The following is a 226,824-nucleotide window of genomic DNA, read 5'->3' as shown; positions in this document are numbered from 1 at the left end:
CCGATAACAATTCCAGATTCAGCGGCGCTTCGTAGGCCCGGCTGGCGTTGAAATAGAGTTGCGATGTCGGCGAGGTCCGGTACACGAAGCCGACTTTGGGGTTCAACGCATCGAACTGCGCCAGTGGCTGTCGCGTGGTTTGCAGCACGGACGGTGTCGTTTGCGTCGCCGGAAATCCGACCGGTCCGAAGTTCTGGACGTTCCCTTGCCGGCTCGAATAATCCCACCGGCCGCCGACGACCAGCGTCAAACGCTCCGTCGCGTCGAACTGGTCTTCGGCATAGGCGCCGAAATAGAGCGTTCGAAGAAACGCGTTCTGGGTCATCGCGCCGATGCTGCCATTGATGTTGACAAAGCGGGTTTGGTGTTGGTCACCATAGCGGGGCTGGACGCCGACGACGAAAACGTTCTCGTGTCCGAACAATCGGTTGGCGTTCCGATAGCGGATTTCGCCGCCCACGTTGTTGTTATCTTGCCGAATGGTCTGGAAGATCGGGTGATCGAGATATTGATACGAATAGTATGGGATGATCTCGATGAACTGATCGGCGGCGAACTCGTTGCGGTAGGCCACGCCGATCCGCTGCAGATTGTAATAGCGGCCGTATTTGCAGGTTTGATTGTCCAGGTTGCAGGCGAAGAAATTGCCACCGGCCGGGTTCGCCCCCGGCGTCCGCCCGCCCGCCTGCTGCGGATTGGCAAACAGTTGCGCGTTGGTCAACGCCCCCGGGATACGTTCCGATACGTTGGCTTGCAGGAAGTAGGCGCGGATTTCCTGGTGCAAGCCCAGTTGCAGGCCGAGGTTCGCATTGATGCGCTGTCGGCCCTGCTGGCTATTGTCCTGAAACCCATCCTGGCGGTTGCCGGAGACGCTGATGTAGTAATCCGCCGTTGCGTTCATGGTACCGACCTTGAACGGTAGGACCTTGCCACTGGACACTTGCCCCATGTACATGCCGAAGCTCCCGCCCATGCCCCGCATCTGCAGGATCGACGCGCTGTAGCCGGTCCTCGGCACGAAGTTGATCGCGCCGCCGATCGTGTTGGCCCCGTATCGCAAGGCATTCGCTCCCTTGTAAATTTCAATCCGCTCGTAGGCCATGAGGTCGATGGCCTCGAAGTCCGAGAATCCGTCCGCATCGCCGAAAAAGATTCCGTTGATCAGGATGTTGATGCCGCGGTGGTGGAAATTGTTTCGCAGCGAGGTTCCGCGGATCTGAAACTGCCCTTCATCCGCACCGAAGCGGGATTGAAAGCGGACGCCCGGCGCGAATTGCAGCACATCCTGCAGGTTCAACTGGCGCGACTCCACGATCTGTTTTTCTTCGATGAGAATGTTGCTACCAGGACGCCGCGCGAACTCCTTCCTGACATCTTCGACGTTCTCGATCTTCTGCCCTTCGATACGAACATCTTCCATGACGACATCGGGGGCCGATTCCTGTTCTTGCGCGGCGGCCGGTGCCCCCGCCGCGACCATGCTCATGCCCACCGCACTCCATGCCACGATCATGAAAATAATAATAACGCGGTACGCCCGGCGGACATTCCGCCGGAGACTCGGCAGACGCATAATCTCCTCCTCGCATGAACTCGGGAACGTTGAAGCAGACGGGCTAACGGCTGAGTCGAGACAGGGGCGGGGAGCGGGAACAGCCCGACCGCAGATCGGCGAGCGGCGGTAACCAGGAGGTCGGCAAGAGAAAGCCGATGAGCAGCAGAAGAATCGGCAGGCCCGCGCGGGACGGCATGAGAGATGCCGAGAGATCGGCCTGGCAGGCCCAGGCGCAAAGCGGAGAATGGGTCAGGCCGTTCTGGTTGTGGTGGCCGTGCTGATGAGGGTGCGCCTGCCCGGCCTGCGGACCGGCATCGGGCGGACAAGAGACCGCCGCAACGCTCAGAACAACGTAAAGGGCGATCAGCACGAGAGCAAAAACGCCGGTGGCGCCGGGGATCGGTACAGAACGTTGAGCGCTCTTCCCGTGCATGTGGCCGCCCTTATGCGCACTCGCCTTATCGCAAGGCATAACTGATCGGAATCTGCACCACAACTTCGGGGCGCCCGAGCGGATGTTTCAGATGCAACGGACAGACCCTACGCACTAGCTCCATTGCATCCTGGTCCAAGACCTCGTAGCCAGAACTTTTTTGGATTCGCAGATCCCCAAGATGGCCATCTTCCCGGATGACCGCTGTCAACACTACTTTCCCTTCCCATCCGTTCAGCCTGGCTTCAAGGGGGTACCGTTTCAACTCCGCCACCCGACGCCACAACGATTCCGCGAGCCAACTATAATCCGCTTTTGCCGCGGGAGCGGAGCGAGGAGTGAGAGCAACCGGCGAAGCGGCCTCCTGCGCCGACGGAACGGGAACCTCGGGCTCGTTACGGTCAGTCACCGCGGACCTGGCTGGCGGTCCGGCCTTCGCTTGTGCGGGCGCTGGATCAGGAATCGGCACAGGATGGCGGGTGACAGGTGTCACAGCCGATTGCTCCACCACCGGCGGCCGCTCGATTGCCACTGCTGATTGCGTCGGCGCTGTGGCGATGGGAGTGATCGAGGTCGGCTCCGGCTGCTGAATGACCGACGGCATGGCAGCCACGATGGACGATTTCTGGACCACCGGTTGGGCTTCAGTTGTCTCCGCCTCGGTCCGACGAACTGGCTGAGACAATACCTCCAAGGTTTGGACGTTCGTTCCCTGTTGAATCGGTTCTACCGCACGGACCATGTGGTGTTCCGCAACTTGTTGAACAGGGACACGTTCTCTCAGTACCATCTCGGTCGGTTGGACCGGTTGGGAGGGTATCGATTGGGGTTCGACCTCCATGACCGGAGTGACCGGTTGAACGCGCGTGACCACTTGGCGGATCTGCCGTTCGATCGTCTCAACATGCCGGACGATCGGTTGCGGCGACGGCCAGACCCGTTCGACTGAAGCCGGCTGCGTGTGTGGTTGCGGGGGTTGCGATGGCGGTGTCGCCCTCGTCATGCGCATCGGTTCGGCGGCGACATCCTTCTGTTGGAGCGCCTCGACCAGCGACACCTCCCATCGAAAGGGTTCCTTTTCCGGCGCCGGGCGCAGATTCGTCATAACACCGAGTGACACGGCCGCGACGAAAGCATGGAGCAGCACGGAGCACGTCCAACCTAGCGCCCATCGCCGCCGCTCGAAGGACGTAACCACCCAATGTTCCGGTCCGTTCATCGAGGAGCCTCCGTCAAGTGTTCAAACAGGGTCATCATGGCCGGACCGTCCCATTCCCGGGGACCGACCGCGCGACCCACCCAACGGCCGTTCCGATCGATCACAACCGTCGTCGGCAATCCCCGCACACCAAAGGCCGCACTGACGTCCCGGGTCTCGTCCAGCAGAATGGGAAACTCCAAGTTCAGCGTCCGCGCAAAATGCCGAATCGCTTCCGGCTCCCGGTCGGCCGTCACAGCCAGCACTTCAAACCGGCGATCGCTCAAACTCCGCCGGAGCCGCTGAAGGGCCGGCATTTCATCTTTGCAGGGCCCGCACCACGTCGCCCAAAAATTGACCAGCACGATCTTGCCGCGGAGACTGGCGGAATCCACCGTGCGCCCATCGAGGGTGGTCATGGCGAACGGCGGCGCCGGCGGCGCTCCGGTGATCCGTTGCACCCCTGCGGCCCAATAGGGATCGAGGCGGTCTACCGAGGCCGCGCCCGGTGAGCCGAATGCCGCGAGCACGACCACGGCGGCAATGACCCGTGAGATTCTCATGACGGGTGCCTCGTTTCGCTCACCGGCAGCCGGCCTTGCCGCACCACAATCCGAGTGTGGGGGAAAGCATGTTCCACCCAACTCACGGCGAAGCGACCGTCGTCATGAACAGCCACCGCCGGCTGTTCCGCCTTGGCGCCCTCGCTTAAGGTCACGACTGGGCCGAAACTGCGACCACGATCTTCTGAGACGCGCATCACCACTCGCTTCCGCACACCGGTCACTTCTTCCCACACTGCGATCACCGCCCCGTCCGGATGGACCGCCATTCGCAGATGATCAGGCAAGGCCGTCGTCGAAGTATGAAGAGAGACCGGTTCGGAAAAGGTCAGGCCCCGGTCATCCGATGTCGCCAGGTAGATGCGCGGCTGCTCATCCGTGCCTTCGGTGTACCAACCGACATACAGTCGTCCCTGAGGGTCGAACGCAATAGACGGGCCGCGATGAGGACAGGCATCGAACACCCATCCGTCCCTGCTTACCCGCATCGGCTGCGAGAACGTCGCGCCCTTGTCCGTTGAGCTCGCCACCACGATGTCGCGGACATTCCCGGGAAAGGTCTTGCGCCACGCAACCCACAACGTGCCGTCCGGAGCCAGCGCCGCCATGGGACGGCAACAGGGGCAGGCCATCCCGTCGATGACGATGTTGGCGCCGATCGTCGCGCCCTTGTCGCGGGAACAGGCGAAGACGGCGCTCGCCCCGCTTCTATCCTTCGCCCGCCCATCCAGCCACGCCACATAGACGCGTCCATCCGCGTCCGCCGACACATCTTCAAACGTGTGGCTGATCGCTTGACCGTCGTCATTGACGAGGACCGGGTGCTCAAAGGTGCGGCCCCCGTCCATGGAGCGTGCCAGGTACAAGTCCGAGGCAAAGAGCGCCCCGGCAGTCCGGTTGGGCGCTGACCACGTGACGTAGAGTTCGCCCTCCGGCCCTGTCGCCAATCCGGGGGACTGATGCAGCGCCTCGGGTCCGGCTCCATCGGGATTGACTCGTACCGGCGGCAAGAGCGGCTGTCCGTCGGGACCAACGCGGAGGAGGTCCACTTCACCGGTTGTCGCATGCTTTTCGAACCAGGCGACGTGCAGCAAACCGGTTCGATCGAAGCGGATCGCCGGCGGAGAAACCGGTCCCGGACCCTCACGAACGGTGCTCTTTGCTTCCAGCAACGGCACCGTCCGATCCTGGGCAGCGTGAACGAAGGCGGCGCCCAAGGCCCCACCCAGCCCGAACGTAAGCGAAAGAACGAGCGGGCAGCCACCCGCCGGCCGTATTCCGATGCGCTGCTCCTGACTGACCATACGCTTACCGTGCCGACGCTGCCTTGAGCTCACCGGCCGCTTGGATGCGGCTGACGACTTCATGGATCTTTTGCTCGGTCAACAAGCCTCCCTTGAGGTATTCCCGCACCACGCCGAACTCGTCGATGAACACACTGACCGGCAGGCCAAACACCCCGAACTGGTTTGCCACGTGGTTGTCGCGATCCAGCAACACCGGGAACGTATGGCCATAGGCTCGAATATGGTCCCGGACCTTCGCCTCATCTTCCAGTTCGTTGACAGCCAGGACGACGAACCCCTTGTCACGCAGCCGGTCGTAGGTCGCTTGCATGGCCGGCATCTCGGTCGTGCAGGGCTTGCACCAGGTCGCCCAGAAATTCACCAGCACGACCTTGCCTCGATACTGGCTCAGACTATGGGTGTGGCCGTTCAGGTCGGTCAGGCTGAAGTCCGCGGCCGGCGTGCCGACGACCGGAGGCCGTCCGGACATCCCCCATGCCACATCTGCCACTTGGTTGGACACAAAAATTAATCCTGTCACGATCATGACAGCAATCAGGAGCGCTCTCATAACCATCCCCCTTTGGGCGACTTCGCCCGGACAACTCTGGAACTAGGGTTTGACCATCTGAAATGACTTGGTCATTCCGAAGACGAAACTGGTCCCCTGCGCCAGATTGTTGTTGGCATCCCGCGCAACCGGAATCTGCGAATAGAAATACACCGACGTCATGCTGGCCCAGTCGGCCTCGATCAGCGAACCGAGGTTGATCTGAAAGCCCGGCGTATAGGCCAAATAGGTGGAGCCAGTGTTCGGGACTCGACGGTCTCTGATGACCGGATCGATCTCAATTGTTTCACCGGGAAATCCCCCGTCTGCAGGAATCCGTGACCGTTCCAACGACGCGCTGATATTGTCATGCACCAGATACCGATAGTTGAGCTGGTTGGTCAGCACCAACCACGGGACGGTCACCAGGTTGAGCCCTACGTTGAGGAGGTACTCGTCGCCGAATTGGTACCCGTCGTTGTTCCGGAAGGTGTGCCGGTAGCTGCCGAAGGCAAATTGATTCAGACGATGGGGAATCAACTCATAGGTCTGGTAGATCGTCCCGATCAACCCCACGTTGCCTCGTCCGAGCTGCGTCGGCGACTCCATAATCCCGCCGCCGCTGTCCCTCGCCCGCGTGTCGCCTGTGGGCAGATCCACCCCAAACCCCAACACCACCATGCTTCTCAGCGTCGGGAACACGTTATACTTGGCGGTGACCCTGATATCCCCGATCCCGTTATCCGCAAAGTGAACGGGCTCGCCCTCGCCGATAGGGCCTTCCTCACCAAGGCCATCGAGGTGGCCGTGCTTCCGCTTGAGATACGGGATCGTCAGTTGCAACCCGAACCGGTCCGTCACACCGTAGTTGAGATCCAAGGTATAGGTCTGCGTAATGGTCCGCGTCTCGCGATGATGGTCCAGAATCAGCCGCCGCTGTTCCTGATTGATAGCGGGTATGATGCCAGAGGTCCCGCCGAGCAACCGCATCGGTGTATAGTTGTAAATGCCGTTGATCGTCAGTAGGCCTTGCTGCGGCACCTGCTGTTGAGAGCCGATGACGACGAAGCAGGTGACCGCTCCGCAAGACGCCTGGACACGGGATGACTCCGCAAGGCTGCACAAGATGATCGTGAGAAAGCCAAATAAGATGACTGCGCATTTCCTCGTCGTTTCGCCCATGTTTGCTCCATCTCATCGCACCGGCCCTTGTCGCGACGGCCACACACCGGCACTGAAGCCCCGCGAATGCTGGTTGACTATGGGCTGAAGGCGTGCGCATCATCATGTCTCCGGTGTTGAGAGACCTTTCACGGAGAGCCTTTCTCGGCTGGCCGAACGGCTAACCATACGGCTCCGTTCTTCATTGGGCCGGCCGACTCCACAAACATGACCGACCTTCAACCCGGTTGTCTCTGTGACGAACTAGAGGGAGAGAACGGGAGGAGGACCGCGGGAAGCAGGAACCTTACTGGCTCCCTCTGAAGGCTCTTGAAAGATCGGGAGACTGCCGAATGTCAGCGGACCGACACCGACTTGAAAGACGACCGGAATCCCTCCGAACACATGACCCGCCGCGCACATCCAGGCGCAGATCCCGGTGCTGTGCAGGCCGGCCGCGTGGTGCGCGGCATGCTGGAGGTCATGCGCGACGGCGCTGCCGGTGGCAGCGACGAGCATCGTGACGACTGCGACGACCAGCAGCCAGGCTGTCGAACTGAGAAGAGAACGCCTCATGAGCTTCCGGCTCTGATCGCTGAAACGGCAACCGCGCTGCATGGTAGCAAAGTGGCTGTGGTCTCGTCAAAGCCGCCGGAGTCGATTCACCGCCCTCCCTGTCCCACGATCCGTTCGACCCGGTCGTCTTTTCCCCCGAGCTCGCGGTATTTCCGGTACTGAGCGAGGGCCTTGCCCGCATCCTTGCGATGCAACTCGTAAAAGACGCCCAGATTGTAATGGGCTTCGACGAAGTCCGGCTTCAACGCGATCGCGGTTTCGTATTCGCGCTCGGCCTCGTCCAACTTATTCAGACTGGTATAGACGACACCCAGGTTCATGTGGGCCTCGGCATACTCGGGCCGCAATCGGATGACTTCCTGAAACTCCTTCGCGGCATCCGCGAGCCGTCCCTGGCTGCGGTAGATAAACCCGAGGTTGTAATGCGCATCGACCAGGTTCGGCTTCGCCGCAATCGCCTGCCGATACGCGTAGGACGCTTCGACGAGATCGTTCGCCCGCTCGGCGAGACGTCCCAGCAGATACCAGCCATCCGCATGTGTGGGACGGGTTTTGACGAGCTTCCGCAGAAGCTCCTGAGCGCGGCGGCTGTCGCCCTGGGCGTCGTAGAGGCTCGCCACGCTGAAAATGGCGTCGACGTGATCCTGGCGGAAGCCGAGCAGCGCTTCATACGTGCGGATCGCCGCCGCGCGGTCGTGACGCGCCTCATATAGTTTCGCCAAATCCAAATAGGCCTCTTCGTCGCGCGGCGCGACTGCGATGGCTCGCGTCAGCGCACGCTCGGCCTCGGCCGACTTGCCTTGCGCGAGGTAGACATCGGCCAGATGGTTCAGGACCTCGACCGAATCAGGCCTGAGCGCGAGCGACCGTTGAAGCGCCTCAGCCGCCTCGACCGGTTGTTTCTTGCCTTGGAAGTAGACGAGCCCGAGCAAGTGGTAGGATTCAGCGGAGCGGGGATCGATTGCGAGGGATTGCTTCAGCGCGTCCACGGCGCCGTCGAAGTCTCCTTGACGGAATAGGTCGGACGCTCGGTCATAGTGCCGCTTGGCGGCGTCGGGCGGGGCGCCGTAAGCGGCACCCATCAATGCAAGACTCACGATCAATGTTCTGAAAAACGGCCGCATGAGTCTCGGCCATCGTTGTCTTTGACCCGGCATGACGCCCGACGCCTTCTCTGTCGTCCGTTCGCTCGCGCAGCCGGACACCGCGAACCGATCCCGATGGTGCTCGGACTATAGCCGGAGCGAGAGATGAAAGCAACGGACCGGTTTGCCGTAGGATTCCCGCAGGAATTGCTGTATACTTTCTTCGCTCTGTACGATCGTTCACCTCTAACGCGGTCGACCGACGCCTATGTTCACCAAAATTCTCAACCTCATTTTCGGCAGCAAGAACGACCGGGAGATCAAAGCGCTGCGGCCTATCGTGGACCGCATCAACCAGCTCGAGCCCTCGCTGACGCCTCTCTCCGACCATGCTCTGGCGGACAAGACGCAGGAGTTCCGCAAGCGGTTGGAAGCTGGCGAGACACTGGACGACCTGCTACCGGAAGCCTTCGCCGTCTGCCGGGAAGCCTCGCGGCGCCGGCTCAACATGCGGCATTTCGACGTGCAGTTGCTAGGCGGCATCGTCCTGCACAGAGGCCGTATCGCCGAAATGAAGACCGGCGAAGGCAAGACGCTCGTCGCGACGCTGCCTCTCTACCTCAACGCGTTGGAAGGCAAAGGCTGCCATCTCGTGACCGTGAACGACTACCTCGCCAAGCGCGACGCGCAGTGGATGGGGCCGATCTACCATTCGCTCGGCCTGTCCGTCGGGGTGATCCAGCACGACGCGTCGTTCCTGTTTGACCCGACCTACGATGCGGCGGACAAGCGGCTGCAGCACCTGCGGCCCTGCACGAGGCAGGAGGCCTACCGGGCGGATATCACCTACGGCACCAACAACGAGTTCGGCTTCGATTACCTGCGCGACAACCTGATCGTCACCGACCTGAGCCAATGCGTCCAGCGGGAGCTGCACTACGCAATCGTGGACGAGGTAGACAGCATTCTTATTGACGAGGCGCGGACGCCGCTGATCATCTCCGGGCCCACGGAACAATCCACGGACCTTTACTACCGCATCAACGCCATCATTCCTCAGCTCAAGCTGGACCGCGACTATACGATCGAAGAAAAGACCAAAACCGCCGCGCTCACCGAAGAAGGCAACGCGCGCGTCGAAAAGTTGCTGGGCGTCGACAATCTGTACGACCTCGCCCACATGGATCTGGTCCACCACGTCATCAAGGCGCTGCAGGCCCACGCGCTCTACAAGCGCGACGTGGACTACGTCGTCAAGGACGGCGAAGTTATCATCGTCGACGAATTCACCGGCCGGTTGATGCCGGGCCGACGGTGGAGCGACGGCCTGCACCAGGCGGTGGAAGCGAAGGAAGGCGTCAAGATCGCCAACGAAAACCAGACCCTGGCGTCCATCACCTTCCAGAACTATTTCCGCATGTACAAGAAGCTGGCCGGCATGACCGGCACGGCGGACACGGAAGCGGGCGAGTTCGCCAAAATCTACAACCTCGACGTGAACGTGATCCCAACCAACCGGCCGATGATCCGGAAAGATTATCCGGACGTGGTCTATCGGACCGAACGGGAGAAGTTCAACGCGATCGTCGAAGAAATCAAGGATTGTTACGAACGGGGTCAGCCGGTGCTGGTCGGCACAATCTCCATCGAGAAGTCGGAACGGCTGTCCTCATACTTGAGCAAGCACGGCATCAAACACAACGTGTTGAACGCCAAGTACCATGAGAAGGAGGCCGAGATCATCGCGCAGGCCGGCCGCAAGGGCGCCGTCACGATCGCCACCAACATGGCCGGCCGCGGAACGGACATCCTGCTGGGCGGCAACCCCGATTTCCTGTTCAAGCGCATCCTCTATCAGGAAGAGAACCTGCCCGACGAGAAGAAGCTTGAGATCTACGAACAAATTAAAGCCGATTGCGAGAAGAACAAACAGGAGGTGGTCGCCTTGGGTGGCCTCCACATCATCGGCACCGAACGGCACGAAAGCCGCCGCATCGACAATCAGCTCCGCGGCCGGGCCGGTCGCCAGGGGGACCCCGGCTCCTCGCGCTTTTACCTCTCCCTCGAAGACGATCTGCTCCGCATCTTCGCGTCCGAGCGCATCTCGAACCTCATGCTCAAGCTCGGTATGGAGGAAGGTGTCCCTATCGAGCACCGGATGGTGACCCGTTCCATCGAGAACGCGCAGAAAAAGGTCGAGGCGCACAACTTCGAGATCCGCAAGCAACTGCTCGAATATGACGATGTGATGAACAAGCAACGCGAGGTCATCTACCAGCACCGCCGCACCGTGCTCGCCGGCGAGAATCTCAAAGAAGACGTTCTGGAGATGATGGACGAAGTGATCCGGTCGCTGGTGGATGTGTACTGCGCGGAAGATCAGTATCCCGAGGAGTGGGATTTCAAGGGTCTGGCCGACGCCATGCAGGCCCAGTTCGCGCTCGACATTGCGCACGGCTCGGGCGACCCCGCCGCGCGCTTCAAGGATCTGGGCCGTGACGCGATCATCGAGGATTTGCTGAACCAGGTCCGCCAGGCGTACGAACAGAAGGAACGCGAACTCGGCTCCGACCTCATGCGCTACCTGGAAAAGATGCTGCTCCTCCAGGTGATCGACCACCATTGGAAAGATCACCTGCTCGCGATGGACCAACTGCGGGACGGCATCGGCCTGCGCGGCTACGGCCAGAAAGACCCGCTGATCGAGTACAAGCGTGAAGGCTTCGACATGTTCGCGGCCATGATGTCCCGGATCAAGTCGGACGCGCTGGAACGGCTGTTCCGTGTCCAGGCCGTCCGCGGCGAAGAACCGCCGCCCGCCTCCCGTCCGGCCGCGCCTCCTCGCCTCACCCTCAACCGCGGCGACACACCGGCCGCGCCTCGCACCGTCCAGCGTCAGCATGAAAAAGTCGGCCGCAACGATCCCTGTCCCTGTGGCAGTGGGAAAAAATACAAAAAGTGCCACGGGGCGTAGAGCGCTCAAATCTTGTCTCTCGCCTCTCGCCACGCTTGGTTTCGACGTTTCCTACCTTGACTTGGCTTTGTGACAGAAGCTAATGTAGGTTACTTTTGGGCTTGAGACGGGAGGGCGACGCTTGCCCTGAAGTCGACCGGCGCTGATGAGCGAGAAATCGTTGAGCAGCGGACAACCGGACCTGATCGCAGAGATCGCGGCGGAAATTTCTGATACGGGGCCGATCCCTTTTGCCCGGTTTATGGAGCTTGCGCTCTACCACCCGCGGTTCGGGTACTACATTCGTCCGGCGGACGGTCCGGAGATCGAACGCATCGGCTGGTCGGGCGATTTCTATACGAGCTCGGATGTGCATCCCCTGCTCGGGCGGGCGCTGGCCAGACAGATCCGGCAGATTGACGACCTGCTCGATCGTCCGGCTCCCTTCACTGTCATCGAGATGGGCGCGGGCAAAGGCCTCCTCGCCCGGCACATCTTGGACGCGTGCGCGGGCGAACCCGTTTCCTTTTCGAATCGCCTCCGCTATGTCCTGATCGAGCGCAGCCCGGCCATGCGGGAACTGCAGCGCCGGAACTTGGCGCCCCATCTCACCCTCCCTGCTCGGGTTTCCTGGGTCTCCGGTCTGTCCGATTTCCCGGATGCAAGCCTCATCGGACTTTTTTTGTCGAACGAGCTGGTGGATGCGTTCCCCGTCCACCGCATCCAAGTCGTCGACGGCGAACCGAAAGAGATCTACGTCGATTATCGGGACGGGCGGTTTGTCGAATGTCTCTGTTCTCTGTCCACACCGGAGATCGAGACATATCTGCGCCGCGTGGGAACGGATCTGCCGTCCGGATATCGGACCGAGATTAATCTCGAAGCGCTCCGATGGATGAGAGAGGTCGCCCGTGTCATGAATCGCGGCGTTGTCATCACCGTCGATTACGGTCACAGCGCGCAGGACTTCTTCGCGCCCGAGCGACACCGGGGAACGTTCCTCTGCTACTACCGTCAGATGGCGTCGGAAGATCCGTACACCCGCGTCGGCGAGCAGGACATGACTGCCCATGTCGATTTTACTAGTTTGGCGACGGTCGGCGAAGAAGCGGGGCTCGCGGTGACCGGGTTCACCAATCAGATGAGTTTCCTGATCAGTCTGGGAGCCGAGCGTATGCTTGACACGCTCGATCCCGAGTCGCCGGAGTTTCGGGCCGCGCTGCATCTGCTCAGGCCGGAAGGCATGGGCCGCACGTTCAAGATTCTCGTACAGCATAAAGGCATACCCCGGCCGGAGTTGGAGGGACTGACGTTTAAACCGTTCTTCGGATCGGCGCTCGTGGCGGCCAACGCCGCCGCGAACACGCCGAAGTCGTAAGCTGTCGGCTCATAATGAGCAACGAATCCGTTCCGCTGAATTATATCCCGATCCTGGCTTTCATCGCCATCGCGCTGGCGTTCGGCATGATGTCGCTGTTGATCGGCTGGATCGTCCGCCCGCATCGACCATATCGGGCCAAGCTGGTGCCCTACGAGAGCGGGAGCCCGTTATTCCAGGATGCCCGCGTGCCGTTCCCGATGCGATACTACATCATTGCGATGCTGTTCGTGATCTTCGATGTCGAGATCGTGTTTCTCTATCCCTGGGCCGTCGTGTTCAGGCAGCTTGATCTGGCGGGCGTCCTCGGCATGGGGTTTTTCCTACTGATCTTGATCGTCGGCTTCTGGTATGAATGGAAAAAAGGGGCGTTGGAGTGGGATTGACCGGCATCGCAGCCGCGATGCCGGAATGATGAATTCCGATCTCTTGGTTTCAGGTCATTCCTCTTTTCTCATGCCACATGGGAGCGAACGCAGTGAGCGTCTTAGAGCGGCAGCTTGAACCGAACATTCTAACCACCAATCTAGACGCCTTCGTGTGCTGGGCGCGGAAGTCGTCGCTGTGGCCGATGACGTTCGGATTGGCCTGCTGCGCGATCGAGATGATCGCCACCGTGTCGTCCCGATACGACATCGACCGTTTTGGCGCGGGCGTGTTCCGCGCCTCCCCGAGGCAGTCAGACCTGATGATTGTGGCCGGTACGGTCACGCGGAAAATGGCACCGGTGATCCGCCGCATTTACGACCAGATGGCCGAACCGCGCTACGTGATTTCGATGGGATCCTGTGCCACGTCCGGCAACCACTATAACAGTTACAGCGTCGTTCAAGGCGTGGATCAGATCGTGCCAGTGGACGTCTACGTCCCCGGCTGCCCGCCCAGACCGGAAGCGTTGCTGGACGGCCTGCTCAAGCTGCAGGAAAAAATCCAACGGGAGAAGGTGTTTGTGAAATGATCCGCGAGACGCGCGGGATCGGCGATTCTCGCCCGTCGCGCGAGTCGCGCGCCTCTCGTCAATGAGACCATGCATCCAGTTCTCGAACGGCTGAAAACACAATTTCCTGACGCGGTCCTCGCGGTTCAGGAAGACCGGGATCGAGCGGAACTCTCCGCCCGCGTCGCCACCGACCGTATCGTGGACGTGGCGCGGTTTCTTCACGATGATCCGGCGATGGCGTTTGATCACATCACGGATGTGTGTTCGGCCGACTTTCCCGACGACCTCGAGCGGTTCGAAGTAATCTACCACCTGCTGTCGTTGCCGCATCGCCGGCGCATTCGGCTCAAGGTCCGCGTCACGGAAGACAATCCCAGCATTGATTCGGTCACCGGCATTTGGAGAGGCGCGGAGTTCATGGAGCGGGAGGTGTACGACTTGATGGGCATCCGCTTCAACGGACATCCGGACCTGCGCCGCATCCTCATGCCGGAGGATTACGACGAAGGCTACCCGCTCCGGAAAGACTTCCCGACCGAAGGCAAGGGTTGGCGCAGTTCCTTCGAATTCATCCCCCGGCTCGACGAGCCGCCTGTCGCCGTTGAAAGCGAGATTCCCGAAGACCGCAAGCATCCTTTCGTGACCGCCGACGGGGCCGGATCGTCCGTCCGCAAGGAGGAGTTGCTGCTGAACATGGGGCCGCAACACCCCAGCACACACGGCGTGCTGCGGGTGGTGCTCGAACTGGACGGCGAGCGGATCGTCAAGGCGACGCCAGATCTCGGCTATCTGCACCGTGGCGTGGAAAAGCTGGCGGAGGGACTGCACTACCTGCAGATCATCCCGCATACCGATCGGCTCGATTATGTCTGCGCTATGGCGAACAACTACGCGTACGTGCGGGCTGTCGAGAAGTTGGTGGGCATCCAGGTGCCGGAACGCGCCGAATATATCCGCACGATCGTCGCGGAGATGCAGCGGGTAGTCGGCCATCTGTTCTGGCTGGGTACGCAAGCGCTGGACATCGGCGCGATGACGGTCTTCTTCTGGACGTTTCGCGAGCGTGAAGCGCTGTTGGACATGTTCGAGAAGCTCTGCGGCGCGCGGCTGACGTTGAACTATTACCGCATCGGCGGCGTGGATGGCGACTTCACGCCCGAACTGGTCGCGCGGCTGAAGGCGTTCCTCGACACGTTCTACGACAAGATCCACGAATATGACACGCTGCTCGCGTCGAACCGCATCTGGCTGTCCCGCACGAAGGACGTGGCCGTCATCTCCGCCGAAGACGCAATCAATTTCGGCCTCACCGGGCCGGTGCTGCGCGGCTCCGGGGTAGCGTACGACGTGCGGAAATTCGAGCCTTACGGCGTGTACGACCGGGTGGAGTGGGAGGTGCCGGTCGGCAAGCACGGCGATACCTACGACCGGTACTGGGTGCGCATGGAAGAGATGCGGCAGAGCTGCCGGATCATCCGCCAATGCCTGGACCAGATGCCGCCCGGCCCGATCATGGCTGACCTCCCGCAGGTCATCCCACCACCCAAACCCAAGGTCATGCGGGACATGGAGAGCCTAATCCATCATTTCATCATCTTCACGCAAGGCTTCAAGCCGCCGAAAGGCGAGACCTATTGTGCGTCGGAAGCGCCGAAAGGAGAACTGGGGTTCTTTATCATCAGTGATGGAAGTCCCCGGCCCTATCGGTTGAAGATCCGGGCCCCGTCGTTCGTCCACATGGGCGCCTTCGACCACATGGCGCGAGGCTATCTGCTCTCGGACATCATCACGATCTTCGGCACCTACGACATCGTGATGGGAGAATGCGACAGGTGAATTCCGAGTGCTGAGTGTTGAGTGGCAACTCAGAATTCAGAACTCAGCACTCAGAACTGGATGCATAGATGCTCCTGGAAAAATACAAATCGGAAATAGACGCCATCCTGTCCCGCTACCCGGTTCGCCGCTCGGCTCTATTGCCGCTGCTCAACCTGGCGCAGCGGGAGGAAGGTCACGTGAGCGAGGCGGCGATGAAGGAAATCGCCGGCATCCTCAACCTGACGCCGCCTCAGGTGTATGAGACGGTCACGTTCTACACGATGTTGAGGCTGAAGCCGGTGGGAAAGTTCCACATTCAGGTATGCAAATCGCTCATGTGCGCCTTGGTCGGATCCGACACGCTGCTCGGCTGGCTCCGCGCCAAGTTGGGGATCAAACCGGGGGAAACCACCCCGGACCGTCTGTTCACGCTCAGCACCGTGGAGTGCCTGGCCGCCTGCGGAGCCGGGCCGATGATGCAGATCAACGATGACTATTACGAGAACCTGACCGAAGAGAAAGTGGACCGGATCCTGATGGATCTGATACGCAACGGCACATCTCCTTTGAAGAGCGGGCCGTTTATGCTGCCAGAACCTCAGAAGACGTAACCGGTTAGTCGTTATTCGTGGCTTGCCCGCGGTTAACGAGGCAACGGAATGCCGCCTTACGAACCGATTCTTCTGAAGAACATGCTCCAGCCCGGCTATACGGGCTCATTGGCGGACTACGAGCGGACGGGCGGATACCAGGCGCTCCGCAAGACGCTCGGCAAAATCGCGCCGGCGGACGTGACGGCGATGGTGGTCAAGTCCGGATTACGGGGGCGCGGCGGCGCGGGGTTCCCGACCGGCATCAAATGGGGATTCCTGCCCAAGGACTATCAGGGCCCTCGTTACCTGTGCTGCAACGCGGACGAGAGCGAGCCTGGCACGTTCAAGGACCGCCAACTGATCGAACGCGATCCTCACCAGGTCATCGAGGGCATCCTGCTCGCCTGTTACGCCATCGGCGCCGAAACCGCCTACATCTATATCCGAGGGGAATTTGCCCTGGGCGCTGCGATCCTGGAGCGGGCCTTGGCAGAAGCCAGAGCGGCCGGCTATGTTGGCCGGAACATTCTCGGCGCGGGCGTCACGATCGACATTTGGGTCCACCGCGGAGCCGGCGCTTACATTTGCGGGGAAGAGACGGCACTCCTGGAATCCCTCGAGGGCAAGCGGGGCCTGCCGCGGGTGAAGCCGCCGTTCCCGGCCACACACGGCCTGTACGGCAAGCCGACTGTGGTCAACAACGTCGAAACGCTCGCGAACCTGCCGCATATTGTCAACCGCGGCGCCGAATGGTTCGCCTCGATCGGTTCGCCGCCGAAGAGCACGGGCACCCGCATCTTCTGCGTGAGCGGCCACGTACGGCGGCCCGGCAATTACGAAGTGCCGATGGGGATCACATTCCGCGAGTTGATCTTCGAGCACGCCGGCGGCATGCGCTCGGACAAGGCGCTGAAGGCGTTCATCCCGGGAGGCGCATCCGCGCCGTTTTTGACGCCGGAGCATCTCGATGTGAAGATGGACTTCGAGTCTGTGGCCCAGGCTGGATCAATGCTGGGATCGGGTGGAGTCACAGTCATGGAAGAAGGCACCAGCATGGTCTGGGCCGCGTTGCGCCTGATGGAGTTTTTCTACCACGAGTCCTGCGGCAAGTGCACGCCGTGCCGGGAGGGGAGTTCGTGGTTGGTCCAGACCATGCGCCGGATCCTCGCCAAACGCGGCCGCCGGGAGGACCTTGAAACCTTGACCGATCTGTGCCAGAACATCGCGGGCCGTACGGTCTGCGCGTTCGGCGACGCCGAGGTGGCGCCGATCCTGAGCACTCTGAAATACTGGCGCCACGAGTACGAGGAGTTGATCCGGGAGGCGGAATCGTTGGGCCTGGCTGGCATCCCCGAACTGGTCATGCCGGCAGCGGCACGGCACGAACCTCACAAGTTCGAGGTGTGAGGTTCGAGACGAAGACACGAACGGAGATCTAGAACCCTCGCCCTTCGAACCTGACAGATGATGGCGATGACGGCGGACACAGTCCGTTTGACAATCGACGGTATTCGGGTGACCGTACCCAAGGGCACCTTGCTCATTGAGGCGGCGCGCCGGGTGGGGGTGATGATCCCGCATTTCTGTTACCACCCGAAGCTCAAGCCGGACGCCAATTGCCGGATGTGTCTGGTGGAGATCGAAAAGATGCCCAAGCTCCAGACCGCCTGCAGCACCCCAGTAACCGAGGGAATGAGCGTCCGCACGGCCACGACCGTCGTCAATGAAGCGCACAAGTCGGTGCTGGAGTTCATTTTGGCCAACCATCCCCTGGACTGCCCGGTCTGCGATCAGGGCGGCCGCTGCGACCTGCAGGACTTCTCGCATGCGTACACGCCGACCACCAGTCGGTTCATCGAGGTTAAGCGCATCTTCCAGAAGGAGTATTTCAGCCCGCTGATCGAGACCCAGATGAACCGCTGCGTCCAGTGCCTGCGCTGCGTCCGCTATTGCGATGAGGTCATGGATGTCAAAGCGCTGGCACCGGCCGGCCGGGGAACCATGACCGAAATCAAGCACTTCGGCTCCCATCCGTTGGAGTGCGAGTTCTGCGGGGGGTGTGTTCAGATCTGCCCGGTGGGGGCCATCACCAGCCGACTCTCGATGTACGAGTACCGGCCCTGGATGCTGAAACGAACCGACACCGTCTGCACCTACTGCGGGGATGGCTGCCAGATCACGATCCAGACCAAGGACAATGAGCTGATCGAAGTCATGTCGGCCTACGGCGCCGGCCGGAACAACGGTGATCTCTGCGCACGTGGCTTCTTCGGATATCACGCCACCAGCCACCCGGACCGTCTGGCGCGCCCGCTGATCCGCCGGGACGGCAAGCTTGTCGAGACGACTTGGGAAGACGCGCTGGAATACATCGCCGACGCCGCAATCTGCCTCAAGCTGAGGTACGGCCCGGACGCGTTCGGCGGACTGATCGCGTCCCGCTGCACGAACGAAGACCTCTATGTCTTCCAGAAATTCATGCGCCTGGCGATCGGCACCGATCGCATCGACAGCAGCGCGCGCTATGGGCACCTGAACGGCGTGCAGGCCATGCGCCGGGTGCAGGGCACCCATCGCTGGACTGTCACCTTCGACGACATCGTCGCCGCCGACGCACTGCTGCTGGTCGGCACCAACGTCACCGAAACCAACCCCATTACGGGCCTGAAAGTGAAAGAAGCGGTCAAGAAGCGGCGCGCGACGCTGGTGACGGTCGAGGCTCTGGAGCCAGCGATCGACACGATCAGCAACATTGCGAATCTTGCGCAGCACCACTTCGCCGCACGCCCGGCGCAGTTCGGCCCTGTCGTCGTGGGCTTGATCAAAGCGGTGATCGAGGACGGCCTTGTGGATCAGGCGTTGGCCCGGCAGGCGCCTGCCTACGTGAGCGCGATCGCCCAGGCGGTGCAACGCCTGTCCTGGCCGGAACTGGAAGCCGCCGGCGGCGCGACTCAGACGGCCCTGCGCGATGCCGCGCGGGTGCTGGCTCAAGCCGGTCGCCTGGTCGTCCTCCTCGGACCCGGCGGGTTGCGGAATCCTGGCGGATACAACACCGCCGTCAACCTGCTCGATCTGCTGCTGCTCACCGGACACCATGGTCGTCCGGGCTGCGGATTCGCGCCCCTGGCTGAAGAGAACAACGACCAGGGCGCCGTGGAAATGGGAACGGTCGCCGAGTTCCTCCCCGGTCCCATCGAGGTTATGGATCGCACTGCGCGCGAGCGGCTGGCCAACCTGTGGAAGGAAGAGCTTCCCAAGGGACCCGGCGCCACACTGATGGAGATAATCGAGCACGCGCGCGTCGGTCGGCTGAAAGCCTTGTTCGTAGTCGGCGAGAACCCGGTCGGGAGCCTGCCGGCCAGCACCGGCGTGAAGGAAGCTCTGGGCAATGTGGAATTGCTGGTCTGCCAGGAACTATTCCTGACCGAGACTGCGTCGATGGCCCATGCGGTCCTGCCGGCCTGTTCCTACGCCGAGAAGGATGGGACCTTTACAAACAGCGAAGGGCATGTGCAGGCCGTTCGGCAAGCGATCCAACCGGTCGGCGAGAGTCGCCCAGACTGGGAGATCTTTTCGGCCTTGTCGGTGCTGATGGGCTATCCGCTCGAATACGGCGACGCGCGCGAGATCCTTAAAGAGATCCGCGGTCTTATTCCCGGCTACGGCCTGCTGGGGCCGGCGCCGTCCCCTCCCACGGTCGATCGCACGGCGGTCGAGCGATATCTCCGCCAAGATTACGCCACCGACGTGGCCAGCCGGTATCAACTTGCCGGTGAGCGATCTGAGGAAAGGAGTGGGGGGACAGGCGGGGTGCTCACCCTGGTGCTAGGCCAGACCCTCTTCCATTCGGGTAAACTGTCCACGCGCTCCAAAGGCCTGCTTCAGGTCGAGAGCGGCGGCGCCTTGCGGATGAACCCCGCGGACGCCGCGCGGCACTGTCTTTCCGACGGCGATCGGGTCCGCGTGTTCAATCAGCGCGGCGAGGTGACGACAACCGTGAAAATCCTGGCCCGCGTGCCGGCAGGGATGGTTTTCTTCCCCGAGCATTTCGATCGGGACGCCAAGAACCTGGCCCAAGTGGAAGTCGATCCCGTGACGAAAGTGCCGTACTTCAAAACGACGCTGGTAACCGTGGAACGGTTAACGCGCGACCCATGACGCGTGAGGCGTGATACGTGGCGCACAACGCGCCACGTATCACGCTTTCCGTCTCGCACGCCACAAAATTCCGGAGGAGCCGTGGTGGAAACGAGCCTGAAGCTGGCGATCTCTCTGACGCAAATTGCCGCCGTGATGGGCGTGGTCCTACTCACGGTCATGCTGCTGACTCTGCTCGAGCGAAAGGTGCTCGGCTGGATGCAGGATCGGATGGGCCCGATGGAGGTCGGTCCGTACGGCATCCTCCAGCCGATCGCGGACGGGATCAAGCTCTTCTTCAAAGAAGACATCATTCCCGCCGGCGCGAACAAATTCCTCTTCAGCGTGGCGCCGATTCTTGCGCTGGTTCCGGCCTTGATCGGGTTTGCCGTCGTGCCGTTCGGCCCAAACCAGACGGTGGAACTCTTTGGAGTGCAGTTCAAACCGTTCGTCATCAGCGACATCAACATCGGGATCCTCTATATCCTGGCGTTCGCGTCGATCGGCGCCTATGGAATCATCCTCGGTGGATGGGCGTCCAACAGCAAGTATTCGCTGCTCGGGGGTCTGCGATCCGCCGCTCAGGTCATCAGTTACGAGCTGAACGTGGGTTTGGCGATCGTCGGCGTGTTGCTTTTGGCCGGCTCCTTGAGTCTCGTCAAGATCACGGAAGCCCAGGCTGGCGGCTTTTGGAACTGGTTCGTCTTCGCGCCGCCGTTCCCGCAGATCTTCGCGTTCGTCGTGTACATCATCTCCGCAGTGGCCGAAACCAACCGCGTGCCGTTCGATCTGCCGGAAGCCGAGAGTGAACTGGTGGCGGGGTTTTTCACCGAATACAGCGGCATGCGGTTCGCCTTTTACTTTCTCGCCGAATATGCCAACATGATCCTGGTTTCCTGCGTCGCCGCGGCGTTGTTCCTCGGCGGCTGGAACGCGCCCTATCCGGGCACGATTCTGGCCCGGATCGGTTTGGAGCACATGGCCTGGATGGAGAACGTGGGCTGGTTCACCGTCAAGGTGTATTTTTTCCTGTTTCTGTTTTTCTGGCTGCGGGCCACGCTGCCGCGCCTGCGCTATGATCAACTGATGCGGTTCGGGTGGAAGGTGATGCTGCCGATCGCCCTGGGTAACATTCTGGTGACGTCGATCGCGGCGTACCTGTTCCCAAGATGAAGCAAGTAGCGGACAGCAGAACAGCCACTAGCTCTGCTCTGGCTCCCCTCTATACGCTATGCGCTACCGGTTCGGTCATGATGAAATTCAAACAGTGGCTCAAGACGATCACCTTTTACGAGATTCTGGTGGGCATGAAGGCCACGTTGACCCATTTGCTGCGCTACCGGCCGATTACCCTCCAGTATCCGCACGAAAAACGCATTTTGCCGGAGAGCTACCGCGGCATGCTCGCGTTGCTGCGCTATGACGACGGTACGGAGAAATGCGTCGGGTGCGATCTCTGCGAAGCGGCCTGCCCTTCCCGGGTGATCCGGGTGGTCAGCGGTGAAGTGCCGGGCGAACCCACCAAGCGATATGCGAAAGAATATTACATGGACATGACGCGCTGCCTGTTTTGCGGCCTGTGCGTCGACGCCTGCCCGGTGGACGCGCTCGGCATGACCCGCGAATTCGAGTGGGCGGTGTACGACAAACGTCAGCTCCTTCTGAATAAGGAGCAACTCCTCGCCATCGGCGATCGCTCATTCCCCGTGCGGGAAAAGCGGCTGGAGCTGCAACACCCGAATGTGGCGTTCTTCAACGTCGCATTCAAGCACGTGCCGCCGAAACCAACGTAAGCCAAACTCTCCTCGCCCTCGCTTGAGGTCACCACACAGAGGCGAATGGGGCGGAAGCGGTCCGGCGCGTTGACTTCCGGACTGTGCATGACTGGAGGCTGCGTCCGTTGAATCAGTTCTTCTTTTTTTATTTCGCCGGCGTCATCACGCTGACCTCGGTCCTCGTCGTCACGCTGCGCAATCCCGTCTATAGCGCCCTCTCTCTCCTGATCATGTTCTTTCACGTCGCGGGCCTCTATGTCACCCTGCATGCGGAGTTTCTTGCCGCGGTGCAGATCATCGTGTATGCCGGCGCGATTCTCGTGCTCTATCTCTTCGTCGTCATGCTGTTGAACGTCAAGCGCGAGGATCGTTACCACGCGCAATTGCCGGTCGCGGCATTGCTGGGGTTGACGTTTCTGACAACGGTGTTGCTCACGGCGGTCAGCCTTCGCGACGCCGGCGTTCACGCGGAGACGGCCGACGGCGCCGCCGGGACGCCTGGGAACACGGAAACAATCGGCCGGGCACTGTATTCGATGTATCTGTTCCCCTTCGAGGTGGCCTCGCTTATCCTGCTGGTCGCCATGATCGGCGCGATCGTCCTCGCAAAGCGGGACCTGTTCGAGAGGCGCGAACCGTGAAGCGTGGAGCGTCTCTCGCGAGACGAGATATAGGAGTTTCGTGATGATTCCCCTTTCCTATTATGTGATCCTCAGCGCCTTCGTGTTCATCACCGGCGTGATGGGCGTGCTGATCCGGCGGAATATCATCATCATTCTGCTGTCCGTGGAGCTGATGCTGAACGCCACGAACATCAACTTCGTGGCCTTCTCGCATTATCTCCAGAACGTGGCCGGCCAGGTGTTCGTCTTTTTTGCGCTAACGGTCGCGGCGGCCGAGGTCGCCGTCGGCCTGGCGATCATCATCGCGCTCTACCGCTCCAAGTCGAGCATCAACGTGGATGAGTTCCAATTATTAAAGTGGTGAAGACGCCGTTGGTCAACGGTAATGAACTGAACACCGGCTTTCAGAGCATCATTTTTCAGTGTTGGCCAATGACTCTTGACCATTGACCCATTACCTATGCTCTACGTCCTGATCCCACTCTTTCCCTTCGCCGCGTTCCTGCTGCTCGGTCTGGCCGGTCACTGGATCAGGGAACGGGCGCACCTCGTGGCCATGCCGGCCGTCCTCGGCTCGCTCGTACTTTCCCTTATTGCGTTCATGAACGCGGCCGAAGGCGACCGGATTTCGGTTCCGCTGTACACCTGGATCGATTCGGGCGAACTGGAAGTCCGCCTGGGCCTGTTCATCGACCGGCTGACCGCCGCCATGCTGTTGCTCGTGACGATCGTCAGCTCGCTGGTGCACGTCTACACCATCGGTTACATGCACGGCGAGAAGGGATATGCACGCTTTTTCGCCTACATTGCCCTCTTCACCTTCTCCATGCTGATGCTGGTCATGGCCGACAACTTCCTCCAACTGTTCATCTTCTGGGAGGCGGTCGGGTTGTGCTCCTATCTGCTCATCGGCCACTGGTATGAGCGGCCGGTCGCCTGCGCTGCGGCGACCAAGGCCTTCATCGTGAACCGGGTCGGCGACTTCGGGTTTTTGCTCGGGCTCCTGGTGATCGTCTACAACTTCGGCTCGTTGGACTATCGGCAGGTGTTTGCTCAGGCGCCGAGCTTCGCCGGCGACATGATGAACCTGCTCCGTCCATTTGGAGGAACGTGGGAAGTCTCCACGCTCACCGTGATCTGTCTTCTGTTGTTCGCCGGCGCGGTCGGGAAATCGGCACAGGTTCCGCTGCACGTTTGGCTCCCCGACGCGATGGAGGGCCCGACGCCGATCTCGGCCCTGATCCACGCGGCCACGATGGTGACCGCCGGCGTGTTCATGGTCGCCAGGCTGGCGCCGCTGTATCACCTCTCGCCGGTCGCGATGGACCTGGTGGCGGTGGTCGGGGCCATCACGATGGTCCTCGGCGCGACCGTCGCGTTGACGCAGACCGACATCAAGCGAATCGTCGCCTACTCAACCGTAAGCCAACTCGGTTACATGATGATGGCCTGCGGTCTGGGCGCCTATGCGGCAGGAATCTATCACCTGCTCACGCACGGCGCGTTCAAGGCGCTCCTGTTCCTGGGCTGCGGCTCGGTGATCATCGCGCTGCATCACGAACAGGACATGCGGCGCATGGGCGGACTTAAAGACAAGCTACCGATCACCTACTGGACCTTCGTCATCGGCTCACTGGCGCTGGCCGGCTTTCCGCTCACCGCCGGCTTCTTCAGCAAGGACGCATTGTTGTTGGCGTCGTGGTCGTCGGGGACGTTGGGTCAAGCGCTCACCGTCTTCGGGCTACTCACGGCGCTTTTGACCGCGTTCTATAGTTTCCGTCTTGTCTTCGTGACATTCTGGGGCCCGTCGCGTGTCGATCCCCACCTGATCGGCCGTATCCAGGAACCGTCCAAGACGATGACGGTGCCCTTGCTTATCCTAGCCGCACTCAGCGTGATCACCGGCTACTTAGGCATTCCTGAATTTTTGACGCCGATCTTTCCCGGCGGCGGAGAGGCCGGCCGTCACAGCGGAGCCGCCGCGAACGGCATCATGGCCGTGGCAACGTTGATGGCGCTGACCGGCATTGCGGCGGCCTATTACGTTTATGTAAAAGAGCCCGGGCTGCCAGATCGGCTGGCCGCTCGCTGGGAACGGGCCTATCGGCTCTCGGCCAACAAATGGTACGTGGACGAACTCTACCACGCGACCGTCGTGCGCCCCACCTTCTCGCTCGCCGACGGCCTGTGGAAACAGGTGGACGTCGCGATCATCGACGGCGCGGTAAATGGGGTCGCGCACGCGATCGCCTGGGGCGGATGGCTGTTGCGCCTGATCCAGAGCGGGCAGACCCAACATTACGCGCTGGCCATGACGGCCGGCGCGGTGCTGTTGTTGGCGGTGTATCTGTTTTTTTAACGGCGGATGGCGAATGATCAAGGAACGGCAGCACACAGTGGAAGCGCGATTGCATGCCGTCGGCTTTCAGCGCGAACCCCGTTAGCTCTTCGGTGACCGGATGAACGAAGCAAGCCTTCAGAGCGCGTTCCCCTGGCTGACCGTCCTAGTGTTCCTCCCCCTTGTCGGCGCCGTGTTCGTGTGTCTCGTTAAGGAGACCGCGGTTCGCTGGACGGCATTGGCGGCGACGGTCGCCGACTTGCTGGTGGCGCTGCCCGTCTGGTTTCAATTCGATCCCGCTGTGCCGGGCATGCAGTTCACCGAGCACGTCTCCTGGATTGCGTCCCCTCCGATCAGCTATCGGTTGGGCGTGGACGGCATCAGCTTGCCGCTGGTGCTCATGACCGCTCTCTTGATGCCGCTCTGCGTGCTTGCCTCCTGGCAGGCGATCGAAACCCGGGTCCGCAGCTTCATGGCCGTCATGCTGGTCATGGAAGCGGCGATGCTCGGCGTCTTCGTCGCGCTCGACTTCGTGCTGTTCTACATCTTCTGGGAAGCGATGCTGATCCCGATGTATCTCCTGATCGGCGTCTGGGGCGGTCCGAACCGGCTGTATGCGGCCATCAAGTTTTTCCTCTACACCCTGGCCGGCAGCGTCCTGTTGCTGGTCGCGATCATCGTTCTCTATTTTCAGGGCGGCCACACGTTCGACATCCTCGCGCTCGCTCGGCGCTCCTACGACGCCTCGCTCCAGGCTTGGCTGTTCCTCGCCTTTTTCGCCGCTTTTGCGGTCAAGGTGCCGATGTTCCCGTTTCATACCTGGCTGCCCGACGCCCACGTCGAAGCACCCACCGCCGGCAGCGTGATTCTGGCCAGTGTCCTGCTGAAGATGGGCGCGTACGGCTTCCTGCGCTTTTCGCTTCCCATGCTGCCGGATGCGACGGCGACGTTCACGCCGCTCATGATCGCGCTTTCAATCACGGCGATCATCTACGGCGCCTACATGGCGCTGGCACAGACCGACCTAAAGAAGCTCATTGCCTATTCCAGCGTCAGTCACATGGGATTCGTCACACTCGGCATCTTCGTTTTGAACCACCAAGGCATCGAGGGCGCGGTGCTGCAGATGGTCAATCACGGCATCACCACCGGCGCGTTATTCTTGTGCGTCGGCGCCGTCTACGAGCGGACGCACAGCCGGATGATCGCAGATAACGTGGGACTGGCCGGCCCCATGCCGCGTTACGCCACCCTGCTGGTGATCTTTGCGCTCTCGTCGCTGGGCCTGCCGGGCACGAACAGCTTCGTCGGCGAATTTCTCGTCCTTGTCGGAGCTTTCCTCTGGAACAAGATCGCGGCCGGCCTGGCTGCACTCGGCGTCATTCTGGCCGCGGTCTATGTGCTGTGGATGGTCCAGCGAGTGGCGTTCGGTGTACCGGCCGATCGCCACACCAGCCGACTGGCCGATCTGAACCCGCGCGAGACGGCCGCCTTCGTGCCGTTGGTCGCGCTGGTGTTTTGGATCGGCATATTCCCCAGCCCCCTCCTCACGAGAATGCACGCCAGTGTCAATGAACTGGTTGAACGAGCCGAGACAAGGGACCAGGGACCAGAGGCGAGGGGCAATCGGAATGATGACTCGGAGCCGCACGATACAGCTCTCCTACTCGCCCCTCGCCTCGCTTCTCATGCCCGGGAGAGTCATCCATGACGCTTCTTCCCAGCGACCTCACGGCGATTCTCCCCGAACTGGTCGTCGTCGCGGCGGCTTGTCTCGTGCTCGGGCTGGACCCGATCATCCCCGCGTCGAAGAAAGACGCATTGGCGTGGCTGAGCCTCGGCTCCCTGACGATTTGTCTGGGCTTCACCGCCTCCCAAATGGGCGGCCGGACGACCGCGTTCAGCGACCTGGTGATCATCGATCCGTACGCCTGCTTCTGGAAGCTGCTGTTGTACCTGGTGACGGGGCTGACCATTTTGCTGTCGTTCGCCTACCTCAAAGAGGAGCATCTCCACCTCGGCGAATATTACGGCTTCATCTTGTTGGCGCTGTCCGGCATGATGGTCATGGTGTCGGCCGCCGATCTGCTGACCATTTATCTCGGCACCGAACTGATGTCGCTGTCGCTGTACATCCTGGCTGGACTCAAGCGATCCGAGCCGCGCTCCCTCGAAGCTTCGGCCAAATATTTCGTGCTGGGCGCCTTTTCCTCCGGCCTGCTGCTGTACGGCATCTCGCTGCTCTTCGGTGCGGCGGGCGGCACCAGGCTCTCCATCATCGCCAGCGCCGTGGCGGCACGGGGACTCGATGACCCGGTCCTCTTGTTAGCGATGGTCCTGTTGGCGGTCGGCTTCGGCTTCAAGCTCGCCGTGGTCCCATTCCACATGTGGACGCCCGACGTCTACGAAGGCGCGCCGACCTCCGTCACCGCCTTCATGGCCGTGGCCTCCAAGGCGGCTAGTTTCGGCGCGTTTCTCCGGGTGTTCGTGGAAGGGCTGGGCGGCCTCAAAACGAACTGGCAGCCCCTGTTTTTGGCGGTGTGCCTTGCCACGTTAGTCCTCGGCAACGTGGTTGCGATCGTCCAAACCAACATCAAGCGCATGCTCGCGTACTCGAGCATCGCGCACGCCGGCTATGCCCTGATCGGCCTGGTCGCGGCCGGCCGGGCGGCCGATGGCGTCGGCGCCGCCGGCCTGGCCAGCGTCATGCTCTATCTCGCCGTCTATGCCTTCATGACCTTAGGCGCTTTCGCCGTCGTCGCGATGGTGCGTAAGGGCGGGCTGGAGGGAGAAGAGATCGAGGATTTCACGGGTTTGGCCAAGCGGCAGCCAGCGGCGGCGCTGCTCATGCTGGTGTTCATGGTCTCGCTTGCCGGCATCCCCCCGACGGCTGGCTTTATCGGAAAATTCTACCTGTTCATAGCGGCGGTCGACAGCGGGCTGGCTTGGCTGGCCGTGGTCGCCCTGCTTTTCGCCGCCGTGTCTGCCTACTATTATCTGCGCGTGGTGATGGTCATGTACATGCGGGAGCCTGAACCAGGCACCGCCCCGGTGCCATGCTTGATCGCCTCTCCGGCGCTCTCCATCGTCCTCGCTTGCGCGATCGCCGGCGTTGTGCTCTTGGGCCTGTTCCCTAATCCTCTTGTCTCCCTGACCACCCAAGCCGTCCTTGTCTTGAAGTAGCCGTCCCGTTCGTGTCTTGCATCGTTCATGCACACGCACCGCAATCGTGGTACGCTCGGAGCGTCAACGCGGGAGCTTCCGGGAAAGGATGATCCGGCCGTTGCGCTTCATGTCCGGCGTGATGACGGAGTTTTGCCGGCTCGGCTGTGCCAGTCTGGCCGCTTCCGTGGCCTCCTTCTTCCTGCTGTCGCTTTTTCCGATGGTCTTCCTGCTGCTCTACGCCGTGGGGTTCCTCGTCAGCCAGAACGTCATCGGCCACCAATTTCTATTGAGCTTTTTGAAAGGCTTTCTCCCCAGCCTCGGAGCGGGCCTGGCGGACGAAATCCGCCACGTCGCCGAGCTGGAACCCGTTCGGTGGATCGTTCTGCTCGCCTTCGCCTGGTTCGGCACCCTGGTGTTCATCGAAATCGATTACACGATCAACGTGGTGTTCGGATCGTCCCGGCACCGCCACCCGCTCATTTCCACCGTCGTCGCCGTCGTCCTGTTCGGCGCCATCGAGCTGCTGCTGATCGTGACCTATGTGGCGACCCAGACCATCGACGCCCTCGTCGCCCATGCACCCCGCGCGTGGAGCCTCGACTTGGTCGCGGTCGCGGCGCACACTTCGTTCTCGGCTACACGCTGCCCTTCATCCTGAGCTTGGCGGCGGTGACCTGCCTCTACCGCTACTTGCCCCGACAACGCCCCAGCCTGCGAGACGCCGCAACCGGCGGAGTCGTGTTCAGCCTGCTCTGGGTCCTGGCGAAAGTCCTGTTTGTCGCCTACGGCGGTCAGGCGACGATTTACGGCCGCCTGTATGGCTTGCTCCTGGACGTCATCCTCCTTCTGCTCTGGGTGTACTATTCGGCCAGTCTGTTGCTGTTCGGCGCCGTCATTGTCCGTCGGCTCCAACTTCGCGCGACCCCGCCTTCCTCACCCTGATTCTTATTTGCCGAGGACCAGCGCCCACGAACCGGCTTGCTCCGTGTTTCCCGACCTGCCGCCTTCCGACCTTTTTCTGGCGCGGATACGGGTTCGCAGATAGAATGGACCTCGTTCTCGGGAATTGAGCGGCGTCCTTATGCTAGAAATCGTGAATCGGGAGTTCCTGCTCTTTGCCGGGGCCATCATCGGATTCGTCGCCGCTGTCCTGTCGTTCATGGACAAGTTGTTGACGATCCAGGATCGGCTGCGGTCGGCCAAGACGAACAAGCAGATGGTCATAGAAAGCCGTGCCCAGGAAGAGCCGGTCTCTCGCGCGCAAACGATCAGCGCAAAAATCCTGGAAAAGACGTCCTATCTGTTCTTCTACGAAACCAGCGTGATCGTAGCCGCCGGAATCCTGCTGAACTATCTCGGCCTCACCCTCAGCCGGCATCTGCACAGCATGCTCTTCCTCGACATGACCGGCACCGCGCTGGCCGCATTTCTCCTGGGCCCCTGGTGGGGAGCGATCGTCGCGGTGCTGTCGAATTCGGTGGTGAATTGGCTGCTCTTCCCGGAAACCGGAGCCGATGTCATCATCTTCCCCTGGTCGCTGGTGAACATGGCGGGCGGATTCTTTTGGGGCTTCATGGCCCGGCGAGCCGGCTTCAGCAAGTATCTGCGCACCGGCCGCAGTTCGATCTTTTCGCATGTCTGGTTTCTGTTCACATTCGGCGTGCTCGGCGCCGTTGTCATGAGTGTGCCCGGCGCGCTGGTACAGACTGCCCTCGGAGAGAACGCAGTCCTTGCCCTTAATCCTCAGGTGGCGGAGACGCTCAGTCGGATCGTGATGGAATGGCAGCAGGCGATCGAAGCTCACTTGGATGTGTGGTTCGGGCTGGGCTACGGACAGAGTCTGGGCTGGACGGTGGTCAATTGGTTGCAGACCTGTATCCGCTACATCCCCGACAAGACCATGAGCGCAGCGATCGCCCTGGTCGTGCTGAAGTACGGCTATCCGCTCTTCGAGCGGGAATTGATTCACGGCGGGAGGCCAGGTGACGAGCGGGTCCTTCCGCTTGTTCTGGGGCTGCTGTATGCACCCTCATTCGCCGTGCTGCTCACGTCTGAATCCTACGGCGGACACCGGTTTTGGTTGCTCTGGTGCTCACCCTGGATCATGATCATTGGAGGCTACGTCGCGTTGCGTTACTGGGGACCGGGGGAATCGGGCCTGCGCGAAGCGCGACTGCAACGCGCGCAGCGCTATGCGAAGGCGTTGAAACCGATCAACCACGAATCGTCGTATGAATTCTGCCGACGGCTGACCTTCGCGACGTTAATCACCAGCTTGCTGTTCGCGCTCTTCCTCCCCATCTTGCTGGTGGATTTCTACCGGGTCGCCTTCAACTTCTTCTGCGTCGTTTACGGCCTTATGCTCGCCGTCCATCTCGTGCGCGTGGCGATCGCGCAAAACCTCTCGGTCGCGCGGGCGGATGACTGACCGTGAAAGGGACAAAGGGAGGGCTTTGCTCTAACTTTGGAAGCCGCGCAGTTGCAGATACCGCGCGACCGCTGAGCGCGTCACCAAGCCGACCAGCCGCCCGTCATCGACCACCACCAATCGGTCTTCACCCGTCTGAACCATCCGTTCCAGTGCCTGAACGACGGAACAATCGGACGCCACCGCCATGTCCGGCGTCCAAGGTCGCATCACGTCCTGCACCCGCCGCCACGCCCACAGCGATGTCGGAACGGCCCGGATTTCGCGAACCGTAACCATACCGACTGGGCGACCGTCCTGCACCACCGGAAATCCACCGTAGCCATAGTGCAAGAACCAGCCGTTGACGGCGTCTTCCACCGTCAGCCCCGGATCGATCGTTGTCACGGCGCAGACCATGAGGTCCCGCACGGCAACAGAGGAGAGTATCGCCTTCAGCGCCGCTTGCCGGCGACTGCCGCGCGCAGCCGTGAACAGAAACGCGCCGATCAGAACGATCCACCCGCCGTTCGTTACGAGCGTGCCTGGTAATGCGCCAGCCACCGCGGCAAAGACCACCAGGCCGCCGAGCAGCGCCAACGAGCCCCCGAACCACAGTCCGGCCAGCGAAGCTTGACTGGTGGCTCGATAGAAATCCTTGGTCCACGCCCACAGGCCGGCCCGCAGCACCCGTCCTCCATCCAGAGGAAATCCGGGGATCAAGTTGAACACGCCGAGCAGGAAGTTGGTGTGCCCCACCATCACGGCGAGAACCAGAAGACCCTGGAACCGACCGGCTCCGGGTACGGATTCGGCCAGGGACACTAGTCCGAAGCACAGCCCGCCCAGCAGGAAACTCACAAGCGGTCCCGCGATCGCAATGAGAAACTCGGCCCGCGGTCCCGGCGGTTCCCGACGCATCTGGGCAACCCCGCCGAAGATAAACAGTATAATCTGCCCGATGGGAATACGATAGCGTAAGGCTACATAGGAATGGCCCAACTCGTGGAGTAGGACTGAAGCGAAAAGCAGCACGGCGGACACGCCGCCCATCGCCCAATACCGCGCGGCGGAGTGCCCGGGCAAGACTGACGGCAGATAGCCGGTAGCCAGCGTCCAGGTCACAAACAGGAAGACGAGAAACCAGGACGCGTGGACTTTGATGGGGATGCCGAGGATCCGACCGATCTGCCAATCCGGACCGTGCATTCCGTGAACCCCTTTCCCGTCGCAGGCTAGCAGCCGGCCAGATCAGCCGTCAACGGGAGCCGTTCCATGCGAGGCGCCCGCATTTTTCGATTTGTTGGGATGCGGCCATGCCGGCGACCACCTGCCCCAACGCTGACCGTGCGGCGGCCTTACTCGGCGTTTCCGCTTCAGGTATACTCACCGTATGCCGGGTAACAGCGGACCATGTGTGGGCTTGGCCGCCGGCCTGACAGCGCTGCTGGGTTTTGTGTGGATGATCGCGCCCGGACAGGCGCACGTGATCAAGTCCGGGCCGCCGGCATGTAAGGCCGCCGCTTTGACCTTTGATCTTTGCCCGGTGCGAGGCGGGACCGGCTACGATGCGGAGCTGATCAACTATCTGGTGTCCAACCGGATTCCCGCCACCTTCTTTCTGTCCGGGAAGTGGATAGCCAAGCACGAGACGGAAGTGCAAGCGCTGTTGAACGTGCCGTTCTTCGAAATCGGGACACATGGGCATGTGCACGCGCACCTACCGATGCAGAATGAAGAGGAGCAACGCCGAGAAATTCTCGGACCGGTCACGCTGCTCCGGACGAAGTACGGTCGGAACGCATCCTTATTCAGACCCCCTTACGGGGAATTTAACGAGCTCACCGTGGATGTCGTGAGATCCCTGGGGCTTCGGCTGATTTTGTGGAGCGTCGAGTCCGGCGATCCGGACCCGCAACTGACTCGCGCGCAGATCCTGGCGCGGCTCACGGCCAGGATTAAACCTGGCAGCGTGATCGTCTTTCATGCCAACGGCAAGGGCAGGCACACGCGCGCCGTAATCGAGGATCTGGCGCAGGTTTTGTTGCCCGACCGCGGGCTGACTCCGGTCACTGTTTCGGAGCTTCTCGCATGCGTGAACCACGCCCCGCAGCCGCACCGGTGATCCGGGCGTTTCAACCGGAGGATCGAGAGCCGGTTGTTCGATTTCTCAACGACTCCGATCCCTGGAAGCGGCTGAATTATACGGCAGCCGATTGGAACCGCATTTTCACACCGCTGCCGCAGGGGCGCGACGGGTATGTCATCGAACTGGATGGAGCCGTTGCAGGGGTGGCGTTGGTACGCCAGAAGTTTCTCATGGGGGACTATCTGGAGTTGCTCGCCGTGGCCCCGTGGGCGCAAGGTCGGGGCTTGGGGGCCGCGCTGCTGGCTCACCTGGAACGAATCGTCTTTGCCCGCACGAAGAACGTCTTCGCCTGCGTATCCGACTTCAATGAGGGCGCGCGGCGGTTTTATCGGAAACACGGCTACCAGGAGATCGGACCCATGCCGAATTTCCTGATTCCCGGGTCGGCGGAGATTCTGCTGCGCAAGACGGTGGGGCCGGCGAGAACAGCCGGGTAATGCGTCAATCGTCATGCGTCGACTGTGAGGAGCGGACGGCAAGGGTCATCGGCCTTCTTGAGAGTGACGCTTGTCCAGCGACGATGACGATCAGCGTCCTGAAGGACGAAGTACGAGGGAACGATGAAAGTCAAAAAACTGCTGCACACCCGCATGCGCGTCAGCGACATGGATGAGACGATCAAGTTCTACACGGATGTGCTGGGGCTTGAAGTCCTGGAGCGGAAAACGTCGCCGCGCGGTTCGCACCTGGCGTTTCTCAAGGTGCCCAACAGCGAGGAACTGATCGAGCTGTGCAGCTTTCCGCCGAGCGGCCCAGTCAAGGTCCAGGAGGATTTGGTCCACCTGGCGTTCGAAGTCGACGACCTGGATGAGATGATCCGGGCTCTTGAAGCCAAGCAGGTCAAGATCACCGACGGCCCGACCAGGACCTCCTCCGGCAGCCGCTTCATTTTTATCGACGCTCCCGACGGCTACGAGATCGAATTGATCGAACGGCCGCCAGGCACGGCGATCGTGTAACATCGGCCAGGAACTGACCGCTCATGACGAGCAGCGAAGAGATGATCGCGCGCAGGCGAATCATGGACCTGCTCGCAAGCCTCGGCCGAGTTCGCGCCCCTCGACGGCTGTGATTCACCCGTACGCGCGGTGAGCTGTTCGCTATTCGCTACTCAGCCAAGGAGAGATCAGCATGAAGAACGCCTTCTACCGGGGCCACGGTCTCGGCAACGATTACCTCGTTATGGATCCGAAAGACCTGTCGTTCAAGCTCACGCCCGCCAACATTCGGGCGATCTGCGACCGCCACTGGGGCCTGGGCAGCGACGGCATTCTGGCGCCCATTCCCTCCAAGAACGCCGACTTCGGCCTTCGCATCTTCAACCCCGATGGCAGCGAGGCGGAGAAATCCGGTAACGGCCTGCGCATCTTCGCTCGCTATCTGCACGCGACCGGCCGCGTCCGCCGGAAAACGTTCACCGTGGACACCAAAGGCGGGCGGGTTGCGGTGGAATTGCATCTGGATCGATACGGAGAGGCCAGCGCTGTGACGGTCGAGATGGGACGGGCCTCCTTCGCTCCCGATGCGCTCCCGTGCAAACTGGCCGTGGACGAGGTGATTGACCAGCCGATCACAGTGGCCGGACAGCAACTTCGCTTTACGGGCGTCAGCGTCGGCAATCCGCATTGCGTCGTCTTCAAGCCGAAAGGAGCAGAGTGGACCACAGACGAACTCCGCCTTCTCGGCCCGGAACTCGAAAACCATCCGCTGTTTCCCAAACGGACTAACGTCCAGCTTGCCGTGCCGACCGGTCCGCGGGACATCTTCATCCTGATCTGGGAGCGAGGCGCAGGAGAGACTCAAGCCTCCGGGTCCTCTTCCTGCGCCGCCGCCAGCGCGGCCGTGCGGTTGGGCTTGGTGCGAAGCCCGGTCACCGTCAACATGCCGGGCGGCGCCTTGCGCATCGACGTAGCCAAGGACTTCGCCCTCACCATGAAGGGACCCGTCGCGGAAGTGGCGCGGGGTACCCTGAGCCCGGCCTTTGTGCGGGGATTGCGGTAAACAAGCTTCGCACCTTCCACCGTCGGTGATCACCCCCGCAGCCGAGTTGCCGCCGCTCCTTCCAGGCCGTACAATGGGTTGGCGCCGCAGGACCGGTTCTGAACGAGTCCTGGGCGGACCAGTGAGAGCTGAAGGCTGACCGCCCGATGTCTCCGGACCTTCAATCCAAACTCGACCACCTTCCCCAACAGCCGGGCGTGTACCTGTTCAAGAACGCCAGCGGCGAGATCTTGTACGTCGGCAAGGCCAGCGTGTTGGCCGACCGGGTGCGGTCGTACTTCCAGCGCGGGACAGATCACACACCGAAGACCGCCGTCCTGGTCGGGCAGGTTGCGGACGTCGAAACGATCGTCACCCGATCGGAACTCGAAGCCCTCATTCTGGAAAGCAACCTCATCAAACGCCACCGTCCCCGATTCAACGTCGTGCTCCGGGATGATAAGCAGTATCCCTACCTCCGCTTGCCGGTCAAGGAGGACTTCCCGCGTTTGTCGATCGTCCGCCGCGTCCAAAAAGACGGCGCCCTCTACTACGGCCCCTACACGCCGGCCGGCGCGTTGCGCGAGACCTTAAAGGTCATCCGCAAGGTGTTCCCCCTCGCCACTTGCGAGATCGACATCGACGGCAAGGCCGAGCGCGCCTGCATCGAGTTCGAGATCAAGCGCTGTATGGCGCCTTGCATCGGCAACCAGACCCGCGAGGAGTATCACCGAATCGTCAAGCAGGTTCGCCAATTTCTGGAAGGGCGCGACACCGAACTGTTGGAAGACTTGCGGGCACATATGCATGCGGCGGCCGAGCGGGAAGAATTCGAAGAGGCCGCACGGCTGCGCGATCGGATCTTCAAGATCGAGCGGACGCTGGAGAAGCAGCGCGTCACGCAGACCTCCTCAACGGACCAGGACGTCCTCGGGCTGGCGCGGCGGGGGGCGGCGGTCGATCTGCAGATGCTGTTCGTGCGCGGCGGCCTGCTGATCGGGCGTAAGGATTTTTTCTGGACCGAGTCGGCGGAGGCGAGCGACGAGGAACTTGTGCGGTCGGCCATCGAACAGTTTTACAACAAAGACGGTCTCCCGCCGAAAGAGTTGCTGGTCCCGACGACATTGGCGGATGCGCCGCTGATCGAGCGGTGGCTGTCCGAGAAAAAAGGCGAGCCGGTACGGGTGCTCGCCCCGGAGCGGGGCAAGAAGCATCAGTTGGTGCAACTCGCGGAGGAAAACGCGGCCGCCGCGCTTGCCGACCATCTCCGCAACGAGGAGACCGATCGCCTGGCGACGGAAGAACTGAAACGCCTGCTCCGCCTCGACAAGGTCCCGCGCCGCATCGAGGGGTTCGACATCTCGAACACGATGGGCGACCAGTCGGTCGCCTCGCTCGTCGTGTGGGAAGATGGCCAGGCGAAGAAGTCGGACTACCGGAAGTTCCGCATCCGGACCGTCGCGGGGGCAAACGACTTCGCCAGCATGCAGGAAGCGGTGATGCGGCGGTACGGCGAGGCCGAGGATCTGCCGCTCCCGGACCTTGTGTTAATCGACGGCGGGCTGGGCCAACTCGCCGCCGCGATGGAGGGCTTGAAACGAGTCGGGCGCGCGGAACTGCCCGTCATCGGACTGGCCAAGGCCCGTGGCGAGAAAGCGGACCGCGTGTTTCTCCCCGGCCGCAAAAACCCCATCGTGCTCAACCCCTCCTCGCCCGCCGCGCACCTGCTCCAGCGCATCCGCGACGAAGCGCACCGCTTCGCCATCACCTATCATCGCAAACTCCGTGGAAAGGCCCTGATCGCCTCACGACTCGACCAGATCATTGGGATCGGCGAGATCCGGCGGAACGCTCTGCTCAAAGCTTTCGGCGACTTGGACGCTATCGCGCAGGCAACCGACGAAGAATTGCAACAGACAGGCATCGACAGCAAGACCGCGGCTGAGATTCGCAAGGCGCTGTCCAGAGCTTAACCATTCGTTGTCCGCCGCTAACTTACGTAAATCGCTTGCCAGAGGGCGATCTTCCGCACCAAGTGGGGCAACGCTTGCGGCGAAGAAGGCGGGCTACTATAATGAGGTCGTTCTGGGAGGAAGTCTGCGCAACTCTCCGCTCCCCAATGTGACACTGAACGACCGCCCGGGCTTGGGTCTTCGGTTTACGGGAGGGTAACCGATGGTGCAATCCAGAACGCCTTTCCCCGCCAGACTCTTCACCGACTTCACCAAACGCGAACTCCAGGACTTTCTCGAAATCTTCCACTATTCTGTTGAGGCCGAAACCAACGAAGACGTGGTCTCGGTGCTGCGCCTTCTCCAGAAAATTGTCCCCTGCTCTCACATCATCGGCGGTCTGGTGCGCGTCGACCAGACGGGACGGGTTAAAGAATTCGCGAACGTGCTCAATGTCAGTTACCCCAACGATTGGCTCCACCGATACGCCCAGAACGGATATGCGCAAGTCGATCCGGTTTTGAATTCTCTCATGACCAGCTTGGAGACCCAGGTGTGGGAACATACGTATCAGAATGTGACCTCCACCAAGCAGAAAGAGTTCATCGAAGATGCGAAATCGTTTGGGTTGGTCAACGGCGTCACGACCGGCTCGCTGGAAGCCCGGCGCGGCTTGGCGAGCTTTTTCTCCTTCGCCGGCGGCGGATCCAGCGATAACCGGCGCTACGCGGGCATTCTGGAATACGTCATCCACCACCTGCACCAAGCCTTGATTAAGAACGCGCCGAACCCCGCCTACAACCGCGTGAACGGCCTCTCCTCCCGCGAACTGGCCGTGCTGAACTGGATGAAGGACGGAAAGACCAACTGGGAGATTGCTCGCATTCTTGGTGTCACCGAACGCACCGTTCGCTTCCATATTGAGAGCATTTTTATCAAGCTTGACGTGACATCGAGGACCCAGGCGGTCGCCATGGCCATTGAAAGCGGCGTCTTGACGACCACGTGACGCCGTTCCTTCGTTCTGCGGTTCGAGACCTGTCTCAGGCCTTTACCAATTCTCCGTCGATCGGGACCGCCTCTTCACCAGCCTTGACCTGGACGGTCTGTGGCACGGCCGCCTCGTCACGAACTTTCGCGTTGTCCAGCAACGTAATCCACCGTAGGAACTCCGGTCGCTTCTGAGCGCTTTCATCCCGGAACTGGTCCCAATCCAACACCGCCGCCACGGAAAGTGCGCCAGCCGGCGGCAGCGCCACGGCCGGGCTGATTGGTTCACAGGGAAAGCCGATTGCGCGGAGCACGCGGAGAAACCGTTTCTCGACGACCATGTAGAGGTATCGGACATCATTAAAGACTGACCACTGATACACGCCTTTGAACAATGCCAGCATCATACGGGACGAAAGTCCTTTATCGTGAATGCCCGGATCCACGGTCAGTCGTGTGATTTCCACCGTATCCGGTTCCTTCCGAAGACGATACCCCGGAAGCAGACAAGGTCGGAACTCCGATTCCAACATGAAGGGCCCGGGCGGTACGAGGATACGGAACAAGCCTGCCAGGGTTCCATCGCCCATGAACAGACCGACCGATATGGCCCAGGCATCATACGCATCCACCTCTAATTCGAGGGGCGAGGCGGACACCCATTGCAATCGGTCGACAAACACTTTGTGGCGCAGCCGATAGGCTTCCACAAGATCTTGTTGCTCCGTGAGTGTTTTGACCAGGAACCGTCCTTCATAGAACGCAATCGTCCTCCATCTCACCATGGTCGCCTCCCTTGTTTTGCGTAAGAACCCAGGCCAGGGAGAGCGTCATGGTCGAAATCCCACTTTTTGTCACCTGGCGGAGTCGCCAGGTGTTCCGGGTGGCTTCCTTTGGCATGCTGGCGGGAAGAGACTGCCCGGTTTTTACCCTTAGGGCATCATGATTTGGAGGGCCCCATGGACAAACGCAATGGCAAGCCCATTCGCGCGTACATCGTGGACGATCATGAAGTCGTGCGAGCAGGGCTCCGAACAATCCTTGAATCCGCCCATGAGATCGCCGTGATCGGTGAAGCAGGCGCCGGAACGGAAGCGATCGAGGATGTCATTCGGTTCAGACCCGATGTTGTCCTTATGGACGTGCGTTTAAGACAAGGCAACGGCATCCAGGCCTGCCGGGACATCCGAAAAATCTGTCGCGAAACCCGCGTGCTGATGCTCTCCGCTTTTACCGAGGAGGGCCTTGTCCTGGACGCTGTGTTGGCCGGCGCCCACGGCTATCTTTCCAAATTCGCAAGCCGCGCGGCCCTGATCAGCGCCGTGCGGGCGATCGCGGCGGGCCGGACGGTGTTCGAGAGGACGGCCGCCTCGCGGGTGACGGAAATGCGCCCTGTGCAGACCGTGAAACCCAGGACCGGCCCGGAGAGCCTGACCGCGCAAGAACAGCGTGTCCTGACGCTGGTTGCAGAAGGGAAGACCAACAAGGAAGTCGCGGCCGCGCTAGACCTGAGCGAAAAAACCGTCAAGAACTATCTCGCCAATATCTACGACAAACTCAACATCTCGCGTCGGGCCCAAGCCGCCGCCCTTTATGCGAGAGGCATGAGCACCGTTCATCATTATTCCGTACGAATGCATTGATGTCGCCGGCTCGGCGGCACCGGCCAACCTCGATACCGTCACCATTGTGCCGGGCGCCTCGCCTGATCTGAGGCGCCCAGGCCCCTTCAGTCCTTCCCTCCAGCACACTTGAATGGTCTTGCGGTTGCGACCTTCGTCGTCGGGCCCACCGGAGCGAATTGACAGATGGCGATCAGCTCACTAGGATACGCCTCGGAAACGGAACTCGAGTCGATGGACGCCCGAACGTGTAGAGACCGTTGATCCTGCCATCCGCCACCCCATGCAGCGAACGCGATCCGCCGATCAGCAAGGAGACCGTATGTCCAACGTGACGCATTCCTCTCATTCATCGGCCACAGCCACAACCTCCGCCGCGACGGCCACGGCCATCGCCGGCCGCGTCGAGCGCGGATTCGAGGTTATCGTGTTCGCCAGCCGGTGGATTCAGGCGCCGCTTTATGCCGGCCTGATCGTGGCCGAGCTGCTGTATGCCTACAAGTTTCTCGTCGAGCTGTGGGAGATGATCCACAACATCCGCGAGTTGACGGAGACGATTTTCATGCTCGGCGTCCTCTCTCTCGTCGACATCACGATGGTCGCCAACCTGCTCACCATGGTCGTGATCGGCGGCTACGCGACGTTCGTCAGCAAGCTCGACCTGGAGGGGCACCGGGACCGACCGGATTGGCTCAGCCACGTGGACCCGGGTACGATCAAAGTCAAATTGGCGGCTTCCCTCATCGGTATCTCCAGCATTCATCTCCTGAAGGCCTTCGTGAACGTGAGCAACGTATCGCCCGAACATATCAAATGGCAGATCTTCATTCACATGACATTCCTGGGCTCCGCCATCTTGTTGGCTTGGACCGACAAGCTGATGCTGAAGGATCGTAAGCATTGAGCCGCCGCGGTGAGCCCGATTCCCACCTTGTTCAAGCGCAAGAACGACTGTCACGCCGCAAGGCTGATTAAAGCCGCGCAGAAGGTCGCGGTGAAATACCGGCATCAGCTCGTGGACTTCATCGAGGCGGGACACCGACCTGCGCCGTACCCGAGCCGAAAGAGAATGCTATGAGTGCGCCGTCTGGCACGAGTGGTCCATTCCAATTGAGCCAGGTCCTCGCGGAAGAATATGAGCGTCTCCACGGTTCACGCGTGGACTTTCCACCGGAGATAGGCGAACCCGAACGGCTGAAGGACATCTGCCGGCGCATCCATGCCCTTCCCTACGGGCGAGCGGCTCTCTGTTTGTCTGGCGGCGGCATCCGCAGTGCGACCTTTGGTCTCGGCATCATCCAAGGACTGGCGCGCCTGCATCAGCTCGACCGGCTCGATTACCTTTCGACGGTCTCCGGCGGCGGGTACATTGGGAGCTGGCTCACCGCCTGGATCAAGCGCCATCCGCGCGGCCTTGCCGGCGTGACCCAGGAACTCAGCGTGCAGACCCGCGCCCCGCTCGAACCGGAACCCGACCCGGTGAACTGGATCCGACGATACAGCAATTACCTAAGCCCGCGGCTGGGGCTGCTCTCGGCGGATTCCTGGACGGTGATCGGCATCTATCTCCGCAACTTGCTGCTGAACTGGCTGGTTCTGTTGCCCCTCGCGCTTGCGGGATTGGCGATCCCTAGACTGTATCTCGCGCTGGCACGGTTGGAGATGCCTGATTGGATGCCCGAGTGGGCGCTGCTCACGGTAGTCGCGATCGGAAGTTTGCTCATCGTCCTCTCGCTGACCTACATCCACCTGTACCGGCCCAGCCTGGCCTATCTCCGCGTTCACGAACGATGGAAGACGTTCGAAGAACAGCCGTGGTTCCTTCTATGCTCGTGGCTTCCTCCGCTGACCGCGTCTCTGCTGCTCATGCTCGTCTGGGCCTGGTTCCACAACACCGGGAAGGACCTCGGCGCCGTCTCGTGGAACGGGTGGGCGATCCGGCGGACCCTGATCCTCTTCACCGTCGCCACGTCGGCCATCAACGTCGCCGCCTGGACGATCGCCTGCTTCTGCCTGGATCGCTTTCGCAAGGGCTAGGAACCCCTGTTGGCCGAGCTGGTTGTCATCGTGATGAGCGGAGCCTTAGGAGGCTTGTTGGCCTGGACCGGACTGGAGGGCCTGACCCACGAACAGCGAGTCAGGGAGTATGCTGCCTGGTATACGACGTTCGCCGCGCCGGGATTCCTGGGCGGCTTTCTTCTCGCGGCAACCTTTTTCGTCGGGATCACCAGCCTCTACACGCGAGATGAGGATCGGGAATGGTGGGGACGGTCCGGCGCGTGGGTGCTGATCGGCGGCGTCGCATGGACGGCGGCGAGCGGCATCGCGATCTTCGAACCAACCGGGCTCGCCGAGTTTCCCGTGTTGCTGACCTCGCTGGGAGGCCTTTCCGGTCTCGTCAGCGTTGTGCTGGGATTCAGTCGGAACACCGCCGCGGTGAACTCGCGGGAGTCCGGGGCCGGTTTAGTGAACACGGCGCTCGCGGTGGCGGCGCCCGTGGCGGTGGTGTTCGTCCTGGCGTTGTTGGCGGCGGCCACGAGCGCGCTCTTCGCGCTCACACTGGGCCTCATCATATTGACCGGACCGGCGCAAGACGGAGGGTGGACGTATCAGCAGATTCTGGAACGGACACGATGGGACAGACTGGTCGCGTTTATCGTCACGCTGGCGCTCACCAGCGTTTTTTTGTCACGCTACGTGAATATCAATAAGTTCTCGTTGCACTCGATGTATCGCAACCGGCTGATCCGCGCCTATCTCGGCGCCTCGCGGCTTGGGGAATATGGGCATCGGCGTGATCCCAATCGTTTCACCGGCTTCGACCCTAGGGACAACTTCACGATGAAGGACTTGGCCCCCGACGGAGCGCCGGCGCAGAAGCCGTTCCACGTGGTGAACATCGCGTTGAATCTGGTGCGGGGAACCAACCTCGCCTGGCAACAGTGAAAGGCCGTGTCGCTCACCGTATCCCCGCTGCACTGCGGCAGCTTCCTGCACAAGGATCTCGGGTAACGCCGTTCAGCGGAATACGGCAAGAATCACGCGTACAAGACCGCCATCACGCTGGGAACCGCCCTGGCCATCTCAGGCGCCGCGGCCAGCCCCAACATGGGCTATCACTCGTCGCCCGCCGTCGCGTTTCTCTTGACCCTGTTCAACGTCAGGCTCGGGTGGTGGCTGGGCAACCCTGGAATGGCCGGCGCCAACACGTTCGATCGATCCTGCCCAGATTCATCGATCCGCCCGCTTCTGGCGGAAGCGTTCGGGCTCACCGACGAACACAACCCCTACGTCTATCTTTCAGATGGCGGGCACTTTGAGAACTTGGGTCTCTAGAAATGGTTCTTCGACGATGCCGCATGATCATCGTGAGCGACGCCGGGTGCGATCCCCAATTCGTGTTCCAAGACCTAGGCAATGCCATCCGCAAGATCAGGGTGGACCTCGGCACCGACATCGACATCAACGTGGACATGCTTCGCCGGCGGAATCAGGAAGGGCGCAGCCGTTGGCACCACGCGATCGGCACCATCCGCTATTACGAATGTAGATGCCGGCGGGCGGGACGGCGTGCTCCTATACCTCAAACCGTCACTTACCGGTAACGAGCCCGCCGACGTCCTGGAGTACGCCGCGCAGCACAAGACATTCCCGCATGAAACGACGGCCGACCAATTCTTCGATGAATCGCAGTTCGAATCCTATCGGCGCTTAGGCCAACACGTTGTCGAAGAGGTCTTCGGCCAGGCGGCCGCCCAACCAGCCGAAGGGCTTGGTCCGGTCTTTGACCGCCTCCGTTCCGACTGGAACGCCTGACCCGTTTGTCTTCTGCGGACCGGGTGCCGCGCGATTACCGCCAGGCGGGCGTCCAGCGTCCATCCTGATCGGCCCAGTGCGGCGTCCAGGCGATGGCAACCAGGCGGACAGCGATGTTGGTCTTGGAGGGCCGGAGCGCGATGGTCTCGAGCGGCTCGGTCAGCGGATCGATCTTGGACAGCAGGGCGTCCGTTTCCACTTGAAACTGCGTCTCCAAGTCGGCGAGTTGTTTGCGGATTGCCTCGATGTTCTCCTCTGCGCGGGCGACGTCTTTGGCTTCCTTGATCGACCGGCCGACGCCCCGCGCCGCGGTCGCGGCCTTCCCCAGCGTGGTCGCGCTGATCGTCTTTCTGCCAAGAAACGCGCCCAGCAACGTCGCGCCGAATGAGATCGCCGTCTGCAGATGTTGCGCCTTGGCCTGCTCGGCTTCCCGTTCCTTGGCCTGCTCGGCGCGACGCAGACGTTCCTGCAACGCGGCCATCTTCGGTCCATACTTGCGCCGGAGTTGCTCCGTCACCTGATCCCGCCGTTCGTGCGCGAGCTGGTGCAGCCGGATGCGAAAATCTCGCTCCGACTCGCCGGGCTTGGACATCTCCTTCAACGATGGGCTCCTGAACAACTCGACCTTCTGCGTGCGGTAGAGCCAATTGGCGAAATCTTTGCTCCACAGGTCGAAGCTCTTCCTGTTGACAACCGGAGAAGGAAGCGGTGCATACCGCGCCGGGTCCTGCGGAGTCCGCTCGAGCTCAGCCACCGTTACGTCGGCCTCGACCGCATCGTCCCAGTCCACCGCCACGGGCGCGTCGGTCATCGGGGCCAGGAATACGCAATCCTGGGCAACGTCCACGCCCGCCTTCGCGTCGGCCACCCGGATCTGCGCCGCCCCCAACAATCTCGGTCGGTAGACCAGATCAGCGCCTGCCGGACGGGCGCCGCGGACAGGGATGAAATATTGTGGAATGTCGGGCGCAAGAACAGGACGAGCGGCAAGGGGCGAGGAGCTCAAGGTAACCGATGGAAGGTCAGCTTCGGGCTTGCGACCTCTCGCCTCTTGTCCCGTGCCTCGCGCTGTCGACCGTTTATAAGGGTCCATCAATTTCTTGATTTGATCGCGGGTGAGCGGGCCGCGCAGGTAGGAGAGCGTCCAGCGTGTTTCGAACACAACCGGCGCGTCCTCATGGACGTTGTGCATCAGAAAGATCCGGCTGCCCAGCCCGGCCAACAGCTGCTCCATCTGTTGCCGATCGAAGCGTTGGCCGCCGCCGGCCGACGCGCCCTCGAGCCCTTCCAATACGCGCGCCTTGTCCCGCTCGGTCTGCAAACGGCCGATGAACCAGGTGCCGGTATTCGCCAGCCCCTTGTAATCGAGATCGACCGGGTTTTGGGTGGCGAGCACGACCCCGAGGCCGAACGCGCGGGCCTGCTTGAGCAAGGTGAGCAGCGGTTGCTTGGAAGGCGGGTTGGCGACGGGCGGGAAATAACCGAAGATCTCATCCATGTACAGGAGAGCGCGGAGGCTCGTCGTGCCCGTCTGGGAACGGACCCATCCCAGCGTCTGGCTCAGCAGCAGCGTAACGAAAAACATGCGCTCGGCATCGCTCAGGTGAGCGATCGAGAAGATCGCAATCCGCGGCTTGCCTTCCGATGTGTAAAGCATCCGTCCGATGTCCAACGCGTCGCCTTCCAGCCACACCGAAAAGCCCGGCGCAGCCAGCAGATTGTTGAGTTGCATGGCGAGCGCGAACCGGTCCTTCGCAGGATAGAACGATTCCAGGTCGAGCACGCCCACGTGAGAGACCGGCGGAACTTGAATCTGCCGGATCAGCGTCGCGAGGTCGAGGTCCTCCCCTTGCTTCCACGCCGCCTCGAGGATAGTCGAGATGAGGATGTGCTCACGGCTCCTGATCGGATCGGTCTCGATGCCCAGAAGGCCCAGCAAACCGGTTGTGGTGGTGCCGATCCGCTCGCGCAGCGCTTCGGCGTCGTCGAGCACCGCACGCGACGGCGCGGCGAAGGATTGCACGATCGAGACCGGCAGGCCTGCGGTGCTCCCTGGCGTGTAAATGACAAACTCAGCAGCGTCGCGCAAACGCTGGATGCGGGTGCCGTCCTGCCCCCACTCGGCCAGGCCCTTCTTCCACCACTCCGCTTGTTGCTGGGCGTACTCCGGCGGTGACAGTCCTTTCTTCTGCGCCTCGCCTTCGTTGATCCACGGCTCGAAGTCTTCCCCGCGGAGTTGCGGGAATGTCAGCAGCAAATTCCCCAAATCCCCTTTGGGATCGATCACGAGGGCTGGGATGCCGTCAATCGCCGCTTCTTCAAGTAAGGCGAGACAGAGACCAGTCTTGCCACTCCCGGTCATGCCCACGCAGACCGCATGGGTGACCAGATCTTTCGAGTCGTAGAGCAGCCAGCCCGGCTTGGGCTTGTTCTTTCTCAGGTCGTAGGGGCGTCCAAGATAGAAGACGCCGAGCTGTTCGAAATCCTGCATTGCGCTGGTATGAAAAAATAGGCTGGAGGCTGGACCGTGGAGTCACGCCCCGGCATCCCCCGGCTCACCTCTCTATGACTCCATGGACTCCACTGCAGCGTGGATGCGCCGAAGTCCCAGGCATCTCCGCCGCGAATATCGAGACGGCCGACTCACAGCCTACCGCGAACGACCTGCGATCGGATTCTCCCAGCGCACCCCTGGGAAACGGGCAAAATCGGCGTCAGTGGAGCACAACGCCAGACCATGTTCGATGGCCAGAGCGGCCAGATGGGCATCGGGAACCAGATTCGGGCGTCCCCCGATATGCGCGAGAAGTGGCCCCAGAACCTCCTGATGCCGCTCCGTGGGCATGGGCACCCAGGATGGGGAACATTCCAGCCATTCGATCACTTGCCGCCAGGCATCCTGTATCGGTTCGGGTTGTTCAAACACCCGGGGGTTGGAAACCAGCCGAAGAAAACTCAAGAGACTCAGCCAGGGCAACCCGACCGGAGCAGCCCCATTGAGTCGCGCATCCAGCCAGGCTCGTGCGGCCTCGTGTTGCGGCAACGACGACACGTGAGCGTACACCAGCAGATTTGCATCGATCAAAATCACCGAAAGGCGTCGTCCTCCGCGACGGCAAGCACTTCCGCAACATCGTCGATACCGCCGATCAAACAGCGTCCGAGCGACACGGCTGCCGTGTGATAAGGCTTTCGCGGCCCTGCCGGCGCCGTCAGATGCCTCAACCCCTGCCTCAGGGCCTCATTGATTAGCTCCTTCAGCTTCGCCTCCTTGCGAACCTTTCGCAACCGGCGAAGCTGAGCCGCCACATCATCATCCAGCGTCAGCGTCGTCCTCATGCATCAAAGCATAAATGTCGTGATGTCGAGATGTCAAGCTGGTGACTCACCTTCCAATCCCCGCTTCTCGGAGCACCTGCCCCGTGTACGATCGCTTCGACCGGGCCACTTCCCGCGGCGTTCCTTCAGCCACGATCTCGCCACCGTGGTCGCCACCTTCAGGACCCAGGTCGATGATCCAGTCGGCGTTCTTGATCACGTCCAGATTGTGTTCGATGACCACGACCGTGTTGCCAGCTTCGACCAGCCGGTTGAGCACGTCGAGCAGGCGCTGGATATCGGCGAAATGCAGGCCGGTGGTCGGTTCGTCCAGGATGTACAGGGTGCGGCCGGTGGCGCGTTTGGACAATTCGCGCGAGAGCTTCACCCGCTGCGCCTCGCCGCCTGAGAGGGTGGTCGCGGATTGGCCGAGCTTAATGTAGTGTAACCCCACGTCGTGCAGCGTCTGCAATTTCGCCTTGATCAGCGGGATATGTTCAAAAAATTCCAGCGCCTCGTCCACCGTCATGTTCAGGATGTCCGCAATGCTGCGGCCTTTGTAGTGGATGTCCAGCGTCTCCCGATTGTACCGTTGCCCTTTGCAGACCTCGCAAGTCACATAGATGTCCGGCAGGAAGTGCATCTCGATCTTGATGAGGCCATCCCCCTGGCAGGCTTCACAGCGGCCGCCCTTCACGTTGAAGCTGTAGCGGCCGGGCTTGTACCCGCGGACGCGCGACTCCGGAAGGTTCGAGAACACATCGCGGATGAACGTGAACAGGCCCGTGTAGGTGGCCGGGTTCGAGCGCGGCGTCCGGCCGATCGGGGACTGGTCGATGTCAATTACTTTGTCGAGCGCCTCGACACCGAGCAGTTCCTTGCAGCCGTCGATCTTCAGCTTTCCCTCACCATTCCCTCTCCGGGGCGTCCATGGGGCTTTGTGATGCAACGGGCGTGGGGGAGCAGATTGAGGAGAGGGGTGCTGCCTGAGCAGTTGAGAGAGCGAATGGAATAACACCTCCAGCACCAACGTGCTTTTCCCCGAGCCGGAGACGCCGGTGACGCAGGTAAACAGGCCGAGCGGAAAGCGGGCCGTGATGCCCTTGAGGTTGTGCTTCCGCGCCCCCACCACCGTGAGAAAGCCCTTAGGTTTGCGCTCCCGATGCGGAAGCGTCACCGAGAGGTCGCCGCGGAGATAGCGGCCGGTGAGGGACTCCGGATTCGCCATGACCTCGGCGGGCGCCCCTTGGGCGATGATCCGGCCGCCGTGCGCGCCGGCCCCGGGTCCCAGGTCCAGGATGTAATCCGCCGCCCGCATGGTTTCCGCATCATGTTCGACGACGATGACCGTGTTGCCCAGGTCGCGCAGGCGCAGGAGCGTCTCCAGCAGCCGCCGGTTGTCCCGCTGGTGCAACCCGATGGACGGCTCGTCGAGAATGTAGAGGACGCCGACCAATCCGGAGCCGATCTGGGTCGCCAACCGAATCCGCTGCCCTTCGCCGCCAGACAACGTCGCCGCCGGCCGGTCCAGCGTCAGATAATCAAGCCCGACGTTCACCAGGAATCCCAGCCGTTCGCGGATCTCTTTCAGAATGCGTTGAGCGATCAGTGTCTCACGCTCCGTCAACGTGAGCGACTGAAAGAAGTCCGCCGCCGCGCGGACGGAGAGTTGCGTCACGTCCGCGATGGATCGGCGGGCGATCTTGACGGACAGGCTTTCCGGTTTCAGTCGCGCGCCCTTGCAGGCGGAGCACAGGTCGAGTAGGGTGAAATCCTCGTCCTCGGGACAGCCCGGCGTCATCGCGTAGCCGATCCCGTCGCAGGCCGGACAGGCCCCATGCGGACTGTTGAACGAAAAGATGCGGGGCGTGATTTCCGGATAGCTGACGCCGCAGCGGATGCACGCCAGCTGCTCGCTGTACAGGAACGTCTTCCCGTCTTCTGTCAGCACCCCGACCAGGCCGCCAGCCAGCTTGAGCGAGGTCTCGACCGAATCGGCCAGCCGTCGCGCCAGCGCCTCGCCGGATTTCATGACCAGCCGATCGACGATGATCTCAATCGTGTGCTTTTTCTGTTTATCAAGCGTGATATCCTCGCCGAGATCCACAATGCGGTTGTCGATCCGCGCCCGCACGTACCCGGCCCGCCGCATGTCGAGCAGTTCTTTCCGGTATTCACCCTTTCGCCCGCGCACGATGGGTGCCAGGATCTGAAACTTGGTCCCCTCTGGCAGTTCACGGATCGCGTCGACCATCTGCTGCACGGTCTGCGCGGCGATCTCCTCCCCGCACTGGTAACAGAACGGCCGGCCGACCCGGGCGAACAACAGCCGGAGATAGTCGTAAATTTCCGTGACGGTACCGACGGTGGAGCGGGGGTTATGGCTGGTGCTCTTCTGCTCGATGGAGATGGCCGGCGACAGGCCTTCGATCGAGTCGACATCCGGCTTGCCCATCTGTTCCAGGAACTGACGGGCGTAGGCGGATAGCGATTCGACGTAACGCCGCTGGCCCTCGGCGTAGATCGTGTCAAAGGCGAGGGATGACTTACCCGACCCGCTCAAGCCCGTGATCACCACGAGCTTGTCCCGCGGAATCTCGAGATCGAGGTTTTTGAGATTATGCTCCCGCGCGCCGCGGATGACGATGGAGCCGGACATAAGGGGCGGAATTATATCATGGGGGCGAGGGACAAGGGCGTGACCGTGTCAACGCCGGCGGGCCGGGCGGTCGTTTCAACGCTTCGCCCCAGCGTGCCAGGAACGCGGTGACGAAGTCGTGTTCCTTGGCCGCCTCGACGGCCAACAGGGCCAGCGCCAGCGCCACCGTGAGGGCCAGGTGATAGCCTTCCGACCGGGAAACATCGGCGCGCCGGTAGGCGGGATGGGCGTCGTTCACGACAACCGTGGATTCGACCAGGCGCCCGAGCTCCGGATCGTCGGGCGCGGACTCAAACCGGATGTTCAACCCATACCGCGCGGGGCGCGGTCTGCCGCGCGCGCCGGGAAGGACCGTGTCGGTCGCGGGCGACTCCACCTCAGTCTCGGACTGGGCCGGTGGTTGAGTCGGCTCGCTTTGCGATTGCGGCTCTGTCGGAGGCGCCTCACGCTCCTGCCCGTCCGGCTGCTCCGCGTGCCGATCACCGATCGCTTCCTCCGCCGATGGAGTGACCGTCGCGCCCATCGGGCCTTGCCCGTTCTGAGCCTCTCCTCCGCGGCCGATCGGCAGCCGCTTTTGCCCGCCGGCCCGTCGCTCCACGAGGGACGCCAACAGCGGGAAGTCCTCCGCCAGATCCACCAGCACCCGCTCAAGATCGCGTTCGACCGGTCGCACTTCCCGGCGGCGCACCTCTTCCGCGGGCTCGCATCCGTCCCCCACGGAGAGCTGCGCTAATACCGCTTCCTGCAAGACTCTCCGGTACGCGAGATAGATCGCGCCGTGAGAACCGACGCGGACGAAATCGCCTTTATTGAGTGCGAGGCAGGCGGCCAGTGCCGGCGCTTTGACGCAGCTGCCGATCAGATTCAGCGCCGACGGAGTGAGCCCGAGCCAATCCCAGCCTTGCCTGATGACCTTGCCGAACGTGCAGATCTCGAGGCCGCGGCGCTCCTTGGACAACGGCGTCGGCTCCCGGACCAGATACTCGACCGCGGCCGGCTTGCGCTTGCGTGGAGGCACACCGCGAGCCCGGCTTTTTCGGGCACCTGCCAGGTCTCATGCTCCAGCGACCGCCCGTTCACCTCGAACATGACACCCCGGGGATAGTGCTGGGCGAGGATTTCGCTGAACTCTGGGTCCATGAGCGGCTGATAGCGGCGGCGCACCGTCGCCTCGATATAGCCTTCATCCAGCAGGGGCGAGAGCACGTTCTGGAGCTTGAGCCGGACGCCGGTCCCTCGCTCGACGACGAGACCCGGAGGCGGGATCCATTTCCACGGCGCCCGATGCCGCGACGCCAGTGCCCATCGCGTCGCCACATGGGTCTTGCCCAGGCGCGTTTCGGTCACCACCTCTTCGCAGACCAACAGCCCCAGCTTGATGCCGACGCCGGCAAAGCCGATCCCTTCTCCGCGCGTCTTGGTGCTCGTCGCCAGGTCGTGATACCGGATCAGGTCGCGCCGTTGCATGCCGGCGCCGTTGTCCACGACGGTCAGCGTCGCTTGCGCGGGGTCGGTCTGCATGGAGATGTGCGTGGCGCCGGAATCCAGGGAGTTCGCCACAATCTCGGTCAGGATGGTCTCCTCGATCGCGCCGGGATAGGCGTCGCGAAGGTCTTCCAAGAGGTGAAGCAGATCGACGCGGGTTTCGCCCATGGGACCGCGGTTCCAATCCAGGGAATGTTTCTCTTGCCTGCCAACGTCTACTAAAACTACACTTGTCGTCGCCTGTTGTTCCGATCAATTTTTAGCACGCGGAGTCTCCTCGGTCCTCTTCCTGGGAGTACCAGGTCTACTTCCTCGCCCTCAGCTTTATCAAGCAAGGTCTTCGCCAACGGCGTCGCCGCATTAATGATGCCTTGCTCGAAATTGCTGGGGGCATCTGTGATAAGCACCTGCTTCCTTTCGGTTGGGGTCTCGACATCGCAATAGGTTACTGTGTCACCGACCTCGACGTACAACTCTTCGTCTTCGTCCACAGGCCGGATTGCAAGGTCCACTTGGACCGGAGCCCCTTCCCTAACAGCAGTACTATCTGGCTCCTCCTCAACATGTTCCTCCGCAATGTGGGGAGTGGGCTCCTGTGCCGCCGCCCTGCGGCGCTCTTCAAGGAATGACAACAGTCGCGTGGCTTCGGCTTGTGGATTCCGGAACCAATCAGGCGACCAAATGCGCCAAATTTTCCCCTTCCAGCCAAGGCTCTCTAAAATTTCTTGCCGGATGCGGTCACGATCACGCACGGATGCCCCAGAGTGGTAAGTCGCGCCATCGCATTCAATGGCTGCCAGAAACTCTCCCGGCCGGTCAGGATTCCGTACAGCAATATCAATGAAATAACCGGCCACTCCGAGCTGAGGTTGCACCTCGTAACTCTTGCTCTTGAGAACATCTGCTACCACCACCTCGAAGTCGCTGTCAGGTTCTCGTTCAGTGATATCCGGACCTACGAGAACCCCCCGCGCGGCATATTCGAGATAGTTCTTCAACGTTCTGGTCCCCTCCGGGGTATTCTCATCAATGACAATGTCCTCCGGTTGCATTGAGGAGAAGATGTGGAGGCTCCTGCGGGCACGAGTGAAGAGGACATTGAGCCGACGCCATCCCGTCGGTCGGCTGATGGGGCCGAAATTCTGGCGCACAACCGTCGTTCCCGGTGCTCGGCCAAATGTGGTGGAAATGAAGATGACGTCTCTTTCGTCACCCTGGACGTTCTCGAGATTCTTGACGAAGAATGGCCAACCCTCTTGTTCCCATCGAGCCTTGTAGGCTTCTCCCTCCTCATGATTTTTAAGCCGATCATTCAAGAGCTCTTCAATGAGGTCGCGTTGGGTAATGTTCAGCGTAACCACTCCGAGAGATTCATCAGGACGGGAATGCATGTGGGCAAGAACGGCATCGACGACTTGTTGCGCTTCTTGGAGGTTCTGGCGATTCTGGTAGACCCCATTCTGGATATGGTGAAACCGAAGCCCCAGCCGTTTCGATTTTGGATAAGGAGAGGGAAACACAATCAAGTGTCCATCGTAGAAGTGATGATTGGAAAAGGCGATCAAGGACTCGTGTTTGGATCGATAGTGCCATCTGAGCGTACGATTCGAAAAGAGAGGGCTACATATATCCAGGATGCTTTCTGAGGTGGTTACAGCAGTCCCTTCGTCCAGTTCGTCATCGGTGGTCATCATCCGGTCAAAGAAGCTCGTGGGCGGGAGTTGCTTCTGATCGCCCACGACGACAAGCTGCTTTCCGCGCGCAATGGCTCCCAGAGCTTCCTCGATCTTCAGTTGAGATGCCTCGTCCATCACCACAAGGTCGAATTCGACAGCGCCTGGTTCAAGGTACTGCGCGACGGAGAGGGGGCTCATCATGAAACAGGGCTTCAGTTCCTGAATAGCTCGCCCCGCCCGGCGAATCATTTGTCGAATGGGCGTACGCGGCCGTTGCAAGGCCATGAGATGATTAAGCAGTGCCATCTCCGTTCTCTCTTCGACTCTCACGCCTGCAACTCCAGAGAGAGGAGAAGCTTGGCGGGCGATGCTGGCGGCACATGCTCTTCCCCGGAGCAAAATGACTTCCTTGTCGAGCCGCGAAAACTCTTCTCTCACTTGTGCGTGGGATATGCCAGAAAAACGTCCGAGTTCGTACCTTGAACCGAAAAGCGATATCGCGATCGAAGCGTAAAACCTGTATAAAAACGCATCCTCGAAGGTGTCGCTATTGATGTCACCGGATTCTAATTTCTCCGCGAATGACCTCAGACCAAGTTCAATGATTTCATCTCGGGCACGGTTGTACTGCGCCCATGACAACAAACCATCCATATTGTCCAGAGCCAGCCTTGCGCGGGCCCGCATTGCCTCTGTCGGAATTTGGTTACCGACAGGAGAACCCGCGGAATTCCATTGTTCCCAATTGAAGTCGCCACATTGTCGCATCTTGTCGCCAAACCGCTCGTCGAAGCTGGCGGCCTCCCACGCGTCGGCGGCTGCCTGTTTCAGGCTCACCAGGCGTTCAGAGGCTTCACCGGTTAACAGAGCATCCTTTGTTTCGTCTGGCAGGCTCGCTCGCATGACCTTCCTTCCCCATGCGATGGTCTCAAAGATGCTCGGGAAATCTGTGTTGAGCCCCCCAAAATGGTCTCCCAGAAGATTCTGAACGTCTGCCTGGTTTTCGATTTGCTCCAGCAACGAGGTATATCTTCGGCAAGCATCGACAGCATTCAGAATTTCCTCTGGCGTCAGGGTGGACGAACCGAGTGGCCTTAGCTGTCTGACAGAGGCCTCGATTTCGTTTAGGAACGTCTCAAGAGCGGTTAGGCGCTCAGTCCAAGGGTGACTGGTGTTTGCAGTATCGTCATATATCGCCGTATCGCGAAGAGCGTGGTTAATGCGTTCAGCCGCTTCCTGCATTTCTTGGTAATGGGCTTGGGCAGGCTCCATTCGTAAGGCAAGTCGGGATAACCGACTACTATCAAAGGTTGTTAGGTCGAGAGCTTCTGAGCTCAGGCCGTGTCGGAGCAGGGTTGTGCGTGCCTTTTCACACCAGGTAACCAACTGATCAATCTTTCCAAAATCAGTGTCCATCCCACAAAACAGCATGCCGAACGCTTCGCTGTATTCTTGGCTCCGTTGAAACTGCGCGACCGCTTTACGGTATCTGGCAAGCTCGGTCAGCTCCTCCAGCCGGTCGGCTGCTGATTTGTTCGCATTTTTATCGCGGGAGAGCGTTTTGTGAAGTCGGCACGCCCAGCGCCATTCTCTCTGAAAGACCCGGTACCACTTATCTCCTTGCCTGAGGATGCGGATGGCCTGTAGAAGTTCACTCCCATCGGGCTGGTCATCAAGCCAGAAGAGGCGCTCAAGAGCTTGCTGTTGTTGGTTCAGATTGGACAGTTGCTCCCGTGCTCTCGACAGGGTTTCTCTGGCCAAAGGATGGTCGAGCCTAGGATGCCGTAAAGCGAGCAGTTCCTGTGGGAGTTGATGGGCAATGGCCACAATATCATGGGTGCAAAGAATAGATGCATCAGTCGCGTCGAATGGAAGGCCAGTGAGCGCGGCAGTATCGCGGAAAAAATCCAACGCTCTTCTGATTTGAGTGACGGCACTCCGCACGTCTACCACAATCTTTTCAATGTATTTCAGGGTCCGCGTGGCAATTCTCTGGTACCGGAAGACGCGGAGTGCGGTTTGCACCTCACGAACTGTGGTTTCAGTTATGACTTCTGCGGGTTGCAACATGTTCTCGGTCGCCTGCGCCAGATGGCGTGCCTCGTCACAAAGCTTCTGAAGCTGCTCGATCAGGATTTGGCCTGAACGTGCCATAGGATCATTTGGGCTAAAGAACCGTGAGAGCAGTTCCGTTATGACACAAGGCCCGGGTTCCTCAAGCGCTTGGACGCACTGGGCAAACGCCTGAAGCTCTGCCTTACTGCCGGGAAGTTGTGCAAACGCATTCTGCCGCAACACTTGCATTGCTTGATCGAACCTTCTGGTATCTTCGATCAGGTCGGTAAGGAATCTTCGAAGACGGAGGTTGTCTCCAGGATTTAGACGATCGGGAAAGAAACCAAACCAAGGGTGTTGAGGCCCGTACGAGCCTATTTCACGGTAATGTAGCGCGAGGTCGGCAATAGCCCGACGCATTTCATCAAGTCGGGTCACGTTCGCATGAAGCGCCTCTTCCACTACCAAAGCTTCCAAACTGCCCTCTGATTCTGATAGGGATGCCTTCTTGCGATAGTGTTCGGCCTTCCAGAGAACTTCAAAGACCGACAGGCCGAGCTCGTTACCAAGCTTGGAGTTCATTAAATCGGCATACCCTTTGAGGCGTTTTCTGCGTTCATCTAAGACCCGCAACTTGTCCTCAAGGCCGCGTGGGGTGTCATGCCGGCTATCCCGGCGCTTCTTTATTTCCTCCACCACCCGCTTCTTGTCGGTCTTGTGGCTATGAAGCTCCAGACAGAAGTTTCCCAACCCTGCCTGATCGAGGCGGTGTTTGACCACCTCCAACGCAGCTAATTTTTCCGACACAAACAGCACCTTCTTCCCTCTCAGCATGGCCAATGCGATGAGATTAGTTATTGTTTGGGATTTGCCCGTCCCCGGAGGCCCGTTGATCACCATGTTTTTCCCTGAAAGCGCATCGATCAACGCACGGTGTTGGGAAGTGTCTCCATCGTAGATAAGCTCGAGACCGAAACCGTTCTCACGTTGGTCATCAATTGGATAAGGGGCCGCATCGTTATCATTGCTATCGCCAGTGCTGTTGCCCAAAAACAACCCTTGAACAATCGGATGTTCGAGAAGCTTGCTGTTCCCTCGACCTCCAGGCCAATTCTTCGGATCAATGTCCTGAACCAGCATCATTTTGGCGAACGAGAGGAGTCCAAGTATCATCTGTCGCTTGACTCTCCAGCGATGTTTGCGTGCGATAGCCTGGCGGACTCGGTCGACGTAGTCCTCTGGGCGCTCCTCTTCTTTTAATTCGGGCAAATGAATACCAAACTCCTGTTTGAGTTTCTCGCGCAGGGAAAGATTCTCGGTGATCTCTTCTCCGCTATAGGTCAAGTCATACCGGGACAGACGCGTATGTGGGTCGATGCCTCCACGTTTCAGGCTCACCGGAATGGCAAGGAGAGGAGCATTGAGGGGCCGGTCTGCATCATCGGATTCATAGAACTCAAGGAATCCAAAAACCAGGTACAGCATGTTAGTCCCGGTTTCCTCTATGGCACTCTGAGCTTCCCTCGCAATGCGCCGACATTGCCGTTCCAGATCTTCTGGATAATAAAGAGCCCGCAGCCGCTTTCCCTCTGCCCCGGTTGCCGGAACATTTTGCCGATAACTCGGAAGTTCGAAGTCGGTGTCTATTCCCCGCTGCCTTGCGTACTCGCGCACGTCCGGTTTGACGCGTCGTCCTTCGTGAAGAACGTACTCGGCCGGTGACGGATCAGGGACGGGGATAAACGTACAGGGTTCACCGTCGAGAAGGCGATCGTACACCGCATTGGGAATCGCCTCCACGACTTGAAGGCTTTTGGCAACGGAGGGTTTGAAATTAAGAAGCCGGTTGCGTGAGGTGAGATCAAGCAGTCTCAATCTGAGCTTCCTGAGCTCTTCTCCTATTTGGTCGCCGTTAGGCATCACTGCATCAGGAAATGAGGAATCTCCCGAGCCTCTGCCAAGCATAACGATGTGCAGGAACAATAAAAAAAGTCAACGTGGTTATCCCCGCACTTCTTATATCTTATAGGATACCTGGGCTGCCTTTTCGCCAAGCCACTCTCTTGTATCAATCTCTCTTGCGTTATACGTAGAGTCGGTCTATTCTACGTATAACTATACTCCCTGAAAAATCCATGGAACGCCTGCCCCTCGAAACACAGACCTTGTACGCCGAACTGCTGGAACAGCTTACGGCCCTGGAAACCCGCCGTTCCATCGGCCGGGTTCCCGGCTGTTTTGTCACGAAGACCATCAAGGACGAGACCTACTATTATTTCCAGTATTCCGACCCGGGTGGGGTGTTGCGCCAACGCTACGTCGGGAAACGGACGCCGGCGCTCGACAAGGTCGTCGCCGCGCTTCCAGGAGCAGCGCGGTGAACGGGAAGCCGAAGTCGCCCAGATTCAACGGCTGTGCGCCCAGCTTCGGGCTGGCGGAGCCCTGGCAACGGATTCGGCCGTCGCGAGGGTGATCAAGGCGCTGGCCGAGAGCGGCTTGTTTCATCTGGGAGGAGTGCTGATCGACACTCACGCATTTACGGTCTTGGGAAACCTACTGGGCGTTCGATGGGCACGGCATGCCGTCAAAACGCAGGATATTGACATCGCCGGTGGACTCCATCTCGACATTGCCGTACCGGACCTTCACGCCGATATTCCCAAAACTCTGGATGCCTTGAAAATGGGATTCCTGCCCATTCCCGCGCTCAATCCTAAGTCTCCCTCCACCTCGTTCAAGGTCCGCGGATCGGCCCTCCGCGTGGATTTTGTTACCCCCCTCAAGCATCGACGAAACGTCGCCCCGGTGTTCATTCGTCGCTTCAACATCGCCGCTCAACCCCTTCCCTACCTGGGCTATGTGATCGAACGATGCGAACGAGGCGCGTTGGTGGATGGCCAGGGCGTGTTGGTGAATGTGCCAGCCCCGGCCCGGTTTGCCTTTCACAAGCTCATCGTGTCGAGAACCCGCGACGTTTCGACGAGGACCAAATCCGACAAGGATCTCTTGCAAGCCGCGCAGATTTTTGAGGTCTTGGCAGAAGACCGCCCCGGAGATCTGGCGCTGGCATGGAACGCACTCGAATCGCACGGCAAGGCATGGACGGCCAAGGCAGTGGCCGGACTGTCTGCGCTCTTGCGGCGGCATCCAGCCGTGCAGCAACCGTTGCTCCATGTCCTGCCTATCCTGTGTTCCTATCTGCAGCGTCGCGGTTGACAATGCCCAGAGGCGGGTGCCACCATCGCGCATGCTGCAACTCGAAGAAAAACCCGCGGCACCGGTTGAACGATCGGCCTGCGCCGTGTCCGAATGGTCCGGTCCCGCTCGTGAGCAGGCCGTGCAGCGGATGTTCACGGCGATCGCCCGCTTCTACGACCTGAACAATTCCCTGCTGAGCTTCGGGCTGCATCATCGGTGGAAGCGAATCGCGGCATCGCTGGTTCCGCCCGTCACAGACGGCCGGGCGCTCGATATCGGCGCCGGCACCGCCGACTTGGCGCTGCTGATCGAGCGCCGCATGGGATCCAAGGGCTACGTCGTGGCGACGGACCTCAATGACGCCATGCTCCGGGAAGGCGCGAGGAAGGTCGCTCGCCGGGGTTTGAGTCACCGCATTCCTTGTCTCCGCGCCAACGCGGAGGACCTGGGCTTCAAGGACGAGAGTGTCGACGCCGTCACGGCCGGTTTCTGCGTGCGGAACGTCGGCAACCTGCGGCAGGCGCTCGGCGAGATCCGTCGCGTGCTCAAGCCGGGCGGCCGGTTCGTGTGTTTGGAGTTTTCCCAGCCGGTGCGGCCGTGGCTGTTGAAGCTTTACGATTGGTACTCGTTCCGGCTCCTGCCCTGCATCGGAACGCTGGTCGCGCACGACAAGACCGGAGTGTATCATTATCTCCCGGCGTCGATCCGAACCTTTCCGAATCAGGAACGGTTCAGCGCGCTGTTGCGGGAAGCCGGGTTCCGGCAGGTGGACTATCGCAACCTCAGCGGCGGCATCGTCGCGATCCATGTGGCCATCAAATAGCTAATAGCCAACAGCGAATAGCCAATAGCTCTGGCCCGAAGAACTGTTCGCTGCTGGCTATTCGCTACCAGCTACTCATGAACTCTATTCTTTACGTTTTTCTGCCGTGCAAGAAGGTCTATCCCATCGGGGTGACCTACCTGGCGGATTTTATCCATCGGCGGAAGCCGGAGGTGCGGCAGCGCATCCTGGACCTGTCGCTATATCCGGAGCGAGCGCGCGCGCGTGTATTGCGCGACGCGGCCTCTGCCTTTCGACCGGACCTCGTCTGCTTTTCCTGGCGCGACATTCAGATCTTTTCCCCACACGAGGGCGACGCTTCGCTGGAGCATGCCTTCAATTTTTATTTCGCCAGCAATCCGCTCAAGCGGATCGCGGCTTCCGTCGAGGGCTTGAAGCAGCTCTACCGGTATTACCGCCACATCCACGCGAACCTGTCCTACCCCTGGCTGATCCGGCGGGAATTTCCGAAGGCGCAGATCATGATCGGCGGCGGCGCCTTCACCGCCTTCGCGGATCAGTTGATCGAGAAACTGCCCGAAGGCACCATCGGCATCCTGGGCGAGGGCGAGGACGCCCTTCTCAAGGTGATCGAGGGGCACCCGCTCGACGGCGAGCGGTACATCATCCGCGAGAACGGCCGCGTGGCCAAGGGCCAGCAGAGCAGACCGGCCTTGCTGGATGCCCTGACGGTCGATCTCCCCTATTTGACTTCGATCTTCCCCCAGTACACCGACTACATCGGCGAGGCGATCGGCGTGCAGACCAAGCGAGGCTGCCCCTATGATTGCGCCTTTTGCCTCTATCCGTATATCGAGGGCAAGCGGGTCCGCTATCGACCGCCGGAGATGGTCGTGCGGGACATCTCGCAGCATTATCATCAATGGGGCGCGCGCCGGTTCTGGTTTACGGATGCCCAATTCATCACGGGTAAGGAGGCCTACCCGCAATGCACGGAGATCCTGGAGCGGATCATCAAGGAGCAATTAGAGATCGAATGGTCCGGCTACATCCGCACCTCGCTGATCACCCCGGACCTCGCCAAGCTCATGGTCCGTTCGGGGGTCGGGGACCTGGAAGTCGCCATCACCTCCGGCTCCCAGGAGATCCTCAACAACCTGCACATGGGCTTCAAGTTGGAACGCCTCTATGACGGCTGCCGGTACCTGGCCGAAGCGGGATTCAGGGGCAAGGTCATCCTGAATTACTCGCTGAATTCTCCCCAGGAAACCGAGGAAACTCTGCTGCAGAGCATTGAGTCATACAAGGTGGTGGCCTCGATCCTGGGAGAAGACCGGGTCTTCCCGCTGATGTTCTTCCTGGGCATTCAGCCAAACACCGACCTGGAGCACCGGCTCTTGGAAGAGGGCTATTTGTCCGCCGGGTACAATCCCCTCATGCTCACCCCGACCAGCATCCGGAAGCTCCTGTATAATCCTGCGCCGCTCAACAAGCTGATTGCCAAGGCTTGCCTGGCCGCGTGGGAAAGAAAACACGGGAGTCGCGACCCCCGAGCCTGGACTGGCTCCCTCTCTCAGGCTCAGTCCACAGCCAAGTACGCGGATGGCAATCTCATCCGCGGCATCGAAGGCAACTCCGGCCGCGATGCGCTCCTGACCCTCGAAGAAATCCTCCGCTCCCGCAAATCGCCCCAGTCCACAACGCCTTCAGAGAAGAAACCTGCTATGACCTCGGCTGGCTAGTTTTTCCGTTTACACGTTCCTCCCTTTCGTAGGTGGCGCCACCCTGGGAGCCCCTGACCCGTTGCCTGGACGCATTGCAACCGCGAGAGAGCAATGGGTGCCCCGAGCAACGGGTACCTCGTCGCGGGGTCCCCGGGTACCCGCCCGGCGGGTGTGGGCGGGGAGCGAGGACGGATGGGCTGGGTGGCGCCAGGACCCGTTCCTTCTCTTCCGATATGTCCCTTGCAATCCCCGCAATTCCGGTGCTATCATGCCTGCTCATTTCGGCTCAGGACCATTTTTGTTTGGATTTTCTTGGGATTAGAGTCTCCGGGCCGATGGGTTCCTGAAGGAGGCGCCTCGATGTACAAGACGATCTACATCCCGGTCGACAATTCGGACCATTCCAATATGGCTGTTGACCTCGGGATTCAGCTCGCCAAAACCTTCGGCTCCAAGATCGTGGGCAGCCACGTCTATGCGGCCAAGATGCACGATAAGCGGTTCAAGCAGATGGAGGCCGGCCTTCCCGAGGAATATCACGACGAAAAAGAGCTGGATCGGCAGCGGCAGATCCACGACTCCTTGATCACCCGCGGATTGCAGATCATCACTGACTCCTACCTGGATTACGTTGAAAAGAAATGCTCCGAAGCCAACTTGCCTCTGGAACGGCGCTCCCTGGAGGGCCGAAACTGGAAGGTCCTGGCGGAAGACATCAATACCAACGGCTATGACCTGGTCGTTATGGGAGCGCTGGGGGTTGGGGCCGTTAAGGACAGTGTCATCGGCAGCAACACCGAACGGCTTGCCCGCCGCGTCCGTAATTCCGACATGCTCATCGTCAAGCAGACGCAGCCCATGACGGGCGGGAAAATCGTCGTGGCGGTGGACGGCAGCCCTTACTCTTTCGGCGGGCTCATGACCGGCATCACGTTGGGCAAGGCGCTGAACAAACCGGTCGAGGCCATCTCGGCCTTCGATCCTTACTTCCACTACGCCGCCTTCCACAGCATCGCCGGGGTGCTGAACGAAGAAGCCGGCAAGGTGTTTCGCTTCAAGGAGCAGGAAAAGCTCCACGAGGAAATCATTGACAGCGGCCTGGCCAAGATTTATCAGTCTCACTTAGATATCTCGCGCGAGCTGGCGCAGGCTGAGCAGACCGACCTCAAGACCACCTTGCTGGACGGCAAGGCCTTCGAAAAGATCATCCAGTACGTCCGGAAGGACATTCCGTGGCTCCTGATTGTCGGCCGAATCGGCGTCCACAGCGACGACGACATGGACATCGGGAGCAACACCGAGAACCTCCTGCGCAGCGCCCCCTGTAACATCTTGATCTCCAACCGGAAGCATGTGCCGCCGATCGACACCCAGGCCGAGTACACCATCGCCTGGACCGAAGAAGCTCTGCGCCGGATGGAGAAGATCCCCATCTTCGCCCGCGGAGTGGCTAAGACCGCCATCCACCGCTATGCGATCGAAAAGGGCCACACCATCATCAGCAACTCGGTGGTGGACGCCGCCGTCGGCCACATCCTGCCGAAGGGCGCCATGGAAGCGATGAAGGCGCTCGGGGCCGGTCTCGAAGCCGCCGGCATCGACCGAAACAAGATGCAGGCGGACGACGAAGTGGCAAAGGATCTCATGGGTTCCACCCTGAGCGGCATGATGACCGAGATCGTGCAGGAGAAGCCGAAAGTCAGCGCCGGCACGCAGGCCTACCTGGACCGGATGAGCCAGAACTATTTCGTCTGCGACGGCTGCGGCTACATCGGCAAGGGAGACACGCCGGTGAAGTGTCCGGTCTGTGGCGCAACCGGCGATCGCTTCAAGCAGGTGGACAAGAGCATTTTCGAGGCCGCAGCCAAGGCCGAAGGCGGGTTGGAAACCGATGTGGCGTACGACGACGTGCCGATGCAATGGACCAAGGACGCCAAGGAAGCCATCCGGGCGGTACCGGCCGGGTTCCAGCGTCGCCGCGCAAAGGCGAAGATCGAGAAGAGCGCCCGTAAGCTCGGCATGACGACGATCACGTTGGAGTTCGCCGCCCCGATGATCAAGGAAGCCGCGGCGGAGGACTATACACCCATCTTCGCCAACAAAGGCGCCGGCACGGCGCCGTCCGCGGAAGCCAAGCTCGCAGTGGTCTCCGAAACCCGGGAATCCGGCCCGGCCAAGAGCGACCACAGCAATGGAAACAGCCCTACAGAGCCGGCCTCGCCGTACACTTGGACGCCTGAGGCCCAGGCCAGGCTGGAACGGGCGCCCGAAGGCTTCATGCGCGACTGCACCCGCGCGCTGATCCAAAAGCACGCCGATAAGATCGGCACAACCGTGATCACGCTCGAAGTCGCCAACGAGGGAATCGAACAGGCCAAGGGCTTCATGCAAGAGGCGATGAAGACCGGCAACCTGAAGGACATCATCGCCAACCTCACGGGCAAAACTACTTCAAGCTGAAAATGTGGAATTGTCCGAAGAGTTTTCTCAGTATTCCCCGGTTCTCATTCCCAATTCCACGTTGTCCCTAGCTTATGGGTAAGTCGCTGCCGATCATCAATGGCCCGCAACACCTGGCGAGGATGCGTGGATCGCTCGGAGAGCGGATCATGCGGTTCGCTCCCGGGCCCGGTGCCGCGGAAGGGTCGCGCGACGGCCGGACCGTGGATGATTTCAAGCCTTATCTCGTCGCGCTCAATCTCACCAAACGCTGCAACCTCAAGTGCGCGCACTGCTATCTCGACGCCACCACCAAAGCCGGCGGCGGCGCCGATGAGCTGACCACCGAGGAATGTTTCCGGCTCATCGACCAGATCGCCGAGGTCAACAACAGCTGCCTGCTGGTGATCACGGGTGGGGAGCCGCTGACCCGTCCCGACATTCTGGACATCGCCCGGCACGCCGTGAAACTCGGCTTCATGGTCGTTTTCGGCACCAACGGCATGCTGATCAACGACCGGGTGGCGAAAGAGCTGGTGGAGATCGGCGTCATGGGCGTCGGGATCAGCATCGATTCGCTCGATCCCGAAAAGCACGACCGGTTCCGGGGCCTGCCCGGCGCGTGGAAAGGCGCGATGGCGGGGATCGAAGCCTGCAAGCGGAACGGGCTTCAATTTCAAATCCATTTCAGCGCCCAGCCCATGAACTACAAAGAGTTGCCGGACGTCGTCAAGTGGGCCCACGCTCTCGGCGCCAAGGTATTGAACGTCTTCTTCATGGTGTGCACCGGTCGCGGCGAAGAATTGACAGACATCACCCCGGCCCAATACGAGGAAGTGCTGGGCTACCTGGTCGAATGCCAGGACAGGTACAAGGACATGCTGGTACGGGCCCGCTGCGCCCCCCACTTCAAGCGGCTGGCCTACGAGAAGGACCCCAACTCCCCCATCACCAAGGCGACCGGCTACATGGGCGGCGGATGTCTGGCCGGTACCAACTACGCCCGCGTGACCCCGAACGGCGAGCTCACACCCTGTCCATACATGCCGCTCTCGGCCGGCAATGTCCGCGAGAAGAGCTTTGCCGAGCTGTGGGAGCAGTCGGACATCTTCGACTCATTCCGCTATCCCCACCTCAAAGGAAAATGCGGCGACTGCGAATACAGCGAGATCTGCGGCGGCTGCCGCGCGCGGCCCTACGTGGACCACGGCGACTGGCTCGACGAAGACCAGTGGTGCCTCTACACGCCGAAGGGGGGCGAGAAGGTGCGCGTCGCCTTCAACACGCCGGAAGAGACGGCAATCGAGTGGGACGAAGCGGCGCAGACCAGGCTCAACCGCATTCCCTACTTCCTGCGCGCCATGGTCAAAAAGGGCGTCGAACGCCATGCCCGGGAACAAGGCATCCCGGTCGTTACCGTCGAGCTGATGGAAGAGCTGCGGAAAAAACGCTTTGGGAACGACGCGCCGGTCTTCAAAATCTAAATGGACGCACTCCAAAGTCTCCTCACTGACATCAATCAGCTCATCCCTATCATCAACCATTGGTTTCACCTTCTGTCCGCTGTCATCTGGATCGGCGGGCTCGCCTTTCTCGTCATGGCCGTGACGCCGGGCCTCAAGAAGACGGTCCCCAAGGAATACATCAAACCCATCACTGACGCGTTCTACAAGCAGTACAAGAAGGTCGCGGGCACGTTGTTGGTTGTCCTGTTGTTCACCGGCGGCATTAATCTGCACTACGTCAATCAGTTGCTGTTGTCGCAGACGGGTGAAGCCGTCAATCACCATGCAAAATATTTGACGGTGTTCTTCATCAAGCTCTTTCTCGTTCTCTGTCTCCTGACCCTCTTCCTCTACACTGTCATCTTCTCCAACCCAGGCGCCGAAGCCGAGGAAGAAGACAAGGAAGAGGGCTATGAAGCGATCCCCTACCAACGAGCAGCCCTCTGGATCGGCTTCTTCATCATCCTCTGCGCCGCCGCCATGAAGCACCTGCACCAGTAGCAGGGCGGGCATAAGGCCTCTATCCACACTGTATCTATCTAGATAACCTCGGTTATTGAATTCGATACGGTCCATTGGTCCATCAGGTCTGATCACTCACCGCGCTGTCCCGCTCGACCGAGCCCATCCTTTTGCAACATCAACGCATTCTTGCCCGACGGCAAAATGTCAGATTTTTGCTGACGCGATGGCACGGCGGTTGCTCAACCTAAGGCGTGTCGTTCAGCAAGTGGGCGGGATAAGGTCGATGACCAATGCTCAAACAGTTCACATGAGTCTTCGGTCGCGACCCGATATCACATCATGAACATCGCCCCTTCCCCGAGACCCTCCCCCTTCAAGGGGGAGGGGAAGGTGGGGGTGACCCAGGAGGGACGCCACCATGGACATCGCATGGGGAATCGCAATGGCAGGGTTCGCGTTGTTCGGGATGCTGGCGGTGTGGATTGCCGTCGAAACCATGGAGGACGAGACCTCCGAGACTGCCGCGATGCAGAGACCCCAAGCTCCGGCAGGCATCGCCCAGCGGCCGGCCGAACTCAAGAAAGCGGCGTAACGTGGAGTCCCTCCGGCGGGGCACGGAGCCGGCCGATGGCTCGTCGGTTGCAGGCAGACAGCCGCGAGCACAAGGGAAATCTCTGGAACTGTGCCCATCCAGAGTGACACGGCCGCCTCAACGCTCACGCCATCGGGCCGCGACCCTCCCATCACGAGGACCGCGGCCCACTCTCTCCCCATTTTCCTCTCCCCGTTGTGGGAGAGGGTCAGGGTGAGGGGAAGAGGCACTTACTCCCGCTCAGAACGAAAAGACGCTTCGCACGCAGGGCCGACGCACGAACCGTCTCCACGAGTCAACAGGGGTTCGCCGGCGGGACCGATTAGAATCCGAGAAGTCTCCGCGGATGGGAGGCCGTTCGAAGCCGCTAAGGGGTGCCCATTTCGGAGCCACAGCCGGCCCTCCGGGTCCTTCGAAAGCGACAGCCGGTCGACATAAAAGAAGGTGGCCTCCGGGAGGACCGTCAGCAACACGCCGCTCGGCTCAGCAGGCGGCGAGGCCGTGTCGGACAGAGCGGTGCATCCAGACGCGAAAGCGACAAGCAACAGAACCAGCAAGGACAAAGGGTTACGCCACATAGGGATCCTCCTGAAATAGGTGCTGGTCCTCTCTCGGCTCAACGGCCAAGAGATCGAAGAGAAACGGTCTTAGGGAAGTGTAGCAGGCGCTAAACAATGCGCCGGCAGAAGGAACCAGGGGCGAAGCCAGGAGGCCAGGGAAAGCGAGAGGGCAGGTTGAGAGGAGAAACGGTGGGAAGAGCCGAGGCCGACGACAACAGGCCGGTTCAACCGGTGCCCGCGAAGCTGACCGGGAAGGCCAAGAGGGAGATTCTCAAGGCGCTAAACGCAGACACCCTCCCTCCTCCCGATGTCATCCACCTGCTGTTGTACCGGAAGGCCGAAGGGACAACGGGAGGCAGGCGCCACTAACGCTTGTGTAGCGGCTTGGGCCTTCCGTTCTTCTTGAGTTCTTCAAAGGCCTGCTGAATTTCGAGGCGGATGACTTCCATGAGAGATTCTTTTAAGGCAGGGTCGCGAAAAGCGGCGCGCAGTTCCTCTTCCGTCACTTCCTGAATGACCGAAGCGAGGGTGTTGTGGATTGTTGTGCGGACTCCCTCTCGGATCAGATCCTTGAGGTTGGGCTTTGTGGGATTCATAGGCTCTTTCGGTTCTGTTGAATGTCAGTCTCGATTGCTAAAAGCTCTTCTGACTCAGGGAAGCTTACAACAATTCGAAGACGCACACAACACCTCACGCGCTGTCCGAATTCCATGGTACCGCGTCCAGCGAGCGGTTCTCTTGAAAAGACGGAGGGGAAAGGCAACGAACCAAGCGACTAGCTCTTCGCTACCAGCCAAGGAATTTGAGACCCGGTTTGGCTCTGGGCTGCTTCATGCGACGTGATGGTGTCTCTTGAGTCTGTCAAGAGAGCGCGAGATGACAAGGGCGGACACCTTTCGTTGCACGCTACCGGTTATGGCGGTGCGTCCGCCAATAGGTTGTGGAGGCCCCGATCACGGCAACGATGGCAAGGACGAAGAGGTTCCATTCAAACGGACTTGTGGGCATTGCCTCCATCGAGCCAGAAGGCCCAGAAAAAAGCCCGCAGGTTGCTGTCGCTCCAAAGAGTACGATCAACCACGAGGCTTATCCAGTGGCAACGTCCTCGTGTCTGGGTAAAACCGCAGTTGGTGCAAGCAGACGGTGGAGCATAAGTGCGATGAAGTCAGTGTCTTTGGGAAGGCGATGCGTGAAGTCGGCCTCCACGAGATATCTTTGCAGGTGTTTGGGCGACACCGAGCGATGACGCGCCACGAGATTCGGCTTCACATGGCCCCAATGGCCCTCGATGCTCTGGGTGTGGGTCTGCCCGCGCACGAAGCGTCGGCAGTGGGCCACGCGCCGGTGCCGGTCGCCCAAGCCGCGTACCCGGCGGGAGCTCCACAGCGCATCGGTAAACAGCCGCGCCCCCTTGGCGACGTGGCCCTGGAGGCTCTTGGGAATCTCGGCGGAGGCGACCGAGGGGATCACGAGCGACCGCACCCGGCCGTCGCGCACCTTCAGCCCGATCACCACGGTTTTGTGGGCCGCGCCCCGTCCCCGTTTGCCCTTCTGCCGGCCGCCGACGTAGGTCTCGTCCACGTCGAGCCGCCCGCGCAGCTTCCGGGCCAGGACCTCGCGTTTGAGCGCATCGCGCAGCCGATGCCCCAGCTCCCAGGCGCTCGGGCGGCTCACGACACGTTCCCGAGCGAGTGCGCGTGCCGAGAGGCCGATGCGAACAAGCCCGATCGCGAGCCCCCCGTGGGAAGCGGCAGCCGCGAGTCTGCCAGGGCCGTGCCGGTGCGAAGCGAGACACGCGACGCGCAGGCCGTGCACCGAGAGCGTACCGTCCCGCGCTCGCGCCGCGCGGAGAGGTGCCGCGCGCCACAGGCTGGGCCGGCCACGCCCATTGGCCAGCGCAACCGATGAATGACCCAGACGCAGGTCCGTTCGTTGGCAATGACAGGTCGATCGTCGTCGAGCCCCAGGAGAACACCTCCCGGGGCTCCACCGTAGCAGCAACCGTTTTACCCATTAAGTAGGACATTGCCTTCAAAATTGTTCCGAAGGTACTACCTCCGGGTCCTGTACCTCCGGGTCCGCTGGCTCCAAAGCCCTAATGTTCCTGGCGCACAGCAGAGTGGCGATGCGCAAAAGGAGAGCAGGCTTCTTGATACTGAATAGCTCGAGAAACCTTTTGTATTCGTCAGTCTTAGTCTTATGGAGCTCACAGTGCACGAGTCTTTACAGGCGGTTTTCGGTTCCAGGTTGCTGCACAGTGTTCGGTTACGTGTCTCAATAGGAGAGACGTCATGAGAGGCACGGAAGCGCTTTCCCAACTTCTACGACGCGATCCGACCTTGCGATTCCGGTATGACTCTGGATTAGACGTCATTCGTCATTTGCGGGGCAACCTGGATCGAATAGAGAACAAAGGCTTAGAGGCTTTGTCGTCGTCAGTCTTGCGATTCTTGAAAGCACACCGCGATCTGTTTGGAGATATCGGAGATATCGACATTGCCCGGTTGAAGATTCTTGCGGCACATTCGGATCTCCGGGAGGGTAAGCATCTCATTCTCCAGCAATATCACAACTGTTACCGCGTCTATGGCGGCACCGTGCGATTTCATATTTCGAAGGACGGGATCCTCGACACGATCAACAATCACCTCTTTCCTGATCTGGCCAGTGTCCCGCTCGAGCCACACGTGAGCGTTGAAGAAGCGGTGGAAGCCGCCAACAAGCGCATTAAACTCCCGGATCTTCCAAAGCAACAAGCTGAATTGCTTGTCTATCGCCACAAGGGAAGGGCGCATTTGGTTTGGGAGCTTGCCTTGGGTAGAAAAACCGGAGAGCCGGGCCCCTTACCACAGTGGATCGCTTCTGTGGATGCTATGACGGGAGAGGTGCTGGTCTGTTACGACAATGTCCCATCAGGGGCGCCGACAAACGGGAGGGGAAGAGGGTACTATTCCGGAGATGGGGAACTTAACACCTGGCGGGATGACACCGGAACACAGCCTACGTATCAGCTTCGCGACACGACCCGCGTAACACAGACCCCTCGTGGTCCTGAAATTATCACCGACGACGCTGGGGCTAAGCCTTCGGAAGATCAAGACAACAATTGGGATGATCGGACCACATCGCCGCGCGAGGCAAACCAGGGGCCTGAAGTCGATGCCCATCGCTACGCAGCAGATGTGTGGCATTACTTCCAACTCCACCACGGTCGCAATAGCTGGGATGACAACGGGGGTAACTTCGAGACATTGGTCCATTACCAGACCGCCAAGTTCGGAGAATTTTTTGGAAATATTCCAAGAAGCGCGTCCAGCCCTGGCGTGGCACTTATCGGCCTCAGTGATGGCGATATGTCGTCTTTTGACTATTGCTCCTGCAAGGATTGGGTCGCTCACGAGTTTAGCCACGCTTATGAAGCAGCGACATCGAACCTGAAGGGAAGCGGTGAAAGCGGCGCGTTGAAGGAGGCGATCTGTGACATTTTCGCTGCCTTCATCACCGGTGACTGGCTCGTGTTTGAAGAGAGTTGGTTGAAGCAAGCCTCCGCGCCGGCCGCCCGCAACATGATGGATCCAACCAACGGAGACAAATGGGACAATTCCACGGAAGCGCGCGCCCAGGCGAGCTATTCAGACGGCCATTCCCCCAGCCATTATAACCGACGATATATCGGCACCTGGGACAATGGCGGAGTTCACGCTAACGCCGGAATCATTAACCATCTGTTCTACTTACTCACAAACGGCGGGACGCATCGCATCAGCAACATCGCAGTGACCGGTATCGGCCAGACAGCGGCCGAGCAGATGCTCTATCACTGTATGGCAACAATCTGGGCTGGTAGGGCAAACAACGAAAAGACATTTCTTGATTTCCGAGAAGCCATGCTGGACGCGTGCCTTGATCTGTTCCCCTGTGACCTCTTTGTGCTATCTCAAGTCAAGAACGCTTTCAACGCGGTCGGTATTGGGCCGGACGTCTACGTGCGGGACAATCTTGCGGACACGGGAGTAGAACCATATCCGTGGCCTTATCTGTGGGCGAGCCCGGACATCATTAATCGACAGGCCCGCTCGGCAAATCCCGATCCGGAGTTTGCGAATCTTAACGATGATACCCTGTCGCAAAATGTCGCCTCTGGTCAGGATAACTTTATTTACGTGCGGCTCCAAAACCGTGGGGCAGCTCCCGACGATGCGACGATCAACGTCTACTTTTCTTCCGCCACGACGTTCGGCACGCCGGTCTCGTGGACTCATATCGGCACCCTCTTCGAGACCGGAATAGCCCCGCGTTCTCTTCGAATCGCCGGTCCGCTGATCTTTCCCAAGGCTTTGATCCCTGGACCAGGTCACTACTGCTTGATTGTCGTTGTCACGAGCGCGCTCGATCCCGCTCCGGACCACACATGCATCGCTTCCATCTCCGATTATCTGAATTTCATCCGTAACTCGAACAATGTCGCCTACCGCAACCTGGAGGTCGTGGACCTCTCACCCGGAGCCGGTGGCGCCATTGACCTCGAAGTACGGACGATGCCGCAGACGCGCGAACCGTTCGATTTGCAAATCGACGCCGCTCGTTTTGTCCCCGGTGCACAGCTTCGGATCTATGGCCACCCACAGATACTGGATGGGACCATCGCCCGCGGGTTGAAGTTAGTCAAGCGTACTCGCGAGGCGAATATCTATGAACTGCTGAGTGGAGATCAATTGGCCAGACATCATGAGTTCACGGGGTACTGTGCGTCGGCGGATCAAACCCCGCACGGTTTCGAGCGTGTCATGGTCGAGCAGAAGTTCCGGCTAAAACTGGAGTATGCGCTTCCCGACAGAGATCACTTGGAGAAATTACGTCGGGCAGAGGACGATGCCGAATATATGCTCAGCGTTAAGCAATTGTGGCACGGAGAAGCCGTTGGAGCTTTCACGGTAAAGTTCCGTGTACCGTCACATCTGTAGAGCCCAGGTTCTTATTGAACGGGCAGCTCACGTGGCTAACCAAGGGAGGGGGTTATGAACGCACGTGATGTGGTTCTGGGGCTTCTCATGGTGGGTGCGGCGGTGATTGCTCCACCATCAGGGTATGCCGACCATATTTACGCCACCGTCGACGGGGTAAACGTTGGGCCGGATAATCACGATGTATGTAGCCTCGGAGGAGATCCGTATCTGCTTTTGGCCGCAGACTGTAGTGGAGGTGCCAAGACATACGGACGTCTGGTGATTTCGGGAGCCGGCGCCGGTAACCCGGCACGGATCGTGGTCAAGTCCGATGGAATTCAGGACAATTTGACGCTGACCGGTGCGACGATCAGGACGAACGTTGCCACGGGTTCAACGCTCACGGATGGCCCTTTCTCATTTTGGACTGTTCCGCTGGCGCAGTTGCCCAACACATCGACGTATGGCGGAGACATCGGGTATCAGCTCGATGTGGTAGGAAGTTTCTTCCGACCGGGCAGCAAACCGCTGAACGACCGGATTTGGGTGGATACCTATCTGCAGCATCCCGTACCAGGCTCGTGGAGCCCGGCCATGAATCATTATGACAAGACGATGACCTCCGCCAGTTGTCCACAAAATAACGTCCCTTGTAATTTCTCCAATGCTCCCAGTACCCCGTACAATGTCAGTCCCGGATTCAACGACGACCGAGGGGCGAAGACCGCCTTGTTAATCACCATTAAGAGCGGCGACACACTGACGATTCCGACTGACGGCCTCGTCGTCAAAAGCACCGCCCCTGGTGGACAGCCTGGCGGAAGCGGTGTAACGAACGGCTGTCCGAGCGGGCCGTTCAGCTCGACCTGCTGGACGGCCAAGGCGCTGGGTTGTTATGCCTGTGCCGCACAGCAAACCGCAACGAAGGAACAGCAAGTCAAGATGTTTGCGTCCTCTAATTGGGAGAATTTGTCACAAGACATGGCCCGCGGCGGCGGTGAACATTTGGCTTCTCTCGCGACATTGCTCAGGGTACCGGCGGAACACCAGGCTGAATGGTTCGGTATCGCTCGGGATCGTTATCAAACGTTGGCGACACATCGGAGAGCCGCTCCTGAGGTAATGCTGAACGAATTACAAAAGGCAATGACGGAGCATCCGACTCTTGCCAAGGTCATTTTGAAACCTGCTGACTGAGTGGGCGGTGAGTATCGGACCGGATACATGATGTATCCGGTTCGATGCTCTTTGTTAGAGTTATTCGTTCGGGTCAGGATTGAGGATTCACCAAAGTTTTCCATTAGCATCATTGACTTTCGTGCAAGCCGTCCGCCTTCCGAGGAGCGAACAGATGAGGCACAGGAGTTGATGGTAAAAGAAAGAGACCGGTCTGGGGATCTTGTGAAAACTGGCCAGCGAAGATTGGTCATGAGCAGAAGAGCCGCAATCAGCTTGAGTCTAGCTGCCCGGATTTACCTCACGAGCGGTCTGTTCACGTCGCTGCTGTTCCTCGTTTGTGCTTACACGGACATGGCTCGGGCGCAAGCGCCATTACCTCCGATTACCTCTTCCGGGCTCAACACCCAGGTCAGTGCACCGATCCCTATCAACGGTAAGACCCAGTACGACATCACGGGAGGAACAAGGTTCGGGACGAACCTGTTTCATAGCTTCGGTCAATTCAATGTCCCGACGAACAACATTGCCAACTTTCTGAACGATACCCCACATCTCGCAACGTCGAATATTCTTGGTCGTGTCACAGGCCCGAATCCATCGAGTATCTTTGGAACCATTAAAACAACTGATTTCGGCAATGCGAACCTCTTTCTGATGAATCCGGCCGGGATCATCTTCGGTCCCAACACCAGTTTGAGCGTCGGCGGGTCGGTCACCTTCACCACGGCGAACTATTTGCGGCTGGCAGAAGCCGGCGGAACGAATGCCGGAATATTTCACGCCGACCCTAATCTGACAAGCGTGCTGACCAGCGCCCCTGTAATAGCCTTTGGATTTCTGAGCTCGAATCCGGCAACCATCTCCGTGCAGGGCAGCAATCTCTCCGTACCAACCGGCCAATCTCTCTCACTCGTAGGCGGGAACCAGGGGTTCATGTACGCCGATCCAGACACCGGCAATCTGGTCTCTGTGCCAAATGGGTTCCCCGTGGCCGGGGCTCGGCTCTCTGCGCCCAATGGTCAGATTCAGTTGGCCAGTGCAGCCTCGCCTGGCGAGTTCCTGCTGTCGAACCTGCAGCCGGCGCCGAACATTAACGGCGTCTCTTTCTCCTCGTTCGGCACCGTCAACTTAGCCCCAGGTTCCACGATCGACGTTAGCGGCACCGAGACGGTGTCCATTCGCGGCGGGCAGTTTGTCCTGTCAATGAACGACTCCGTGCTGAATACCTCGGCGAGCGAGCCGGCGACGCATATGGTCTCGTTGAGCACTGGCAGCTCGATCATCTCGTCGAACAGTGCTTCAGAACCGGGCTCAGATATACAGATCACGGCGGCGAACATTCAGATGGATGGAGCCTCCGTCACCAGCCAGACAATAGGAAGCGGGCCGGGTGGCAACATTTCAGTCACCAGGCAGAACATCAACCTCGCCAACGGGGCGCAGATCGTCAGCAGCACGACTGGCGCCGGTGATGGCGGGAACATCAGCATTTCCGCGACGGAAACGCTCTCTCTCTCGGGTTTTGACACAACTGGAACCCTGCCCGGTCTAAGCACGGGATATGTCTTTAGCCCGGATACAGGCCTTCCTTTGGTCACGAGCGGGGTCTTCACGACCACTTCAGCCATGGGGAATTGCCCAGGATGCTCAAAAGGGGGGGCGATTCAGATCACCGCCCCAACGATCACGCTCGATAACGCCGGCGCGGTTGCGACGATCACTTCCGGTGATGGGCGAGGAGGCGACATCACCCTCAATGGGGGCATTCTGAATCTGACCGGCGCGGCTCAACTCTGGAGCTCGGCCGGACAAGACCCTGTGACGTTTGAGTTCAGAGGCAGCGGCAACGGCGGCGATATCAAAGTGACGGCAGCCAATTCCGTCCTTATCTCCGGAGGCAACCCTGACCTATTTGCGAATAGTATCATCAACAGCACGGCGCTCAACACCGGTCGCGGCGGGAACATTTTCATCACTGCTCCCAATGTCTCACTGCAAGGTGGCGCAACCGTTCTTAGTAGCACGTTTGGTTCTGGAACGGGGGGAGAGATTGCGATCTCTGCCTCGAATCGGCTTTCCGTATTGGGGCTGGATGAAATCTTTGGAATTCCCAGCAATCTCTCCAGCCTAGCAGGATCGAGCGGGAACGGCGGAGCGATCACCGTCAACGCCGGATCCGTAGCCCTGGCCGGCTCAGGAAGGATTCACACTGAGTCGTTTGACGTGGGAAATGCAGGCGATGTGACCCTGCAAGTTCAGGGGAACCTGAGCATCACCGGTCTCGGGGTCATCGATTCAGCGGCATCCAGCAGCTCGTCGGGAAATATCAGCGTCAGTGCGGACACGGTCACTATCGCTGGACATGTCGGCGGCCCTTTACTGGGACAAGGACCTTTCCAAGCTAGTCAGATTGTAAATGCAGGAGGAAGCGCAACGGGAGACATTGACATCAATGCTCGGCAACTCCTCCTGACAGACGGGGCCAGAATCAACAGCGACGCAGGATTCGGAGCGCCTGGCGCCATTAGGATCGCGGCCACCGAATCGGTCACAGTCTCCGATGGGGCAAAGGTTCGGATGGATACCAGTTCAGCCTCTTCCGGTGGTGGCCTGATGGACATTACAGCTCCAGCCATCACGCTGGACCAAGGTATTCTTCAAACCCTGACCGTCGGCCGAACGGACGCCGCGTCTATCAACCTCCAAGCCGATAACCTGACGCTGTCGGGGGGCTTCATCGACAGCAGCACGAGATCTGGCAGTGGCGCCCGAGGCGGTGACGTCACGATTGCCGTGACGGACAAGTTCGTGACTACCGGGCAATTTACAGGCAGCGGTACTGATTCCCCACGTCCGGCAGGCATCAGCACCTTCACGGGATCGCTGGGCGGTAACGCCGGCAGCATCTCCATTTCGGCTGGTGCTGTAGATGTGTCCGCCGGAGCAAGGATCAACAGCAGCAGTGATAGCCCCGGCGGTGGCGGTGCAATGACCATCACAGCAGGAAACTTCATTTCTCTTCAAGGCTCGGGGACCGGTTTACTCAGCGAAGCTAATAAAGCCGGACCAGGAGGAACCATCATACTGCAGGCTCCTCAAGTCCAGATCACCGACGGCGCGGTGGTGTCGGCGAAAAGCACCGGCTCGGGGGCGGCGGGCAGCGTGACCATCGAAGGTCCGGCCAGCCCGGCTGAGTCCATCCTCATCGACGGCTCCGGCAGCGGGGTCTTCACCGCGACCTCGGGCACCGGCGCGGGCGGGGACATGTTCCTCCACGCCAACTCCGTCACGCTCCAGAACGGCGGCACGCTGTCGGCCACGAGCACAGGCACCGCGGCGACCGCCGTCGGCGGCACGATCGGCATCACCGCCACGGACTCGGTGAGTCTGACCGGCGGCGCGTCCATCGCGGCGAGCAGCAGCGGGCCGGCGCATGCCGGCAACATCGCCATCGACGCCGGCCACTCGTTCTTCATGCAGGACAGCTCGGTCACAACGAGCGCCACGCAGGCCAGCGGTGGGGATATCTCGGTCCAGGCCAGTTCGCTCTTCCGGATGATCAACAGCCGGATGACGGCCTCGGTCCAGCAGGGCTCCAACACGTTCGGCGGCAACATCACCATCGATCCGGAGTTCGTCATCCTCCAAAACCAGAGCCAGATCCTGGCCACCGCCGTGGAGGGCACGGGCGGCAATATCCTGATCGTGACCCCGGTGTTTCTCAGGGACCAGACCAGCATCGTGGACGCCTCCTCCCAGTTCGGCCGGAGCGGGACGGTGACGATCCAGTCGCCAACCTCGCAGTTGGCCGGGACGTTGGCCACGCTCCCGCAGTCGGTGCGCCAGGCGGCGGCCCTCACCACGGTGCGCTGCGCGGCGCAGATGGGCGGCCAGGCGAGCAGCTTCGTGGTAGCGGGGCGGGACACACTGCCCACGGAGCCGGGCGGGTGGCTGATGAGTGCGCTCGCGACGGCGAGCGCAGGCGCGGGGGAGCGCGGTCTGTCTGGTCTCTCTGCTCCAGATCGACCAGGAACTCCCTCGCACCAGACAGACCCAAGAGAGCAAACAGACCCAACTCCCGTTCTCCCATTGCGGCGGATGACGCCGACTGGGTTCCTGACGCAGGCGTTTGCGATCGAGGGGGCGGCAGGCTGCGGCTCGTAGTGACTGTATCGAGGTAGATACGCGGCGTATCTAGGTCGATACGATTGAGCTGCGTGGCAGGTTGACCTGTTTACCTACCCCAACAGAAATAGGACATTTTTCTACGCAGAAGCGCGGAGTTATCCTTCGTGCCGGTCGAAGGGTCTGGGCTGCTGGTGGGCACGGCAGTTGCGCTCTTCATCTTGGCAGTGAACGGAGCATAGGCCAGGGTTCATGACCGGTCGCGCAGGCGAGAGGGGGCAGGGAGCAGTTGCGCAGGAGGAGAAGGCTCCCTCACCCCATCCCTCACCCTGGCTCTCTCCCGCACGGGGGAGAGGGATATGGGTCAGGGTGAGGGGCATTGTCGGGTTTCTTATGATGGCCACTCTGACAGCCTCGCCGGTCTTTGCGCAGGTGCTGCCGCCGATCTTTGATCCGACGGGCCGGTCCGGCGAGCCGCCGGCGCCCTTGAAAAAAGAATTCAAGCCGCCGACGCCGCCGCCCAAGCCCGCCTTGCCGCCCGTGCCGGTTCCGCCGGAGGGCGGCATCGAAAAGCAGTTACCCAAAATCCGTGTCTTCGTCCATGACATCCATGTCGTCGGCAGCACGGTGTTCTCGGACGCTGAAATTGATGAAGTCGTCGCCCCGTTCCGAGGCCGGATGCTCACGACGGAAGATCTGGAGCGCCTGCGCCTCGCGCTGACCTTGATGTACGTGAACAAGGGCTACATCACCTCCGGCGCGATCATTCCGGACCAGGATGTGACGTTCGGCGTCATCACCTACCAGATCATCGAAGGGAAATTGACGCGCATCGACGTCGAAGGGAACGAGTGGTTCCGGACGTCGTATCTCCGCGATCGGGTTGCGCGCGGCGTGACGACGCCGGTGACCCTGCCGCCGCTCCAGGAGCGCTTGCAACTGCTCCAGCAGGACCCGCGCATCCAGCGCATCAACGCCGAGCTGCGGCCCGGCGACCAACGCGGCGAGAGCGTGTTGAACCTGCGGGTGACGGAAGCGAGTCCCTTCAAGGCCTGGCTGGAGTTCAACAACTTTCAGACACCGGTGGTGGGCGCCGAGCGCGGGCTCGGCACCGTGGCGCATCACAATCTGACCGGCAACGGCGATCCGTTCAGTTTCACGTACGGCCGGTCGCGCGGGGTCGATCCGATCATCGACACGTTCTACACCTTGCCGCTGAATCGATATGACACGACGTTCACGGCCTCCTACCGGCGCAACGACTTCCTCGTCGTCGAAGCGCCGTTCCGGCCGTTGGACCTGCGGGTGCAGGCGGAGATCATCGGCTTCACCTTGCGGCACCCGGTGGTCCGGACGTTGTCCGACGAATTCGCCGTCGCGATCGTCGGCGAACGCCTGTACAACAAGGTCACCTCGATCTTCGACATTCCCGGCGTCGCCTCGCTCTTCATTCCCGGCTCGTCGCCGACCGGCGTCAACACCGTGAGCGCGTTGCGCTTCGTCCAAGAGTGGACGCACCGCACGACCAATTCGGTCTTTGCCGCGCGGTCGCGGTTTACGGTCGGCCTCGACGTGCTGGAAGCGACGATCAATCACGGCCCCCTGCCCGACAGCCAATATTTCGCCTGGCTCGGTCAGATGCAGGGCGTGCGGCGCTTCGACGACTGGTGGGGCTTACAACTCCTCGGCCGGATGGACCTCCAAGTGGCGAACGATCGACTGTTCCCACTGGAGCAGGTGCCCGTGGGCGGACGGTTCAGCGTGCGGGGCTATCGCGAGAACACCCTCGTGCGCGACAACGCCTATCTGGCCTCGATCGAAGCGCGCTGGCCGTTGCGGCGTTCGGCGGCCGGCGAGGACCGATTGCAGTTCGCGCAGTTCATTGATGTCGGACGCGCCTGGAACGCGAAGGGCGGGACGCCGGACCCCGAGACCCTGGCCAGCGTCGGGCTCGGCGTCCGGTGGATGATCCTGCCGCAGGACCGCGCGCGGTTTGAGGTCTATTGGGGCGTGCCGTTGAATCACGTGAAGACCCCGGGAGGCAATTTGCAGGATCACGGGATTCATCTGCAGTTCGTGGTGCAGGCGTTATGAAAGCAACCGGCACGAGGCGAGAGGCCAGAGGCAATGGGGTTGGAGCTACATTCATGAAGCAGTGACACCCGCGAGGCTTTCCATGGTTCGGCTCATGTTCGTCGCTCTTTTCCTTTTCATGACCGTCCCCCCCGTCGCTCCTCCTGCGTTCACCGCGGGCTCAGAGTCCGCGGCGCCCGATGTTCTCGTGCAGCAAGGGGGGCAGGCGTTTGCGCACGGCGCGTTCGACCAGGCGCTGGCGGCCTGGAAAGAAGCGGCCCGGCTCTACGAACGGGACGAACGCGTCAAGGAACACAGCCGGGCGTTGGTCCATGTCGCGCAGGCCGAGCAGTCGCTCGGGCAACTCAGGCCGGCGCTCCAACACCTCGAGCTGGCGCTGAGCCTGGCCCAGCAGGCTGGCGATCCCGTCTGGATGGCGGTCGTGCTGGACGGCATGGGCAGAGCCTATTTCGCGAACCGGCAGCCCGAGGCGGCCGTGCATCACTTGACCCAAGCCCTGGAGATCGCGAGGCAGCAGGAAACTCGCGGTCTCGCCGCCGCTGTTCTCAATGACCTGGGCATTCTTCGCTCCGCTTATCAGCAGTACCTCGATGCGCTGGCCGCCTTTACCGAGAGCGATCTGTTGGCCCAGGGCACCAATCAGCCGGCGCTGGCGATTCGCGCGCGGCTCAATGCGGCGCGCGTCGCGCTGCGCTTGAAACGCCACCAGGATGCGCGCCTGTGGCTGGACCAGGCGTACGATCAACTGAAAGATCTCCCGGTCTCGCACGACAAGGCGACCGCCCTCATCGCACTCGGCTTGCTGTACCACGAGCTGCGCGGCGCGTTTCCGGACCTCAGCGATCCGCTCGTGCTGCGGGCGGCGGCGGTGTTGCAGGACGCGGCCGGGGTGGCGGAACAGATGGGCGACGCCCGCACGCTGTCCTACGCCTGGGGCCACCTCGGTCATCTCTACGAGACGGAACATCGCTACGACGACGCGTTGACCTTGACGCGACAAGCGGTCTTCGCGGCCCAGTCGGCCGGCGCCCCGGAGTCTCTGTACCGTTGGCAATGGCAGACCGGCCGCCTGCTCGCGGCGCAGGGGCAACTCGACGAAGCCATCTCGGCCTATCGCAGCGCCACGGCCACCTTGCAACCGATCCGGCCCGAGGTGGCGACCGCTTCGCAAGATGCCGGGTCGCCGGGACAGGGCTCCGTCCGTCCGCTCTTTTTCGAGTTCGCTGATCTGTTGTTGCAACGGGCTGCGTTGACGGAGGAGGGCCCTGCCTCCCAGGGCTATCTCAAGGCCGCGCGGGACGCGGTCGAGGCCTCCAAGGCCGCCGAGCTCCGCGATTATTTCCGCGACGAGTGCGTCGACGCGTTGCAGGCGCACACGACCACGCTGGATGCCATTTCCAAGACCACCGCGGTGCTGTACCCGATCATCTTTGCCGATCGGACCGAGTTGCTGGTGAGCCTGCCGACCGGGTTGAAGCGGGTGACCGTCCCGGTTCCTTCGATGACGCTGACACAGGAAGTCCGGACGTTCCGGCGCCTGTTGGAGAAGCGGACGACGCGCGAGTACCTGCCCCACGCGCAGCAGCTCTATGAATGGTTGCTCCGTCCGCTTGACGCGGACTTGAAGGCCTTCGCGATCGACACGCTGGTGGTGGTGCCGGACGGTCCGCTCCGGACGATCCCCCTCGCCGCCCTGCACGACGGCGCCGAGTTCGCGATCCAGCGTTACGCCATCGCCACCACGCCGGGTCTCAACCTGACCGATCCGCGGCCTATCAACCGGGAGCGGCTCAAGATGTTGGCCGGCGGCCTCACGCAAGCTGCGCAAGGGTTCCCGCCCCTGCCGCACGTAACCATCGAGCTGCAGGCGATTCGCACGTTGTACGGCGGCGATCAACTGGTCAACAAGCAGTTCCTCGTGTCCGGCCTGGAAAAGGAGTTGAAGGAGAAGCCGCTGTCCGTCCTGCACATCGCGTCGCACGGTCGATTCGAGAAAGACGTGGCGCACTCCTTCGTCCTGACCTACGACGACAAGCTGACGATGGCCAAGCTGGACCAGTACGTGGGGCTCTTCCGGTTCCGGCAGGACCCCTTGGAGCTGCTGACGTTGAGCGCCTGCGAGACCGCGGCCGGCGACGACCGGGCCGCGTTGGGCCTGGCCGGCGTGGCGATCAAGGCCGGAGCCCGGAGCGCGCTCGCCACGCTGTGGTCCATCAACGACGAGGCCTCGTCCACGTTGGTGGCCGAGTTCTACAAGCAACTCCGAGATCCGACCGCGTCCAAGGCCGTGGCACTCCAGCGCGCCCAACTGAAACTGCTGGGCGATCCCGTGTATCAACATCCGGCGTATTGGTCGCCGTTTCTGTTGCTGAACAACTGGCTCTAAAAATAGAGACCTCATAGCTCTGAGCGAGCGAACATGCTAGACTCTCACCGTTCCCGCCGCATGACATGGCCGGTTTCCGGAAGATCTATGCGTTCCCCCCTGATCCTGACGGCCGTCGCTCTCGCTCTCAGTTTCGGCGCTCCGCCGACGGGGCTCGCCGCCGAGCCTTCACCGAAGCCCCCGATCGAGCAGGTGCAAAACGCTCCCGCGTTCATCGAGCCCACCATGCCGGTCTATAAGCCGCGCAAGGGCAGCGTGCTCCGCGGCCGGGTGGACGGGGGCTTCCGCGGAGGGGAGAAAGGCGAGCCGGTCGTCAAGGTCCTCGCGCCAGCCGATCATATCGGGTTCACCATTCGCAAAGCGCCGGCGCTCTTTTGGTACCTGTCGCAGATGACGACACACCCGATTGAGTTCACCCTGGTGGACACTCGTCACTACCAGCCGGAGCTGCAGGTGTCACTGAAACCCCCGCCCTGCCCCGGCATTCAGATGGTCGGGCTTGCCGAGTACAACAAGACGCTGGAAGAGGCGGTGCAATATTGGTGGCACATCGCCGTGATCGTCGACCCTGAATCCCGGTCGAAAGACATCCATTCGGCCGCCGCCATCGAACGCATTCCCTATGTGGACGCCCTTGTCGAGGGCAGGACCTCCTGTAAAGACCCGCTGGACGTCTTCTGTCTGTATGTGGAGTCTGGCCTTTGGTACGACGCCGTCCAGGTGATTTCCGACTTGATCACCGCGCATCCGAAGGACCGCGTCCTGCGCCTGATGCGCGCATCCCTGCTGGAGCAAGTCGGACTGAACGATGTCGCCGAATACGACCGCTTACAGAACAGCGCGCCGTGTCCGGCGCGTAAGGCTGAGGCGGCCACGGCAACTGTGTCCGCTCAACGGTGAGGCGATGAACCCTCGGAGGCCGGCCATACGCTGGCTGGCGGTCTGCAGCCTAGGCTTCTCGGGCGCGGCGTTCGACCTCGTCGCCACCCCGGCCACAGAATTCCAGCACGCCTGCGAAGCGGATCCGCCGACTACGTCCCGCCCCCTGCTCTACAAACCTCGCGAGCGCGCCATGCCCCGCGCCCGCGTGTTCGGTCCCGCGCGCGGGATCGACTCCGACGCGCCGAAGGCGCTGGCTCTGGTGCCGGATCACATCGGTTTCACCCTCTCCGTACAACCAACCCTTTACTGGTACTTGTCGAAGCCGACGTCGCTGCCCGTCACCTTTACCCTGATCGACACGCGGGTCATCAAGCCCCTGTTTCACGTGACGCTCGCGCCTCCCCGGCGCGCCGGGCTGCAGGTGATCCGGTTGAAGGAGCACGGCATCACGCTAGAAGAACATGTGCCCTATCGTTGGTTCGTGTCCTTGGTCTCCGATCCAAATTCGCCGGCGCGCGATATCGTCACGGGCGGGGTGATCGAGCGAGTGGTGGAGCATGAAGCCGCCTGCGGGATGGCTGTCGCGGCCTCCCTGGAGGCAGCCCGATGTTACGCGGAGGAGGGATTGTGGTACGACCTGTTTTCCGTGATTTCCGACCTCATCGCGGCGTCCCCGGATGATCGGTCCCTGCGCCGCATTCGCGCGGCATTTCTCCAGCAGGCCGGCTTGCCGGACGTCGCCGACTGGGACTTGCGCCAAAGTGGAAGCGAGTAAATTGCACGAGGGCTTTCCTTTTCTCCTCTTCAGCGCCGCTCTCCTGGTCAGTGCGCTCGCCCCCGGTCGGCCCGGGTTCCCCGCGGCTCCTGCGCAGGCCGAGCCGGCCGCTGCTCAACTTCGTGAGCCCACGACGGCTTCCGAACGGCCCTTGCCGGCGTACAAGCCCAGGAAAGAGAGCATCCCGCGGGCGAGAATCGGCGGGGCGGCGCGCGGGGACCCGGCCGATCCGGCAGTGATTGCCCTGGTCCCCGACCATGTGGGGCTGACCTTGAAGAGCAACCCCTCGCTCTGCTGGTTCCTTTCACAACCGACGACACAGCCCTTAATCCTTACGCTCTTGGACTCCCGCGAGATCAAGCCGATCCTCGAAGCGACGTGGCCCCTCTCCCATCCGGGCCTGCAGTGCGTGCATCTCAAAGACCATGGCATCACATTGAAGGAACGGGATCAATACCGGTGGTTCATCACGCTAGTGCTCGATCCGGACAAGCCCTCGCGCGATCTCGTGAGCGGTGGCATGATCGAACGGATCCCGTTCAGCGAAGGATGCGCCTTGGGCCTGCCCTGTTCCTGGACCTGCGAGTTAGACGCGGTGTATCAGTACGCGGAAAACGGACTCTGGTACGACGCGATTGCCTGCCTGCATGAATTGATCACGGCCAATCCCGATGATCCATTGCTGCAACGGGTGCTTGATCACCTGCTGAAGCAATCCGACATTCACCTGCCTCCCGTTCGTCGGGCCGAATAATCGCCGTATTTTCCATGTCCGTTATCGTTTTGGATACGCCCCCGCATCGCTTTTGATACACTGCGCCCGTCGTCACCGGCCGGGCTGCCTTTGCCCGGCCTTCCTGCGCCTTTCCATGCGGTTGAAAAACTAGGAAGTCCATAGTGGCGCTGGATGACGTGCTGTTCTGAGACGCATGGCATGGGGGTTGCTGAATTCATGCTGTGAAAGCAGCGGGCAGTGAGAGTTGAAGCTCAACAAGGAGGCCACGCCATGGACTGGGAAATTGTCACCTGGGGATTGCTCATCGGGATGGCCGGCATGGTCTGGCTGTTGATTCTGGCCACGTGGAGCGAAGAGCCTGCCCGCACCCGCGCGATTGAGGCCCATCCTGAGGACTCCGGCGAGTCCGTTGCGCAAGAACCGAAGACCGGCCATCGATTGGTCGAGCGACGCTCCCAGGCGGCCTGATCTTCGTCGTCACCACTCGCCGAATGCTTCGGTAGCGCCATGCAGCCCGATGGCACCGACCAAGGGATGCCCGGCACCGGCCGGGTGAGAAGAGCCAAGCTGACTGTAAGGCCGGAGAAACGCCGACTGACGTTGAACCTGCCTGCCGACTTGCTGGAACGACTGCGCAACACAGTCTATTGGACACCCGGCTTGACGATGGCGAAACTGGTGACCGACGCCGTCAGCGACGCGCTGGACCGCCTCGAACGCCGCAATGGAGAGCCGTTCCCTCCGCGCATGGAAGAACTTAAACCCGGTCGCCCGCGCAGATGGAAGCCTGTATCTGAACCAATACGCCCCCGTATCCAGACAGATAACCCCGCTCCACGTCTGTAAACGAGTCCACCCAAGCCCTCTCGGTTTCTTTCCCCAAGTTCTTAATTTTTCAATCGTCCCCCCGCCTCAGCCTCACTAAGGCCGCCAGAAAGATAAGCATGCATTTTGCGTTGAGTCACGACCGCCTGTGTCCTGTTCCGCCAGACTTCCCATAGCTCCGGCACCTTATCTGCCTTCTTCCCCGCAGCAGAGAAGGCCGAAATGGCTGACCGAGACATTTGGGAATGCGGACTGTGGAATGAAGGATTCCACTCGCCCTCCTCCCCTGTGGAAAGAAGGGAACGGGAAAGCCGAGAAGCCGTCTCGGTCTTCAACGCACTGAACGACAAGCATCAAAAACATCCCTTATGAGATGAGATCGGCAGCCGGGTGATGGGATGGATCACCTTGAAATTTTGAATGAGGAATGTGGAATGGGCTGATGGGTAGCGCTGGAATTTTAAATCGCCTCCAGTTTAACCGGAGAGAATTGATTCTGTCCGGGCAACTCATTCGCTCCGGTACTTCGATCGGGGCGAACGGTGAGGAAGCTATCCCCGCCCAACGCAAAAGAGATTTTCTTGCGAAGATGTCCATTGCCATGAAAGAGGCGCGCACAACCCTTTTCTGGTTACGGATCATCCACGAATCCGGCCTGGCGAACAGTCCGGAAATCATCACGTTGCTTCAGAAGTGCCGGGAGCTTACGAATCTCCTCAGCAGGATCACGTTGACGACCCGTCAAAACCTGCGGTCGAATAAGCGCGTTTCCTCTCCCAATGCTATGAATTCTTCATTCCACATTTTTCATTCCACATTGGGATAGTGGAGGCAGCCATGACTATCGCAACGGCTGAACACTGCATTCTCATTGTCGACGATGAAGAGGATATCATCTTGACACTGCGGGACCTGCTGGAACACGACGGGTACCAGGTCGATTTCGCCGGTACCTGCGCCGAGGCCGTCGCCCGCGCCGCCGAACGCCATTACAACGCGGTGTTGCTCGACCTGACCCTGCCCGATGGCGACGGACTCACCGTGTTGAAGACGCTGCAGGAGCGCGACCCGACGCTGCCGGTCATCGTCCTGACCGCCGACGTCTCCACGGACCGGCGGATCGATTTGCGGACCCAAGGCGCCTTCGATTACCTGACCAAACCTTATAACCGCGACGATCTGCGCGCCACGCTGCGCAAGGCGGTCGGGGTCAAAGCCCTCGCCGTGAAGGCGGCTCGGGTGGAACACGCCTTGACCGAGAGCCAGGAACGGTTCCGTTCGCTGGTCGAGTCGGCAACGGACGCCATCATCGTCGCCGACCACCGCGGCTGCATCCTTTCCTGGAATCGAGCCGCCTCCACCTTGTTCGGCTATACCGAGGCCGAGATCCTCGGTCGACCGTTGACCGTGCTGATGCCGGTCCGTTACCGGGACGCGCACCACCAGGGGCTGCAGCGCCTCCGCGCCGGCGGCGAGGCTCGCCTCATCGGCAACGCGATCGAGCTGGAAGGGCTCCGGAAGGACGGCAGCGAGTTTCCGTTGGAACTCTCGCTAGCCACGTGGCAGACGCACGCCGAGACGTTCTTCAGCGGGATCATCCGCGACATCTCCGAGCGGAAGCGGGTCCAAGCGGCGCTCGCCGCGAGCGAGGGGCGGTTCCGTTCCCTGGTCTCCAACATTCCCGGTGCCGTCTATCGCTGCGCCTGCGATCCGCACTGGACGATGGAGTTCCTGAGCGACGGCATCCAAGATCTGTGCGGCTATCCCGCGTCGGATTTTCTCGGCAACCGCGTCCGGTCATACGCCAGCATTATCCACCCGGAAGATCGGACGATGGTCGAGCAACAGGTCCATGAGGCGGTGGCGCAGCGACGGGCGTATGTGATCGAATACCGGCTGCTGCACAGAAACGGCGACGTTCGATGGGTGTACGAGAAGGGCCAAGGAGTGTTCGGGGAGGACGGCCGGACGCGTTGGCTCGACGGGGTCATCGTGGACATTACAGATCGCAAGCGGGTCGAAGCGGCGCTCCAGGACAGCGAAGAACGGTATCGCGTGCTCTATGAAGACACGCCATCCATGTATTTCATGATCGATCCTGACGGCACGATCCTTTCGGTCAATCCGTTCGGCGCCGAGCAACTCGGCTACACCGTCGAGGAACTTGTCGGACAACCGATCCTTTCGGTATTCCACCCCGAGGACCGCCAAGCGGTGACCGGTGAGCTCGAGATGTGCCTGGAACACTTCGGCCGGCCGATGAGCGAGGAAGTGCGCAAGGTGCGAAAAGACGGTGCCGTCATGTGGGTCCGCGAAACGGCCCGGGCTGTGCAAACCGCCGCCCATGGGCCGGTCGTGTTGCTCGTCTGCGAGGACACTACCGACCGCAAACGGGCCGAAGACGCGCAGCGGGAAAGCGAGGAACGGTTCCGCCAATTGGCCGAACAGATCAGAGAGGTCTTTTGGCTTAGCGATCCCGAGAAAAACCGCATCTATTATGTGAGTCCCGGATACGAGCACATCTGGGGCTGTTCCTGTGACTCGCTCTACGCCTCGCCTCGCGCCTGGCTGGACGCCATTCATCCCGCCGACCGACCCCGCGTGCTCGAGGCAGCGCTGACCAAGCAGGTCAGCGGAGCGTATGACGAAGAGTATCGGATCGTGCGGCCTGACGGATCGGAACGGTGGATCCGAGACCGCGCCTTTCCCATTTGCGACTCGTCCGGCCGGGTCTATCGGATCGCCGGGCTCGCCGAGGACATCACTGACCGGAAGCGTGTGGAGGAAGCCCTGCGGGCGAGCGAGGAGCGGTTGCAGTTGGCGCTTCGCGCCGCCGACTTGGGGGTGTGGGATTGGGATCTTCGCTCGGGCCGCGTGTATTGGTCCGAAACCGTGGAGGCGTTTTTCGGCCTCTCGTCTGGTTCGTTCCCCGGGACCCATGCGGCCTACCTCGATCTCATATACTTGGAGGATCGCAGCCTCGTACTGCAAGCCGTCCAGGACGCCATCGAGAGGCGAGCGGCGTTCGAGGTGGAACATCGCGTGGTTCAGCCAGACGGCTCACTGCGCTGGCTAGCCTGGTCAGGCCGGGTGATGAAAGATGTGAACGGAACGGCGATCCGGATCCTCGGCACGGTGCGGGACGTGACGACGGCCAAGCGAATCTCCTAAAAACATTCTGAATGACGTGGAACGAGTGAACATCGGGCCATGAGGAGCCCAAGTTCGTGAAGCCACGGTCGCTGACCACCATCCTGTTCTTCGTCTGCGTGCTGGTGAGTGGCCAAGCCACCGGCTTGGTTCCCGCTCTCGCCGCCGCCGCTGAGATCGCCATTCTCAAATCCTCCAATATCAAGGCGTACAACGACGCCATCGACGGCTTCAAAGCCGCGGTGCCCAACGGCTCGACTTTCCGGGAATACGACCTGGACGGCGACCTGGATCGGGGCCGCAAGCTCGCGCGCAGGATCCGCGCATCGGACGCCACGTTAGTCCTGGCCGTCGGCTTGAAGGCGGCGATGGCCGCCAAACTGGAGATCGTCGATACGCCGGTCATCTACGTGATGGTGCTCGACCCCTCAAAGCACGACCTGGCAGCGCCCAACATGACCGGTATCTTTCTGGAGGTGCCGCTTGACCGGCAGCTTGACACGATCCGATCGCTCCTGCCCGGCCAACGGCGCGTCGGCGTCTTGTATGACCCGAGCAAGACTTCGGCCGTCGTGGAGGAAGCCCGCCGCCAGGCCAAGGCCTACGGTTTGGAACTCGTGGCCGCGCAAGTGGCGAGCGAAAGGGATGTGCCGGCCTCGCTGCGGACCCTGCTGCCGACCGTCGGGGCGTTGTGGCTGGTTCCGGACTCGACGGTCTTGACTGACGAGTCGCTCAGGTACATCCTGAATACGGCCCTGGATCAGAAAGTCCCGGTCATCGGCTTCTCGCCGGAATTCGTCCGAAGCGGCGCGTTGCTCAGTCTCTCGGTGAACTACGGCGACATCGGCCGCCAGGCGGGCAGTCTGGCCCGTCGGATTCTGGACGGCCAGGTCAGCCTGCCGCTGAAGGCGGTGCCGGCTGATCGGGTCAGGATGACCCTGAATTTGAAAACGGCGCGGTTCCTGGGCATCGACGTTCCCAAGGAGATCGAAGCCCGCGCCGATGAAATCTATTGAGCGTTGAACGCTAAGGCAGCCCATGGAGCGCCATCCGCATCCATGTTTCGTCAGCCTGCGGACGAAGTTCGTGGTGCTTTCCGGCCTGATCATTGTGGCGACCACCTCCAGCGTGAGCTGGTATTTCGTCCAGGAGAAGCGCGCGGCGATGACCGAGCGGTTGACCGGTTTGGGCTCCGTGCTGGTTAAAAATCTGGAGCACACGGCCCACTATGCCGTCATCAGCGAAGACCGGCCGACGCTGGCGACGTACATGGACGGCGTCATGGAAGTGGACGAGGTCGTGTACGTAGTGATCACGGGCTCAGACGGCACCATCCTGGCGGCCAAGAGCAAGGGGCATCTTACGAGCAGGCCGGATTTCTCCCGCTTTGCCGACCAGCCGCTGTATCCGGATCCGTCCATCGCGAGCCGCCTGCGCGAGACGTCCTCTCCCCAGCCGCGGATTGTGCATCTGCGGGACCGGGACGGGGAATCGTTCTACGACTTCGCCCTGCCGGTCGTGCAGTCCAGCCGGGAAAAGTTACGCTCCGACGCGTTGGTGTTGCAGTCGGAGGAAAGCCTGCACCAGGAACAGGGCGCGCCGAAGGAGCCGGTTTACGGCGTGATCCAGATCGGCCTGAGCGAGGTGAAACTCCAGCGCGCCCTGACCAACATCGTCAAGAATGTCGTGCTGATCACGTTGGCGATCATCGCCGCCGGCATTGTGGGGACGCTCCTGCTCACCGCGCGGATCATTACGCCGCTGCGCAGCCTGACGAGGGTAGCGCAACGAGTGGCCGAAGGGGATCTGACCGCCTCCGCCACGCCCACCACCCGAGATGAAGTCGGCCAACTCACGCTGTCGTTCAACCAGATGACGGAATCGCTGAAAGAGCGAGACCAGGCGATCTCCGTCAATCTGGACACCATCCGGCACCAGGTGAACCAGTTGACCACCCTGAACCAAGCTAGCGCGGTCATCACCTCGACGCTCGATCTCGACAAACTGTTGACGACCGTCCTGCACCTGCTGATCGACAATCTGGGCTTCGCCCGGACGATCCTGATCCTCTACGACAGCGAGCGGGGGATTGCTTACGCGGGTCGCGTGGCGGGCGTCCCGCCCGATGTGGAACGGAAAGCCCGGGCGCTGGAAATTTCGGTGCAGGACAACGGGAGCCTCGACGCGGACCTGCTGCTGCACGGGAAACCTGTGCTCGCGCTCAACATCGAAACGGTGGCGCAGCGCATGCATCCCCCGATGTTGGAGCTCGCCCGGGAGATCGGCGTCATCTCGTTTGTCGCGGTGCCGCTCCGCAGTAAACAGCGCATCCTGGGCTACCTGGCGGCGGACCGAGGCCTCCCTCGCTGCACACAGGAGGATTTCGAACTGCTGATGACGGTTGCCAGTCACGTCGCAGTCGCGCTCGACAACGCGCGCGCCTATCTGGAGCTCGAACTGCTCACGCAGACGCTGGAAAAGCGCGTGCAGGAACGGACGCAGGAACTGCAACGCATCAATGACCAGCTGGAAGAAGAATATCAACGGCGGATGAAACTCATGCGGGCGATTACGCACGATATGCGGACGCCCTTAACCTCGATCACCGGATTCGTCGACAACATGTTGGACCTCATTGCCGGTCCCCTGACCGAACGACAGGCAGGGTACCTGAAGCGGGCGAAAAATAATCTCACGAAACTCAAAGACCTCACCGAACAGCTTCCTGCTGCGATCAATCCGGTGCTGCGGCCAGAGCAGTTGGCGCTCGGTGTTCACTCCCTGTTCGACATGGTGGCGGACGCGGTGGACAACCAGCGCGTGACGGCCGACAAGAAAGGCGTGGCCTTGCACATAAGCCGAGCTGACAATCTCTCTCCTGTTAGAGTCGATCGGAACAAGATCGAACGGGTGATCATGAATCTCGTCAACAATGCCGTCAAATTCACTCCTTCCGGCGGCGAGGTACACATCCGGGGTCTCGTCCGTGACGACGGCTTTTGGGAAATCTGCATCGCCGACACCGGATGCGGGATTCCCGAAGAGGAGATTCCGAAGCTATTCGAAGAGACGGTCAAGCTGAAATCTCCGCTCCCGGACGAGCAGGGCTCGCACCTCGGCTTGCCGATCTGCAAGCAATTCGTCGAATTGCACGGCGGGCAGATTTGGGTGGAGAGCCGGCTCGGCGAAGGCAGCCGCTTCTTCTTTACGCTCCCGCTCGAACGACAGGCGACGTAATTCAGCCGTTAGCCTTCGGTATTACCTCCTCCCTCTCTCCCCCCATTTCCTAATTCATCATTTCCCCAAGGGTGTATCCCTTCCGATACCGTCTCGTATTGCATTCGATACCATTGAATCCGCCGATCTCAGAACAAACCCTGTATTCTCCAACAACTCGTTGCCCTCTTCCTTTATAGAATCAAGGGGTTCCTGCCGGCCTTCTCGGCCCGCGGAAGATTCCTGCCATGGCACGACGGTTGCTCCATTTCTTCTGCGATGCACGCGGAACCGACGATGATTTCACACCCTGCGCGCGAGAACAGGCGTTCTGGCATGCCCGTTCCTTCCGTCCTCATCGTCGATGACAATCCCGACATCCGCGATTCGCTCAGCGACATGTTGATCCATGAAGGGTACGCCGTCGAGAGCATCGGGCACGGCGCCGAGGCCATCCGGCTTGTCAAACAGAAGCGCTACGGGGCGGCCATCCTCGACATGCAACTCCCCGACCTGGACGGCTTGTCGGTGCTCAAGGTCCTCACGGAACTGGACCCGAATCTGCCCATCGTCGTCATCACGGCGCACGGCACGATGGAGACCCGCTCGGGCTCGCTGACTCGCGGGGCGTTCGCTTATCTGACCAAGCCGTATGATTCCGGAGAGGTCAAGGCGATTCTCCGACGGGTCTTCTCCGTCAAAGGTCTCGAGGTGCGGGCCGAGCACGTCGAGCAGGCGTTGCGGGCCAGCGAGGCGCGATTCCGCACGCTGGTCGAATCCGCCACCGACGCCATCGTGCTCGCCGATCACCGAGGGCACATCATCTCCTGGAACCAGGCAGCGGAACGGTTGTTCGGCTATTCCAAACAGGACGCGCTGGGCCGGCCGCTGACGATTCTCATGCCCGCGCGGTACCGACCATCCTACGAGGCGGCCCTGGCGCAGCTGGAACGCACCGGCCGGTCTCCGTTGCTCGGGAAAACCCTGGAGTTCACGGGCCTCACGCAATCCGGGCGAGAGTTGCCGCTGGAGCTGTCGCTCGCGTCGTGGACCACGCCGGACGGCACCTATTACAGCGGCATCATCCGCGACATCAGCGAGCGCAAGCGGGCCGAGGACGCGCTGCGCCGGCTCAGCCGCCACAACCAACTCCTGCTCGATTCAGCCGGGGACGGCATCTACGGCCTCGACCGCGAAGGCCGCACCACGTTCATCAACCCGGCCGCAGCCCGCATGCTGGGCTGGGAGATCGCCGACCTGCTCGACCGTCCCATGCACGATGTCGTCCACCATTCGCATGCCGACGGCAGTCCCTATCCGCTGGAAACGTGCCCGATCTACGCCGCACTCAAGGACGGCGCCGTCCATCAGGTGCACAACGAGATCTTCTGGCGAAAGGACGGCACCCGCTTTCCGGTCGAGTACGTGAGCACGCCCGTCCACGAGGACGGCTCACTCGTCGGCGCTGTCGTGGTGTTCAAGGACATCAGCGAGCGGAAACGGGCCGGAAGCCTCCAGCAGACCCAGTTGGCGGTCAGCCACGTGCTGGCGGCGGCGGAGACCCTCGAGGACGCGGCGCCGCACATTCTGCAAGCGGTCTGCGAGACCGCCGAATGGGAGATCGGCCTCCTGTGGCTGGTCGATCACCGCGCCCGCGCGCTGCGGTGCGAAACGATCTGGCAGAAGCCCGACGCCGGTCTGGACGAATTCGCGGCGCTCAGCCGGGCGACGGCGCTACCGCCCGGCGTCGGGTTGCCGGGCCGTGTGTGGGCCGCGGGCGACACGGCTTGGGTGCTCGATGTGGTCAACGATCCGAATTTCCCGCGGGCGCGGGCGGCCGCTCGCGTCGGCCTGCACGCCGCGTTCGCCTTTCCCATCCGGGTGGGTGGGCACATCCACGGGGTTATCGAGTTCTTCAGCCACGCCGTGCGCGAGCCGGACGGCACGCTGCTCAAGATGATGGCCGACATTGGCTTGAAGATTGGTCAATTCGTCGAACGGAAACAGGCCGCCCAGGCCCTGGTGCGGGCGTACGAAGAGACCGAGAAGATTCTCGCCAGCCTTCCAGGCGCCATCCTGATCGTCGATGGCAGGCAGGAGATCGTGTACGCCAACGCGCTGGCCGTGCAATATTTCGGGGGACACCATCGCGCGACGCTGGTCCGGCGCCGCCTGCACGATGCGCTCAAGCTTCCGCCGCCTGCCCGCGAACGACTCGATCGCGAGCTGGCCGCCGTCGGTGCAGGCAAACCCCGGCCGCCGGACCCCGAGTTCGAGGCGGACAAGCGGGTGTACCGGTACCGCCTGTTTCCCCTTGTATTGCGCGCCGGCGAGCCTCCCAGAACCGGCATGATCGTCTGGGACGTGACGGAGGAACGGCAGATCCAGGATCACCTGCTGCAAGCGGAAAAACTGGCCAGCCTCGGCACGATGGTGTCCGGCATGGCCCATGAGATCAACAACCCTGTGCAGGCCATCCTGGGCATGGCGGAGTTGCTGCTGGAAGAGCGCGAGATGGAAAAGGTCCGCGAGTATGCTTCGGACATCATTGGCTATGCCAAACATGTCTCCGGCGTCGTGCGCGACTTTGCCAGCTATACCCGCGTGACGTCCCGAGACGGCGAATGCGAGGTGGACCTCCACGAGCGGTTGGCCGAGGCGGTCAAGATGGTACGCCGCGGGCCGCACTTCGGGTACGTCGAGGTCGTCACGGCCTTCGAGCCGGTTCCGCTGCTTCGGACCCGCAAGGCAGAGATCGACCAACTCTTCATCAATCTGATCAACAACGCCGTCCAGGCGATGAACGGTCGCGGACGCTTGACCCTGTCCACAGCGGTCGAACAGGAGCAGGTCGTCGTCCGCATCGACGACACCGGGTGCGGCATCCCGAAGGCGATGCTGCACAAAATTTTCGATCCGTTTTTCACCACCAAAGAGCCGGGAAAAGGCACTGGTTTGGGATTAAGTATCGTGTACCGCATTGTCACCAAATACGGGGGGACGCTCGGCGTCGAGAGTGAAGAAGGAAAAGGCACCCAATTCACCATCCGGTTTCCACTCCGGGCACGGGTAACGGCCGGCAGCACATAGCCGATAGCGAACAGCTCGTGGCTGTCCACTGCCCGTTAGGTTTTTTCAGACAAGGAGGAGGGTATGCACACGCAGTTGGAGAGTTCACCGGCCGAACGGCTCGGCCGCGTTCTGCTCGTCGACGACGAAGCGTCGGTCCGGAAGCCGATTACCCTGTCGCTTCAGAAAGCGGGCTACGAAGTGGTCGAAGCAGAGAACGGCGAGCAGGCCATTGCGGCGTTGAACGCGGGGGACAACCCACTCATGGTGGACACGATTCTCTGCGACATCCGCATGCCGAAGATCAACGGGATCGACGCGGTCACCTATTTCCGATCGCAATATCCGTCTGTCCCGGTCGTCGTGCTGACCGGCTATCCGGACGTCGAGCTGGCCGTGACGTTGATGAAGCTAGGGGTGCGGGACTATTTGGTCAAACCGGTCACGAAAGATAACCTGCTTCGCGTGATCCGAAGAGCGATCGAGCAGCACGAGCTGTTCAAAGATCAGTTCGTCGCGTAACGCTTGCTGCCAGCAAAACACCACCCCCGCCCTTCCCCTCTCCCTGCAAGGGGAGGGTCTGAAAGACGGGGGTGAGTTTCATGGCACGAGAACCCTTCGCCGGCTATTCGCTATGAGCTCCGCGCGATTCGCTGCTTGCTTCTCCCGGTGAAGACGGTCCGCAATCCGAAGTAGCCGAAGGCGTCCTTCAGGTTGGAATAGATCCGCTTGAACGGGCCCATCTCCGGGTTGGTCACATACTCCATCGTCAGGACGATCCGCTCCTCGCCCTCGGCCAACGGCGTGACCGCGTGCCGGAGCTTGTCTCCGTTGAAAATGACCAGGTCGCCAGGCTCGGTCTTAAGCTCGAGATACCGGGGGGCTCTGGTCGAATCGCCTTTGTACAACTCGCAGACGAGCCGGCAATGATCTGACCGATCGACTAGGCCCATCAGGACCGTGTACCGCGCGCCTTTATAATAGGATGTATCGTAATGAAATCCGATGTGATCGCCGGGTTCCGTGTAGTAGTAGAGAGCGCAGGAATGAGGATCGCTCTCCGGACAGAGTTTCACCCGGGTATCGACCAGCCGGTTGAGAAAATCCATGAATGCGGGCGAGCGGTATAGATCGAGAAAGCGCGGTGCCTTTTCGATGACCGTGTAATAACTGACGCTGCCCCCCTTCTTGCGGCCCGGGATGTAATTGCGGTTCAACTCCGGTTTGACGACCTGGGCCTGCGGCACCAGGAGTTCCTCGACCACCGTCCGAGGCAGGAACTCCCTGAGATAGACAAATTCGTTCTGGTCCCAGTACTCCTGCTTCACCCGCTCGAAGTTGAGCGCGCTCACCGCCTGCTCGACGGCTTCTGCCACACTAATGGTCGTTGTCATTGTCCACCCTTGTGCTTCTCGTTCCCTGCTCCCTGATCGACTAACCAATCGGCGGCGTAGCTCATCGACCATCTCTTGTGAATCGCAAGCAAGGCAGAGCTCCTGACGACGAGCGACGCTTCACGATGCACGCAGCACGCGCCCGCTCACGGCGGGCTCAGCGTCGGCGCCTTGACCACTTCGACGCCGGGCGGAACCTGGAAGTCGAACAGCCCGTCCTTCAGACCCGCGTTCGCCTTGAGTCCGTTGAATTCAAAGGTCACGACGTTCCCGCTGATCTCGTGTAGGATCAGACTCTTGATGAAATAGGTCTTCGGCTGAACCTCCATCACGATCCGGTCCAGCGTGCGGACCGCTTCCGAGTCTCTCCGCTTGGGCCGCAGCGTAACGAGCGGCAGCCCTCCCGCGCCGCGAGTCTTGCCGGGCGTCGGTTCGATGTCGAACTGTTCCTCCAGCTTGGCCGCTCCCTGCAGCAGTTCCAGCGGCGCCTTCGAGGCCGCCATCTGCGTCAACTTGCCGACCAGCACCTGCTTGTGCTCGGGCACGTACATCTTCACGTCGTCGTGGTTGACGTAAATCTCCTCGATGGACGGCTCTGCGTACTCCCACCGCAACCGTCCCGGCTTCTTGATATACACCCGGCCGGAGGACGCAATCGGTGTGGCGAAGCCCTCGATCCTGGTTGTCTGCGCAAACTCGGCTTGCAGGTCCTTCGTCTGCTCATACCGCGCCTGCACCTTCTTCACGACCTCTCGGACTTCCTTGAGCGCCTTGTCCTCACTCCCCTCCTCGGCCCCACGGGCTGGCGAAAGGATGACGAGGCTCAAGACCGCTGCATAAATCACTCTCCACAGCTTCTTCATTTCTCTACCTTAAGGAAGGGGAGGCAGACTTGGCGGGCCGCCAAGCCTGCCTTACACCCCTCTTCCTCCCCCACCGGCCCCCGCCGCACCAGGACCTCGCGCCGCCCATCCCGCGCCGGCGCGCTCACCAACCCTTCCTGCTCCATCCGTTCGATCATCCGCGCCGCCCGCGGATACCCGACGCGCAGCCGCCGCTGGATCAGCGAAGCCGACGCCTGCCCGGAGGACAGTACGATTTCTTTGGCCTGCTCGTATACTTCATCCTGCTGCTCATCCTGGACTGCTTCTTCTTGGCGCAGCGCCTGTAGTTCTTCGCTATAGGTCGGCGCAGCCTGTTTCTTGACGAACTCTACCACGCGCCGCACGTCGTCGTCGGCCACGAAGGAGCCGTGGAGGCGGGTGATCCGTCCGGTGCCAGAGGCGAGGTACAGCATGTCGCCCTTTCCCAGCAGCGCCTCCGCCCCGTTCGCGTCGAGAATGGTCCGCGAGTCGGTCTTCGAGGACACCTGGAAGGCGATCCGCGCCGGGAAATTGGCCTTGATCAGCCCCGTGATGACATCGACCGAAGGACGCTGGGTCGCCAGGACCAGATGGATGCCGGCCGCGCGGGCCATCTGCGCCAGCCGCGCGATTTTGTCTTCCACATCTTTGGGTGCCACCATCATCAGATCAGCCAGTTCGTCGATCATGACGACGATGTACGGCAATGGCTCCGGCGGCGTCTGCGGCGGCGTCACCGGCACGGCCGTGCTCCCCTCGGGAACCAAGCTCTCGCCGGCAGACAGCCTTTCTTCGTCGGACAGGAAGCGGATCGGCAATTCGGTCTGCTCCGGAGCGCCGGCCGACTTGCCGTTCGGCAGCACACCTTGGGCCGCAGCGACCCGGCGGTTGTACGCGTCGATATTGCGCACCCCCGCTTCGGCCAACAGCTTGTAGCGCCGTTCCATCTCCTGCACCACCCAGCCGAGTCCGCGGGCCGCCGATTTGGGATCGGTGATCACCGGCCGCAGCAGATGCGGAATGCCGTCGTAGGACTGCAACTCCAGCATCTTCGGATCGATCAGGAGCAGTTTGACTTCGTCCGGTCGGGCGGAAAACAAGATACTCAGCAGCATGGTGTTCAAGCTGACGCTCTTGCCAGCTCCCGTCGCGCCGGCGACCAGGAGATGCGGCATGGCTTTCAGATCGGCGGTGACGGGCACCCCGAAAATGTCCTTGCCCAGCGCCAAGGTCAGCTTGGACCGCGACCGCCTGAAGGCGTCACTCGTAACCACCTCCTTGAGCGAGACGGTCTCTCGGTAGCGGTTCGGCACCTCGATCCCGACCACCGATTTGCCGGGCAAGGGCGCGACGATCCGCAAGCTCATCGCTTTCAGGGCCAGGGCCAGGTCGTCGGCCAGGTTCACGATGCGGGCGACCTTGACGCCGGGCGCCGGCTCGAATTCGTACATCGTTACCACCGGCCCGGGATGGACTTCCGTGACCTTGCCCTCGATGCCGAAACTCAAGAGCGCGCGCGTCAACACGTCGGATTGGGTTTTCAGCTCCTCCTCGGTCATACGCGCCAACGGACCGGAAGGATCGCTCAAGAGTTCGTTCGGATCCGGCAGAACGTAGCCGCTGGACAGAGCCCTCGGCGGCGTCATGTCGGTCTCCGGATCCGGCTCTTCGGCAGACTTGGGGATTGGCTTGGCGCTTGTCCGAATGCGCGGCGGCTCCGGCATCGCGGGGAGCTCGAGCTCTTCTTCCTTGTCCCGTTCGTCGACCGCGGCGGACCGGTTCGCCCGCGTGGTCTTGGACGTGGCTCTCCGGCCGGTCCCCTCATCCGCCGGACGCCCGGACCGTTCGGGCATCAGCGCCGACACCGTCTCTTTTACAAACGCCCACCATTCAGGTACGCGCTGAGACAGGCCCACGAGCGAAATCGGCACGACGCCCAACAACGACACCACCAGGCCGGCCAGGACAATGATATGGGCGCCGGTGCTGGCAAAATACATCCGCAAGCCATCAGCGATGAACCGGCCGCACACGCCGCCCGCCATCCCGCGAGAAACCAACCCGCTCGACAGCGTCGGCACGCCGACGACTTCCAAATGGAACAAGGCGCTCAACAGCAGGAGGAACGCCAGCAAGCTGACCGCGCCGCGTGCCGTGATCCCCCGCCATCCCCGCGTGAAGCAGCGGACCCCCGACAACCCCACCGCAAACGGAAAGACGTAGGCAGCGGCACCGATGACGGAAAACAGCACAGCCGCCAGCCAGGCGCCGGCCGTCCCGATGAGATTCTGTGTGGGCATGTGGGTGGACGATCCCGCCCTGACAGACTGGACGTCTCCGGGCACGAAGGAGACGAGACTCAGCAGCGTCAAGAGACTCAGCGCGATGAGCAGAACGCCGATCACCTCGCGCTGGAGATGAGAAGAACGGGAGGAGGCATTGCGGGCGTCACCGCGCTTTGCCGTGGTGGATACACCCATAATCGGGCGGATGGTAACACCTCGCTCGGCAGGGGGCAAGAGGCGCCGCGCCGAATTCCTAATTCCTAATTCCTAATTCCTAATTCCCTTGAGTCCAGCGCACGAGCAAGCGCGACGTACTCATCGAGCGAAAGGGTCTCCGCGCGACGGGAGGGGTCGATCCCGCACCGCTCCAGCGCACGAGCGATTCGTTCCTGCGGCACCCCTTCGTCCCGGAGCGAGTTGAGCAGCGTCTTGCGCCGATGAGTGAAGGCGGCCCTGACGAGCCGGGTGAACCGGGCTTCCTCTGCCTGATCCAGAGGGCCGGCGGGTTTCATCACGAAACCGACCACGGCGGAGGCGACATCCGGACGTGGGCGGAAACACTCCGGCGACACGACAAAGGCCGGACGCATATCCGCGACGTAGCGGGCCAGCACAGACAAGACGCCGTACTTCTTCGTCCCCGGTTGGGCAACCAGTCGTTCGGCCACCTCGGCCTGCAGCATCAGGGTCATGCGAGCGATCCGGTCGCGGGCATCGAGAAGCCGGAACAGCAATGGGGTCGAGACGTAGTAGGGCAGATTCGCCACGACGACCGTTCGCAGCGGCAGCGACTCGTACGGAAACTCCAACGCATCCCCCAACCGCAAATCGAGGTTGGCATATTCCCGCAAGGTCTCCTTGAGATAGGCGTGGAGCTTCGGATCGATCTCGACGGCGATGACCTGCCCAGCCGTCTCGCAGAGCAAGGTTGTCAGAATCCCCCGCCCCGGTCCGATCTCCAACACCGTTTCGTCGGCCCGCGGGGCGGCAAGCGAGACGATTTTGCGAGCGATGTTCTGATCAACCAGGAAGTGCTGGCCCAGACGTTTGAGAGCCGGTGGGAGAGAGAGGGTCATGTGCGTTGAACCAGGAGCAATACCATCATGCGCCGCCACCCGGCCGCGCCTTGCTCTTCACATCCTTGACGAGCGTCAGCAGGACATTGCGATAGAATTCGACCTCGTCGTTAAACTCTTCCAGCAGATCATAGGTAAACGACGGCCCCGGCTGCTTTGCGGCAAACTGCTGCGCGTCTTTCTGGCCGAGATACTGCGCGATTAGGGGCACCGTCTTGCCTTTCCATTTCACGATGCGCTCTTTCCCCGCAACCGCGTTCAAGTCCTCCGCCGTTTGCTTCGCAATCCCCTCCAATTCTGTGAGCTGCCGCTCGAGCATGGTCAGCGCCGCGCTGAGTTGATCGGCCATGGCTTCACTCCTCTGCCTAAACAAATAGCTGGCAGCCAATAGGAGCAGCTAAAGCCGCACCGGAACCTTCCGGATTGCAGTTTCGCACTGTTCACTCTCCATGCGGCTTTTCCGCTGCTCGCTACTTGCTCTTCGCGGTTCTTCGAGCCGCCAGTTTGGCGGCCAGCTTCACCGCTTCCAGCAGGCTGCCGTGATCCGCCACCCCTTTGCCCGCAATGTCATACGCCGTCCCGTGATCGACCGAGGTGCGGATGATCGGAAGCCCCACCGTCACATTCACGCATTTCCCGAACGCCACCAGCTTCAGCGGGATCAACCCTTGATCGTGGTACATGGCCACGATGCCGTCGTAGTCTCCGCGGACCGCCTTTCCGAACAGGGTATCGGCCGGCAACGGATCGCTGGCCAGGATGCCGGCCCTCCGAGCCCGTCGCGCCGCCGGCCTGATGCTGCGCACCTCCTCATCGCCGAACAAGCCGCCCTCGCCGGCATGGGGGTTCAACGCTGCGACGCCGATCTTGGGCTTGCGGACGCCGAAGTATTCGCGCAACCCCTTGTCGGCGAGACGGATCGCCTTCTCAACGCGCTCCGGCGAGAGCGCAGCAGAGAGGTCGCGGACGGCCACGTGCGTCGTGACGAACATGATTTTGAGCGGCCCGCCGACGATCATCATGCCCACTTCCTTGCTGTGGGTGAGATCGGCCAACAGTTCGGTGTGGCCCGGATAGTGCCAACCGGCCAAGTTGATCGCTTCCTTATTGATCGGCGCCGTCACGATGCCGTCAAGACACCCGACTTCGGCCAACGCGACCGCTTTCCGAATAAACGCCACGGCCGCACCGCCGGTCTCGGCACCGGCCTGGCCCATCCGGTATCGGCCCAGCGGTTTCGTCAACGGATCCAATACCGCGACCTGACCCGGACGCCCGAGCGGCTGCTCATGCCCCGAAACCGCAACCGTGTTCAACGGCAGCTTGAGCCACCGGATCGTCCGCGTCATGACCGGCAATGACCCGATCACAAGGGGCCGGCACAGGCGATACAATTCACGCCTGGCCAGAGCCTTCGCCACCACCTCGGGCCCGATCCCCGCCGGATCGCCCATGGTAATACCGAGCAGCGGGCGCTTGTCATGTTGTGGCGCCGATTTCACCATCGCTCTCTTCCAAAATTTATCGCCCCTTCTGTACGAGGTGTATTTGTCTCGTTTGTGTGGTTTGACCGGGACCACGAGTCTGAAAAACCCGACCGCATGCACCCAATAAGCCAACCGAAGCAAACAAACCAATCACCCGCCTACCATCCGTACAGATACACCGTATATCCGATATACAGCAGCGCGCTGCCGCCTAACAACCAGGGCCGCCAATGGCCACCCCACAGCAGTTGCCCCAAGCTGAACACGACTGCCGCCATCGCCAGCAGCATGGTGATGAGCGCCGACGGCGCCAACGACCAGTCCGTCCCGAGCAGGCCCACGGACACCGGAAAGGTTCCTTGAAACACCATCGCCCCGGTGACGTTGCCGACGGCCAACCGATCTTTCTTGCGGTAGAGCCAGAGAAAACTATTGGACATCTCCGGCAACTCGGTGGCCAACGGCGCGATCAGCAGCGCCAACAGCAACGGCGAGACGTTCAACTCGACGGCGATGGACTTGGCCGCGGTCACGAACAGATGCGCCCCGGCGGCCAATCCGGTCAACCCCGCCACGCCTTGCAGGGCGATCACGGCATAGGCGGGCTTGGCCGCCCGTCGCGCAAAGATCAACGGTTCGATCTCGGCTTCCCCTTCGCCTTCCTCCGGAGCCGCAAATTTGATCTTCATATAATAGAGGTACATACCCACCAGCAGCAGCGCGGCCGCATAGTGCAGCGGCCGCGACGGCACGTAGGCGCAGACGACGGCCATTCCATAGCTGAACAAAAAAAATTGGAGATCGATCCGCACTTCCCGATAATCCAGCTTGAAGGACGCCGCCCGCTTTCCGAGGCTGGCGTAGAGCAGCAGCAGGCCGGCCAGGATGGGCAGCACCAGCGTGCTCAGCATGAACGGCGCGCCCAGGATCGCGCCCAGGCCGACTTCGGTCCGTTCCTGGCCGTTCCCAAAGAAGATGGCGATGATCGGGATGGACGTCTCCGGCAAGGTGGTCCCGACGGCGGCGAAGATGCTCCCCACCGCGCCTTCGGAGACTTTGAGGCGTTTGCCGAGCCATTCGATCCCGTTGGTAAAGAGCGCGCAGCCGCCTAACGTGACGATGACCGAGAACACGACCAGCGCGACATAGGCCAAAACGGTCAAGCGCGCCCCCGCAATGAGACGTGAAGCGTGAGGCGTGAAGCGTGAAGCGACCGATTGCAGAGGCAACGCGTTTTGCCTTTCATCTTTCCCCCTTATCCCTTTCCACCTTGATCCTTTGCTTTTCCGGCCACCTTCATCTTCCGGTACGCCTGCATCGCTTCTTCCAGCACCTCCCGCACCGGCCGGCCGGTCTGGTCGGCGATCCGCTTGCAGTCGAGATACTCTGGTGCCGCTTTCGTCAGACCGGGCTCAATGTCCGCCACTTTGATTCTGACCGCTCCGCCGCTCGTCCGGACGACCACAAACCGGCGCGTCAGCACGCGGCGCGCGATATCTTGAACGCGCACGCCGAGCGCTGAGGTCTCGCGGAAGATGACCCCGATCACCGCCTCCGCGTTCTCGCGGGCCGCAACCGCGGCCAGCACAATGCCGGGACGCCCCCTCTTCATGATGACCGGCGTGAGCGTCACGTCCAAGGCGCCGGCGTCGAACAATCGCTCGATCACCGTCTCATAGGCCTGGGGGTTCAAATCGTCCAGATTGGTCTCGACCTGCACGACGGAATCGGTTAAGCCCGCGCTCGGCGTCGGCACATCGCCGAGAAAGATGCGCAGGACGTTCGGCCACTCGCGCGGGTCGGCCGTCCCGGCGCCATAGCCGATCGCCGACGGACGGATGAGCGGCAACGGACCGTAGTCCTCGACCAACGTGCGCAGCAACGCCATGCCGGTAGGCGTCGTCAACTCCTGCTGCGGCCCCGCGCTGTAAACCGGCACACCGGCCGCCAGCGCCGCCACCGCCGGCCCCGGAACCGGCAAGCGGCCGTGCGCGGTCTCGATCATGCCCGCGCCCAGATTCACGGCCGAGGCGGTGACCCGCTTCACGCCTAACAGATGGCACCCGAGGAGCGCTCCTGTCACGTCCACGAGCGAATCCATCACTCCCAGTTCGTGAAACTCGACATCCGCGGGCTTGACGCGATGCGCGATCCCCTCGGCTTTCGCCAATCGATCAAACACCTCGCGACTTCGTTCCTTGACCGGTGGAGGCAGAACGCTGGCCGACAGCATCCGCTGGATGCGCGAGAGCGACAGCGGAGAGCGGAACCCCCGGTGAATCATCACGTCCACCTTGGTGGCGTGGAGCCCGCCCCGGAGGACCCGCTTCGCCGCCAAGCTGAACCCGCCGACCCGCAGCGCCTTCAACCCCTTTTCGAGGTCTTTCACGGACAGACCGGCGTCCACCAACGCGCCGAGGATCATGTCGCCGCTGACGCCAGAGAAACAATCGAAATGCAGATGACGTCCCACACCCGCCTCGCATCGCCGCATCCGCGCGGCCATCTTACCGAAGCGCTTTACGCGCGGCAATGTCGAATCCATTTGAAAGACAACGTCTCCGGGTCCTGTCAGACTCCGGAATCGCTCACTTTACGCGATTGACAGTCCCGCCGCGCTGTGTTATCCCCCTCTGCGTTTTTGTCCCGACTCCGGGAACGCACCTGATTCGATAGCAAGGCCCAGATGGGTTCGTTTGTCTTGTCACCGCTGTTTCGCCAAGCTTTCTGCCGCGGTCTTGTGGTCCTTCTGCTCGGATGCGCCGTGCTCGCCGGAGCCGATGAGAGTTCGGCCAGGGCCAAGCACAAGCCTGTTCCGCAAAAGGAACCAGACCTCAAAATCGTCCGCGTCGCCGTCAATCCCGTGCCCTATTCCCCGGCGGACGGACCTCTGGTGTTCACGGTGATCGTCGATCTGCCGAAAGACCTCGATGGCGCGCAATTACTGGAAGTGTCCTCCCTCGTCAGTTCGCCATCCAAGACTTCGCTCCGATTTCTGTCCACCAGGCAGCCAGTCGAGCCGCAACAAAACTCGGGCAGCCCGGATCAGAACGATCCGCCTCCGCGCATCTCCGTGACATTGAGATGGGATGGAACCGATCACACCAAACAGATCGTCTCGACCGGCTCCTACCACTATGAAATCCGCGCCAAGCTGCTGACAGTGAGCGAAAAAGGTCCTCGGACGTCAATGACGTCATGGCCGAAGCGGGGCACGGTGGAAGTAAAGTGACTGTCGGCGGGACGCGCGGGGCAGGCGGGACGCGGAGGAAGCGGCATTGCTATGCTTTTATTTCTTCCCGCTTTTCGCGCCCGGCCCGCCCGTCTGGCCTAGGACATTGATCCGATGGGCCAGGCAGCCGGCGCCGAAGCCGTTGTCGATGTTCATCACGCCGACGCCGGCCGCGCAAGAATTGAGCATCGTGAGCAACGCAGCGATTCCTCCAAAACTTGCCCCATAGCCCCGGCTGGTGGGAACCGCAATGACCGGACGGTCCACGAGTCCGCCGACGACGCTCGGCAGCACCCCGTCCATTCCCGCCACGACAATGATCACGCGCGCGCGCAGCAGTCGATCGTGCCGATCCAACACCCGGTGAAGGCCGGCAACCCCGACGTCGTAGATCGTTTCGACATAACTGCCCATGACTTCGGCCGTCACCCTGGCTTCTTCCGCCACCGGGATGTCGGCGGTTCCAGCCGTGATCACGAGCACATCGCCCGCGAGGTTCCGTGTCGCGTTCCGGATGGTGACCACGCGCGCTTGATCGTGATAGACCGCGCGACGGTCGAGGCGTCGTAACGCCTGAGCTACGGCCGGCTCCACCCGTGTCGCCATAACTGGTCCGCCTTTTTTGAGTAAACCCCGCGCGATCGCCACGACTTGCTGCGTGGTCTTGCCTTCACAGAAGATGACCTCCGGAAACCCTTGCCTGATAGACCGATGATGATCTACGGAGGCAAACCCCAGATCCTCGTATGGCAGAGTGCGGAGCCGCGCGATGGCCGCATCGATCCCGGTCTTGCCTCTTTTGACCTCGTGAAGCAATCGTCTCAGCGAGTCATAGTTCATAATATAGAGAAGAAGTCTTTTCAGTTATTCTCGCAGTTATTCTCGTTCCGCTTTTGCGCCCCGCTCCATCAAATCAGCAACCGCCTGACGGCAGGGCTTGCCTTCGAACAACACGGCATTGACTTCCCGCACGATTGGCATCTCGACGCCATACCGCTCCGCCAGGCCCAACGCCGCGCGCGCGGTGCGCACGCCTTCCGCCACGGCGTGCATGCCGCGCAGGATGCTCTCCAGCTTCTCGCCTTTCCCCAACCGCACGCCCACTGTGCGGTTCCGGCTAAGAGGCCCTGTGCAGGTGAGCACCAAATCCCCGACTCCAGAGAGACCGTAGAACGTGCGCGGGTCCGCCCCCATGGCCACGCCCAGTCGGACCATCTCCGCCAGCCCGCGCGTCATCAATGCTGCCCGCGCGTTGTGGCCCAGCTCCAGGCCATCCACCACGCCGGCCGCGATCGCCATCACATTCTTGAGCGCTCCGCCAAGTTGGACGCCGATCAGATCATGGTCGATATAGACCCGAAAGGTCGGCGACATCAGCAGCGCTTGATAGACCTTGACCGTCTCTTCACGATACCCGGCCAGGCAGACCGCCGTCGGCTGCCCGCGACTGACTTCAGCCGCGAAGCTCGGCCCGGAGAGAACCATCAGTTCACGGGTCGGCCCGGGCAGCACCTCGGTCATGACGTCGGTCATGACTTTGAGCGTGTCTTCTTCGACACCTTTCGTCGCGCTGATGATCGGCGTCGAGTCGGGTACGAGCGGCGCCATGTGGCACAACACCGTCCTGGCGACGTGGGACGGCACCGCGAACACGATGGCTTCGGCGCCGCGGACGGCCTCGTGCAATGAGTTGGTGGCCGTGACGTCCCCAGGCAGCTTGACGCCAGGCAGGAAAAGCGTGTTCTCGTGCTTCGTCCTGATCGCTTCGACCACTTCGAGCTCGTATGCCCACAGCCGGACAGCGGCGCCCTTCTGTGCCATATGCCATGCCAGCGCCGTCCCCCACGCGCCGGCGCCGATGACGCCGATAGTAGGCGTGCGCGCTTGTCGGTCTGTTGCGGTTGGTGCCATCGCGCATCTCGCGGTTATTCCCACCTCCCCCTTGATGGGAGAGGAAAGGATGGGGGGTGAGGCGCAGGGCTGCTCGCCACCGGCGAGGAAACCGCGAGGATTATAGGAATGGGCTATGAACACTGTCAACGAAGGAGATACCGTTTACCGACTCAGCCTGGCGAAAAAAGACAGATGAATTGCTTAAGGAATAGACCGGTGACTAGAGGGAACGGCGGCGCATCCACATAGTTCAGCGGCGAGCACGCAGGGGAACAGGCCTCGGATCGGCGCATGCCAAGAATGAGAAAGGATTGGGAGGAGAGCGGCTCTCTGTTATACGCTTGGATGGCACAGGGCTTGCTCAAGCCCATTCGGTCCCACATCGACTGCGCTCCGCCGTCATCCCGCGGAGCAGACGAATAGGAGGCCGTCGAAGGGTTGCGCTTCGTTCCCCAAAGGATCTGAAAACGTGGGAGTTCACACAATGGCTACTCACTACCGCCGGCACGCACGAGGGCTTCCGATCGGGCTGGTCATGCTTGTTGCGTGCGTCATTCTTCCGCCGCTTGCGCATGGAGAAGCCTACATCGCCGGTCAGTTTGGGGTCACGCTGCCGCAGAGCTTGAGCGACGGCAAAATTACCACTCCGGGCTTTGCAGTTCTCTCGATCTCAGATCAGGCTTTGAAAAGCTCTCTCATGGGCGGAGTCAAGTTGGGCTTCTACCTGCCGCAAATCCGATGGTTCGGCTTCGAGACGGAGGTCTTCTATACGACTCCTCATATCAAGCAACAACCCATCACGTTCAAAGGGCCAGGTGGAAGCGCCACCGCCGACTTTCAGGGTCTCTATAACCGAGTGATCACCTGGGCGCCTGTCAATGTGATGTTCCGATACCACAAGACTCGCCTCCAACCCTATGTTGGTATCGGTCCCGGCATTTTCTTCGCCCGTATCAAAGATCCGTCGGTGACGTCGGGAGACAATACGCAATCGAGCAACTGGAGAATCGGTGTGAACGCAGAGGCTGGTCTTCGGTATTACATTACAAGACGCTGGACAATGTTCGGGGAATACAAGTTCAATTATGCCCGCTTCGACTACAAGGACACGCCCAATCTGTTCGGCTTCAAGGCCGACTACACGGCCCACATCGTCGCCTTCGGCCTGAGCTACCATTTCTGATCCCATTCTGTTTGCCCCACGCCTTCCTCCCCTATTGGGACGAGAAATGACGGTGGGCAGACTGGCGATTCAACGTCTGTTCCGTGTAAGCTGTGGGTCCGTCACTTCCGAGGCAGAGGGTCGATGAAGACCTGCGGCTCCTGCGGCCACCAGCTTCCGGAGATCAGCCGGTTCTGCACCCAGTGCGGCGCGCCGCTCAACGGCGCACCCGCCGTGGGCCTTTCCTCGTCGCCCGTATCCGTCAAAGAAGAGCTGAATATTCAGATCCTCTACGTCATGGTGGCGCTGCTGCTCCTTGCGCTCATGTTTCCGCCGTGGGAAACTCCGCCGAGCCGACCGCCCGAATTTCTCGGTTTCCACTTCATTCTTTCCCCGCCCGAACCCGAGGCCGTCGTGAGTCGCCTGTTGATGACGATTGAACTCGTCACCATCGCGATCGCGGGACTGTATGGTTCGTGGCTCTTCCGCAAGCGGGCGAATAGGAATAGCAAGTAGCGGCTAGTAGGTAGCGAGACAAACCATCTCAACCTCGGAGAGGAAAGGTCAAGAAGGGAGAGGTTCTGATTTCTGACTCCGGAACTGCTTGCTGCCAGCTACTCGCTGCTGGCTGTTCGCTAGTCCAAGGCCAGCGTCAGGCACTTCGCCGCGCCGCCGGACTTCATGAATTCGTCAAGGGGAACAGGGTGGGGTTCGTAGCCGCGGTCACGGAGGAGCGCCATCGTCTCCGGACAGCCGGCGGGCAACACGACGTGCTTGCCGACGCACACGGCGTTACAAGCGAATTTCAGCGCCTCGGCTTCCGGCACGACGAGCCGGCGCTCCGACGCGACCCGCTCGGCGATTGCCGCCTGCCCGTACCGATCGAACGCGGGCGGATAATAGAGCAACTCGCCTCCGCTCAAGGGACAAAAGCACGTGTCGAGGTGATAGAATCGGCTGTCGATGAGTTCCACGGGAATAATTTCCCGTCCAAAAATCTCGCTCAAGCGGGAATAGCAACGGATGTCCGACCGTTGCCGGTAGCCGCCGAACCAGCCGTCGGGAAATCCCAGCAAATCCCCCGCGCCCTCGAAGTAGAGGCCTTTCTCCAGCGCGATGACTTCGTAGTCGTGCTCGCGGAACCATGCCTCAAAGTAGGGCTCCTCCCGCTGTCGTTCAGGATGCCGGAATCGGCTCGGCACCGCCCGCTTGCCGAGCACGACTCCCGCGTTGGCGGTAAACACGAGGTCCGGTAGGCCGGGCACCGGAGTCATCCGTTCGAGGGTAGCGCCGGCGTCTTGCTCCAGCACCGTCATCAGCTCGTGCCATTGCCGGTAGGCCCGCTCGCCGTCCACCGTGTTGGTCCGGCGCATCCAGGGATTGATCTCGTACTCGATCCGGAAATAATCCGGAGGGCACACCAAGAGCCGGCTCATCCTTTCCACCCCAACTCTCGCGCCAGTTCCCGCAGGAACGACGCGGCGTCCATCACTAGCCCGACGGCCTGAAAACTGCCTCGGTCGGCCAGCTTCGTCGGCACGGCCGGATTCACATCCACGCAGACCGTCGGGACTGTGGCGGGAAGGAGATTGCCCGTCGCCACCGCGTGCAGTGTGGACGCGACCAAAAGCGCCAGGCCCACACCGGGAATCGCCGCCCGCATCGCGGCCTGGGCGACAACCGAGTCCGTGATCACCCCAGGCAGCGGGCCGTCGTCCCGAATTGTGCCCGCCATGACGACCTGGACGCCTTGCCTCACACAGGCCGCCATGATTCCGCTCGTGATCACGCCCGACTCCACCGCCGCCTTGATGCTGCCGATCGCGCGGATACGGTTGATGGTCCGCAAATGGTGTTCGTGCCCGTGCGGCACCGCCCGGCCGGCCGACAACGCGTAGCCGAGGGTCGTGCCGAAGAGATGCGCTTCCATGTCGTGCGCCGGGAGCGCGTTGCCGCAAAAGAGCACATGAATGAAACCCGACTCGATCAGCCACGTCAGCGCATCGCGGCCGCCCGCATGGATGATCGCGGGCCCTCCGGCGAGCAAGACCTTGCACCCCTCGCGACCGTTCCTCATGCCCTCGCGCAACGCCTCCATCCGCCGCGCCACATCACGGATGATATGGCCATGCGGCCGTTCCGCCGAGACCTGCGACTCCATGAACCCGAACACGTCACGTTCTTTCGGCCGCACGAGCGGGATGATCCGCACGCCCTCGCGTCCCGTGACGATGAGGTCTCCTTTCTTCACGTCGGCCATCGGGATCGCGCGGGCCCGCGTCCGATCGGCATCGACCCGGATCGCCACATCCATCTCGATGGCCTCCACGTCGACCCACACGCCGCGCAGTCGGACCTGCGTGGGCAAATGCGTCGTGGCGTAGAAGGTCTCGGGGAGGATCCCGTCGGCCGGCGCCGGCTCCAGCGTACAATCAGATTCCCGCTCTACCGCCGCGCCGTGTGGCTGGATCGCCTGGAGAATCTCTGTCAGCAGGTTGGCGGACGGCGCCGTGATCAGAATTTTTGCGCGGGACGGCTCCTCGCGCGTCTTGCCGATCCGGACTTCTTCGAGATCGAAGGTTCCGCCCAGCATCAGGATCGTGTCCAGCACCTTGGCCAGAATCAGCGAATCGATGATATGGCCATGCAAGACAACCGTCTCTTGGACATTGGACATAGGGATCACCGTCTTGAGCGGGGGCTAGAGGTTAAAGGCCATATCTGTTTATCCCACTTTCATTAATTCTCTCAATACGTTCGTGGCGTAGGCACCGGGCGGCAACGCGAACGAAAGGAGGAGATCGCCGTCCTTCAGCGACCAATCCAGATCCACCAACTTGACCCGCAACGGCCGACGCTCGCCGCGGAACCCACAGGCTTTCGCGGCCTCGACGAGCGCCTCCGGTGTCATGCCCTCCGCCTCGACCACAGCGCGTTCGATGGCCCCCGGTTCGCCCGACGCCCAGGGCGCTCGCGACCCGAAAAGCGGCCCGGTCGGGCTGATCTCGAAGCGATCCGCCCGGGGTTGCTCCGCCGCGGCGTCTTCGACCGGAAAGCAAGCGCCGTTGTCGAGCTTCATCGCCCAGTCGCCCACCATGACGCGATCGAGCTGATCAAGCCGGCGGGCCAGCACCCGGTTGAAGAGATAAGATTGATAGGCATGCAGGTACCAGAGACGTTTGGAACGACTCATCTTGGCCCGCCGCGCGCCGTCGGTCAGCAGAACGGCGCCCAGTCGGTGGTTGAGGCCGGCCTTGCCTTGCCGCTGCGGGCCGAAGTAATTCGGCACGCCGCGGCGCGCCAGTTCCTCCAGCACCAATGGCACAGTCGTTTCAGCGTGAGGGTGGACGCCACGGATGACGAGCCGAAAGGTGTTGCCGGCATGATGTCCTGTCCGCAATCGATTCCGATGACGGCCGAGCACCTCCACCGAAAGCAGGTGCGCATCCGGCCTGATCCGCGCCACCTGCTCTGGTGTGACGCCGTGGATCGACACCATCTGGGTCGTGACGGCCCTGGCGTCCTTGAGGCCCGCGATGCCGATCGCCCGCGCTTTGACGCCGAGCACGGAGGAGAGTCGCAGCACGAGTTCGGGGGTGGATAGGCCGCGCTTGGTCACGCGGAGATAAAGATGCTCGCCTTCGCCGCAGGGGAGATACAAGGGCCGTTCCTCGACGCGGAAATCCTCCGGCGTCGTCCGGATCCGTCCGCCGATGCCGGGTTGGGTCGTCGTCAAATAGGGTAAATCGCTCTGACTCTTAATGGTGCTTATCATATCTTCTCAACTGCGCGGAACTGGTCGCGCCGGGATATTCCGGAAGTTCCCCGCCAATCACAAGCGGTCCGGTGGTATACTCTGGGCAAGCCGTTCACCGTGATCTACAACCGCTCGACCCGCATGTTCCGATTATCGACCATCACGTTCCGTTCAGCGGTCATCCTACCACTGGCGCTGCATCTCGGGATACTTGCTCTGACCGCCTCTTCGGCCTGGGCCGACGACGTGTTCGTCTTGTTCACCCAGCACATCAGGCGTCAGGTCACCATCGACAAGCAGGCCTTCGCCATCGCCAGCACCTGCACCCAGTGGTTTTACCGGCGCGAGCAACGGAAGCCGACGCCGCCGCCGGTGCAAGGGGTGGCCTGGCGGCGCGATGCACCGTCCAAGACGATTTCTCTCGGCCGCACGTTCTCGCCGGCCGACTGCGAGAGTCGCTATCCCGGCGGGTTGGGATCGGTGCGGGAAGACTTCAGCCGCACCCAATCTTCCTTGTCGCTGAGCCTCACATTTTACGAATTTGCTCTGGTCGGCGACCGTGACGATGACGGACATTACAGCACGACCGAACTCCAGGACGTGCTTCACTCGCTCGAACTCGCCTTTGACCCCGCATCAACCGCGGCCGCGCACGCGGCGGCGCTGACCGCCGCGTTCGATGCGCTCCACAAGGCAGGGGGGATGGAACGGCTTATGGCCGGCATGGGGATCCTCTACGACAACGGCTATCGTTTGAGCGCGTCCGATCAAGCCGCGCTGAACCGGGTGATGGAATGACGGCGTGGTTGATGCGCTGGCAAGAGCGGGCACGGCTGTTTGTCGGTCACGTGATCAGCCGTCCTTCTCACCATCTCTTCAACCTCGTTCCGCAATGGGAAATCGGCCTGGACGAGGCGCAGGTCTCTCGGCTGACCGTGGTTCACAGCCCTCTCGCCGGCCGACGCGCGGTACAGATCAGCGATCTCCACCTCGACCGCTATCGACCGCGTCATGACTCGATCGTCCGGACAATCGCCGGCTTGCGGCCCGACTGGATCTTCATCACCGGCGACCTGCTGAACGTGCCGGACGGCCTCCCGCACCTCTTCCGCTTTCTGTCCCAACTCAGAACGGTGGCCCCTGTGTATATGACGCTAGGCAACCACGACCATTACAGCGGCGTCCCGGTCGACCGGTTCTCGGAATTGGCGGACCGGCACAAACTCTCGCTGCTGGTGAATCAAACCGCCTTCGTCGCCGCAGGATCAGGGGAGCTGGCCATCGTCGGCGTGGACGATCCTTCCCTGCACCAGGCCGACCTGCAGTGTCTGCCTCCTCCATCTAAGGGGCGCTTTATTCTCCTGCTGGCGCACGCGCCCAACATTCTGGATCAGGTACAGCCGCATCACCGAATCGACCTGGCCTTGTGCGGACACAGCCACGGAGGTCAGTGGCGGGTGCCGTTCGTACCGCCCGTCTGGCTCCCGCCGGGTTGCAACGGCCGTCTGCACGGCATGTATGTGCGGAACGGCCTCCGCCTTTACGTCAACCGCGGTCTTGGCTGGTCGGTTCTTCCAGCCCGCTGGAACTGCCCGCCCGAAATCCTTCTCCTCGAATGGACCGCCGGGGAAAAAGATTGAAGCTCAGGTCATGCGTTCCAGCGCCTCCCGGGCCCGGCTGCGCACCGTCTGATCCCAGTCCTCTTTCATCACCTCGACCAGTTTCTCTTTGGCCTCTACCGCACGCAGTCGTCCCAACCCCAGCGCCGCGCAGCTCCGCACGTACGCATGGTCGTCCTCCAACGCCTTGAGGAGCAGGGGAATCACCGACTTGTCCTGGAGAACGCCGAGATGGCTCGCTGCCATCCCGCGGATCTTATGCTGCTTGTCACCAACCGCCTTCCGCAGGGTGGTGGCGAACAGTTCCTTCAACGCCGGCGCCACGGGCTCCAGCCCTTCGAGCCGATACTCGTTGACTTCGATCATGGCGAAGGCCAGGTCGAGGCGTTTCTCCGGCGACGTCTCGCACTGGAAGGCCGCCATGAGACGTTCCCGCTCGCGTCGCCGGTGTCGCCGCCGCAGGATCGGACGGATCATCGCCCACAGGGTCGCCGCGAGGGCCAGCCCCAGCAGCGTGAAGGGAACGGCCTGCTCGACGAGGAGATCCTGCGTCTCGGGAGAAAGCCGCTTCCAGATCCAGACGAAGGCGACGACCGCTCCGAGGACGATCAAAATCGCCGTGAGGTTCGCTTGGCCGGTTTGGCTGCGCAGGCTCATGATGCCGCATCATAGGAGGGCCCCGCCGACCGCGTCAACGCGCCGCCAGGGCTCCTTGACAACCATACTAACTAGAACTATCATGTGGCCAGCCATGGAGCTTCCCGATCTCAAAGACGATCCCTATCTCAAGGTAGTGCGCCCGCTGGTCGAAGCCTACCTGGCATTTTGGCGGGCCGACAACCGCCATATCCGCTCCCTGCGACTGACGCCGTCCCAATTCGACGTGATCGCCACGCTCGGCGACACGGACGGCATGACCTGCTCGGAGCTCAGTGCGGCTACCTTGACCACCAAGGGCACGCTGACCGGCGTCCTCGACCGGCTGGAGGCTAAGGGCTTGATCCGAAGAGATGAGGTGGCCGGCGATCGTCGCTGCATCAGGATTCGGTTGACTGACAAGGGCGATGCGCTGTTCCGCAAAGCGTTTGCCGCGCATATCGCCTTCTTGCGTCCGTATTTCGAGCAAGCCTTGACCCAAAAGGAAGCGGACCAGTTGTGCAGACTGTTGGTGCGTATCAGAGACAGCTTCGAACAGGACCGGCGATGAGATCTCGGCGGCCCGTCGCCCATTCCCATAGGAGTCGATGATGGAAAAACCTGCGGACACCGCTCATCCGATCCACGATCTGCTCAAGCGTCGCTGGAGTCCGCGCGCGTTCTCCGACAAGCCGGTCGAACCGGAGACCCTATGCCGTCTGTGGGAAGCCGCCCGTTGGGCGCCGTCCTGCTTCAACGACCAGCCCTGGTATTTCCTAGTCGCGACGAAGCAGGACCGGGCGGACTACGATCGGATGCTGGGATGTCTGAACGAAGGGAACGCTGTCTGGGCGAGGCACGCCCCCGTACTGATGATATCGGTGGCGCGGACGACGTTTCAGCACGACGGCGGACCAAACCGGCATGCGTTGCACGACGTCGGGCAGGCCGTCGCCGGCTTGACCCTGCAGGCCACCGCGCTCGGCCTGTTCGTGCATCAGATGGCGGGCTTTTTCCCAGAGAAGGTGCGGCAGGCGTACGCCGTGCCGGAGGGGTTCGAGCCGGTCGCGGCGATTGCGCTCGGCTATCCTGGCGATCCGGCCTTGCTGCCCGAGAAGCTCCGCCAGCGCGAAGTGGCCCCGCGCAGCAGAAGGCCGCTGGAAGACTTCGTTTTTTCCGGACAGTGGGGCCGCACGTCGCCGCTGGTTTCGAGGTCCTGATGCGCCTGACGATTCTGGGCAGCGGCACGAATGTCCACCCCAAGCGGGCCGCCGCCGGCTATCTCGTGCGGACCGACCAGGTGCTGCTCCTCGACTTCGGTCCCCGCACGCTGGTCAATTTGATGAAGACGGGAGTTGACCGCCATCGGATCACACACGTGCTGTTTTCCCATTTCCACGCCGACCATTTCTCCGATTTCATTACCTTTTTCTTCGACGCCGTCATCCACTCTAAGCTCGTCGGCCCTCGTCCGGACTTAACGATCATCGGGCCGCGCGGGACTGCCCGCTTGTTCCGGATGGTCTTCACCACATTTCCAAGCTTCGACTCTCCACGCTTTCGTGTCAAGATCAAGGAAGTCGCCGATCGCGGGTTTCTGATTGGAGAGACCCGCATTACCCCGGGGACGGTGCTCCATGTCCCTGGACTCCACTGCGTCGGCTACCGTATTGAGCACAGAGGCAAAACGCTGGCCTATTCCGGCGACTCCCAGTATTGCGAGAATCTCGTCCGCCTCTGTCGGGAGGCCGACGTGGCCGTGCTCGATTGTTCCTTTCCCGCGAATCGGCCGGGACCGGGCCACATGCACGCGGGCGACTGCGGCCGGCTCGCCCGCGATGCGGGACTCGACCGGCTGATTCTCTCGCACTTCTACCCGATCGCAGAACGGTTCGACGTCAGGCGACAGGCGGGCCGCTACTTTCGGGGAACTATCCTGATGGGGAAGGATCTGTTGTCGGTGACGGTGTGAACGGAAAAGCCGGTCCGCACTCCAGGATCTCCGCGAAGCGGGACAGCCTGGCCTTCTTCAACGGGTCGTCGAGCTTGCTGTAGATCACGAGCAGGTTTTTGAGCATCCGGATCAGCACGGCGCGCGGCGGACTTTTCTGCAGATACCGTTCGTCGAACCCGTATCCGGCTTCGGCCAGAAAGCGCGCGCAGTTCCGTTCCGTCAGGAGCGCGCCCCCGTTGAAACAGTCCACGAACACTTTATAGCGGTCCGATTCGTACTTGACGAGAAAGTGCCCTGGCATGCCGATGCCGTGAACCGGCAGCCCCAGGCGTCGGCCGACGAACAAGTAGACAGCGGAGAGACTGATCGGAATGCCGGTCCGCCGATCCAGCACGCGGTTCAGATAACTGTTCTCGACTTCGTAATAGTTTCTGGTGTTGCCGCGGAATCCCTGCTCCACGAACAAATAGCGGTTCAACGTCTTGACGGTTTCTTCGCCCGAGGCGCGAGGCCCGATGCGGTCGCGCACTTCCCTGGCCATCTCATCCAACTGGCGGGTATAGGCGCAGACATCCAACGTCGGATAGGCGTACCGCGCAATCAGAAACGCGCCGGCCTCCAGATCGATCCGGTCCTCGGGCTGAGCGACCAACTCCCGCAACTCGTTCTCCAGCCGCCTCCCACGGATCTCTTCCAGAATCCGCGTGATCCGCTCGGCCATCTCCGGCTGTTCAATTTCAGCCTCCTGCAGCAACGGTATGGCGCAGGGCCCGAGATCGATCAGCTTGCCGCTGATCGTCTTCACGATCCGCTCATCCTCATCGGACAGCAGCCGGATCAACGCCCGAATCTGGCTTTCACCTATCGCCATCGTATGAGAGCGTCGCTTATCGGCGAACGAGGTACCGCAGTAGAACTCCCCCGGTCCTTCCAGGAGCGTGTTACCTCGGTATGTTGTTCCCGCCCGTTTCCGTGCTTCACGCTCGATCTATCCCATCGCCTTGCGGAACACGCGTGCGCCACCGTACAGGCACAGCGCGTCGAACACCGCCATGACGACCAGAACCATCGCGACCTTCGGGAGCGCTTCCGCCCAACTGGACAGAATCAGAGGACGGACGGCATCGATGGCCCAGGTCATCGGATTAAACCGCGCCAGGAAGCTCATCCATGCCGGCATGGCCGACAACGGGACGAGGGCCGAACTCAAAAAAATCATCGGCAGCGAAAGAAACCCTAGGACGGAGAAGAAGTCACCATGACTTTTCACCGAAAAGGCCATTGCCATCGAGATGGCCGTCAGTCCGACCCCGAACAACATGCCGATCAACAGGATGACCGCCACGCCGAGCAGACCGGTCGCCGGCCGGACCCCAAACAGAAACGCGACGCCCAGGATGACCAACACCTGCAAGGACGTGACGCCCATCACGAAGAGGAACCGGCTCAGGATGATGGAACTCCGGCGGATGGGCGTGGACATGAGCCGTTCGAGGAACCCGTTCTCCTTGTCGAAGAGCAAATCGACGCCGCCCGCCAACCCGTTGTTCAGCACCGTCATCACCACCACGCCAGCGGCCAGAAAACTGATGTAGTTAGGCGCCTGCACCACCTGGGTGTCGGCCGCCCGTTGGAAGAGATTGCCGAAGAAAATCAGCCAGAACAGCATGGGCTGGACGAGCGTGAACAGCATGCTGAACCTCTCGCGGCTCAACCGCCGTATCCACCGCAGCGTCAGTGCGCTGATTTCTTGCCAATACTCTTTCATCGCTTCGTTCAAGCTATGAGTTCTGAGTACCGAGTTCTGAGCTTGCAACGCATTCAGACAACTCAGCTCTTCTCACTCAGAATTCACTGCCCATTTCCCCGGGAAACTCTTCCCGGATCGCGTGCCCAGTGTGGGCGACGAACACGTCGTCCAGCCGCGGACGGTGGTAGTCGATGAACTCCAGACCACAGTTCAGCCGATTCGCGGCGTTGAGAATCGCCGGCAGGGCCTTCTCCGGCGACTCCACCCGGATATCAAGCCCCGTCGGCGTCGTGCTCACGGCCCGGATGGACGGCAGCCCTTTCACGGCGGCAGCCAACGATTCGATCCGGTCCGTCTCCTTCACCGTCAGCGACACGATGTCGCCGCCCAGGCCGACCTTCAGTTCCGTGGGCGAGCCCAGCGCCTTGATCCGCCCGCCGTCGATGATCGCCAATCGGTCGCAGAGCTGATCGGCCTCGTCCAAATAGTTGGTCGTCATCACCACCGTCATGCCCCGCTCGTGGAGCCCGCGCACGTAGTCCCAAATGCGCAGCCGGCTTTGCACATCCAGACCCAGCGTGGGCTCATCCAAAAAAAGAATCTTCGGATCCGGCAGCAGGCCGCAGGCGATGTCCAGTTTCCGCTTCATCCCGCCAGAATAGGTCTTGGCAAGCCGGTCCGCATGGCGTTCCAATTCCACCAGCCGCAACAACTCGTCGATACGGCGGCGGGCTTCGTCTTTGGGCAGGTGGTACAGATTGGCGAGGAGGTCCAGATGTTCACGGCCCGTCAGAAATCGGTCGATCGCCCGTTCCTGCGGCACATACCCGATCAGCCGGCGCACCCGCTCTGGTTCGCGCGCCACGTCGTGGCCCCACACGACGGCGGAGCCCGACGTCGGCCGCAGCAAGCCGATCAGAATCCGCAGCGTCGTGCTCTTGCCGGCGCCATTGGGTCCCAGCAGGCCGAAGATCTCGCCCTGAAAAACCTGAAAGGACAGGTCTTCGATGGCCTTCACGCCATCATAGGCCTTGCCCAGCCGGGACACCTCGATGGCGACCGCCCGTTCCATCAGCCCCAGCCCTTTACTCCGTCCCGCTCGTGTACTTTGAACTGGATCAGATCGATGAGCCGACGAGCCTGCTGCTGAAGCGAGTCCGCTTCCAGAAGAAATTGTTTCTCCAGGGGAGTGCAGTCGAGGTGAGTCGAGAGGGTGTTCACGAGGATGTCATCGCCCACGTCCTCGCGGAAGAAGTGCTGCCAATAGGGATGATCCTCGCGCGCGTGAAGACAGTCCCCAAGCACTTTGATCAAGTAGGCCCGCACCGCCGGATCGAGCGCCGATTCAGGCGCCCGCGGCTTCAGCGCGATCGTCGCTTCCCGATAACTCTTCTCGTGGAACTCCTGCCGCACCTCGAACCGTTCCAAACCCTGCAGCAGAATGTTCGATCGGCCGTCCGGCAGGGATTGGACGCCCACGAGGCGACCGACGCATCCGAGCTGGAAGATGGGAGGATTGCCGTAATAGTTCGCTTCCCACCCTTCCTTGAGCAACGCCATCCCGATGCACTGGCCTCCGGCGGCCGCGTCGGCGACCATCTGGCGATAGCGCGGTTCGAAGATATGCAGCGGCAGGTACGTTTTCGGGAAGAAGACCACGTTGGGCAGCGCGAACACCGGGATGCGTTCCGGGATCCGGAATGACGCCGGTTTTTCACGCGGGTCGCGGCCGTGATGATCGCGCTCTCGATCGGTTTGCATGCCTCACGATAGCCGATGCTCTCGGAAGTTGTCAACCGAGCGTCCGGACCGCGTCGGCGCCGCCGACTATGACAAAACCCTCATCAATACTGGCGATTTGCACAGCGGAAGACGGAGTGTTATAAGCCGTGGTCATGCGCAGCCGATCTCGCACAGCGATGGCACTGCTGGCGGGCACACTGGCGCGGGCGCCCGTTTCTCTGGCCGCCCGCGACGGCGAGGTGACGGAAGGCGGGTTCCGTCTCGCCCTGCCGGGCTACCAGTACCGTTTTCCGCAGGACCATGGATCGCACGATACGTTCCGGACGGAATGGTGGTATTACACCGGTCATCTCACCGCCCGGAACGGCCGGCGTTTCGGCTTTCAATTGACGTTCTTCCGACGCGGGGTCGCGCCAGAGCGCATCAGGACCGAGCCGTCCCGCTGGACGATTCGGCACCTGTACCTGGCCCATTTGGCACTCTCCGACCTGGACAACGGCCGGTTTTATATGAGCGAGAAGATTAGTCGAGCCGGGTTGGGTAGAGCCGGCGCGGACGCCGACCGCCTCCGCGTGTGGATCGATCGGTGGAGCGTCGAACGGCTGGCCGGGAACTCCGATCGCCATCACCTGCGCGCAGCCGCTGACGGCTTTGCCGTGGATTTGACGGTCACAGCCCTCAAACCGCCGGTCGTGCACGGCACGGACGGCGTGAGCCGCAAAGGCGACCGCCGAGGACAGGCATCCCATTACTATTCACTCACGCGGCTGGCGACCGAAGGGCGCGTGACGGTCCGCGGGGAACAGCTCGAGGTCGTCGGCACGAGCTGGATGGACCATGAGTTCGGTTCCGCGGACCTCGATCGCGAGGTGGTCGGCTGGGATTGGTTCAGTCTTCAGCTCAGCAACAACAGCGAGCTGATGGTCTATCGGCTGCGGCGCGCCGACGGGTCGGCCGATCCGGCCTCCAGCGGCACGCTGATCCTCGCCGACGGGCGATCGCAGCATCTGCCCGGCCACTCCCTGCGGTTGGAGCCGCTCACCTACTGGACCAGTCCGGCGAGCGGGGCGCGCTACCCGCAACGCTGGCGGCTGTCCTGCGCCTCACCGCAGTTCTCGCTCGAGGTGACCCCATTGCTGGCGGATCAGGAGCTGCGCACCGGCCGGAGTACCCAGGTGACCTACTGGGAAGGTGCCGTTCAGGCGGCAGGGACGTGGCGCGGTGCGGCCGTGTCGGGACAGGGCTATGTGGAAATGACCGGGTACGCGGAGCGCGTCACACACCGCCTGTAAGCGCGACGCGCTCACGGCGGATCAATCGTCGTTGCCGCTCTTCGGCGGCCGTTTGCCTTGACATCCCCGAAACCCAGTTTCTACAATAAGCTTTCTTTGTCATCCCAACCGGAGTTTCACACGCCATGCGCGACGATGTCGTGATCGTGGGCGGCGGGCTTGCTGGCTCCGAAGCGGCTTGGCAAGCGGCCAACCGCGGAGCTCGAGTCACGCTCTATGAGATGCGGCCCAAGGAGTTCACTAAAGCCCACAAAACCGGGTGGCTCGCTGAGCTCGTGTGCTCTAACTCGCTAGGCTCCGGCGACATCCTGAGCGCGCCCGGCATCTTGAAAGAAGAAATGCGGCGGCTCAATTCGCTGATCGTCCGTGCCGCCGACGAGTCGCGCGTGCCGGCAGGCTCGGCGCTGGCGGTGGACCGGGAGATGTTCGCCCGCAAGGTCACGGAGGCGCTGGAAGGGCATCCCAATGTGCGGATCATCCGGGAGGAGATCGCCGCCATCCCCACTGACTGCGTGTGCATCATCGCGACCGGCCCGTTGACCTCGGACCGCCTGTCGCAGGCGATCGCCGACCTGACCCACGCCAAGCATTTGTACTTCTACGACGCGATCTCGCCAATTATCGACGCCGACTCGATCAACATGGACGTGGTGTTCCGGGCTTCGCGGTACGACAAGGGCGGGGCTGATTACCTGAACTGTCCGATGGACGAGGAGACGTATAACAAATTCTATGAAGCGCTGCTGAGCGCCGAAAAGGTCCAACCCAAGGACTTCGAGAAGATCCCCTATTTCGAAGGCTGCATCCCCATCGAGGTCATGGCGGAGCGAGGGCGCCAGACCATGCAGTTCGGTCCGCTCAAGCCGGTGGGCTTGGAAGATCCGCGGACCGGCACGCGACCCTACGCGGTCGTACAGCTTCGCGCAGAAAACGCCCACGGGACGTGCTACAACATGGTGGGGTTCCAGACCAAGTTGACCTATCCGGAGCAGAAGCGGGTGTTTCGCATGATCCCGGGCTTGGAGAACGCGGAATTTCTTCGGTACGGCAGCCTGCACCGGAATACGTTTATCAACTCGCCGCAGTTGCTCCGGAACACGTTGCAACTCAAGGCGCGCGGCACGGTGTTCTTCGCGGGCCAGATCGTCGGCGTGGAGGGATACACGGAATCGGCGGCGATGGGCGGCTTGGCCGGCATCAACGCCGCCCGCGGCTTGGCCGGGCTTCCACTGGTGACGCCGCCGCCGACCACGGCGCACGGCAGCCTGCTCTCGTATATCACTACTTGCGAGCCGCGACATTTCCAGCCGATTAACACGAATTTCGGGCTGTTTCCGCCCCTGCCGAGCCGGATTCGAGACAAGGAACAAAAACGGCGCCTCATCGGCCGACGCGCGCTAGAGGATCTCGAGGCATGGAAGACGCGATCCGGGCTTTCGTGACGTTTCTCGACGCCGAGCAGGGAGCGTCCCCCGAGACCATTCGCAGCTATCAGGCCGATCTTCGCCAGTTCCATGCGTTTCTAAAATTTTCCGGACAGGTGAGCGCCGACTGCCAGCCCGCCGTCATCGACGCCGCCATAATCCGGAACTATCTGGTGTGGCTGGATCGGCAAGGAAAGAAAAAAAGCTCATTGGCGCGCAAGCTGGCGACGCTCCGGAGCTTCTATCGCTTCCTGATCAGAGAAGGACGGGTCACACAGAATCCCGTCGAGCACGTCCGAACACCCAAGCAACCCAAGCCGCTTCCTCGCACGCTGACCAAGGAGGACGCGGAAGCCCTGATGGAACTGCCGAGAGCCGATACGCTGTTGGCACGCCGCGACCGGGCCATCCTCGAAACGCTGTACTCAACCGGTGCCCGCGTGAGCGAGTTGGTCGGGATGAATATGGACGATCTTCACGCCGCCGAGGGATTGGTTCGGCTGCGCGGCAAGGGCCGCAAGGAGCGGATCGTGCCGATCGGGGACGTCGCGCTCGAGGCCATCAAGGACTACCACGATGCGCTATCCCACCATACGTCACCGGGGACCCGTGCCATCCCCAGGAGCAACGGGCATCCTCGGCGGAATGCAACAGGCGCCTCGCGCCACACGGAACACGGCCAACCCGTGTTCCGCAATGCTCGCGGCGGCCGACTCACCGCTCGCAGCGTCGCCCGCATCGTGGTGAAATATTCCCGCTACCTGCCCGGCGGACGGATCAGCCCGCACGCCCTTCGGCATTCGTTCGCGACCCATCTGTTGGACGAAGGGGCGGACCTGCGCGCGATCCAAGAAATGCTGGGCCATGCATCGCTCAACACGACCCAGAAATACACCCACCTGGCGCCGAGCCAGCTCATGGCGGTATATGATAAGGCGCATCCTCGAGCGAGGCTGCAAGCTCCTGTTCCGGAAACGGAGACCGCCGGACAGTCATGACGGTTCGGGCCACCACGATTCTGTGCGTGCGACGGGACGGTAACGTTGCGATGGGCTGCGACGGTCAGGTGACTGTCGGCACTACCGTGATGAAGCACAATGCAAAAAAACTCCGGCGCATGCACCACGACCAGGTCCTGGCCGGCTTTGCCGGCGCCACCGCCGACGCCTTTACATTGTTCGAAAAATTCGAGGCCAAGCTCGAAGAATATCGGGGGAACTTGACCCGGGCGGCCGTGGAGCTGGCGAAAGACTGGCGGACCGATCGGATCCTCCGGCGTTTGGAAGCGCTGCTCGCCGTCGCCGATCTGGACCATTCGTTCGTGATCTCCGGCACCGGCGATGTGGTGGAACCGGAAGACGGCATCCTGGCGATCGGCTCTGGCGGGCCTTATGCCCTGGCGGCCGCGCGGGCGTTGCTTGGCCATTCCGCATTGGACGCACGCCGGATCGTCGAGGAATCCATGGCCATCGCCGGCGGCATTGACATTTACACCAACCAGCAGATCCTAATCGAAGAACTCAAACGATGAGTTCCGCGGCATTGATGATGGCGGACCAACAACCAGCCCTTCCCAATCTCAACAACCTCACGCCCCGGCAGATCGTCGAAGAACTGGACCGCTATGTGATCGGCCAGCGCGACGCCAAACGCATGGTCGCCATCGCCCTACGCAACCGCTGGCGGCGGCAACAGTTGCCACCCGATCTGCGCGACGAAGTGATGCCGAAGAATATCATCATGATCGGCCCCACCGGTGTCGGCAAAACGGAGATCGCGCGCCGGCTGGCCAAGCTGGCGCAGGCACCGTTCCTGAAAGTCGAGGCGTCGAAGTTTACCGAAGTCGGATACGTCGGGCGGGACGTGGAGACAATCATCCGGGATCTCACCGAGCTTGCCGTCAACATGGTCAAGGCGAAACACCTGGAAGAAGTGCAACACAAGGCGGAGCAGCTCGCGGAAGAGCGGCTGCTCGATCTTTTGTTGCCTCCGGTTACGCCACGGCCCGGCTTTCTCGAAGAATTAGAGCGGCCGAGCGCCGCGCAGCCGACCACAGAATCCTACGAGGCCACCCGCTCAAAGCTGCGCCTGCAATTGCGGGAAGGCAAACTCGATCACCGTTCCGTCGAATTGGAAGTCAAGGACCGGGCGCTGCCGATCGGCGTGATTTCGAACGTCAGCGGCCTGGAGGAGTTGGAAAGTAGCCTGCGCGAGATGTTAGGAGGGATGTTCCAGGGCAAAAAGAAAAAGCGCGTGATGAAAGTGCCGGAGGCGCTGCGACATCTCGCCCAGGAAGAAGCGCAGAAGCTCATCGATATGGATGAGGTGGTGCGCGAGGCGATCGCCAAGGTCGAGCAGACCGGCATCGTCTTCCTGGACGAAATCGATAAGATCGCCGGGCGCGAGCGAAGTATCGGCCCTGACGTGTCGCGGGAGGGGGTGCAGCGCGACCTGCTGCCGATCGTCGAGGGTTCGACTGTGAACACGAAATACGGCCCGGTCCAGACGGACCACATCCTGTTCATCGCCGCAGGGGCGTTCCACGTCGCCAAGCCCTCGGACCTGATTCCTGAATTGCAGGGCCGTTTTCCCATCCGGGTGGAATTGAGTCCGCTGACCAAAGAGGACTTCATCCGGATCCTGACCGAGCCCAGGGGCGCACTGGTCCGGCAATACCAAGCGCTCCTCGCGACCGAGGGAATTACCTTGGATTTCACCAAGGACGGTTTGGAGGAGATTGCCGAGACGGCCGTCCAGGTGAATGACCGGACGGAGAACATCGGAGCGCGCCGGCTGTTTACGATCATGGAACGGCTGCTGGAACAGGTGTCGTTCGAAGGGCCGGAGTGGCCAGACAAGAAGGTCATCATCGACGCCCAGTACGTCAAAGATCGTCTGCGCGACATCGTGAAGGATCAGGATCTGAGCCGGTTCATTCTGTAGCGAGCCAATAGATGGCGGCCAACAGCGAGCAGCTATTCGCTGCTGGCTATGAGTTTGGAGCTCAGTGATGAACAAACTCATCAAAAAGGCCAACATTCTCGTCGAGGCCTTGCCATACATCCGCACGTTCGCCGGCAAGACCATCGTGATCAAGTACGGCGGCAAGGCCATGACGGAGGATGCGCTGAAGGACCGCTTCGCGCTGGACGTAGTCCTGCTCAAGTACGTGGGACTCAACCCGGTCGTCGTGCACGGCGGAGGACCGCAGATCAACAAGATGCTGGACACGCTGGGCCTGGAAGCCAAGTTCCGCCACGGCGTGCGGATCACCGACCGGGCGACAATGGACATCGTGGAGATGGTGTTGGGGGGCAAGATCAACAAAGAGATCGTCGCGCTCATCAATCAACACGGCGGGCGGGCCGTCGGACTGACCGGCAAGGACGGCGATCTCATCCATGCCAAGCCGCTAACCGTGAAAGCCTGGGCCGAAAGCATCGGGACGGAACACGACGGCTCACCGGATGAGGACTTCGGGTTGGTGGGCGATATCCAATCGGTCAACCCGCGCGTCATTGAAAGGCTTCAGCAGGACCATTTCATCCCGGTCATCGCGCCGATCGGCACCGACCGCACCGGCAACACGTACAACATCAACGCCGACCTGGTGGCCGGAGCGGTAGCGGCTGCGCTCAAGGCGGAAAAGCTGCTGGTGCTGACCGATGTCAAGGGCATCCGCGATGCCAAGGGCCGTCATGTCTCCACGCTGTCGCGCAAGGACATGCAACGGATGGTGAAGAAAGGCGCGATCGGCGAGGGCATGTTGCCCAAAGTCCATGCCTGTCTGACGGCGCTTGACGGCGGCGTCCGCAAGGCGCACATCATCGACGGCCGCATACCCCATGCGATCCTCCTCGAAGTGTTTACGGACAAAGGCATCGGGACAGAGATCGTCTCGTAGGCGACAGCCGTGCGCCAGATCCTTGCCGCGACATGTCCGACTCCATCGCCCGGCTGACCGCTCACCTCCAGGCCCTTGTCGGCGAGCGTCATCCTGAGACTTCGCCGGCCGCGCTGCGCCAAGCCGAACAGTATCTCCGAGACCAGTTCACCGCGTTGGGTTTCGAAGTCGCCGCACACGAGTTCGAGGCGCCCGGCGGGACGTATCGGAATGTGATCGCAACGTGTCTGCCACTGACTGCGTCGGTCAGGAGCAAACCACCGCTCATCCTCGCGGCCCACTTCGACACGGTAACCGGCTCGCCCGGCGCCGACGACAACGCCAGCGGCCTGGCGGTGCTGCTCGAAGTCGCCCGCCGACTCCGGGAGATCCCGCTTGGTCGACCTGTTCGATTCATCGCCTTCAATCTGGAAGAGCAAGATCCATCTGCCGGGAGGCAGGGCTTGCTCGGGAGTCTGGCCTATGCCGCCCATCTAAGAGCGACCGGCCAAACCGTGCTCGGCGCGATCGTGTTGGAATGCGTCGGCTATGCCCGCTTTGAGGAAGGAACGCAACAGATCCCGCCCGGCGTTCCGATCGCCGTGCCATCGACGGGCAATTTCCTGGGCGTCGTTGGCAACGTCGCCTCGGCCAGCCTCATCGATGCTGTCGAGAAAGCTGCGCAGGCGCATGTTCCTGTGATTTCACTGGAGGTCCCCGGCAACGGCGAGCTGCTTCCCGACACCAGGCGCAGCGACCACGCCGCCTTCTGGCACCATGGCTACCCCGCCGTCATGCTCACCGACACCGCCGACTTCCGGAATCCTCATTACCATCAACCGACGGATACCATTGCGACGGTGAATCTCAACTTCATGGCTAAGGTTCTCGAAGGCGTTACAGCAGCGACCAAAACCTTGGCTGAGGCCAAGGGACCGGCATGAGGTCGGCAGTACCCCTAAACAAAAAGGGGTCGCCTAAACAAAAAGGGGTCGGGAGTCATTCTTGGTCGCTAAAATGACTCCCGACCCCTTTTTGATCTCCATACGCTTGACGTATACTTGACCTATCGTCTCATTGGATCCTTTTCATGAGAAGCACAACGGGCAACTTCCGTTCCGAAACTGTCCGGACCATCCGCCGCATCTTTGATGCACTCGACTATTCGACCCTCGGTCGCGTGTACTGCGACGAGGGCGGGGACGAGTTCTGGAAAGCCAAGCGCGGGCCGTGTCGGCGGCTGGGGATCAAGCTGGCCAAGGCACTGATGGGGCGGCTGAAACCGGGCGGACGGAGTCTCTACGTCGGCGCTGGGGTGGCGGAAATCCCCGCGCTGGCAATGGAGACGCTGGAACTGGGACGTCAGGTCACAGCCTATAATTTGCGGGCCGACGAAGTCGCGGTGCTGAACCACGCCTGCAAGGGATTGCCCTTCGAGTTGGCGGCAGCCGATGCGGGGACGGCGCCGGGCATGTTCGACCATCTCTGGATCGTGAGCGTGTTGAACGACCCAGAACGGTTTCCCCATCTGGCCGCGCTTTCCTATGGCCGAGCCGATCCTGTCACATTCGATCCGAAGACATTTGCGGACGAGCGCCGCATTGTGAGGATGTTAGCTGGCCGGTGTCTACGTAAGCTTACGCTCCCCGCGCTGGTCACAACCTCAACAGAGGAGTTGGTCTGGATCGCCGAATGGTGTCACCGGCGAGGCATTCCCTACCGAGTCGGGGCCGAACGGTATCCTACGGCGACCGTGGGCGATCCGGTGTGCTTTGTCCTCATCGGTCAAGCGCTCACCCGCAAGTGACGCCCCCTTGAAAAGGGATCGGGAATCTTTTTCATGCCCTTTCGCACGCATCCGCTACATGGCGGAACTATGGTGTGAACCTCGCCATAGTGCTCTTCTTGAGCACAGACACCGATACGTCTCGCTAGCATGAACAGTAGCACAGCAACTTAGAAAAGACTCCCGACCCCTTTTGTAGTGGCCCGGGACCGGTTTCAGATCTTGAACCCAGCCTTTTCCTTCGCCGGATCGGCCATGTATTGGTATTGGCGGGCATAGCGCACGTAGTTCTGCGCCGATTCTCTGATCCAGGCCAATTCCTGCTCAGTGACCGGTCGCTTGATCTTGGCCGGCGAGCCAAGAATCAGACTCTTGGGCGGCACAACCGTGCCCTCAGTCACCAGTGCACCGGCGCCAACGACCGAATCCTCGCCGATCACTGCGCCGTCCATGATGATCGCGCCCATGCCAACCAGCACTCGGTCTTTGATCGTGCAGCCGTGCAAGACCACGTGATGGCCGATGGTCACGTCGTCGCCGATGAGGAGCGGCGCCGTGTCATGGGTAACGTGGAGCATACAGAGGTCCTGGACGTTGGTCCGGTGCCCGATACGAATGTAGTTCACGTCACCACGGATCACGGCATGAAACCACACACTGCACTCCTCGCCCATCGCCACGTCGCCTATGACGACGGCCGTCTCTTCGATGAAGCAGGACTTCGGGATCGTCGGCTTGATGCCTTGGAAGGCACGGATCATGCCGACACTGTAGGGGATAAGAAGCGGCAATGGCAAGCCCGGACCGGCTTGTCGTTGACAGGCTTTTCACACGTCCCGTAGACTGACGGACTATGTCGCGCAAAACGCTCCCCATGGCCGGCGAAACACGGAGGCTCTCTCTTCCTTCCCTTTCCTTCAAAAAGGGAAAGGGGGAGAGGGCGAAAAAGGCGAAGACCACGGTCGGCTTTGTGAATCTGGGCTGCTCCAAGAACCAGGTGGATTCCGAAATCATGCTCGGCTTACTCCTAGCGAACGGCTTCGAACTGACCACCGACGCGGAAAAAGCCGAGGTGGTGATTATCAACACCTGCGGCTTCATCGAAGAAGCTAAACAGGAATCCATCAACGCCATCATTGAACATGGCTTATTGAAACAGTCCGGCTCCTGCCGCGTCCTGATCGCCGCCGGTTGTCTGGCCCAGCGCTACCAGGGCGAACTGCTCAAGGAGCTGCCGGAACTGGACGCAGTGGTAGGGACCGGCGAGTTTGGCAAGATCGCCGACATCTGCCGCGATTTGCTCGCGCCCAAGAAACGGCACCAGCGGCTCTGGATCAGCCAGCCCCCCTACCTCTACGACGACCTGGTGCCGCGGCTCAGACTCGGCGCGCGCCATAGCGCCTATATCAAGATCGCCGAAGGCTGCAATCGCAACTGCACCTTTTGCGCGATCCCACTCATGCGCGGCAAGCAGCGCAGCCGGCCGATCGCCTCCATCGTCGCGGAGGCGCGCCGTCTAGTCGACGAAGGAGTGAAAGAACTGAACCTCATTTCACAGGACACCATCAACTACGGAGTGGACTTGGGCCTGCGCCAGGGGCTCGTGACGTTGCTCCGCGAGTTGGTCACGGTCAAGGGCCTCCGCTGGATCAGGCCATTCTATCTCTATCCGCAACAGGTGTCCGACGAACTGCTGGACCTCTATGCGGGCGAGGAGCGGATCGCCAAGTACATCGACATGCCACTCCAGCACATCAACGATGCCCTGCTCAAGGCCATGCACCGGCTGGGCGACCGGGCAGCGATCGAGCGAGTGGTCGAGCGCATCAGAACCCGCGTGCCCGGTGTGACCTTCCGCACGGCCTTCATCGTGGGCTTTCCCGGCGAGACCGACAAGGCCTTTGAGGAACTCAAAACCTTCGTGGAACAGGCCCACTTCGACCGGGTGGCGGTGTTTTGCTACTCCGACGAAGAGGGCACGCCGGCGGCGGAGCTTAGCGACAAAGTCGATCGCTCCGCGATGGAAAACCGGCGCAACGAGTTGCTGGCCATTCAGGAGTCGATCGCCTCGACAAAAAGCCGTGCGCTAATTGGGCGTTCGTTGGAGGTGCTCGTGGACGGGCCGTCGGAAGAAACGGATCTTCTGCTCGAGGGCCGGCACGAAGGCCAGGCCCCGGACATCGACGGTGTGGTGTACATCAACGATGTGTCGGACAGTCTCGCCGGCCGCCCCCTACCCCGATCGGGCGACTTCATTACGGTCGAAATCACCGACGCCGCAACATACGATCTGGTCGGACGGATCGTAGCCTGACAACCCGTTCTCGTCGCGCGGCTGTCAACGATCTGTCACGCCTTGCGGGCACCGCGGAAGGAGATTCTTGACAGGTCATTCCGAATTCTGCATGATGCTGCAGGTCGGAGCGAGGGCGCATGCGCGACGTCTTGGTGGCGGTCGGTGGGCTCACGCCGCAAGTCGTAACGGAAACGCTGTGGGCGCTCCATCACCGCACCCCGCCGATTCATCCCGCTGAAGTCTGGATTCTGACCACCCAAGCTGGCCGCAAGGCTTGTCTCGAGAAGCTGCTCAGAGCGAATCGCGCACTGGCCCGCTTCATCCGCGAGTATCGGCCGAAGCCGATGCCGCGCTGTCAGGCTTCCCACGTCATCATCCTGAAGGGAGCGGACGGCAAGCCCCTTGATGACGTCCGCTCCGAGCGGGACAACCAGGCCATCGCGGATCAGCTCGCCGAGTTCATCAGGAAGCAGGTGGAACGGTCGGACGTTCGTCTCCACTGTTCGGTGGCCGGCGGACGGAAGACGATGGGGGTGCTGCTTGCCAGCGCGCTGCAGCTGTTTGGCCGGGCCGAGGACCGGCTCTACCATGTGCTGGTGTCGCCGGAATTCGAGTCCATCGAGGAGTTTTTCTTCCCTCCCAGGCGACCGCGATGGCTTACCGACAAAAACGGCCGCCGCCTCCTTACTAGCCAGGCCAGTATCGAGTTGGCCGAGCTGCCCTACGTGCGGTTGCGCGGGCTAATGGCACAGGCACCGCCGATCGCCGCCACGTCATTTGGAAAGTTGGTGACACTCGCCAACCAACGGCTCAGCCTGTGGCATGATCCTGACCCTCTCTATCTCGACGGCCGGGCCAAACGGATTTGGATCGGCAACCGTCCCTTGCCGCTCACCCCCGCCATGATGACGCTCTATCGAGCCTTGATCCGGACCAAGCTGGATCATTGCAGCCGTCCAGACCTCCGAACCTGCGGGGATTGCACCGACTGTTACGTGCCGTTCACCAAAGTGACCTGGGACACATCCAAAGCCCTCCTTGAAGAACGAGGAGCCGGCACGCTATTGCCCAAGGCCAAAGGTCCGGATGATGCGCCAGAGCAATTCCGCTCGCTGGTGAGCAAACTGAACAAGAAATTGGACGACGCCATCGGCCTGACCGGCAGCCCAAATCCCTACCGAGTTCGCTCGGCCGGTCCCAAGAAAGACACCGTCTATGGCCTCGCGCTTGACAAGACGAAGCTCAGGGTTGGTACGAGAACGGATGGTGAGTAAGCGCCGCTTCAGCGGCAGAGTGGAGTGATAAGGTCCAAGACCGATCGAGCGGTGGCGAGGGACGTTTCGGCATGGATCCGCTGCGGCATACCGGAGGGAAGGAGACCGGGCAGGGCATCGGGATACCGGGTCGGCACGTAGAACTGATCGAGTTCCCGCAGGGCATCCATCAAGGTTGCCAAGTGGGCGCGGCTCTCGTCAGGAAGCCGATTCATCAAGTCCACGAGCGCATGTGTCCGTGGCATCACCTCACCACGCCACGCAAACAGCGCCTTCAACGCTTTCTCAGCACACTGTTGCGCACGGAAGCATGCTTGATTGAACAACCTGTCCTGGAGGGCGAGTTCCGCCATGCGAAGATCCTCAGCGGCAAATGTCAGCCAACGAGTCGCATCCTCCTGTGGATGTAAGGGCATAACGGCTCCCTTTTTCAGGATTTCTTCCCGAAAGAATGGGCGGTGCAGGCAGGCGGCCGCCTCTTCAGGGGTGTAGGCCAGAAACTGGACGCCGACCTGCGGACGCGTCACAGTTGCTAGTCTGGCTGACCGAGACACGAACGGCTCCGAGGAGCGCATGAGGACGAAGAGATCAAGGTCGCTCCACTCATGAACACGCCCGGTCGCCACGGAGCCAAACACGCGGAGTTGAAGCACAGTGGGATCCTCGGCCAACACCTGCCGAATGCGTTCGAGTTCCTGGCGCAACCGTGTATGGCGGTCGCTGGCCTCAAGAGGAGTTGCCTGTGCCATCGTGTCTCCTGGACTCTCCCAAATCCAGCGGAAACCTAGCACAACCCCTCGCATCCGGCAACGTTTCCGCTCTGGACCGGAAGGCGGAGGATTGTTAAAACGGTGGCGAGAAACAGGAGCGGGCAACAGCCATGATTCTCATCAATACGGTCGGCACTTCGGTTTTAACAGCTTGGAAGGAGTTCGGCGATCGCTATGACGAAGCCCATCGCGCCCGCTTAGTGGCAGCCCTCAAAGGTCTTGACCAGTCGGATAAGCGGCTCGGCGCAGAATTGACCTCGATCCAGTCCCTGATGAAGCAGGGAGTGGTCTCTCCAGGAGACCGACTGGTCTTCCTCGTCTCCGATACGCGGGAGGGAGCCTGCGTCGGCGACGTGTTGGCGAACATTGGTGAACATTGGGGATTCAACACCGAGTCGCATGTGATCAAAAAGCTGCAAGGCGACGATCCCAAGGCCTTCGCCCAGGGGCTGCGCAATCTGGTCAAGAAAATCGCGGAACTGTACCGAAACGCGTCCGGACCGGTCGCCATCAACGCTACCGGCGGCTACAAGGCGCAGATTTCCTTTGCCGGGCTGATCGGTCAAGTCTTTGGCCTGCCGGTCTATTACCAATTTGAATCCTTTCCCGCCGCTATTGAGCTGCCGGCCCTACCGGTCTCGTTTGCCTTCGACGACTGGCTGGCCTATCGTCATGTGCTGGAGGCGCTCGACGAAGGCGAAGCCGGCGAGTTGCTCAAGGCCGACGATTCGCGCATCAAATCCCTGCCAGAGAAGCTGCGCGTCCTCGTGGATACGAGCCAAGGCCTGGCCACCTTGAGCGCCCTCGGTGCTCTCTACCACGAAGGCTTCCGCGAGCGGTTCCGTGCCCAGGCACAGGCCTTGTTGCCCAAGGCATCGGGGATCGCACCGGCTGACAAGAAAGTGACCTACGAAGACGGCAACGCCGGCAGGCACCGTGGCCTGGCCGACTGGCTGGAGCGCATCCGGGCCGTGCCCTATGTGACGAGGATCGAGACGTTCTACTACAACCCGCGCCTGCCGGGCCGCTCGACCGTGGAGCCCGATCCCGCCCATGGCGACCGCGTGATCGCGATCTACGCGACCCACGACGCCACGACCAAAGCCTACGTGTTCCTGTCTGAAAACGATCCGAAGAAAGCCCAGGCCGCGGCCGCGGACCTGGCGGAGAGGCTCCGATGACCATGTCCACCATTCAATGCCCGACGTGCGGCGCCACGATTCCCCTCACTGAGGCGTTGATGACCCAAGTCCGCGCGACCGTGGAAACGGACGTGAAGCGCCAGTACGAAGTCCAGCTCCAGTCTGCCGTCAAACAGGCCGAGAGCCGGGCCAAGGAGCAGAGCGAGCGAGACCTTCGGCTGCTGCGTGAGCAGCTTGCCGAACAACAGCGGAAGACGCGGGAAGCGCAGGAGGCCGAATTGGCCTTGCGGAAGGAGAAAGCCGCGCTCGAAGAGCGGGCCCGCGAGCTGGACCTCGAAGTGGCACGCCGCGTGGACGCCGAAAAGCAGAAGCTGGAAGAGCAGATCCGCCGCTCGGCGACCGAGGAGCAGGCGCTCAAGCTCAGGGAGAAAGACAAGCAGATCGACGACCTCAAGGCGCTGCTCGAAGAGGCCCGCCGCAAGAGCGAACAGGGGTCGCAGGAGCGGCAGGGCGAGGTGCTCGAGCTCGATCTGGAAACCGCGCTGGCGCGGGCATTTCCCCATGACGCGATTCGGCCGGTGCCCAAGGGCATGCGCGGCGCCGACGTGATCCAAGAGGTACGCGACGGAAGCCTGCGGCCCTGCGGGAGCATCATCTGGGAGACCAAGAACACCAAGGCCTGGAGTCCCGCATGGCTGGCCAAGCTGAAGGACGACCAGCGCGCGGCCGGCGCCGGCGTCGCCGTCCTGGTGTCCGTCACACTCCCCGAAGACGTCCGACCCTTCAAGCTCGTGGACGGCGTGTGGGTGACGAGCCTCTCCTGCTACCTGCCGCTGGCCGTCGCGCTGCGCGAGCAACTGCTCCGTGTCGCCTTCGCCCAGGCTGCCGCCCAAGGGATGAGCGAAAACATGGAGGCCTTGTACCGCTACCTCTCCAGCGACGAGTTCCGCCACCGGGTCGAGGCGCTGATGGAGACCTTCGCGGCCATGCAGGCGCAGTTGGCCAAGGAGCGAACGGCCATGGAAAAGCTCTGGAACGAGCGGGCCAAGCAGATCGAACGACTGGTGACGAACACGGCCGGGATGTACGGGGCGATCCGCGGCGCCATCGGCGGCCAGTTGCCGGAGATTCCTGCGCTGGACCTCGAGGCCTTGCCCCAACCGGAGGAGCCGACATGAGCGCGGCACAGTTGCCCGAGTCTCTCCGTCCCTATTTTTGGGATATGGACTTCGACCGATTGGATCCCGTCTCGCACGGACGATTCATCGCCGAGCGGCTGATGGAGAAAACGACACCGGAAACGTTCCGGTGGCTGATGGAGCATTACCCGCCGGCGACCCTTCGGGAAATCGCTCAGCAGAGCCGTCGGCTGCCGATGCGGGACCGGAATTTCTGGAGGCTGTATCTTGCTCAGGCTTGAGGCGCTGACTCCCGAGGCGCGGGAACTGTCACCGGCATTGTGCGCGGCCCTGGAGGGGACCGAGTTTGTGCTCGCCGGTGGAACGGGACTCGCGCTGCAACTGGGCCACCGGATCTCGGTGGATTTCGACTGGTTCTGCCGGCCCGACGTCTTCCCCTCCGGTCTGGCGGGCCGGTTGAGTGCGCTCAGACGCCCGATCACCATGCTGCAGGATCGGACCGATACCGTGGAATGTCTGCTGGCGACCGTGCGTTGCACATTCATTGCCTTCCAGCCGGCCTTTGGGCCGCCCGTCGAGCGATGGCACGGGAGGCCCATCGCACCGATCGAGGACATCGGCGCCATGAAGCTCGTCGCGGTGAGCCAACGCGGCGCCAAGAAGGATTTCTACGACCTGTATGCGATCCTCCAAGAACGGCCGCTTGCCCGAATCGCCGAACGACTCCGGGCGATGTACACCGACCCACCGCCCAACCCGGCCCACATCGCCAAGTCGTTGGTCGATTTCCACGACGCGGAGCAAGATCCCGAACCGCGATTGTTAATGCCGACCACGTGGGAGACGGTCGCTCGGTTCTTCACCGAACACACCAAGGCCCACACGACCACCCTCATGGAGGTCTTCGCGTGAAGAGGAGCGAAGCAAGGGGGATGCCGACGCAGCGGTTCGGATGCCGCGTGTGGCAACGTTGCCAGGCTGGACAAGACCGAGCGCAATCAGTACAGAAGAACCCCAACGGAAGCAATAAGGACCGCGAACCATGGCCCCGATGACGACTCTCATCTACACCGTGCGATTCCTCACCCCGGCCTTTCTCGGCAACGCCGAGCAGAATGGCCGGTGGCGATATGGCCTAGTGCCGACTCCCATGCGGTGCCCATGAATCTCAGAAAGGTACTCCGACGACTCAGTGAAGGGCACCTCAACAACGTTGCCTTTAACGACATGCGAACACTTATCGAGGCATTTGGCTTTGAACTCAAGCGGGTCAGCGGCAGTCATCACATCTTTGCCCATCCCGCCATCGCCGAACTGGTCAATCTGCAGGAGGTAGGCGGAGAAGCCAAGCCCTATCAGATTCGCCAATTCCTGCGACTGGTCGAGCGGTACAATCTCCGGCTGGAGGACAACCATGAGCGACTACCACATCAACATCTTTTATAGCGAAGAAGACGGGGGCTACATCGCGGACATCCCGGATCTGGAATCCTGCTCCGCCTTCGGCCGTACGCCGGAAGAAGCCTTGGCCCAAGTTGAGCAAGCCAAGGCGGCTTGGTTGGACGCGGCCCGCGCCGCCGGTAAGCCGATCCCTGCGCCACGCTACCGGCCGGCAATCTATCAAGCCAGCCGCTAGCCTCGCGCCCAAGGGACTCCAATATGACGACACTCACCTACACCGTCCAATTCCTCACCCCGGCCTTTCTGGGCGACGCCGAGCAGAATGGCCGGTGGCGGACCCCGCCGTTCAAGGCGCTGTTGCGGCAGTGGTGGCGGGTGGTGTACGCGGCCGACCACAACTTCAATGTGAATATAGAGGAAATGAGGCGCGAAGAGGGGCTCTTGTTCGGCAATGCGTGGCTCTCTCATCGCGTGAACGATCGCGAGGTTGCCGATCACTGCAAGAGTCTCGTGCGGCTGCGGCTGGAGAACGTAGATGGTTCTCCTTCGGAAGGGTGGGCTCGGGGCACGCAAAAGGGTGTTGCCCCGTTGCCGACGGGCCTTCAGACCAGTTATGCCTGGTTCGGCCTGGTGAAGCGTGGTGGCGGACTGCCCGACAGGACTGCGATAAAGCCCAGTATCCCTGAAGGAAAGCGGAGGTTGCACCTGGTGCTTCCAGAATCTCACGGGGGCTGGATCGAGCTAACCGTCCGATTGATCCACACATTCGGCCAGGTAGGTACTCGCTCCCGGGGTGGATGGGGAAGTCTCGAATTTCAAGGGCTCACGTCCCTCGAAGGCGAAGACCTCTCGCGTTTTGCCAGATCGCTTCAGGAGTGTCTTAACTCTGATTGGGCCATGTCGCTTGCTCAGGATCAGAAAGGCCTCTGTATGTGGGAGAGCACCACTGGTTACGAGACCTGGGAGAAGGCCATGCAGAAAATTGCTGAGGAACGAAAACGTGTTCGGACTGAGCTCAGATCCTGTAAGGGGAAAGACCTTCGCATAGCCCTCGGCTTTGCCGGAGATGGTCGTATGCCAAGTCCGCTACGGTGGAAAATCTTCTCTCGTGGAAACGGCAAGCTTGGCCTCCGCGTGTTCGCGATGCCACACCGGTTGCCAGCCGACAGTGGCCGCACAATGTCCCCGGATGATCTACAAACGGCTTGGAACACGGTCTTGAGCGCAGTCGATCAGTCCTCAGTTGTAAAAAGAATCAACGCAGGGGTCCATCGGTGAACCATTCCGAGATCTGGCAGACTAAGCTCGCCGCCCGCCTGCACGATCCAGCGGAAAAGGCCCTCGTGCTGCTGCGTGACCCCGCCGGTCATGAGGGGGGCAGTATCGTGGAAGTCGGCAAGGCGCTCGGGTTCCCCACCCACCTTGTCCAACGCCGAGATGGCTCGACTGTAGAGAAACTGAAACTGGCCGAGGCGATGGAACGGATCGTCGAGCAAGCGGACCACTGGGCGGCGGCGGCCGACCGGGCACAGTTCCCCAAGGATACCAACGAGCGGTTTGTTGAGTGGGCGCAGGTGCGGTTTGCCGACCAGGGCGAACTGGTGCATCCACTCTCGGGCGAACGCTTCGAGGTCCGGAACATCGGCCAGCAGATCCTGGCTGAACACATCAAGGCTGTGAGCAGCGATTTCTTTGAGCGATTGGTCCACACCAAGCCAGACGACTCTCCCGATTATCGGCTGACTGCTCTGGCCTTTTGGCGATTCGGCCCAGAATTGGGGAAAGAACTTCAAGGCATCGGCCCCCTGTGGAATCTGCTTCCAGCCGATACCCGCACACCGGACCACACCATCTGGCAACATCTGGATTTGACCTCCGCTCTGGCCGGCGCAATGGCCAGCGGCGGTCGGCCGGCCCTGCTCACCCTCTCGATCGGACCGGTCCAAGACTTTATTGCCGCAGCCCGTTCGACCTCTGACCTGTGGGCCAGCTCGCATTTCCTTTCCACGCTCGCCTGGCAGGCCATGAAGGAGGTCGCAACCGCCTACGGTCCTGACGCCATTCTGTTTCCCCAGCTTCGCGGGGTCCCGGTGGTGGATCTCTGGCTGATTGACGAGGGCGTTCGGGCCGAGCTCTTTGGGAACGCAGATTGGAACGACACGAATACGGACTATAACCCGCTTTTCGTCGCCGCCCTTCCCAACAAGTTTGTGGCCCTTGTTCCAGAAGGGGAAGCAGCGAGGTTGGCAAACCACATCCGGGAGCACCTGCACCGATGGGTGCAGGACGAAGCCCGTGCCATGCTCGACCGCCTGCTAGAAGAGATTGGCGAGCAGCCGCAGGGCCAACACTGCTATCGGCAGCTCGAAGAGCAGCTCCGTGACTTTCCCGAGGTCCATTGGTCCATCGCGCCATGGTCAGAGGCCGCACAAGCCGAATCGCATCTCCAAACGTTTTGCCCAGTTGGTGAGCGACCAACATTCTTTGACAGTACAGCCTGGAAGGTCCTCACAAAGCCGATCCAACCCCAGCAAGGATGGCGGTTTTGGGAGCCGAACGACGGCATCCTGTATCCAGTCATTCACGAACTGGGCGAACGCGCCTTGGCCTCCGCCAAAAGCGCGCGCCCCTTCTCCCAACTCATGCAACGCGGGTATCGTGATTCGCTGACGGGCGAATACGAATGGCTCACGTTCGATGAACGTCAATTGACCGGAGGGTCCCCGCGTCGGCGCACCGACACGTTGTGGGCAAAGGTGGCGAGCGCCAAGCCATCGTGGGCCAAGAAAGGAGAGCACCTGTCGGCCTTTGGCCTCATCAAGCGCCTGTGGCCGGAGCGATTCACGGAGATCGTCAAAGGTAGCCGATGGTGTAACGGGCTTGCCGAGAAACCCGATCTGAGCCGCTACGTCGTCTCAACTCATGTGATGGCCCTGGCCCCCTCGCTCGAACGGTTGATAGAAGAAGGGCCTGCCTTCCGTTGTCTGAATGATTCCACAGAGCGCGAGAAGGCCCGTGAGGCGTTCGACTGGCTGAGGGACCAAACCCAAGGACTGAAACGGCCCGCCCTTCCAAGACGACTTATGCGGAAGGAGTTGCGCGAGCGTGAGTGGTGGGATGTCGCCACACGCCTCCCCGCTCTCATTGAACAGGAGCGAGCGCGGGCCGAGGATGAACAGGAAGACGCTTCGATCGCCAAAGTGGTTGCACGGATCGAGACAGCCATTGGCTATCCAACCGAACGTTATTATGGCCTGTTGCTCATGGACGGTGATCGCCTCGGCGCGTGGCTCTCGGGCGAACCGGCTCTGACCTACGGACAGGTGTTTCACTCAAAAGTGGCCGCAGGTCTACGGGGTTACGACCAGCAAGACCTGCAGCAATACCTGGCAGCTGCTCGACCGACCTCGCCGGCCCGCCACATGGCCATCTCCTCCGCCTTGAACGGCTTCGCCCTTGATCTGGTACGGCACGTGGTTGAAGAAGAGTGTCTCGGCAAGGTGCTCTACGCGGGCGGCGACGATGTCATGGCCATGGTCTGTGTCCGAGACATCCTCACTACCATGGCCCTGTTGCGACTCTCTTATTCGGGAGGTGTCCAAGACGGACAGCCGATGCCGAGCCTCAAGACCGGGTTAGACCTCAAACGGGGATTCGTCCAGTTGCGAAGTCGGCTCTATCAGGTCATGGGCACGAAAGCCACGGCCTCCTGTGGCGCGGTGATCGCCCATCATCAGGCGCCGCTGGCGATGGTGCTGCGCGAGTTGCGGACAGCGGAGCAGCGGGCGAAGAAAGAGGGGGGCCGCGATGCCTTCTCGATTACAGTGATCAAACGCTCGGGCGGGATCCTCACATTCACCGCCAAGTGGGGCGAGCCGATGGATGTGCTACTGGCCTTGCGGAATTTCCTGGCTGAGCCGGCCGTGTCGCGTCGCGCGGTGTACAACAGCCTGACATGGCTGAAAGACCTTCCACCCGACGCCTCGGCCGACATGCTGGAGAATTTGCTGGCCTATCAATTCAAGCGGCAGACGGCCGGCGAGACTGCATGGCACACGCACAACGGCTCGACCCTGTGCCAGCGGATCGCCGAGCTGGGCTGCCAGGAGCACGATCGACTCGACTGGCTTTCACGCTTCATGGGCGTGGCGGAGTTTCTCGCACGAGAAGCCCGGGTGTAACAGGACAGGACCATGGTTGCAACGGCCACACGACAGACACTGTTCATTGAACCGCTGGACGTGCTGATCCTGCGAGGCAACAAGCTTTTCGGCGATCCAGGCAGTTTCGGCGAATCGTTGGTGCCGCCCTGGCCCTCCGTCGCAGCAGGGGCCATTCGCTCGGCGCTGCTCGCGCATAAGGGAGTGGACCTTCGGGCCTTTGCGAGCGGGCAGGTGCAGGACCCCGAACTGGGCACCCCGCAGCAGCCAGGGTCATTTCGGGTGGTGAATTTTCGGCTCGCGCGCCGGTTCGCCGATGGGCGGGTGGACTCTCTCTGCGCACCACCAGCCGATCTGGTTATTCGGCGCAAGGATGGAGGCGTGCTCGAATGTGTGCGGGTTCAACCTAGGGAGCTGCCGGCCGGCATCCAGTCCTCGGCTGTGACCAAGCTGCATGCCGTACTGCCCGAACGGGAACGATCGAAACCGGAGGGTGGCTACTGGCTCACACATGAGGGGTGGGTGGCCTATCTCAAGGGAAATGATCTCGATATGAACAGCCACCTGGTTCGGAGCAGCGACCTCTGGGCGCTCGACACTCGTGTCGGTGTAGGACTGGATCCGGCAAAACGAAGCGCGGCCGAGGGCAAGCTCTTCACGGTGCAGGCCGTGGCGATGCGCAAGCAGCACCATGCGAACGGCCGCGACCATGACGTGGGGTTTCTCGCCGAGGTTGAGGGAGCGACAATTCCCAATGAACTGATGCTGCGCTTCGGCGGTGACGGGCGAGCCGCGCGCGCCAGCCTGCTCGACTCAGTGCCGAGCGAGCCGGACCTGACCGAACCGATCGTGAAGGCGCGCCGGTGCCGCTTGATTCTCACCAGCCCCGGCATCTTTCCCGGCGGGTGGCTTCCGACTGGTGCCACGCAAAACGACACCGGCGAGATCCGCTTCGCACTCCATGGGGTCCTGGCCCGGCTCGTCTGTGCCGCCGTGCCACGTTGTGAGGTCGTCTCGGGCTGGGACCTCGCCAAGTGGCAACCCAAGCCGGCAAAGCGAGTGGCCCCGACAGGATCGGTCTATTGGCTGGATGAACTCGAAGCCACCCCCGCGCAGCTTCGGAACCTTGTTGCGCGGGGACTCTGGAGCGATCCACCAGAGGATGCCGCCCAGCGCGCCGAAGGCTTCAACCGCTTCACCTGGGGACTCTGGCCATGAGACCGTTACCACACCGTCCGGACGGGATATTGCTGAATCGCCCGGTCCGGCGTACAGACCACCAGCCCATGAGCGATGGCTTGGCAAATCAAGATCCGGTCGAAGGGATCGCGATGGATTGGTGGCAGCTTGGGAAGTTGGGTCACTGCCTCCTCGGTGATCGGCAGCGAATCGAGCCCATGACGCTCACGCTGCACCACCAGGTGTGCTGTTCCAGAGACACCGCCACATGAAGCTCCAATCGTCCCAATCGGTGCTTGATCAGCACCTCCCACAGCGACGCCGCGCTGACGTAGACCACATGGGCCGGATGTTGAATGGCCTCTCGGGCCACGGCGGACAGTGCCGAGTCACCCGTGATCAACCAGAGAAACGTACAGGTATCCAGCAGGAGGTTCACGCCTCCTGCCCTTCGAATGAGGCGAGGATTTCCTCTGGCAGCGGCTCAAAGAAACTGGGAGGAATCGAGATGGTCCCCTTGGCCAATCCGATGGGGCGCGGTTCGGCCAACCTTGAAGGAGGAACCGGCTTCAGCTCGGCCACCGGCTTGTTGCGGCGGCAGATCACGACGGTTTCGCCCGCCTCGACCCGATCGAGCAGTTCGGAGAGATGGGCCTTGGCCTCATGGAGATTGACGAACTTGGACATGGTCAGAGAATAGGTCATAAACCTGGTCAAGTCAAGGAGAGCGGACGATGTTTGAGCAACGAGCCATTCTCTTTCTCTATGCTGTGAGTCCGGTGCACATGGGGGCAGGTCAAGCCATCGGCGTGATTGATAACCCCATCCAGCGTGAACGTCACACGGGACATCCCTGCTTTGCCGGCAGCGGTATCAAGGGCGCGGTGCGGCATGGGTTCGAGGCGATAGGGGGCGACGGCCATCTCATCGAGGTCCTCTTTGGCCCTGAATCCGGCAGCGACAACCTCCACGCCGGTGCCGTGAGCTTCGGTGATGCGCAGCTGGTCGCCTTTCCGGTGCGGAGCCTCAAAGGTGGGTACGTCTATGCCACCTGCCCGCAGGCCCTAGCCCGCACCCGACGCCTCATGGAGGCGACCGGCCTTTCGGTGACATGGCTGGACTTCCCACCAGTCAACGAAGGCGAGTGTGTGGTAGCCAACTCCTCACTGCTCTCCCAGCGGAAGATCAACGGGCAGCCTGCCGATGTCTTGCACCTGGAGGCCTTCGAGTACCTGGCGAAGGAGAAAGACAGCCAGGCCCTGAAGACTATCGCCCGTGACTTGGCGGAAAAGGCCATCCCCGACGGCAACGGCTACAAATTTTTTGCCGATAAGCTGAAGACCGACCTCGTGGTCCTGTCCGACACCGACTTTGCCTATTTCGCCCAGCACGCGACCCTCGTCGAACCGCATGTTTGCATCAAAGAAGAGACCGGGACGGCCAAGGAGGGCGGGTTGTTTTACACAGAGAACCTGCCACCCGAGTCAATTCTGATTGCCCCCATCCTCGCGAGCCAGGTGCGCAACGGGAGCACGAAAGGCGACGCGGACTTCATGGATGCAGCAAACGTGATGTTGAAGATGACCACCGTGATCAACGGCAAACTGCTACAGATCGGCGGGGATGCCACGACGGGCCGAGGGCTCGTGGTGACCCGTATCGTGGAGGGCAAGTAACATGGCAACCGTCACTAAGACGAACCAGCCGACCCGGCTCACGTTGGAGCAACAGCGCGCCCAGGATGCCTGGCGGTGCACAAAAGACTACAAGAAAGACCATGCCAACGTAGCCAAGAGCCTGCCGGCTTTGATCATGAACAGCGGGCTGATGCAGGTGCTGGCGTTCTGCCACGAAAAAGGGGATGCCTACGAAGTGGTCGCCCAGCAACTACGCGCCTGGCTCAACAAGCGGTTTAACGGTGTGGATCGCGACCCCGGGTTCGACGTCTTCATGCAAGATCTCATGAACGCGTCTCCACGTGATTTCCAAACCATCACCGCCGAAGCCTTCGCCTGGCTCAAGTGGCTGCGCCAGATGGCTTCGGCTCGCTCCCCGGACAAGACGGGCAAGTAAGGAAGGGCTGGTTACTCGATGGAGTGCAAGCGGTCATACACCGTGCGCGGGCTCACAAACCGGAGGCCATGGAGCGAGCCGAGCTCCAAGAGCGCTTGGTCGCCGGTGATGAACAGGGTGACCTCCGCGGCCAAGGCACAGGCGATGACGGGGCGGTCGTCGGGATCCGGTACGTCCGAGAGGGGAAGGGAGGAATGGGTGTCAGCCACCTCATGCCGGCGCAACCAGTCCAGTGCCGGGGTCAGATCCTCCTCAGGAACCTGGAACTTTTCGCGGGCGATCCGTGTGAACTCGGCCAAGACAGGTTCGCCAATAACCAGAGTGTGGCCCGTCAGCACCAACGTGTCGAGCAGACGAGCGCACAACCCGCTCCCAAACAGGCCGCTGAGCAGCACGTTGGTGTCGAGGAACACCCTCACGAAAACGCGCGCCAGAAGTCTTCGTCAGTCAGATAGCCCGCCCGCTCGGCAAAGGGCGTCAAGCGCCGGCGGGCCAGGCGCAACGCTTCCAACTCGGCGCCACGGCGTACCATCTCGCGTACCAGATCACTCTTACTGCGCTGGGTCAGTTGCGCCAGCCGGTTCAGTTCGGCGTCGAGTTCGTCATCCAGTGGAATGGTCAGATCTGTGGCCATGAAGCACCTCACGATTCTTATATTGGCCACTGTAGCACATTGGTAAGGAGCACGCCATGCCGATCGCCGCGGTGCCCAGGTACATCCAAGAAAACGATCCGGAGTTTTATTTGTCTTCGCCACCGGGGCATCGCTTCCTGCTGTACTTCCCTGCATGGGGCGAGAACGGAGAAACGAACCAGATCACTTGGGGAATGAAAGACCGCGTACCACGGATTGACAAGAGGACGAAGCAACAAAAGGTAGAGAAATCCGGTCCAGTATGGGAGGACGTCCCAAACGATCAGTTTGCCTGCACAATCGCGGCGTGCAAAACGCCGCAGTATGACGAGGAACGACCGAGAGCAAGAAAACCGAAGGCGGATTTAGGCTTGAAACCATGGATGCCGGTTATGGAATCACTGCTTGCTCGTCAGATGACGGCCGAGGACCGGATCACCCATGATTCGCTGCTCCGCCTCGAGGCCTGGGCCATCGCTCCCTTTACCACTGGCCTCGGCAACGAACATCCCCTCGAAAACGGCTTTGCCTTTCTCAATCCCTATGGGTTGCCCTATCTCCCGGGCAGCGGGGTCAAAGGCGTGCTGCGACAAGCGGCGCGCGAGCTGGCGTCGGGTGAGTGGAGAGAGACACACGGTTGGAGTGAAAGCCGGCACTATCGCATCAATGTCGGCTCCAAAAAAGATCCGCGCTGGCTCGACCTCTCCATGTTCGATGTCTTGTTTGGGCGCGAAACACCATCCGGGGAGTCCGACCATGTGCGCGGGACGCTATCCTTTTGGGACGTGATCCCGCAGATCCCGGGCGACAGCCTCATGGTCGAAATCATGACCCCGCACCAAAGCCACTACTATCAGCAAAAGGCCCAGGCAGGCAGTACGACCCCGCACGACTCCGGCCAGCCCAACCCGATCAGCTTTCTCACCGTGCCGCCGGGCTCGCGCTTCATCTTTTATGTCGTTTGTGACGAAAAACACCTGCGCCACTTGACGCAACACAGGGACCCGCATGCTCCCGACCTGCTCGCTCAAGGCGAGACCCACTGGAAGACGCTCCTCCACGCCGCCTTCCAACATGCCTTCCAGTGGCTCGGCTTTGGCGCCAAGACGGCGGTCGGCTATGGGGCGATGCAAGCTGAACCGGCCCCATCAACGCCGATGTCAGCCCAGAAAGGGACCACTCCCGCCGTTGAAACAAAGCCCAAACCAGCCGCTCCATCAATTCAGGCCAAGGAGGAGCAATGGGCCAACGTCACGCTCACCTACAACAAAGGCGGGGGTGGGGTGATCACCGTAACCGGTTCTGCCGGCAAGGCCGAAGCGCGAGGGCCCCAGGCTCAGGCCGTCCTGGAGACCCTGTCACCTGAGCAGGCCAAGCGGTTGGAGAAGAAAGGGAGCTTGCCCAACCTCACGGTGTTGGTCGTGATCGAGGGGAACCTGCGCACCGTGAAGGCTGTGGTGGAGGGGGCCTCGGCAAATTAAGCGAGGCCGTGCAGGCCATCGAGGACCCGGCTGTACGCGCCCAGGCCCTGGCCGACGTCGTGGCGCGGTGGAAGGAGAAGGGCCGGTGGGAGCAGACCACCGGCGGGGCCGCGAAAAAAGCCAAGGCAATCTACGAGCAATTGATCAGCCAAGGCCCGACTGCGTACCGGCACCCCAGTGATTGACTGGTAGCCACAAAGTGGCCACAATGACGCCACAAGCGAGGGAACGATGGCACAAGTGGGTGTGCGGGAATTGCGAGACCACCTTAGTTGGTACCTCAAGAAGGTAAAGGCAGGGACAGAATTGGAGGTTGCGGACCGAGGGCAGGTGATTGCCCGAGTCGTGCCGGCCGACTATCGGCGCGTGCCGGCGGGGGTCGGTGCTCTCGTGCGCGAGGGCTTGGCAACCTGGAACGGCGGCAAGCCCCGCGGCGCAAAACGCCCGCTCAGGCTACCGGGCCGGTCGGTTTCGGATCTGGTCGTCGCAGATCGCCGATGATCCTCTACTGTGACACCAGCGCACTGGTGAAGCTCTACGTGGAGGAATCCGGCTCGTCATGGGTGCGACAGTGGATTGATGCCTCCGAAGTGGTCGGGGTTGCCGCCATCGGCTATGTGGAAGCCAAAGCCGCCTTTGCCCGAGCTGTTCGCAATGGTCGAGTGATTCGGCGGCGACATCGAGCAATGCTGACGGATTTTGAACAAGATTGGTGCCGGTATCTTGTATTGAACATGAGCGAACAGATGATCCGGCATGCCGGTCGGTTGGCCGAGAGACATCGGCTGCGCGCCTATGATGCCGTGCATCTGGCTGCAGCGCTTCAGATTCGGGCGCATGTCCCGGAGGGAATCACCTTCCTCGGATTCGACGACGAGCTCAATCGAGCCGCGAAGGCCGAGGGATTGTCGCTACCGCCACCTCCCTCGTAGCACGACCATGCTCGTGCACGTCGCCATTGTCTCGGACCAGTTGCTGCCGACGGTGATTCCGTGCCTCATGCATCGGCCGGATCGGGTCGTGCTGGTGGCCTCGCGGCCCATGGCGGCCAAGGCGGAGCGCCTGCGGCGGGTGCTCGAGCAACACGGCCTTACCGCCGTGATTTATGGCCAAGCCCCGGATGCCGGGCTGGCGGACATCCGAACGTATGCCGCCAAGCTGGCCGAGGAATTGACGGGCCGATCGCCCGGCGACGAGTGGGTCTTTAACGCCACGGGCGGGAACAAGCTGATGACGCTCGGTTTCGTCGAGGTGTTTCGCGAACGGGCCGACCGGATCATCTATACCGACACGGCCCACGGGCAGATTGAGGTGATCGCCGACCGACACACGACCGCCCCACAGCCGGAGCAGATGCGGGACGTGCTGGATGTGCCGCACTATCTGGCTGTGCAGGGATTCCGCTATTACGGCAGTGTGAGTGATGACGCGGGCCAAGTGGCGCGAATCCAGGCGCGACGCGAGCTTGCCGCCAAGCTCGCTCAGGAGGCGGGACGCCAGAGCGGGCTCATTGGCATGCTCAACGCCCTGGCCCACGGGGCAATGGACGAACAGGGCCGCCACCTGGTGCATCCGGTGCAACGGCTGAGCAAGGCATTGAACGGTGCGTGGCGCGCGCTCTTCGCGCAGTTCGCGCAAGCGGGGCTGCTCAAGGTCGAGGGGGACCGCACTGTTCGATTCAGCGATCTGGAGTCAACCCGATTCCTCGGCGGAGGATGGCTGGAGGAATATGCACTCGCGGTCGCGCAAGAGGCTGAGCTCTTCGATGTCCGGATGGGCGTGAAGGGGGTGTGGGAGGGCACGGAATCGGCCCGGAACGAATTCGACGTCTTGGCCTGCCACCGAAACCGGATGCTGTTTATCGAGTGCAAGACCTTGCGGTTTACGGGCCATGAGAACGACAACGACCTCGCATACAAGGTCAAGAGTCTTGGCGAGGACACGCGTGGGCTGCTGGGGGACACCTGGGTGCTGGCGGCACAGGGCCCGTCGCCGATCTTGTGCGATCGGGCGAAGCAAGCGGGATTTCAGGTGATCAGACCCAAGCATCTGAGCACCTTGAGAGGATGGCTAGATCTGTGGAAACAGGGACAATCCTGAACGGAAAGGGGGGTGAGCAAAACATGTTCCAGCGGAGCGGAGCAAAATGTTGCGCGCCGGACCGTGGAAGCGGCGGAGATTGCGCAGGTTTTTGGTGGGGGGCTGATGGGATTCCGACCTGAAGAAAAAGGGATTAAGACTCTCAGTGCGATCTATGTCGTAGGTGTACATGGGATGGGATTCCGACCTGAAGAAAAAGGGATTAAGACCATATGATTCTCCTATTTCCGCTGTGACCTTTGATGGGATTCCGACCTGAAGAAAAAGGGATTAAGACGAAATTTGCGTCACGCCAATAGACGCAGCCTTTGGATGGGATTCCGACCTGAAGAAAAAGGGATTAAGACTTCCCAGCGTCTTGTCAGCTTGCACTGTCTGGAAAGATGGGATTCCGACCTGAAGAAAAAGGGATTAAGACAAATCGTGGTGGCTCCATCCTGGACGGTAATTGTGATGGGATTCCGACCTGAAGAAAAAGGGATTAAGACTGGCATCAAGCCTCATTCCATCGCACACGACGTGATGGGATTCCGACCTGAAGAAAAAGGGATTAAGACCACATACACATTGAGCCCGGCCTGTTCCGCGGATGGGATTCCGACCTGAAGAAAAAGGGATTAAGACGATTGCATCGTCCAACACTTCGACGAATCCGCCGAGATGGGATTCCGACCTGAAGAAAAAGGGATTAAGACCCATTAATCCGCCCCGATACCGTTTTGGCGCGCTTTGATGGGATTCCGACCTGAAGAAAAAGGGATTAAGACAACGATTTCGGCGTAAATTTCACCATGCGTTTGAAGATGGGATTCCGACCTGAAGAAAAAGGGATTAAGACTGGTGACGACGGAACTAACCGTCGTGTTCGGATGATGGGATTCCGACCTGAAGAAAAAGGGATTAAGACATTTTTCCCCGGCAAATCAGGGTCGGAATGGATTAGGATGGGATTCCGACCTGAAGAAAAAGGGATTAAGACTTGCAACCCTGCGATTTCCTGAGCGGTATCAATGATGGGATTCCGACCTGAAGAAAAAGGGATTAAGACTCCTGGCCCATTCTCTCTATCGAAAATTTTCCAACATGATGGGATTCCGACCTGAAGAAAAAGGGATTAAGACGAGAAACTCTGTCATCATAGCGTCCTCCGCCCTTTGATGGGATTCCGACCTGAAGAAAAAGGGATTAAGACAAGTCGCCCCTCTCTATAACCGTAAAGACGGCCTTTGATGGGATTCCGACCTGAAGAAAAAGGGATTAAGACAACGGGGCGAAGAGAATAGGTGGGACTATTTCATCGATGGGATTCCGACCTGAAGAAAAAGGGATTAAGACGCTGATTCAATGGACGATTCATCCAGCTCCTGCCCGATGGGATTCCGACCTGAAGAAAAAGGGATTAAGACAGATGCACCGCCGCGATTTCTACTCGTTCGCTGGATGGGATTCCGACCTGAAGAAAAAGGGATTAAGACTTACCAGATCGCCGCGAGCTAACTCACGGCGATCGGATGGGATTCCGACCTGAAGAAAAAGGGATTAAGACACGAACCCAGTTGTTTCTTCTTTGCGCCAGCCCGGGATGGGATTCCGACCTGAAGAAAAAGGGATTAAGACGAGAGCGAGCGCCGGATAACCGGCGTCTCGATACCGGATGGGATTCCGACCTGAAGAAAAAGGGATTAAGACAGCACCATTAGCGGAGTTGGTTTCATTGATGGGATGATGGGATTCCGACCTGAAGAAAAAGGGATTAAGACTCGATTCGGGTCCGTCGTGTAATACACGACGGATGGGATTCCGACCTGAAGAAAAAGGGATTAAGACCCATACACCTCCTCACCTTTCAACACTTCTATAAGATGGGATTCCGACCTGAAGAAAAAGGGATTAAGACGTCCTCGCCTGCCTCGAGACAGGCACAATGGACCGGATGGGATTCCGACCTGAAGAAAAAGGGATTAAGACACCTCGGCGGCGAAATATGCTTTGAGGCCACCGAGACGATGGGATTCCGACCTGAAGAAAAAGGGATTAAGACATAACCGGCGTCTCGGTAACGCAAGATTGTTTTCAGATGGGATTCCGACCTGAAGAAAAAGGGATTAAGACATCATGTTCCCTCCTTTTTTTTGACAACAAAAAGATGGGATTCCGACCTGAAGAAAAAGGGATTAAGACCTTTAGCCGGCAACACCTCGGCGGTGAAATATGCCGATGGGATTCCGACCTGAAGAAAAAGGGATTAAGACGGGGAGTACCGGGATAATCTGTCCGGATTCGTTGATGGGATTCCGACCTGAAGAAAAAGGGATTAAGACTCAATCCTTACCGCATCTTCTTTTATCATCTCTGATGGGATTCCGACCTGAAGAAAAAGGGATTAAGACGTTTGGTCCGTCGTGTAATACACGACGAACCCAGTCGAGATGGGATTCCGACCTGAAGAAAAAGGGATTAAGACGCGCGATGCTCCTGCATCCATGTGAGGAGCGCTCCAAGATGGGATTCCGACCTGAAGAAAAAGGGATTAAGACTGGGGAGGTGATAATAACCTCTCCCTGGGCGTGTGATGGGATTCCGACCTGAAGAAAAAGGGATTAAGACGTACCATTCTTCCCATCCCGCTCTACTATGTAGATGGGATTCCGACCTGAAGAAAAAGGGATTAAGACGATTCTTTACCCTCTTCTCGTTTTCCACGTGGATGGGATTCCGACCTGAAGAAAAAGGGATTAAGACTTCTCGCATTAGCAACCTCAGTATGGATCTTCGATGGGATTCCGACCTGAAGAAAAAGGGATTAAGACTGGATACACCCGGCTACCCACGTGAGCCCCGTGCGGATGGGATTCCGACCTGAAGAAAAAGGGATTAAGACATAATACACGACAGACCCGGTTGTTTCTTCTTGATGGGATTCCGACCTGAAGAAAAAGGGATTAAGACATTTCGCTCCGCCGCCATAGGTGCCGGGCGATTGTGTTGATGGGATTCCGACCTGAAGAAAAAGGGATTAAGACCATCAATCTTGATGGCGTCCTCCTTTATGAGCTCTATGATGGGATTCCGACCTGAAGAAAAAGGGATTAAGACTAGTGTCTTCCGTTCTCCTTCGAAGCTTCTTCCAGATGGGATTCCGACCTGAAGAAAAAGGGATTAAGACTTTTATCGACGGGGAGAGGGTTCCCCGACGCGACGTAAGATGGGATTCCGACCTGAAGAAAAAGGGATTAAGACTAGCCGGCGTCGCGATAACGTATGATCGCTTTCATGGATGGGATTCCGACCTGAAGAAAAAGGGATTAAGACTCGCTCTGACCCACGAGTGAGCCCTTCATAGACGATGGGATTCCGACCTGAAGAAAAAGGGATTAAGACATTTCGCTCCGCCGCCATAGGTGCCGGGCGATTGTGTTGATGGGATTCCGACCTGAAGAAAAAGGGATTAAGACCCCCCGCCTCTTGATGGGGGGCAGCGCATCACGCAACGATGGGATTCCGACCTGAAGAAAAAGGGATTAAGACTTGTCGGCTGTATCTCATGTAGGCGCGCACGGCGGGATGGGATTCCGACCTGAAGAAAAAGGGATTAAGACTGTTAGATCAAGTCATCGATCTTTATCATGTCCTCCTGATGGGATTCCGACCTGAAGAAAAAGGGATTAAGACTGCCGCGGTCGACTCGCTCCAGACTCGCCCACGCGATGGGATTCCGACCTGAAGAAAAAGGGATTAAGACCTCCCTGGGCATGCAACAGAAGCCGCCGAGGATCAGATGGGATTCCGACCTGAAGAAAAAGGGATTAAGACAGAATCTATACTTACTCAACAATTCAAAAAATGATGGGATTCCGACCTGAAGAAAAAGGGATTAAGACGTTTATACGTACGCTCGAGCGGGCGGCCGAGCGCCGCCTCGATGGCGGCGGCCGCGTCGTGGCAGCCGGCGCCGAGGAAGCCCGCGGCGTCTACCGTGCCGTCGGGCAGCACGGTGAGGGTACCGCCGGAGGGATGATAGATGAGGAGCGAGCCGTCCGCCCGCTCCTCCTGCATCCAGCCCTGCGCTGCTGCCGCCTCGCGCGCGGCCTCGATCGCATACGCGCGGGTGAGTCGGTCGAGGTCAGCCGGATTGCCCCATTGTCCGCCATAATGATCCATGGCAAGCGTCCCGTCCGCACGCAACACAAGCGGGTACCGCCAGCCGGGCAGCTGGACGGCATATCCGTGCTCCGTGGTGGAATAGAGACGGTGCGCCCCCTCACCGAGGGCACGGCCGCCCAGTCGCACGGCCGCGCGGGGATGGGATTCCGACCTGAAGAAAAAGGGATTAAGACCGCACGGCGGAGCGCCACCTCGCTCCGCCGCCATGGATGGGATTCCGACCTGAAGAAAAAGGGATTAAGACACAGGAGGTATTCATTATTCTTTTCCATGGTTGCCTCCTGATGGGATTCCGACCTGAAGAAAAAGGGATTAAGACTTCGCGGCGGCGGCGGGCTTCGCCGCGGGAGTGGTAGATGGGATTCCGACCTGAAGAAAAAGGGATTAAGACTACGGTTTCCAGAGGACAAGGGCATCCTCTGGAAAGATGGGATTCCGACCTGAAGAAAAAGGGATTAAGACCCACCTGTACTAATGTGTTTCAGGGTCTCTTGGATGATGGGATTCCGACCTGAAGAAAAAGGGATTAAGACTGTAATACACGACAAATCCCGATGTTTCTTCTTGATGGGATTCCGACCTGAAGAAAAAGGGATTAAGACTTCATTCTTCATCATGATGACCGTTGTGAGGTTGTGATGGGATTCCGACCTGAAGAAAAAGGGATTAAGACCGGTAGAGGGTGTATTCACCCTCTACCTTATAAGGATGGGATTCCGACCTGAAGAAAAAGGGATTAAGACGACCGGATGAGATCGATGATGGTGTCCATGAGGAGATGGGATTCCGACCTGAAGAAAAAGGGATTAAGACCGGATCCGGTCGACTCCTCCTTGCGCCAGCCGGGGATGGGATTCCGACCTGAAGAAAAAGGGATTAAGACTTATTGCATTCATTCTTCATGATGACTGTTGTGGATGGGATTCCGACCTGAAGAAAAAGGGATTAAGACATATGCTCCAGGACTTCCTGGATGCGGCGCCTCGATGGGATTCCGACCTGAAGAAAAAGGGATTAAGACTAGGGACACACGCTGTTCTAGACAAGAAATGGAGAGATGGGATTCCGACCTGAAGAAAAAGGGATTAAGACGGCGAGGCGGGATCAATCTCTCTCACCTGCAGGCAGGATGGGATTCCGACCTGAAGAAAAAGGGATTAAGACGGCGAGGCGGGATCAATCTCTCTCACCTGCAGGCAGGATGGGATTCCGACCTGAAGAAAAAGGGATTAAGACGCCGCGGCCGCGGCGAAGACCCAAAAAGACTGACCGTCCGATGGGATTCCGACCTGAAGAAAAAGGGATTAAGACTCACTCCCATCGGGGAGTGCTTCTTCATAGGAGATGGGATTCCGACCTGAAGAAAAAGGGATTAAGACAGGGCAACGCTCATAGAGTCGCCCTTCCGTCCAGATGGGATTCCGACCTGAAGAAAAAGGGATTAAGACGGGAGGTCATCAACATCGATAATTTGCCACTCACTGATGGGATTCCGACCTGAAGAAAAAGGGATTAAGACTATTTATTTTTGATTCATAGTGTGCGGGTTGGGATGGGATTCCGACCTGAAGAAAAAGGGATTAAGACACCGGCAGCGATCCTCCCCCTCATAGAGAGGGCAGGATGGGATTCCGACCTGAAGAAAAAGGGATTAAGACCCTTGTCCGTCGCGTAATACACGACGAACCCGGTTGATGGGATTCCGACCTGAAGAAAAAGGGATTAAGACCCCTGTTCGTCATACAGGCGCCCCAGGAACCCGCGGATGGGATTCCGACCTGAAGAAAAAGGGATTAAGACACCCGGTTGTCTCCCCCTTGAGCCAGCCGGGGACGATGGGATTCCGACCTGAAGAAAAAGGGATTAAGACGAAAACGCTCTTCCTCAACTGTCTCGATGGCGAGATGGGATTCCGACCTGAAGAAAAAGGGATTAAGACCGAGAGTTAGCCCTGTTGCTGCATCCAGGGCTGGATGGGATTCCGACCTGAAGAAAAAGGGATTAAGACGTTTATACGTACGCTCGAGCGGGCGGCCGAGCGCCGCCTCGATGGCGGCGGCCGCGTCGTGGCAGCCGGCGCCGAGGAAGCCCGCGGCGTCTACCGTGCCGTCGGGCAGCACGGTGAGGGTACCGCCGGAGGGATGATAGATGAGGAGCGAGCCGTCCGCCCGCTCCTCCTGCATCCAGCCCTGCGCTGCTGCCGCCTCGCGCGCGGCCTCGATCGCATACGCGCGGGTGAGTCGGTCGAGGTCAGCCGGATTGCCCCATTGTCCGCCATAATGATCCATGGCAAGCGTCCCGTCCGCACGCAACACAAGCGGGTACCGCCAGCCGGGCAGCTGGACGGCATATCCGTGCTCCGTGGTGGAATAGAGACGGTGCGCCCCCTCACCGAGGGCACGGCCGCCCAGTCGCACGGCCGCGCGGGGATGGGATTCCGACCTGAAGAAAAAGGGATTAAGACCGCACGGCGGAGCGCCACCTCGCTCCGCCGCCATGGATGGGATTCCGACCTGAAGAAAAAGGGATTAAGACACAGGAGGTATTCATTATTCTTTTCCATGGTTGCCTCCTGATGGGATTCCGACCTGAAGAAAAAGGGATTAAGACTTCGCGGCGGCGGCGGGCTTCGCCGCGGGAGTGGTAGATGGGATTCCGACCTGAAGAAAAAGGGATTAAGACTACGGTTTCCAGAGGACAAGGGCATCCTCTGGAAAGATGGGATTCCGACCTGAAGAAAAAGGGATTAAGACCCACCTGTACTAATGTGTTTCAGGGTCTCTTGGATGATGGGATTCCGACCTGAAGAAAAAGGGATTAAGACTGTAATACACGACAAATCCCGATGTTTCTTCTTGATGGGATTCCGACCTGAAGAAAAAGGGATTAAGACGAGATACCCGAGGTCTTTTTCTTCCTTCTCCCGGGATGGGATTCCGACCTGAAGAAAAAGGGATTAAGACTTTGTCATGGGCATATCATGTAGGCGCGCACGGCGATGGGATTCCGACCTGAAGAAAAAGGGATTAAGACAGGATAGTGTCCTCTATCCGTCTCCGCAGTTTTGATGGGATTCCGACCTGAAGAAAAAGGGATTAAGACATGAGCCTTTAACCAGCTTTGTGGCGGGCACTATGGATGGGATTCCGACCTGAAGAAAAAGGGATTAAGACTGTAATACACGACAAATCCCGATGTTTCTTCTTGATGGGATTCCGACCTGAAGAAAAAGGGATTAAGACTTCATTCTTCATCATGATGACCGTTGTGAGGTTGTGATGGGATTCCGACCTGAAGAAAAAGGGATTAAGACCGGTAGAGGGTGTATTCACCCTCTACCTTATAAGGATGGGATTCCGACCTGAAGAAAAAGGGATTAAGACGACCGGATGAGATCGATGATGGTGTCCATGAGGAGATGGGATTCCGACCTGAAGAAAAAGGGATTAAGACCGGATCCGGTCGACTCCTCCTTGCGCCAGCCGGGGATGGGATTCCGACCTGAAGAAAAAGGGATTAAGACTTATTGCATTCATTCTTCATGATGACTGTTGTGGATGGGATTCCGACCTGAAGAAAAAGGGATTAAGACATATGCTCCAGGACTTCCTGGATGCGGCGCCTCGATGGGATTCCGACCTGAAGAAAAAGGGATTAAGACTAGGGACACACGCTGTTCTAGACAAGAAATGGAGAGATGGGATTCCGACCTGAAGAAAAAGGGATTAAGACGGCGAGGCGGGATCAATCTCTCTCACCTGCAGGCAGGATGGGATTCCGACCTGAAGAAAAAGGGATTAAGACGGCGAGGCGGGATCAATCTCTCTCACCTGCAGGCAGGATGGGATTCCGACCTGAAGAAAAAGGGATTAAGACGCCGCGGCCGCGGCGAAGACCCAAAAAGACTGACCGTCCGATGGGATTCCGACCTGAAGAAAAAGGGATTAAGACTCACTCCCATCGGGGAGTGCTTCTTCATAGGAGATGGGATTCCGACCTGAAGAAAAAGGGATTAAGACAGGGCAACGCTCATAGAGTCGCCCTTCCGTCCAGATGGGATTCCGACCTGAAGAAAAAGGGATTAAGACGGGAGGTCATCAACATCGATAATTTGCCACTCACTGATGGGATTCCGACCTGAAGAAAAAGGGATTAAGACTATTTATTTTTGATTCATAGTGTGCGGGTTGGGATGGGATTCCGACCTGAAGAAAAAGGGATTAAGACACCGGCAGCGATCCTCCCCCTCATAGAGAGGGCAGGATGGGATTCCGACCTGAAGAAAAAGGGATTAAGACCCTTGTCCGTCGCGTAATACACGACGAACCCGGTTGATGGGATTCCGACCTGAAGAAAAAGGGATTAAGACCCCTGTTCGTCATACAGGCGCCCCAGGAACCCGCGGATGGGATTCCGACCTGAAGAAAAAGGGATTAAGACACCCGGTTGTCTCCCCCTTGAGCCAGCCGGGGACGATGGGATTCCGACCTGAAGAAAAAGGGATTAAGACGAAAACGCTCTTCCTCAACTGTCTCGATGGCGAGATGGGATTCCGACCTGAAGAAAAAGGGATTAAGACCGAGAGTTAGCCCTGTTGCTGCATCCAGGGCTGGATGGGATTCCGACCTGAAGAAAAAGGGATTAAGACGTTTATACGTACGCTCGAGCGGGCGGCCGAGCGCCGCCTCGATGGCGGCGGCCGCGTCGTGGCAGCCGGCGCCGAGGAAGCCCGCGGCGTCTACCGTGCCGTCGGGCAGCACGGTGAGGGTACCGCCGGAGGGATGATAGATGAGGAGCGAGCCGTCCGCCCGCTCCTCCTGCATCCAGCCCTGCGCTGCTGCCGCCTCGCGCGCGGCCTCGATCGCATACGCGCGGGTGAGTCGGTCGAGGTCAGCCGGATTGCCCCATTGTCCGCCATAATGATCCATGGCAAGCGTCCCGTCCGCACGCAACACAAGCGGGTACCGCCAGCCGGGCAGCTGGACGGCATATCCGTGCTCCGTGGTGGAATAGAGACGGTGCGCCCCCTCACCGAGGGCACGGCCGCCCAGTCGCACGGCCGCGCGGGGATGGGATTCCGACCTGAAGAAAAAGGGATTAAGACCCCGTCCCACCGGGTCCTAAGGCGCATGGACTGCGCCGATGGGATTCCGACCTGAAGAAAAAGGGATTAAGACCCGTCCGGCCGGCGTTTCCAACGCCTGCCCAATGTCGATGGGATTCCGACCTGAAGAAAAAGGGATTAAGACGCTCCGCCGCCATAAATGGTAGGCGATTATGGCGGGATGGGATTCCGACCTGAAGAAAAAGGGATTAAGACTGTGGACCGTATCACAGTCCACACAGCGCTTCGCCCTGATGGGATTCCGACCTGAAGAAAAAGGGATTAAGACTTCGCGGCGGCGGCGGGCTTCGCCGCGGGAGTGGTAGATGGGATTCCGACCTGAAGAAAAAGGGATTAAGACCTCAGAGCCCCTCACCAGCTTTGTGGCGGGCACCTGATGGGATTCCGACCTGAAGAAAAAGGGATTAAGACATACCATCCCTTGCCTAGCTGAATGTCCTCCCCGGATGGGATTCCGACCTGAAGAAAAAGGGATTAAGACGTATGGGTGCCGCGGATGACGTGATTGAAAAACCGATGGGATTCCGACCTGAAGAAAAAGGGATTAAGACGGTGACAGCTTGCTGCTGCACATGCAGCAGCATCGATGGGATTCCGACCTGAAGAAAAAGGGATTAAGACAGTTTGTCCGGGTTCGTTGCATAATACACAACCATGATGGGATTCCGACCTGAAGAAAAAGGGATTAAGACGAGATACCCGAGGTCTTTTTCTTCCTTCTCCCGGGATGGGATTCCGACCTGAAGAAAAAGGGATTAAGACAGTCCAGTGGTTTCCTCTTTTTGCCAGCCGAGGATTGATGGGATTCCGACCTGAAGAAAAAGGGATTAAGACCCAAACAGGGAGGGTTTCCCCTCCCCGTTGAAGGATGGGATTCCGACCTGAAGAAAAAGGGATTAAGACGCCTCCCAGTTCTGCTTACTTCGCGGCGGGCTTCGGATGGGATTCCGACCTGAAGAAAAAGGGATTAAGACGGACTTTTTCTAGAAGCTCCTCGGTCTCGGGCGCCGATGGGATTCCGACCTGAAGAAAAAGGGATTAAGACAGGTGTCCGAGCCCCTTCTCCTCCCTTTCTTTAGATGGGATTCCGACCTGAAGAAAAAGGGATTAAGACTCCATGTCCACAATAATCGGGAGGAAAAAAGGGGTCGGGAGTCTTTTTCTACTGAGCTTGAGCAATGACTCAAGCTTTCTCGACTCTTCAGGCGGCCTTGAGTTCGCTGACCAGCAACCCAATCGCCGCCCCCAGCGCAAGATCGGTGTGGGTGCCGAAGACTTGGCTACGGAGCTGGCCCCGTCCATCCATCCAGAATGGTCGTCAGTGCGCCCCGCATCCGATAGGCGCGCATGGTCATACGCAGCGGAGAGCCGTCCGCACTTGGCTCGCCCACCCCGAGGGGAAACGTGATCCGATGCTCGTGAAGGAACGCCGCCAGCGCGTCTGGTCCCATCACGGCGTGGTATTCAAATACCGTGTGCAAGCCCACGACCCGCCAGGGGTTCGCGCTCGAACGCCTCGGCCACGCGTTGGGCTTGGGGCAGACCGTGCAGGACACAGCCCGGACACCGCATCTGAAAAGCGTGGAGCACCACCACGCGACCACGGAAGTCGGCGAGCGCCAGCGGCTTCTCCGTATTGAACCACCGACTGGCGCGCCATTCGGGCGCCGGCCCCGACATGCTCACGAGCCCGCTGGCCTGCCGCAGGGGCATACCGACACCTCCCGTCACTCGCACTGGTGGAGCCTCTTCAGCCGCGCGTGCGCGCGACATGCACACAGACCGAGGCGAGGCCGTGAACCCACAACTCCCGGAACGGCTGCGGGTGGGAGGTGCCCAGCCCGCAGCCCCAGCCCTCCATGTCAGAAGTCGCCGGCCTTCACGTACGGATGGCTCCACAAGATCGTCTGGAGCAAGCACGACTTCACCCACGCCTGGTACATCTTCTCAACCTCGTCAGGGGAGTGATCCTTCTTGGCGAGAAACGGCTTGAGGGTGAAGGTGACAGGATAGACGAGCGCTACGAGGTAGCGAAACGGCACATGATCAGTGGCTGGCACGTTGTCAGTTTTGTTCTTCTTAATCCGATGGTGCCGGAGCCCGATTTCGTACTGGTAGTCAAGCCACTTCTGGTCATATTCGGCTCGTGCCGTATCCAAAATCCATTGGCCGAACCGCTTGCGCACAGCCGCCAGGTACTCGTTGAGCGGCTTGCCATCGTTCCGTCCTGTGAAGGCCGCTAGCAAGTGCGGATGCTGGCCCACAAAGCCGTACCAGACATCGAGGATGGCCTCGACTTGATCCTTGACGATATCGTAGGATTGGCGCAGGGCTTTCACATCATCGTCGGTGAACAGCACACTCTGTTTCATCAGCTCGAAATCGGTCAAACTCACCGGCGAGCGCGGCACCGCGGCGGTGCCGTAGGTATATCCGGAAATGGGCGGTGTTTGGTTCATGGCTTCACTCCTTTCATAAAGGGGATTGGTCACCGATGCCCGCCAGCGTGCACAACATCCCCCCTTCGCCACAAGATCGCACCAATCGGTACGGAGGGCACCGAAAAGTACCGTGGGCTCGATCTGACCCGGCGGGGTCTCCGTCATCTGCGGAGGCACGCCCGAGCGTGGCCGCCATGGTCGAAGATGTGATCGGCTGCAAGTGGACCGTTCGGCTCTTGTGGCTCTTATCCGACGGCCTGGCTCGACCGAGCCGGTTGCTCAAGGCCTGTCCTGGCCTTTCGACCAAGGTGATGAACGAGCGCCTGCGCAAGCTCACGCGTTTTGGTCTGCTCGACCGCCGAGTTCATGGGGAGAAGCCGCCGGTTGTCGTCGAATATCGGCTCACGCCCTTGGGCAGACGGTTTATGCGCATTTTGGCCGAGGTGAAGAAGCTCCAAGAAGCGTTGGATGCAGGCCTCGGGGCCCCTCCATCGCCGTGACGCTTGCGGATGAAAAAGGGGTCGGGAGTCTTTGACCGGTCAACACCCCAAAAGCGAGCGAGCAATCTTGTTCCTCGATGCAAGGCTCGCGGCGGAGCACAGTAGCGGCGAAAGTAAACGGAGGCCTTGGGTCTCCCATTGCACTGACCGCTCTTCTCGGGACGAAGATACGATTCAAGAAAGACTCCCGACCCCTTTTCGATCCCCCGCTTGCCGAATGCCCGCCATGCCGCTACAATTCTTTCGCCAATCACCTGCCCATCATTTGCAAAGGAGGCGTCTATGTCGGGAGTGCGGGTGTTTATCGGTTTTCTGATGGGTGTCGGGCTGTTGATCGCAGACGGGCTGCATGCGTCAGATTCGCTCCCCGATGATGGCTCGCATATTCAAATCACGGCGCCCAAGGACGGCGAGACCGTGGACTCAACCTTCGAGCTTAAGTACGAGCTGCACGCCGGCTCGCAAGCCCATCACGCCCACGTGTATTTGGACGGGCAGTACCAAAAAGGCTTCAAGGGCACCTTCACCAACGTGCCTCCCGGCCAACACGAAATCAGAGTGGTCGCGGCCAACAAGGATCACAAGATGTTACCTGCCTCGGCGACTGTGAAGGTCACCGTCAAGTAATATCCTCGTTTTCGTGAGCGGCTTCGCGGAGCGGGGTGACAGGTCCCACCGGACCCTGCCTCTCCGCTCCGTTGCTCCCTTTTCTCTTTCCACTCGATACCGGCCATTCCCCGCCCCTGCACGGCAACGTTTGCACGGCAACGTTTCTCGACTTGCCTGCCCTCCCCTGATGCGGTATGACAGGCACAGACACACGGAGGCACCGCATGGCGAAGGCATTCGTCCAATCGGTCGGGACCGGCACACGGCCGGATCAAGACATCACCCAGCCGCTTTTGTGGCATTGGCGGAAGAGCGGAGCCACCTATACCGTCTGGATCGTCAGCGCCGACAGCCGGAAGCATGCGGAGCGGATGGTCCGAACCCTGAACCTGTCGCCGGAGGCGTACGACATTCGGGAGACCCCGGACCCGGACGATGTAGAGGCGACCTATCGGTCCTGTCGCGCGGTGCTGCGGGATCTCACCCGCCGCGGTTTTGCACCGGAGGACATCGAGGTGGATTACACGAGCGGCACCAAGGCCATGACGGCAGGGCTGACCCTGGCGGCGGTCGCGCATGGTTGTGGGACGTTGAGCTACATTGCCGGTGCTCGGTTCAGCGGGACTGTGGTGAGCGGCACCGAGCGGCTCGTACCGATCGAGCCGCGCCGCATCTGGGCGGACGAGCGGCTGGCACTGGCGACAGAACTGTGCCGGGTGCAGCGGTTCGACACGGCGCGGGAGTTATTGGGCCGGCTGAATGCTGCGTGGCTGGGTGACCATGAAACGCGTCTCAAGGACGTGCTGATGGCGGTCGCCGAGGGCTATGGCGCGTGGGATCGATTCGAGCATGCGCGAGCGGCCGGCGAATTGGACAAGGTGCTGAAGGCCGATGTTGTCGAGGCAGATCCGTTCCGCCCGGCGGCCGATCTCCCCTCGCGGCTGCTCCGGTTGAAACCCGAGCGCGGCCATTCGCCGGACCGGCTGGCCGATCTCTTCAACAATGCGCGTCGGCGGCTCGACGAGGGACGTTACGACGACGCCCTCGCGCGACTGTACCGGATGGCAGAGATGTTGGGACAGTGGATTCTCTGGAAAGACTTCGGGATCGACACAGCCCATGTGGATACCGCCAATGTACCCAACTCGCTTCGAGCCGAACTTGACGCGATCCGGAACCGCGATGGGGTGATCAAAATCGGCTTGGAGTGGGATTATCGGCTGCTCAAGGAGCTTGGCCACGAAGTGGGCTGCCGATTTGACCAGGGAGAGTTGCGCGGCCTCGGCGTCTTGCTCAAGAAACGCAACGTGTCGCTGCTTGCGCATGGTCTGGAGCCAATCGGGAAGGCCGACGTCGAGTCGCTCATGGGCAAGGTGCGACATCTCGTCCTGTTCGCGGTGCCGGATTTCGACAGCCGGTGCGAGGCGTTGGAATTTCCATGGCGCCGACTGCGTCAACAGTCGAGCGCACACTGACCGGCAGCGGAGCAAAGACCATGCGCCGTCTCTACCTCATCGCCTATGACGTCTGCGAGCCTGGGCGCCTCAACAAGGTGCGCGACCTGCTCAAGGCCTACAGCACCGGCGGGCAGAAGTCGGTGTATGAATGCTGGCTCAGCCCGACCGAATTGACCGAGGTGACGGACATGCTGCAAGGGCTCATTGAGCCGAACGAAGATCGCGTGCACATCGTCACGCTTGACGGCCGCAGCCGGCCTCATACCCTGGGCATTGCCGTGCCGCCGGCCGATCCGGCGTTCTTTTACTTCGGGTAAGGGCCACGGGAGCGTGCGATGGGCGGCACGGTCTATCTGGATCGCAAGGATGCCGAGCTCCGGCTCGACGGCGGGGCGCTGGCCGTCTACGTGAACGGCGAGCGGGACGGCATGGTGCCGCTGGCCCCCGTGGACCGGGTCGTAGTGATCGGGAACCAGCTCGTCGAAACGTCCGTGCTCCATCGCCTGGCGGAGCAGGGCGTCGCGGTATTGTTCCTCTCCGGACGCACGCAAGCCTTTCGCGGCCGCCTGGTGGGTCGCCTGCACAATCATGCACGGCTGCGCGTGGCCCAGTATGCTGAACACCGCGGCCCCCTCGCCCTTCGGCTGGCGACGGAATGGATCACGGCCAAGCTTGCCGGACAGGTGGCGGTGTTGCGCGAGGCCGCGGACGCACGGCCGGACCAGCGGGCGCTGCTCCTGCGTGCCGCCGAGAGTATCGACGAGACCCGCGCCAAGGCCGTTGAGGCCGGCAACGTCGAACGGCTGCGCGGGCTGGAGGGCGGCGCGGCCGCGGTCTATTTTGGCGCGCTGCCGGCCGTGTTTCCGCCGAGCCTGGGGTTTGGGGGACGGGAACGGCGGCCGCCGCGCGACCCGGTCAATGCCCTGTTGTCGCTGACCTACACGCTGGCCCATTGGGAATGGGTGCGTGAATGCGAGGCCATTGGGCTCGATCCGCTGATCGGGTTCTACCACGAACTGGACTACGGCCGGGAATCGCTGGCTTGCGACTTGATGGAACCATTCCGGCCGATGGTGGATCGGTGGGTGTGGGACCTGTTCCGCGAGCGACGGTTCGAGCGCCGTGACTTTGCCTCGGACCAGGATCGGCCGGGCTGCTCGTTGAAGAAGGGCGCGCGCAGCCGATTCTATGCCGCCTATGAAGACTGGATCGCTCCGCATCGCTCGCCCATGCGGGAGACGGTCGAAACCTTGGCGCGACACATCCTGAACCATGGAGAGAACGCTCTATCTCAAGGAAACGCCGGGGCTGCGGGTCAGCCGTGACGGTCCTTCGTTGTGGATCGAGCGGCGCCACACCGCCGGGCAACGTGTGCCGGTGCGGCTGATCCGGCGCGTGCTCATCGCTGGCAACGTCGCGCTCGACACCGAGAGCCTGATGGCCTTCGCCGAACGCGGGGTCCCGATTACCCTCTTGAATCGAGAAGGCGAGCCCGTCGCGGTGGTTCTGGGAAGTGCAGCGGGCCTGTTCGCCCGGCGCGGACAACAGGCGGCGGCTTTGGAAGATCCCCGGCAGCGGGACCGCCTGTGCGCATGGCTGCGGGCATGGGAACGCGGGCGCCGCTTGGTTTTGGCGTCCCGCCTCGATCCCGTGACGGCGGCGCGATGGCGGCAGGAAGGGATGCGGCCAGCGGACTATGACGCATGGATTGCGCGACAGGCCCGATTGCGCGGCGTATCGCTTCGGCGGCGCGGGTTTTTCCGGGCAGCGCTGCAGACCTTGGCGTTAGAGATAATCGTGGGAGCGGGGTGGGACCCGCATCTGAGTCCCCTGCACCGGGCCCAGCCGTTGGGATTCGTGCGAGATTGCGTTGCGGCGCTGCAGCCCGACGCCGACCTCGTCTGGCTAGACAGCGGCGCGGGAATTCCAGACGAAACCGGCCCGCTGCCGCGGGCGCTGGCGGAGCTGTTTGAATCCCGCCGCTCGCGTTTGGCGATGCTGCTCCGCCGGCTGCTCGACCAGTTCGCCGTCATGATCTGGGAGCCATAACTGATGCGGACGCGCTATCTGGTGTGCTACGACATTACGGACGAGGGCCGGTTGACCCGCGTGCACCGGTATCTGAAGGGCATCGGGGTGCCTGTGCAATATTCCGTCTTCCTGTGCTCGTTCACCTGGCTAGAACTGCAAGAGGTCGTGTCTCGATTGAACCACTTGATCGACGTGCAAGCAGATGACGTGCGCCTCTATCCGCTCCCGTCGGGCGACACGATCACCGCACTTGGCTGCGGAGACCGGCTGCCGGACGGCGCGACTGTGGTGCTCCCGTGAGCGGACTGCCTACTGACGCCAATCCTGGCCGGACCTCTCTCCCGCTCTCGTTCGGGCGGTTCACGATTGCGCTCAAGCCGGACGCGGCGCTGCGGCTCCCGCTGTACGCCGGCTCCATGTTCCGCGGCGCCTTTGGCCTCGCACTCAAGCGGGTGGTCTGCGCGACTCATACGTATGAGTGCGTTCCCTGCGGGCTCAAGGATCGTTGCATCTATCCGTATGTGTTCGAGACTCCGCCGCCTCCGGACACCCGGGTGATGCGCAAGTACCCGGCGGCTCCTCATCCTTTTGTCCTCGAACCGCCGGCCGGCGGGCAGACCGTGGCTCCGGGCGAGGCCTTCGAGCTTGGCCTCACCTTGTTCGGCCGCGCGCTGCGCTGGCTCCCGCATTTCATTTTCACCTTCGAACGCATGGGCCGGATCGGTTTCGGCTCCCGCCGGGTGACCGCGACAGTCACTGAAGCGAACGGGTGGGTGGATGGGCGATGTTGCCGAATCTATTCCGCGAAGGAAGGCATACTCGCCGGAACCGAAGCCTGTATGCAAACCGCCCGCCTGTCGCTCCACCCGCCGGTCGGCGGGGCCGATGGCCGCGCCAAGGCGCGGATGGAGATCGAATTCCTCACTCCGGTGCGGGTGAAGTATGATGAGCGCCTCGCCATGTCGCTGGAGTTCCATATTCTGGTCCGCGCGTTGCTTCGGCGCATCGCCCATCTCTCGTATTTCCATTGCGGGGGCGATCCGTCGGAGGTTGCGTTTCGCGAGTGGATCAACCTGGCACGTTCGGTTCAGACCGTCTCCTCCGCGCTCGTCTGGTACGACTGGACCCGCTACTCGCAGCGCCAGCAGGAAACGATGCAACTCGGCGGATTGATCGGCCGGGTGACCTTCGAAGGACCGCTCGGTCCATTTGTGCCTCTCTTGCGGGTGGGCGAGGTGACCCATGTCGGGAAGGCGACGAGTTTCGGCTTGGGACAGTATCGCCTGCTTGGCGCCGGTCTGCGCTGACCGTTTCCAGCGAGCGCCCGGCGGGACGCGCGTCCCGCCGGCCCCGCGCGTTCTCCGGTGTTTACACCTTCACGCTCAGGAACAGCGCCGCGCCTCGCCGGTTGATCAAGAAGAGGGCGTGCTCGCCTTTCTTGAGGTGGGCTGACACCTTCTCGAAGTCCTTCACGGATTTGACTGGCTGCCGATTGATCTCGCGGATCACATCGCCCGGCATCAAGCCGGCCCGGTCCGCGCCGCTATCCGGCTCGACGTTCGTCACCACGACGCCCTGCATCTGGCTCCGCAGGCCTAGCTCGCGCGCGGTCTCCCGATCCAGATCCTGAACGGTCACACCGGCCAATGCTCCTTCCGCCTGGCCTGTATCGGCCTTGGCGATTTGAACCGTGTCCGGCTGCTCGCCGATCGTGACTGTGAGTTCCTTCTCTTGACCGTCCCGAATGACCTTCACCGTCGCTTTCGTCCCGACGGCGGTTCTTGTGACCAGACGCTGCAACGCGACCGCGTCCTCCACCGGCGAGCCCTGATACCCGATGATCACGTCGCCCTGCTTGAGTCCCGCCTGATCCGCCGGGCTGTCTTCTTTGACTTCGCTGACAAGTGCGCCCTTCGATTCCTTCAGCCCGAACGACTTGCTCAGATCCTGTGTCAGGTCTTGGATGCTGATGCCCAGGTAGCCGCGGACGACCTTGCCGGTCTTGACCAGGCTCTCATACACGGGTTTGGCCATGGCCGTCGGTACGGCGAACCCGACGCCCTGGTAGCCGCCGGTCTGCGAGAAGATGGCCGTGTTGATCCCGATCAGTTCCCCTTTCGTGTTAACCAGCGCCCCGCCGGAGTTCCCCGGGTTAATGGCCGCGTCGGTCTGGATGAAGTCTTCATACTGGGTGATGCCCATGCGGCCGCGGCCCAGCGCGCTCACGATGCCGAGCGTTACGGTGGAGTTCAAGCCGAAGGGATTGCCGATCGCCAGGACATACTCGCCGACCTGCAACTTGGACGAATCGCCCCAAGGTACGTAGGGGAGGTTCTGCCCCTCGATCTTCACGACCGCCAGGTCCGTTTTCGGATCTGTCCCGACGATCTTGCCCTTGAACTCCCGCTTGTCCGGCAGCGTGACGGTCACGTCCTTCGCCCCGTCCACCACGTGGTTGTTGGTGATGATGTACCCGTCCGGCGACACGATCACGCCGGACCCCATGCCGCCACCACGGCGCTCACGCGGGTCGAACGGAGGCTGGGGCCCGCGATGGCCGCGCGGGCCGAAGGGGGCCCCGAAAAATTCCTCCATCCGCTCGTGCGGTTCACGAGAGTCGGCCGTTTTTCCCGCAATGGACGGCGTAATGTTGACGACCGCCGGCGTGACCGCCCGCGCGACGTCCGTAAAGCCCGCGCCGGGCGGTTGCGCGGCCGGTGTCGTTGCGACCGCCGTCTGCGCCGGCGAAGTCACCGCATGGGACGTGGATAGGAACAGTCCGCCCCAGATCATTGCCGCACCGAGCACCGCCGCCCCGGCGCCGGCTCCGAGTGTCCGTTGCCACGATCGATTCATCGTTCCCTCCTTGTGAAACGTACAAATGAATAATGGTCTTTGACGAGCCGGTCCGACTCACAGGCGCACTTTAACAACACAGGATGAGAGGGGGATTAAGGAGAGATTAAAAGTCGCTAAGCCGCTGAAGGCGCGAGGGGCAGCACGACGGTGAACGTCGAGCCTTCGCCGATCGCGCTCTTGACCTCGATACGGCCTTGATGGGCTTCCGTGATCCAGGCACAGATCGCAAGCCCTAATCCGGTGCCCTTCTTCGTATGCGCCCGCGCTTCGTCGGTGCGGTAGAAACGATCGAAGATCAGCTTCTGCGCTGCGGGGGCGATCCCGATGCCCTGGTCGATGATCGCCAGGCGGGCCTCATCAGCCTCTCTCAGGAGGGTGATCTCCACCTTGCCGCCCGGCTTGGAGTACTTGACCGCGTTGTCTACCAAGTTCAGCAGTAGCTCGCGCAGACGCAGCTCGTCCCCCAACACGGTGGCAGGCTGAACCGTCCCGAGCACGACCTCCACGTGGTGTTCCTGCCCCAACAGGCCGGCTTGCCGCTGGATATCTTCGACCAGCGCTTCCAGCCGGACCGGCGCACGTTCCATCTTGACCTCGCCCAGGTCGGCCCGTGAGAGAAACAACAGTTCCTCGACAATGCGGCTCATCCGGTCGATCTCCTCCAGGTTGCTCTCGAGGACCATCTTGTAGTCCTCCGTCGCGCGGGGCCGGCGGAGCACCAATTCCGTTTCGCCCTTCATGACCGTCAGTGGCGTTCGCAGTTCATGCGAGGCGTCACTGCTGAACTGGCGGATTTGACGGAACGACGCGTCAAGCCGGGCGATCATGTCGTTGAACGTGGCGGCGAGGCGCCCGATCTCGTCCGAAGAAGACGGCACGGTGAGCCGCTGGGTCAGGTCGCCTGCCGCGATCCGCTGGGCGGCCAGCGTGATCGTGTCCACCGGCTTCAAGGCCCGTCCCGCGAGGAACCACCCGCCGGCCAAGGACACTGCCAGCGCGACCGGGATGGTCACCAGCAGCATGATCAGCAGGCGATGCAGCGACGCCTCGACGGATTCCAGCGAAGTGCCGACTTGGACGATATAGACCAGGCTCCCTCGATAAAGAATCGGGACCGATACGAGCCGGAGCGGCGGTTCACCGGGATATTTGGCGGACTCGAATGTGGTCTTGCCGGTGAACGCGTCCTCGAGCGCGGTCCGGCTGAGCGGGACGTCATGCCGTTGAATGTTGGGGGACCGGATGGTGATTTTGCCGGTCGGGCTGAAGATCTGAAAAAACTTGTCGATGCGGGCCAGCTCAGGGAACTGGGTCAGCAGCTCTTCTTCGTCGAGCAGCGTGAGGAACCCCCGCTGCTCTAGCGAGCGCACGGCGACCGTGGCCGTCTCCTCGAGCGACTGATCCACCTGGTCTTTGAGACTCCGGGCCATGACGGTATACAGCACGACGGCGAAGATCGCCAAAAACAGCGCCATCGCGGTTCCGTACCACAGCGTGAGCCGAACCCGAAGCGGCATCAGTCGGCCTTCAGCATGTAGCCGCTGCCGCGGACGGTGTGGATGAGCTTCCGCCCTCGGCCTCGGTCGATTTTGTTCCGGAGGTAATTCACATAGACGTCGATGACGTTGGTGAACGTGTCGAAGTCCTGATTCCAGACGTGCTCGGAGATCATCGGTCTGGTCAGCACCCGACCGGCGTGTCGCATGAAATATTCGAGCAGGGCATACTCCTTGAGCGTGAGGTCGATCCGCTGGCCTGCGCGGGTCACTTCGCGCGTGGCCGGATTGAGCACCAGATCGTCGATCTGCAGCACGCCCGGCGTTTCGGCGGCTCCCCGTCGGAGCAACGCACGGACGCGCGCAAGCAGTTCATCGATCGCGAAAGGCTTCGTCAGGTAATCATCGGCGCCGGCGTCCAACCCCTTCACCTTCTGATCGACCTGCGACTGGGCGGTAAGGATCAGCACCGGCGCCTGGATTTTCTCTTTGCGGAGCCGCTTGAGCACTTCCAGGCCGGGCAGGCCCGGCAGCATGAGATCGATCACAATGAGGTCGTAGCTGCCGCTCAAGCCCAGGTCGAGGCCTTGAGCGCCGTCAGCGGAGAGATCCACTGCGTAGCTCTCCTCCTCCAGCGCTCGTTTGATGAAGGAGGCGACCTTCGCTTCGTCTTCGATCACCAGGATGCGCATCACAGACAGCGTCACCAACGCGGCGCGCGAGCCATGCGTGACCAGCGGGTTTGTCAGGTTACCAGAAGCGCGATCTCGTGCCTCGCGCCTATTTCGGCGGAAACCGCGTGATCGTCACCGGCGCGTACTTGAGCGACGGCCCGTCGGGGGTCCGGTACGCCAGCGTGTGTTTTAACCAGTTGGCATCGTCCCGCTTGGGAAAATCAGACCGGTAGTGCGCTCCGCGGCTTTCTTCCCGGGCCAGCGCCCCGGCCACGATGGTCTCTGCGATTTCCACCAGCGACTCCAGCTCCAGCGCCTGGATTAAATCGGTGTTGAAAATCCGGCCCTTGTCGTGAACGTACACCTGGGACGTTCGGGCCTTCAACTCACGGACCTTCTCCCAGGCCTCCTGCATGGATTGCTGTGTCCGGAAAATACCGAGGTTCTGGCTCATGACCCTGCCCAGTTCCTCGCGGACCTGCCAGGGCCGCTCCGAGCCGTGCCGGGCCAGCAGGCGGCGGATGCGGGTCTCTTCCGCTCGGAGCGTTGCGTCCGATAGCGCGCGGGGTTTGACCTGCCGGACGTATTCCGCCGCTCTGAGCCCAGCGCGACGACCGAACACGATCGTCTCCAGGAGCGAATTCCCGCCCAACCGGTTGGCGCCGTGGACGCTCACGCAGGCGCACTCACCGGCGGCATAGAGCCCGGGAATCTCGGTTTCGCCCCATTGGTTCGTGCGGACCCCGCCCATCTGATAGTGCGCGCCGGGCCGGACTGGGATCGGTGTTTCGATCGGGTCGATTCCCGCAAACTCGATGGAGAGTTCCCGAATCTGCGGCAGCCGTTCAAGGATACGCTCACGGCCGAGATGCCGCAAATCCAGCAGCACGCACCCGTCTACGCCACGGCCTTCGAGGATTTCCTGGCCGATCGCTAGGGAGACAGTGGAGCGGGTTGCCAGCTCCATTTGGTCGGGCGCGTACTTTTTCATAAACCGTTCGCCGAGCGTGTTCAGGAGATAGCCTCCTTCGCCGCGTGCGCCTTCGGTGATCAGGATGCCGGTATCCTTGAGCGTCGTGGGGTGGAACTGCACGAACTCCATGTCCTCGAGCGGCGCGCCTGCCTTGTATGCCAGGGCCATCCCGTCGCCGGTATTGATGACCGCATTCGTGCTGGTGAGGAAGACCCGGCCGCTTCCTCCGGTGGCGAGGATCACCGCCTTGGCGCCGATCGCGTGCAGTCCGCCGTGGATCAGGTCCCAGGCCACCACGCCCCGGCACACGCCGTCTTCGACGATCAGCGACGTGACGTACCATTCTTCATAGACGAAAATCTGCCGCTTCAGCAGTTGTTCGTACATCACATGCAGGATGGCGTGTCCCGTGCGATCGGCCGCGTAGCAGGTGCGCGGAAATCCGGCTCCTCCAAACGGGCGCTGCGCGATTTTGCCCTGTTCGTTGCGGCTGAAGATGACGCCCATCCGTTCCAATTCCAGAATGTCTCCGGGCGCTTCCCGGCACATGGCTTCGATCGCGTCCTGATCGCCGAGATAGAGCCCGCCTTTCGCCGTGTCGAAGGCATGGGCCTCCCAGGAATCGTTCTCGCCGATGGCCGCGTTGATGCCGCCTTGAGCGGCGACGGAGTGGCTGCGGACCGGATGGACTTTCGAGAGCACCGCGACATCGAGGTGGGAAGGCGCCGCGATGGCCGCCCTCATGCCGGCCAAACCGGCGCCGACGATCAGGATGTCGTGAACTTTCATGCGTCGCCGACGAGACCTTCCCCTTGTTCTCACTAATACCCGACCCTCATCCCGAAGGCAAGCGCGACAGCCGCTTGGAAAATGCCGCTCGCCATGATACTCTTCGGCCATCCTCGGTGGAGGATCGCTGCTTGATCATCGATCATCGGCTCGCAAACGACAACGTTCCTGCCAGCCAACAACACCCTGAGGCGACACACAGCGCATGACGAATCCCGACTTTCTTCAACCGACCGACACCTTTGTCCACCGCCATCTCGGGCCCACAGAGGCCGACATCCGGGAGATGTTGGCGACGCTCGGGCTGCAGTCGCTCGACGCGCTGATCGATCAGACGGTGCCAGACGATATCCGATTGCGCCGCCCGCTGGCATTGCCCGGGCATCGCGGCGAGCAGGACGTCCTGAATGAACTGCGCGCCATCGCGGCGCAGAATCGGATCTTCCGCTCGCTGATCGGCATGGGTTATTACGATTGCATCACTCCTCCGGTCATTCAACGGAACATCTTGGAAAATCCCGGGTGGTACACCCAGTACACACCGTATCAGGCGGAGATCGCGCAGGGCCGACTGGAAGCGCTGGCGGTCTTCCAGACGATGGTCGCCGACCTCACCGGGCTGCCGCTCGCCAACGCTTCGCTGCTGGATGAAGCGACGGCGGCGGCCGAAGCGATGGCCATGTGCCTGGCAATCTCCCGCGCCGCCGGCGCGGAGAAGAAAGCCTTCTTCGTGGCGCAGGACTGCCACCCGCAGACGATCGCGGTGCTGCGGACGCGCGCCGAATCCCTTGGCATCGCCCTCCAGGTCGGCAAAACGTCGCGCATCGATTTCTCCGGGGAGCGACTCTGCGGCATCCTGTTGCAGTTCCCGACCACGGACGGCTATGTCGGCGACTACAGCGATCTCGTCGCGCAGGCCCATGCTGCCAGTGCGCTGGTCGCCGTCGCGACGGACCTGCTGGCCCTTACGCTCTTGCGTCCGCCTGGCGATTTCGGGGCCGATATCGCCGTTGGATCGAGTCAACGCTTCGGCGTGCCCTTGGGGTTCGGCGGACCGCACGCGGCCTTCCTCGCCACGAAGGAGGACTACAAGCGGCAACTGCCGGGGCGCCTGGTCGGCGTGTCGCGGGACGCCTCTGGGAAACCCGCCTATCGGCTAGCGCTCCAGACCCGCGAACAGCACATCCGTCGCGAGCGGGCCACCAGCAACATCTGCACGGCGCAAGTGCTGCCGGCGATCATGGCCGCCATGTACGCCGTGTACCATGGGCCGGACGGGCTGCGCCGGATCGCCGAGCGCGTCCACGGCCTGGCCGTGGTGCTGGCCGAAGGGCTCCGCCGGCTCGGCTTCGATGTCGGCACGGAGCCGTTCTTCGACACCATCCGGGTTCGGCTCAGCCGCGGGCAGGCAGGACACGTGCTGGCCCGCGCCAACGCCGCGGGGTTCAATCTGCGCTGCTACGATGACGATTCCATCGGCGTGTCGCTGGATGAAGTCAGCACGCCGCAGGAAGTCCGCACGCTGATCGGCCTCTTCCTGGGACATGAGGACGCGGGCTTCATGATCGAGGAACTGGCCCGGTCGGTGGACGTGCGTTTCCCGCAGGCGCTGACGCGGACCACCAAGTATCTGACCCATGAGGTATTCACCCGCTACCACTCGGAACACGAGATGGTGCGGTATCTGCATCGTTTGCAGGCTCGGGACCTCTCCCTGGTCCACTCCATGATTCCGCTCGGGTCCTGCACTATGAAGCTCAACGCGACGGTCGAGATGTTGCCGGTCACCTGGCCGGAGTTCGCCCGCCTCCATCCGTTCGCGCCAGCAGAGCAAAGCCGGGGTTACCAGGAATTGTTCCACCAGCTCGAAACCTGGCTGGCGGAGATCACCGGCTTCGCGGCCGTGTCGTTGCAGCCCAACGCCGGGTCGCAGGGCGAGTACGCCGGGTTGATGGTCATCCGGGCCTACCACCGCTCGCAGGGAGAAGGACACCGCGATGTCTGTCTGATTCCCGTCTCCGCGCACGGCACGAACCCAGCGAGCGCGGCCATGGCCGGGATGACGGTCGTCCCCGTCGCCTGCGATCGGCAGGGCAACGTGGACCTGGCTGATCTGGAAGCGAAAGCGGCGAAGCACCGGGATCGGCTGGCTGCTCTCATGATCACCTACCCGTCGACGCACGGGGTGTTCGAACCCGAGGTGCGGCGCATGTGCCGGATCGTTCACACGCACGGCGGGCAGGTCTACTTAGACGGCGCGAACATGAACGCGCAGGTCGGGCTCTGCCGACCCGGTGACTTCGGAGCGGATGTCTGCCACCTGAACCTGCATAAGACGTTCTGTATCCCCCACGGTGGCGGGGGGCCCGGCATGGGTCCCATCTGCGTTGCGCGCCATCTGGTCCCGTTCCTCCCGGGACACCCGGTGACCGGGCTCGGCGGGGCGCAATCGATCGGTCCGGTTTCAGCCGCCCCGTATGGCAGCCCCAGCATTGTAACGATCTCCTGGATGTACATCGCGTTGATGGGCCGTGACGGGCTGGCCAAGGCGACGCAGGTCGCCATTTTGAACGCCAACTACATGGCCAAACGCCTGGAGAAACATTACCCGGTGCTGTACACCGGCCGGCACGGGTTCGTGGCCCACGAGTTCATTCTGGATCTGCGGCAGTTCAAGGAGCGCGCCGGCGTCGACGTGATGGACGTGGCCAAACGTCTGATGGATTACGGATTCCACGCGCCGACCGTGTCCTTTCCCGTGCCCGGCACCCTGATGATCGAACCGACTGAAAGCGAATCCAAAGCCGAACTGGATCGGTTCTGCGATGCATTGATCGCGATTCGCGGAGAAATTCAGGAAATCGTGGAGGGCCGGGCGCCCCGCGACAACAACGTCCTCAAACGCGCGCCGCATACCGCGCAGGCCGTGACCGCGTCGGACTGGGACCGGCCGTACAGCCGCGAACAGGCGGCGTTTCCGGCGCCCTGGGTGCGGGAACACAAGTTCTGGCCCAGCGTCGGCCGCATCGACGAAGCGTACGGCGACCGGCATTTGATGTGTACTTGCCCTCCGATGGCGCAGACATAGTCAGCGGGCCGCCGACGTTCGTGTTACGTCCTTCCCTCCCGACCGGCGCGATCATCATCTTCCTCCTCTCGTCCGGCATGTCGCTTGCCGCCGAGCCGCTTCAAGGTTCTCCGCCGGGAGATTTGATTCGGTCCCCGAGCACCGTCGAAGTCCAGGCCGGTGAAGAGTACGGGGGCGGCACGCGCATCCGAATCGGGGCAGCTGGCGTATCCTTCGTCATCCCCCGGGATTGGTCAGGTGGGTTGCCGCCGGACTCAGCGGTGTTTATCCTAGGGCCGCTAGGGAAGCCGGGGTTCGGTCTGGTGTTCTTTTTGCGCGACGTCTCGGCGGAAGATATCGCGGCGCGCATGAGCGTCGTTCAGCCCTTCGCCCACGACTTGATGTTTGAGCCGACCGGTCCGGTGAAAACCGTTGGCACCCGCCTGGAAGCGGCCTATGCGGGCGGCGACATGATCGGCCGGGCCCTGGCACTGATGGGGCCATCACACAACGGCGTCCTGTACTTCTTGGGGAGCCGGCCCGAAGAAGCCGCCGCGCTCGATCGGCTGCTGGAAGAACTGGCCGCCTCCACGGTGTTCGAGACAGAGGGAAGCTTCGAACCCCCTGCGCCCTAATCGGACCATGGCATCTTGCCTGGCATCTAGGCTGTTGACCGGCTTGCTCCTGGCTGTGGCGACAACCGCCCAGGCGGGCGAGTTTGTCGGGGCCGACGGCGCACCAATGGCGCTGATCGCTGAAGGGCCGTTCCTCCGCGGCAGCGCCGCGGGTCAGGGTGATCCCGACGAGGAGCCGCAACGGACCATTATGCTGAACGCCTTTTATATCGACAAGTATGAAGTCACCAACCGGCGTTACCAAGTCTTTTTGAAGGCCACCGCGCACCGCACGCCTGAACATTGCTGCGATCCCTCGTACAATGTATGGCGTGGCACCGAGATCGATCCCGTCCTACTGGACCATCCAGTGGTCAACGTGGACTGGTTCGATGCAGAAGCCTACTGCAAGTGGGCTGGAAAACGGTTGCCCACCGAGGCCGAGTGGGAAAAAGCGGCGCGGGGCCCCAAGGGCCGCCTCTATCCATGGGGCAATGCGTGGGACCCCAAGCGGGCAAACGGGGCGTCGCATTGGGCGGGAAACGACTTCGCCTCGCCGGCCGAGGTCGCAGCCTGGTGGGCCGACGCCGGTGCGGCACTCCTAGCGGAGAAAGGCATACGCGGGATGCTGACCCTGCCGGTGACGGCCTTGGAGTCTGGTGCGACGCCGGAAGGGGTGATGCACTTGGCGGGCAATCTGTGGGAATGGGTCGCCGATTGGTACGACCCGGCCTATTACGCTGCGGCCCCCGAACGGAATCCGCCGGGGCCCGAGACCGGCGACTACAAGGTGCTCCGCGGCGGCTCGTGGCTGAACCATCGTCGTATGCTGCGCACGACCGCGCGCGACGGCTCGCGTCCGACCACGCGGAACCACGGCACGGGCTTTCGCTGCGTCCGAAGCCCGTGAAACGCGAGGCGCGATGCTTGAGGAGGTTGGGTAGACGTGTCGGCCAACACCCACCGCGTGATCATCGACACTGACCCGGGCGTCGACGACGCCCTGGCCATCCTGCTCGCCCTGCGCTCGCCCGAACTGGAGGTGATCGGAATCACCACCGTGTGCGGGAACGTGCGGGTGGAGCAAGCGACCAAAAATCTGTTCCGGGTGCTGGAGCTGGTCCCGTTTCCATCCGGCCTGTTCATCGGACAGGGAGCTGTCCAGCCGCTCCGGCAGCCGCTGGAACCCGCCACCCATGTCCACGGAGCCGACGGCCTGGGGGAACTGGACCGGATTCGCAATCCGGACGGCACGCGCCGATATGTCGATGCTGGAACCCCGCGCTCGCTCCCCAACGCGTTGACGGCCTGGAGAGAGTGTCTGCGTCGCTCTCCGGGCGAGGTGACGCTCATCACGTTAGGCCCGCTCACCAATCTCGCGCACGCGCTTGAGGCGGAGCCTGCGCTGGTGCGCGCGTTCCGCTCGGTGATCTGCATGGGCGGCGCGCTGGGTGTTCCCGGCAACGTCACGCCGGCCGCCGAATACAATTTCTACGTTGATCCGCACGCGGCGGACCGCGTGCTCCGATCCGGTCTTCCCCTCACCTTGGTTCCGCTGGACGTCACGACGCGGGTCTCATTGTCCCGAGAGGCCATTGCGAAGCTGACCGCGCATGCGACGGACCCGGTCTGCCGATTCCTTGGTGACGCCACGGGTCCGGCGGTGGCATTCGCCCAGCGAACCGAGGGTCGCGGAGCCTTTTACCTACATGATCCGCTCGCAGTCGGCGTGGCCATCGATCCGAGCCTGGTGAAACGGGTGTCGCTGCGCGTCGCGGTGGAAACCGAGGATCGGGCGGCGCGGGGAAGGACCTCGATGGACCGGGCATCGCCGCCCACAGTGCAGGCGGCGATGGACGTGGACGCCGCGCGCTTCCTGACCCTCTTTCAGACCCGATTATGCCGAAGGTGATCGTCGTCGGCTCCACCAACGTGGACTATACGGTCGCGGTCGACCGTCTGCCTGCGGCCGGAGAAACGGTCCTGGGACGGGAGTTTTACCAATCCGTCGGCGGGAAGGGGGCGAACCAGGCCATCGCCGCCAGGAGAGCGGGCGCGGACGTGTTCTTTCTCACCAAACTGGGGACCGATGCCAACGGCAGGTTGCTGGAGCGTCACCTGACCAGGATGGGCATTCCCGGCGCCGGGCTGCTGCGCGATGCCGAAACCCCGACCGGCGTGGCGCTGATCGTGGTCGATCGCTCGGGCATGAACCAGATCGCCGTCGCGCCCGGCAGCAACTGGAGGCTGACGGTCGAGGAGGTCGATCGGGCCTCCACGCTCATGGCGGGCGGCCGCGCACTGCTGGTTCAGCTCGAATTGCCGCTGCCCGTCGTGACGGCGGCGCTGGCATTGGCCAAACGTCACCGCCTGATGACGATTCTCAATCCCGCACCGGCCGTTCCCCTTTCGTCGGACGTGCTCAAGTTGGTGGACGTGTTGACCCCGAACGAAGGAGAAGCCCGGGCATTGACCGGCCAGGATGATCCGGCCGACGCGGCGCAGATTCTATTGGCGCGCGGCGCGCGGCGCGTCATTGTCACGCTTGGCTCACGCGGCGCGTGGTTGAGGGACGCACAGGCCAACCAGGCGTTTCCCGCCTTTCGGATGGAAGCGATAGATTCGACCGGAGCCGGCGACGCGTTCAACGGCGCGTTGGCCTGCGCCTTGGCCGAAGGACGCCCTCTGGACGAAGCGATCGTCTTCGCCAACGCCGCCGGTGCGCTGACCGCCACCCGGCGCGGCGCCCAGGACGCCCTTCCTTCGCGGCGCGATATCGACGAACTTTGCCGCACCGCAATCCCGGGGACGTAAACGACGGCTTGCGCTCGAGCTCGAGAAAGCGATTTCCTAACCGCATGAACATCGGTTCGGATGTGATCCGCTGGACACTGCACGACACCGGCACAGCGTTCCATCGCCCTGCGACGCTCTGTGCGATGCTGTCCCTGCATCGCACTCCCACCCTATGCGCGAAAATTGCGTTGGCGACGTTCCTGCTGTCCGGCTTCGTCCCCTTGGTCGGGATTTCGCCCGGCCACACGGCTTCTCCTGCCACGGTTCGCGAGGCGGCAGGGTTCCGGGAGCCCGTGGTTGAAGACCTGCGGATCGGCCAGCACTACCGGAGCGGAACCCGCGTCCGGTCTCCATTCGCAGGCGTTTCGTTTGTCGTTCCGCCGGACTGGCGGGCCACTCTGCCCGCCGGAACCGCGGTGTTCCTGGACTCCGCAACTAAAGCCGGGCTGGGAATTGTTCATATCCTGAACGACGTGACCCCGGATGAATTGGCGGCTCGCCTCGGCGAGCCCCAGATGTTCGATATCGGGCTGGTCCTGCATCCGGTCGGATCGGTGAACGTGAACGGCACTCGGCTCACGGCGGTCTACGGAGGCGGCGAGCATGTCGGGCGCGCCGTCGCCGTGCTGGGACCGGCCCGCAACGCGATTGTCTATCAGGTGGCGGGACCGAAGGAAGAGGCGCGTTACTTCGAGCACCTACTCGACCACCTTGTCGGCTCAACGGAGTTCATCAGCCAGGACGCGGCCAAGGCGCTGAAGGACTGGTACGGACGCCTTTCCGGCATGATGCTGACGCGGAGGCTCCCGACCGGGAGTGCCGACGCCTATGTCGCGCAGACCTGGCACCTCTGCCAGGATGGTCGCTATTATGTTCGGTTCTTGCGCGAACGTCGGCTGGAGTTGGTTACACCCGACCCGGGCGAAGGGGGCGAGCAGGACACCGGCACTTGGCACATCGACGTGCAGGATTCGCAGGCCGTACTGATCCTCACAGCGACCAACGATCTCCCGAGGCGCTACCTGATCCAGTTCGACGGAGAGGACGCGCGGTTGAACGGCGAGCCGGTGGCCCTTGAACGCAGCGGCGAGTGTCCTTGACGGAGGCGGAAGCCCCCTCGCGCCGTACGGCGCGCAACGTCAATAATCCGATCGGGCGGCGGTCTTCCCGACCTTCAGGCATTCCCCTTCGCGTACGGGGGCTCTGCCTTCGGTCACTTTGCCTTCCAGCTTTATCAGTTGTTTGAAATCATTCTCCGGAAGGACCGCGCGATACTTAAACGTGATGGGACTGTTGCGCACGGCGACGAATCCGTAGTCATTCCGGTCGAAGGCGGGCGAAAGGCCCAACATTGCGATCTGGGCTTTGCCGCCGAGGGTGTAGATTTGGCCGACGGTAGTGATCGGCAGCCGCCACGGATCGCTCGTGGAACAGGCATAGACCTCTCCGTTCTGCAACCCGAGTTCGACCGTGAAGACTAGGGAGCCGACCCGCCGCTGGAAATATTCCAGCACCTTCGGGTCGTTGCTGATCCGCACGGCTCGCGCCTGCAACGAAATCATCCCGACGTCGAGCTCCAGCGTCGCATCCATGCTTTGCCCGCCCAAGTCGCGGGCCGCCGTCTCCAGCGCGTCGCGCACGGCCGGGGTGGCCTTTAGCCCCACGTCGATCGTCAGGCCATACTCGCCTGACGCCAGGAGTTCCGCCCGTTTCTTGATCTCCTCCAGCGGGGTCAGCGTGATGACGAAGCCTTGACCAAGAATCGTCTCGAACAGCCGGTCGACCACGGTCTTCTGATTGTCTTGGCTGCTCGCCTGAGCGTCCCGGGCTGTCTCGGCGCCGCCAAGCAGCAGGGCGGAGCACAGCGCACTCATGAGCACAAACGGTTGTCCAACGGCGTGTCGGCTGAACATACGGCAGTTCTCGGTGTCAGGCTCGTCACAGGCGCAGAGCTTTCCGACCATCTACCCCGCACAGTCTTTCCCGTGCGGCAGGCTACGCCGGACAAGGCTCTTGGAACACTTCCCGGTACAGGCCCTTCCAAAACATTTCCCAGGCCTCGACGGTCGATCGGGCGCCAGCGGCAACGCGGGCTACAGCCTCCAAAGTCGTCGCGGTCCTGCGCACAGCGGCCAGGAGCCAGTCGCTGTGATTCTGCTCCTCCGTCACGTGTAATTCGAAAAATGCGAGGTCGTCGGCCGTGAATTGTGGATACTGTTGCAGACCAGGGTAAAAATAGCGGAACTCCGATGCGGCCGTCGTTTCCACCGCCAACTCGGCCCCCAGGGCCGCCAGATAGTCGGGCCCTGTGAACAGATGATCGAGGAGCCGGAGATACGCCGCGACTTCCGGAAGCGGTTCCGTGCCGCGGAGATCGGACGGCCGTATGCCCAATGCTTCACCGAACCGCTCAAGTCGCCGCACGTGCGCGTGTTCGGTCGAACCGGAACCCAACTCGGAGTACAGCGTCTTGACCAGCTCCACCCTCATTGCAAGCTCGTCGATCGGTGTCGCGTACAGCAACCCTTCCAGGGACTTCACGAATCGTTTGCAGAAGTAATGGTACTGGCGAAACCACCGCAGCAGTTGCTCGTGGCTCAGACGCTCATTCTTGAACCGCTGAAAGAACGGATGATCATTCACCGGATGGTGAACGAGCTCCGTCATCAATCCGTCCACGGATCGCTGCGGTATCTGCACGGTGGGCATGATCGGTCTTCCGGTCTCGGATGAGTCGTCCGCCATTTGACCATGCCGGGCAGGGCCTAAGCAAGCCCATATTGCCACAGGAACCGCACACGCCGATCTGCGGCACCGGTCATGGAACGGAAGTCCCCGCCGTCGGGGAGGGTTGCTCAGTGCGCCCCTCCGGCTTTGGCGCGCACTTGCGAGACGAGGGCTCGGGCTTCCGGGAGAAAGTCCGTGCGCTGGTGGGCTTGGGCCAATTCGAGCGCTTGTAAGGCCAGGTTCATCGCTTCATCGTGACGGCCCCGCGCACAATAACTTTTGGCCAGGTTCAGGCGAGCGTTCACCGCCCGGGGCTCTCGCTGAATGACCAGGCGAAGCAGGTCTTCGCCCTTTTCGACATCGCCCCCGAGCAGGGCCGGAAGTCTGACAAGGAAGGTACCTTTGGCGGAGAGTGCATCGAGATGATCCGGGGCGAGTTCCAGGGTCCGGTCCAACTCTTTCATCATGCGCCGGAACCCGAACACCGACGTGATACGTTCGCCGTCGATGCGGATCTGTTCGCCGAGGCTGCAGAATAGGGCGAAATGCGCGGCGGCGTGTTGCTCGTCGAGTGCGACCGCCCGCTCGGCCAAAGCCTGACCCCGTTCGAAATGGGTGAGCCGTGCATTCCGCTCCTGGGCTAAACGGCCGAGTTCGCATTCGCGCTGTGCTTGGACCGCCAGCTCAGCGGCGGATTCCGCGGCGGAGCTTAGCGGTGCGACACACAGGAGCGCCGTCACCAGAAACAGCATCGTTCGTATCATATTGCGTTTCTCCCCTCTTCGAACGAACAGCGGACGGCCGAGAACGAACGGTTTTGAAACCAGCGCCCAAACGGAGCCTGCGTTTCCCCACGACAAACCGGGACGCCATCGTATCGCAAAGCAAATGCCGTGGCCAGTCCCTTTTGTCGGATTCAGAAAACTGAAGAAACACGCGGTTTGAACGCGGATGGGCGCCCGCTCCGGTCGGCACCGGCTGTGGGCGAAGTGACACAGGTGTTGCCTGCTGTGTGTCCAAACGTCACACTCCGTGGTGTGTGGTCAACAGGAATCCGCCATGGATGACCCCCGCGGTCGGTTGGCAGCCGCCATATCTGCTCACTGTTGCTCCAAGTAGTGTTGCAATTGACGAAGCAGGTCTCTGGCTTGTTCCCTGGATTCCCCTGGTTCTGTTTGAAGCCGGGCTGACGGGTCAGCGCTCGGTGGAGAAACGGCCGGACCGTGTTCGACGACGATGCTGATTGTGCCTTCCTTGCCCTGTCCCCGTTGACGCTCCAACTCTCGAGCAATCCTGAGCCGGGTGAGTTCCTCCTGCAATTCGCTCCAGTTCTTGGTTACTTCCTCAAGTTTCTCGACCGCGGCACCGAGTTTGCTCACCCACTCATCCATCTCCTTCTTGCGATCCGCGTGCATCTTTTCGGTGGCCTGCAGCTTGAACCGTTGCTGTTGAAGCTCCCGTTGCGCGGTCTCCGCCTCCCTTCTGGCCGCTTCGTATGTGCCGCTGCTCACACACCCCACGCCGATCACGATCGCCAGCCCGAGGAGCGCCGTCGCAACATTCTCATGCCCCCTCCACGCTGTTCTATTCATGGTCATGGCTTGTCCTCCTCACGCTTCGCTCGGTCTGCTCGCTGTTGCCTGCTTATCTCGACTAATGTAATGCGAGCGGATCGAATTTTGGCCCTCCAAGCGTGTCCTGTGAACGGTTTTGGCGACATGCGATCAGCCCTCGATGCCCCGGCATCCTCGGACTTCCATGTTTCTTTTTACCACCCGCGCGAGGAACGTTTCCACGAGCGGCGACCGGTTGGTCCACAAGCGCCGCCCTCAATTCGCCGAACAACGCGAGCATCCGCCGGTAGGAGTCATGGGCGTTGCGTCCGCTCGGATTGGGTAGAACGAATACCCGAGCGCCGGCGAGGCGATCCGGCTGCCAGCCGACCCGCGGGCGACTCCTCCGCGCCTGCTCCGAGGAAAGGGGACGGGGGCGATCCAGGAACAGGAATCTGGAGAGCGTGATGCCGAGGAGCGCGACCACCGAAGGACGGTATCGCCGAATCTTCGCCAAGAGCGCCTTGCGCCCGGCGACGTATTCGCGCGGTTTCAGCGCATCGATGCCGCGGCTGGGTCTGGCGATAAGATTGGTCAGGCCGAACCCCCAATCCGGAAGCCGCTCGTCGTGTTCGTAGGTGACCGGTTCAGGCACCAGCCGCGATTCGTAGAGCAATTTCCAGAAGCGATTGGAATAGCCGGCGAAGTGGTGACCGACCGCGGCCGATCGCGCCCCAGGATTGATGCCGACGAACAAGACGCGGACCCCGGGTTTGATATGGTCCGGCAACGTGTTTGATCTTCGCTTCCCGACATTCATCGGATCGACAGCTCGTCCCGCTGAGGTCGCCGCTTCGCCCGTTCTGCCAGGAGATCGGCCTGCCGCGTCGGCTCCGGCACCCGATAGCCCTTGCCGCAGGCCAGGGTGAGGCGAACGGCTTGCCCCAGACCGATGTTATGCCCGACGGAGACGAACACCGGCCGAACACGGTCTCTGGTTCGGACCGCCGCGCCGATGATTCGGCCGGCCTTGTCGCGCAGGTAAGAGACGGAAGAACGCGCCGGCTTGGGTTCAATGTACGAGCCGAACAGGAGCGATTTCGCGCAGCCGATCACCGGCTTCTCCAGCGACAGGCCGATGTGGCAGGCAAGACCCAATCCGCGCGGGTGGGCCACACCTTGCCCGTCGATGAAGATGATGTCCGGTTCATGCACAAGCCGCTCGAATGCCCGGAGTAAGGCCGGAGCCTCGCGGAATGACAGCAGGCCCGGAATATAGGGAAACGAGACCCGATCCCGCAGAATCACCGTTTCCATGGGCTCCAAGCTGGGAAAGGAGAGCACGACGACCGCGACGTATAGGCGATCGGACTGCTTGTCGTACGCGACATCCGCGCCGGCCACGGAGGCAGGTGTTGGCACCCTCCCCGTGGTCTTGACCTGCCCGCGCAGTTGGAGTTGAAGCTGTACGGCCTCCCTGGGCGTAATGTCCCATGCATGTAGCAGTTTGACCTGCATGTCTTCACCCTTGCTGAGATCAAGCAGGTACGCCGAGTGTAACCACGGTCGAGTTCATTTGCTAGAGACTGTAGGAAAGAGCAGACGGGGCCCCTCATGGATAGCCGTTCTAACGACTTGAGTTATCAACGATTTTCTGTGCGTGCAAGACTGGCACTAGGTGTGCTTAGCTCATCATGGGGGTCACCGTGAAGAGTTATTGGAGACCCGGTCGAGACATCGACTGATCGGCTGATGCACCAGGTCGTCTAGGAACGGCAAGAGGACAGATCGCTTTTCTCGCTTTCCCTTGCGCGGTTGGTCCAATCTCAAGCCTAAGTACCCGCAAGGCATGCGACGAAAACCGGCCTGTCCTCTTTTCTTGGTCCGGAATCCACCTGCTTCGGTGCGCTCTCATGTTCATGTATTTCATGTATGACGAGCGGCGTGAGGCGATTTAGCCTTCTCCACACCATTCCGCCACAGTCGGAAACGTTCAGTTCATCGCCCCTCAAGTCTGTTGCTCGTCGAACCCCTTGACCTCCAAGGATTTCCTTGGAGGTCATCCTACGGCACTAGCCTTGCTCACGCCAGGAGCGCCTTCCGGAAGGCATACTGCTGAGACTGAACTGAAAGGAGGTGAGGTCGAATGAAGCGCTTCCTGATGGGTTTCTTGGCGGTCGCGATGCTAGCGGCCTTTACGGCTCCGTCTTTCGCCGGCGAAGAGAAGAAGGAAGAGAAGAAGAAAGGCGGCAAGTTCATTGAGCAGATCTACGCCGACGACATGAAGAAGGGCGAGAAAAAGGACGAGAAAAAGGGCAAGTAATCGAACCTGTGCGGCGAGGCTGGTTCGCTCAAGGGGGGTCTTCGCGGTGCAGAAGACCCCTCGAGCGGCCGGCTCCCATGTCTGCCGAGTCCATATACACCGCCTGCAGTCCGACGATCGTTTTCCCGTCCCGGATCGTGCCATCTCGAATCTTCGCGATCGCCTGCTCGAGTGGCATCTCCACCACTTCCAGCACTTCGTCGCGGTCTAATTGCTGTCTGCCTGGGGTAAGCCTCGTGGCCTTATAGATGTGGATGATCTCGTCCGCGAAACCCGGGGCGGTCCAGATGCTGGCCAGCGGTTCGAGTGACAAGGCGCGATAGCCGATCTCTTCTTCCAGCTCGCGCGCGGCGCAGTCACGGGGATCCTCTCCCGGCTGCAGTTTGCCGGCGGGAATCTCGTAGATGAATCCTCCTGCCGCGTGGCGGAACTGGCGAATAAGCACCACAGTCCCGTCCTCTTTCAGCGGGACGACCGCGGCGGCCCCGGGATGGCGGATCAGTTCCAATTCGACCGACGCGCCGTTGGGCAGCGTCACCGTTTCCAGATTGAGCGTGAGCACCCGTCCTCTAAAAACGGTTTTCACATTCGGTCTGCTGCCCAGTGCCTCTCCTGCTTTATCCACCACCTCTCGCCTCTAGCCTCGTGGCTGCATAAAGCTACGGCTTCCGCTTGTAGAACGGCGGCTGGACGACCACAGCGGGCATGCTTTTGCCTCTGATGTCGATCGCGAAGGTCGAGCCGATACCTGCGCAGGTCAGCGGCACGTAGCCCAGTCCGATGCCTTTTTGTAGCAGGGGAGAAAAATTCCCGCTGGTGACTTCGCCGATCGGAAGGCCTCCGGACCTTTCGAGAATTTTGCATCCCCGCCTGGGCACCGCCTTTTCCACCAGCTCGAACGCAGCAAGCCGGCGCGCCGGTCCTTCGGCGTACTGTCTCGCCAACCGCTCTCGTCCCACGAAGTCGCCCTTGTCGAAACTGACCACCCACTGGGCTCCGGCCTCGATCGGCGTCGTCTCTTCGCCGATGTCGTTGCCGTACAACAGATAGGCCATCTCCAGCCGCAGCAGATCGCGGGCCCCCAGGCCAGCCGGCTTCAGGCCTTCGGAACGTCCAGTCTCCAACAGATCGTTCCAGACCCGAGGAGCCGCATCCGCCTGCAGATACAATTCATAGCCCAGTTCTCCCGTATAGCCGGTCCTGGTAATCAGGCAGGGAACGCCGCTCAACGCGGCCTTCAGACAATGCCGGGGTTTGAGACTCGCCAGACCGGTGATTCCCGCCTTCTCGAGAATAGTCCTGGAGGCCGGCCCTTGGAGGGCCAGTTGAGCCAGCTCGCTGGAGCGGTCTTGCACCGTACAACGCGACGCGCCCGCCAGATGATCGCGCAACCAGGCGAGGATCTTTTCCCGATTGGACGCATTCACACAAAGGAGAAACTCGTTTTCTTTTACCCGGTACACAAAAATGTCGTCTTTGATGCCGCCGTCCGGATTGCAGACCATCGAATAGTGAGCCTGCCCGACCGGCAACCGGGCAAGGTCATTCGTGGTCATCCGTTGCAGAAAGGCGAGCGAACCGCTCCCCGCGACCTGGAGCCGACCCATGTGGCTGACGTCGAACAGGCCGGCCCTGCTGCGAACCGAGTGGTATTCGTCCACCACGCCGGTGTACTGGATCGGCATCTCCCAGCCGGCGAACTCCACGAGCTTCCCGCCGCCGGCCCGATGCGCTTCATAGAGCGGAGTGCGATTCATGGACGTTCTGTACCCGGCATCGGCTGAAGAGCCTGCGACATCGCCACGGCGGGCTAGCGCAGTTCCAACAATTCCACCTCGAACGTCAGGGTCGCGTTCGGCGGGATGACGCCGCCAGCTCCACGTGCGCCGTAGCCCAAGTCCGGAGGGATGATTAGCTTGCGCTTGCCGCCGACCTTCATGCCCTGCACGCCCTCGTCCCATCCTTTGATGACACGTCCCGCGCCGACGCGGAACGAAAAGGGTTCGCCGCGGTCTCGCGAGCTGTCGAACTGTTTCCCGTTTTCCAACCAGCCGGTGTAGTGCACGGTCGCAGTATCACCGAGTTCCGCCTGGCGGCCGGTGCCGACGACCAGATCCACGTACCTCAGCCCGGATTCCGTGAGGACTTCTTGCCCGACCTCTTCTGCTCCGACGACCGCCAGCGGGACGAGCGCCAGCGACAGGATCAGGACGGCCCCAAACGTTCTCATGATTGCTCTTCTCCCCGATGGACATTGGCGTTGCCTACGGGCTCCCCCGGCGAGGCAGAACGGCGCGGCGTGGTCACGAGTTAGGCTCGGAGAACAGCGCCACACTGGCCGTGTAACCGTGCAGGAAATTGCCGCCGCCGATCGGTCCGATCTCTCCCTGCGCGAAAAACCCGGCGATGGGGATGTCTCCCAACCGTTCGCGCAACACGGAGACATCATGGTGCGGCCGGCCGAACAGCCCTTCTCCCCGCCCGCAGCAACTAAACAGCAGCGCCCCCAGCGGAGCTTTCCGATGCCTCGCGCGATAGGCGTCCAGTCGGAGATTGAGGTCTTCGTGCGCCGACTTGGCGTCCCGCAGGTGGAATTGAACGGTTTGCCCCTCCTGCACCAGATCACCGACGGCGACGGCCCCCGTGCTCTGATCCGCACCGATGAGATTCCGAACAAGAAAATCCCCGCGTTCGAAACGATTCCTCTGTTCGTCGATCACGATACCCAAGTGCACAGCCCGCTGCGCAATGCGGCGCTCTTCAGCGGACATCGACGCAAACAGCGTCCGGAGACGCTCCAACGCCGGAGCGCCGCCCAGCTCATGGATGAGGTTGCGCTCCGCCTTGGTGACCACGTAGCGGTCTCCGATGGGACGGCATCCCTGCGAAATCACCGTCTCGATGGACACGGACCCCGAGAGGGCGACGCCCACCAGTCCGCCGTCATAGACCTCATCCCCGAAAACCATCCGATTCTCCCCCACGCCATGCCCCCCGCCCGCCAGGCCTCCGATGGCAATCGCCCCCGGATAGCGCTCCTCAAGCATCGCCAAGACTTCTTTCACCGGAATCGAAAAGGGATCGGCCAGGAGCACGAACACCGGACTGGAGCCGATCGCCCGATCATCCGGCCAACCGCCGACCGAAAAGCGATCGAGTTCCTGAGAAAATGACAGCCGCAGGGGATTGACGCGCACACCGGGAAGGCGGGCAGCCCACAGTGTCACTCCCGGGTCGGTTTCGATTTCTTCGCCGCCCCCGATCACCCCTTCTCCCGAGCATCCAAGCACCACACGGGGACCTACCTCTTGGCACACCGCCCCGCACAGCAACTCGGCCCGCAGCGAGTGGTGGTTGGAGAAAAACAGGAACGCCAAATCGGGCGGGTCGTCGCCGAGTTGTCGTCGCACCGCTTGCGCGACAGCCCGCCCAGCGGCGGCCGAGTCAGGCAAACGGGACAGCGCGGAGGCGAACCGAAGTATCGATGTCGTGGCAAGAGTCATGGCGGCGAGGCCGGTCTTGTGTGGCCGAGACGGCGATTCACGCGTCGGGATTGACGCGGTCTCCGCGCTCCTTCACGAGCTTCTTGTAGTAGCGCCACATATAGGAATAATAGTCGTCGAGTTGCGCCAGTAGATAGTGCAGTTCGGTCGGATCCTCCGTTTCCAGGGCGCGGATCATCCGGGTCTTGAGAAATTCAGCGAAGCCCTCCGTTTTCTCCAACGCCGTCAACAGCCTGAGCCCTCCGCCGATCTGATAATCGCCCATCCCGATCACTCCCACCTGCCGATGCCGCGGGGAGCAGCATAGCGACGTTGCTTCTCAAAATGCAAGCAACCCGAGTGAGGGGTGGCGCGTCTTATCGCGGAAGCGACAACAGCGTGCGCAGGCGGGTCAAAGAAATAGCTTCGACTCGGTGATTGTCTCGTCCGACGACGGTCCGCGCCGTCGTCAGTGCGTTCACGATGGCCTCCTCCGTGGCTTCCACCGTGGCTGTCAGGAGCGGGTTCAGATGGGTGTCCGCCAGATGGGTCATGGAGAATGTGCGATCTTTCGGATAGTGCGGGATGGCGTTCGCGGTCGAGAAGGCGAGCATGAAGTCGCCGCTGCCATGCCGCGCGGTAGATCCGGTTCTGGCCAACCCCAATGCAGCCCGTTTGGCCAGGCGGGTGAGTTGACGACTGTCGAGCGGGGCATCGGTCGCGATAATCACGATAATCGAGCCCTCGCCTCCGCCCGGCCGTTCTTCGCGCGCGACGGCGCCCGCCCCTTCCGGTACGCTCGATTGTCCGCCGAACGGCTCGTCCCGGTCGTATAATCGGCCCACGGGGACTCCGGCGATGACCAACTCCGGACGCCGCCCATGGTTGGCGTTGACCAGCACGCCGACCGTGTACCCCCCTTCTTCATCCGGCAACCGTCGCGAAGACGTGCCGATCCCGCCCTTGAAGCCATACGACACCATGCCAGTCCCGGCTCCGACCGTGCCTTCCGCGACCGGACCGCCGGCGGCGCGGTCCAACGCTTGGATCACGTCCTGCTCGGATACATGCCGTCCCTGAATGTCGTTAAGGCGGCCGTCGTCGCATTCGGCTACGACCGGAGTCAAGGTGTCGTCCGTAATCCCGATGCCAGGATACCGCTTGATCATCCAACTGATGATGCCGTTGGCCACGCGCGGCACATTCAGCGTGTTAGTTAGCGCGATGGGGTATTCGAGGAATCCGGACTCGGCCACCCAAGCCAGCCCCGTCATCTCCCCCGTGCCGTTGAGAACAAAGGCTCCCGCCGGAACCTTTCGCTGCCAGACATCGTCGCGCGGGATAATCACCGTCACGCCCGTCCGCACTGGACCTTCGCCCGGCTTGAGCGGTCCCTCTCCCTTGATCAGGGTTACGTGCCCGACCTTTACACCAGCCACATCGGTGATCGCGTTGAACGGGCCTGGCGGGTAGCGGCCGATCACGATCTGGAGATCCCGTGCCCGCGCGCGGGGCTCCTCCGGGCTGATTTCGGAAGTCTCGGCAGTCCGACCTGTACCGGAAAGCGAACAGGAAGCCAGTATCGCGGCGACAAGCACTGTTGTCAGGCGGGAGAATGGAACACCGCGATGATGCCTCATCCGTCACTCCGTCGATCGCTCAGCCGCAGCGGTCGTCTCGAATACCTTCTGGCCCGACATCGAGAACATCGTGCCAGCGTGGCGAGATTGATGATCCTGTTCATTCCGCATGAGCAGCGGCCGCGGGCAATCGGCGACGACATCGGAGCAAAAGCCGGACTGCATATCGCCTTGTGCTTCAGATCTCGTGTGACGATCCGCGTTCCGGGACGATCACGTCGATGCGCGGATGCTCGGCCATGATGGCCGCCGCCAACGAGAACGCTTGTTTTTCTTCACCGTGCACGACAAACACCTTGGCCGGCGCCGGCTTGATCGACCGGACATAGGCCAACAGATCGTGGCGATCCGCATGGGCCGACAGACCGTTGAAGCGGACCACTTGCGCGCGCCGCGGCGTCGGCACGCCAAAGATCGGCACCACGTCCCAGCCCTCGACCAGTTTGCGTCCCAACGTGTGCTCGGCCTGAAAGCCGACAATCGCGATGATGTTGGCTTCATCCTGGATGGCGTGCTTGAGATGATGCAGCACCCGCCCGCCCTCGCACATGCCTGAGGACGCGATGATGACGCAGGGCCCTTTCATCGCATTCAACTGCTTGCTCTCCTCGACCGACGACACATAGCGGATGTAACGGGCCGCGAACGGGTCGCCTTCCGCGGCAAACGTGCGGAGGGTCTCCTCGTCGTAACACTCCGGATGCCGGCGGAAAATCTCGGTCGCCTTGGCAGCCAGCGGCGAATCGATGTAAATGGGTACAGGATCGATGCGTCCCTCGCGGACCAATTCTTTGATCCGCATCACCAGTTCCTGCGTCCTCCCAACCGCGAACGCCGGCACGATGATCTTGCCGCGGTTCATCCTGGCCCGGGTGAGCAGTTGTTCCGCCTTGGTTTTCAGCGCCTCTCCAACCTCCTCGTGGAGCCGATCTCCATAGGTCGATTCGATGATCAGCACATCGCAGGCCGGGGGCTCTGCAGGGTCCCGCAGGACCGGCATCCGCGGCCGTCCCAGATCGCCGGTAAAGAGAACGGTCGTCGTGTTTCCGCGCGCCGCGTACGTGAGCCGGATGGCGGCCGAGCCGAGGATATGGCCGGCTTCGTGGAAGGAGGCGCTCATTCGCGGGCCGACCTTGATCGCGTCGCCATAGCGGGTGCCCGTGAACCGCCTCACAATCGCCCGGACATCGTCGATGTCATAGAAGGGCCGGAGACACCGGTGCCCCTTCCGTCCTTCCTGTTTGTTGACATACGCGCAGTCGCTCTCCTGAATGCGGGCCGAATCTTCCAGCATAACCTTGGTCAGGTCGCCGGTGGCGGGCGTCACGTGCACTTTGCCGGCAAACCCATGTTTGGCCAAGACGGGCAAGGCCCCGGAATGGTCGATGTGGGCGTGCGAGAGGATGACTGCGTCCACCGCCTTGGGATCAAACCCCAGAACGCGATTGCGTCGGTCGGCTTCCTGGCGGCGACCTTGAAACAGGCCGCAGTCCAACAGGACGCGACAACCAGGAGTCTGGATTAAGTGCCGGCTGCCCGTCACCGACCGAGCGGCGCCGTGAAAGGAAATGATCATGCCGGTCAGTCGATCTGGTGTCGGGCAGCGATCAGGTCCCAGGCTTCCTGAGCCGTCTCGGCGTAATGAAAGAGCGCAAGGTCTTCCGGACTGACCAGGCCTTCCTCGACGAGCATCGTCCAGTTGATGAGCCGGTCCCAAAACGTGCGTCCCACCAAGACGATGGTGATGCCGCTCACCTTGCCGGTCTGGAGCAGCGTCAACGTCTCGAACAACTCGTCCAGCGTGCCGAACCCTCCTGGAAAGGCCACCAACGCCTTGGCGCGGAGCAGAAAGTGCATCTTGCGCAGCGCGAAGTAACGGAACTGAAAGCACAGCGACGGCGTGATATACGGGTTGGGCCGCTGCTCATGCGGCAAGGTGATGTTCAAGCCGATCGATTTTCCGCCCGCGTCGGCCGCGCCGCGGTTGGCCGCTTCCATAATGCCGGGGCCTCCCCCGGTGACGACCACAAAATCGCACCGGCCGTCAACCTGGCAGGTGGAAGACACCAGTCTGCCGAACTCGCGCGCTTCATCGTAGTAACGGGCGAGCGCCAGACGTCGACGGGCAACCTCGACCTCTCGTTGTGCGCCCGGGTCGTTCGGCCGTGCTTTCAGGTCGGCTTCCGCATGGCTCAGGGCCTCCCTCGCCCGAGCCGGTTCCATGAGTCGCGCGCTGCCGAAGATCACGATGGTAGAGCGGATACCTTCTTCCCGCTGGATCAACTCGGGCTTGAGCAGCTCAAGTTGCAACCGCAAGGGGCGTAGCTCGTCGCGCTGGAGAAATTCCACGTCCCGATCGGCGGGAATGTACGAAGGAGAGCGCAACAGCGCGTCGGTCGTCCGGTCGTTATCTGCGTCACGGGCGCTCATGCGGACGGCATTATAGCGAGACAACGGACATGCGGCAAACTGAAGGGACGGACGCCCGGCGGGTCAGAACGGCCACGGGTTGAAACTCGCATGACCGGAGTGTTTTGCGAACGCGTGCTCGCGGGCCACCCACCGGGAATCGAACGCGACCTCGAAGACGTCCGTTCCCAGGCCGCCTGCGGAGAGGATGAAATCGGGCGAAACCGTCAGCCAAAAGCGTGCCGGCCAGCCGAAGTTGACCCGGGTGTACTTGGCGTCGCGAAAGTGATAGGCGATGACGGCGCCTTCATCTAAGGCGGCCAGTTCGTCGGGAGCGCCGAGGTGCTCCACAACCTCGGCGAGCGTGGTCCGCCCCGGGACGATGAACGCTACGTCCTCCGGACGGATCGGGTCGTTGATCGAAAGTCGCGCAACGGTCGCGAAACCGCAGCCCGATAGCCCGAAGGACGCGAAACACGCGACAAGGGGTAAGAGATGGAGACCAAGGGCCGCAAGCCGAGGAACACGGCCGACTGCCTTCCCGCTGGTATGGCGCTTCGCCATCACGCCCACGTCCCGTCTTCTTTTTACTCGCCAAACGGCCAGAACTGAAACTTCAGCCGATCGGTGCGCTTGCCGAACACTATGTCTTCAACCACCCCGTCTCGATTGAACAGGATGTAGAGGTCGTCGCTCTTGATATTGACCCGCGAAAAGTTCACCAGCAGGAGCAAAAGGCTCCCCGACTTGAGATCGTAACGGTAATACTGGAAGATGTCGTGACCGTTGGCTTGCACGATTCGGTCGGGCGCTCCCAGGACCATGACGACTTCGGATCGGGTCGTGATCCCCTTTTTGATCTTTTCCACATCCTCCGGCTTGAACTCGTCGCCCAGATTGCCCCTGCTGAAGGCGCAGCCGCTCGCAACGAGCAGGCACACGCCGACCCACAGGCATGTTTTCTGGAGCGTGATGCCGCTGACCATTGGTCGTCGAGTGTACATGGAACCTGCCTCCTCTGCCGAACTTCCCCGCAAAGTCTGTTACGACGCAGGAGTCGCTTGAACCCTCTTGGGAAGCACAAAATCCTCCTCGAACACAGCATAGGCGGTGCGCGACAGACCGACTCGTTCGTACACGGTTTGCGCCACGCGATTGCCGCTGTCGACGTAGAGACGAACGCCACACACATCGCGGCGCGCGCGGGCCTGACTGATGATCGCTTCGTGCATGCGCCGGTAGACGCCCATTCGGCGCCATGCGGGATCGACATAGACACTCTGAATCCACCAAAACTGCGCGTTCCGCCAGTCGCTCCATTCGTAGGTCACGAGGAGTTGGCCGACGATCACCGGCGGAGCCACTTCCGGGCATACTTCGGCCACGCTGAAAAAGCCTCGTTCCGGCTCCTGCAGGACGGCCAGTGTGCCCTGTCGCACCCGCTCCCGGTCCAAGACCCGGCCTTCGGTTTCGAGCGCCATCGCTGCACTGAACGAGGCGATGATGTCCGCGTCTTCCACCCGAGCGCGTCGAACGATCAGCCGATCAAGCCGCGGCGTGGTCATGCGCTTGCCCCTGGATCGGCCAGCCAGCCCCGTTTCGGTTTGTAGAAGCCGGCCGAAAATTCCATCTTCATGGCGTCCTCGGGCGGCAGATTGATCGGACGGACGTGCTGGCGCGGGACAAAGGCCAGATATCCGGTGAACGGATGGATCGCCGTCGGCACGAACACCATCAGCAGTTCGGTCCCCGAGACCACTTGCAGCGGCCCGGGCGCCGATCCCATGACGAACCCCAATGCCCAGAGCCCGTCGCGCGGGAAGGGAAAGGCCACCACGGTGCTAAGGCCGAAGCGGGATCGGAAGTTGAACAGGTCCGTCATGCCCTTGAGCGTTACATACACGCTGCGGACGAACGGGATGCGCGCCAGCCAGTCTTCGGCGCGCTGAAACAACCGCTGTCCCAGGACATGGGTTGCGATCACACCGCTGAGCAGAATCAGCGCAAACAACGTCAGCACGCCCAATCCGGGCACATCGCTTGCGATGCGGGTGCCCAGAAGATCCACGATCAGATCGTCAAGCGCCGCGAACAGCGTAGAGAGAATCAGGAACGTGGCCCAGGCCGGGACTAACAACAGCAAGCCGGTCAGCCAGTGGCGCCACCATCTGCGGTCTCTGCTCATGAGACTGCTCCGGTATAAACACCTCAGTGTAGCAGATTTCACCCGACCGGATGAAACATCAAGAAGCAGGAGTCGGTCAATATCTTGATCTTTGCAAGAGTGTTGCACTATGCTTTGCTCTGCGCTTCGGTCCTGGGACGGGATGCCGGCTTATCTCACCTCGGAGGAGGCAAGTACAAGCATGCGAGAGGCAACAGGCAAAGGCGTTAACATCGCTCCGGATCTGCTGGCCATCCTCTGCTGTCCGGAAACCAAACAGGAAGTCAGCCTGGCCGACGAGATTCTGGTCGAGAAGCTGAACGCTGCCATCGAGAGGGGAGCGCTGAAGAATAAGGCCCAAAAGCCGGTAACTGAAAAGTTGGACGGCGGCTTAGTGCGGGCCGACCGAAAGATCGTCTATCCCGTCCGGGATGATATTCCAGTGATGCTGATCGAAGAAGGGATTCCGCTCGACCAACTCGCCTGACCTTACTCGCTTCTCTCCCTGCATCAAGTTTCTCCCGCCCTTGCCACGTTGTTGCGCGCGGCTTTCCCGGAAATCTTCGAACTGCACAGGCAGGTTCGCAACAGCAGGGACCCGGTGAACAGCGAAGGGGATATCAAGACGCTCGAGAATCGGCTGAACCAGGAGTCACGGCCGGAAGAGTTCTACCTCAACGTGCTGGTTATCGGTTTTCGTCCCAGTCGATGTGCCGCATTGGGCACAGAGATACTCGTACAGGTTTCCGGCCGGCAACACCAGCAGCAGGCGTTGCCGTGTCGGAGTGGCCTGGCGGCATTGAGGACAGTAGAGCAACGAAGCTTGAAAGGAACCGTATTGGTCGGTCGGGCCGGTTGCGGGTGTCATACCGTACGGTGTTCCTGCCCATTCGGCTGGAGTGACAGACCGGTCAGACCAAGCTTTCTTCTGCCCACTCGGCATGGTTGAATCTTTTTTGAAGAGTAGAGAAGCGCCGATTCAAGGTCAATAGGCGGTGCTCCTCGCGCTGTCTGACACTTTACTGGGCTGACCACGGCGGCGGACTCTTGCCCATGGTCGCCCGGCGGCCTCGATAAAACCACCAGACGGAACGGCCAAGCTGAACGACGACATACACGGCAAGACCGATGAGCAGCCCGTAGAACCCGGCATTGCTCCGTGGCCAGCGTTCCGGCGCATGCAGTACCACACCCACCGCAATATGTCCCCCAAGACCGAGACAAATCGCGAAGACGATCCATTCTCGCGCCATGGGATTCCTGGCCAAAAAGCCTGAACCCATACCTTAGAAGTTGATGCCCCCCGCTGTACCGCGGCGAAGACGAACCCAGGCGGCGTTGCCCCATCCGTCCGTCCCTGCCCGGACTCGCGCCCATGGCTTTCCCCAGGTGGAACCTTTGATCGGCCAGCGCGGAGACACGCCTACCATGAGCGCACCACATAAGGCGCGGTCGGGAAGCCGCGGGCACGTTGTCGAAGGTTACACCGAACTCTTGGCGGATTCGATCTCAGTCGCGGTAATGAGGCTGGACAGATAATCTGCCACGAAGATGAGCGCCTCCTCACGTCCGTCCGCCCGTCGGCCCTTCTCGCGGCGCTGCACCGACAGTTCATGATCCAAGTCGGATTTAACGTCGGTCAACACCCGCTGTAGGGAAGAGGGCGTCAGGTTGGCGTCCATGTCCTCGAGTTCCTGGCACCGGTCAAGAACCCAGTTCAGGCCTTCGATCCGGCCCGCATAGTGTTCCTGTTCGGCGGTGTCAATTCTCGCCATGGTGGTGGCAAATGTCTGCGCCTCATACACCAGGTTGTAAAAGCTGGTTACAGCTCGTTGCAGCGTTGGATTCATACTTCTCCTCGTTTCAGACTCTGATTCATTATACATGAGAACCGACCGGGGACAAGCGGTATTTTGCGCGGTTAGGTGAACAGCAAGGAATGGAATTCGTTCATAAAACCATAGTAGAGCGGAGCGAAATCCTTGAGGCTCTCGGGGCTGGTTTCCTTCAGGCGTTTGAAAAAAAAGACTTGGTACCGAGGATCCAACTGTTCCAACAGCTTCCCCAACTGGGCCATGGTGTAACTACCGGCCGGAACACTAAGGACATAATGCACCAGCCGCTCGACGAACTGTTGCGCCACATATTCGCTCGTGATCAGGTCGTCGGGGAGCTTTCCGGTGGCTAGAAACTCATCGAACGGGACGGCCTGTGCCGCAAAGGGCACAGACGGTCGAGACTGGGTCACTCTGAGTTCCTCCGAAGCGACAACCAAGTCATGCGGCTCGGTCCATCACTGTACTGAAGCCCCTCCGTCATCGTCAAGCCTTCCACTGAAGCCTTCAATAATTGAAGGTGGGTCGCATGGCGATTCAGCGCGTAGCAGAAGCGTTCATAAGGTATAAACACACCCCGGTATCTTTCCAGCCCACTCGTTCCTTAATTCTCAGGGCTTCGGAGTGTACGAGCGATTCGAACTCTCCTGAACAGCGTGCCGTGCAAGGGGTTGGACAGCTCAGGCCGGAACGGAACATCACATCGGAAGGGGAAATCTGTCCGCATACGCGCCCGATAGAGGCCGTTCAGGGCCGATCACCGCTTCGCAGGCATAGCCTGGATCGAACGGCCAGAGAAGTGTTTGACCGGACCATGAACCCTTGACATGAATATAACGGAAGGTCACCCCCAAACGGGCGGCTTCCGCCCGCATGGTCTCAATGCAACCGCGGTAAGTATAGGCACGCTTGATCAGCAGGATCGGCAGACCGGTCTGACTGTGGAAGACGGTGTACTGATCGCTGCACGCGCTCAGAAACAGCGCGAAGCCGAGAAGGAGTCGTCCAATGGTGGGGAGGGCAGTGCGAGCCACCAAAAACACTCTCCGGTTCTTGTGCTTGCGGATGGTGCGCCCGGCAGGACTTGAACCTGCGACCTGCGGGTTCGAAGCCCGACGCTCTATCCAACTGAGCTACGGGCGCACGAAACGCGAGTGAATCACTTGGACTTAACCTTGTCAAGACCGCAGTGTTTCGCAGCGCCGCGTGCGCGATCGGCGCCCGACAATCAAAAGGGCCGCCGTTGCCGGCGGCCCTTTTTGATTCGATTCTCTTTCAGCTTGCACCCGGTCAGAGCCGACCCCCTACCAGCGATCTCGGTCTCCTCCTCCACCGCCGCTGGGATTGCCACCACCGTAAGGCCGCTTCTCCTGCGGTCTGGCTTCGTTGACGACGAGCGTCCGACCGCCCAATTGACTCCCATTGAGTGCCGCAATGGCCTTCTGTGCCTCTTCCGGCGTGGACATTTCCACGAACCCGAAGCCTCGGGACTGTCCGGTGTATCGATCCGTGATCACTTTCGCGGATTGGACGGTTCCATGCTGGGAGAACAACTCCGCCAGCTGTTGCTCAGTCGTCGAGTAGGGTAGACTTCCAACATACAATTTGTTCCCCATAGCGACCTCCGTCACTGCTGTTGATATTGTCTTGGGAAGAAATGGAGGAGGGAGGGAGAGACTTCCTGGCGCTAATGCAACTGCACCGTCCACTCACTCGCGCTGTCCGGCCAACTTCCTCACGCAAGGCAACATCGAATCAGGGCCACTCCGCTTCGCTCTCCATCACTCGGCCCCGCAGCGATGAATTGCAAAAGAAAACATAGCACGGGCTCCTAAACAGATCAACACGGAGGGCCGCTCCCGGCGGGTTCACACCCTGGCCAGGATACTGGCGACCACCTCCTCGATCGTTCGTCCTTCCGTCGCAATAACGTGGTCTGCGGCGGCTTGATACTTTGGGAGGCGCTGTTGGAGCACCTCCTGAATTTCCTCAGTAAAGGACTTGGTACCGGTCAGGGAAGGGCGTTGGGTATCCCCGCCGATGCGTTGGGCGATCGTCGAGACTTCCGCGGTCAGCCAGAACAGCGTCCCGTTTTTTTTGAGAACATCCACGTTCTGCTGACGGAGGATCGCGCCTCCGCCGGTATCGATGATCAAGCCGTCTTTTTTACCCAAGTCCCGGCACACCTCCGACTCCAAATCTCGAAAATGTTCCCAGCCAAACTGTTGCACAATCTCGGGGATCGACAGCTTGGCCCGCTTGACAACCTCGGCGTCCGTCGAGACCAATTCGCGTCCCAGCTTGGCCGCCAGAATTTTGCCCACCGTACTCTTGCCGGTACCGCGATATCCGATCAGAACGATATTCATGCGAAGCGGGATACCAGCACGGCCCGCATCACGTCAGTGGGAGCTGGTCGGTTCGTCCAGAGTTCAAACTGCGCGGCGGCCTGGTTAAGAAACATCTCCAGGCCGCGAACGGTCTGACAGCCGGCGGCCGTAGCGTCCCTGAGCAGGCGCGTCTCCGGTGGGTTATACACGATGTCCATGACAGCCAGACGAGCATGGAGCAACTCGGCCGGAACACAGCTTTCCTCGCTCCGGGGGTGCATTCCGACCGGCGTGCAGTGGATCAGGACCTGCGCGTCCGGCAACAGGCGACGGAGGGTGTCTTCGCTCAGGGTCGCCTCATGAACACGGAGGGAAGTCTTGGCTTGGAGGTCGCTAACGAGGCCCCGTCGCTCGGCCTCGTCGATTGCCAGGATGAACAGTTCCGCCACGCCGGAGTCCGCCGCCAGCGCGAAAGCGATCGCGCGCGCGGCGCCGCCCGACCCCAGCATCGCCACCCGCCGTCCCTTCAGTTCGACACTGCCGTCCCGCAGAGCTCGCAGGGCTCCTGAAGCGTCTGTGTTGTAGCCGATCAGTTTTCCATCGTCCACCACTATGGTATTGATGGCCCCGATGTGCCGGGCCGTCGGCTCCACCTCGTCGAGGTACCGGATGACGGACACTTTGTGTGGGATGGTCACGCTGAAGCCGCGCACATTTCCCAGTGCTCGGATGCCTCGAATCGCGTCAGCGATGTTTTCCACCCGAAAGGCTAGGTACACGAAATTCAGGCCGAGCTTCTGAAAGGCCGCGTTATGAATGGCCGGGGACAAGGAGTGTTCCACCGGGTTTCCGATGACCCCGCAGAGTTTGGTCTGCGCGTTGATTTCCATTTTTTTGAGAGGGCTCGCGGCGGCTGGCCGTCAAGTTTGAGCTGGCCGCCAGCCGATTGCCAAACGCTCCATTATCTCTCTTTGACTATCACCTTCAGGGCGATGTAATGGCTTCCCGACACCTGATACGTCACAACGACCTGATCGCCTTTTTTCAGATCCCTGAGATCTTTGCGGCCTCGGCCTTCGAATGCAGTCTTGTCGTTGGCGACAAAGGTGAACCGCGTCCCGCCGTCCGCCTTCTTCACCGCAAATTTCCCCGCTTCTGGATCAACCGACAGAACGGTGCCGGAAAAGTCGATCCCGCCGCGGCCCCAAGCCGGGATCGTCACCGTCGTGACGGCGATCACGATCCACAGGGCACAGATACGCCATGCGGTCACGGCCTCGCCTTTCCTTCGCGGTCGCATTGATGCGCTCTCCGTACCAAAATATCAATGCGCGGTCATGCCGCCGTCGATCGTGAATGTGCCGCCGGTAACCCAGGAAGCATCGTCGGACGCGAGATAGAGCACCAGCTTTGCCACTTCTTCGGGTTTGCCGGGACGCGCGATAAGGTACTGTCTCAACACCTCGGTCGTTCGTGCCGGATCGCTCAACAGACTTTCGGCCATCGGCGTCTCAATGAGGCCGGGATTCACCACGTTGCAGCGAATCCCTTGCGCGGCGTAATCAACAGCGATCGCGCGGGTGAGGGCATCCAGCGCTCCCTTGGAGGCCGCATACGCGGGGAGCATGGGAAGCCCGACCAGGCTGGCGACCGAAGAAATGTTGATGATCGCTCCGCCGCCGGCTTTCAGCATTTCAGGGATCGCCGCCCGGGTCATGCGGAACACGCCGGTGACGTTGACGTCGAGCATCCGCTGCCAGGTGGCGTCGTCCATCTCGTGAATCTTCTTTCCGAAGTCCCCGATGCCGGCGTTGTTGACCAGAATGTCCAGCCGGCCGAATGTCCGGACCGTTTGCGCGACCGCTTCCCGTGCGTGGGTTTCATCGGTCACCGATCCGGCCACGGCCAGTGCCCGGCCGCCCCTTTGCCCGATCTCGCCGATCACCCGCTCCAATCGATCCTTACGTCGGCCTGTGATGGTGACTGCTGCGCCTTCCTGGGCGAACAGCGTCGCGATCGCTTCGCCGATACCGGCGTTGCCGCCCGTGATCAACGCCACCTTGCCGTGCAGCCTGCTCATCGAGTTTCCTCGTCTTCGTCGGTATAGTCGGCCCCGCTCCGGCCGTTGAGTTCCTCGGCAGTTCCGCCCAGTCGATTCATCCACAGCCCCGGCTCGACCTTGCGCGCGACCGTGATGAACCCCGAATGGGCCACCATCCGATGATCCGGACGGACGCTCCGCCCTTGCACAGACCAAGTTCGCAGCAACGTTTCAAAAGTTTGGACCAAACCGAAGACACCGGATCGCTCCAATGCCTCGATGGTCTGCATGACCTGCGGCACGGTCGGAACGAAACTCAGGTAGATGCCCCCCGAACGCAAGACCTTCGCGGCGTGGGGGACAACCCGCCAGGGTTCCGGAAGATCGAGCACGACCCGATCGAAGAGGCCCCCCCCGGCTGGGACCTCGATACCTTCGTACGCATCGGCTCTGGCAATGGTAAGATTGGGGGTCGCGCCCAGATACCGTTCGATGTTTCCGGCGGCGGTGCGAGCGAAGTCCTCACGAGCTTCGTAACTCACCACCGATCCGCGCGGGCCGACGGCTCGCAACAGCGCCATTGTCAACGCGCCGGAGCCGGTTCCGGCTTCGAAGACCTTTGCGCCAGGATAGATGTCGGCCCACATCGCGATAATTGCCAGGTCCTTGGGATAAATCACCTGGGCGCCACGCGGCATCTTCAAGACGTATTCGGCAAGCGTGGGACGCAGGGCGATCATGCGCGTGCCTCGGGATAGCGTGACAAGACTGCCGTCCGGCCTCCCGATCAGAATGTCGTGCGAGATCGTCTCGCCGCTGTGCTGAAAGATGGCCCCTGCCTTCAGCGTCAGCGCATAGTGCCGACCCTTCTTGTCAACGAGATGGATGCGCTCGCCGTCTTGCAACCGTGCCATGGCGGGCTCATTGTAGGAGACTGGTCGGGGCTTTGCAACCGAACGGCGGCGGTTCCTTGACAGGGTATCGGGTGGACCGTATGATCCAGGTACATTCCTGCGCATTTCTCATTCCTAATCGAATGTTGAGGAACACCATCACTCCTTTTCCGTGCCATGCGAGGGACCTCTCGATGAACGGTTCGAGACGCCGTCCCGCAATGTTTTTCACCGCCGGTCGATCGTTGCGCCTGCTCGCCCAAGCGACGGCAAGTCTGGGTCTGTTGGTTGCGCTCTCGGCCGAAGCTGGAGCCTCCTCGACGGTCGCCCTGGCGACCTACGAGGGCGTGATCAATCCGGTCGCCGCCGAATACGTGCACGACGCCATCGCCTTCGCGCAGGCGCAGAGTGCCTCCGCGCTGATCCTCCGCTTGGACACGCCGGGCGGACTCGACACGTCCATGCGCGTCATCATCAAGGACTTCACCGGCTCACCGATCCCGATCATCGTCTATGTGGCTCCGTCCGGCGGCCGCGCGGCTTCGGCCGGCGTCTTCATCACGATGGCGGCGCATATCGCGGCGATGGCACCCGGCACGAACATCGGGGCCGCCCATCCGGTCGCGATGGGCGGTGGTGAAATGGACAAGACGATGAAGGAGAAAGTCGAGAACGATTCGGTGGCTTACATCAAGTCCATCGCTGAGCAGCGCGGCCGCAATGTGTCATGGGCGGAGGAGGCGGTGCGCAAGAGCGTGTCGGTCACCGAAAAAGAAGCGGTGAAGCTCAAGATCGTCGACCTCATCGCGGACGACGTACCGACTCTGCTCAAGGCCGTGGACGGCCGATCGGTGAACCTTGGACGCGGAGCCGTCGTTCTGCGGACGAAGGACGCGGCGGTGGTCGAGTTTCCGATGGGATGGCGCCTGGAAATGCTCAAGGCCCTCAGCGATCCTAACATCGCCTATCTGTTGATGACCATCGGCACCATCGGCCTCTTGGCCGAACTTTACAATCCAGGTGCGATCCTGCCTGGGATTGTCGGCGCGATCAGCCTGATCCTGGCGTTTTATTCCTTCCAATCCTTGCCGGTGAACTATGCCGGCGTCCTACTGATCCTGCTGGGCATCGTGTTTTTCATTCTGGAAGCGACCGTCACCAGCTTCGGCTTGCTGGCCATCGGCGGCGTGATCTCCATGATTCTCGGGTCCCTCATGCTGATGAAGGCCGAAGCCCCGTTTCTCCAGATCTCCTGGGCCGTCATTCTTCCTGTTGTTGGCATGGCAGCCTTGTTTACAATATTCATCGTCGGCATGGGAGTAAGGGCTATGAGACGGCAACCGCTGACCGGCCGTGAGGGGATGATCGGGTTGATCGGGGTGGCCAAGACGGCGCTGGATCCGAAGGGACAGCTCACCATACACGGGGAGCTGTGGGAAGCCATCAGCGAGCAGCCGCTTAAGCCAGGCGATCAGGCCGAAGTCACACGCGTGGAGGGTTTGAAACTGTACGTCAAACCGGTCAGCCCAAAGAAAGAGGCATGAGATGAACCTGCTCTTCAGTCCGTTCGCGCTGTTGGTGCTCGCAGTGATCCTGGTATTGATGGGCTTCAATGTCCTGCGGGAGTACGAGCGGGCGGTGATTTTTCGCTGGGGGCGCTTGGCGCGAGGGATTGTGGGCGGCAATGGTCCTGGAGTTGTCATCATTATTCCCTTCATCGATAAGTTGGTCCGCGTAAGCCTCCGGACCGTGGCGATGGATGTCCCCCCGCAAGACGTGATCACCAGAGATAACGTCACGGTCAAAGTGAACGCGGTGATCTACTTTCGCGTCGTGGAACCTCAGCGGGCCATCGTCGAGGTGGAGGATTATCTGTATGCTACCTCCATGATGGCCCAAACGACGCTCCGCAGCGTGCTCGGGCAAAGTCAGTTGGATGACTTATTGGCCAAACGAGAAGAGATCAACGCAGAACTCCAGAGGATTATTGACCAGCAGACCGAGCCGTGGGGGGTGAAGGTCACCGCCGTCGAAGTCAAGAACGTGGATTTGCCCCAGGAAATGCAACGGGCAATCGCCCGCCAAGCCGAGGCCGAGCGCGAGCGACGTGCCAAGGTGATCCACGCCGAAGGCGAATTTCAGGCAGCCCAGCGGTTGGCCGAGGCCGCTAACGTGATCAGCCAGAACCCAGCAGCCCTCCAGCTCCGCTATCTCCAAACGCTGGTTGAGGTGGGTGCCGAGAAGAACTCGACCACAATCTTCCCCATTCCTATTGACATTTTGGCTCCTTTCATTAGACGATTAGAAAAAGGGTAATTTTTAAAAAAAATCAATGCCTTGACAAATTTAATCGATTAACAGCCGTTCTCTTTCCCCATTCTGATTCCCTGCTTGTTAGGCCCACCCATCCAATGCGCCCCTCCTCTCGTAATTTTAAAAAGAGGAAGGTGGATCTGGGAACGGAAGGGACGGTTTAGACGAATCCTTTCCATCCTCCTGTGCTCTAAAAATGTAAAACGCACGAATGGTTACTCTGTTTGGACATTTGTTTTACACAATCCGCCTCGCAGCGTATATGGAACTCCTAGGTGACCTATGAAGGACGAACGAGATGAAATAGTTTTCGAGGATGATCGGCCCGCTCCTGCAGCTCCGAATTTGGAGCTCGAAACGGACGATTCAGAAGCCAGCGACCTGTTGGACCTGATTGAGCAGGACACGGGTGTCGCGGCGAAAGCTCCTGAAGTTTCCGAGGATGCCGAATCGAACGCCCCGCTCGAAGGGCCGATGGTGTTGGAGTCTCTGTACTTCCGTTCATTCGGCGAGCGGCCGCTGCTGACCCGTGAAGAAGAGATTGCGCTTGCAAAACGGATCGATCAGGGGACCAGAGCTGTTCGGGCAGCCCTCCGTGCCGCCGTGAAGGTAGCCTCCCAAATGCGCAAGGTGGAAAAGGTCGTGCAAGCGACGCGCACGTTGCAGGTTGTGCGTCGGTTGAGCGGTCTCTCCGCGACCGCACTTGACCGGGCCGAAGCGAGCTTGGCAATCCTGTGCGAGCAGTCCAAGGGTCCGGGCAAACGGGCGGCAACGCACCTGCAGCGCTTGAACGCCATCCGGTTGCAGGTACGCGAAGGGCGGGCCGTCCTCGAAAGCGCAAAAGACGAACTGGTGCGCTGCAACTTGCGCCTTGTCGTTGACGTGGCCAAGCATTATACGGGTCGCGGGTTAAGCCTCCTGGATTTGGTGCAGGAAGGCAACATCGGCCTCATGAAGGCGGCCGAACGATATGAATACCGGAAAGGGTTTAAGTTCAGCACGTACGCCACCTGGTGGATCAGGCAAGGGATCACCAGAGCCCTGGCGGACCAATCGCGCACGATTCGGATTCCGGTCCACCAGACCGAAGCCTCGAATCGCATGCTGCGGGTGTCGAGACGGCTCATTCAGCAGTTGGGCCGTGCGCCTCGGATCGAAGAGCTGGCTCAGACGCTTGGCGTGCGTCCAGATAAACTCCACGAGACGATCCAAGCATTCCAAGAACCCATCGCCCTGGAGTCCCCGGTGGGAGATGGCGAGACCCAGTTCGGCGAGCTGTTGCCCGATCTGCAAGCGGTGCCTCCTGATGCCCATGTTCATCGGACGGAGTTGTCCCGCGAATTGGACCGGATCCTCAGCACCCTGACGCCTAGAGAACAAACCGTCATCCGGTTGCGCTTCGGGATCGGTCAAGATGAACCTCGGACATTGGAACAGGTTGGCCAGAGTCTTTCTGTCACCCGCGAGCGTATCCGGCAGATCGAGGCCAAGGCGTTAAAGAAACTCAAGACGCCGGAGATCAAACAAATGTTCGCGGCGATTCGCTAACGGACACGATTGGGAACGACCGAAAAGCGGGCGAGGCGGGAACCTCGCCCGCTTTGTTTCACGCCAGGTCTGCTTTCGACTTCGCGCGAGTTATGAGAAAATAAAAATCGGCTTTCCTGCGCGGACGAGGCTGAAGATGGCCGCGAGAGCTCCAAGTCTTCTGTGCATGGCGTGGTGTGTCGGCCTCATCGCGGCGACATCCGTTCCAGTCCTGGCGCAGCAAGGAGCGGACCAGCCGAACACGAAAAAAACTCTTTCCGTTCCGGCCGTCGTAGCAAAGGTGCGGCCTTCGGTCGTCACGATTCTCACCCGTGGGGTCCCGCAGAACCTCCCGCAACATTCCACCGCCTCCGGCTCGGGTTCGGGTATTATCATCGATGCCGGCGGATATATCCTGACCAACAACCATTTGGTCGAAGGAGTCAAAAGTCTTGTGGTCGGATTAGCGAACGGGCGACTCACACCAGGCCGTGTCGTGGCGCGAGATTTTTTGCTGGATCTGGCAGTGATTAAAATCGCCGCTACGGATCTGGTCCCGGCGCAGTTAAGCCAATCCTTGTCCCTGGAGATCGGCGAGACGGTGGTGGCGATAGGCAATCCCCTGGCCTTGAAAGGGGGGTCATCGGTCACCGTTGGTGTGGTCAGTGCCCTAGACCGATCGGTATTGGCACCCAACGGCGAGACGCTCTACGACCTGATCCAAACCGATGCAGCGATCAATCCGGGTAACAGCGGCGGCCCCTTGGTTGACCTCTCCGGCCAAGTCGTCGGGATCAATGTCGCGGTTGCGCCTTCGGCACAAGCCATTAGCTATGCGATTTCAATGGAAGCCGCTTACCCGCATATTCAGTCCATGCTGGTCCGCGGTTCTGTCTTTCGTCCGGATCTCGGATTTATCCCCGTCACAATTACACCCAGTATCGTGGCCAGCTTTAACCTGGACGTGGACCGAGGTATTCTGGCGGTGCAGGTTGATCCGTCCAAAGCTGGCGGCCAAGCCGGACTCCATTCAGGCGACGTGATTACCGCAGTGGACAATCATCAGATCTACAACATGGGCGATTTCTGGCACGTCTTCCTCCGTCGCGGCGAACGGGAACCGGCTCAACTGGCGGTTTATGGGAAAAACGGTCCGTTTGTCGCCACATTGCCGCGCGCGCCGTTTTTACAGGCAGCTCAGTGACGGACCTGATCTCTCTTTCCGCAGAGCCGATCCATACGGCTAGGGATCGCCATAGGCTACGACGATGAAACAGTCAGGTCTCCTCATCCAACACGACGTGGTCGCCTACGAAACGGCATGGGAACTCCAGAAGACGTTCGTCGAGGAACGGATGCAGGACCTCCGGCCCGATACGCTGCTCCTTCTGGAACATTCGCCGGTCTTCACGCTTGGGCGCAGCACCAAATCCGAACACTGGGGCGGCGATGAGATGTCCCTGCGCGCTCACGGTTGCTCCGTTTACCATGTCGAGCGGGGCGGATCGGTGACCTATCATGGACCTGGACAACTCGTCGGCTACCCCATCCTGCAGTTACATCGCTATTGCCCGGGACCCAGAGTCTATATCAGACTTCTGGAGGACGTCATCTTGAGAACCTTATCCGAATGGGGCATTCAAGGGCGGCGCATTGCGACGTTCCCCGGAGTCTGGGTCGGAGACCACCAGCCTGCAAAGATTGCATCCGTAGGTGTACGGATCATGCGAGGCGTGACCATGCACGGCTTTTCACTCAATGTCACGGTTGATACAACTCCGTTCGGCTGGATTGTGCCCTGCGGCATCGAGGGATGCGTCGTCACCTCGATGGCCGCGTGGCTCGGGCGTCCGGTCGACATGGCCGAAGTCAGGCAGCGGGTTGCGGCTATCTTCGCCGAAGTGTTTGATATCGAATGGGACCAGGTCCTCGCCGGCATCGATGCGCGGGCATCGCCAAGTCGGCGGGGCTCGGACTTGATCGAATCGCAGTGAGGTCGAGTAGCCTGAAGAGCGCTTAGCAAGGGAGGTTCCGGGTGAGCGAGACGGTACAGGTGACAAGGCCAACAACGAATGAGCTGGATACTCCGACCTACCGGTTAGCCGTTGCCCAGTTCGATCAGGCTGCCGAAGCCCTGAACCTGGACCCCAACCTACGGCAACGGCTGAAGCTGCCGCAACGCTCCTTAATCGTCAGCATTCCTGTCCGCATGGATAATGGATCCGTAGAAGTGTTTACCGGCTATCGCGTACAGCATGATTCCTCGCGCGGCCCCTCGAAGGGCGGGATTCGCTATCACCCCGACGTGAACCTCGGCGAAGTGGCGGCGTTGGCCATGTGGATGACCTGGAAATGTGCCTTGGCCGGTCTTCCCTACGGCGGCGCGAAGGGGGGCGTCAAAGTTGCTCCCAAAAAACTATCCCGTTCCGAATTACAAAGGCTGACCCGCCGTTATGCTGCGGAAATTTTCCCGTTGATCGGTCCCGACAAAGACGTGCCGGCCCCTGATGTCGGGACCGACGCCCAGGTGATGGCCTGGATTATGGACACGTACAGCCAACAGGTCGGTTACGCCGTGCAGGGCGTCGTGACGGGGAAACCGCTTTCGATCGGCGGTAGTCTGGGCCGCGAGGAAGCCACAGGTCGCGGCGTCGTGTACGTGACTATGGAGGCACTTCGCCATTTGAAGATGGATATTGAGAAGGCGACTGTCGCCATCCAAGGATTCGGCAATGTCGGTTCCAACACGGCGTTGATCATGCAGGAGGCTGGAGCAAAGGTCATAGCGGTGAGCGATGTTACGGGCGGCATCTACAACGCAAAAGGGCTGGATATCCCGGAGTTGCTCAGGCGCTATCGGACCAACGGGCAAACCCTTCGGGACACCAAGATGGGCGACTTTCTCACCAATGAAGAGCTTCTGCAGTTGAACTGTACGGTGCTGGTGCCGGCCGCGCTCTCCGAGCAGATCACCGAAAAAAACGCAGCCAACCTCCGCTGCCGCATTCTGGCGGAGGGGGCCAACGGGCCCACCACGCTGGAGGCCGATCGCATTCTCATCGACAAAGGTGTCTTTATTATTCCTGATATCCTGGCCAACTCGGGAGGGGTGATCGTGTCCTATTTCGAGTGGGTGCAGGACGCTCAACGGTTCTTCTGGAAGGCCAAGGATATTCAGGAACGTCTACACGAGATCATCACAAACGCGTTTCACCGCACATTGAGCTTTGCATCGGCGAAAAAGACCTCTATGCGGATGGCGGCCTTGATGAGCGGGATCGACAAGGTGGCCCAAGCGCATTTACAACGCGGACTTTATCCATAGTGGAGCGTGGCGTGAGAGGGGGATAAGCGAGAGGCTTTAACGGACACGTCTCACGCCCGCTAGGGCACCCAAATGAAATACATCTTAGCGGCGATCGCCGGAGTCTGGGCGGCAGATGGTCTCTCTCTGTTGCTTGCTCCCCGCCATGTTGTCACAAGGGTTCGGGAGGTGTTGGCCATTTCTCCTGCGGTTCTGCGGTGGGAAGCTCTGGCGACCTGTTTCGGAATCGTGCTGATCGTTTCGACGAAAGAACTGCGGTATCAGCCGCTCTGGGTCATCACCGGGATCGCCATGATCGCCAAAGGCCTGTTCCTCGCGACCGGCCCCGAACCTTGGCGACGCCGAATTTTGGAGTGGTGCCTCAGTCGGGAAGATATCGACTATCGATTCTGGGGCTTGGGCCTCTGTGCGTTGGCGCTTCTGCTGCTCAATGCATTGGGCTGGCTGGGAGACGCAGGTTGATAGAACGGGTGTCGGCCGGCAAGACGTGCGCGAGCTCTCCATGAAGCATGACGAAATCGCCGCCCTGTGGGAAGAGCACCGGTCAGCTCGGTGGCCTCGTTTGTCGAGTCCAAACGAGGGCGAGCTCATGACGTTGGATACGGTGATCAGTGGCTGCGTCGTCTATTATCTGGATACCGCGGAGGGACTGGATAAACCGCGGGTGAACATTCTTCGGGACTGCCTAGCGGATCTTAATGGGCTTCTTCCGGATCTCACCGAAGACGTCAGCCCTTATTTCGAGCGCCTCCGGCTGCTGGCCGAGTTGCTGCTTCGCCCCTATACGGCTGGTTGACCGCTCACCCTGCGGAAACGGGGCAGGATGTCCGACCCTGTCCCCGACCGCGATTCCTATGGCACTTCGACGATGTCTTTCTTCATCGGCCCGAGCAAGGCCAACAGCTCCTGTTGCTCCCGTTTCGGCACGTTGAATTTGTCCAGGGCGCCGACCAGATCTTCCACCAGCGCGTCGAAGTCGGCGTTAGTGATTTTCATGCCGGCATGGGCGGTTTTCATATCCCGCCCTGTATAGATGCAAGGCCCGCCGGCAGCCATACAGACTTGATCGACGAGATGGCGCTTGAGCTTTGGAATGTCGGTCGTGGCAAACCGTCCGTTGATCCGGGCGTCGGCCGCCACGTTCGCGACGAACTGATCCACCACGGCCGTAATGGCTTCCTTGCCCCCGAGCCGGTCATAAAGAGACTTGGCCGCTCTGGAACTCCCCGTTCCCTCTGCACATCCCGCCATCGCGACAACAATTCCGCTGACTAGAAGCCCTGCGTACCATGACTGTCTCCGCATCATTTTCCTCCCTAGATGAACGCCCAACGCCGCTCTGGCGGCCAGATCTCATTGGGGCTGACGAGTCCCCACCTTCTCCGCCAGCGCCAGTATCGAGCTGGTGATTCAATTTAATAAGCGATCCGGGAGCTATCAATCCAATATATGTTCATAATAAAATGAATAATTAAATCCTATACATGATTCAGACATCCTTTCCATGGAACTGAGACATCTGCGATATTTTTTAGCCGTCGCTGACGCCCAAAACTTTTCACGCGCCGCGGAAACCGTGCACGTCTCGCAGCCCTCCCTTTCGGTTCAGATCCGCGCTCTGGAAGAGGAGTTAGGAATCCGGCTCTTCGACCGCCTCGGACGGAAGGTCGTGCTGACACGGGCCGGAGAAATCTTTCGCGAGCACGCCGAACGGGTGATGAGGGAACTGGAGCAAGCATCGCAATCGGTCCAGGAGTTGCAGGGCGCGAGAAAAGGCCGACTGGTCGTTGGCTCGCTGTCTACTGTCAACTCCTATCTCATTCCTTTGCTCGTCGCTCGCTTCAAGCGCAGGTTCCCCGGCATCCATCTGCGGATCCAGGCACAACCGTCGTCTGACATTGTGGCTTCGTTGCTGGCCAATCGTCTGGATCTCGGGATTTGCCTGCTTCCTGTTGTTGACGATCGCTTGACGACAACGCCGTTGTTCGACGAACGGCTTGCGTTGGTCGCTCCCGCAAGCTTTCCCATTAGAAAAGCTCGCCTGCGGATGCGGGAATTGGCCGGCCTGCCACTTGTGCTGATGCCGGTGGATTACTGTTTGCGTAAAATGATCGAAGCCGAGTGCAGCAAGGTCGGTATTGAACCACAGGTCGTCCTCGAGATGACGTCGCCGGAAGGCATTCTTGAAGCGGTGGCGGAGGGGGCTGGCTTGACCATCTTGCCGGAACTCTACGTGCGCCTTCACCTTCGCAGACGGTGCCTTCGCACCGTCGACCTTATCGACCCGACACCGCGGCATTCGGTGGGGTTGGTCCATCCGACCAACCGATACCAGAGTCTTGCGGCGAGAGAGTTCGCCGGCCTTTGCCAATCGATCGTGAGAGAACTATTGTCCGCATCAAGGGAGGGAGCATCCCAACGGATCGGGTCGGTCACCAGTGGCTGAGAGAAGGATTCAGGGATCCCCACACGTGAGGAAGAGGTAAAATAGCTGCTTCTTGCAAGTCGTAGGACCGTTCGTTACAATGCGTTATCTGACTGAGTTTCCTTCCGTACAGATCAGCCCTACCTCCACAACGTGATCCGTAATGACTCGAGGAGGACCCGATGATTGAGAGACAGTGTGTGGTGCTGGGTTTGCTTGTCGGTTTCACTGTCGTGTGGAATCCGTCTGTTCTCCCAGCCGAGCCGTATGAGCTAAGCAAGAACGACGTGATGGATCCAAAAGCCGTCATCAGCACTGATATATCCCTATTCGGCGTCAAACTGGGTGATCCAGAAAGCAAAGCGGTGGACATTTTGGTCAACGAGAAGATACCTGGTGTCGTAGCCGAGCAGGAGGCGACGTTTATTCTCCTGCGCGATCAACGCAAACCGACCGGTCCCATGGCTGGCGTGCGGATACTGGACGGGAAAGTCGATCTCATTTTCATCAACAACCGCTTTGCCTACAAGACTCGGGGAATCCTCCGAAATGTCCTCAATAGTGAAAGCCCGGACGACATCCGGAAGTTGCTTGGCAAGGAAGACTACGGCGACGAAAACGTGATGGGAGCGGTTTTGAACTACGAGAAACAAGGGATCCTGGTGAATTATCTCGGGAAAGACGTCAACATCGAATTCACGCTTCCGCGATAACAGCTTGCTTCTCGAGACCCGGCAGCCCGTCGTACTGATTTATGTGGGCGGACATCATTCTGGCCAGTTTCTTTTTCGCTCAATTTCCATCCGCCGCTCAGGAAGGAGTACCGGTTTTTCCTGAGGAGAGGTCTCCGTTTGACGCGCGACTTGCCCTCCTCGACTTCCGCGAACCTACCACCATTCAAGGGCGGGTCCGCCTGATTGATGAGACCGAGCAGGCGGTGTGGCTTGATTGGGAAATGCGTCTGGACGTCTCCGTGCCGAACCGGAAGGAATGGCGGTCCATCGAAGGAGAGTTCCTATTACTTCTCTACGCGCTCGATTCAGAGCAGTTCGCCCGGCTTAAGCTCGTCGAGGCCGGGACCCGCCTGCTGCTCATTGTCCAGTCTGACGAAGACGGGCGCCGTCGCATTCTGGCTTACCAGGATGCAAGGCTGCCTCCGCGATTTCCGCTGTGATGTTACCGAAGCGTATCCGGTTCGCCGTCGAGCGCGTCGAGCCCAAAACGGATCAGACGCAACGCGGTCGTCCAACGGCGCTTGGCGTTGAGGAGCACGAGCAGGAGGTCTCTCCCGTCTTGAGAGACCTTCGCGACCAAGCATCGCCCGGCTTTGGAGGTGAACCCGGTCTTCACTCCCTCGACGCCGGGCACGGTTCCAAGGAGACGGTTAGTGTTTCGGAGTAGATAAGGCCGGCTTCCGTTAACGGGTGTGATGATCTCCCGTTCTGCTCGCACCAACTGCTTGAAGACAGGATGCCGGAGGGCGAACTCGCTCAGTTTGGCCAGGTCTTCAGCGGTCGAGTAGTGATCCGGTGCGTCGAATCCGCAACCGTTGCTGAAGTGCGTGTCGGTCAGGCCCAACGCGCTGGCCTTGGCGTTCATCAGCAGCACAAATTGTTCTTCATCCCCGCCGACATGCTCGACGGCCGCCAAGCAGGCGTCGTTGGCCGACACGATCAACATCGCCTTGAGTAAATCTTCCAGCCGAAACACCTGTCCGGCCTTCAGCCCCAAGCGAATCTTGTGAGCACGCGCCGCCCAAGGGCTGACGATGACTTGATCGTCCAAATTGCCGTATTCCAGGATGACCAGCGCCGACATGATTTTGGTCAAACTCGCCGGCGATAGACGCTTCGAAGCTTCGAATTCATACAGGGTGCGCCCGGTGTTGAGGTCCTTGAGCAGCACGCCATGCGCGGGAATCCGACGCCAGGGCAAGGGACGCGGCGCCTTCGTTTCCTGAGCGAACTGCGGCCGCTGTATGGACGCGGGAACCGCTTCGGCGGCGGCCGTCGAAACGGACTGGACCAACCACCACACAGCCAGCAATACGATCAGCCCGCTCGTTCTCACACCGCAAAGACGGTCGTCTTTTCCGCTTTCCTTAGTCACACAGCCCGTGGATAGGCGCATCGGCGATGATCAGCGAAAGCTACAGCGTGTAGTATTCCCGGACCTTGGATCCTCGGAATCCGCTCTCGAGGACTTTATGGAAAAACCGCAGCAGGTCGGCCAAATCGAGCCAAAAGCCGCAGTTCAAACAACGGGCGTACAGCCGGCGGTTGACGAGCGTGTAATGCCGCTCGATCATCATAAATCCGTTGCATTTCAAACAGTGCATGGACCTGGCGCTGACGAAAGGCGGCCGTATATCACCGCAGCCGGTTCAGGATCAACGCAATGCAGCCGGCCAATAGCCCGCCGCCCAAGATCGTGACCGCGAAGGAAAGGTACGCGCTCGGGCCGCCCGCTGGATGCGTACCATAGAGAAGGTCTCGGACACCCCCTTGCACCATCAGGACCGACAAGGTTGTGAGCGATCCCATACTGAACCACCACAGAAACGTTCTCACTGGAGATTGCTGATCAGCTCAGCGTGATGGAAACCGCTTGTTGGTTGGGAAGTCAACCGCGTGTTGGAGGCCACTCTAACGTAGGCTCTCCACCCTGTCAAGAATCGCTCGGAATTTCCGGCGCCGGGCACAAAGCCGTTCCGATACCCGTTTCATCCTTGGCGGTGGTCCGGTGACGCCAATGTCTTGAGGCCACGGTGGAGAAATATCGAAACGGTACCGGCTCCGTTGTCTGCCGTGACCAGACCAGGTTCTTCTTCATCCTTGGTCGTCACATGAAACTCCGCAAGGGCGAACGGTCCCGCTTTCGTGCGATAGTTCCGCGGCGGGTACTCGAAGGTCCCGTCGCCTTTGCCGAAGAGAATCGACAGATTGTTCGATTGGAGATTCACAATGGCCACATCGGGGACATGGTCTCCATTGAAGTCCTTCGCGAGACCAAAATTCGGACCAGCGTCGGCCCCGGAGTCCTTCCCATTCTGAAACGTCGCGTTGCCGTTTCCGAGGAAGATCGTAAACGTGTCCTTGTCGCCGTTGATCACGAGGAGATCCCGGATACGGTCATTGTTGAAGTCGGCGAAGCTCACGCCCAACGGACGCTTGCCGGTTCGATAATCGGTGGGATCACGAAACGTCCCATCGCCGTTGCCGATCCAAATAGAAACGGCGCTCGACATCGGCCCTCCGTTGGTAACCGCCAGATCGACGTGGCCGTCCCCGTTGAGATCGGCAAGCGCGACCGACGTCGGGGTGTCGCCGTACTCATATTGCTGTCCCTCTTCGAATTGTCCTCTTCCTGTTCCCAAAAAGATCTTGATCTTGTCGTTCCGTAAGGCCACGACGAGGTCCGGCTTCTGATCGCCATTCAGATCATCGCTAGCGACAGACACAGGCGTCCGGTGGACCGCATAGCGAGGTCCTTCCTGAAAAGCACCGCCGGCGCGTCCATAATAGATCGCCACCTGATCGCTGCCGGAGCAGGCAACCGCAACATCCAGCCTCTCGTCCCCATCGAAATCCTTGGCCGCCAGTGCGCGCGGCTCTTTGCACACGTTGATCTGTACCTGATCTTTGAACGTGCCGTCACCGTTGCCGATAAGCAGCGACAGGGTATTACCGCCGATGTTGGTGGTCATCAGATCGGTGAACCCGTCGCCATTGAAATCGGCCGGAGTGACCGATGTCGGGTTTTTGCCCACCGGATAGCTGGCGAACAGGTAAAACAAATCGGGAGGGACATAGGAGTCTTTCTTGGCGCAGCCGCTGATTCCCGGAAGAGCGGGGGAAAACAGCAGACTCATAGCGGCAAGGAATGAGCCGGACCAGCCGATCAACTTGGCTCGTCTCCGAGCGTTTCTGCTAGCACTGATCCGGAATGCTTCGATCCGGAATGCTTCAGGGTACCCTTGGCACATCAGCGACCCGCTGCCTTCGTGGCAGAACGACGGGAGGGAGTATACAAAGTGAACCGCACTGTTCGCAACGGAGATTCCAGCGCGGGTCAGACCGGCGCCGACGAGATCGTCCCGATTTCACCGGCCAGAGGGATTGAACGCCAGGTCGTTTGAAAAATCGAAAATAGCTGCGTTAAAATGTTCTTATCTTGAGGAGGGAATCATGAGTGACACCGTGCAGATCGAGTTAACCATGTACGGGATCGCCGAAGTGTTGAAATGGTGCATCGACAGAAACAAGGGGCGAATTCCCGGCGTCGACACGGCGGGCTTCAAGAAAATGCAAGCCCTTTTGGCGGAAAAACCGCAGGTCAGCGATTACACCACCTTGGACCAGTTTTGGAAGAAGAAGGTGGTGCTGGAACTGACAAAAGAAGAAGTGGAGACCATCGACCGGTGTTTATATGACATCCCCAATATGGAGAACGTCCCGTTACCGCAGATCCGCCATAAGTTCTGGCCGAAGCAGCCCGTCACGCACTGAACTCCTTTATCTTATCTTATCCACGCCGCAACATTCTTCCCTCCACATGTCTCGGCGAAAACTCTTCCTGATTTTGCTCCAAAGGCACGCGCCAGGGCGGCCGCCTACCGCGCCCAAGTCACGGGATCGTCCGCAACAACACGAGACAGAGCAGCTAGGCGGGTTCGACAGAAACGAGTGACAGGGTCAGTGTCGGCGTCCGGATCGATACCGTCCCACAAGACGGAACGGATGTTCCATCGCACGATGGGATAGAAAATGATCGCGGGATTCGTGAAGAGCACGGTTTGGATTTCGGACAGGAGCTGATCTTCCTCCAGCCGTGTGCGAAACCGCTCGTAGACCAGACCGTACCACGTCATCGTGTCGCGGTAGCGAGCCTTCGCTTCCGCCAATTTGGCGAAGGCCCGCTCCTCTCGTTCCGTCAGGGGAGGCTCGTACCATTCGGGGGACCATGCACCGGCGATTGGTACCGGGTGGAAACGCGGCGAGGACCTGTTCCTGCGAAACCAGCCTTCCTGTCTGGCCTGCATCTCCGCACGCCATTCGTGCTCCAAGCGCCGGATTTCATGATAAGCTGATAAAAACTCATGAGTGAGACTGGCCAAGCACCGTGCTTCTCGCTCCAACGCCGTCGCGCAACCGGTCACGGCAACCCAGCATAGCCCCACCGTCATCGCTCTCTTCAGAATATGGGGTCGGCGCGCGGACATGCTGCATTTCACCCTACGCTTGTGGCAGGCTGTCTTCAAGTCGATAACAATGCACACTGGACATGACCAGCCGCCCGGGAGAGCAGGCATCAACTGTTGCGCGGGTGCGCAAGGAACCTTCCGGGTCCGGTCTGGAATCAAGCGACTGGGCAGTTTGAGGTGGGTCGGGCGGCAAAGGCGGCGGCGCTGATTACACGTCGAGAGGGCCCTCCCCCTTGAGGTACTTTCGGAACCGCTCCATCAATTCGGCACCCAGAGTGCCTCCTTCCGGCTTCTTAGTGGCTGGATCGTTGAAATGCGCGCGGATTTCCTGCAGACGTTTCTCCGCCTGTTCGTTGCCCTGGAGGCGCTTGGTCTTCTGGAGCGCTGTCTCGAACGCATTGAAGGTCAGCTCGTTGTAGCCGAACGACCGGATGCGCTTCACCGCCTTCATCATCGCCTGATTTCGGAACATTGTGAGATGAGCAGAATCGATCTCCTTGAGCCCCAACTTGCGCGCTCGGCGCTCGGCCGCCTTGCGGATGCCGCTCCGAACGAAATCTGGAGAAGCCTGAAGCCTCTTCCACGCTTCATCGGTCCAGGCGATCCGCTCCTGCGGAGAGTTCCACAACTGGACCAACGTCATCTCGTCGATGCGGCTCAACCCTTTTTCGCGAGCCAAGTCCTCGGCATCGCGCTTGAGCATATCGCTCACAAAATCCAGCGCGATCGCCGGCGCGTCCTTGATTTTCTGCTGGAGGCGGGCCAACGCTTCCTCCGTCCATTCGACGGGCGGCCCCTCCGGTTCCCGGATGTCGCCCAAGGCCTCGACTTTTTCGAAGAGATCGACATTGACCTCGAGGTGGCCGCGTTCCTGAGCAATCTCTTCGGCGATCTGCTTGATCATATAACGCATGAATTCCGGGACGGCCTCCAGCCGTTCACGAGCCGTGGCAGTCCAGGGAAGACGGCCTTTCGCTATTTGCTCGGCAGCGGCGGCCATATCGGCCCCGCCGCCCATGCGCCCCATCATCTGGCTCTTGAACTGTTCCAGGACCTGCACCGTGATTTCGGTGTAACCCAATTCGCGCGCCTTCTTTTCCGCCAGGCGCCGAACCATTCCCCGGAGGAACGCCGGGGCGCGCTCCAGGCGTTGAAGCGCGTCCTCCGTCCAGCGGATGTCGGAAACGACGGACGGTTCCTGAGATTCGAGCGGCCCCATGGCTTCTTTTCCTTTCCGTCTGACGGTTACTTGTTGAGGAGTTCTTTCAGCTCCTTGCCGGCCTTAAAGAAGGGAACTTTCTTTGCAGGCACGGCCACCGTCGCGCCGGTCTTGGGATTGCGCCCCTCTTTCATCCGCCGCGCGCGGAGGCGAAAACTGCCGAATCCTCGGATCTCGGTTTTATCCCCTTTTTTGAGCGAGTCACGGATGCTGTTGAAGACCGTATTCACTACGATCTCCGCTTGTCGCTTCGTCAACGTGGTGACTTGCTCAGAAACCCGCTCGATGATCTGTGCTTTCGTCATGGCGTACGCTCCTTCTTGACGCGTGATGTCCCGGTCTCGGGCTAGAACGCCATCAAGTATTTGAGACTGACCCCGGTCTGCAAATCGATCTTCGGAAGACCGCCGAACAGCCGAGATTCGAGCAGCTCACGGATCGAGAATCGGCGCCGCGGTTCGACCACCCGAGGCTCGCCTTCGATTCCCGCCAGATCGGCGGCTAGCCTGATCGCATCGTCCAGATCGCCCAACTCGTCGACCAGTTTCGCCTCTTTCGCCTGGCGTCCCGTAAAGATCCGTCCGTCGGCCAAGGGTTGGACCTCCGCGACATCCAACGAGCGGCCCTCGGCTACCGCTTGAATGAACTGTTGGTGGACGTCGTCCATAACGGTCTGCAGGAGCCGCCGATCTTCGTCGCTCATCTTCCGGAGTGGAGACCCGATGTCCTTGAACCGGCCGCTTTTGATCACGACACCTTCGACTCCGATTTTTTTCAACAGCCCTTCCACATTGGCCATCTCCATGATCACGCCGATGCTGCCGGTCAACGTACCGGGATTGGCGATGATTCGATCGGTCGCGCAGGCAATGTAATAGCCGCCGGACGCCGCCACCGTTCCCATGGAAGCCACGACAGCCTTGTTGCTCTTGTTCCGCACCCGTTTGACCGCGTCGTAGATTTCCTGGGAAGGCACGACGCCACCGCCGGGACTGTCGATGCGCAGGACAATCGCTTTGATGGACGGGCTGTCGCCGAATTTCTTGAGTTCCCCGACGGTGGGCTGAGCGTCCAGGATCACCCCTTCCACCCGAATCAGAGCGATCCGGTCCTCCCAGGAGAGATCCAGATCGGGGAAGATCAGGTTGCTTAGGATGGTTAACCCCAGCCCGATCGCGATCACCCAAAGAAGCAGCCGCAACGGTCGGCGACGAGGGGTCGGCTTTTCGGCTGCGTCATCGGTCATAGGTTGCAATCCGTTTCCCGATTGTACCGGCGGGCTGGCTCCTGAACGGACAGAGTGTACCGCGACCGGCGAGACTTGTCGTCAACCTTCAGCGGATTCGGCCTGCCCTCGCTTCCGACTTTGTTTCGCCGTCCGGCCCAGGCTTTGGTCAAGCGAGCCCTGCGCCGCGTGGAATTCGTCCACCTGTTTTCGCTCGGTGTCTAGCTGATGATCCCGGAGGCTCAATGCGATCTTTCGTTCCTCCCGATCGACCTTGATAATCTTGGCGGTTACCTCGTCTTGCAGTCTGAACTTGTCTTCTAACCGCATCTGCGGTTCAAGCGCCGCCTCGCTGATGTGAATGAGTCCTTCCACACCCCCTTCCAACTCGACGAAAATACCGAAATCGGCGATCTTTGTGACCTTCCCCGTGGCAGAATCGCCAACGCGGTATCGACCGGGAATGTCAACTTCCCACGGGTCTCGGGTGAGTTGCTTGTAACCGAGCGAAAGGCGTTCTTTTTCCTTGTCGATTCTGAGCACCACTGCCTCGACTTTCTGACCTTTTTTGAAGAGCTCGGAGGGATGCTTGATATGCTTGGTCCAGGACATGTCCGAAATATGGATCAGCCCGTCGATGCCTTCCTCCAGTCCGATGAAGGCCCCGAAGTCAGTCAAGCTTTTCACCTTGCCCTCGATCCGGGTTCCCGGAGGATACTTGGCCTCGACCATGTCCCAAGGATTGGGGGCCGTCTGTTTCATCCCCAGGGAGATCTTGCGGTTGGCAGGATCGACATTGAGCACAGCCGCTTCGACCTGATCTCCCACCGAGACGACGCGCGACGGATGTCGAACTTCGTGCGTCCAGGACATTTCGGAGACATGCACCAGACCCTCCACACCCGGCTCCAGTTCCACGAACGCGCCGTAGTCCGTCAGGCTGACGACTTTCCCGCGCACACGTGCGCCGACCGGATACTTGGCCGCCACGTTGGTCCAAGGGTCGGCCGATTTCTGTTTCAGACCGAGCGAAATACGGCCGGTTTCTCGATCGTACTTCAACACGGTCACTTCGACCTTGTCGCCAACGGTGAAGAGTTCGGAAGGATGGCCGACCCTTCCCCATGACATATCGGTGATGTGCAGCAACCCGTCAATGCCGCCCAGATCGATGAACGCCCCGTAGTCGGTGATGTTTTTGACCGTGCCCTGAATCAGTTGTCCTTCTTTCAAGGTAGACAGCGTAGTCTGCCGTTTCTTGTCCCGCGTTTCTTCCAGCAGAACGCGTCGCGAAACGACCACATTCCCGCGCCGGTGATTGATTTTGATGATCTTGAGGGGGAAGGTCTTCCCAATAAGGGAATCCAAATCGCGTACCGGATGGAGGTCGATCTGCGATCCGGGCAGGAACGCTTTGACGCCGATGTCGACCATCATACCGCCCTTGATCCGTGAAATGATCTTGCCCTCAACGCTCTTTTCTTCCTTGTAGATTCGTTCCAGTTCCTCCCAAATTTTCATCTTGTCCGCTTTTTCCTTGGAAAGAACCAGATTTCCTTCGGCGTCTTCGCGCTCCTCGATATAGACCTGCAGCCGGTCGCCGACTTTCAGGGTCGCCAGTTCCTCGCTGGAAAACTGGTCGGTAGGGATCATGCCCTCGGATTTGTACCCGATGTCGACCACGACCTTGTCTTTGCTGATCGCCACAACCCGCCCTTCGATGATGGTGCCTTCCTCGAAGTTTCGGAACGTCTCCTCGTACAATGCGGCGAGCGCAGTCCGATCCAACCGCTCTTCACTGGGCTTCGAAACCGTGTCCATGCGCGCTTCCTACATCCTCCGACCACTGGTCGGGTGCTGATGGTTAAATGCACCAAGCCTTACTCAGCATTGTAAGACCTGGTGGCCAAGCGCCCGGCGGGCGTCTGGTCTTCCTGCCGATTCTCGTGCAACCTCTCCGGCGGAGGCACTTGCCCGAGTTCTGCGATCTTCGCCATCACGGTTCGGCTGACGTGACGATAGAAGGCTTTACCAGCGAACGGCTTCACGCCGTCCGAAAAAACGATAGGCTCGCCGTACGTGACAGTGACCGGCCGAAAACGAGGCCACCATGCGCCGACCGGCAGGGCCTCATAGGTTCCCTTGATGTAAGCGGGAATGACCGGGCAACGGGTTTGCGCGACGATGACACCGAGACCCGGCCGCCCGGGACGCAACTGCCCGTCAGCCGTTCGGCTGCCCTCAGGGAAAATCACCACCGCCTTTCCGGCTTTGATGAGCCTGATCGCTTTGCTGAAAGCCTCACGGTCCAGCCGACCCTGGCGCATCGGGATCCAGCCCAGCGCCTGCAAGATCGTGTTGAGCACCGGAACCGGAAACAGATCGTGTCGACCGAGAAACCAGACCCGCCGTCGGATGCCGCACCCCAGCAACGGGATATCGAGAAAACTGGCGTGATTCGCCGCCACCAGAACGCCGCCCGTCCGAGGAATGTTCTCGCTGCCGATCGCCCGATACCGGAAACAGAGCCGGCCGATCGCTCTAAACGCAAGCCACAGCAACCCATAGACGATTCCGCTCACAATTTGGCCGCAATCACCGCCATCATTTCGTCGACCACCTGATCGGGATCCAGCTTCGACGTGTCGATTCGGACCGCATCTGGAGCAGGAACCAGCGGGGCCAGCGCTCGCGCCTGGTCACGGGCATCCCGTCCTGATAGATCTCGACGAATCTGTTCGAGGTGGGTTCCATGGCCCGCCGCGATGAGTTCGCGATGCCGTCTAGCCGCCCGAACATCGACATCCGCCTCCAGAAAGAACTTCACATCGGCATCGGGAAAGATCTTGGTGCCGATATCCCGTCCCTCTGCCACCACGGCGCCTGCGGCGCCGACTTCTCGCTGAATCGGGAGGAGCCACTCTCGGACAGCAGGGATGGCGGACACGATGGAAGCGGCAGCACTGATGTCCGGAGTTCGGAGTTCGCCCGTCACGTCACGGTCATCGACCAGCACTCTCATGTGTCCTTGGGTAAATTCCGTCCGAATCCGCATGGTCGGCAGGATCGAGACAACCGCGGCAGTGTCGGTCGGAGCGATGCCGGAGACCATGACCTTCCATGCGACCGCGCGGTATAGAGCGCCTGTGTCAAGATGTACATATCCCAGTCGTGCCGCCAACAGTTTGGCGACAGTGCTCTTTCCGGCTCCCGCCGGTCCATCGATCGCGATAATCAACCGGCTTCGGCCATGCTGTGCCTCACGACCGCTCCCTGGTGCGGCTGTATTATAGTCATCAACAACGTTCAGTCAATAATTCCAACATCTTACGCTCGAAATTCGGAAAGGACGTCTCGATACACTCTGTGTCGCGAATGACGGTCGGGGAACAGGCTGCGAGACCGGCGATCGCCAGGGACATGGCCACTCGGTGGTCGCCGTGGCTGGCGCAGACCGCGCCTTGGAGTCCCTGGTTGCCATGACTTGGGCCTAGGCCTTGGATGACCATGCCATCTGGGTTTTCAGTGATCTGCACACCCATTTTCCTCAGCTCCATAGCCATGGTTGTGATGCGGTCGCTTTCTTTTACCCGCAGTTCTTCCGCCCCGCTGATGATGGTTTCGCCTTGCGCAACCGCTGCGGCGACACACAGAATCGGAAATTCATCGATAGTCTGCGGAATATCTTCCGGTCCGATACGAATACCGCGCAGTGCCGCGGATTTAATCCGGAGATCTGCCACGGGTTCCCCGGCCTCCTCGCGCCGGTTCGAAATTTGAATGTCCGCTCCCATGCGGGAAAGGATTTCCAGAATACCCGTCCGAGTTGGGTTGACCCCGACTCCGACCACCGTCACGTCAGAATCCGGGACGATCGTCGCTCCCACGATGAAAAATGCGGCTGCTGAGAGATCGCCCGGCACCACCAGGGCGTTCACCCCGCTCCACCGCAAAGGCGACCGACCCTCCAGCGCGATCGTTGCGCCTTTCCGGTCCAGCGGAATGCCGAAATACCGAAACAGCCGTTCCGTATGATCGCGTGACAGCCGGGGCTCCGTCACGCGGGTCGTCCCTTCGGCAAAGAGAGCGGCAAACAACAAGGCCGATTTGACCTGAGCGCTCGGCAGGGGCAACTGATACTCAATAGCCTTCAAGCGGCTCCCCGTCACGGCCAGCGGAGCCAATTCTCCGCCTTTGCGGCCCGCGATCGTGGCGCCCATCTCTCGCAGAGGCCTGACCACGCGCCCCATCGGCCTCCGCCGGACCGATTCGTCACCGGTCAGCACCGTGAAGAAATCCTGCCCCGCCAGTAGCCCGGCCAAGAGTCGGATCCCGGTGCCCGAATTACCGCAGTCGATCGGCCTGTCCGGCTCCGCCAAACCCCACAGGCCCTTGCCGTGCACCCGGAGTTGGTCCGGAGATTCATCGATCCGAACTCCCAGTGCTTGAAACGCACGCACAGTGTTCAGGCAGTCCTCACCCCGGCAATAGGCTTTGATCGTACTTTCGCCTTCCGCCAAAGCCGACAGCATGATCGCCCGATGGGTGATGGATTTATCTCCAGGAACCGACAGGGTTCCCTTCAACGGGCGCCCGGGGATAATGGTCAACGATGACATCAGTGCTCAGCGCGGAGCGCTATGAGCGCGAAACGTTCCGGCAAGTCACTCCTGTCGCGCTCGCCTTGCAGATCCTTCACGCGTCGCTCGTCGCGGGGTTGTTGAGCTGCTCGCGCACCTGCTTGGCGCGTTCCAGTTCTTTTTCGATTCCCGAGCCGTCGCCAGCCTTGATAAGTCGCTTGAGTTGCTCAAGGTGCCGTTCATACACCTCGATCATGGCCACCAGGTTGTCTCGGTTCCAAAGAAAGATGTCACGCCACATTTCCGGCGAGCTGGCGGCGATGCGGGTCGTATCCCGCAGGCCGCCTCCCGAATGGTTGCGCAGGTCCAGGTCCGGGACTGACCGCTCGCGAATCTCGGTCAAGGCGTTGACGAGCGCGAAGGCCGCTACGTGGGGCAAGTGACTGACCGCTGCCAGGATTCGGTCGTGCACGAACGGGTCCATGCAGATAACGACCGAGCCGGCTGCTTCCCAGAGTTCTCGGATCAATTGCAAAGCCTGCGGATCGGTGCGGTGCGTCGGCGTCAGGATGCAGCGGGCCCCCTTAAACAGCGTGGCAGACCCCGCAGCCACGCCGGTCTTCTCTTTTCCAGCGATGGGATGCGCGCCGACGAACCGCGCGCCTTCCGGCATCAGGCGTTCGGCCCTCTCGACCAGTGCGCCTTTCACGCTGCCCACGTCGGTGACGATGGTTCCCGGCTTCAAGCAACTCGCCCAGCTCTTCAAATGCCGTTCATACGTGTCAACCGGTGTGGCGAGGATCACCAGGTCCGCGTCGCGAACGCCGTCTTTTGGGTCATCGACATACCAATCGATGGCACCGAGGTCGACGGCCGTCTTCAAACTTTCGACGCGTCGCCCGATGCCAACCACCGAGCCGGCCAATTCCTGTTGCCGGATGACCATGCCCAACGACCCACCGATCAGTCCGACTCCGACAATGGCGACTCGTTCGAAGTGAGGAGCCCGTCCAGTCATGAACGTTCAGCCCGATAGAGACGGCCTTCAAAACGGGAACGCCGCGGCACATCACGTATTCGGTTGATCAGCTTGCGCACGGCTGATGGTTCTCTCACACTTCGCGGCCAACCGCTTCCGCGATCTTTCTCACATCGTGCATCAGTTCTTTGAACTTCGGCGGCTTGATGGACTCCTCCCCGTCGCACAGAGCGCATTCGGGATTCGAGTGCACTTCGATCAGCAGTCCGTCCGCTCCGGCAGCGATGGCGGCTTTGGACATCGGCGCGACCAGGTTCCACTTGCCGGTGGCATGGCTGGGATCCACGATGACCGGGAGATGGGACAGTTCCTTCAGCGTTGGGATCGCCGCTAGATCCAGCGTGTTGCGGTATTGGGTCTCGAAGGTCCTGATTCCCCGCTCGCAGAGCATCACGTTCCGGTTGCCCCGCGACATAATGTATTCGGCGGACAGCAGGAACTCTTTGATCGTCGCGGAGAGTCCCCGCTTGAGCAGGACGGGCTTGTCATAGGCGCCGACCTCCTTGAGCAACTCGAAGTTCTGCATGTTCCGCGCACCGATCTGGATGATGTCGGCCTTCTCCAAAAACAGCTCGATATCCCTGGTATCCAGGATCTCGCTGACGACCGGCAGACCGGTCTGTTTCTTGGCTTCCAGGAGGTAATCAAGTCCTTCGCGGCCCAACCCCTGAAACGAGTAGGGCGAGGTGCGCGGCTTGTAGGCGCCACCTCGCAGAATGCTCGCCCCCGCCGCCTTGACTTCATGGGCGATCCCCACGGTCAGCTCCAGACGCTCCACCGCGCACGGACCGGCCATGATCGCCAGTTTCTTGCCGCCGATCTTGACGCCGTTCACGTCGATGATGGTGTTGTCCTTTTTGAATTCACGGCTGACGAGTTTCCAGGGCGCCAGGATCGGCAGGACGTTCTCCACGCCGGGGAGCGCAGTCAGCGGCTGATTCTGCAGAATGCGATCGTCGCCGATGACCCCAATGATGGTGCGTTCCTGTCCGGTCGAAATGTGCGCTTTGAGACCTAGCTCGCGGAGTCGATCCAGGATATGGTCGATCTCTCGTTCGGTTGCTTCCGGCTTGAGTACGATGATCATGGCTGTCCCCTTACCTTCCTCGACTTCAAATGGCTCAGGATAAGACCTTCTTCAAGGCCGCCAAGAACGCGCGATTTTCCTCCGGCAGGCCGATGGTGACCCGCAACATCCGCCCTTCGATGTGTCGGACGATCACCCCCTGCCGCAGCAACGCCTCAAAGACCTGCCGGCCGTCCCTCCCGACGTCGAAATACAGAAAATTTGTCTCGCTCGGCAGGGGTTGGAAGCCGAGCGCAACCAGTTCCGCGCAGACAATCTCCTTCTGCTCCTGATTCATTGCTCGGCTCTTCGCGAGGTGTTCTTCGTCGTCGAGTGCCGCCAGCGCGGCCCGCTGAGCTAGGCTGTTCGCGTTGAACGGAGGGCGGACCCGGTTGAGATAGCCGACGATTTCCGGCGTGGCGAGTCCGTAGCCGATGCGGAGCCCGGCCAAGCCGTAGATCTTGGAGAACGTCCGCAAGACCACGGCGTTGCGGTTCCGTCTCACATAAGCCAGGCTGTCTGGAAACATCGGGCTGCGGACATATTCATAATAGGCTTCGTCAAAGACCACGACGACATGGTTCGGCACCCGTGCCATCAGGGCCTCGACCTCGGCCGCATCGACCATTGTGCCAGTGGGGTTGTTGGGGTTGCAGATAAACAGCAGCCTGGTACGTTCCGTCACCGCGTCAGCCATTGCGGACAGGTCATGTCGCCAATCCTTAAGCGGCACGACCACCGGCACGCCGTGGGCGGCGGTAACCTCCATTCTATAGATGACGAACGTGTGGTCCGCCATCACGGCTTCGTCGCCAGGAGACAAGAAGACCCGCGCTAGCAGGCCGAGAATCTCATCGGATCCGTTGCCCAGGATGACGTGATCGGGGGTGACTTTCCAACGTTCGGCCAACGCGCTCCGCAGCTTAGAGGCACCGCCGTCGGGATAGCGGTTCACTGTCGCAGCCACCTCCGCCAATACGGCCAGGGCCTTGGGCGACGGGCCGATCGGGTTTTCGTTGGACGCAAGTTTGATCACTTGAGGTAGACCAAGCTCGCGCTGCACCTCCTCCACCGGCTTGCCCGGCACGTAAGGCAACAGCGAGACGATATCGGGGTGGACATTCAACGCCATGGTTTCATTCGCCCCGTTCGTGACATGTGACCCCTTCCCACTGCCTCGTCGCTCAAAGGATGGATGCTCGCGGTTCCCCAACCGGGACCGAACAACGGTCCCGATTGACGTTCTTTACGCATGCGCCGGGTATGATCCCAAAACCTTCATGAAAAGGCAGCGTCCCTTGACCTCTTCCAAGGCTTTTCTTACTCGATCCTCTTCCACGTGGCCTTCGATGTCCACGAAGAAAATGTACTCCCAGGCTTTGCGTCGAGACGGCCGGGACTCGATCTTCGTCATGTTGATCCCGTGCGAGGCGAAGGGACGCAATAGGTCGTACAGCGCGCCGACCCGGTCTTTCACAGAGAGCATCAGCGATGTCTTGTCTTTCCCCGTCCGCTCCGGCGATTTTTGCGAGAGGATCAAAAACCTGGTGAAATTGTTCATGTTGTCTTCAATTCGGGCCCGCACGACCTTCAACCCGTAGAGTTGTCCGGCCAGTTCCGACGCAATGGCGGCGGCACTCGGTTCGTCCACGCACAGCTCGGCGGCGCGCGCCGTGCTGGCGACTTCCGCAACCGGAACATGTGGCAGATTGGTTTCCAGCCAATTCCGACATTGGGCGATCGCGTGCGGATGGGAATAGATCTTTTTGATATCCTCGATGGTTCCGGTTTTGGAGAGAAGGTGATGGGATACTTCCTGCAAGATCTCGCCGTAAATCAGCAGATTGGAATCGATGAACATATCCAAGGTGTGATTGACCACTCCCTCGGTCGTATTTTCGATTGGGACGACGCCGAAGTTTGCCCGGCCCCGTTCCACTTCGTTGAAGACATCCTTGATGCCGGTGACCGGCACGTATTGGGCCGACGAGCCGAATTTCTGCATACAGGCCATATGGGTGAAGGTCGCGCGCGGTCCCAGGTAGGCCACCTTCTGCGGACCCTCGAGGGAGAGCGATGCGGACATGATCTCGCGGTATACCGGTCGGATCGCCTCGTTGGGAAAGGGGCCCGGATTCTGACGCGTCAACCGCTCGATGATCTCTGCCTCGCGGGCTGGGGTGTGGAGATTCGCATCTCGATCCGACTGTTTCTTCAGTCTGCCGATTTCAATGACGTTCTTGGACCGCTCGTTCAGGAGGCGGAGGATTTCGTCGTCGATCCGGTCGATCTCCCGGCGATAATGCTGCAGGTCCTTGTCAGCAGCCATCCTTGCTCGGCTCCCCAGGCTCACCGATTGGATTGCCTGACCGAATCGCGGACGATAAGGCAGGTGGGCGTGGATTCCCGTCTACGACGGTGAATCATGGAGCCAAGGGATGGATGATACAGGAAGGCAACGATCCTTTGCAAGGATAGCCTTGGCGATTCAGGCACTTGGAGAGAAGTGACCCGCTGTACTTCGTGATCTCGGACAGACAAACCCATCACCGGGATCAGGCCTATCCATTGGGCAGACCGCTCAGGAGAGCAAATCTTTCGGTTTTTTGAAGTGTTCGAAGGCCCGTCTGGTAGCCTGGCGTCCTCGAGCGGTACGCTCGAGAAATCCCGCTTGAATCAGATACGGCTCATAGACGTCCTCCAACGTGCCTCTGTCTTCTTGAACCGCGGCAGCCAAGGATTCGACTCCCACCGGCCCTCCCCCGAACGTCTCGATGATTGTCAACAAAATCTTCCGATCCATTTCGTCAAAGCCGGCGGAATCCACGCCCAACCACGCCAGCGCATCCTGCGCCACCTGTCGGGTGATCCGGCCCTCAGCTTTGATCTGGGCATAGTCCCTCACTCGCCTGATCAGGCGGTTCACGATCCGCGGGGTGCCCCGCGCGCGGCTGGCAATCTCTGCCGCCCCCGCAGCGTCGATCGCCACGCCAAGCAAACTGGCCGAGCGACGGACAATCGCCTCCAACTCGACCGGCGAGTAAAATTCCAACCGATGCACCAGCCCAAACCGGTCCCGCAGGGGAGACGTGAGCGCTCCGGCGCGCGTCGTCGCGCCGACCAAGGTGAAGCGAGGCAGCCCTAGTTTGACCGTGCGCGTGGACGGACCCTGGCCGATAACCAGATCGAGCTGAAAGTCCTCCATAGCCGGATACAGCGCCTCTTCGACCGAAGCCGGTAAACGGTGGATCTCGTCAATGAACAGTACATCGTGTTCCTGCAAGTTGCTTAGGATTGCGGCCAGATCGCCCGCGTGAGTCAGCACAAGCCCCGAGGTCGAACGGATGGATACACCCATCTCATGAGCGATGACATGCGCGATGGTAGTCTTACCGAGGCCGGGTGGTCCATAAAAGATCGCATGGTCCAGCGCTTCTCCCCGTCGTCTGGCGGCCTCAATGCAGATGCGGAGGGATTCCTTCATCCGCTCTTGGCCCACGTATTCTTCCAGGGTGTGAGGCCGAAGCGAGGCCTCCAGTCCCCTCTCGTCCTCGGCAAGACGCCCCGTCACCAGGCGCTCTCCCATGGAGTCAGTATCCATTCCCCTCGTCGGTTTTCTTCTTGTCAGGAGCGGGGCGGGATTGGGGGGGAGAAGGGAGGACGCCATGGCCTGGCGGAGGCGTCGACCCGCAGTCCGGCGGACAGGTCAGGCCGCCTGTGGTCGGATCGGGGAGAACAGGTTCCATGTGCTGTAACTGGCACTGACTGAGTAAGCCGCCGTCTTTGTCGCCGCAACGAGCCGGCACCAACGAGCTGCCGATCTGCACATAACCCTCTGGGCAAGAGCCGCAGACAGGCAGAATATTGGCGCCCAGCGGCACACATTGGACCAGGGTCGGCTCGCCGTCTTTGCAGATTTCCGGCGCGGTGGTGACGCCCGTGGTGGCATAGCCCTCGGGGCAGGTGCCGCAGGTTTTGTGAATACTTTTCGGTTCGGTGGCCTTTTCGGCACCGACGAACCGACCGGACCCCACCGGCCAGAGGATACTGCCCAAGAGCAGCCCCCACACGAACGCACGGCCGAGCAAACGCTTTCTTACGTGTTGGAATCCCGCCTCGATCCCCATGTGGCTCACCCC

General features: G+C 60.9%; 219 protein-coding genes, 1 tRNA gene, 3 pseudogenes and 4 CRISPR repeat arrays (2 of these 227 running past the window's edge). Of the genes and pseudogenes, 119 read left to right on the top strand and 104 right to left on the bottom strand.

All coding sequences use genetic code 11. The features are described from left to right. The 9 genes from ACWHTU_RS02865 to ACWHTU_RS02825 form a co-directional block, all read right to left on the bottom strand. Positions 1-1,573: the 5' portion of a TonB-dependent receptor family protein gene (locus ACWHTU_RS02865; protein ID WP_447861492.1), read on the bottom strand. 722 nt of this gene lie to the left of the window's left edge; 1,573 of the gene's 2,295 nt are visible here — the first part of the coding sequence; its start codon is at positions 1,571-1,573; the stop codon falls past the left edge of the window. A 43-nt stretch (positions 1,574-1,616) separates the two neighbouring features. Then, positions 1,617-1,988 (bottom strand): hypothetical protein, encoded by a 372-nt coding sequence (locus ACWHTU_RS02860; protein ID WP_447861490.1) that lies wholly within the window; start codon positions 1,986-1,988, stop codon positions 1,617-1,619. A 25-nt stretch (positions 1,989-2,013) separates the two neighbouring features. Continuing rightward, positions 2,014-3,207, bottom strand: coding sequence for a TonB family protein (locus tag ACWHTU_RS02855; RefSeq protein WP_447861488.1), 1,194 nt, complete (start codon positions 3,205-3,207; stop codon positions 2,014-2,016). After that, the gene (locus tag ACWHTU_RS02850; protein ID WP_447861487.1) at positions 3,204-3,749 is read right to left on the bottom strand and encodes a TlpA family protein disulfide reductase; all 546 of its coding nucleotides are present in this window, start codon (positions 3,747-3,749) and stop codon (positions 3,204-3,206) included. Before ACWHTU_RS02850 ends, ACWHTU_RS02855 begins: the two co-directional genes overlap by 4 nt. Continuing rightward, positions 3,746-5,053: a sialidase family protein gene (locus tag ACWHTU_RS02845; protein WP_447861485.1), complete on the bottom strand. Its 1,308-nt coding sequence runs from the start codon at positions 5,051-5,053 to the stop codon at positions 3,746-3,748. The genes ACWHTU_RS02850 and ACWHTU_RS02845 overlap by 4 nt, the downstream gene beginning before the upstream one ends. 4 nt (positions 5,054-5,057) lie before the next feature. After that, positions 5,058-5,606, bottom strand: coding sequence for a peroxiredoxin family protein (locus tag ACWHTU_RS02840; RefSeq protein WP_447861483.1), 549 nt, complete (start codon positions 5,604-5,606; stop codon positions 5,058-5,060). Between the two features lie 42 nt (positions 5,607-5,648). Beyond that, positions 5,649-6,767 carry a hypothetical protein gene (locus ACWHTU_RS02835; RefSeq protein ID WP_447861482.1) on the bottom strand — a complete coding sequence of 373 codons (1,119 nt, stop codon included), beginning with the start codon at positions 6,765-6,767 and terminating at the stop codon, positions 5,649-5,651. A 243-nt stretch (positions 6,768-7,010) separates the two neighbouring features. Beyond that, entirely contained in the window at positions 7,011-7,322 is a 312-nt protein-coding gene (locus ACWHTU_RS02830; protein ID WP_447861481.1) for a hypothetical protein, read from the bottom strand. A gap of 86 nt (positions 7,323-7,408) precedes the next feature. Next, positions 7,409-8,479, bottom strand: coding sequence for a tetratricopeptide repeat protein (locus ACWHTU_RS02825; RefSeq protein WP_447861480.1), 1,071 nt, complete (start codon positions 8,477-8,479; stop codon positions 7,409-7,411). A 196-nt stretch (positions 8,480-8,675) separates the two neighbouring features. Here ACWHTU_RS02825 and secA point away from each other — a divergent pair, with 196 nt between their 5' ends. The 18 genes from secA to ACWHTU_RS02735 all read left to right on the top strand — a co-directional run bounded on the left by secA (position 8,676) and on the right by ACWHTU_RS02735 (position 30,555). Beyond that, positions 8,676-11,381, top strand: coding sequence for a preprotein translocase subunit SecA (secA, locus tag ACWHTU_RS02820; RefSeq protein WP_447861478.1), 2,706 nt, complete (start codon positions 8,676-8,678; stop codon positions 11,379-11,381). 145 nt (positions 11,382-11,526) lie between these two features. Next, a complete protein-coding gene (locus ACWHTU_RS02815; RefSeq protein ID WP_447861476.1) occupies positions 11,527-12,738 on the top strand; it encodes a class I SAM-dependent methyltransferase in 1,212 nt (403 codons plus the stop codon). Positions 12,739-12,752: 14 nt separating this feature from the next. Further along, positions 12,753-13,124 carry an NADH-quinone oxidoreductase subunit A gene (locus ACWHTU_RS02810; RefSeq protein ID WP_447861474.1) on the top strand — a complete coding sequence of 124 codons (372 nt, stop codon included), beginning with the start codon at positions 12,753-12,755 and terminating at the stop codon, positions 13,122-13,124. 92 nt (positions 13,125-13,216) lie between these two features. Beyond that, positions 13,217-13,696 carry an NADH-quinone oxidoreductase subunit B gene (locus tag ACWHTU_RS02805; protein WP_447861472.1) on the top strand — a complete coding sequence of 160 codons (480 nt, stop codon included), beginning with the start codon at positions 13,217-13,219 and terminating at the stop codon, positions 13,694-13,696. Between the two features lie 69 nt (positions 13,697-13,765). Further along, entirely contained in the window at positions 13,766-15,514 is a 1,749-nt protein-coding gene (nuoD, locus tag ACWHTU_RS02800) for an NADH dehydrogenase (quinone) subunit D (RefSeq protein ID WP_447861470.1), read from the top strand. Positions 15,515-15,582: 68 nt separating this feature from the next. Further along, on the top strand, positions 15,583-16,107 hold the full coding sequence (locus ACWHTU_RS02795; RefSeq protein WP_447861468.1) for an NADH-quinone oxidoreductase subunit NuoE family protein: 525 nt from the start codon (positions 15,583-15,585) through the stop codon (positions 16,105-16,107). 48 nt (positions 16,108-16,155) lie between these two features. After that, positions 16,156-17,496, top strand: a complete 1,341-nt coding sequence (gene nuoF, locus ACWHTU_RS02790) for an NADH-quinone oxidoreductase subunit NuoF (RefSeq protein ID WP_447861467.1) — start codon at positions 16,156-16,158, stop codon at positions 17,494-17,496. A gap of 66 nt (positions 17,497-17,562) precedes the next feature. Continuing rightward, positions 17,563-20,247 (top strand): NADH-quinone oxidoreductase subunit NuoG, encoded by a 2,685-nt coding sequence (nuoG, locus tag ACWHTU_RS02785; RefSeq protein WP_447861465.1) that lies wholly within the window; start codon positions 17,563-17,565, stop codon positions 20,245-20,247. A gap of 84 nt (positions 20,248-20,331) precedes the next feature. Continuing rightward, a complete protein-coding gene (gene nuoH / locus ACWHTU_RS02780; protein ID WP_447861464.1) occupies positions 20,332-21,399 on the top strand; it encodes an NADH-quinone oxidoreductase subunit NuoH in 1,068 nt (355 codons plus the stop codon). A 77-nt stretch (positions 21,400-21,476) separates the two neighbouring features. Further along, positions 21,477-22,019, top strand: a complete 543-nt coding sequence (gene nuoI, locus ACWHTU_RS02775; protein WP_447861462.1) for an NADH-quinone oxidoreductase subunit NuoI — start codon at positions 21,477-21,479, stop codon at positions 22,017-22,019. A 107-nt stretch (positions 22,020-22,126) separates the two neighbouring features. Continuing rightward, positions 22,127-22,642: an NADH-quinone oxidoreductase subunit J family protein gene (locus ACWHTU_RS02770; protein WP_447861460.1), complete on the top strand. Its 516-nt coding sequence runs from the start codon at positions 22,127-22,129 to the stop codon at positions 22,640-22,642. Between the two features lie 43 nt (positions 22,643-22,685). Continuing rightward, on the top strand, positions 22,686-22,988 hold the full coding sequence (gene nuoK, locus ACWHTU_RS02765) for an NADH-quinone oxidoreductase subunit NuoK (protein WP_447861459.1): 303 nt from the start codon (positions 22,686-22,688) through the stop codon (positions 22,986-22,988). Positions 22,989-23,084: 96 nt separating this feature from the next. After that, entirely contained in the window at positions 23,085-24,983 is a 1,899-nt protein-coding gene (gene nuoL, locus ACWHTU_RS02760) for an NADH-quinone oxidoreductase subunit L (RefSeq protein WP_447861458.1), read from the top strand. A 100-nt stretch (positions 24,984-25,083) separates the two neighbouring features. Then, positions 25,084-26,673: an NADH-quinone oxidoreductase subunit M gene (locus ACWHTU_RS02755; RefSeq protein ID WP_447861456.1), complete on the top strand. Its 1,590-nt coding sequence runs from the start codon at positions 25,084-25,086 to the stop codon at positions 26,671-26,673. Continuing rightward, positions 26,670-28,145, top strand: coding sequence for an NADH-quinone oxidoreductase subunit N (locus ACWHTU_RS02750; RefSeq protein WP_447861455.1), 1,476 nt, complete (start codon positions 26,670-26,672; stop codon positions 28,143-28,145). The genes ACWHTU_RS02755 and ACWHTU_RS02750 overlap by 4 nt, the downstream gene beginning before the upstream one ends. A gap of 109 nt (positions 28,146-28,254) precedes the next feature. Continuing rightward, complete coding sequence (locus ACWHTU_RS02745) at positions 28,255-28,785, top strand: YhjD/YihY/BrkB family envelope integrity protein (protein ID WP_447861453.1); 531 nt, start codon at positions 28,255-28,257, stop codon at positions 28,783-28,785. An 11-nt stretch (positions 28,786-28,796) separates the two neighbouring features. Beyond that, a complete protein-coding gene (locus tag ACWHTU_RS02740; protein WP_447861452.1) occupies positions 28,797-29,069 on the top strand; it encodes a YhjD/YihY/BrkB family envelope integrity protein in 273 nt (90 codons plus the stop codon). A 139-nt stretch (positions 29,070-29,208) separates the two neighbouring features. Then, on the top strand, positions 29,209-30,555 hold the full coding sequence (locus ACWHTU_RS02735) for a hypothetical protein (protein ID WP_447861451.1): 1,347 nt from the start codon (positions 29,209-29,211) through the stop codon (positions 30,553-30,555). Positions 30,556-30,585: 30 nt separating this feature from the next. Here the strand turns inward: ACWHTU_RS02735 and ACWHTU_RS02730 are convergent, their stop codons facing one another. Then, the gene (locus ACWHTU_RS02730) at positions 30,586-31,743 is read right to left on the bottom strand and encodes a CBS domain-containing protein (protein WP_447861449.1); all 1,158 of its coding nucleotides are present in this window, start codon (positions 31,741-31,743) and stop codon (positions 30,586-30,588) included. A 208-nt stretch (positions 31,744-31,951) separates the two neighbouring features. On the opposite strand from ACWHTU_RS02730, the gene ACWHTU_RS02725 reads away from it, so the two are divergent. The 6 genes from ACWHTU_RS02725 (at position 31,952) to ACWHTU_RS02700 (ending at position 37,624) form a co-directional block, all read left to right on the top strand. Then, positions 31,952-32,659, top strand: a complete 708-nt coding sequence (locus tag ACWHTU_RS02725; protein ID WP_447861447.1) for a polysaccharide deacetylase family protein — start codon at positions 31,952-31,954, stop codon at positions 32,657-32,659. After that, entirely contained in the window at positions 32,626-33,120 is a 495-nt protein-coding gene (locus tag ACWHTU_RS02720; protein WP_447861446.1) for an N-acetyltransferase family protein, read from the top strand. The genes ACWHTU_RS02725 and ACWHTU_RS02720 overlap by 34 nt, the downstream gene beginning before the upstream one ends. Positions 33,121-33,243: 123 nt before the next feature. Continuing rightward, on the top strand, positions 33,244-33,642 hold the full coding sequence (locus tag ACWHTU_RS02715) for a VOC family protein (RefSeq protein ID WP_447861444.1): 399 nt from the start codon (positions 33,244-33,246) through the stop codon (positions 33,640-33,642). 172 nt (positions 33,643-33,814) lie between these two features. Then, the gene (gene dapF / locus ACWHTU_RS02710; RefSeq protein ID WP_447861442.1) at positions 33,815-34,684 is read left to right on the top strand and encodes a diaminopimelate epimerase; all 870 of its coding nucleotides are present in this window, start codon (positions 33,815-33,817) and stop codon (positions 34,682-34,684) included. 146 nt (positions 34,685-34,830) lie between these two features. Continuing rightward, positions 34,831-36,636 carry an excinuclease ABC subunit UvrC gene (gene uvrC / locus ACWHTU_RS02705; RefSeq protein ID WP_447861441.1) on the top strand — a complete coding sequence of 602 codons (1,806 nt, stop codon included), beginning with the start codon at positions 34,831-34,833 and terminating at the stop codon, positions 36,634-36,636. A 202-nt stretch (positions 36,637-36,838) separates the two neighbouring features. Next, entirely contained in the window at positions 36,839-37,624 is a 786-nt protein-coding gene (locus ACWHTU_RS02700) for a helix-turn-helix transcriptional regulator (RefSeq protein WP_447861440.1), read from the top strand. A 34-nt stretch (positions 37,625-37,658) separates the two neighbouring features. Here the strand turns inward: ACWHTU_RS02700 and ACWHTU_RS02695 are convergent, their stop codons facing one another. Next, positions 37,659-38,390 (bottom strand): acyl-homoserine-lactone synthase, encoded by a 732-nt coding sequence (locus tag ACWHTU_RS02695; protein ID WP_447861438.1) that lies wholly within the window; start codon positions 38,388-38,390, stop codon positions 37,659-37,661. A gap of 174 nt (positions 38,391-38,564) precedes the next feature. Between ACWHTU_RS02695 and ACWHTU_RS02690 the strand changes: the two genes are divergently transcribed. The 8 genes from ACWHTU_RS02690 (at position 38,565) to ACWHTU_RS02655 (ending at position 43,043) form a co-directional block, all read left to right on the top strand. Then, a complete protein-coding gene (locus tag ACWHTU_RS02690) occupies positions 38,565-39,248 on the top strand; it encodes a response regulator transcription factor (protein ID WP_447861437.1) in 684 nt (227 codons plus the stop codon). A gap of 301 nt (positions 39,249-39,549) precedes the next feature. Further along, complete coding sequence (locus tag ACWHTU_RS02685; protein ID WP_447861435.1) at positions 39,550-40,131, top strand: TIGR00645 family protein; 582 nt, start codon at positions 39,550-39,552, stop codon at positions 40,129-40,131. 9 nt (positions 40,132-40,140) lie between these two features. Further along, positions 40,141-40,305, top strand: coding sequence for a hypothetical protein (locus ACWHTU_RS02680; RefSeq protein ID WP_447861434.1), 165 nt, complete (start codon positions 40,141-40,143; stop codon positions 40,303-40,305). Beyond that, positions 40,302-41,264, top strand: coding sequence for a patatin-like phospholipase family protein (locus ACWHTU_RS02675; RefSeq protein ID WP_447861432.1), 963 nt, complete (start codon positions 40,302-40,304; stop codon positions 41,262-41,264). The genes ACWHTU_RS02680 and ACWHTU_RS02675 overlap by 4 nt, the downstream gene beginning before the upstream one ends. Positions 41,265-41,273: 9 nt before the next feature. Continuing rightward, complete coding sequence (locus ACWHTU_RS02670; RefSeq protein WP_447861431.1) at positions 41,274-42,173, top strand: hypothetical protein; 900 nt, start codon at positions 41,274-41,276, stop codon at positions 42,171-42,173. 162 nt (positions 42,174-42,335) lie between these two features. After that, positions 42,336-42,563 carry a hypothetical protein gene (locus ACWHTU_RS02665; protein WP_447861429.1) on the top strand — a complete coding sequence of 76 codons (228 nt, stop codon included), beginning with the start codon at positions 42,336-42,338 and terminating at the stop codon, positions 42,561-42,563. A 23-nt stretch (positions 42,564-42,586) separates the two neighbouring features. Continuing rightward, positions 42,587-42,832, top strand: a complete 246-nt coding sequence (locus ACWHTU_RS02660; protein ID WP_447861428.1) for a hypothetical protein — start codon at positions 42,587-42,589, stop codon at positions 42,830-42,832. Beyond that, positions 42,798-43,043: a hypothetical protein gene (locus tag ACWHTU_RS02655; RefSeq protein WP_447861427.1), complete on the top strand. Its 246-nt coding sequence runs from the start codon at positions 42,798-42,800 to the stop codon at positions 43,041-43,043. The genes ACWHTU_RS02660 and ACWHTU_RS02655 overlap by 35 nt, the downstream gene beginning before the upstream one ends. A gap of 34 nt (positions 43,044-43,077) precedes the next feature. On the opposite strand, the gene ACWHTU_RS02650 is transcribed toward ACWHTU_RS02655, so the two are convergent. The 6 genes from ACWHTU_RS02650 to ACWHTU_RS02625 all read right to left on the bottom strand — a co-directional run bounded on the left by ACWHTU_RS02650 (position 43,078) and on the right by ACWHTU_RS02625 (position 56,111). Further along, complete coding sequence (locus ACWHTU_RS02650) at positions 43,078-45,534, bottom strand: ATP-binding protein (protein ID WP_447861425.1); 2,457 nt, start codon at positions 45,532-45,534, stop codon at positions 43,078-43,080. Between the two features lie 159 nt (positions 45,535-45,693). Further along, positions 45,694-46,134, bottom strand: a complete 441-nt coding sequence (locus ACWHTU_RS02645) for a TA system VapC family ribonuclease toxin (RefSeq protein ID WP_447861423.1) — start codon at positions 46,132-46,134, stop codon at positions 45,694-45,696. After that, entirely contained in the window at positions 46,131-46,382 is a 252-nt protein-coding gene (locus ACWHTU_RS02640) for a type II toxin-antitoxin system antitoxin VapB33 (RefSeq protein ID WP_447861422.1), read from the bottom strand. The genes ACWHTU_RS02645 and ACWHTU_RS02640 overlap by 4 nt, the downstream gene beginning before the upstream one ends. Positions 46,383-46,428: 46 nt before the next feature. Continuing rightward, a complete protein-coding gene (locus ACWHTU_RS02635) occupies positions 46,429-49,020 on the bottom strand; it encodes an excinuclease ABC subunit UvrA (RefSeq protein WP_447861420.1) in 2,592 nt (863 codons plus the stop codon). A gap of 864 nt (positions 49,021-49,884) precedes the next feature. Beyond that, a complete protein-coding gene (locus ACWHTU_RS02630; RefSeq protein ID WP_447861418.1) occupies positions 49,885-50,673 on the bottom strand; it encodes an ATP-binding protein in 789 nt (262 codons plus the stop codon). A gap of 56 nt (positions 50,674-50,729) precedes the next feature. After that, positions 50,730-56,111, bottom strand: a complete 5,382-nt coding sequence (locus ACWHTU_RS02625; protein ID WP_447861416.1) for a DUF4011 domain-containing protein — start codon at positions 56,109-56,111, stop codon at positions 50,730-50,732. Positions 56,112-56,371: 260 nt separating this feature from the next. Here ACWHTU_RS02625 and ACWHTU_RS02620 point away from each other — a divergent pair, with 260 nt between their 5' ends. The 9 genes from ACWHTU_RS02620 (at position 56,372) to ACWHTU_RS02580 (ending at position 65,872) form a co-directional block, all read left to right on the top strand. After that, positions 56,372-56,617, top strand: a complete 246-nt coding sequence (locus ACWHTU_RS02620; protein ID WP_447861415.1) for a hypothetical protein — start codon at positions 56,372-56,374, stop codon at positions 56,615-56,617. Positions 56,618-56,705: 88 nt separating this feature from the next. Continuing rightward, positions 56,706-57,452, top strand: coding sequence for a GSU2403 family nucleotidyltransferase fold protein (locus tag ACWHTU_RS02615; protein ID WP_447861413.1), 747 nt, complete (start codon positions 56,706-56,708; stop codon positions 57,450-57,452). A 31-nt stretch (positions 57,453-57,483) separates the two neighbouring features. Further along, positions 57,484-58,257, top strand: coding sequence for a class I SAM-dependent methyltransferase (locus ACWHTU_RS02610; RefSeq protein WP_447861411.1), 774 nt, complete (start codon positions 57,484-57,486; stop codon positions 58,255-58,257). Positions 58,258-58,334: 77 nt separating this feature from the next. Continuing rightward, positions 58,335-59,960: a B12-binding domain-containing radical SAM protein gene (locus ACWHTU_RS02605; RefSeq protein ID WP_447861409.1), complete on the top strand. Its 1,626-nt coding sequence runs from the start codon at positions 58,335-58,337 to the stop codon at positions 59,958-59,960. A 342-nt stretch (positions 59,961-60,302) separates the two neighbouring features. After that, entirely contained in the window at positions 60,303-62,402 is a 2,100-nt protein-coding gene (locus tag ACWHTU_RS02600; protein ID WP_447861407.1) for a universal stress protein, read from the top strand. A gap of 149 nt (positions 62,403-62,551) precedes the next feature. Next, positions 62,552-63,865 carry a radical SAM protein gene (locus ACWHTU_RS02595; RefSeq protein WP_447861406.1) on the top strand — a complete coding sequence of 438 codons (1,314 nt, stop codon included), beginning with the start codon at positions 62,552-62,554 and terminating at the stop codon, positions 63,863-63,865. Beyond that, positions 63,866-64,387, top strand: a complete 522-nt coding sequence (locus ACWHTU_RS02590; RefSeq protein ID WP_447861405.1) for a hypothetical protein — start codon at positions 63,866-63,868, stop codon at positions 64,385-64,387. A 382-nt stretch (positions 64,388-64,769) separates the two neighbouring features. Next, a complete protein-coding gene (locus ACWHTU_RS02585) occupies positions 64,770-64,943 on the top strand; it encodes a hypothetical protein (protein ID WP_447861404.1) in 174 nt (57 codons plus the stop codon). 749 nt (positions 64,944-65,692) lie between these two features. Beyond that, positions 65,693-65,872 (top strand): hypothetical protein, encoded by a 180-nt coding sequence (locus ACWHTU_RS02580; RefSeq protein ID WP_447861402.1) that lies wholly within the window; start codon positions 65,693-65,695, stop codon positions 65,870-65,872. On the opposite strand, the gene ACWHTU_RS02575 is transcribed toward ACWHTU_RS02580, so the two are convergent. Together ACWHTU_RS02575 and ACWHTU_RS02570 are read right to left on the bottom strand one after the other, a co-directional pair. Continuing rightward, positions 65,869-66,099, bottom strand: a complete 231-nt coding sequence (locus ACWHTU_RS02575; protein WP_447861401.1) for a hypothetical protein — start codon at positions 66,097-66,099, stop codon at positions 65,869-65,871. The genes ACWHTU_RS02580 and ACWHTU_RS02575 overlap by 4 nt on opposite strands. A gap of 490 nt (positions 66,100-66,589) precedes the next feature. Continuing rightward, positions 66,590-67,318 (bottom strand): IS1595 family transposase, encoded by a 729-nt coding sequence (locus ACWHTU_RS02570; protein ID WP_447861400.1) that lies wholly within the window; start codon positions 67,316-67,318, stop codon positions 66,590-66,592. Between the two features lie 476 nt (positions 67,319-67,794). Here ACWHTU_RS02570 and ACWHTU_RS02565 point away from each other — a divergent pair, with 476 nt between their 5' ends. From ACWHTU_RS02565 to ACWHTU_RS02490, 16 genes are all read left to right on the top strand, one after another. Next, on the top strand, positions 67,795-70,467 hold the full coding sequence (locus ACWHTU_RS02565) for a M4 family metallopeptidase (protein ID WP_447861399.1): 2,673 nt from the start codon (positions 67,795-67,797) through the stop codon (positions 70,465-70,467). Between the two features lie 54 nt (positions 70,468-70,521). After that, positions 70,522-71,646, top strand: coding sequence for a DUF3015 family protein (locus ACWHTU_RS02560; RefSeq protein ID WP_447861398.1), 1,125 nt, complete (start codon positions 70,522-70,524; stop codon positions 71,644-71,646). Positions 71,647-71,877: 231 nt separating this feature from the next. Next, positions 71,878-75,792 (top strand): two-partner secretion domain-containing protein, encoded by a 3,915-nt coding sequence (locus ACWHTU_RS02555; RefSeq protein WP_447861397.1) that lies wholly within the window; start codon positions 71,878-71,880, stop codon positions 75,790-75,792. Between the two features lie 354 nt (positions 75,793-76,146). Next, a complete protein-coding gene (locus tag ACWHTU_RS02550; protein WP_447861395.1) occupies positions 76,147-77,847 on the top strand; it encodes a ShlB/FhaC/HecB family hemolysin secretion/activation protein in 1,701 nt (566 codons plus the stop codon). An 82-nt stretch (positions 77,848-77,929) separates the two neighbouring features. Beyond that, the gene (locus ACWHTU_RS02545; RefSeq protein WP_447861393.1) at positions 77,930-80,233 is read left to right on the top strand and encodes a CHAT domain-containing protein; all 2,304 of its coding nucleotides are present in this window, start codon (positions 77,930-77,932) and stop codon (positions 80,231-80,233) included. A gap of 87 nt (positions 80,234-80,320) precedes the next feature. After that, positions 80,321-81,133, top strand: coding sequence for a DUF928 domain-containing protein (locus ACWHTU_RS02540; protein ID WP_447861392.1), 813 nt, complete (start codon positions 80,321-80,323; stop codon positions 81,131-81,133). 4 nt (positions 81,134-81,137) lie between these two features. Next, entirely contained in the window at positions 81,138-81,890 is a 753-nt protein-coding gene (locus tag ACWHTU_RS02535; RefSeq protein ID WP_447861390.1) for a DUF928 domain-containing protein, read from the top strand. Between the two features lies 1 nt (position 81,891). Beyond that, positions 81,892-82,644, top strand: a complete 753-nt coding sequence (locus ACWHTU_RS02530; RefSeq protein ID WP_447861388.1) for a DUF928 domain-containing protein — start codon at positions 81,892-81,894, stop codon at positions 82,642-82,644. A gap of 252 nt (positions 82,645-82,896) precedes the next feature. After that, positions 82,897-83,094 carry a hypothetical protein gene (locus ACWHTU_RS02525; RefSeq protein WP_447861386.1) on the top strand — a complete coding sequence of 66 codons (198 nt, stop codon included), beginning with the start codon at positions 82,897-82,899 and terminating at the stop codon, positions 83,092-83,094. A gap of 39 nt (positions 83,095-83,133) precedes the next feature. Further along, on the top strand, positions 83,134-83,472 hold the full coding sequence (locus tag ACWHTU_RS02520) for a hypothetical protein (protein WP_447861385.1): 339 nt from the start codon (positions 83,134-83,136) through the stop codon (positions 83,470-83,472). 406 nt (positions 83,473-83,878) lie between these two features. Then, complete coding sequence (locus ACWHTU_RS02515) at positions 83,879-84,277, top strand: four helix bundle protein (protein WP_447861383.1); 399 nt, start codon at positions 83,879-83,881, stop codon at positions 84,275-84,277. 11 nt (positions 84,278-84,288) lie between these two features. After that, positions 84,289-86,622: a PAS domain S-box protein gene (locus ACWHTU_RS02510; protein WP_447861382.1), complete on the top strand. Its 2,334-nt coding sequence runs from the start codon at positions 84,289-84,291 to the stop codon at positions 86,620-86,622. 56 nt (positions 86,623-86,678) lie between these two features. After that, positions 86,679-87,617, top strand: coding sequence for an ABC transporter substrate-binding protein (locus ACWHTU_RS02505; RefSeq protein WP_447861381.1), 939 nt, complete (start codon positions 86,679-86,681; stop codon positions 87,615-87,617). Positions 87,618-87,639: 22 nt separating this feature from the next. Next, entirely contained in the window at positions 87,640-89,838 is a 2,199-nt protein-coding gene (locus tag ACWHTU_RS02500; protein ID WP_447861379.1) for an ATP-binding protein, read from the top strand. Between the two features lie 315 nt (positions 89,839-90,153). Further along, positions 90,154-92,907: a PAS domain S-box protein gene (locus ACWHTU_RS02495; RefSeq protein WP_447861378.1), complete on the top strand. Its 2,754-nt coding sequence runs from the start codon at positions 90,154-90,156 to the stop codon at positions 92,905-92,907. Positions 92,908-92,970: 63 nt separating this feature from the next. After that, positions 92,971-93,408, top strand: a complete 438-nt coding sequence (locus tag ACWHTU_RS02490) for a response regulator (protein ID WP_447861376.1) — start codon at positions 92,971-92,973, stop codon at positions 93,406-93,408. A 110-nt stretch (positions 93,409-93,518) separates the two neighbouring features. Here the strand turns inward: ACWHTU_RS02490 and ACWHTU_RS02485 are convergent, their stop codons facing one another. From ACWHTU_RS02485 to larC, 8 genes are all read right to left on the bottom strand, one after another. Beyond that, positions 93,519-94,280, bottom strand: coding sequence for a 2OG-Fe(II) oxygenase (locus tag ACWHTU_RS02485; RefSeq protein WP_447861374.1), 762 nt, complete (start codon positions 94,278-94,280; stop codon positions 93,519-93,521). Between the two features lie 146 nt (positions 94,281-94,426). Beyond that, complete coding sequence (locus ACWHTU_RS02480) at positions 94,427-95,143, bottom strand: LolA family protein (RefSeq protein ID WP_447861373.1); 717 nt, start codon at positions 95,141-95,143, stop codon at positions 94,427-94,429. Continuing rightward, positions 95,140-97,623 (bottom strand): DNA translocase FtsK 4TM domain-containing protein, encoded by a 2,484-nt coding sequence (locus ACWHTU_RS02475; protein WP_447861371.1) that lies wholly within the window; start codon positions 97,621-97,623, stop codon positions 95,140-95,142. Before ACWHTU_RS02475 ends, ACWHTU_RS02480 begins: the two co-directional genes overlap by 4 nt. Before the next feature lie 65 nt (positions 97,624-97,688). After that, complete coding sequence (gene rsmA, locus ACWHTU_RS02470) at positions 97,689-98,504, bottom strand: 16S rRNA (adenine(1518)-N(6)/adenine(1519)-N(6))-dimethyltransferase RsmA (RefSeq protein WP_447861370.1); 816 nt, start codon at positions 98,502-98,504, stop codon at positions 97,689-97,691. A 25-nt stretch (positions 98,505-98,529) separates the two neighbouring features. Next, positions 98,530-98,853: a hypothetical protein gene (locus ACWHTU_RS02465; protein WP_447861368.1), complete on the bottom strand. Its 324-nt coding sequence runs from the start codon at positions 98,851-98,853 to the stop codon at positions 98,530-98,532. Positions 98,854-98,974: 121 nt separating this feature from the next. Next, entirely contained in the window at positions 98,975-100,009 is a 1,035-nt protein-coding gene (gene pdxA / locus ACWHTU_RS02460) for a 4-hydroxythreonine-4-phosphate dehydrogenase PdxA (RefSeq protein WP_447861366.1), read from the bottom strand. A gap of 140 nt (positions 100,010-100,149) precedes the next feature. Next, positions 100,150-101,154 carry a sodium:calcium antiporter gene (locus ACWHTU_RS02455; protein WP_447861364.1) on the bottom strand — a complete coding sequence of 335 codons (1,005 nt, stop codon included), beginning with the start codon at positions 101,152-101,154 and terminating at the stop codon, positions 100,150-100,152. A 92-nt stretch (positions 101,155-101,246) separates the two neighbouring features. After that, a complete protein-coding gene (gene larC / locus ACWHTU_RS02450) occupies positions 101,247-102,536 on the bottom strand; it encodes a nickel pincer cofactor biosynthesis protein LarC (RefSeq protein WP_447861362.1) in 1,290 nt (429 codons plus the stop codon). A gap of 141 nt (positions 102,537-102,677) precedes the next feature. On the opposite strand from larC, the gene ACWHTU_RS02445 reads away from it, so the two are divergent. Next, the gene (locus tag ACWHTU_RS02445; RefSeq protein WP_447861361.1) at positions 102,678-103,223 is read left to right on the top strand and encodes a hypothetical protein; all 546 of its coding nucleotides are present in this window, start codon (positions 102,678-102,680) and stop codon (positions 103,221-103,223) included. 57 nt (positions 103,224-103,280) lie between these two features. Here ACWHTU_RS02445 and larB read toward each other — a convergent pair whose 3' ends face one another. Continuing rightward, complete coding sequence (larB, locus tag ACWHTU_RS02440; protein WP_447861359.1) at positions 103,281-104,063, bottom strand: nickel pincer cofactor biosynthesis protein LarB; 783 nt, start codon at positions 104,061-104,063, stop codon at positions 103,281-103,283. A gap of 36 nt (positions 104,064-104,099) precedes the next feature. Then, positions 104,100-105,134 carry an NAD(P)H-dependent glycerol-3-phosphate dehydrogenase gene (locus ACWHTU_RS02435; RefSeq protein ID WP_447861357.1) on the bottom strand — a complete coding sequence of 345 codons (1,035 nt, stop codon included), beginning with the start codon at positions 105,132-105,134 and terminating at the stop codon, positions 104,100-104,102. Between the two features lie 466 nt (positions 105,135-105,600). Between ACWHTU_RS02435 and ACWHTU_RS02430 the strand changes: the two genes are divergently transcribed. After that, positions 105,601-106,299 carry an outer membrane protein gene (locus ACWHTU_RS02430; protein WP_447861356.1) on the top strand — a complete coding sequence of 233 codons (699 nt, stop codon included), beginning with the start codon at positions 105,601-105,603 and terminating at the stop codon, positions 106,297-106,299. A gap of 123 nt (positions 106,300-106,422) precedes the next feature. Further along, complete coding sequence (locus ACWHTU_RS02425; RefSeq protein ID WP_447861355.1) at positions 106,423-106,794, top strand: zinc-ribbon domain-containing protein; 372 nt, start codon at positions 106,423-106,425, stop codon at positions 106,792-106,794. 119 nt (positions 106,795-106,913) lie between these two features. On the opposite strand, the gene ACWHTU_RS02420 is transcribed toward ACWHTU_RS02425, so the two are convergent. Genes ACWHTU_RS02420 through truD form a run of 3 tightly spaced genes read right to left on the bottom strand, consistent with a single transcriptional unit; the run spans position 106,914 to position 110,053 of the window. After that, the gene (locus ACWHTU_RS02420; protein WP_447861353.1) at positions 106,914-107,714 is read right to left on the bottom strand and encodes a dimethylarginine dimethylaminohydrolase family protein; all 801 of its coding nucleotides are present in this window, start codon (positions 107,712-107,714) and stop codon (positions 106,914-106,916) included. After that, complete coding sequence (locus ACWHTU_RS02415; protein ID WP_447861351.1) at positions 107,711-108,955, bottom strand: ornithine cyclodeaminase; 1,245 nt, start codon at positions 108,953-108,955, stop codon at positions 107,711-107,713. Before ACWHTU_RS02415 ends, ACWHTU_RS02420 begins: the two co-directional genes overlap by 4 nt. Before the next feature lie 48 nt (positions 108,956-109,003). Beyond that, positions 109,004-110,053, bottom strand: coding sequence for a tRNA pseudouridine(13) synthase TruD (gene truD, locus ACWHTU_RS02410; protein WP_447861349.1), 1,050 nt, complete (start codon positions 110,051-110,053; stop codon positions 109,004-109,006). 99 nt (positions 110,054-110,152) lie between these two features. Between truD and ACWHTU_RS02405 the strand changes: the two genes are divergently transcribed. After that, positions 110,153-110,833 (top strand): hypothetical protein, encoded by a 681-nt coding sequence (locus tag ACWHTU_RS02405; protein ID WP_447861347.1) that lies wholly within the window; start codon positions 110,153-110,155, stop codon positions 110,831-110,833. After that, complete coding sequence (locus ACWHTU_RS02400) at positions 110,830-111,675, top strand: metallophosphoesterase (protein ID WP_447861345.1); 846 nt, start codon at positions 110,830-110,832, stop codon at positions 111,673-111,675. The genes ACWHTU_RS02405 and ACWHTU_RS02400 overlap by 4 nt, the downstream gene beginning before the upstream one ends. 3 nt (positions 111,676-111,678) lie before the next feature. On the opposite strand, the gene ACWHTU_RS02395 is transcribed toward ACWHTU_RS02400, so the two are convergent. After that, a complete protein-coding gene (locus ACWHTU_RS02395) occupies positions 111,679-112,311 on the bottom strand; it encodes a HEAT repeat domain-containing protein (RefSeq protein ID WP_447861343.1) in 633 nt (210 codons plus the stop codon). Between the two features lie 94 nt (positions 112,312-112,405). Between ACWHTU_RS02395 and ACWHTU_RS02390 the strand changes: the two genes are divergently transcribed. From ACWHTU_RS02390 to ACWHTU_RS02380, 3 genes are read left to right on the top strand one after another with little or no spacing between them, the layout of a single operon-like run. Beyond that, complete coding sequence (locus ACWHTU_RS02390) at positions 112,406-112,861, top strand: MarR family winged helix-turn-helix transcriptional regulator (protein WP_447861342.1); 456 nt, start codon at positions 112,406-112,408, stop codon at positions 112,859-112,861. Between the two features lie 40 nt (positions 112,862-112,901). After that, positions 112,902-113,510, top strand: coding sequence for a nitroreductase family protein (locus tag ACWHTU_RS02385; protein ID WP_447863299.1), 609 nt, complete (start codon positions 112,902-112,904; stop codon positions 113,508-113,510). Further along, positions 113,510-114,262 (top strand): MBL fold metallo-hydrolase, encoded by a 753-nt coding sequence (locus ACWHTU_RS02380; protein ID WP_447861340.1) that lies wholly within the window; start codon positions 113,510-113,512, stop codon positions 114,260-114,262. Before ACWHTU_RS02385 ends, ACWHTU_RS02380 begins: the two co-directional genes overlap by 1 nt. Here the strand turns inward: ACWHTU_RS02380 and ACWHTU_RS02375 are convergent. From ACWHTU_RS02375 to ACWHTU_RS02360, 4 genes are all read right to left on the bottom strand, one after another. Continuing rightward, the gene (locus ACWHTU_RS02375; RefSeq protein ID WP_447861338.1) at positions 114,222-115,115 is read right to left on the bottom strand and encodes a SirB1 family protein; all 894 of its coding nucleotides are present in this window, start codon (positions 115,113-115,115) and stop codon (positions 114,222-114,224) included. The genes ACWHTU_RS02380 and ACWHTU_RS02375 overlap by 41 nt on opposite strands. A 117-nt stretch (positions 115,116-115,232) precedes the next feature. Continuing rightward, complete coding sequence (locus ACWHTU_RS02370; RefSeq protein WP_447861336.1) at positions 115,233-116,012, bottom strand: ABC transporter permease; 780 nt, start codon at positions 116,010-116,012, stop codon at positions 115,233-115,235. 76 nt (positions 116,013-116,088) lie between these two features. Continuing rightward, complete coding sequence (locus ACWHTU_RS02365; RefSeq protein ID WP_447861334.1) at positions 116,089-117,066, bottom strand: ATP-binding cassette domain-containing protein; 978 nt, start codon at positions 117,064-117,066, stop codon at positions 116,089-116,091. Continuing rightward, on the bottom strand, positions 117,066-117,755 hold the full coding sequence (locus ACWHTU_RS02360; protein ID WP_447861332.1) for an LON peptidase substrate-binding domain-containing protein: 690 nt from the start codon (positions 117,753-117,755) through the stop codon (positions 117,066-117,068). The genes ACWHTU_RS02365 and ACWHTU_RS02360 overlap by 1 nt, the downstream gene beginning before the upstream one ends. Before the next feature lie 134 nt (positions 117,756-117,889). Between ACWHTU_RS02360 and ACWHTU_RS02355 the strand changes: the two genes are divergently transcribed. From ACWHTU_RS02355 to ACWHTU_RS02320, 8 genes are all read left to right on the top strand, one after another. Further along, positions 117,890-119,029 (top strand): lipocalin-like domain-containing protein, encoded by a 1,140-nt coding sequence (locus tag ACWHTU_RS02355; protein WP_447861330.1) that lies wholly within the window; start codon positions 117,890-117,892, stop codon positions 119,027-119,029. Between the two features lie 101 nt (positions 119,030-119,130). Beyond that, positions 119,131-120,471: a methylenetetrahydrofolate--tRNA-(uracil(54)-C(5))-methyltransferase (FADH(2)-oxidizing) TrmFO gene (trmFO, locus tag ACWHTU_RS02350; RefSeq protein WP_447863298.1), complete on the top strand. Its 1,341-nt coding sequence runs from the start codon at positions 119,131-119,133 to the stop codon at positions 120,469-120,471. Then, on the top strand, positions 120,444-121,451 hold the full coding sequence (locus tag ACWHTU_RS02345) for a tyrosine recombinase XerC (protein WP_447861329.1): 1,008 nt from the start codon (positions 120,444-120,446) through the stop codon (positions 121,449-121,451). The genes trmFO and ACWHTU_RS02345 overlap by 28 nt, the downstream gene beginning before the upstream one ends. Then, on the top strand, positions 121,448-121,984 hold the full coding sequence (gene hslV, locus ACWHTU_RS02340; RefSeq protein WP_447861327.1) for an ATP-dependent protease subunit HslV: 537 nt from the start codon (positions 121,448-121,450) through the stop codon (positions 121,982-121,984). The genes ACWHTU_RS02345 and hslV overlap by 4 nt, the downstream gene beginning before the upstream one ends. Next, positions 121,981-123,396, top strand: a complete 1,416-nt coding sequence (hslU, locus tag ACWHTU_RS02335; protein WP_447861326.1) for an ATP-dependent protease ATPase subunit HslU — start codon at positions 121,981-121,983, stop codon at positions 123,394-123,396. The genes hslV and hslU overlap by 4 nt, the downstream gene beginning before the upstream one ends. 67 nt (positions 123,397-123,463) lie before the next feature. Further along, on the top strand, positions 123,464-124,357 hold the full coding sequence (gene argB / locus ACWHTU_RS02330) for an acetylglutamate kinase (RefSeq protein WP_447861324.1): 894 nt from the start codon (positions 123,464-123,466) through the stop codon (positions 124,355-124,357). 32 nt (positions 124,358-124,389) lie between these two features. After that, on the top strand, positions 124,390-125,280 hold the full coding sequence (locus ACWHTU_RS02325) for a M28 family peptidase (protein ID WP_447861322.1): 891 nt from the start codon (positions 124,390-124,392) through the stop codon (positions 125,278-125,280). A 146-nt stretch (positions 125,281-125,426) separates the two neighbouring features. After that, positions 125,427-126,143 carry a hypothetical protein gene (locus ACWHTU_RS02320; RefSeq protein ID WP_447861320.1) on the top strand — a complete coding sequence of 239 codons (717 nt, stop codon included), beginning with the start codon at positions 125,427-125,429 and terminating at the stop codon, positions 126,141-126,143. Between the two features lie 194 nt (positions 126,144-126,337). Here the strand turns inward: ACWHTU_RS02320 and ACWHTU_RS02315 are convergent, their stop codons facing one another. Further along, positions 126,338-126,883 (bottom strand): gamma carbonic anhydrase family protein, encoded by a 546-nt coding sequence (locus tag ACWHTU_RS02315; protein WP_447861318.1) that lies wholly within the window; start codon positions 126,881-126,883, stop codon positions 126,338-126,340. A gap of 92 nt (positions 126,884-126,975) precedes the next feature. On the opposite strand from ACWHTU_RS02315, the gene rimO reads away from it, so the two are divergent. Further along, positions 126,976-128,436, top strand: coding sequence for a 30S ribosomal protein S12 methylthiotransferase RimO (gene rimO / locus ACWHTU_RS02310; RefSeq protein ID WP_447861317.1), 1,461 nt, complete (start codon positions 126,976-126,978; stop codon positions 128,434-128,436). Between the two features lie 119 nt (positions 128,437-128,555). Continuing rightward, a complete protein-coding gene (csm6, locus tag ACWHTU_RS02305; RefSeq protein WP_447861315.1) occupies positions 128,556-129,692 on the top strand; it encodes a CRISPR-associated ring nuclease Csm6 in 1,137 nt (378 codons plus the stop codon). Positions 129,693-129,700: 8 nt separating this feature from the next. Here csm6 and ACWHTU_RS02300 read toward each other — a convergent pair whose 3' ends face one another. After that, complete coding sequence (locus ACWHTU_RS02300) at positions 129,701-130,441, bottom strand: HEPN domain-containing protein (protein ID WP_447861313.1); 741 nt, start codon at positions 130,439-130,441, stop codon at positions 129,701-129,703. A 131-nt stretch (positions 130,442-130,572) separates the two neighbouring features. Between ACWHTU_RS02300 and ACWHTU_RS02295 the strand changes: the two genes are divergently transcribed. From ACWHTU_RS02295 to ACWHTU_RS02255, 9 genes are all read left to right on the top strand, one after another. Further along, complete coding sequence (locus tag ACWHTU_RS02295) at positions 130,573-131,643, top strand: putative CRISPR-associated protein (RefSeq protein ID WP_447861311.1); 1,071 nt, start codon at positions 130,573-130,575, stop codon at positions 131,641-131,643. Next, a complete protein-coding gene (locus tag ACWHTU_RS02290) occupies positions 131,640-132,782 on the top strand; it encodes a DUF2130 domain-containing protein (protein ID WP_447861309.1) in 1,143 nt (380 codons plus the stop codon). The genes ACWHTU_RS02295 and ACWHTU_RS02290 overlap by 4 nt, the downstream gene beginning before the upstream one ends. Further along, positions 132,779-133,024, top strand: coding sequence for a DUF6922 domain-containing protein (locus ACWHTU_RS02285; RefSeq protein ID WP_447861307.1), 246 nt, complete (start codon positions 132,779-132,781; stop codon positions 133,022-133,024). Before ACWHTU_RS02290 ends, ACWHTU_RS02285 begins: the two co-directional genes overlap by 4 nt. Then, the gene (locus tag ACWHTU_RS02280) at positions 133,011-133,655 is read left to right on the top strand and encodes a nucleotidyl transferase AbiEii/AbiGii toxin family protein (protein WP_447861306.1); all 645 of its coding nucleotides are present in this window, start codon (positions 133,011-133,013) and stop codon (positions 133,653-133,655) included. Before ACWHTU_RS02285 ends, ACWHTU_RS02280 begins: the two co-directional genes overlap by 14 nt. A 315-nt stretch (positions 133,656-133,970) precedes the next feature. Beyond that, complete coding sequence (locus ACWHTU_RS02275) at positions 133,971-134,189, top strand: type II toxin-antitoxin system HicA family toxin (RefSeq protein ID WP_447861305.1); 219 nt, start codon at positions 133,971-133,973, stop codon at positions 134,187-134,189. Next, on the top strand, positions 134,158-134,379 hold the full coding sequence (locus ACWHTU_RS02270; protein ID WP_447861303.1) for a type II toxin-antitoxin system HicB family antitoxin: 222 nt from the start codon (positions 134,158-134,160) through the stop codon (positions 134,377-134,379). Before ACWHTU_RS02275 ends, ACWHTU_RS02270 begins: the two co-directional genes overlap by 32 nt. A 23-nt stretch (positions 134,380-134,402) precedes the next feature. Further along, complete coding sequence (locus tag ACWHTU_RS02265; protein WP_447861302.1) at positions 134,403-135,422, top strand: RAMP superfamily CRISPR-associated protein; 1,020 nt, start codon at positions 134,403-134,405, stop codon at positions 135,420-135,422. Further along, a complete protein-coding gene (cas10, locus tag ACWHTU_RS02260) occupies positions 135,419-138,325 on the top strand; it encodes a type III-B CRISPR-associated protein Cas10/Cmr2 (RefSeq protein ID WP_447861300.1) in 2,907 nt (968 codons plus the stop codon). Before ACWHTU_RS02265 ends, cas10 begins: the two co-directional genes overlap by 4 nt. 12 nt (positions 138,326-138,337) lie before the next feature. After that, a complete protein-coding gene (locus tag ACWHTU_RS02255; RefSeq protein WP_447861298.1) occupies positions 138,338-139,522 on the top strand; it encodes a type III-B CRISPR module-associated Cmr3 family protein in 1,185 nt (394 codons plus the stop codon). A gap of 5 nt (positions 139,523-139,527) precedes the next feature. Here ACWHTU_RS02255 and ACWHTU_RS02250 read toward each other — a convergent pair whose 3' ends face one another. Genes ACWHTU_RS02250 through ACWHTU_RS02240 form a run of 3 tightly spaced genes read right to left on the bottom strand, consistent with a single transcriptional unit; the run spans position 139,528 to position 140,188 of the window. Then, on the bottom strand, positions 139,528-139,668 hold the full coding sequence (locus ACWHTU_RS02250; protein ID WP_447861296.1) for a hypothetical protein: 141 nt from the start codon (positions 139,666-139,668) through the stop codon (positions 139,528-139,530). Then, positions 139,665-139,922: a type II toxin-antitoxin system VapC family toxin gene (locus ACWHTU_RS02245; protein WP_447861294.1), complete on the bottom strand. Its 258-nt coding sequence runs from the start codon at positions 139,920-139,922 to the stop codon at positions 139,665-139,667. The genes ACWHTU_RS02250 and ACWHTU_RS02245 overlap by 4 nt, the downstream gene beginning before the upstream one ends. Next, positions 139,919-140,188 (bottom strand): type II toxin-antitoxin system Phd/YefM family antitoxin, encoded by a 270-nt coding sequence (locus ACWHTU_RS02240; protein ID WP_447861292.1) that lies wholly within the window; start codon positions 140,186-140,188, stop codon positions 139,919-139,921. The genes ACWHTU_RS02245 and ACWHTU_RS02240 overlap by 4 nt, the downstream gene beginning before the upstream one ends. Positions 140,189-140,217: 29 nt before the next feature. Here ACWHTU_RS02240 and cmr4 point away from each other — a divergent pair, with 29 nt between their 5' ends. Both cmr4 and cmr5 read left to right on the top strand, forming a co-directional pair. Next, complete coding sequence (gene cmr4 / locus ACWHTU_RS02235; protein ID WP_447861291.1) at positions 140,218-141,159, top strand: type III-B CRISPR module RAMP protein Cmr4; 942 nt, start codon at positions 140,218-140,220, stop codon at positions 141,157-141,159. 1 nt (position 141,160) lies between these two features. Then, complete coding sequence (gene cmr5, locus ACWHTU_RS02230; protein WP_447861289.1) at positions 141,161-141,556, top strand: type III-B CRISPR module-associated protein Cmr5; 396 nt, start codon at positions 141,161-141,163, stop codon at positions 141,554-141,556. Positions 141,557-141,567: 11 nt separating this feature from the next. Here the strand turns inward: cmr5 and ACWHTU_RS02225 are convergent, their stop codons facing one another. After that, the gene (locus tag ACWHTU_RS02225) at positions 141,568-141,975 is read right to left on the bottom strand and encodes a putative toxin-antitoxin system toxin component, PIN family (RefSeq protein WP_447861288.1); all 408 of its coding nucleotides are present in this window, start codon (positions 141,973-141,975) and stop codon (positions 141,568-141,570) included. Further along, positions 141,972-142,190 (bottom strand): ribbon-helix-helix protein, CopG family, encoded by a 219-nt coding sequence (locus ACWHTU_RS02220; protein ID WP_447861287.1) that lies wholly within the window; start codon positions 142,188-142,190, stop codon positions 141,972-141,974. The genes ACWHTU_RS02225 and ACWHTU_RS02220 overlap by 4 nt, the downstream gene beginning before the upstream one ends. 56 nt (positions 142,191-142,246) lie before the next feature. On the opposite strand from ACWHTU_RS02220, the gene cmr6 reads away from it, so the two are divergent. From cmr6 to ACWHTU_RS02195, 5 genes are read left to right on the top strand one after another with little or no spacing between them, the layout of a single operon-like run. Next, a complete protein-coding gene (gene cmr6, locus ACWHTU_RS02215) occupies positions 142,247-143,671 on the top strand; it encodes a type III-B CRISPR module RAMP protein Cmr6 (RefSeq protein WP_447861286.1) in 1,425 nt (474 codons plus the stop codon). 8 nt (positions 143,672-143,679) lie between these two features. Then, the gene (locus tag ACWHTU_RS02210) at positions 143,680-143,856 is read left to right on the top strand and encodes a hypothetical protein (protein ID WP_447861285.1); all 177 of its coding nucleotides are present in this window, start codon (positions 143,680-143,682) and stop codon (positions 143,854-143,856) included. 46 nt (positions 143,857-143,902) lie between these two features. After that, positions 143,903-144,172 (top strand): type II toxin-antitoxin system Phd/YefM family antitoxin, encoded by a 270-nt coding sequence (locus ACWHTU_RS02205; RefSeq protein ID WP_447861284.1) that lies wholly within the window; start codon positions 143,903-143,905, stop codon positions 144,170-144,172. After that, positions 144,169-144,603, top strand: a complete 435-nt coding sequence (locus ACWHTU_RS02200) for a type II toxin-antitoxin system VapC family toxin (RefSeq protein WP_447861283.1) — start codon at positions 144,169-144,171, stop codon at positions 144,601-144,603. Before ACWHTU_RS02205 ends, ACWHTU_RS02200 begins: the two co-directional genes overlap by 4 nt. A gap of 7 nt (positions 144,604-144,610) precedes the next feature. Then, complete coding sequence (locus tag ACWHTU_RS02195) at positions 144,611-145,771, top strand: Card1-like endonuclease domain-containing protein (protein WP_447861282.1); 1,161 nt, start codon at positions 144,611-144,613, stop codon at positions 145,769-145,771. A gap of 104 nt (positions 145,772-145,875) precedes the next feature. After that, positions 145,876-149,652: a CRISPR direct-repeat array (repeat unit 36 nt; unit sequence GATGGGATTCCGACCTGAAGAAAAAGGGATTAAGAC). Positions 149,653-149,665: 13 nt separating this feature from the next. Here ACWHTU_RS02195 and ACWHTU_RS02190 read toward each other — a convergent pair. From ACWHTU_RS02190 to ACWHTU_RS02165, 6 genes and pseudogenes are all read right to left on the bottom strand, one after another. After that, positions 149,666-149,827: pseudogene (locus ACWHTU_RS02190) on the bottom strand (DUF2997 domain-containing protein); the annotation flags it as partial. A 244-nt stretch (positions 149,828-150,071) separates the two neighbouring features. Next, a CRISPR array of direct repeats spans positions 150,072-151,943; the repeat unit is 36 nt; unit sequence GATGGGATTCCGACCTGAAGAAAAAGGGATTAAGAC. A 13-nt stretch (positions 151,944-151,956) separates the two neighbouring features. Next, a pseudogene (locus ACWHTU_RS02185) lies at positions 151,957-152,118 on the bottom strand (DUF2997 domain-containing protein); the annotation flags it as partial. A gap of 244 nt (positions 152,119-152,362) precedes the next feature. Next, a CRISPR array of direct repeats spans positions 152,363-154,583; the repeat unit is 36 nt; unit sequence GATGGGATTCCGACCTGAAGAAAAAGGGATTAAGAC. A 13-nt stretch (positions 154,584-154,596) separates the two neighbouring features. Continuing rightward, positions 154,597-154,758 (bottom strand): annotated as a pseudogene (locus tag ACWHTU_RS02180) (DUF2997 domain-containing protein); the annotation flags it as partial. Positions 154,759-155,002: 244 nt separating this feature from the next. Continuing rightward, a CRISPR array of direct repeats spans positions 155,003-156,174; the repeat unit is 36 nt; unit sequence GATGGGATTCCGACCTGAAGAAAAAGGGATTAAGAC. A gap of 166 nt (positions 156,175-156,340) precedes the next feature. Then, complete coding sequence (locus ACWHTU_RS02175) at positions 156,341-156,541, bottom strand: hypothetical protein (RefSeq protein WP_447861281.1); 201 nt, start codon at positions 156,539-156,541, stop codon at positions 156,341-156,343. Next, positions 156,525-156,773, bottom strand: coding sequence for a hypothetical protein (locus ACWHTU_RS02170; RefSeq protein WP_447861280.1), 249 nt, complete (start codon positions 156,771-156,773; stop codon positions 156,525-156,527). Before ACWHTU_RS02170 ends, ACWHTU_RS02175 begins: the two co-directional genes overlap by 17 nt. 149 nt (positions 156,774-156,922) lie before the next feature. Further along, on the bottom strand, positions 156,923-157,519 hold the full coding sequence (locus ACWHTU_RS02165; RefSeq protein ID WP_447861279.1) for a protoglobin domain-containing protein: 597 nt from the start codon (positions 157,517-157,519) through the stop codon (positions 156,923-156,925). Positions 157,520-157,695: 176 nt separating this feature from the next. Between ACWHTU_RS02165 and ACWHTU_RS02160 the strand changes: the two genes are divergently transcribed. The 8 genes from ACWHTU_RS02160 to cas6 all read left to right on the top strand — a co-directional run bounded on the left by ACWHTU_RS02160 (position 157,696) and on the right by cas6 (position 163,405). After that, positions 157,696-158,001: a winged helix-turn-helix transcriptional regulator gene (locus ACWHTU_RS02160; RefSeq protein ID WP_447863297.1), complete on the top strand. Its 306-nt coding sequence runs from the start codon at positions 157,696-157,698 to the stop codon at positions 157,999-158,001. Positions 158,002-158,283: 282 nt separating this feature from the next. Continuing rightward, on the top strand, positions 158,284-158,628 hold the full coding sequence (locus ACWHTU_RS02155; protein WP_447861278.1) for a hypothetical protein: 345 nt from the start codon (positions 158,284-158,286) through the stop codon (positions 158,626-158,628). A gap of 206 nt (positions 158,629-158,834) precedes the next feature. Continuing rightward, on the top strand, positions 158,835-160,085 hold the full coding sequence (locus ACWHTU_RS02150; RefSeq protein ID WP_447861277.1) for a TIGR02710 family CRISPR-associated CARF protein: 1,251 nt from the start codon (positions 158,835-158,837) through the stop codon (positions 160,083-160,085). Positions 160,086-160,105: 20 nt separating this feature from the next. Continuing rightward, the gene (gene cas2 / locus ACWHTU_RS02145; RefSeq protein WP_447861276.1) at positions 160,106-160,384 is read left to right on the top strand and encodes a CRISPR-associated endonuclease Cas2; all 279 of its coding nucleotides are present in this window, start codon (positions 160,106-160,108) and stop codon (positions 160,382-160,384) included. Between the two features lie 18 nt (positions 160,385-160,402). After that, positions 160,403-161,392: a CRISPR-associated endonuclease Cas1 gene (gene cas1 / locus ACWHTU_RS02140; protein WP_447861275.1), complete on the top strand. Its 990-nt coding sequence runs from the start codon at positions 160,403-160,405 to the stop codon at positions 161,390-161,392. After that, positions 161,340-162,116, top strand: coding sequence for a CRISPR-associated endonuclease Cas1 (locus tag ACWHTU_RS02135; RefSeq protein WP_447861274.1), 777 nt, complete (start codon positions 161,340-161,342; stop codon positions 162,114-162,116). The genes cas1 and ACWHTU_RS02135 overlap by 53 nt, the downstream gene beginning before the upstream one ends. Before the next feature lie 3 nt (positions 162,117-162,119). Beyond that, positions 162,120-162,398 carry a CRISPR-associated endonuclease Cas2 gene (cas2, locus tag ACWHTU_RS02130; protein WP_447861273.1) on the top strand — a complete coding sequence of 93 codons (279 nt, stop codon included), beginning with the start codon at positions 162,120-162,122 and terminating at the stop codon, positions 162,396-162,398. After that, the gene (gene cas6 / locus ACWHTU_RS02125; protein WP_447861272.1) at positions 162,395-163,405 is read left to right on the top strand and encodes a CRISPR system precrRNA processing endoribonuclease RAMP protein Cas6; all 1,011 of its coding nucleotides are present in this window, start codon (positions 162,395-162,397) and stop codon (positions 163,403-163,405) included. Before cas2 (ACWHTU_RS02130) ends, cas6 begins: the two co-directional genes overlap by 4 nt. A gap of 61 nt (positions 163,406-163,466) precedes the next feature. On the opposite strand, the gene ACWHTU_RS02120 is transcribed toward cas6, so the two are convergent. From ACWHTU_RS02120 to ACWHTU_RS02105, 4 genes are all read right to left on the bottom strand, one after another. Further along, positions 163,467-164,954 (bottom strand): DegQ family serine endoprotease, encoded by a 1,488-nt coding sequence (locus ACWHTU_RS02120; protein WP_447861271.1) that lies wholly within the window; start codon positions 164,952-164,954, stop codon positions 163,467-163,469. 116 nt (positions 164,955-165,070) lie between these two features. Continuing rightward, entirely contained in the window at positions 165,071-166,474 is a 1,404-nt protein-coding gene (locus ACWHTU_RS02115) for a sensor histidine kinase (RefSeq protein WP_447861270.1), read from the bottom strand. Further along, positions 166,474-167,145 (bottom strand): response regulator transcription factor, encoded by a 672-nt coding sequence (locus ACWHTU_RS02110; protein ID WP_447863296.1) that lies wholly within the window; start codon positions 167,143-167,145, stop codon positions 166,474-166,476. The genes ACWHTU_RS02115 and ACWHTU_RS02110 overlap by 1 nt, the downstream gene beginning before the upstream one ends. Before the next feature lie 88 nt (positions 167,146-167,233). Continuing rightward, positions 167,234-168,889 carry an FAD-binding protein gene (locus tag ACWHTU_RS02105; RefSeq protein ID WP_447861269.1) on the bottom strand — a complete coding sequence of 552 codons (1,656 nt, stop codon included), beginning with the start codon at positions 168,887-168,889 and terminating at the stop codon, positions 167,234-167,236. Between the two features lie 205 nt (positions 168,890-169,094). On the opposite strand from ACWHTU_RS02105, the gene gcvP reads away from it, so the two are divergent. Genes gcvP through ACWHTU_RS02075 form a run of 6 tightly spaced genes read left to right on the top strand, consistent with a single transcriptional unit; the run spans position 169,095 to position 176,466 of the window. Beyond that, positions 169,095-171,977 carry an aminomethyl-transferring glycine dehydrogenase gene (gcvP, locus tag ACWHTU_RS02100; RefSeq protein ID WP_447861268.1) on the top strand — a complete coding sequence of 961 codons (2,883 nt, stop codon included), beginning with the start codon at positions 169,095-169,097 and terminating at the stop codon, positions 171,975-171,977. Between the two features lie 20 nt (positions 171,978-171,997). Then, the gene (locus ACWHTU_RS02095; protein ID WP_447861267.1) at positions 171,998-172,591 is read left to right on the top strand and encodes a hypothetical protein; all 594 of its coding nucleotides are present in this window, start codon (positions 171,998-172,000) and stop codon (positions 172,589-172,591) included. Positions 172,592-172,625: 34 nt separating this feature from the next. Further along, entirely contained in the window at positions 172,626-173,480 is an 855-nt protein-coding gene (locus tag ACWHTU_RS02090) for a formylglycine-generating enzyme family protein (RefSeq protein WP_447861266.1), read from the top strand. A gap of 36 nt (positions 173,481-173,516) precedes the next feature. Beyond that, a complete protein-coding gene (locus ACWHTU_RS02085; protein WP_447861265.1) occupies positions 173,517-174,482 on the top strand; it encodes a nucleoside hydrolase in 966 nt (321 codons plus the stop codon). Next, positions 174,470-175,384, top strand: a complete 915-nt coding sequence (gene rbsK / locus ACWHTU_RS02080; protein ID WP_447861264.1) for a ribokinase — start codon at positions 174,470-174,472, stop codon at positions 175,382-175,384. Before ACWHTU_RS02085 ends, rbsK begins: the two co-directional genes overlap by 13 nt. Positions 175,385-175,428: 44 nt before the next feature. Further along, positions 175,429-176,466 carry a hypothetical protein gene (locus ACWHTU_RS02075; RefSeq protein WP_447861263.1) on the top strand — a complete coding sequence of 346 codons (1,038 nt, stop codon included), beginning with the start codon at positions 175,429-175,431 and terminating at the stop codon, positions 176,464-176,466. Positions 176,467-176,505: 39 nt separating this feature from the next. Here the strand turns inward: ACWHTU_RS02075 and ACWHTU_RS02070 are convergent, their stop codons facing one another. The 6 genes from ACWHTU_RS02070 to nfi all read right to left on the bottom strand — a co-directional run bounded on the left by ACWHTU_RS02070 (position 176,506) and on the right by nfi (position 181,164). Beyond that, positions 176,506-177,279 (bottom strand): hypothetical protein, encoded by a 774-nt coding sequence (locus ACWHTU_RS02070; protein ID WP_447861262.1) that lies wholly within the window; start codon positions 177,277-177,279, stop codon positions 176,506-176,508. A gap of 82 nt (positions 177,280-177,361) precedes the next feature. Next, positions 177,362-178,075: a TenA family transcriptional regulator gene (locus tag ACWHTU_RS02065; RefSeq protein WP_447861261.1), complete on the bottom strand. Its 714-nt coding sequence runs from the start codon at positions 178,073-178,075 to the stop codon at positions 177,362-177,364. Positions 178,076-178,221: 146 nt separating this feature from the next. Continuing rightward, the gene (locus tag ACWHTU_RS02060) at positions 178,222-178,857 is read right to left on the bottom strand and encodes a tetratricopeptide repeat protein (protein WP_447861260.1); all 636 of its coding nucleotides are present in this window, start codon (positions 178,855-178,857) and stop codon (positions 178,222-178,224) included. Between the two features lie 336 nt (positions 178,858-179,193). Next, on the bottom strand, positions 179,194-179,691 hold the full coding sequence (locus ACWHTU_RS02055) for a hypothetical protein (protein ID WP_447861259.1): 498 nt from the start codon (positions 179,689-179,691) through the stop codon (positions 179,194-179,196). A gap of 55 nt (positions 179,692-179,746) precedes the next feature. Beyond that, positions 179,747-180,466, bottom strand: coding sequence for a mismatch-specific DNA-glycosylase (locus ACWHTU_RS02050; protein ID WP_447861258.1), 720 nt, complete (start codon positions 180,464-180,466; stop codon positions 179,747-179,749). Next, positions 180,463-181,164: a deoxyribonuclease V gene (gene nfi, locus ACWHTU_RS02045; protein ID WP_447861257.1), complete on the bottom strand. Its 702-nt coding sequence runs from the start codon at positions 181,162-181,164 to the stop codon at positions 180,463-180,465. Before nfi ends, ACWHTU_RS02050 begins: the two co-directional genes overlap by 4 nt. A 628-nt stretch (positions 181,165-181,792) precedes the next feature. Between nfi and ACWHTU_RS02040 the strand changes: the two genes are divergently transcribed. Then, complete coding sequence (locus ACWHTU_RS02040) at positions 181,793-181,969, top strand: hypothetical protein (protein WP_447861256.1); 177 nt, start codon at positions 181,793-181,795, stop codon at positions 181,967-181,969. A 28-nt stretch (positions 181,970-181,997) separates the two neighbouring features. Here the strand turns inward: ACWHTU_RS02040 and ACWHTU_RS02035 are convergent, their stop codons facing one another. The 12 genes from ACWHTU_RS02035 to ACWHTU_RS01980 form a co-directional block, all read right to left on the bottom strand. Then, positions 181,998-182,555 carry an NUDIX hydrolase gene (locus ACWHTU_RS02035; RefSeq protein WP_447861255.1) on the bottom strand — a complete coding sequence of 186 codons (558 nt, stop codon included), beginning with the start codon at positions 182,553-182,555 and terminating at the stop codon, positions 181,998-182,000. A gap of 73 nt (positions 182,556-182,628) precedes the next feature. Continuing rightward, positions 182,629-183,726, bottom strand: coding sequence for a glycine cleavage system aminomethyltransferase GcvT (gcvT, locus tag ACWHTU_RS02030; protein WP_447861254.1), 1,098 nt, complete (start codon positions 183,724-183,726; stop codon positions 182,629-182,631). A gap of 53 nt (positions 183,727-183,779) precedes the next feature. Beyond that, positions 183,780-184,199 carry an FKBP-type peptidyl-prolyl cis-trans isomerase gene (locus tag ACWHTU_RS02025; RefSeq protein WP_447861253.1) on the bottom strand — a complete coding sequence of 140 codons (420 nt, stop codon included), beginning with the start codon at positions 184,197-184,199 and terminating at the stop codon, positions 183,780-183,782. Positions 184,200-184,272: 73 nt separating this feature from the next. Continuing rightward, positions 184,273-185,421 carry an FIST signal transduction protein gene (locus ACWHTU_RS02020; RefSeq protein ID WP_447861252.1) on the bottom strand — a complete coding sequence of 383 codons (1,149 nt, stop codon included), beginning with the start codon at positions 185,419-185,421 and terminating at the stop codon, positions 184,273-184,275. Between the two features lie 88 nt (positions 185,422-185,509). Beyond that, entirely contained in the window at positions 185,510-185,737 is a 228-nt protein-coding gene (locus ACWHTU_RS02015) for a hypothetical protein (RefSeq protein WP_447861251.1), read from the bottom strand. Positions 185,738-185,828: 91 nt separating this feature from the next. Further along, a complete protein-coding gene (locus ACWHTU_RS02010; protein ID WP_447861250.1) occupies positions 185,829-187,091 on the bottom strand; it encodes a DmpA family aminopeptidase in 1,263 nt (420 codons plus the stop codon). Positions 187,092-187,269: 178 nt separating this feature from the next. Beyond that, positions 187,270-188,667: an MBL fold metallo-hydrolase gene (locus tag ACWHTU_RS02005; RefSeq protein WP_447861249.1), complete on the bottom strand. Its 1,398-nt coding sequence runs from the start codon at positions 188,665-188,667 to the stop codon at positions 187,270-187,272. 5 nt (positions 188,668-188,672) lie between these two features. Beyond that, the gene (locus ACWHTU_RS02000; RefSeq protein ID WP_447861248.1) at positions 188,673-189,521 is read right to left on the bottom strand and encodes an LOG family protein; all 849 of its coding nucleotides are present in this window, start codon (positions 189,519-189,521) and stop codon (positions 188,673-188,675) included. Positions 189,522-189,584: 63 nt separating this feature from the next. Next, a complete protein-coding gene (locus ACWHTU_RS01995) occupies positions 189,585-190,073 on the bottom strand; it encodes a hypothetical protein (RefSeq protein ID WP_447861247.1) in 489 nt (162 codons plus the stop codon). A gap of 14 nt (positions 190,074-190,087) precedes the next feature. Continuing rightward, positions 190,088-190,504: an outer membrane protein assembly factor BamE domain-containing protein gene (bamE, locus tag ACWHTU_RS01990; RefSeq protein WP_447861246.1), complete on the bottom strand. Its 417-nt coding sequence runs from the start codon at positions 190,502-190,504 to the stop codon at positions 190,088-190,090. A 39-nt stretch (positions 190,505-190,543) separates the two neighbouring features. Next, positions 190,544-191,065 (bottom strand): GNAT family N-acetyltransferase, encoded by a 522-nt coding sequence (locus ACWHTU_RS01985; protein WP_447861245.1) that lies wholly within the window; start codon positions 191,063-191,065, stop codon positions 190,544-190,546. After that, complete coding sequence (locus ACWHTU_RS01980) at positions 191,062-191,685, bottom strand: DUF502 domain-containing protein (RefSeq protein ID WP_447861244.1); 624 nt, start codon at positions 191,683-191,685, stop codon at positions 191,062-191,064. Before ACWHTU_RS01980 ends, ACWHTU_RS01985 begins: the two co-directional genes overlap by 4 nt. A 181-nt stretch (positions 191,686-191,866) precedes the next feature. On the opposite strand from ACWHTU_RS01980, the gene ACWHTU_RS01975 reads away from it, so the two are divergent. After that, positions 191,867-192,151 (top strand): Trm112 family protein, encoded by a 285-nt coding sequence (locus ACWHTU_RS01975; protein ID WP_447861243.1) that lies wholly within the window; start codon positions 191,867-191,869, stop codon positions 192,149-192,151. Between the two features lie 165 nt (positions 192,152-192,316). Here the strand turns inward: ACWHTU_RS01975 and ACWHTU_RS01970 are convergent, their stop codons facing one another. The 12 genes from ACWHTU_RS01970 to ACWHTU_RS01915 all read right to left on the bottom strand — a co-directional run bounded on the left by ACWHTU_RS01970 (position 192,317) and on the right by ACWHTU_RS01915 (position 198,784). Beyond that, positions 192,317-192,532: a hypothetical protein gene (locus tag ACWHTU_RS01970; protein ID WP_447861242.1), complete on the bottom strand. Its 216-nt coding sequence runs from the start codon at positions 192,530-192,532 to the stop codon at positions 192,317-192,319. Positions 192,533-192,683: 151 nt separating this feature from the next. Further along, complete coding sequence (locus ACWHTU_RS01965) at positions 192,684-192,917, bottom strand: hypothetical protein (protein ID WP_447861241.1); 234 nt, start codon at positions 192,915-192,917, stop codon at positions 192,684-192,686. A 228-nt stretch (positions 192,918-193,145) separates the two neighbouring features. Next, entirely contained in the window at positions 193,146-193,514 is a 369-nt protein-coding gene (locus tag ACWHTU_RS01960; RefSeq protein WP_447861240.1) for a hypothetical protein, read from the bottom strand. Positions 193,515-193,585: 71 nt separating this feature from the next. Continuing rightward, positions 193,586-193,912: a hypothetical protein gene (locus tag ACWHTU_RS01955; protein WP_447861239.1), complete on the bottom strand. Its 327-nt coding sequence runs from the start codon at positions 193,910-193,912 to the stop codon at positions 193,586-193,588. 285 nt (positions 193,913-194,197) lie between these two features. Further along, a complete protein-coding gene (locus ACWHTU_RS01950) occupies positions 194,198-194,533 on the bottom strand; it encodes a hypothetical protein (protein ID WP_447861238.1) in 336 nt (111 codons plus the stop codon). Positions 194,534-194,565: 32 nt separating this feature from the next. Then, positions 194,566-194,642, bottom strand: a tRNA-Arg gene (locus ACWHTU_RS01945). 161 nt (positions 194,643-194,803) lie between these two features. After that, positions 194,804-195,115, bottom strand: a complete 312-nt coding sequence (locus ACWHTU_RS01940) for an RNA recognition motif domain-containing protein (protein WP_447861237.1) — start codon at positions 195,113-195,115, stop codon at positions 194,804-194,806. 252 nt (positions 195,116-195,367) lie between these two features. Next, positions 195,368-195,868, bottom strand: a complete 501-nt coding sequence (locus tag ACWHTU_RS01935; protein WP_447861236.1) for a shikimate kinase — start codon at positions 195,866-195,868, stop codon at positions 195,368-195,370. Further along, a complete protein-coding gene (locus tag ACWHTU_RS01930) occupies positions 195,865-196,719 on the bottom strand; it encodes a shikimate dehydrogenase (protein ID WP_447861235.1) in 855 nt (284 codons plus the stop codon). The genes ACWHTU_RS01935 and ACWHTU_RS01930 overlap by 4 nt, the downstream gene beginning before the upstream one ends. A 71-nt stretch (positions 196,720-196,790) precedes the next feature. After that, the gene (locus tag ACWHTU_RS01925; protein WP_447861234.1) at positions 196,791-197,129 is read right to left on the bottom strand and encodes a hypothetical protein; all 339 of its coding nucleotides are present in this window, start codon (positions 197,127-197,129) and stop codon (positions 196,791-196,793) included. 24 nt (positions 197,130-197,153) lie between these two features. Beyond that, positions 197,154-197,909 carry an SDR family NAD(P)-dependent oxidoreductase gene (locus ACWHTU_RS01920; protein WP_447861233.1) on the bottom strand — a complete coding sequence of 252 codons (756 nt, stop codon included), beginning with the start codon at positions 197,907-197,909 and terminating at the stop codon, positions 197,154-197,156. Further along, positions 197,906-198,784: a tRNA (adenine-N1)-methyltransferase gene (locus tag ACWHTU_RS01915; protein ID WP_447861232.1), complete on the bottom strand. Its 879-nt coding sequence runs from the start codon at positions 198,782-198,784 to the stop codon at positions 197,906-197,908. The genes ACWHTU_RS01920 and ACWHTU_RS01915 overlap by 4 nt, the downstream gene beginning before the upstream one ends. A 173-nt stretch (positions 198,785-198,957) precedes the next feature. On the opposite strand from ACWHTU_RS01915, the gene ACWHTU_RS01910 reads away from it, so the two are divergent. The 8 genes from ACWHTU_RS01910 to ACWHTU_RS01875 all read left to right on the top strand — a co-directional run bounded on the left by ACWHTU_RS01910 (position 198,958) and on the right by ACWHTU_RS01875 (position 206,724). Then, complete coding sequence (locus tag ACWHTU_RS01910; RefSeq protein ID WP_447861231.1) at positions 198,958-200,307, top strand: NfeD family protein; 1,350 nt, start codon at positions 198,958-198,960, stop codon at positions 200,305-200,307. Between the two features lies 1 nt (position 200,308). Continuing rightward, positions 200,309-201,079 carry a slipin family protein gene (locus tag ACWHTU_RS01905; protein WP_447861230.1) on the top strand — a complete coding sequence of 257 codons (771 nt, stop codon included), beginning with the start codon at positions 200,309-200,311 and terminating at the stop codon, positions 201,077-201,079. 279 nt (positions 201,080-201,358) lie between these two features. Further along, complete coding sequence (locus tag ACWHTU_RS01900) at positions 201,359-202,624, top strand: sigma-70 family RNA polymerase sigma factor (RefSeq protein WP_447861229.1); 1,266 nt, start codon at positions 201,359-201,361, stop codon at positions 202,622-202,624. Between the two features lie 136 nt (positions 202,625-202,760). Next, the gene (locus tag ACWHTU_RS01895; RefSeq protein WP_447861228.1) at positions 202,761-203,807 is read left to right on the top strand and encodes a S1C family serine protease; all 1,047 of its coding nucleotides are present in this window, start codon (positions 202,761-202,763) and stop codon (positions 203,805-203,807) included. Positions 203,808-203,871: 64 nt separating this feature from the next. After that, the gene (gene lipB, locus ACWHTU_RS01890; RefSeq protein WP_447861227.1) at positions 203,872-204,597 is read left to right on the top strand and encodes a lipoyl(octanoyl) transferase LipB; all 726 of its coding nucleotides are present in this window, start codon (positions 203,872-203,874) and stop codon (positions 204,595-204,597) included. Between the two features lie 41 nt (positions 204,598-204,638). Next, the gene (locus ACWHTU_RS01885) at positions 204,639-205,928 is read left to right on the top strand and encodes a Glu/Leu/Phe/Val family dehydrogenase (RefSeq protein WP_447861226.1); all 1,290 of its coding nucleotides are present in this window, start codon (positions 204,639-204,641) and stop codon (positions 205,926-205,928) included. Positions 205,929-206,000: 72 nt separating this feature from the next. Further along, positions 206,001-206,390 carry a hypothetical protein gene (locus ACWHTU_RS01880; protein ID WP_447861225.1) on the top strand — a complete coding sequence of 130 codons (390 nt, stop codon included), beginning with the start codon at positions 206,001-206,003 and terminating at the stop codon, positions 206,388-206,390. A 40-nt stretch (positions 206,391-206,430) separates the two neighbouring features. Further along, the gene (locus ACWHTU_RS01875; RefSeq protein ID WP_447861224.1) at positions 206,431-206,724 is read left to right on the top strand and encodes a hypothetical protein; all 294 of its coding nucleotides are present in this window, start codon (positions 206,431-206,433) and stop codon (positions 206,722-206,724) included. A gap of 56 nt (positions 206,725-206,780) precedes the next feature. Here ACWHTU_RS01875 and ACWHTU_RS01870 read toward each other — a convergent pair whose 3' ends face one another. Further along, positions 206,781-207,179: a group I truncated hemoglobin gene (locus ACWHTU_RS01870; protein ID WP_447861223.1), complete on the bottom strand. Its 399-nt coding sequence runs from the start codon at positions 207,177-207,179 to the stop codon at positions 206,781-206,783. A gap of 253 nt (positions 207,180-207,432) precedes the next feature. Here ACWHTU_RS01870 and ACWHTU_RS01865 point away from each other — a divergent pair, with 253 nt between their 5' ends. The 3 genes from ACWHTU_RS01865 to ACWHTU_RS01855 all read left to right on the top strand — a co-directional run bounded on the left by ACWHTU_RS01865 (position 207,433) and on the right by ACWHTU_RS01855 (position 209,527). After that, positions 207,433-208,374, top strand: coding sequence for a LysR substrate-binding domain-containing protein (locus tag ACWHTU_RS01865; RefSeq protein WP_447861222.1), 942 nt, complete (start codon positions 207,433-207,435; stop codon positions 208,372-208,374). 161 nt (positions 208,375-208,535) lie between these two features. Beyond that, on the top strand, positions 208,536-209,066 hold the full coding sequence (locus ACWHTU_RS01860) for a hypothetical protein (protein ID WP_447861221.1): 531 nt from the start codon (positions 208,536-208,538) through the stop codon (positions 209,064-209,066). A gap of 41 nt (positions 209,067-209,107) precedes the next feature. Next, entirely contained in the window at positions 209,108-209,527 is a 420-nt protein-coding gene (locus ACWHTU_RS01855) for a hypothetical protein (protein WP_447861220.1), read from the top strand. A 2-nt stretch (positions 209,528-209,529) separates the two neighbouring features. Here the strand turns inward: ACWHTU_RS01855 and ACWHTU_RS01850 are convergent, their stop codons facing one another. The 4 genes from ACWHTU_RS01850 to ACWHTU_RS01835 all read right to left on the bottom strand — a co-directional run bounded on the left by ACWHTU_RS01850 (position 209,530) and on the right by ACWHTU_RS01835 (position 212,257). After that, on the bottom strand, positions 209,530-210,483 hold the full coding sequence (locus tag ACWHTU_RS01850; protein ID WP_447861219.1) for a D-alanyl-D-alanine carboxypeptidase family protein: 954 nt from the start codon (positions 210,481-210,483) through the stop codon (positions 209,530-209,532). A gap of 19 nt (positions 210,484-210,502) precedes the next feature. After that, entirely contained in the window at positions 210,503-210,664 is a 162-nt protein-coding gene (locus ACWHTU_RS01845; protein ID WP_447861218.1) for a hypothetical protein, read from the bottom strand. Positions 210,665-210,722: 58 nt separating this feature from the next. Continuing rightward, entirely contained in the window at positions 210,723-210,896 is a 174-nt protein-coding gene (locus ACWHTU_RS01840) for a hypothetical protein (protein WP_447861217.1), read from the bottom strand. 179 nt (positions 210,897-211,075) lie between these two features. Then, positions 211,076-212,257, bottom strand: coding sequence for an FG-GAP repeat domain-containing protein (locus ACWHTU_RS01835; protein ID WP_447861216.1), 1,182 nt, complete (start codon positions 212,255-212,257; stop codon positions 211,076-211,078). A 283-nt stretch (positions 212,258-212,540) separates the two neighbouring features. Here ACWHTU_RS01835 and ACWHTU_RS01830 point away from each other — a divergent pair, with 283 nt between their 5' ends. Further along, the gene (locus ACWHTU_RS01830) at positions 212,541-212,861 is read left to right on the top strand and encodes a hypothetical protein (RefSeq protein ID WP_447861215.1); all 321 of its coding nucleotides are present in this window, start codon (positions 212,541-212,543) and stop codon (positions 212,859-212,861) included. Between the two features lie 104 nt (positions 212,862-212,965). Here the strand turns inward: ACWHTU_RS01830 and ACWHTU_RS01825 are convergent, their stop codons facing one another. The 15 genes from ACWHTU_RS01825 to ruvA form a co-directional block, all read right to left on the bottom strand. Beyond that, complete coding sequence (locus tag ACWHTU_RS01825) at positions 212,966-213,574, bottom strand: hypothetical protein (RefSeq protein ID WP_447861214.1); 609 nt, start codon at positions 213,572-213,574, stop codon at positions 212,966-212,968. 190 nt (positions 213,575-213,764) lie between these two features. Then, the gene (locus tag ACWHTU_RS01820; RefSeq protein ID WP_447861213.1) at positions 213,765-214,775 is read right to left on the bottom strand and encodes a PCP reductase family protein; all 1,011 of its coding nucleotides are present in this window, start codon (positions 214,773-214,775) and stop codon (positions 213,765-213,767) included. A gap of 26 nt (positions 214,776-214,801) precedes the next feature. After that, positions 214,802-215,080: an HU family DNA-binding protein gene (locus ACWHTU_RS01815; RefSeq protein ID WP_447861212.1), complete on the bottom strand. Its 279-nt coding sequence runs from the start codon at positions 215,078-215,080 to the stop codon at positions 214,802-214,804. 41 nt (positions 215,081-215,121) lie between these two features. Next, on the bottom strand, positions 215,122-216,021 hold the full coding sequence (gene sppA, locus ACWHTU_RS01810) for a signal peptide peptidase SppA (protein WP_447861211.1): 900 nt from the start codon (positions 216,019-216,021) through the stop codon (positions 215,122-215,124). An 81-nt stretch (positions 216,022-216,102) separates the two neighbouring features. Continuing rightward, positions 216,103-217,821 (bottom strand): 30S ribosomal protein S1, encoded by a 1,719-nt coding sequence (locus tag ACWHTU_RS01805; protein WP_447861210.1) that lies wholly within the window; start codon positions 217,819-217,821, stop codon positions 216,103-216,105. A 59-nt stretch (positions 217,822-217,880) separates the two neighbouring features. Continuing rightward, entirely contained in the window at positions 217,881-218,582 is a 702-nt protein-coding gene (locus ACWHTU_RS01800; RefSeq protein WP_447861209.1) for a lysophospholipid acyltransferase family protein, read from the bottom strand. Further along, positions 218,579-219,238: a (d)CMP kinase gene (gene cmk / locus ACWHTU_RS01795; RefSeq protein WP_447861208.1), complete on the bottom strand. Its 660-nt coding sequence runs from the start codon at positions 219,236-219,238 to the stop codon at positions 218,579-218,581. The genes ACWHTU_RS01800 and cmk overlap by 4 nt, the downstream gene beginning before the upstream one ends. Before the next feature lie 58 nt (positions 219,239-219,296). Further along, positions 219,297-220,619 (bottom strand): 3-phosphoshikimate 1-carboxyvinyltransferase, encoded by a 1,323-nt coding sequence (aroA, locus tag ACWHTU_RS01790; RefSeq protein WP_447861207.1) that lies wholly within the window; start codon positions 220,617-220,619, stop codon positions 219,297-219,299. Positions 220,620-220,695: 76 nt separating this feature from the next. Continuing rightward, positions 220,696-221,598, bottom strand: a complete 903-nt coding sequence (locus ACWHTU_RS01785) for a prephenate dehydrogenase (RefSeq protein ID WP_447861206.1) — start codon at positions 221,596-221,598, stop codon at positions 220,696-220,698. Positions 221,599-221,692: 94 nt separating this feature from the next. Then, on the bottom strand, positions 221,693-222,706 hold the full coding sequence (gene aroF / locus ACWHTU_RS01780) for a 3-deoxy-7-phosphoheptulonate synthase (protein ID WP_447861205.1): 1,014 nt from the start codon (positions 222,704-222,706) through the stop codon (positions 221,693-221,695). Positions 222,707-222,740: 34 nt separating this feature from the next. Beyond that, a complete protein-coding gene (gene hisC, locus ACWHTU_RS01775) occupies positions 222,741-223,817 on the bottom strand; it encodes a histidinol-phosphate transaminase (protein WP_447861204.1) in 1,077 nt (358 codons plus the stop codon). 114 nt (positions 223,818-223,931) lie between these two features. Continuing rightward, positions 223,932-225,014, bottom strand: coding sequence for a prephenate dehydratase (pheA, locus tag ACWHTU_RS01770; RefSeq protein WP_447861203.1), 1,083 nt, complete (start codon positions 225,012-225,014; stop codon positions 223,932-223,934). Between the two features lie 252 nt (positions 225,015-225,266). After that, on the bottom strand, positions 225,267-226,271 hold the full coding sequence (gene ruvB / locus ACWHTU_RS01765) for a Holliday junction branch migration DNA helicase RuvB (RefSeq protein WP_447863295.1): 1,005 nt from the start codon (positions 226,269-226,271) through the stop codon (positions 225,267-225,269). Positions 226,272-226,275: 4 nt separating this feature from the next. Continuing rightward, on the bottom strand, positions 226,276-226,812 hold the full coding sequence (locus ACWHTU_RS01760) for a hypothetical protein (RefSeq protein ID WP_447861202.1): 537 nt from the start codon (positions 226,810-226,812) through the stop codon (positions 226,276-226,278). A 5-nt stretch (positions 226,813-226,817) separates the two neighbouring features. Continuing rightward, on the bottom strand, positions 226,818-226,824 hold the 3' portion of the coding sequence (gene ruvA / locus ACWHTU_RS01755; protein ID WP_447861201.1) for a Holliday junction branch migration protein RuvA. 602 nt of this gene lie beyond the right edge of the window; only the last 7 of its 609 coding nucleotides appear in the window; its start codon lies beyond the right edge, outside the window — the gene reads right to left on this strand; it ends in the stop codon at positions 226,818-226,820.

It is taken from the genome of Nitrospira calida, assembly GCF_976986435.1.
This window is presented reverse-complemented; position numbering and strand designations above follow the sequence as displayed.

Excerpts from the sequence above, each read along its gene's own strand:
- ACWHTU_RS02550 (WP_447861395.1), top strand. The coding sequence starts at position 76,147 with ATGATGGCCACTCTGACAGCCTCGCCGGTCTTTGCGCAGGTGCTGCCG.
- ACWHTU_RS01900 (WP_447861229.1), top strand. The coding sequence starts at position 201,359 with ATGAAGGACGAACGAGATGAAATAGTTTTCGAGGATGATCGGCCCGCT.
- ACWHTU_RS02055 (WP_447861259.1), bottom strand. The coding sequence starts at position 179,691 with ATGACCATGAATAGAACAGCGTGGAGGGGGCATGAGAATGTTGCGACG.
- ACWHTU_RS02825 (WP_447861480.1), bottom strand. The coding sequence starts at position 8,479 with ATGCCGGGTCAAAGACAACGATGGCCGAGACTCATGCGGCCGTTTTTC.
- nuoD (WP_447861470.1), top strand. The coding sequence starts at position 13,766 with ATGCATCCAGTTCTCGAACGGCTGAAAACACAATTTCCTGACGCGGTC.
- ACWHTU_RS02155 (WP_447861278.1), top strand. The coding sequence starts at position 158,284 with ATGTCGGGAGTGCGGGTGTTTATCGGTTTTCTGATGGGTGTCGGGCTG.
- ACWHTU_RS01815 (WP_447861212.1), bottom strand. The coding sequence starts at position 215,080 with ATGACGAAAGCACAGATCATCGAGCGGGTTTCTGAGCAAGTCACCACG.
- ACWHTU_RS02345 (WP_447861329.1), top strand. The coding sequence starts at position 120,444 with ATGGAAGACGCGATCCGGGCTTTCGTGACGTTTCTCGACGCCGAGCAG.
- ACWHTU_RS02520 (WP_447861385.1), top strand. The coding sequence starts at position 83,134 with ATGCAGCCCGATGGCACCGACCAAGGGATGCCCGGCACCGGCCGGGTG.
- sppA (WP_447861211.1), bottom strand. The coding sequence starts at position 216,021 with ATGACCGATGACGCAGCCGAAAAGCCGACCCCTCGTCGCCGACCGTTG.
- ACWHTU_RS02425 (WP_447861355.1), top strand. The coding sequence starts at position 106,423 with ATGAAGACCTGCGGCTCCTGCGGCCACCAGCTTCCGGAGATCAGCCGG.
- ACWHTU_RS02510 (WP_447861382.1), top strand. The coding sequence starts at position 84,289 with ATGACTATCGCAACGGCTGAACACTGCATTCTCATTGTCGACGATGAA.
- ACWHTU_RS02600 (WP_447861407.1), top strand. The coding sequence starts at position 60,303 with ATGTACAAGACGATCTACATCCCGGTCGACAATTCGGACCATTCCAAT.
- ACWHTU_RS02295 (WP_447861311.1), top strand. The coding sequence starts at position 130,573 with ATGATTCTCATCAATACGGTCGGCACTTCGGTTTTAACAGCTTGGAAG.
- ACWHTU_RS02380 (WP_447861340.1), top strand. The coding sequence starts at position 113,510 with ATGCGCCTGACGATTCTGGGCAGCGGCACGAATGTCCACCCCAAGCGG.
- ACWHTU_RS02435 (WP_447861357.1), bottom strand. The coding sequence starts at position 105,134 with ATGGCACCAACCGCAACAGACCGACAAGCGCGCACGCCTACTATCGGC.
- ACWHTU_RS02270 (WP_447861303.1), top strand. The coding sequence starts at position 134,158 with ATGAGCGACTACCACATCAACATCTTTTATAGCGAAGAAGACGGGGGC.
- ACWHTU_RS01925 (WP_447861234.1), bottom strand. The coding sequence starts at position 197,129 with ATGCGACCGCGAAGGAAAGGCGAGGCCGTGACCGCATGGCGTATCTGT.
- larB (WP_447861359.1), bottom strand. The coding sequence starts at position 104,063 with ATGAACTATGACTCGCTGAGACGATTGCTTCACGAGGTCAAAAGAGGC.
- ACWHTU_RS02255 (WP_447861298.1), top strand. The coding sequence starts at position 138,338 with ATGGTTGCAACGGCCACACGACAGACACTGTTCATTGAACCGCTGGAC.
- ACWHTU_RS02815 (WP_447861476.1), top strand. The coding sequence starts at position 11,527 with ATGAGCGAGAAATCGTTGAGCAGCGGACAACCGGACCTGATCGCAGAG.
- ACWHTU_RS02370 (WP_447861336.1), bottom strand. The coding sequence starts at position 116,012 with ATGAAAGAGTATTGGCAAGAAATCAGCGCACTGACGCTGCGGTGGATA.
- ACWHTU_RS02535 (WP_447861390.1), top strand. The coding sequence starts at position 81,138 with ATGAACCCTCGGAGGCCGGCCATACGCTGGCTGGCGGTCTGCAGCCTA.
- ACWHTU_RS02205 (WP_447861284.1), top strand. The coding sequence starts at position 143,903 with ATGGCACAAGTGGGTGTGCGGGAATTGCGAGACCACCTTAGTTGGTAC.
- ACWHTU_RS02075 (WP_447861263.1), top strand. The coding sequence starts at position 175,429 with ATGAACATCGGTTCGGATGTGATCCGCTGGACACTGCACGACACCGGC.
- ACWHTU_RS02495 (WP_447861378.1), top strand. The coding sequence starts at position 90,154 with ATGCCCGTTCCTTCCGTCCTCATCGTCGATGACAATCCCGACATCCGC.
- ACWHTU_RS02595 (WP_447861406.1), top strand. The coding sequence starts at position 62,552 with ATGCGGTTCGCTCCCGGGCCCGGTGCCGCGGAAGGGTCGCGCGACGGC.
- ACWHTU_RS02390 (WP_447861342.1), top strand. The coding sequence starts at position 112,406 with ATGGAGCTTCCCGATCTCAAAGACGATCCCTATCTCAAGGTAGTGCGC.
- lipB (WP_447861227.1), top strand. The coding sequence starts at position 203,872 with ATGAAACAGTCAGGTCTCCTCATCCAACACGACGTGGTCGCCTACGAA.
- ACWHTU_RS01805 (WP_447861210.1), bottom strand. The coding sequence starts at position 217,821 with ATGGACACGGTTTCGAAGCCCAGTGAAGAGCGGTTGGATCGGACTGCG.
- ACWHTU_RS02135 (WP_447861274.1), top strand. The coding sequence starts at position 161,340 with ATGGAGAGAACGCTCTATCTCAAGGAAACGCCGGGGCTGCGGGTCAGC.
- ACWHTU_RS02415 (WP_447861351.1), bottom strand. The coding sequence starts at position 108,955 with ATGTCCAATGTCCAAGAGACGGTTGTCTTGCATGGCCATATCATCGAT.
- ACWHTU_RS02000 (WP_447861248.1), bottom strand. The coding sequence starts at position 189,521 with ATGAGCGCCCGTGACGCAGATAACGACCGGACGACCGACGCGCTGTTG.
- ACWHTU_RS02575 (WP_447861401.1), bottom strand. The coding sequence starts at position 66,099 with ATGAATCCCACAAAGCCCAACCTCAAGGATCTGATCCGAGAGGGAGTC.
- ACWHTU_RS02050 (WP_447861258.1), bottom strand. The coding sequence starts at position 180,466 with ATGAATGTCGGGAAGCGAAGATCAAACACGTTGCCGGACCATATCAAA.
- ACWHTU_RS02720 (WP_447861446.1), top strand. The coding sequence starts at position 32,626 with ATGCGTGAACCACGCCCCGCAGCCGCACCGGTGATCCGGGCGTTTCAA.
- ACWHTU_RS02005 (WP_447861249.1), bottom strand. The coding sequence starts at position 188,667 with ATGATCATTTCCTTTCACGGCGCCGCTCGGTCGGTGACGGGCAGCCGG.
- ACWHTU_RS02365 (WP_447861334.1), bottom strand. The coding sequence starts at position 117,066 with ATGGAACGGGCGGTCGCCATCGAGGTGTCCCGGCTGGGCAAGGCCTAT.
- ACWHTU_RS02565 (WP_447861399.1), top strand. The coding sequence starts at position 67,795 with ATGAGAGGCACGGAAGCGCTTTCCCAACTTCTACGACGCGATCCGACC.
- ACWHTU_RS02830 (WP_447861481.1), bottom strand. The coding sequence starts at position 7,322 with ATGAGGCGTTCTCTTCTCAGTTCGACAGCCTGGCTGCTGGTCGTCGCA.
- ACWHTU_RS02635 (WP_447861420.1), bottom strand. The coding sequence starts at position 49,020 with ATGTCCGGCTCCATCGTCATCCGCGGCGCGCGGGAGCATAATCTCAAA.
- ACWHTU_RS02700 (WP_447861440.1), top strand. The coding sequence starts at position 36,839 with ATGGTGCAATCCAGAACGCCTTTCCCCGCCAGACTCTTCACCGACTTC.
- ACWHTU_RS02160 (WP_447863297.1), top strand. The coding sequence starts at position 157,696 with ATGGTCGAAGATGTGATCGGCTGCAAGTGGACCGTTCGGCTCTTGTGG.
- ACWHTU_RS02545 (WP_447861393.1), top strand. The coding sequence starts at position 77,930 with ATGGTTCGGCTCATGTTCGTCGCTCTTTTCCTTTTCATGACCGTCCCC.
- larC (WP_447861362.1), bottom strand. The coding sequence starts at position 102,536 with ATGGATTCGACATTGCCGCGCGTAAAGCGCTTCGGTAAGATGGCCGCG.
- ACWHTU_RS01935 (WP_447861236.1), bottom strand. The coding sequence starts at position 195,868 with ATGAATATCGTTCTGATCGGATATCGCGGTACCGGCAAGAGTACGGTG.
- ACWHTU_RS02675 (WP_447861432.1), top strand. The coding sequence starts at position 40,302 with ATGAGTGCGCCGTCTGGCACGAGTGGTCCATTCCAATTGAGCCAGGTC.
- ACWHTU_RS02590 (WP_447861405.1), top strand. The coding sequence starts at position 63,866 with ATGGACGCACTCCAAAGTCTCCTCACTGACATCAATCAGCTCATCCCT.
- ACWHTU_RS01880 (WP_447861225.1), top strand. The coding sequence starts at position 206,001 with ATGAAATACATCTTAGCGGCGATCGCCGGAGTCTGGGCGGCAGATGGT.
- ACWHTU_RS01960 (WP_447861240.1), bottom strand. The coding sequence starts at position 193,514 with ATGAATCCAACGCTGCAACGAGCTGTAACCAGCTTTTACAACCTGGTG.
- ACWHTU_RS02850 (WP_447861487.1), bottom strand. The coding sequence starts at position 3,749 with ATGAGAATCTCACGGGTCATTGCCGCCGTGGTCGTGCTCGCGGCATTC.
- ACWHTU_RS02315 (WP_447861318.1), bottom strand. The coding sequence starts at position 126,883 with ATGATCCGTGCCTTCCAAGGCATCAAGCCGACGATCCCGAAGTCCTGC.
- aroF (WP_447861205.1), bottom strand. The coding sequence starts at position 222,706 with ATGATCATCGTACTCAAGCCGGAAGCAACCGAACGAGAGATCGACCAT.
- gcvT (WP_447861254.1), bottom strand. The coding sequence starts at position 183,726 with ATGAATCGCACTCCGCTCTATGAAGCGCATCGGGCCGGCGGCGGGAAG.
- nuoL (WP_447861458.1), top strand. The coding sequence starts at position 23,085 with ATGCTCTACGTCCTGATCCCACTCTTTCCCTTCGCCGCGTTCCTGCTG.
- nuoI (WP_447861462.1), top strand. The coding sequence starts at position 21,477 with ATGATGAAATTCAAACAGTGGCTCAAGACGATCACCTTTTACGAGATT.
- ACWHTU_RS02475 (WP_447861371.1), bottom strand. The coding sequence starts at position 97,623 with ATGGGTGTATCCACCACGGCAAAGCGCGGTGACGCCCGCAATGCCTCC.
- ACWHTU_RS02730 (WP_447861449.1), bottom strand. The coding sequence starts at position 31,743 with ATGCACGGTCCGGATTGGCAGATCGGTCGGATCCTCGGCATCCCCATC.
- ACWHTU_RS02610 (WP_447861411.1), top strand. The coding sequence starts at position 57,484 with ATGCTGCAACTCGAAGAAAAACCCGCGGCACCGGTTGAACGATCGGCC.
- ACWHTU_RS02795 (WP_447861468.1), top strand. The coding sequence starts at position 15,583 with ATGCTCCTGGAAAAATACAAATCGGAAATAGACGCCATCCTGTCCCGC.
- ACWHTU_RS01840 (WP_447861217.1), bottom strand. The coding sequence starts at position 210,896 with ATGGGATCGCTCACAACCTTGTCGGTCCTGATGGTGCAAGGGGGTGTC.
- ACWHTU_RS01915 (WP_447861232.1), bottom strand. The coding sequence starts at position 198,784 with ATGGCACGGTTGCAAGACGGCGAGCGCATCCATCTCGTTGACAAGAAG.
- ACWHTU_RS02360 (WP_447861332.1), bottom strand. The coding sequence starts at position 117,755 with ATGCAAACCGATCGAGAGCGCGATCATCACGGCCGCGACCCGCGTGAA.
- ACWHTU_RS01865 (WP_447861222.1), top strand. The coding sequence starts at position 207,433 with ATGGAACTGAGACATCTGCGATATTTTTTAGCCGTCGCTGACGCCCAA.
- ACWHTU_RS02735 (WP_447861451.1), top strand. The coding sequence starts at position 29,209 with ATGCTAGAAATCGTGAATCGGGAGTTCCTGCTCTTTGCCGGGGCCATC.
- ACWHTU_RS01895 (WP_447861228.1), top strand. The coding sequence starts at position 202,761 with ATGGCCGCGAGAGCTCCAAGTCTTCTGTGCATGGCGTGGTGTGTCGGC.
- ACWHTU_RS02120 (WP_447861271.1), bottom strand. The coding sequence starts at position 164,954 with ATGAATCGATCGTGGCAACGGACACTCGGAGCCGGCGCCGGGGCGGCG.
- pdxA (WP_447861366.1), bottom strand. The coding sequence starts at position 100,009 with ATGGTGAAATCGGCGCCACAACATGACAAGCGCCCGCTGCTCGGTATT.
- ACWHTU_RS01825 (WP_447861214.1), bottom strand. The coding sequence starts at position 213,574 with ATGTCCGCGCGCCGACCCCATATTCTGAAGAGAGCGATGACGGTGGGG.
- ACWHTU_RS02525 (WP_447861386.1), top strand. The coding sequence starts at position 82,897 with ATGGACTGGGAAATTGTCACCTGGGGATTGCTCATCGGGATGGCCGGC.
- ACWHTU_RS02265 (WP_447861302.1), top strand. The coding sequence starts at position 134,403 with ATGACGACACTCACCTACACCGTCCAATTCCTCACCCCGGCCTTTCTG.
- ACWHTU_RS02695 (WP_447861438.1), bottom strand. The coding sequence starts at position 38,390 with ATGGTGAGATGGAGGACGATTGCGTTCTATGAAGGACGGTTCCTGGTC.
- ACWHTU_RS02500 (WP_447861379.1), top strand. The coding sequence starts at position 87,640 with ATGGAGCGCCATCCGCATCCATGTTTCGTCAGCCTGCGGACGAAGTTC.
- ACWHTU_RS01830 (WP_447861215.1), top strand. The coding sequence starts at position 212,541 with ATGAGTGACACCGTGCAGATCGAGTTAACCATGTACGGGATCGCCGAA.
- rbsK (WP_447861264.1), top strand. The coding sequence starts at position 174,470 with ATGCCGAAGGTGATCGTCGTCGGCTCCACCAACGTGGACTATACGGTC.
- ACWHTU_RS02750 (WP_447861455.1), top strand. The coding sequence starts at position 26,670 with ATGACGCTTCTTCCCAGCGACCTCACGGCGATTCTCCCCGAACTGGTC.
- ACWHTU_RS02485 (WP_447861374.1), bottom strand. The coding sequence starts at position 94,280 with ATGACAACGACCATTAGTGTGGCAGAAGCCGTCGAGCAGGCGGTGAGC.
- ACWHTU_RS02840 (WP_447861483.1), bottom strand. The coding sequence starts at position 5,606 with ATGAGAGCGCTCCTGATTGCTGTCATGATCGTGACAGGATTAATTTTT.
- ACWHTU_RS01850 (WP_447861219.1), bottom strand. The coding sequence starts at position 210,483 with ATGCGCCTATCCACGGGCTGTGTGACTAAGGAAAGCGGAAAAGACGAC.
- ACWHTU_RS02715 (WP_447861444.1), top strand. The coding sequence starts at position 33,244 with ATGAAAGTCAAAAAACTGCTGCACACCCGCATGCGCGTCAGCGACATG.
- ACWHTU_RS01940 (WP_447861237.1), bottom strand. The coding sequence starts at position 195,115 with ATGGGGAACAAATTGTATGTTGGAAGTCTACCCTACTCGACGACTGAG.
- rsmA (WP_447861370.1), bottom strand. The coding sequence starts at position 98,504 with ATGACCCTCTCTCTCCCACCGGCTCTCAAACGTCTGGGCCAGCACTTC.
- ACWHTU_RS02860 (WP_447861490.1), bottom strand. The coding sequence starts at position 1,988 with ATGCACGGGAAGAGCGCTCAACGTTCTGTACCGATCCCCGGCGCCACC.
- ACWHTU_RS02855 (WP_447861488.1), bottom strand. The coding sequence starts at position 3,207 with ATGAACGGACCGGAACATTGGGTGGTTACGTCCTTCGAGCGGCGGCGA.
- ruvB (WP_447863295.1), bottom strand. The coding sequence starts at position 226,271 with ATGGGAGAGCGCCTGGTGACGGGGCGTCTTGCCGAGGACGAGAGGGGA.
- ACWHTU_RS01970 (WP_447861242.1), bottom strand. The coding sequence starts at position 192,532 with ATGACACCCGCAACCGGCCCGACCGACCAATACGGTTCCTTTCAAGCT.
- ACWHTU_RS02220 (WP_447861287.1), bottom strand. The coding sequence starts at position 142,190 with ATGGCCACAGATCTGACCATTCCACTGGATGACGAACTCGACGCCGAA.
- rimO (WP_447861317.1), top strand. The coding sequence starts at position 126,976 with ATGTCGCGCAAAACGCTCCCCATGGCCGGCGAAACACGGAGGCTCTCT.
- hisC (WP_447861204.1), bottom strand. The coding sequence starts at position 223,817 with ATGGCGTTGAATGTCCACCCCGATATCGTCTCGCTGTTGCCTTACGTG.
- ACWHTU_RS02200 (WP_447861283.1), top strand. The coding sequence starts at position 144,169 with ATGATCCTCTACTGTGACACCAGCGCACTGGTGAAGCTCTACGTGGAG.
- ACWHTU_RS02170 (WP_447861280.1), bottom strand. The coding sequence starts at position 156,773 with ATGCCCCTGCGGCAGGCCAGCGGGCTCGTGAGCATGTCGGGGCCGGCG.
- ACWHTU_RS02465 (WP_447861368.1), bottom strand. The coding sequence starts at position 98,853 with ATGGCCGATCAACTCAGCGCGGCGCTGACCATGCTCGAGCGGCAGCTC.
- ACWHTU_RS02375 (WP_447861338.1), bottom strand. The coding sequence starts at position 115,115 with ATGGCGATAGGTGAAAGCCAGATTCGGGCGTTGATCCGGCTGCTGTCC.
- cas1 (WP_447861275.1), top strand. The coding sequence starts at position 160,403 with ATGGGCGGCACGGTCTATCTGGATCGCAAGGATGCCGAGCTCCGGCTC.
- ACWHTU_RS01845 (WP_447861218.1), bottom strand. The coding sequence starts at position 210,664 with ATGATGATCGAGCGGCATTACACGCTCGTCAACCGCCGGCTGTACGCC.
- ACWHTU_RS02195 (WP_447861282.1), top strand. The coding sequence starts at position 144,611 with ATGCTCGTGCACGTCGCCATTGTCTCGGACCAGTTGCTGCCGACGGTG.
- aroA (WP_447861207.1), bottom strand. The coding sequence starts at position 220,619 with ATGTCATCGTTGACCATTATCCCCGGGCGCCCGTTGAAGGGAACCCTG.
- ACWHTU_RS02010 (WP_447861250.1), bottom strand. The coding sequence starts at position 187,091 with ATGAGGCATCATCGCGGTGTTCCATTCTCCCGCCTGACAACAGTGCTT.
- ACWHTU_RS02385 (WP_447863299.1), top strand. The coding sequence starts at position 112,902 with ATGGAAAAACCTGCGGACACCGCTCATCCGATCCACGATCTGCTCAAG.
- cas2 (WP_447861273.1), top strand. The coding sequence starts at position 162,120 with ATGCGGACGCGCTATCTGGTGTGCTACGACATTACGGACGAGGGCCGG.
- ACWHTU_RS02585 (WP_447861404.1), top strand. The coding sequence starts at position 64,770 with ATGGACATCGCATGGGGAATCGCAATGGCAGGGTTCGCGTTGTTCGGG.
- ACWHTU_RS01855 (WP_447861220.1), top strand. The coding sequence starts at position 209,108 with ATGTGGGCGGACATCATTCTGGCCAGTTTCTTTTTCGCTCAATTTCCA.
- ACWHTU_RS02300 (WP_447861313.1), bottom strand. The coding sequence starts at position 130,441 with ATGGCACAGGCAACTCCTCTTGAGGCCAGCGACCGCCATACACGGTTG.
- ACWHTU_RS01905 (WP_447861230.1), top strand. The coding sequence starts at position 200,309 with ATGAACCTGCTCTTCAGTCCGTTCGCGCTGTTGGTGCTCGCAGTGATC.
- ACWHTU_RS02480 (WP_447861373.1), bottom strand. The coding sequence starts at position 95,143 with ATGAAGAAGCTGTGGAGAGTGATTTATGCAGCGGTCTTGAGCCTCGTC.
- ACWHTU_RS02355 (WP_447861330.1), top strand. The coding sequence starts at position 117,890 with ATGCGCAGCCGATCTCGCACAGCGATGGCACTGCTGGCGGGCACACTG.
- ACWHTU_RS02555 (WP_447861397.1), top strand. The coding sequence starts at position 71,878 with ATGAGCAGAAGAGCCGCAATCAGCTTGAGTCTAGCTGCCCGGATTTAC.
- ACWHTU_RS02640 (WP_447861422.1), bottom strand. The coding sequence starts at position 46,382 with ATGAGGACGACGCTGACGCTGGATGATGATGTGGCGGCTCAGCTTCGC.
- ACWHTU_RS01820 (WP_447861213.1), bottom strand. The coding sequence starts at position 214,775 with ATGGGGCCGCTCGAATCTCAGGAACCGTCCGTCGTTTCCGACATCCGC.
- ACWHTU_RS02320 (WP_447861320.1), top strand. The coding sequence starts at position 125,427 with ATGAGAAGCACAACGGGCAACTTCCGTTCCGAAACTGTCCGGACCATC.
- ACWHTU_RS02845 (WP_447861485.1), bottom strand. The coding sequence starts at position 5,053 with ATGGTCAGTCAGGAGCAGCGCATCGGAATACGGCCGGCGGGTGGCTGC.
- ACWHTU_RS01760 (WP_447861202.1), bottom strand. The coding sequence starts at position 226,812 with ATGGGGATCGAGGCGGGATTCCAACACGTAAGAAAGCGTTTGCTCGGC.
- ACWHTU_RS02835 (WP_447861482.1), bottom strand. The coding sequence starts at position 6,767 with ATGGGCGAAACGACGAGGAAATGCGCAGTCATCTTATTTGGCTTTCTC.
- ACWHTU_RS02445 (WP_447861361.1), top strand. The coding sequence starts at position 102,678 with ATGGGTTCGTTTGTCTTGTCACCGCTGTTTCGCCAAGCTTTCTGCCGC.
- ACWHTU_RS02065 (WP_447861261.1), bottom strand. The coding sequence starts at position 178,075 with ATGCCCACCGTGCAGATACCGCAGCGATCCGTGGACGGATTGATGACG.
- ACWHTU_RS02165 (WP_447861279.1), bottom strand. The coding sequence starts at position 157,519 with ATGAACCAAACACCGCCCATTTCCGGATATACCTACGGCACCGCCGCG.
- ACWHTU_RS01965 (WP_447861241.1), bottom strand. The coding sequence starts at position 192,917 with ATGGCGCGAGAATGGATCGTCTTCGCGATTTGTCTCGGTCTTGGGGGA.
- ACWHTU_RS01920 (WP_447861233.1), bottom strand. The coding sequence starts at position 197,909 with ATGAGCAGGCTGCACGGCAAGGTGGCGTTGATCACGGGCGGCAACGCC.
- ACWHTU_RS02115 (WP_447861270.1), bottom strand. The coding sequence starts at position 166,474 with ATGCCGCTTCGGGTTCGGCTCACGCTGTGGTACGGAACCGCGATGGCG.
- uvrC (WP_447861441.1), top strand. The coding sequence starts at position 34,831 with ATGTCTCCGGACCTTCAATCCAAACTCGACCACCTTCCCCAACAGCCG.
- ACWHTU_RS02015 (WP_447861251.1), bottom strand. The coding sequence starts at position 185,737 with ATGGGCGATTATCAGATCGGCGGAGGGCTCAGGCTGTTGACGGCGTTG.
- ACWHTU_RS02060 (WP_447861260.1), bottom strand. The coding sequence starts at position 178,857 with ATGATACGAACGATGCTGTTTCTGGTGACGGCGCTCCTGTGTGTCGCA.
- nuoK (WP_447861459.1), top strand. The coding sequence starts at position 22,686 with ATGATTCCCCTTTCCTATTATGTGATCCTCAGCGCCTTCGTGTTCATC.
- ACWHTU_RS02660 (WP_447861428.1), top strand. The coding sequence starts at position 42,587 with ATGATCATCGTGAGCGACGCCGGGTGCGATCCCCAATTCGTGTTCCAA.
- ACWHTU_RS02560 (WP_447861398.1), top strand. The coding sequence starts at position 70,522 with ATGAACGCACGTGATGTGGTTCTGGGGCTTCTCATGGTGGGTGCGGCG.
- hslU (WP_447861326.1), top strand. The coding sequence starts at position 121,981 with ATGAGTTCCGCGGCATTGATGATGGCGGACCAACAACCAGCCCTTCCC.
- gcvP (WP_447861268.1), top strand. The coding sequence starts at position 169,095 with ATGACGAATCCCGACTTTCTTCAACCGACCGACACCTTTGTCCACCGC.
- ACWHTU_RS02755 (WP_447861456.1), top strand. The coding sequence starts at position 25,084 with ATGAACGAAGCAAGCCTTCAGAGCGCGTTCCCCTGGCTGACCGTCCTA.
- cmr4 (WP_447861291.1), top strand. The coding sequence starts at position 140,218 with ATGTTTGAGCAACGAGCCATTCTCTTTCTCTATGCTGTGAGTCCGGTG.
- cmr5 (WP_447861289.1), top strand. The coding sequence starts at position 141,161 with ATGGCAACCGTCACTAAGACGAACCAGCCGACCCGGCTCACGTTGGAG.
- ACWHTU_RS02150 (WP_447861277.1), top strand. The coding sequence starts at position 158,835 with ATGGCGAAGGCATTCGTCCAATCGGTCGGGACCGGCACACGGCCGGAT.
- nfi (WP_447861257.1), bottom strand. The coding sequence starts at position 181,164 with ATGCAGGTCAAACTGCTACATGCATGGGACATTACGCCCAGGGAGGCC.
- truD (WP_447861349.1), bottom strand. The coding sequence starts at position 110,053 with ATGATAAGCACCATTAAGAGTCAGAGCGATTTACCCTATTTGACGACG.
- ACWHTU_RS02810 (WP_447861474.1), top strand. The coding sequence starts at position 12,753 with ATGAGCAACGAATCCGTTCCGCTGAATTATATCCCGATCCTGGCTTTC.
- ACWHTU_RS01860 (WP_447861221.1), top strand. The coding sequence starts at position 208,536 with ATGATTGAGAGACAGTGTGTGGTGCTGGGTTTGCTTGTCGGTTTCACT.
- bamE (WP_447861246.1), bottom strand. The coding sequence starts at position 190,504 with ATGTACACTCGACGACCAATGGTCAGCGGCATCACGCTCCAGAAAACA.
- dapF (WP_447861442.1), top strand. The coding sequence starts at position 33,815 with ATGAAGAACGCCTTCTACCGGGGCCACGGTCTCGGCAACGATTACCTC.
- ACWHTU_RS02605 (WP_447861409.1), top strand. The coding sequence starts at position 58,335 with ATGAACTCTATTCTTTACGTTTTTCTGCCGTGCAAGAAGGTCTATCCC.
- ACWHTU_RS02325 (WP_447861322.1), top strand. The coding sequence starts at position 124,390 with ATGTCCGACTCCATCGCCCGGCTGACCGCTCACCTCCAGGCCCTTGTC.
- ACWHTU_RS02630 (WP_447861418.1), bottom strand. The coding sequence starts at position 50,673 with ATGGGCGAAACCCGCGTCGATCTGCTTCACCTCTTGGAAGACCTTCGC.
- ACWHTU_RS01870 (WP_447861223.1), bottom strand. The coding sequence starts at position 207,179 with ATGGCGGGATGTGCAGAGGGAACGGGGAGTTCCAGAGCGGCCAAGTCT.
- ACWHTU_RS02040 (WP_447861256.1), top strand. The coding sequence starts at position 181,793 with ATGAAGCGCTTCCTGATGGGTTTCTTGGCGGTCGCGATGCTAGCGGCC.
- ACWHTU_RS02025 (WP_447861253.1), bottom strand. The coding sequence starts at position 184,199 with ATGAGAACGTTTGGGGCCGTCCTGATCCTGTCGCTGGCGCTCGTCCCG.
- ACWHTU_RS02745 (WP_447861453.1), top strand. The coding sequence starts at position 28,255 with ATGTCCGGCGTGATGACGGAGTTTTGCCGGCTCGGCTGTGCCAGTCTG.
- ACWHTU_RS02650 (WP_447861425.1), bottom strand. The coding sequence starts at position 45,534 with ATGCAGGATTTCGAACAGCTCGGCGTCTTCTATCTTGGACGCCCCTAC.
- ACWHTU_RS02540 (WP_447861392.1), top strand. The coding sequence starts at position 80,321 with ATGCGTTCCCCCCTGATCCTGACGGCCGTCGCTCTCGCTCTCAGTTTC.
- ACWHTU_RS01930 (WP_447861235.1), bottom strand. The coding sequence starts at position 196,719 with ATGGAAATCAACGCGCAGACCAAACTCTGCGGGGTCATCGGAAACCCG.
- ACWHTU_RS02665 (WP_447861429.1), top strand. The coding sequence starts at position 42,336 with ATGGGCTATCACTCGTCGCCCGCCGTCGCGTTTCTCTTGACCCTGTTC.
- ACWHTU_RS01910 (WP_447861231.1), top strand. The coding sequence starts at position 198,958 with ATGAACGGTTCGAGACGCCGTCCCGCAATGTTTTTCACCGCCGGTCGA.
- ACWHTU_RS02275 (WP_447861305.1), top strand. The coding sequence starts at position 133,971 with ATGCGAACACTTATCGAGGCATTTGGCTTTGAACTCAAGCGGGTCAGC.
- ACWHTU_RS01985 (WP_447861245.1), bottom strand. The coding sequence starts at position 191,065 with ATGACCACGCCGCGGCTTGATCGGCTGATCGTTCGACGCGCTCGGGTG.
- ACWHTU_RS02285 (WP_447861307.1), top strand. The coding sequence starts at position 132,779 with ATGAGCGCGGCACAGTTGCCCGAGTCTCTCCGTCCCTATTTTTGGGAT.
- ACWHTU_RS02430 (WP_447861356.1), top strand. The coding sequence starts at position 105,601 with ATGGCTACTCACTACCGCCGGCACGCACGAGGGCTTCCGATCGGGCTG.
- ACWHTU_RS02105 (WP_447861269.1), bottom strand. The coding sequence starts at position 168,889 with ATGAAAGTTCACGACATCCTGATCGTCGGCGCCGGTTTGGCCGGCATG.
- ACWHTU_RS01975 (WP_447861243.1), top strand. The coding sequence starts at position 191,867 with ATGCGAGAGGCAACAGGCAAAGGCGTTAACATCGCTCCGGATCTGCTG.
- ACWHTU_RS02110 (WP_447863296.1), bottom strand. The coding sequence starts at position 167,145 with ATGCGCATCCTGGTGATCGAAGACGAAGCGAAGGTCGCCTCCTTCATC.
- csm6 (WP_447861315.1), top strand. The coding sequence starts at position 128,556 with ATGCGCGACGTCTTGGTGGCGGTCGGTGGGCTCACGCCGCAAGTCGTA.
- ACWHTU_RS02490 (WP_447861376.1), top strand. The coding sequence starts at position 92,971 with ATGCACACGCAGTTGGAGAGTTCACCGGCCGAACGGCTCGGCCGCGTT.
- pheA (WP_447861203.1), bottom strand. The coding sequence starts at position 225,014 with ATGGCTGCTGACAAGGACCTGCAGCATTATCGCCGGGAGATCGACCGG.
- ACWHTU_RS02620 (WP_447861415.1), top strand. The coding sequence starts at position 56,372 with ATGGAACGCCTGCCCCTCGAAACACAGACCTTGTACGCCGAACTGCTG.
- hslV (WP_447861327.1), top strand. The coding sequence starts at position 121,448 with ATGACGGTTCGGGCCACCACGATTCTGTGCGTGCGACGGGACGGTAAC.
- ACWHTU_RS02290 (WP_447861309.1), top strand. The coding sequence starts at position 131,640 with ATGACCATGTCCACCATTCAATGCCCGACGTGCGGCGCCACGATTCCC.
- argB (WP_447861324.1), top strand. The coding sequence starts at position 123,464 with ATGAACAAACTCATCAAAAAGGCCAACATTCTCGTCGAGGCCTTGCCA.
- ACWHTU_RS02685 (WP_447861435.1), top strand. The coding sequence starts at position 39,550 with ATGTCCAACGTGACGCATTCCTCTCATTCATCGGCCACAGCCACAACC.
- ACWHTU_RS01980 (WP_447861244.1), bottom strand. The coding sequence starts at position 191,685 with ATGAGCAGAGACCGCAGATGGTGGCGCCACTGGCTGACCGGCTTGCTG.
- nuoG (WP_447861465.1), top strand. The coding sequence starts at position 17,563 with ATGACGGCGGACACAGTCCGTTTGACAATCGACGGTATTCGGGTGACC.
- ACWHTU_RS02240 (WP_447861292.1), bottom strand. The coding sequence starts at position 140,188 with ATGACCTATTCTCTGACCATGTCCAAGTTCGTCAATCTCCATGAGGCC.
- ACWHTU_RS02395 (WP_447861343.1), bottom strand. The coding sequence starts at position 112,311 with ATGAGCCTGCGCAGCCAAACCGGCCAAGCGAACCTCACGGCGATTTTG.
- cas2 (WP_447861276.1), top strand. The coding sequence starts at position 160,106 with ATGCGCCGTCTCTACCTCATCGCCTATGACGTCTGCGAGCCTGGGCGC.
- ACWHTU_RS02400 (WP_447861345.1), top strand. The coding sequence starts at position 110,830 with ATGACGGCGTGGTTGATGCGCTGGCAAGAGCGGGCACGGCTGTTTGTC.
- ACWHTU_RS02515 (WP_447861383.1), top strand. The coding sequence starts at position 83,879 with ATGTGGAATGGGCTGATGGGTAGCGCTGGAATTTTAAATCGCCTCCAG.
- ACWHTU_RS02690 (WP_447861437.1), top strand. The coding sequence starts at position 38,565 with ATGGACAAACGCAATGGCAAGCCCATTCGCGCGTACATCGTGGACGAT.
- cmr6 (WP_447861286.1), top strand. The coding sequence starts at position 142,247 with ATGCCGATCGCCGCGGTGCCCAGGTACATCCAAGAAAACGATCCGGAG.
- ACWHTU_RS01875 (WP_447861224.1), top strand. The coding sequence starts at position 206,431 with ATGAAGCATGACGAAATCGCCGCCCTGTGGGAAGAGCACCGGTCAGCT.
- nuoF (WP_447861467.1), top strand. The coding sequence starts at position 16,156 with ATGCCGCCTTACGAACCGATTCTTCTGAAGAACATGCTCCAGCCCGGC.
- secA (WP_447861478.1), top strand. The coding sequence starts at position 8,676 with ATGTTCACCAAAATTCTCAACCTCATTTTCGGCAGCAAGAACGACCGG.
- ACWHTU_RS01785 (WP_447861206.1), bottom strand. The coding sequence starts at position 221,598 with ATGACTGGACGGGCTCCTCACTTCGAACGAGTCGCCATTGTCGGAGTC.
- ACWHTU_RS02420 (WP_447861353.1), bottom strand. The coding sequence starts at position 107,714 with ATGAGCCGGCTCTTGGTGTGCCCTCCGGATTATTTCCGGATCGAGTAC.
- ACWHTU_RS02070 (WP_447861262.1), bottom strand. The coding sequence starts at position 177,279 with ATGTTCAGCCGACACGCCGTTGGACAACCGTTTGTGCTCATGAGTGCG.